Origin of the sequence: Stenotrophomonas sp. SMYL41 (assembly GCF_036319965.1) — a bacterium.
Lineage (GTDB): Bacteria > Pseudomonadota > Gammaproteobacteria > Xanthomonadales > Xanthomonadaceae > Stenotrophomonas > Stenotrophomonas maltophilia_R.
The window spans coordinates 36,028-264,182 of the sequence record NZ_JAWIRX010000005.1; the positions used below are offsets into that span (position 1 = coordinate 36,028).

At 66.8% G+C, this 228,155-nt stretch carries 204 protein-coding genes, 2 tRNA genes and 2 pseudogenes (1 of these 208 running past the window's edge); 125 read left to right on the top strand and 83 right to left on the bottom strand.

The annotated features are described in order from the left end of the window. Positions 1–189 precede the first annotated feature (189 nt). Positions 190–1,599 (top strand): coniferyl aldehyde dehydrogenase, encoded by a 1,410-nt coding sequence (locus V3B30_RS07495; protein ID WP_262084197.1) that lies wholly within the window; start codon positions 190–192, stop codon positions 1,597–1,599. Positions 1,600–1,694: 95 nt separating this feature from the next. After that, positions 1,695–2,462, top strand: a complete 768-nt coding sequence (gene xth / locus V3B30_RS07500) for an exodeoxyribonuclease III (RefSeq protein ID WP_262084198.1) — start codon at positions 1,695–1,697, stop codon at positions 2,460–2,462. A 36-nt stretch (positions 2,463–2,498) separates the two neighbouring features. On the opposite strand, the gene V3B30_RS07505 is transcribed toward xth, so the two are convergent. Further along, positions 2,499–2,750, bottom strand: a complete 252-nt coding sequence (locus tag V3B30_RS07505; RefSeq protein ID WP_025878785.1) for a GlsB/YeaQ/YmgE family stress response membrane protein — start codon at positions 2,748–2,750, stop codon at positions 2,499–2,501. Between the two features lie 84 nt (positions 2,751–2,834). Here V3B30_RS07505 and V3B30_RS07510 point away from each other — a divergent pair, with 84 nt between their 5' ends. The 9 genes from V3B30_RS07510 to V3B30_RS07550 all read left to right on the top strand — a co-directional run bounded on the left by V3B30_RS07510 (position 2,835) and on the right by V3B30_RS07550 (position 10,889). Then, on the top strand, positions 2,835–3,434 hold the full coding sequence (locus V3B30_RS07510) for a 4'-phosphopantetheinyl transferase superfamily protein (RefSeq protein ID WP_262084199.1): 600 nt from the start codon (positions 2,835–2,837) through the stop codon (positions 3,432–3,434). Positions 3,435–3,473: 39 nt separating this feature from the next. Then, positions 3,474–4,112, top strand: coding sequence for a 16S rRNA (guanine(527)-N(7))-methyltransferase RsmG (gene rsmG / locus V3B30_RS07515; protein ID WP_262084200.1), 639 nt, complete (start codon positions 3,474–3,476; stop codon positions 4,110–4,112). A 112-nt stretch (positions 4,113–4,224) separates the two neighbouring features. Further along, on the top strand, positions 4,225–5,022 hold the full coding sequence (locus V3B30_RS07520) for a ParA family protein (protein ID WP_014648884.1): 798 nt from the start codon (positions 4,225–4,227) through the stop codon (positions 5,020–5,022). Then, positions 5,022–5,945 (top strand): ParB/RepB/Spo0J family partition protein, encoded by a 924-nt coding sequence (locus tag V3B30_RS07525; protein ID WP_008267278.1) that lies wholly within the window; start codon positions 5,022–5,024, stop codon positions 5,943–5,945. The genes V3B30_RS07520 and V3B30_RS07525 overlap by 1 nt, the downstream gene beginning before the upstream one ends. Before the next feature lie 95 nt (positions 5,946–6,040). Further along, a complete protein-coding gene (locus V3B30_RS07530; protein ID WP_100474810.1) occupies positions 6,041–6,775 on the top strand; it encodes a suppressor of fused domain protein in 735 nt (244 codons plus the stop codon). Between the two features lie 45 nt (positions 6,776–6,820). Next, entirely contained in the window at positions 6,821–7,786 is a 966-nt protein-coding gene (locus tag V3B30_RS07535) for an NAD-dependent epimerase/dehydratase family protein (RefSeq protein WP_262084201.1), read from the top strand. Positions 7,787–7,876: 90 nt separating this feature from the next. Continuing rightward, complete coding sequence (locus V3B30_RS07540) at positions 7,877–8,599, top strand: glycosyltransferase family 2 protein (RefSeq protein ID WP_100474808.1); 723 nt, start codon at positions 7,877–7,879, stop codon at positions 8,597–8,599. After that, on the top strand, positions 8,599–8,946 hold the full coding sequence (locus V3B30_RS07545) for a lipid-A-disaccharide synthase N-terminal domain-containing protein (protein ID WP_262084202.1): 348 nt from the start codon (positions 8,599–8,601) through the stop codon (positions 8,944–8,946). Before V3B30_RS07540 ends, V3B30_RS07545 begins: the two co-directional genes overlap by 1 nt. Before the next feature lie 170 nt (positions 8,947–9,116). After that, positions 9,117–10,889: a DUF885 family protein gene (locus tag V3B30_RS07550; protein WP_262084203.1), complete on the top strand. Its 1,773-nt coding sequence runs from the start codon at positions 9,117–9,119 to the stop codon at positions 10,887–10,889. Positions 10,890–10,991: 102 nt separating this feature from the next. On the opposite strand, the gene V3B30_RS07555 is transcribed toward V3B30_RS07550, so the two are convergent. The 5 genes and pseudogenes from V3B30_RS07555 to V3B30_RS07575 all read right to left on the bottom strand — a co-directional run. Beyond that, entirely contained in the window at positions 10,992–14,201 is a 3,210-nt protein-coding gene (locus tag V3B30_RS07555; protein WP_100474802.1) for a CusA/CzcA family heavy metal efflux RND transporter, read from the bottom strand. Positions 14,202–14,211: 10 nt separating this feature from the next. After that, positions 14,212–15,417, bottom strand: coding sequence for an efflux RND transporter periplasmic adaptor subunit (locus V3B30_RS07560; RefSeq protein ID WP_262084204.1), 1,206 nt, complete (start codon positions 15,415–15,417; stop codon positions 14,212–14,214). Beyond that, complete coding sequence (locus V3B30_RS07565) at positions 15,414–16,667, bottom strand: TolC family protein (RefSeq protein WP_262084205.1); 1,254 nt, start codon at positions 16,665–16,667, stop codon at positions 15,414–15,416. The genes V3B30_RS07560 and V3B30_RS07565 overlap by 4 nt, the downstream gene beginning before the upstream one ends. 56 nt (positions 16,668–16,723) lie before the next feature. Beyond that, complete coding sequence (locus tag V3B30_RS07570; protein ID WP_100474792.1) at positions 16,724–17,059, bottom strand: hypothetical protein; 336 nt, start codon at positions 17,057–17,059, stop codon at positions 16,724–16,726. Between the two features lie 198 nt (positions 17,060–17,257). After that, a pseudogene (locus tag V3B30_RS07575) lies at positions 17,258–17,344 on the bottom strand (RidA family protein); the annotation flags it as partial. Positions 17,345–17,825: 481 nt separating this feature from the next. Here V3B30_RS07575 and V3B30_RS07580 point away from each other — a divergent pair. Next, the gene (locus tag V3B30_RS07580; RefSeq protein ID WP_262084206.1) at positions 17,826–18,107 is read left to right on the top strand and encodes a hypothetical protein; all 282 of its coding nucleotides are present in this window, start codon (positions 17,826–17,828) and stop codon (positions 18,105–18,107) included. A 249-nt stretch (positions 18,108–18,356) separates the two neighbouring features. Here the strand turns inward: V3B30_RS07580 and V3B30_RS07585 are convergent, their stop codons facing one another. Further along, positions 18,357–20,243 carry an ATP-binding protein gene (locus V3B30_RS07585; RefSeq protein ID WP_262084207.1) on the bottom strand — a complete coding sequence of 629 codons (1,887 nt, stop codon included), beginning with the start codon at positions 20,241–20,243 and terminating at the stop codon, positions 18,357–18,359. 114 nt (positions 20,244–20,357) lie between these two features. Beyond that, positions 20,358–20,747, bottom strand: a complete 390-nt coding sequence (locus tag V3B30_RS07590; RefSeq protein WP_262084208.1) for a RidA family protein — start codon at positions 20,745–20,747, stop codon at positions 20,358–20,360. Between the two features lie 108 nt (positions 20,748–20,855). On the opposite strand from V3B30_RS07590, the gene V3B30_RS07595 reads away from it, so the two are divergent. Continuing rightward, positions 20,856–21,749: a LysR family transcriptional regulator gene (locus tag V3B30_RS07595; RefSeq protein WP_262084209.1), complete on the top strand. Its 894-nt coding sequence runs from the start codon at positions 20,856–20,858 to the stop codon at positions 21,747–21,749. Between the two features lie 55 nt (positions 21,750–21,804). Further along, positions 21,805–22,314, top strand: coding sequence for a DNA polymerase III subunit epsilon (locus tag V3B30_RS07600; protein ID WP_100474782.1), 510 nt, complete (start codon positions 21,805–21,807; stop codon positions 22,312–22,314). A gap of 13 nt (positions 22,315–22,327) precedes the next feature. On the opposite strand, the gene V3B30_RS07605 is transcribed toward V3B30_RS07600, so the two are convergent. Beyond that, positions 22,328–23,542 (bottom strand): glycosyltransferase, encoded by a 1,215-nt coding sequence (locus V3B30_RS07605; protein ID WP_100474779.1) that lies wholly within the window; start codon positions 23,540–23,542, stop codon positions 22,328–22,330. 281 nt (positions 23,543–23,823) lie between these two features. On the opposite strand from V3B30_RS07605, the gene rpmB reads away from it, so the two are divergent. The 7 genes from rpmB to V3B30_RS07640 all read left to right on the top strand — a co-directional run bounded on the left by rpmB (position 23,824) and on the right by V3B30_RS07640 (position 30,619). Next, a complete protein-coding gene (gene rpmB, locus V3B30_RS07610) occupies positions 23,824–24,060 on the top strand; it encodes a 50S ribosomal protein L28 (protein ID WP_005411638.1) in 237 nt (78 codons plus the stop codon). A 10-nt stretch (positions 24,061–24,070) separates the two neighbouring features. Then, positions 24,071–24,238 carry a 50S ribosomal protein L33 gene (gene rpmG / locus V3B30_RS07615; RefSeq protein ID WP_169411268.1) on the top strand — a complete coding sequence of 56 codons (168 nt, stop codon included), beginning with the start codon at positions 24,071–24,073 and terminating at the stop codon, positions 24,236–24,238. 180 nt (positions 24,239–24,418) lie between these two features. Then, entirely contained in the window at positions 24,419–25,837 is a 1,419-nt protein-coding gene (gene cls, locus V3B30_RS07620) for a cardiolipin synthase (RefSeq protein WP_262084334.1), read from the top strand. A 45-nt stretch (positions 25,838–25,882) separates the two neighbouring features. Next, positions 25,883–27,304, top strand: coding sequence for an FAD/NAD(P)-binding protein (locus tag V3B30_RS07625; RefSeq protein ID WP_262084210.1), 1,422 nt, complete (start codon positions 25,883–25,885; stop codon positions 27,302–27,304). 9 nt (positions 27,305–27,313) lie between these two features. Then, positions 27,314–29,506: a DNA helicase II gene (gene uvrD / locus V3B30_RS07630; RefSeq protein WP_262084211.1), complete on the top strand. Its 2,193-nt coding sequence runs from the start codon at positions 27,314–27,316 to the stop codon at positions 29,504–29,506. A 97-nt stretch (positions 29,507–29,603) separates the two neighbouring features. Beyond that, complete coding sequence (locus tag V3B30_RS07635; protein WP_262084212.1) at positions 29,604–29,930, top strand: low molecular weight protein tyrosine phosphatase family protein; 327 nt, start codon at positions 29,604–29,606, stop codon at positions 29,928–29,930. 134 nt (positions 29,931–30,064) lie between these two features. Continuing rightward, positions 30,065–30,619 carry a hypothetical protein gene (locus V3B30_RS07640; protein ID WP_100474762.1) on the top strand — a complete coding sequence of 185 codons (555 nt, stop codon included), beginning with the start codon at positions 30,065–30,067 and terminating at the stop codon, positions 30,617–30,619. 33 nt (positions 30,620–30,652) lie between these two features. Here the strand turns inward: V3B30_RS07640 and V3B30_RS07645 are convergent, their stop codons facing one another. Further along, positions 30,653–30,847 (bottom strand): hypothetical protein, encoded by a 195-nt coding sequence (locus tag V3B30_RS07645; RefSeq protein ID WP_262084213.1) that lies wholly within the window; start codon positions 30,845–30,847, stop codon positions 30,653–30,655. 183 nt (positions 30,848–31,030) lie between these two features. On the opposite strand from V3B30_RS07645, the gene V3B30_RS07650 reads away from it, so the two are divergent. After that, on the top strand, positions 31,031–31,477 hold the full coding sequence (locus V3B30_RS07650; protein ID WP_005411629.1) for a universal stress protein: 447 nt from the start codon (positions 31,031–31,033) through the stop codon (positions 31,475–31,477). A 137-nt stretch (positions 31,478–31,614) separates the two neighbouring features. On the opposite strand, the gene V3B30_RS07655 is transcribed toward V3B30_RS07650, so the two are convergent. Continuing rightward, entirely contained in the window at positions 31,615–31,899 is a 285-nt protein-coding gene (locus tag V3B30_RS07655; RefSeq protein WP_005411628.1) for a DUF2782 domain-containing protein, read from the bottom strand. 97 nt (positions 31,900–31,996) lie between these two features. On the opposite strand from V3B30_RS07655, the gene polA reads away from it, so the two are divergent. Then, on the top strand, positions 31,997–34,771 hold the full coding sequence (polA, locus tag V3B30_RS07660; RefSeq protein WP_262084214.1) for a DNA polymerase I: 2,775 nt from the start codon (positions 31,997–31,999) through the stop codon (positions 34,769–34,771). Between the two features lie 372 nt (positions 34,772–35,143). Beyond that, positions 35,144–35,623, top strand: coding sequence for a YetF domain-containing protein (locus V3B30_RS07665; RefSeq protein ID WP_262084215.1), 480 nt, complete (start codon positions 35,144–35,146; stop codon positions 35,621–35,623). 83 nt (positions 35,624–35,706) lie between these two features. Here V3B30_RS07665 and hemF read toward each other — a convergent pair whose 3' ends face one another. From hemF to V3B30_RS07695, 6 genes are read right to left on the bottom strand one after another with little or no spacing between them, the layout of a single operon-like run. Continuing rightward, the gene (hemF, locus tag V3B30_RS07670; protein ID WP_100474745.1) at positions 35,707–36,603 is read right to left on the bottom strand and encodes an oxygen-dependent coproporphyrinogen oxidase; all 897 of its coding nucleotides are present in this window, start codon (positions 36,601–36,603) and stop codon (positions 35,707–35,709) included. Positions 36,604–36,657: 54 nt separating this feature from the next. Further along, positions 36,658–38,274: a hypothetical protein gene (locus V3B30_RS07675; protein WP_262084216.1), complete on the bottom strand. Its 1,617-nt coding sequence runs from the start codon at positions 38,272–38,274 to the stop codon at positions 36,658–36,660. Positions 38,275–38,311: 37 nt separating this feature from the next. Beyond that, the gene (locus V3B30_RS07680) at positions 38,312–39,433 is read right to left on the bottom strand and encodes a hypothetical protein (RefSeq protein WP_262084217.1); all 1,122 of its coding nucleotides are present in this window, start codon (positions 39,431–39,433) and stop codon (positions 38,312–38,314) included. 34 nt (positions 39,434–39,467) lie between these two features. Continuing rightward, positions 39,468–40,028: a hypothetical protein gene (locus V3B30_RS07685; protein ID WP_100474733.1), complete on the bottom strand. Its 561-nt coding sequence runs from the start codon at positions 40,026–40,028 to the stop codon at positions 39,468–39,470. Positions 40,029–40,058: 30 nt separating this feature from the next. Then, positions 40,059–40,478 carry an NUDIX domain-containing protein gene (locus tag V3B30_RS07690; RefSeq protein ID WP_262084218.1) on the bottom strand — a complete coding sequence of 140 codons (420 nt, stop codon included), beginning with the start codon at positions 40,476–40,478 and terminating at the stop codon, positions 40,059–40,061. Further along, entirely contained in the window at positions 40,475–42,844 is a 2,370-nt protein-coding gene (locus V3B30_RS07695; protein ID WP_262084219.1) for a S9 family peptidase, read from the bottom strand. Before V3B30_RS07695 ends, V3B30_RS07690 begins: the two co-directional genes overlap by 4 nt. Before the next feature lie 236 nt (positions 42,845–43,080). Between V3B30_RS07695 and V3B30_RS07700 the strand changes: the two genes are divergently transcribed. From V3B30_RS07700 to V3B30_RS07825, 26 genes are all read left to right on the top strand, one after another. Then, a complete protein-coding gene (locus tag V3B30_RS07700; protein WP_005414880.1) occupies positions 43,081–43,410 on the top strand; it encodes a hypothetical protein in 330 nt (109 codons plus the stop codon). Positions 43,411–43,447: 37 nt separating this feature from the next. Further along, positions 43,448–44,101, top strand: coding sequence for a sigma-70 family RNA polymerase sigma factor (locus tag V3B30_RS07705; RefSeq protein ID WP_262084220.1), 654 nt, complete (start codon positions 43,448–43,450; stop codon positions 44,099–44,101). Next, the gene (locus tag V3B30_RS07710) at positions 44,098–44,313 is read left to right on the top strand and encodes a hypothetical protein (RefSeq protein WP_100474721.1); all 216 of its coding nucleotides are present in this window, start codon (positions 44,098–44,100) and stop codon (positions 44,311–44,313) included. Before V3B30_RS07705 ends, V3B30_RS07710 begins: the two co-directional genes overlap by 4 nt. Before the next feature lie 224 nt (positions 44,314–44,537). Beyond that, positions 44,538–45,935 carry a cytochrome ubiquinol oxidase subunit I gene (locus V3B30_RS07715; RefSeq protein WP_262084221.1) on the top strand — a complete coding sequence of 466 codons (1,398 nt, stop codon included), beginning with the start codon at positions 44,538–44,540 and terminating at the stop codon, positions 45,933–45,935. 1 nt (position 45,936) lies between these two features. Beyond that, on the top strand, positions 45,937–46,950 hold the full coding sequence (gene cydB / locus V3B30_RS07720) for a cytochrome d ubiquinol oxidase subunit II (RefSeq protein WP_100474715.1): 1,014 nt from the start codon (positions 45,937–45,939) through the stop codon (positions 46,948–46,950). Between the two features lie 217 nt (positions 46,951–47,167). Next, positions 47,168–47,911, top strand: coding sequence for a beta-ketoacyl synthase chain length factor (locus V3B30_RS07725; protein ID WP_100474710.1), 744 nt, complete (start codon positions 47,168–47,170; stop codon positions 47,909–47,911). Further along, a complete protein-coding gene (locus V3B30_RS07730; protein WP_100474707.1) occupies positions 47,904–48,701 on the top strand; it encodes a lysophospholipid acyltransferase family protein in 798 nt (265 codons plus the stop codon). The genes V3B30_RS07725 and V3B30_RS07730 overlap by 8 nt, the downstream gene beginning before the upstream one ends. Further along, positions 48,688–48,945: a phosphopantetheine-binding protein gene (locus V3B30_RS07735; RefSeq protein WP_005411610.1), complete on the top strand. Its 258-nt coding sequence runs from the start codon at positions 48,688–48,690 to the stop codon at positions 48,943–48,945. Before V3B30_RS07730 ends, V3B30_RS07735 begins: the two co-directional genes overlap by 14 nt. Positions 48,946–48,962: 17 nt before the next feature. Next, positions 48,963–49,220, top strand: a complete 258-nt coding sequence (locus V3B30_RS07740) for an acyl carrier protein (RefSeq protein ID WP_005411609.1) — start codon at positions 48,963–48,965, stop codon at positions 49,218–49,220. Between the two features lie 22 nt (positions 49,221–49,242). Then, positions 49,243–49,794, top strand: coding sequence for a hypothetical protein (locus V3B30_RS07745; protein ID WP_100474704.1), 552 nt, complete (start codon positions 49,243–49,245; stop codon positions 49,792–49,794). Next, the gene (locus tag V3B30_RS07750; protein WP_262084222.1) at positions 49,787–51,472 is read left to right on the top strand and encodes an AMP-binding protein; all 1,686 of its coding nucleotides are present in this window, start codon (positions 49,787–49,789) and stop codon (positions 51,470–51,472) included. The genes V3B30_RS07745 and V3B30_RS07750 overlap by 8 nt, the downstream gene beginning before the upstream one ends. Next, positions 51,462–52,232, top strand: coding sequence for a glycosyltransferase family 2 protein (locus V3B30_RS07755; protein ID WP_262084223.1), 771 nt, complete (start codon positions 51,462–51,464; stop codon positions 52,230–52,232). The genes V3B30_RS07750 and V3B30_RS07755 overlap by 11 nt, the downstream gene beginning before the upstream one ends. 1 nt (position 52,233) lies before the next feature. Then, positions 52,234–53,175 carry an acyltransferase gene (locus V3B30_RS07760; RefSeq protein ID WP_100474695.1) on the top strand — a complete coding sequence of 314 codons (942 nt, stop codon included), beginning with the start codon at positions 52,234–52,236 and terminating at the stop codon, positions 53,173–53,175. Further along, positions 53,165–54,715, top strand: a complete 1,551-nt coding sequence (locus V3B30_RS07765) for an aromatic amino acid ammonia-lyase (protein WP_032960620.1) — start codon at positions 53,165–53,167, stop codon at positions 54,713–54,715. The genes V3B30_RS07760 and V3B30_RS07765 overlap by 11 nt, the downstream gene beginning before the upstream one ends. Further along, positions 54,702–55,133 (top strand): acyl-CoA thioesterase, encoded by a 432-nt coding sequence (locus V3B30_RS07770; RefSeq protein WP_262084224.1) that lies wholly within the window; start codon positions 54,702–54,704, stop codon positions 55,131–55,133. Before V3B30_RS07765 ends, V3B30_RS07770 begins: the two co-directional genes overlap by 14 nt. Positions 55,134–55,135: 2 nt before the next feature. Beyond that, a complete protein-coding gene (locus tag V3B30_RS07775; protein ID WP_262084335.1) occupies positions 55,136–55,759 on the top strand; it encodes an outer membrane lipoprotein carrier protein LolA in 624 nt (207 codons plus the stop codon). After that, the gene (locus tag V3B30_RS07780) at positions 55,731–58,106 is read left to right on the top strand and encodes a hypothetical protein (protein ID WP_262084225.1); all 2,376 of its coding nucleotides are present in this window, start codon (positions 55,731–55,733) and stop codon (positions 58,104–58,106) included. Before V3B30_RS07775 ends, V3B30_RS07780 begins: the two co-directional genes overlap by 29 nt. A gap of 54 nt (positions 58,107–58,160) precedes the next feature. Further along, positions 58,161–59,411: an NAD(P)/FAD-dependent oxidoreductase gene (locus tag V3B30_RS07785; protein ID WP_262084226.1), complete on the top strand. Its 1,251-nt coding sequence runs from the start codon at positions 58,161–58,163 to the stop codon at positions 59,409–59,411. Then, positions 59,399–59,956 (top strand): DUF3261 domain-containing protein, encoded by a 558-nt coding sequence (locus V3B30_RS07790; RefSeq protein ID WP_315973590.1) that lies wholly within the window; start codon positions 59,399–59,401, stop codon positions 59,954–59,956. Before V3B30_RS07785 ends, V3B30_RS07790 begins: the two co-directional genes overlap by 13 nt. After that, positions 59,953–61,137, top strand: coding sequence for a beta-ketoacyl-ACP synthase (locus tag V3B30_RS07795; RefSeq protein ID WP_262084228.1), 1,185 nt, complete (start codon positions 59,953–59,955; stop codon positions 61,135–61,137). The genes V3B30_RS07790 and V3B30_RS07795 overlap by 4 nt, the downstream gene beginning before the upstream one ends. Next, entirely contained in the window at positions 61,134–61,589 is a 456-nt protein-coding gene (locus tag V3B30_RS07800; RefSeq protein ID WP_100474678.1) for a hotdog family protein, read from the top strand. Before V3B30_RS07795 ends, V3B30_RS07800 begins: the two co-directional genes overlap by 4 nt. Next, on the top strand, positions 61,586–62,317 hold the full coding sequence (locus V3B30_RS07805) for a 3-ketoacyl-ACP reductase FabG2 (protein WP_100474675.1): 732 nt from the start codon (positions 61,586–61,588) through the stop codon (positions 62,315–62,317). The genes V3B30_RS07800 and V3B30_RS07805 overlap by 4 nt, the downstream gene beginning before the upstream one ends. Next, positions 62,317–63,555, top strand: coding sequence for a beta-ketoacyl-ACP synthase (locus V3B30_RS07810; protein ID WP_100474672.1), 1,239 nt, complete (start codon positions 62,317–62,319; stop codon positions 63,553–63,555). Before V3B30_RS07805 ends, V3B30_RS07810 begins: the two co-directional genes overlap by 1 nt. Before the next feature lie 74 nt (positions 63,556–63,629). Further along, entirely contained in the window at positions 63,630–64,070 is a 441-nt protein-coding gene (locus tag V3B30_RS07815; RefSeq protein WP_100474669.1) for an excinuclease ATPase subunit, read from the top strand. 160 nt (positions 64,071–64,230) lie between these two features. Further along, complete coding sequence (locus V3B30_RS07820) at positions 64,231–64,491, top strand: YcgL domain-containing protein (protein ID WP_100474666.1); 261 nt, start codon at positions 64,231–64,233, stop codon at positions 64,489–64,491. Continuing rightward, positions 64,484–67,822, top strand: a complete 3,339-nt coding sequence (locus V3B30_RS07825) for an ankyrin repeat domain-containing protein (protein ID WP_262084229.1) — start codon at positions 64,484–64,486, stop codon at positions 67,820–67,822. Before V3B30_RS07820 ends, V3B30_RS07825 begins: the two co-directional genes overlap by 8 nt. 74 nt (positions 67,823–67,896) lie before the next feature. On the opposite strand, the gene V3B30_RS07830 is transcribed toward V3B30_RS07825, so the two are convergent. After that, positions 67,897–69,675, bottom strand: coding sequence for a monovalent cation:proton antiporter-2 (CPA2) family protein (locus V3B30_RS07830; RefSeq protein ID WP_100474660.1), 1,779 nt, complete (start codon positions 69,673–69,675; stop codon positions 67,897–67,899). Between the two features lie 345 nt (positions 69,676–70,020). On the opposite strand from V3B30_RS07830, the gene mgtE reads away from it, so the two are divergent. Together mgtE and V3B30_RS07840 are read left to right on the top strand one after the other, a co-directional pair. After that, positions 70,021–71,391, top strand: coding sequence for a magnesium transporter (gene mgtE / locus V3B30_RS07835; protein WP_262084230.1), 1,371 nt, complete (start codon positions 70,021–70,023; stop codon positions 71,389–71,391). An 83-nt stretch (positions 71,392–71,474) separates the two neighbouring features. Beyond that, complete coding sequence (locus tag V3B30_RS07840; RefSeq protein WP_100474651.1) at positions 71,475–74,201, top strand: bifunctional acetate--CoA ligase family protein/GNAT family N-acetyltransferase; 2,727 nt, start codon at positions 71,475–71,477, stop codon at positions 74,199–74,201. A gap of 24 nt (positions 74,202–74,225) precedes the next feature. On the opposite strand, the gene V3B30_RS07845 is transcribed toward V3B30_RS07840, so the two are convergent. Then, positions 74,226–74,606, bottom strand: a complete 381-nt coding sequence (locus V3B30_RS07845) for a YbjQ family protein (RefSeq protein ID WP_100474648.1) — start codon at positions 74,604–74,606, stop codon at positions 74,226–74,228. A gap of 98 nt (positions 74,607–74,704) precedes the next feature. Here V3B30_RS07845 and V3B30_RS07850 point away from each other — a divergent pair, with 98 nt between their 5' ends. Continuing rightward, positions 74,705–75,406 (top strand): alpha/beta hydrolase, encoded by a 702-nt coding sequence (locus V3B30_RS07850; protein WP_262084231.1) that lies wholly within the window; start codon positions 74,705–74,707, stop codon positions 75,404–75,406. Here the strand turns inward: V3B30_RS07850 and V3B30_RS07855 are convergent. After that, on the bottom strand, positions 75,369–76,145 hold the full coding sequence (locus V3B30_RS07855; protein ID WP_262084232.1) for a YdcF family protein: 777 nt from the start codon (positions 76,143–76,145) through the stop codon (positions 75,369–75,371). The two genes, V3B30_RS07850 and V3B30_RS07855, sit on opposite strands and share 38 nt — an antisense overlap. A gap of 359 nt (positions 76,146–76,504) precedes the next feature. Here V3B30_RS07855 and V3B30_RS07860 point away from each other — a divergent pair, with 359 nt between their 5' ends. Then, positions 76,505–76,861, top strand: a complete 357-nt coding sequence (locus V3B30_RS07860) for a hypothetical protein (RefSeq protein ID WP_238381636.1) — start codon at positions 76,505–76,507, stop codon at positions 76,859–76,861. 1 nt (position 76,862) lies between these two features. Beyond that, the gene (locus V3B30_RS07865; RefSeq protein ID WP_262084233.1) at positions 76,863–78,659 is read left to right on the top strand and encodes an ATP-binding protein; all 1,797 of its coding nucleotides are present in this window, start codon (positions 76,863–76,865) and stop codon (positions 78,657–78,659) included. Positions 78,660–78,757: 98 nt separating this feature from the next. On the opposite strand, the gene dkgB is transcribed toward V3B30_RS07865, so the two are convergent. Together dkgB and V3B30_RS07875 are read right to left on the bottom strand one after the other, a co-directional pair. Continuing rightward, positions 78,758–79,567, bottom strand: a complete 810-nt coding sequence (gene dkgB, locus V3B30_RS07870; protein WP_262084234.1) for a 2,5-didehydrogluconate reductase DkgB — start codon at positions 79,565–79,567, stop codon at positions 78,758–78,760. A 252-nt stretch (positions 79,568–79,819) separates the two neighbouring features. Beyond that, positions 79,820–81,940 carry a methyl-accepting chemotaxis protein gene (locus V3B30_RS07875; protein WP_262084235.1) on the bottom strand — a complete coding sequence of 707 codons (2,121 nt, stop codon included), beginning with the start codon at positions 81,938–81,940 and terminating at the stop codon, positions 79,820–79,822. Between the two features lie 183 nt (positions 81,941–82,123). Between V3B30_RS07875 and V3B30_RS07880 the strand changes: the two genes are divergently transcribed. Both V3B30_RS07880 and V3B30_RS07885 read left to right on the top strand, forming a co-directional pair. Next, entirely contained in the window at positions 82,124–82,579 is a 456-nt protein-coding gene (locus V3B30_RS07880) for an Rrf2 family transcriptional regulator (RefSeq protein WP_100474626.1), read from the top strand. Beyond that, on the top strand, positions 82,569–83,474 hold the full coding sequence (locus V3B30_RS07885) for an NAD(P)/FAD-dependent oxidoreductase (protein WP_262084236.1): 906 nt from the start codon (positions 82,569–82,571) through the stop codon (positions 83,472–83,474). Before V3B30_RS07880 ends, V3B30_RS07885 begins: the two co-directional genes overlap by 11 nt. 94 nt (positions 83,475–83,568) lie before the next feature. Here V3B30_RS07885 and V3B30_RS07890 read toward each other — a convergent pair whose 3' ends face one another. The 4 genes from V3B30_RS07890 to V3B30_RS07905 all read right to left on the bottom strand — a co-directional run bounded on the left by V3B30_RS07890 (position 83,569) and on the right by V3B30_RS07905 (position 87,999). Beyond that, entirely contained in the window at positions 83,569–84,789 is a 1,221-nt protein-coding gene (locus tag V3B30_RS07890) for an RtcB family protein (protein ID WP_262084237.1), read from the bottom strand. 56 nt (positions 84,790–84,845) lie between these two features. Further along, a complete protein-coding gene (locus V3B30_RS07895; RefSeq protein WP_262084238.1) occupies positions 84,846–85,970 on the bottom strand; it encodes a slipin family protein in 1,125 nt (374 codons plus the stop codon). Between the two features lie 355 nt (positions 85,971–86,325). Further along, a tRNA-Gln gene (locus V3B30_RS07900) sits at positions 86,326–86,398 on the bottom strand. A gap of 644 nt (positions 86,399–87,042) precedes the next feature. Further along, a complete protein-coding gene (locus V3B30_RS07905; protein ID WP_262084239.1) occupies positions 87,043–87,999 on the bottom strand; it encodes an aldo/keto reductase in 957 nt (318 codons plus the stop codon). Positions 88,000–88,168: 169 nt separating this feature from the next. Between V3B30_RS07905 and V3B30_RS07910 the strand changes: the two genes are divergently transcribed. The 3 genes from V3B30_RS07910 (at position 88,169) to V3B30_RS07920 (ending at position 89,996) form a co-directional block, all read left to right on the top strand. After that, on the top strand, positions 88,169–89,026 hold the full coding sequence (locus tag V3B30_RS07910; RefSeq protein ID WP_100474611.1) for a class I SAM-dependent methyltransferase: 858 nt from the start codon (positions 88,169–88,171) through the stop codon (positions 89,024–89,026). 101 nt (positions 89,027–89,127) lie between these two features. Then, positions 89,128–89,388 (top strand): hypothetical protein, encoded by a 261-nt coding sequence (locus V3B30_RS07915; protein ID WP_315973639.1) that lies wholly within the window; start codon positions 89,128–89,130, stop codon positions 89,386–89,388. A gap of 68 nt (positions 89,389–89,456) precedes the next feature. After that, positions 89,457–89,996: a pseudouridine synthase gene (locus V3B30_RS07920; protein ID WP_262084337.1), complete on the top strand. Its 540-nt coding sequence runs from the start codon at positions 89,457–89,459 to the stop codon at positions 89,994–89,996. Between the two features lie 60 nt (positions 89,997–90,056). On the opposite strand, the gene V3B30_RS07925 is transcribed toward V3B30_RS07920, so the two are convergent. Beyond that, entirely contained in the window at positions 90,057–90,431 is a 375-nt protein-coding gene (locus V3B30_RS07925) for a hypothetical protein (RefSeq protein ID WP_057497856.1), read from the bottom strand. 213 nt (positions 90,432–90,644) lie between these two features. Further along, positions 90,645–93,149: an ATP-dependent helicase HrpB gene (gene hrpB, locus V3B30_RS07930; RefSeq protein ID WP_262084240.1), complete on the bottom strand. Its 2,505-nt coding sequence runs from the start codon at positions 93,147–93,149 to the stop codon at positions 90,645–90,647. A 67-nt stretch (positions 93,150–93,216) separates the two neighbouring features. Here hrpB and V3B30_RS07935 point away from each other — a divergent pair, with 67 nt between their 5' ends. Next, positions 93,217–94,014 carry a TatD family hydrolase gene (locus V3B30_RS07935; protein ID WP_262084241.1) on the top strand — a complete coding sequence of 266 codons (798 nt, stop codon included), beginning with the start codon at positions 93,217–93,219 and terminating at the stop codon, positions 94,012–94,014. Positions 94,015–94,041: 27 nt separating this feature from the next. On the opposite strand, the gene V3B30_RS07940 is transcribed toward V3B30_RS07935, so the two are convergent. From V3B30_RS07940 to V3B30_RS07960, 5 genes are all read right to left on the bottom strand, one after another. Beyond that, a complete protein-coding gene (locus tag V3B30_RS07940; RefSeq protein ID WP_262084242.1) occupies positions 94,042–94,965 on the bottom strand; it encodes an epimerase in 924 nt (307 codons plus the stop codon). Then, positions 94,962–95,900 (bottom strand): 2-dehydropantoate 2-reductase, encoded by a 939-nt coding sequence (gene panE, locus V3B30_RS07945; RefSeq protein WP_262084243.1) that lies wholly within the window; start codon positions 95,898–95,900, stop codon positions 94,962–94,964. Before panE ends, V3B30_RS07940 begins: the two co-directional genes overlap by 4 nt. A gap of 197 nt (positions 95,901–96,097) precedes the next feature. Further along, a complete protein-coding gene (locus V3B30_RS07950) occupies positions 96,098–96,865 on the bottom strand; it encodes a hypothetical protein (RefSeq protein WP_262084244.1) in 768 nt (255 codons plus the stop codon). A gap of 403 nt (positions 96,866–97,268) precedes the next feature. Beyond that, on the bottom strand, positions 97,269–98,060 hold the full coding sequence (locus V3B30_RS07955) for an ABC transporter permease (RefSeq protein ID WP_262084245.1): 792 nt from the start codon (positions 98,058–98,060) through the stop codon (positions 97,269–97,271). Next, positions 98,057–99,025, bottom strand: coding sequence for an ABC transporter ATP-binding protein (locus tag V3B30_RS07960; protein WP_049400895.1), 969 nt, complete (start codon positions 99,023–99,025; stop codon positions 98,057–98,059). The genes V3B30_RS07955 and V3B30_RS07960 overlap by 4 nt, the downstream gene beginning before the upstream one ends. 84 nt (positions 99,026–99,109) lie before the next feature. Between V3B30_RS07960 and V3B30_RS07965 the strand changes: the two genes are divergently transcribed. Continuing rightward, complete coding sequence (locus V3B30_RS07965; RefSeq protein WP_100474588.1) at positions 99,110–99,859, top strand: ferredoxin--NADP reductase; 750 nt, start codon at positions 99,110–99,112, stop codon at positions 99,857–99,859. A 75-nt stretch (positions 99,860–99,934) separates the two neighbouring features. Here V3B30_RS07965 and V3B30_RS07970 read toward each other — a convergent pair whose 3' ends face one another. The 3 genes from V3B30_RS07970 to V3B30_RS07980 form a co-directional block, all read right to left on the bottom strand. After that, the gene (locus V3B30_RS07970) at positions 99,935–101,119 is read right to left on the bottom strand and encodes a lytic polysaccharide monooxygenase (protein ID WP_262084246.1); all 1,185 of its coding nucleotides are present in this window, start codon (positions 101,117–101,119) and stop codon (positions 99,935–99,937) included. 178 nt (positions 101,120–101,297) lie between these two features. After that, a complete protein-coding gene (locus tag V3B30_RS07975) occupies positions 101,298–102,470 on the bottom strand; it encodes a lytic polysaccharide monooxygenase (RefSeq protein WP_262084247.1) in 1,173 nt (390 codons plus the stop codon). Between the two features lie 233 nt (positions 102,471–102,703). Further along, positions 102,704–103,189 carry a DUF1203 domain-containing protein gene (locus V3B30_RS07980; RefSeq protein WP_262084338.1) on the bottom strand — a complete coding sequence of 162 codons (486 nt, stop codon included), beginning with the start codon at positions 103,187–103,189 and terminating at the stop codon, positions 102,704–102,706. 298 nt (positions 103,190–103,487) lie between these two features. Between V3B30_RS07980 and V3B30_RS07985 the strand changes: the two genes are divergently transcribed. Genes V3B30_RS07985 through V3B30_RS07995 form a run of 3 tightly spaced genes read left to right on the top strand, consistent with a single transcriptional unit; the run spans position 103,488 to position 106,938 of the window. Then, the gene (locus tag V3B30_RS07985) at positions 103,488–105,014 is read left to right on the top strand and encodes an alpha/beta hydrolase (RefSeq protein WP_262084248.1); all 1,527 of its coding nucleotides are present in this window, start codon (positions 103,488–103,490) and stop codon (positions 105,012–105,014) included. After that, entirely contained in the window at positions 105,011–105,757 is a 747-nt protein-coding gene (locus tag V3B30_RS07990; RefSeq protein ID WP_100474575.1) for an ATP-binding cassette domain-containing protein, read from the top strand. Before V3B30_RS07985 ends, V3B30_RS07990 begins: the two co-directional genes overlap by 4 nt. After that, positions 105,754–106,938, top strand: a complete 1,185-nt coding sequence (locus tag V3B30_RS07995) for an ABC transporter permease (protein ID WP_100474572.1) — start codon at positions 105,754–105,756, stop codon at positions 106,936–106,938. The genes V3B30_RS07990 and V3B30_RS07995 overlap by 4 nt, the downstream gene beginning before the upstream one ends. Positions 106,939–106,960: 22 nt before the next feature. Here the strand turns inward: V3B30_RS07995 and V3B30_RS08000 are convergent, their stop codons facing one another. Both V3B30_RS08000 and V3B30_RS08005 read right to left on the bottom strand, forming a co-directional pair. Further along, the gene (locus tag V3B30_RS08000; RefSeq protein ID WP_262084249.1) at positions 106,961–107,671 is read right to left on the bottom strand and encodes a transposase; all 711 of its coding nucleotides are present in this window, start codon (positions 107,669–107,671) and stop codon (positions 106,961–106,963) included. A gap of 99 nt (positions 107,672–107,770) precedes the next feature. Further along, the gene (locus V3B30_RS08005) at positions 107,771–108,568 is read right to left on the bottom strand and encodes a helix-turn-helix transcriptional regulator (protein WP_100474566.1); all 798 of its coding nucleotides are present in this window, start codon (positions 108,566–108,568) and stop codon (positions 107,771–107,773) included. A 76-nt stretch (positions 108,569–108,644) separates the two neighbouring features. Between V3B30_RS08005 and V3B30_RS08010 the strand changes: the two genes are divergently transcribed. Continuing rightward, positions 108,645–108,899 (top strand): hypothetical protein, encoded by a 255-nt coding sequence (locus V3B30_RS08010; RefSeq protein ID WP_262084250.1) that lies wholly within the window; start codon positions 108,645–108,647, stop codon positions 108,897–108,899. A gap of 82 nt (positions 108,900–108,981) precedes the next feature. On the opposite strand, the gene V3B30_RS08015 is transcribed toward V3B30_RS08010, so the two are convergent. Next, positions 108,982–109,995, bottom strand: coding sequence for a TonB family protein (locus tag V3B30_RS08015; RefSeq protein ID WP_262084251.1), 1,014 nt, complete (start codon positions 109,993–109,995; stop codon positions 108,982–108,984). A gap of 199 nt (positions 109,996–110,194) precedes the next feature. Further along, entirely contained in the window at positions 110,195–110,803 is a 609-nt protein-coding gene (locus tag V3B30_RS08020; RefSeq protein ID WP_100474559.1) for a TIGR00645 family protein, read from the bottom strand. A gap of 112 nt (positions 110,804–110,915) precedes the next feature. Between V3B30_RS08020 and V3B30_RS08025 the strand changes: the two genes are divergently transcribed. The 4 genes from V3B30_RS08025 to V3B30_RS08040 all read left to right on the top strand — a co-directional run bounded on the left by V3B30_RS08025 (position 110,916) and on the right by V3B30_RS08040 (position 116,395). After that, positions 110,916–111,605, top strand: a complete 690-nt coding sequence (locus V3B30_RS08025; protein ID WP_262084252.1) for a glutathione binding-like protein — start codon at positions 110,916–110,918, stop codon at positions 111,603–111,605. A 159-nt stretch (positions 111,606–111,764) separates the two neighbouring features. Further along, positions 111,765–113,990, top strand: coding sequence for a S9 family peptidase (locus tag V3B30_RS08030; protein ID WP_262084253.1), 2,226 nt, complete (start codon positions 111,765–111,767; stop codon positions 113,988–113,990). A gap of 25 nt (positions 113,991–114,015) precedes the next feature. Next, complete coding sequence (locus tag V3B30_RS08035; protein WP_262084254.1) at positions 114,016–114,531, top strand: cytochrome c oxidase assembly factor 1 family protein; 516 nt, start codon at positions 114,016–114,018, stop codon at positions 114,529–114,531. A 67-nt stretch (positions 114,532–114,598) separates the two neighbouring features. Beyond that, positions 114,599–116,395, top strand: a complete 1,797-nt coding sequence (locus V3B30_RS08040; protein WP_262084255.1) for a DUF885 domain-containing protein — start codon at positions 114,599–114,601, stop codon at positions 116,393–116,395. 102 nt (positions 116,396–116,497) lie between these two features. Here the strand turns inward: V3B30_RS08040 and V3B30_RS08045 are convergent, their stop codons facing one another. Next, complete coding sequence (locus V3B30_RS08045; protein WP_014038879.1) at positions 116,498–116,962, bottom strand: hypothetical protein; 465 nt, start codon at positions 116,960–116,962, stop codon at positions 116,498–116,500. Positions 116,963–117,148: 186 nt separating this feature from the next. Here V3B30_RS08045 and V3B30_RS08050 point away from each other — a divergent pair, with 186 nt between their 5' ends. The 4 genes from V3B30_RS08050 (at position 117,149) to V3B30_RS08065 (ending at position 119,749) form a co-directional block, all read left to right on the top strand. After that, positions 117,149–117,397 carry a hypothetical protein gene (locus tag V3B30_RS08050; protein ID WP_005420185.1) on the top strand — a complete coding sequence of 83 codons (249 nt, stop codon included), beginning with the start codon at positions 117,149–117,151 and terminating at the stop codon, positions 117,395–117,397. 123 nt (positions 117,398–117,520) lie between these two features. After that, entirely contained in the window at positions 117,521–118,438 is a 918-nt protein-coding gene (locus V3B30_RS08055) for a bestrophin family ion channel (RefSeq protein ID WP_100474544.1), read from the top strand. Positions 118,439–118,457: 19 nt separating this feature from the next. Next, a complete protein-coding gene (hemB, locus tag V3B30_RS08060; RefSeq protein ID WP_065198312.1) occupies positions 118,458–119,447 on the top strand; it encodes a porphobilinogen synthase in 990 nt (329 codons plus the stop codon). 32 nt (positions 119,448–119,479) lie between these two features. Further along, positions 119,480–119,749 (top strand): SHOCT domain-containing protein, encoded by a 270-nt coding sequence (locus V3B30_RS08065; protein WP_262084256.1) that lies wholly within the window; start codon positions 119,480–119,482, stop codon positions 119,747–119,749. 83 nt (positions 119,750–119,832) lie between these two features. Here the strand turns inward: V3B30_RS08065 and V3B30_RS08070 are convergent, their stop codons facing one another. Beyond that, positions 119,833–120,696 carry a hypothetical protein gene (locus V3B30_RS08070; protein WP_262084257.1) on the bottom strand — a complete coding sequence of 288 codons (864 nt, stop codon included), beginning with the start codon at positions 120,694–120,696 and terminating at the stop codon, positions 119,833–119,835. A gap of 48 nt (positions 120,697–120,744) precedes the next feature. On the opposite strand from V3B30_RS08070, the gene aroE reads away from it, so the two are divergent. The 3 genes from aroE to dinG all read left to right on the top strand — a co-directional run bounded on the left by aroE (position 120,745) and on the right by dinG (position 124,205). Continuing rightward, complete coding sequence (gene aroE / locus V3B30_RS08075; protein ID WP_100474535.1) at positions 120,745–121,590, top strand: shikimate dehydrogenase; 846 nt, start codon at positions 120,745–120,747, stop codon at positions 121,588–121,590. Between the two features lie 3 nt (positions 121,591–121,593). Beyond that, on the top strand, positions 121,594–121,947 hold the full coding sequence (locus V3B30_RS08080) for a hypothetical protein (RefSeq protein ID WP_049444215.1): 354 nt from the start codon (positions 121,594–121,596) through the stop codon (positions 121,945–121,947). A gap of 155 nt (positions 121,948–122,102) precedes the next feature. Continuing rightward, positions 122,103–124,205 carry an ATP-dependent DNA helicase DinG gene (gene dinG / locus V3B30_RS08085; RefSeq protein ID WP_262084258.1) on the top strand — a complete coding sequence of 701 codons (2,103 nt, stop codon included), beginning with the start codon at positions 122,103–122,105 and terminating at the stop codon, positions 124,203–124,205. 57 nt (positions 124,206–124,262) lie between these two features. On the opposite strand, the gene V3B30_RS08090 is transcribed toward dinG, so the two are convergent. Then, a complete protein-coding gene (locus V3B30_RS08090; RefSeq protein WP_262084259.1) occupies positions 124,263–124,874 on the bottom strand; it encodes a hypothetical protein in 612 nt (203 codons plus the stop codon). A gap of 138 nt (positions 124,875–125,012) precedes the next feature. Next, positions 125,013–126,851: a dihydroxy-acid dehydratase gene (ilvD, locus tag V3B30_RS08095; protein WP_262084260.1), complete on the bottom strand. Its 1,839-nt coding sequence runs from the start codon at positions 126,849–126,851 to the stop codon at positions 125,013–125,015. 409 nt (positions 126,852–127,260) lie between these two features. Between ilvD and V3B30_RS08100 the strand changes: the two genes are divergently transcribed. Next, positions 127,261–127,833: a DUF1190 domain-containing protein gene (locus V3B30_RS08100; RefSeq protein ID WP_164090210.1), complete on the top strand. Its 573-nt coding sequence runs from the start codon at positions 127,261–127,263 to the stop codon at positions 127,831–127,833. Between the two features lie 7 nt (positions 127,834–127,840). Beyond that, positions 127,841–129,019, top strand: a complete 1,179-nt coding sequence (locus V3B30_RS08105) for a glutathionylspermidine synthase family protein (protein WP_100474520.1) — start codon at positions 127,841–127,843, stop codon at positions 129,017–129,019. A gap of 141 nt (positions 129,020–129,160) precedes the next feature. On the opposite strand, the gene V3B30_RS08110 is transcribed toward V3B30_RS08105, so the two are convergent. The 10 genes from V3B30_RS08110 to V3B30_RS08155 form a co-directional block, all read right to left on the bottom strand. After that, the gene (locus tag V3B30_RS08110) at positions 129,161–130,459 is read right to left on the bottom strand and encodes a DUF58 domain-containing protein (RefSeq protein WP_100474517.1); all 1,299 of its coding nucleotides are present in this window, start codon (positions 130,457–130,459) and stop codon (positions 129,161–129,163) included. After that, positions 130,456–131,442, bottom strand: coding sequence for a MoxR family ATPase (locus V3B30_RS08115; protein WP_100474514.1), 987 nt, complete (start codon positions 131,440–131,442; stop codon positions 130,456–130,458). The genes V3B30_RS08110 and V3B30_RS08115 overlap by 4 nt, the downstream gene beginning before the upstream one ends. After that, entirely contained in the window at positions 131,439–132,623 is a 1,185-nt protein-coding gene (locus V3B30_RS08120; RefSeq protein WP_262084261.1) for a DUF4350 domain-containing protein, read from the bottom strand. Before V3B30_RS08120 ends, V3B30_RS08115 begins: the two co-directional genes overlap by 4 nt. Then, the gene (locus tag V3B30_RS08125) at positions 132,620–134,236 is read right to left on the bottom strand and encodes a DUF4129 domain-containing protein (protein WP_262084262.1); all 1,617 of its coding nucleotides are present in this window, start codon (positions 134,234–134,236) and stop codon (positions 132,620–132,622) included. Before V3B30_RS08125 ends, V3B30_RS08120 begins: the two co-directional genes overlap by 4 nt. After that, positions 134,226–135,218, bottom strand: a complete 993-nt coding sequence (locus V3B30_RS08130; protein WP_262084263.1) for a stage II sporulation protein M — start codon at positions 135,216–135,218, stop codon at positions 134,226–134,228. The genes V3B30_RS08125 and V3B30_RS08130 overlap by 11 nt, the downstream gene beginning before the upstream one ends. Beyond that, positions 135,215–135,904, bottom strand: a complete 690-nt coding sequence (locus V3B30_RS08135; protein WP_100474502.1) for an RDD family protein — start codon at positions 135,902–135,904, stop codon at positions 135,215–135,217. Before V3B30_RS08135 ends, V3B30_RS08130 begins: the two co-directional genes overlap by 4 nt. A 123-nt stretch (positions 135,905–136,027) precedes the next feature. Beyond that, positions 136,028–136,558: a gamma carbonic anhydrase family protein gene (locus tag V3B30_RS08140; protein ID WP_100474499.1), complete on the bottom strand. Its 531-nt coding sequence runs from the start codon at positions 136,556–136,558 to the stop codon at positions 136,028–136,030. A 173-nt stretch (positions 136,559–136,731) separates the two neighbouring features. Continuing rightward, positions 136,732–137,550 (bottom strand): nucleotidyltransferase domain-containing protein, encoded by an 819-nt coding sequence (locus V3B30_RS08145; RefSeq protein WP_262084264.1) that lies wholly within the window; start codon positions 137,548–137,550, stop codon positions 136,732–136,734. 129 nt (positions 137,551–137,679) lie between these two features. Further along, positions 137,680–139,569, bottom strand: coding sequence for a tRNA uridine-5-carboxymethylaminomethyl(34) synthesis enzyme MnmG (gene mnmG / locus V3B30_RS08150; protein ID WP_262084265.1), 1,890 nt, complete (start codon positions 139,567–139,569; stop codon positions 137,680–137,682). A gap of 548 nt (positions 139,570–140,117) precedes the next feature. Then, complete coding sequence (locus V3B30_RS08155) at positions 140,118–140,609, bottom strand: hypothetical protein (protein WP_100474487.1); 492 nt, start codon at positions 140,607–140,609, stop codon at positions 140,118–140,120. Positions 140,610–140,769: 160 nt separating this feature from the next. Here V3B30_RS08155 and V3B30_RS08160 point away from each other — a divergent pair, with 160 nt between their 5' ends. Beyond that, positions 140,770–141,732: a pyridoxal-phosphate dependent enzyme gene (locus V3B30_RS08160; protein ID WP_100474484.1), complete on the top strand. Its 963-nt coding sequence runs from the start codon at positions 140,770–140,772 to the stop codon at positions 141,730–141,732. Next, complete coding sequence (locus V3B30_RS08165; RefSeq protein ID WP_202908162.1) at positions 141,717–142,361, top strand: YdcF family protein; 645 nt, start codon at positions 141,717–141,719, stop codon at positions 142,359–142,361. The genes V3B30_RS08160 and V3B30_RS08165 overlap by 16 nt, the downstream gene beginning before the upstream one ends. Positions 142,362–142,469: 108 nt before the next feature. On the opposite strand, the gene bioC is transcribed toward V3B30_RS08165, so the two are convergent. The 5 genes from bioC to bioB form a co-directional block, all read right to left on the bottom strand. Beyond that, positions 142,470–143,354, bottom strand: a complete 885-nt coding sequence (gene bioC / locus V3B30_RS08170) for a malonyl-ACP O-methyltransferase BioC (RefSeq protein WP_262084266.1) — start codon at positions 143,352–143,354, stop codon at positions 142,470–142,472. Positions 143,355–143,366: 12 nt separating this feature from the next. After that, the gene (locus tag V3B30_RS08175) at positions 143,367–144,146 is read right to left on the bottom strand and encodes an SDR family oxidoreductase (protein WP_100474480.1); all 780 of its coding nucleotides are present in this window, start codon (positions 144,144–144,146) and stop codon (positions 143,367–143,369) included. Positions 144,147–144,175: 29 nt separating this feature from the next. Then, positions 144,176–144,955 carry a pimeloyl-ACP methyl ester esterase BioH gene (bioH, locus tag V3B30_RS08180; protein ID WP_262084267.1) on the bottom strand — a complete coding sequence of 260 codons (780 nt, stop codon included), beginning with the start codon at positions 144,953–144,955 and terminating at the stop codon, positions 144,176–144,178. Positions 144,956–144,973: 18 nt separating this feature from the next. Beyond that, positions 144,974–146,197 (bottom strand): 8-amino-7-oxononanoate synthase, encoded by a 1,224-nt coding sequence (gene bioF, locus V3B30_RS08185; RefSeq protein WP_100474476.1) that lies wholly within the window; start codon positions 146,195–146,197, stop codon positions 144,974–144,976. Positions 146,198–146,264: 67 nt separating this feature from the next. Continuing rightward, positions 146,265–147,308 (bottom strand): biotin synthase BioB, encoded by a 1,044-nt coding sequence (gene bioB, locus V3B30_RS08190; RefSeq protein WP_262084268.1) that lies wholly within the window; start codon positions 147,306–147,308, stop codon positions 146,265–146,267. Positions 147,309–147,468: 160 nt separating this feature from the next. On the opposite strand from bioB, the gene V3B30_RS08195 reads away from it, so the two are divergent. The 7 genes from V3B30_RS08195 to V3B30_RS08225 all read left to right on the top strand — a co-directional run bounded on the left by V3B30_RS08195 (position 147,469) and on the right by V3B30_RS08225 (position 153,336). Further along, entirely contained in the window at positions 147,469–148,032 is a 564-nt protein-coding gene (locus V3B30_RS08195; RefSeq protein WP_262084269.1) for a DUF3658 domain-containing protein, read from the top strand. A gap of 109 nt (positions 148,033–148,141) precedes the next feature. Further along, positions 148,142–148,708, top strand: a complete 567-nt coding sequence (locus V3B30_RS08200) for an HAD family hydrolase (RefSeq protein WP_262084270.1) — start codon at positions 148,142–148,144, stop codon at positions 148,706–148,708. Positions 148,709–148,830: 122 nt separating this feature from the next. Further along, complete coding sequence (locus V3B30_RS08205; RefSeq protein ID WP_262084271.1) at positions 148,831–150,156, top strand: chloride channel protein; 1,326 nt, start codon at positions 148,831–148,833, stop codon at positions 150,154–150,156. Between the two features lie 147 nt (positions 150,157–150,303). Then, positions 150,304–151,473, top strand: a complete 1,170-nt coding sequence (locus tag V3B30_RS08210) for a major royal jelly family protein (protein ID WP_262084272.1) — start codon at positions 150,304–150,306, stop codon at positions 151,471–151,473. 84 nt (positions 151,474–151,557) lie between these two features. After that, positions 151,558–152,259 (top strand): ComF family protein, encoded by a 702-nt coding sequence (locus V3B30_RS08215; RefSeq protein ID WP_329809646.1) that lies wholly within the window; start codon positions 151,558–151,560, stop codon positions 152,257–152,259. A 58-nt stretch (positions 152,260–152,317) separates the two neighbouring features. Beyond that, positions 152,318–152,869 carry an HdeD family acid-resistance protein gene (locus tag V3B30_RS08220; RefSeq protein ID WP_262084274.1) on the top strand — a complete coding sequence of 184 codons (552 nt, stop codon included), beginning with the start codon at positions 152,318–152,320 and terminating at the stop codon, positions 152,867–152,869. 38 nt (positions 152,870–152,907) lie between these two features. Continuing rightward, a complete protein-coding gene (locus V3B30_RS08225; protein WP_262084339.1) occupies positions 152,908–153,336 on the top strand; it encodes a hypothetical protein in 429 nt (142 codons plus the stop codon). A gap of 52 nt (positions 153,337–153,388) precedes the next feature. On the opposite strand, the gene V3B30_RS08230 is transcribed toward V3B30_RS08225, so the two are convergent. The 6 genes from V3B30_RS08230 to V3B30_RS08255 all read right to left on the bottom strand — a co-directional run bounded on the left by V3B30_RS08230 (position 153,389) and on the right by V3B30_RS08255 (position 160,661). After that, positions 153,389–155,167 carry an MFS transporter gene (locus V3B30_RS08230; RefSeq protein WP_100474451.1) on the bottom strand — a complete coding sequence of 593 codons (1,779 nt, stop codon included), beginning with the start codon at positions 155,165–155,167 and terminating at the stop codon, positions 153,389–153,391. Between the two features lie 123 nt (positions 155,168–155,290). Beyond that, positions 155,291–156,418 (bottom strand): amidohydrolase family protein, encoded by a 1,128-nt coding sequence (locus V3B30_RS08235; protein WP_100474448.1) that lies wholly within the window; start codon positions 156,416–156,418, stop codon positions 155,291–155,293. Next, a complete protein-coding gene (locus V3B30_RS08240) occupies positions 156,415–157,191 on the bottom strand; it encodes a DeoR family transcriptional regulator (RefSeq protein WP_087924247.1) in 777 nt (258 codons plus the stop codon). The genes V3B30_RS08235 and V3B30_RS08240 overlap by 4 nt, the downstream gene beginning before the upstream one ends. Positions 157,192–157,224: 33 nt before the next feature. Continuing rightward, a complete protein-coding gene (locus V3B30_RS08245; RefSeq protein WP_262084275.1) occupies positions 157,225–158,559 on the bottom strand; it encodes a D-tagatose-bisphosphate aldolase, class II, non-catalytic subunit in 1,335 nt (444 codons plus the stop codon). 16 nt (positions 158,560–158,575) lie between these two features. Further along, on the bottom strand, positions 158,576–159,514 hold the full coding sequence (locus tag V3B30_RS08250) for an ROK family protein (RefSeq protein WP_262084276.1): 939 nt from the start codon (positions 159,512–159,514) through the stop codon (positions 158,576–158,578). Beyond that, positions 159,507–160,661, bottom strand: coding sequence for an SIS domain-containing protein (locus tag V3B30_RS08255; RefSeq protein ID WP_329809647.1), 1,155 nt, complete (start codon positions 160,659–160,661; stop codon positions 159,507–159,509). The genes V3B30_RS08250 and V3B30_RS08255 overlap by 8 nt, the downstream gene beginning before the upstream one ends. Positions 160,662–160,983: 322 nt before the next feature. On the opposite strand from V3B30_RS08255, the gene V3B30_RS08260 reads away from it, so the two are divergent. The 5 genes from V3B30_RS08260 (at position 160,984) to V3B30_RS08280 (ending at position 174,341) form a co-directional block, all read left to right on the top strand. Next, a complete protein-coding gene (locus V3B30_RS08260) occupies positions 160,984–164,343 on the top strand; it encodes a TIM-barrel domain-containing protein (protein WP_262084278.1) in 3,360 nt (1,119 codons plus the stop codon). Positions 164,344–164,476: 133 nt separating this feature from the next. Next, on the top strand, positions 164,477–167,452 hold the full coding sequence (locus V3B30_RS08265) for a TonB-dependent receptor (protein WP_262084279.1): 2,976 nt from the start codon (positions 164,477–164,479) through the stop codon (positions 167,450–167,452). A gap of 65 nt (positions 167,453–167,517) precedes the next feature. Further along, complete coding sequence (locus tag V3B30_RS08270) at positions 167,518–168,873, top strand: Gfo/Idh/MocA family oxidoreductase (protein ID WP_262084280.1); 1,356 nt, start codon at positions 167,518–167,520, stop codon at positions 168,871–168,873. Positions 168,874–169,188: 315 nt separating this feature from the next. Next, entirely contained in the window at positions 169,189–173,898 is a 4,710-nt protein-coding gene (locus V3B30_RS08275) for an RHS repeat-associated core domain-containing protein (RefSeq protein ID WP_262084281.1), read from the top strand. After that, on the top strand, positions 173,883–174,341 hold the full coding sequence (locus tag V3B30_RS08280; RefSeq protein ID WP_154264716.1) for a hypothetical protein: 459 nt from the start codon (positions 173,883–173,885) through the stop codon (positions 174,339–174,341). The genes V3B30_RS08275 and V3B30_RS08280 overlap by 16 nt, the downstream gene beginning before the upstream one ends. A 77-nt stretch (positions 174,342–174,418) precedes the next feature. On the opposite strand, the gene V3B30_RS08285 is transcribed toward V3B30_RS08280, so the two are convergent. The 3 genes from V3B30_RS08285 to V3B30_RS08295 all read right to left on the bottom strand — a co-directional run bounded on the left by V3B30_RS08285 (position 174,419) and on the right by V3B30_RS08295 (position 177,652). Continuing rightward, entirely contained in the window at positions 174,419–176,296 is a 1,878-nt protein-coding gene (locus tag V3B30_RS08285; RefSeq protein WP_262084282.1) for an aspartyl protease family protein, read from the bottom strand. 82 nt (positions 176,297–176,378) lie between these two features. Next, positions 176,379–177,503 (bottom strand): helix-turn-helix domain-containing protein, encoded by a 1,125-nt coding sequence (locus V3B30_RS08290; protein WP_262084283.1) that lies wholly within the window; start codon positions 177,501–177,503, stop codon positions 176,379–176,381. Positions 177,504–177,575: 72 nt separating this feature from the next. Next, positions 177,576–177,652, bottom strand: a tRNA-Arg gene (locus tag V3B30_RS08295). Positions 177,653–177,801: 149 nt separating this feature from the next. On the opposite strand from V3B30_RS08295, the gene ubiA reads away from it, so the two are divergent. The 3 genes from ubiA (at position 177,802) to V3B30_RS08310 (ending at position 180,694) form a co-directional block, all read left to right on the top strand. Further along, on the top strand, positions 177,802–178,695 hold the full coding sequence (ubiA, locus tag V3B30_RS08300) for a 4-hydroxybenzoate octaprenyltransferase (RefSeq protein ID WP_262084284.1): 894 nt from the start codon (positions 177,802–177,804) through the stop codon (positions 178,693–178,695). Between the two features lie 139 nt (positions 178,696–178,834). Beyond that, positions 178,835–180,259 carry a TIGR00366 family protein gene (locus V3B30_RS08305; RefSeq protein WP_181390018.1) on the top strand — a complete coding sequence of 475 codons (1,425 nt, stop codon included), beginning with the start codon at positions 178,835–178,837 and terminating at the stop codon, positions 180,257–180,259. 273 nt (positions 180,260–180,532) lie between these two features. Continuing rightward, positions 180,533–180,694 carry a hypothetical protein gene (locus V3B30_RS08310; RefSeq protein ID WP_010482135.1) on the top strand — a complete coding sequence of 54 codons (162 nt, stop codon included), beginning with the start codon at positions 180,533–180,535 and terminating at the stop codon, positions 180,692–180,694. 54 nt (positions 180,695–180,748) lie between these two features. Here the strand turns inward: V3B30_RS08310 and V3B30_RS08315 are convergent, their stop codons facing one another. Beyond that, positions 180,749–181,336, bottom strand: coding sequence for a YiiX/YebB-like N1pC/P60 family cysteine hydrolase (locus tag V3B30_RS08315; RefSeq protein WP_238381631.1), 588 nt, complete (start codon positions 181,334–181,336; stop codon positions 180,749–180,751). A 244-nt stretch (positions 181,337–181,580) separates the two neighbouring features. Here V3B30_RS08315 and V3B30_RS08320 point away from each other — a divergent pair, with 244 nt between their 5' ends. From V3B30_RS08320 to V3B30_RS08330, 3 genes are all read left to right on the top strand, one after another. Beyond that, positions 181,581–182,105: a hypothetical protein gene (locus V3B30_RS08320; protein ID WP_262084285.1), complete on the top strand. Its 525-nt coding sequence runs from the start codon at positions 181,581–181,583 to the stop codon at positions 182,103–182,105. A 52-nt stretch (positions 182,106–182,157) separates the two neighbouring features. Further along, on the top strand, positions 182,158–182,733 hold the full coding sequence (locus V3B30_RS08325) for a hypothetical protein (protein ID WP_262084286.1): 576 nt from the start codon (positions 182,158–182,160) through the stop codon (positions 182,731–182,733). Between the two features lie 122 nt (positions 182,734–182,855). Beyond that, a complete protein-coding gene (locus tag V3B30_RS08330) occupies positions 182,856–184,580 on the top strand; it encodes a peptidoglycan-binding protein (protein ID WP_262084287.1) in 1,725 nt (574 codons plus the stop codon). Between the two features lie 407 nt (positions 184,581–184,987). On the opposite strand, the gene V3B30_RS08335 is transcribed toward V3B30_RS08330, so the two are convergent. The 3 genes from V3B30_RS08335 to V3B30_RS08345 are packed head-to-tail and all read right to left on the bottom strand — an operon-like array spanning position 184,988 to position 187,634. Continuing rightward, positions 184,988–185,659 (bottom strand): VOC family protein, encoded by a 672-nt coding sequence (locus V3B30_RS08335; RefSeq protein WP_262084288.1) that lies wholly within the window; start codon positions 185,657–185,659, stop codon positions 184,988–184,990. A gap of 54 nt (positions 185,660–185,713) precedes the next feature. Continuing rightward, positions 185,714–186,793, bottom strand: coding sequence for an alpha/beta hydrolase (locus V3B30_RS08340; RefSeq protein WP_262084289.1), 1,080 nt, complete (start codon positions 186,791–186,793; stop codon positions 185,714–185,716). Between the two features lie 13 nt (positions 186,794–186,806). Further along, positions 186,807–187,634, bottom strand: a complete 828-nt coding sequence (locus tag V3B30_RS08345) for an AraC family transcriptional regulator (protein ID WP_262084290.1) — start codon at positions 187,632–187,634, stop codon at positions 186,807–186,809. A gap of 199 nt (positions 187,635–187,833) precedes the next feature. On the opposite strand from V3B30_RS08345, the gene V3B30_RS08350 reads away from it, so the two are divergent. Both V3B30_RS08350 and V3B30_RS08355 read left to right on the top strand, forming a co-directional pair. Further along, positions 187,834–190,236 carry a TonB-dependent receptor gene (locus V3B30_RS08350; RefSeq protein WP_262084291.1) on the top strand — a complete coding sequence of 801 codons (2,403 nt, stop codon included), beginning with the start codon at positions 187,834–187,836 and terminating at the stop codon, positions 190,234–190,236. Then, positions 190,236–191,537, top strand: a complete 1,302-nt coding sequence (locus tag V3B30_RS08355; protein ID WP_262084292.1) for an aminotransferase class V-fold PLP-dependent enzyme — start codon at positions 190,236–190,238, stop codon at positions 191,535–191,537. Before V3B30_RS08350 ends, V3B30_RS08355 begins: the two co-directional genes overlap by 1 nt. A 67-nt stretch (positions 191,538–191,604) precedes the next feature. On the opposite strand, the gene V3B30_RS08360 is transcribed toward V3B30_RS08355, so the two are convergent. From V3B30_RS08360 to V3B30_RS08375, 4 genes are read right to left on the bottom strand one after another with little or no spacing between them, the layout of a single operon-like run. Further along, the gene (locus V3B30_RS08360) at positions 191,605–193,119 is read right to left on the bottom strand and encodes a PLP-dependent aminotransferase family protein (protein ID WP_262084293.1); all 1,515 of its coding nucleotides are present in this window, start codon (positions 193,117–193,119) and stop codon (positions 191,605–191,607) included. A 9-nt stretch (positions 193,120–193,128) separates the two neighbouring features. Then, on the bottom strand, positions 193,129–193,728 hold the full coding sequence (locus V3B30_RS08365) for a DUF6436 domain-containing protein (RefSeq protein ID WP_262084294.1): 600 nt from the start codon (positions 193,726–193,728) through the stop codon (positions 193,129–193,131). After that, the gene (locus V3B30_RS08370) at positions 193,728–194,006 is read right to left on the bottom strand and encodes a hypothetical protein (RefSeq protein ID WP_238381630.1); all 279 of its coding nucleotides are present in this window, start codon (positions 194,004–194,006) and stop codon (positions 193,728–193,730) included. The genes V3B30_RS08365 and V3B30_RS08370 overlap by 1 nt, the downstream gene beginning before the upstream one ends. A gap of 55 nt (positions 194,007–194,061) precedes the next feature. Continuing rightward, complete coding sequence (locus tag V3B30_RS08375; RefSeq protein ID WP_262084295.1) at positions 194,062–195,477, bottom strand: PLP-dependent aminotransferase family protein; 1,416 nt, start codon at positions 195,475–195,477, stop codon at positions 194,062–194,064. Between the two features lie 183 nt (positions 195,478–195,660). Here V3B30_RS08375 and cyoA point away from each other — a divergent pair, with 183 nt between their 5' ends. The 5 genes from cyoA to V3B30_RS08400 are packed head-to-tail and all read left to right on the top strand — an operon-like array spanning position 195,661 to position 200,206. Next, positions 195,661–196,566 (top strand): ubiquinol oxidase subunit II, encoded by a 906-nt coding sequence (gene cyoA / locus V3B30_RS08380; protein WP_262084296.1) that lies wholly within the window; start codon positions 195,661–195,663, stop codon positions 196,564–196,566. Positions 196,567–196,571: 5 nt separating this feature from the next. After that, positions 196,572–198,548, top strand: coding sequence for a cytochrome o ubiquinol oxidase subunit I (gene cyoB, locus V3B30_RS08385; protein WP_262084297.1), 1,977 nt, complete (start codon positions 196,572–196,574; stop codon positions 198,546–198,548). Next, positions 198,545–199,180: a cytochrome o ubiquinol oxidase subunit III gene (gene cyoC / locus V3B30_RS08390; RefSeq protein ID WP_262084298.1), complete on the top strand. Its 636-nt coding sequence runs from the start codon at positions 198,545–198,547 to the stop codon at positions 199,178–199,180. The genes cyoB and cyoC overlap by 4 nt, the downstream gene beginning before the upstream one ends. A 1-nt stretch (position 199,181) precedes the next feature. Continuing rightward, positions 199,182–199,514 carry a cytochrome o ubiquinol oxidase subunit IV gene (cyoD, locus tag V3B30_RS08395; RefSeq protein WP_006399830.1) on the top strand — a complete coding sequence of 111 codons (333 nt, stop codon included), beginning with the start codon at positions 199,182–199,184 and terminating at the stop codon, positions 199,512–199,514. Positions 199,515–199,525: 11 nt separating this feature from the next. Further along, positions 199,526–200,206 (top strand): SCO family protein, encoded by a 681-nt coding sequence (locus V3B30_RS08400; protein WP_262084299.1) that lies wholly within the window; start codon positions 199,526–199,528, stop codon positions 200,204–200,206. 105 nt (positions 200,207–200,311) lie between these two features. On the opposite strand, the gene V3B30_RS08405 is transcribed toward V3B30_RS08400, so the two are convergent. Both V3B30_RS08405 and V3B30_RS08410 read right to left on the bottom strand, forming a co-directional pair. Further along, entirely contained in the window at positions 200,312–200,890 is a 579-nt protein-coding gene (locus V3B30_RS08405; RefSeq protein ID WP_315973640.1) for a DNA breaking-rejoining protein, read from the bottom strand. Beyond that, complete coding sequence (locus V3B30_RS08410; RefSeq protein ID WP_100474371.1) at positions 200,890–202,656, bottom strand: S8 family serine peptidase; 1,767 nt, start codon at positions 202,654–202,656, stop codon at positions 200,890–200,892. The genes V3B30_RS08405 and V3B30_RS08410 overlap by 1 nt, the downstream gene beginning before the upstream one ends. A gap of 252 nt (positions 202,657–202,908) precedes the next feature. On the opposite strand from V3B30_RS08410, the gene V3B30_RS08415 reads away from it, so the two are divergent. The 3 genes from V3B30_RS08415 (at position 202,909) to V3B30_RS08425 (ending at position 205,171) form a co-directional block, all read left to right on the top strand. After that, the gene (locus tag V3B30_RS08415; RefSeq protein ID WP_238381628.1) at positions 202,909–203,319 is read left to right on the top strand and encodes a hypothetical protein; all 411 of its coding nucleotides are present in this window, start codon (positions 202,909–202,911) and stop codon (positions 203,317–203,319) included. A gap of 108 nt (positions 203,320–203,427) precedes the next feature. Continuing rightward, complete coding sequence (locus tag V3B30_RS08420; protein ID WP_100475270.1) at positions 203,428–203,868, top strand: DUF2231 domain-containing protein; 441 nt, start codon at positions 203,428–203,430, stop codon at positions 203,866–203,868. Further along, positions 203,861–205,171, top strand: coding sequence for a sorbosone dehydrogenase family protein (locus tag V3B30_RS08425; protein ID WP_100474365.1), 1,311 nt, complete (start codon positions 203,861–203,863; stop codon positions 205,169–205,171). The genes V3B30_RS08420 and V3B30_RS08425 overlap by 8 nt, the downstream gene beginning before the upstream one ends. 130 nt (positions 205,172–205,301) lie before the next feature. Here V3B30_RS08425 and V3B30_RS08430 read toward each other — a convergent pair whose 3' ends face one another. After that, a complete protein-coding gene (locus V3B30_RS08430) occupies positions 205,302–205,964 on the bottom strand; it encodes an exopolysaccharide biosynthesis protein (protein WP_262084301.1) in 663 nt (220 codons plus the stop codon). 1,080 nt (positions 205,965–207,044) lie between these two features. On the opposite strand from V3B30_RS08430, the gene yidA reads away from it, so the two are divergent. The 4 genes from yidA to V3B30_RS08450 all read left to right on the top strand — a co-directional run bounded on the left by yidA (position 207,045) and on the right by V3B30_RS08450 (position 211,290). Beyond that, a complete protein-coding gene (gene yidA / locus V3B30_RS08435) occupies positions 207,045–207,878 on the top strand; it encodes a sugar-phosphatase (protein ID WP_262084302.1) in 834 nt (277 codons plus the stop codon). 13 nt (positions 207,879–207,891) lie between these two features. Continuing rightward, the gene (locus tag V3B30_RS08440; protein ID WP_262084303.1) at positions 207,892–208,179 is read left to right on the top strand and encodes a colicin immunity domain-containing protein; all 288 of its coding nucleotides are present in this window, start codon (positions 207,892–207,894) and stop codon (positions 208,177–208,179) included. A gap of 283 nt (positions 208,180–208,462) precedes the next feature. Then, a complete protein-coding gene (locus V3B30_RS08445) occupies positions 208,463–210,781 on the top strand; it encodes a TonB-dependent receptor (protein WP_262084304.1) in 2,319 nt (772 codons plus the stop codon). A 122-nt stretch (positions 210,782–210,903) separates the two neighbouring features. Then, on the top strand, positions 210,904–211,290 hold the full coding sequence (locus V3B30_RS08450; RefSeq protein WP_262084305.1) for a hypothetical protein: 387 nt from the start codon (positions 210,904–210,906) through the stop codon (positions 211,288–211,290). Positions 211,291–211,414: 124 nt separating this feature from the next. On the opposite strand, the pseudogene V3B30_RS08455 reads toward V3B30_RS08450, so the two are convergent. Beyond that, a pseudogene (locus V3B30_RS08455) lies at positions 211,415–212,098 on the bottom strand (ATP-binding protein); the annotation flags it as partial. On the opposite strand from V3B30_RS08455, the gene V3B30_RS08460 reads away from it, so the two are divergent. The 5 genes from V3B30_RS08460 to V3B30_RS08480 all read left to right on the top strand — a co-directional run bounded on the left by V3B30_RS08460 (position 212,036) and on the right by V3B30_RS08480 (position 218,168). Next, positions 212,036–212,245: a hypothetical protein gene (locus V3B30_RS08460; RefSeq protein ID WP_262084306.1), complete on the top strand. Its 210-nt coding sequence runs from the start codon at positions 212,036–212,038 to the stop codon at positions 212,243–212,245. The pseudogene V3B30_RS08455 and the gene V3B30_RS08460 overlap by 63 nt on opposite strands. 28 nt (positions 212,246–212,273) lie before the next feature. Then, positions 212,274–212,861 (top strand): TnsA endonuclease N-terminal domain-containing protein, encoded by a 588-nt coding sequence (locus V3B30_RS08465; RefSeq protein ID WP_080347483.1) that lies wholly within the window; start codon positions 212,274–212,276, stop codon positions 212,859–212,861. Positions 212,862–212,863: 2 nt separating this feature from the next. Continuing rightward, a complete protein-coding gene (locus V3B30_RS08470) occupies positions 212,864–214,762 on the top strand; it encodes a Mu transposase C-terminal domain-containing protein (RefSeq protein ID WP_245150983.1) in 1,899 nt (632 codons plus the stop codon). Further along, positions 214,762–215,649: a TniB family NTP-binding protein gene (locus V3B30_RS08475; RefSeq protein ID WP_049444057.1), complete on the top strand. Its 888-nt coding sequence runs from the start codon at positions 214,762–214,764 to the stop codon at positions 215,647–215,649. Before V3B30_RS08470 ends, V3B30_RS08475 begins: the two co-directional genes overlap by 1 nt. 1,706 nt (positions 215,650–217,355) lie before the next feature. Beyond that, positions 217,356–218,168: a hypothetical protein gene (locus V3B30_RS08480; protein WP_134709236.1), complete on the top strand. Its 813-nt coding sequence runs from the start codon at positions 217,356–217,358 to the stop codon at positions 218,166–218,168. A gap of 141 nt (positions 218,169–218,309) precedes the next feature. Here V3B30_RS08480 and V3B30_RS08485 read toward each other — a convergent pair whose 3' ends face one another. Continuing rightward, positions 218,310–220,148, bottom strand: a complete 1,839-nt coding sequence (locus V3B30_RS08485) for a hypothetical protein (RefSeq protein ID WP_134709235.1) — start codon at positions 220,146–220,148, stop codon at positions 218,310–218,312. 75 nt (positions 220,149–220,223) lie between these two features. Beyond that, a complete protein-coding gene (locus tag V3B30_RS08490; protein WP_262084307.1) occupies positions 220,224–221,180 on the bottom strand; it encodes a hypothetical protein in 957 nt (318 codons plus the stop codon). A gap of 668 nt (positions 221,181–221,848) precedes the next feature. On the opposite strand from V3B30_RS08490, the gene V3B30_RS08495 reads away from it, so the two are divergent. The 6 genes from V3B30_RS08495 (at position 221,849) to V3B30_RS08520 (ending at position 227,477) form a co-directional block, all read left to right on the top strand. Further along, the gene (locus V3B30_RS08495; protein ID WP_049444046.1) at positions 221,849–222,406 is read left to right on the top strand and encodes a hypothetical protein; all 558 of its coding nucleotides are present in this window, start codon (positions 221,849–221,851) and stop codon (positions 222,404–222,406) included. 20 nt (positions 222,407–222,426) lie between these two features. Beyond that, positions 222,427–224,319, top strand: coding sequence for a hypothetical protein (locus V3B30_RS08500; RefSeq protein ID WP_262084308.1), 1,893 nt, complete (start codon positions 222,427–222,429; stop codon positions 224,317–224,319). After that, positions 224,316–226,022 (top strand): hypothetical protein, encoded by a 1,707-nt coding sequence (locus V3B30_RS08505; RefSeq protein WP_049444042.1) that lies wholly within the window; start codon positions 224,316–224,318, stop codon positions 226,020–226,022. The genes V3B30_RS08500 and V3B30_RS08505 overlap by 4 nt, the downstream gene beginning before the upstream one ends. Before the next feature lie 221 nt (positions 226,023–226,243). Further along, a complete protein-coding gene (locus V3B30_RS08510; protein ID WP_049444040.1) occupies positions 226,244–226,681 on the top strand; it encodes an NIF family HAD-type phosphatase in 438 nt (145 codons plus the stop codon). Positions 226,682–226,701: 20 nt separating this feature from the next. Continuing rightward, positions 226,702–226,953, top strand: a complete 252-nt coding sequence (locus V3B30_RS08515) for a hypothetical protein (RefSeq protein ID WP_049444038.1) — start codon at positions 226,702–226,704, stop codon at positions 226,951–226,953. Between the two features lie 104 nt (positions 226,954–227,057). Next, positions 227,058–227,477, top strand: a complete 420-nt coding sequence (locus V3B30_RS08520; RefSeq protein WP_049444036.1) for a BLUF domain-containing protein — start codon at positions 227,058–227,060, stop codon at positions 227,475–227,477. On the opposite strand, the gene V3B30_RS08525 is transcribed toward V3B30_RS08520, so the two are convergent. Next, positions 227,474–227,749: a hypothetical protein gene (locus tag V3B30_RS08525; protein WP_134709231.1), complete on the bottom strand. Its 276-nt coding sequence runs from the start codon at positions 227,747–227,749 to the stop codon at positions 227,474–227,476. The two genes, V3B30_RS08520 and V3B30_RS08525, sit on opposite strands and share 4 nt — an antisense overlap. 71 nt (positions 227,750–227,820) lie before the next feature. On the opposite strand from V3B30_RS08525, the gene V3B30_RS08530 reads away from it, so the two are divergent. After that, positions 227,821–228,155 carry the 5' portion of a hypothetical protein gene (locus V3B30_RS08530; RefSeq protein WP_049444032.1) on the top strand. It continues 280 nt past the right edge of the window, so 335 of the gene's 615 nt are visible here — the first part of the coding sequence; its start codon is at positions 227,821–227,823; its stop codon lies beyond the right edge, outside the window.

Below are 228,155 nucleotides of genomic sequence, written 5' to 3' on the forward strand. Positions count from 1 at the left end.
GCGCGACCCCATGGACGTGGATATCCCCAAATCGCGGGCGGGCCGACCATCGGTCGGCACCCACCGGGTTTCAGGGGCCGCGGTGCAGACCGCGGCCTTTTTGTTTCCCTGTTTTTGGGGTCAGATCCCTTTCGCCTGCGAAAGGGATCTGACCCCATCGAGACGTGCTGCACCCCGTATAGTCGGCCCATGACCACCACCACGCCGGCCGACCTCCCCGCCATCCTGCACACCCTGCGCAGCGCCTGGCAGGCTCAGCGTCCATCGCTGGACCAGCGCGAAGCCGACCTGCGCCGCCTGCGCGAGGCGCTGAAGCCGCGCCTGGACGAGATGGCCCACGCCATCGCCGAAGACTTCGGCCACCGCGCCCACACCGAATCGAAGCTGGCCGATGGCATGAGCGTGCTCTCGGCCATCGACCACCTGCGCCGCCATCTGCGCCGCTGGTCGAAGCCGCAGCGCGTCGGCGCCGGTTGGCGGCTGTGGCCGGCGCGCGCGCAGCTGCGGCCGACGCCGCTGGGCGTGGTCGGGGTGATCTCGCCCTGGAACTACCCGGTCACGCTGGCGCTGGTGCCTTTGGCTACCGCCATCGCCGCCGGCAACCACGTGCTGCTCAAGCCTTCGGAACACACGCCGCGCACCAGCGCGTTCCTGGCCGATCTGCTGTCCAGCGTGTTCCCGCCCGATCGCGTGGCGGTGGTGCAGGGTGGGGCGGATGTGGCGGCGGCGGTGTCATCGCTGCCGCTGGACCATCTGCTGTTCACCGGCTCGACGGCCGTTGGCCGCAAGGTGATGGCCGCCGCGGCCGAGCATCTGGTACCGGTCACGCTGGAACTGGGCGGCAAGTCGCCGGCGATTGTCTGTCGCGATTTCCCGCTGGAAAAGGCCGCCGCACGGCTGGCCACCGGCAAGTGGTTCAACGCGGGCCAGACCTGCATCGCGCCGGATTACGTGCTGATCGACACCGCGCGCCAGCGCGAGTTCGTGCAGGCGCTGCAGCAGCAGGTACGCGAGCGCTATGGCGACTTCAGCGACGCCGACGACTACACGCGCATCATCAACGAAGGCCAGTACCGGCGCCTGCAGGGCTATCTGGCGCAGGCGCGCGAACGCGGCGTGCCGGTGATTCCGCTGGCACAGGTGGATGAAGCGCGCGCCGACCGCGAGCGCCTGCTGGTGCCGACCGTGGTGCTGGACCCGCCGGAGGACCTGGACCTGATGCGCGAGGAGATCTTCGGGCCGATCCTGCCGGTGCGGGCCTACCCGGACCTGGACGGCGCGCTGGCCGATGTGCTGTCCCGCGATCGGCCGCTGGCGCTGTATCCCTTCAGCCATGACCGGGCCACGGTGGAGCGCATCCTCGGCCAGGTGGTGGCCGGCGGGGTGACGGTGAATGACACGCTGCTGCACTTCGCCGCCGATGGGTTGCCGTTCGGCGGCGTGGGCGCCAGCGGCATGGGCGCGTACCACGGCCGGGCCGGGTTCGACGCCATGAGCAAGCGTCTGCCGGTGCTGTGGCAGTCGCGCTGGGCCGCCAGTGACCGGTTGCGGCCGCCGTATTCGAAGATTGCGGGGTTGTTGAAGCTGTTGCTGCGGTGAAGCCACGCATGGCGTGGCTCTACTGATTCCGGGGCCGATTCTACATGGGAGTCCGGGCCGGTCCCCGCCCCGGCCCACCCGGTTAGAATGCCCCCATGAAGATCGCCTCGTGGAACGTCAATTCGCTCAATGTCCGCCTGCCGCACCTGGAGCAGTGGCTCAAGGAGTTCGGCCCGGACATCGTCGGTATCCAGGAAACCAAGCTGGAGGACCACAAGTTCCCCGATTCGGCGCTGATCGCCGCGGGCTACCGCAGCGTGTTCGCCGGCCAGAAGACCTACAACGGCGTGGCGCTGCTGTCGCGTGAACCGGCGCAGGACGTGCAGATCGGCATTCCTGGTTTCGAGGACGAGCAGAAGCGCGTCATCGCCGGCACCTTCGGCGACCTGCGGGTGATCAACCTGTACGTGGTCAACGGCCAGGACATCGGCACCGACAAGTATGAGTACAAGCTGCGCTGGCTTGAGGCGGTGCATGCCTGGATCGCGCAGGAACTGCAGCGGCACCCGAAGCTGGTCGTGATGGGCGATTTCAACATCGCCCCGGACGCGCGCGACGTGCACGATCCGGCGGTGTGGAACGACAACCACATCCTGACTTCCACCGCCGAGCGCGGCGCGCTCAACAAGCTGCTGCAGCTGGGCCTGCACGATGGCTTCCGCCTGCACAACGACGAGTCCGGCACCTTCAGCTGGTGGGACTACCGTGCCGCCGGCTTCCGCCGCAACCTGGGCCTGCGCATCGACCTGACCCTGGTGTCAGACGCGCTGAAGGGCAGTGCGGTGGCCTCGGGCATCGACCGTGAGCCGCGTACCTGGGAACGCCCGAGCGATCACGCGCCGGCGTGGGTGCAGATCGGTTGAGATAGCGCCGGGCCATGCCCGGCGCTATCCGTCAGTTCACCGTATGCTCTTGCGGGTGAACAGGTTGACGATCGCCAGCAGGATGACCGCACCGATCAGCGAGAACAGGAAGGTGCGGAGGGTGATCGCTTCGTTGATGCCGCCGCCGAACAGCCAGCCGGAAATCAGCGCGCCGACGATGCCGACCACGATGTTGAGGATGATGCCCTGCTGGCCATCGCGCTTCATGATGATGCTGGCCAGCCAGCCTACGATGCCGCCGACGATCAGCCAGATGATGATGCCCATGATCGAACCTCCGGTGGGGAACTGTGACCAGTTGACGCGCACGGCCGTGAACCCGTCGTGGAATTGCGTGACGGGCGCGTGCGGATGAGCCTGCCAGCCACCCTCGACGGCCCGTGGCGCTTCGGTCCGGTGACGGTCTGGCGGCGTCCGCATGTGCCAGGCCAGCGCGGCGAGCCGCAGGCGCGGCAGGTGCTGGCGCAGGCGCTGGGCGCCGACCCGCAGACGCTGCCACTGGTCCGTGATGACAAGGGCCGGCCGGAACTGAGCGGCGCGCTGGCCCACTACGGCACCGGCTGGAGCCACAGTGGCGAGGTGCTGCTGGTAGCGCTGGGCGAAGGCGTGCGGCTGGGCGTGGACCTGGAGCTGCTGCGGCCGCGGGCCCGCCTGCTGGAGATCGTGCAGCGTTTCTTCCACCCCGAGGAGGTGGCCTGGCTGGAAAGCCTGGACGCGGCCGGGCGCGAGCACTGGTTCTTCCGCGTGTGGTGCATCAAGGAGGCCATCCTGAAGGCGCACGGGCAGGGCATCTCGTTCGGCCTGCACCGCCTGCAGCTGGCGCCGGGGGCCGATGGCGCCCTGCACCTGCGCTGGTGCGACCCGGAACTGGGCGAGGCCACGCGCTGGCACCTGCACGAATGGCAGGCCAGCGGCCAGTTCCGTGCGGCGTTGGCCTGGTATCCGCACTGAAGCGGGGAATCAGCGCGCAAAACCGGCGATAATGCCGGCATGAGCGAACACCCACTTCCCGCCAGCGTGGCTGCCACGCTGGAACAGGGCCTGGCCAGCATGGGCCTGGACGCCGCGCTGGCGCCGCCGCTGCTGCGTTACCTGGCCCTGCTGCACCGCTGGAACGGCACCTACAACCTCACCGCCATCCGCGATCCGCAGGAGATGGTCACCCGCCACCTGCTCGACTCGCTGGCGATGCAGCCGTTCGTGGCCGACGGCAGCCTGGCCGACCTCGGCACCGGCCCCGGGCTGCCCGGCATCCCGCTGGCGATCGCCTGCCCGGGCCTGCAGGTCACCCTGGTCGAGAGCAACGGCAAGAAGGCGCGCTTCATGCGCGAGGCCGTGCGCCAGCTCGGCCTGGGCAACGCACGCGTGGCCGAATCGCGTGCCGAGGCGCTGGACGAGGCCGGCCGCTACGACCAGCTGACCGCGCGCGCGATGGATACCCTGGCCGGCATCGTCCGCGTCGGTGGCCACCTGCTGCGCCCCGGCGGCGTGCTGCTGGCCATGAAGGGCGTCTACCCGCATGAAGAGATCGCGGAGCTGCCGGCTGGCTGGCAGGTGCGCGAGGTGACCCCGCTGGACGTGCCCGGCCTGGCCGGCGAACGCCACCTGGTCACCGTTACAGGCCCCTGATTCCCGCCGCCAGCCCCTTGTGGAACAACGGGTTGGCGATCCACGATTTCCGCAAGGGGCCGGTTGTACGCATAATGACCGGTCCCAGCACACGTCGACGAGGCACACCCGCATGGCCCGCATCATCGCCATCGCCAACCAGAAGGGTGGCGTCGGCAAGACCACGACCGCCGTCAACCTGGCCGCTTCCCTGGCCAACGCACCCAAGCGCGTGCTGTTGGTCGACCTGGATTCGCAGGGCAACGCGACCATGGGCAGTGGCGTGGACAAACGAGAGCTGGCCGCCTCCACCTGTGACCTGCTGCTCGGCGAGAACAGCGCCGCCGATGTGCGCGTGCAGACGGCCGAGGGCTACGACCTGCTGCCCGGCAACATCGACCTGACCGCTGCCGAGATCCAGCTGATGGGCCAGAGCGAACGCGAGCAGCGCCTGAAGCGCGCGCTGGCGCCGATCCGCGACGAGTACGACTACATCCTGATCGACTGCCCGCCGGCGCTGTCGCTGCTGACGCTCAACGCGCTGGCCGCCGCCGACTCGGTGATCGTGCCGATGCAGTGCGAGTACTACGCGCTGGAAGGCCTGAGCGCGCTGGTGGAAACCATCGAGGCGCTGCGTACCAGCCTGAACCCGGCGCTGGAGATCGAAGGCGTGCTGCGCACCATGTTCGACGTGCGCAACAACCTGGCCAACGCGGTCTCGGCCGAGCTCACCGAACACTTCGGCGATCGCGTGTTCCGCACCATCGTGCCGCGCAACGTGCGCTTGGCCGAGGCGCCCAGCCATGGCCAGAGCATCGTCGGCTACGACCGCGCCTCGCGCGGTGGCGTGGCCTACCTGGGCCTGGCCGGCGAGATCATCCGCCGCAACAACGAACGCAACAAGGCCGGCAAGGCCGTGGAGATCGTCTGATGACCAGCAGCAAGCCGGCAGCCAAGAAGCGAGGCCTCGGCCGTGGCCTGGATGCGCTGCTGGGCCCGAAAGGCGCGGTCAGCCAGGTGCAGGCCACCACCGCAGTGATCGAGCCGTTGCCGGGTGAAGTACTGCGCAAGCTGGCCGTGGGCCAGCTGCAGCCGGGCAAGTACCAGCCGCGGCGCGAGATGGACGAGGGCAAGCTCTCCGAGCTGGCCGACTCGATCAAGTCGCAGGGCGTGATCCAGCCGATCCTGGTGCGCCAGCTGCCGGCAGGTAACTACGAAATCGTCGCCGGTGAACGCCGCTGGCGCGCCTCGCAGCTGGCCGGCCTGGACGAAGTGCCTGTGGTGGTGCGCGAGCTGGAAGACCGCACCGTCATCGCGATGGCGCTGATCGAGAACATCCAGCGCGAAGACCTCAACCCGCTGGAAGAAGCCGAGGCGCTGCAGCGCCTGATCAGCGAGTTCACCCTGACCCATGCCGAGGCCGCCGAGGCCGTCGGCCGCTCGCGCGCGGCGGTGTCCAACCTGCTGCGCCTGCTGGAGCTGCCGGTGGCGATCCGCCTGCTGCTGGAAACCCGTCGCCTGGAAATGGGCCACGCCCGTGCGCTGCTGACCCTTGCCCCCGAGCTGGCCGGCAAGCTGGCGCAGGAAGCGGCCGACGAAGGCTGGTCGGTGCGCGAGGTCGAGCGCCGTGCGCAGGCCTTCGCCGCCGGCAAGGTGCCAAGCAACCGCCCGGTGGCCACGCCGAAGGTGCAGCAGGCCGACATCGCCTCGCTGGAAACCGAACTGTCCGAAGCGCTGGGTGCCAAGGTGGCGATCAATCATGGCCGCGGCGGCAAGGGCAAGCTGATCATCCACTACACCGACCTGGACACGCTGGACGGCGTGCTGGAAAAGCTGCGCACGCGCCAGGGCTGAGCCCGGCGCAGTGACGGGGGACGCGGCGTGCCGGGTCCTGCCGGTGACAGGGAACGTACCGCCGCGCGCGCCGTGGCCTCATCAGGGAGCGGGACATGAGCAACGAATACGAGGGCGTCAGCCCGGACGGCACCCAGATCCTGGTGCACCAGCGCGAAAAGGACTTCGTGCTCGCCGTCGGCGAAGAGCAGCATATCGAGGCGATCAGCGCGCACATCGAGCGCCATCTCGGGCCGATCGCTACCGTCCTGCACGAGATCATTTCCGACCTGGTGCATATCGACGTGCACGTGGTGCCCCCCAATGACCACTGCCCGCATGTGCGGCTGGTGACCTCCGGCATGAGCGACCTGCCGATGACCGTGCCCGCCGAGCTGGACGCGGACGTGCCGCGCTACATGGAACTGATGGTGACCCTGCCGGCCGAGTGGCCGATCTCGCAGGAGGCCTTCGAGGACGAGCGCAACTACTGGCCGGTGCGCCTGCTGAAGGGCATGGCGCGGCTGCCGCACGAGTACGACACCTGGCTGGGCTTCGGCCACACCATCCCCAACGGCCATCCCAGCGAACCCTACGCGCCGGGCGTCGGCTTCGACGGTGCCATCGTGCTGCCGCCGGTGACTGCTCCGGACGACTTCGCCGCACTGGAACTGGACGATGGCAAGACCATCAGCTTCATGTCCCTGGTCCCGCTGTACCCGGAAGAGATGGACCTGAAGCTGAAGAAGGGCGCCGAGGCGCTGCTGGACCGCTTCGATGCGAAGAAGATCCAGGACGTGATCGAACCCGGCCGCACCAACGTGGCCAGGAAGCGTTTCGGTTTGTTCTGAGACCGGTAACATCAGGGGCCTGAACTTCGTTTCCAGGCCCCTGTCATGACCATCCTGCTCACCGGCGCTGCCGGCTTCATCGGTGCCTACACCGCCCGCGCGCTGCTGGAGGCCGGCCACGCCGTGGTCGGCCTGGACAACTTCAACGACTACTACGACCCGCAGATCAAGCGCGACCGCGTGGCCGCGCTGTGCCCGACGCTGGACCTGCGCGCACTGGACCTGACCGACCGCGAGGGCCTGGCCGCGCTGTTCGACGAAGTGCAGCCGACCGCGGTGATCCACCTGGCCGCGCAGGCCGGCGTGCGCTATTCGCTGGAGAACCCGCAGGCCTACGTCGACAGCAACCTGGTCGGCTTCGTCAACATGCTCGAGCTGTGCCGCCACCGTGGCGTGCAGCACCTGGTGTATGCCTCCAGCAGCTCGGTCTACGGCGATTCGGCCACGCCGCCGTTCTCCGAGGACCAGCGCGTGGACCAACCGCGCTCGCTGTACGCGGCGACCAAGGCCGCCAACGAACTGATGGCCCATACCTACGCGCAGCTGTACGGCCTGCGTGCCACCGGCCTGCGCTTCTTCACCGTGTATGGCCCGTGGGGCCGGCCGGACATGGCGCCGCTGCTGTTCTCGCGCGCGGTGCTGGCCGGGCGGCCGATCGACGTGTTCAACGAAGGCCGCATGCAGCGCGATTTCACACATGTTTCCGACATCGTATCCGGTATTCTCGGCGCCCTCGCGCATCCGGCCGACGGTCCGGTGCCGCACCGGGTGTTCAACCTCGGCAACCATACGCCGGTCGAGCTGGAGCGCTTCATCAGCGTGATCGAGCAGGCCGCCGGCCGCCCCGCGCAGAAGGTCTACAAGCCCATGCAGCCCGGCGACATGGTGCGCACGATGGCCGACACCCGGCGCGCACATGACGCTTTCGGCTTCGATGCGGTGACCCCGATCGAAGAAGGCCTGCCACCTGTGGTGCAGTGGTGCCGCGAGTATTTTGGTGATCGCGCCTGAGGATGGATCCTCACGCCGCGGGGTTCATCTTCGGATAACCTTGGTTTCGGAGAATGCGCGGTCTTTGTCCCCCCTTTGGCCGAGTGCCTTATGAGCCAACCCGAGCTTTCCGTCGTCGTCCCGGTATTCAACGAGCGCGACAATGTCGCCCCGCTGGTTGCCGAAATCACCGCTGCGCTGCGTGGGCGGTTGCCGTTCGAGATCGTCTACATCGACGATCACTCGCGCGATGACACCCTGGCGGTGCTGCAGGGCCTGAAGGCGACCACCCCGGAACTGCGCGTGCTGCACCATGTGAACCAGAGCGGGCAGAGCACCGCCGTGCGCACCGGCGTCAAGCACGCGCGCGCGCCGTGGATCGCGACCCTGGATGGCGATGGCCAGAACGATCCGGCCGATATCCCCAGGCTGCTCGCCGCGCGCGACGCCGCCGAGGCGCAGGTGAAGCTGTTCGCTGGCTGGCGCGTCAACCGCCAGGACAGCGGCAGCAAGCGCTGGGCCAGCAAGTGGGCCAACGCCATCCGCGCACGCATGCTGCGCGACGATACGCCCGACACCGGCTGCGGCATCAAGCTGTTCGAGCGCAGTGCGTTCCTCGATCTGCCGTACTTCGACCACATGCACCGCTACCTGCCGGCGCTGATGCAGCGTGCCGGCTGGAAGACCACCAGCGTGCCGGTCAACCATCGCCACCGTACCGCCGGTGTCTCCAAGTACAACAACCTGGGCCGCGCGCTGGTGGGCATCCGTGACCTGCGCGGCGTGGCCTGGCTGATCACCCGCAGCAAGCGCACCGCGGTGGAGGAGCGTTGATGGATCTGGAGCTGCACTGGCTCGACCAGCCGCTGACCTGGCTGTTCTGGACCGGCCTGCATGTGACCGGCTGGAAGCTGATCGGCTACACCGGTGCGCTGATGTTCGGTGGCCGCTGGCTGGTCCAGTTCATTGCCTCCAAGCGTGCGGGCAAGCCGGTGATCCCGCGTCTGTTCTGGTACATGAGCGTGATCGGCAGCCTGATGACGCTGAGCTACTTCCTGTTCTCGGCCAAGCAGGACTCTGTGGGCGTGCTGCAGAACCTGTTCCCGGCGTTCACCGCGCTGTACAGCCTGCACCTGGACATCAAGCACCGGGGCTGGAAGCGGGACAGGGCCAGCCACTAGGCTGCGGGGTCGGATCCCTTTCCGCAGGAAAGGGCTCTGACCCCGTCCGGATCGCCGGCCCATCCACGCATGGCGTGGATCTACCGCATGCCCAGGCAGGACCTTCGTCCCATGCCACTGGCCGTGGGCGGTGCCATCATCGGGGTCTGCCTTCCCGGGAACCTGTGCTCGTGAAAACCCGTCTTGCCGTTGCCCTGCTGATCGCCCTGTCCGCCCCCGCCGTAGCCCTGGCCGCACCGCCCGCCGCCGCCGCGCCGGCCAGCGTTGCCACCGAATCGCCCGCTGATGCCGCCTTCCGCGCGCTGTACGAGAAGGAATGGAAGTGGCGCCAGCAAGGGGGCGGCGAGGCCAGCGAGGATGAGGACGCCCCAGCCAATGCCACCCGCATGCCCGACGTCGGCCCGGCCGCGCAGCAGGCGCGCCTGAAGGTGTGGGACGAGACCCTGGCTGCACTGAAGAAAATCGACCCGAAGACGCTGTCGCCCGACAACCAGATCAACTACGCGATCTACCACGACCAAGTGTTCAACCTGGCCGAAGCGACGCGCCTGCGCGGCTACGAGATGCCGTTCAACGCCGACTCCTCGTTCTGGTCCAACCTGTCCTTCATGGCCCGGCGCGAGATGAAGACCGTGCAGGACTACCAGAACTACATCGCACGCCTGAACGATGTGCCGCGTTACTTCGGCCAGCAGACCGAAAACATGCGCGCTGGCCTGAAGCGCGGCTTCAGCGTGCCGCGCGCGGTGCTCGATGGCCGCGAAGTGTCCATCGCCACCGTCGCCGAGCTGAAGGACCCGACCGATTCGCCGCTGTACGCGCCGTTCAAGAAGCTGCCCAACAGCATCCCGACCGCAGAGCAGACCAGGCTGCAGGCGCAGGCGCGTGAAGCGATCAGTGCCAAGGTAGTGCCGGCGTTCCAGCAGCTGCGCACCTTCTTCGTCAACGAGTACGTGCCGCAGGCGCGTACCACCCTGGCCGCCGAAGCGATGCCGGACGGCAAGGCGTACTACAAGCAGCAGATCCACGAATACACCACGCTGGACCTGTCGCCGGACGAGATCCACCGCATCGGCCTGGATGAAGTCGCGCGCATCCAGAAGGAAATGAACGACATCATCAAGCAGGTGAAGTTCAAGGGCAGCTTCGCCGAGTTCCTGGCCTTCCTGCGCACCGATCCGCAGTTCTATGCGAAGACGCCGGAAGAGCTGCTGTCGCGTGCCGCGTGGATCTCCAAGCGGGCCGATGGCCAGCTCGGCAAATACATGACGCTGCCGCGCGCGCGCTTCACCATCGTGCCGGTGCCGCCGGACATCGCCCCGTTCTGGACCGCCGGCCGCGGTGGTATGGGTACCTACTGGCTCAACACCTACAACCTGCCGTCGCGCCCGTTGTACAACCTGCCGGCGCTGACCCTGCATGAATCCGACCCGGGCCACTCGCTGCAGGGGGCGATTGCCGCCGAGCAGAAGAACCTGCCCGAGTTCCGCCGCAACACCTACATCTCTGCCTATGGCGAAGGCTGGGCGCTGTACTGCGAGAAGCTGGGCGTGGAGATGGGCATCTACGAAACCCCTTACGAGGATTTCGGTCGCCTGACCTACGAAATGTGGCGTGCGGCGCGCCTGGTGATCGATACCGGCGTGCACAGCAAGGGCTGGACCCGCGAGCAGGCGCTGGCCTACCTGCGTGACCACACTGCGCTGAGCGAGCATGAAGTGACCACCGAAGTGGACCGTTACATTTCCTGGCCGGGCCAGGCGCTGAGCTACAAGCTGGGCGAGATCGCCATCGTGCGCCTGCGTGCGCAGGCAGAGAAGGAGCTGGGCGACAAGTTCGACATCAAGGGTTTCCACGACACCCTGCTCAAGCAGGGCTCGGTGCCGCTGCCGGTGCTGGAACAGCAGATCCAGGCCTACATCGCCGAACGCAAGAAGGCCTGACCGTTGTGTGATCGGGTCAGAGCCCCGCCCGTCGGGCGGGGATCCGACCCGCATGGGGTCGGATCCCTTTCCCACGGAAAGGGCTCCGACCCCGGCATCACATCATCCCACCGCCCTCGGCTTGGCCACCCGTGCCGCGAAGGTCGGCAGCACCAGCAGGGTCAACACGGTGGCGGTGATCAGGCCACCGATCACCACCGTTGCCAGTGGCTTCTGCACCTCGGCACCGGAACCGCTGGCGATCGCCATCGGAATGAAGCCGACGATCGCCACCAGCGCCGTGGTCAGCACTGCGCGGATGCGGCTGGAGGCGCCGTTGATCGCCGCCTGCAGCGGCAGGTCACCGGCATCCAGGCGCTCGCGGATCGCCTGCATCAGCACCAGGCCGTTCAAGGTGGCCACGCCGGAGACGGCGATGAAACCAACCGCCGCCGACACCGAAAACGGCATGCCACGCAACAGCAGCGCGAGAATGCCGCCGACCAGCGCCAACGGCACGCAGCTGAACACCAGAATGGCTTCCTTGCCGCTGCGCAGGGCCATGAACAGCAGGCTGCCGATCAGCAGGAACACCACCGGCACCACCGTTGCCAGCCGCTTCTCGGCACGCTGCAGGTTCTCGAACTGACCACCCCAGGTCAGGTAGGCGCCCGGCGGCAGTGCCACGTCGGCCACCGCCGCCTGCGCTTCACCCACGAAGCCGCCGAGGTCACGACCGCGCACGTTGGCCTGCACCACCACGCGGCGGCTGCCGTTGTTGCGGCTGATCTGGTTCGGCCCTTCACTGACCGTGATGCGCGCGACCGACGACAGCGGAATCACCAACCCCGACGGCGTAGCGATCGGCAACGAAGCCAACTGGTCCGGATCGTTGCGCGAGGCATCGTCCAGGCGCACCACAACGTTGAAGCGGCGGTCGCCTTCGAAGATCTTGCCGGCCGCGGTACCACCAATGCCGGTGGACAGTGCATCGCTCACGTCCGCGGCGGTCAGCCCGTACTGTGCCGCTGCAACGTGGTCGATGGCCACGTTGAGCGTGGGCAGGCCGGAGATCTGCTCCACCCGCACGTCGGCCGCGCCATCCACTGCACGCAGCTTCAACGCCACCTGGTCGGCCACCTTCTGCAGCTGGCTGAAGTCATCGCCGAAGATCATCACCGCCAGGTCGGTACGCACGCCGGAAATCAGTTCGTTGAAGCGCAGCTCGATCGGCTGGCTGAACTCGAAACTGTTGCCCAGCTGCTGCCCGGCCAGCTTCTCGAAGCGTGCCACCAGTGCATCCTTGCCGAGCTTCGGATCCGGCCAGTCCTTGCGTGGCTTCAGCACGATCACGCTGTCGGAGATGTTGGTCGGCATCGGGTCGATCGCTGCCTCGGCGGTACCGGTACGCGAGAACACGGTCTCCACCTCCGGCTGTTTGGCAATCGCCTTTTCCAGTGCCAGCTGCATTGCCAGCGACTGCTCCAGCGACGTCGACGGCACGCGCAGGGCCTGCATCGCCACGTTGCCTTCGTCCAGCGTCGGCATGAACTCGCGGCCCAGCAGCGAGAACGAACCGATACCCACCACCACCATCATCACCGCACCGGCCAGCACCGTGCGCGGATGGGCCACGGCCTTGCGCACCACCGGTTCGATGCGCGCACGCAGCACGCGGATCAGTTTCGTCTCGTGCTCGCCATCATCGGCATGCGTATCACCGTCCTTCACCTTGGGCTCGCGCACCAGCAGCGCGGCCATCGCCGGCACGAAGGTGAAGGAGAAGATGAAGGCACCGACCAGGGCCAGCATGAAGGTGGCTGCCATCGGGTGGAAGGTCTTGCCCTCCACGCCTTCCAGGGTGAGGATCGGCGCGAACACCAGCAGGATGATCAGCTGGCCAAAGGCCGCGGGGCGCGCCATCTTCATCGCCGAATCGGCGGCCACGCGCAGGCGTTCCATCGCGGTCAACGCACGGCCCAGTTCGGCGCGGCGCTGGCCCAGCATCAGCAGCGTCGACTCGACCACGATCACAGCGCCGTCCACCAGGATGCCGAAGTCCAGCGCACCCAGGCTCATCAGGTTGCCGCTGATGCCGAAGCGGTTCATGCCGATCACCGCGAACAGGAACGACAGCGGAATCACCAGCGCGGTGATCGTCGCCGCACGCAGGTTGCCCAGCAGCAGGAACAGCACCACCACCACCAGCAGCGCGCCTTCGGTGAGGTTCCTGGCCACGGTCTTGATGGTGGAATTGACCAGCACGCTGCGGTCCAGCACCGGCGCGGCCACGATGTCGGCCGGCAGCGATTTGTTCACCTGCTCCAGGCGCGCCGCAGCTGCCTGCGCCACGGTGCGGCTGTTGCCGCCGGCAATCATCAGCGCGGTACCCAGCACGGCTTCATGGCCGTTGCGGCTGGCCGCACCCAGGCGCGGCGCGCGGCTCAGCTCGACCTCGGCCACATCTGCCACGCGTACCACCACGCCATTGCGGGTGGCTACCGGGGCCTGTGCCAGATCGTCGGTGGTCAGCGCCAGGCCGTCGGCACGTACCACCAGGCCCTCGCCGGCACGCTGCACGAAACCGGCACCGGCCTGCACGTTGGAACGCTGCAGGGCAGTGACCAGATCGGCCAGGCCGAGGCCGTGCGCGGCCAGCTTGGCACTGTCCGGATGCACGCCGTATTCCTTGACGTAGCCGCCGACCGTATCGACGCCGGCCAGCCCCGGGCTGGAACGCATCTGCGGCGCGATGATCCAGTCCTGCACGGTGCGCAGGTAGGTGGCACGTTCTTCCGGCGTGCGAAGCAGAGTGCCTTCCGGCGTGCGGTAGACCTCACCGGCCTGCCAACCCGCTTCACCGGGCTTGGCCAGCCTGGCCGGATCGAACGCGGTGAAGTCCACCGTCCACATCAGCACTTCGCCGAGGCCGGTGGTGACCGGCGACAGCATCGGCGACGCGCCATCGGGCAGGTCTTCCGAAGCCTCGCGCATGCGTTCGGCCACCTGCTGGCGGGCGAAGTAGATGTCGGTCGCGTCGGTGAAGATCGCGGTGACCTGCGAGAAGCCATTGCGCGACAGCGAACGCGTGGTGGTCAGGCCGGGAATGCCGGCCAGCGCGGTTTCCAGCGGATAGGTCACCTGCCGCTCGATCTGTTCCGGCGTCAGCGCCGGTGCCACCGTGTTGATCTGCACCTGGCGGTTGGTGATGTCCGGCACCGCGTCGATCGGCAGCTTGCCCAGCTGGAACAGGCCCACGGCGGCGATCAGCGCCGCCATGAACACCACCAGCCAGCGGTGGCGCACCGCTGTTTCAATGATCAGCTTGAACATGGTCGCCTCCTCAGTGGCCGTGCTCGGCTTCGCCCTTGGCCAGTTCGGCCTTGAGCAGGAAGGCGTTGGCACCGACGATGCGCTCGTTGCCGGTCAGGCCACCGAGGATCTCGATGCGGTCGCCGGCACGGCGCCCGGCCAGCACCGGCTGCGCCTTGAAGCCGCCATCGACGGCGACGAACACCGCGCTGCTGCCATCAACGTTCTGCACCGCATCGGCGGGCACGCTGAGCGAACCGTCCTGGCCTTCGGTGACCACCACCGCCGAAACCGGCGAACCGGCCGGCGGCAGCGAAGCGTCCACCGGCGTGGCACGGATCACCGCGACGCCACCCTGCTGGCGCACGTCGGCGGCCGAACCGGTGACGGTGGCGGTGAAACTGCCACCTGGCACGCTCACTTCCAGCTTCATGCCCGGCGTGACCTGCGCAGCCAGCGCCGGCGGTGCGGTGAACACCAGCTCGTTCATTGTCGGGTCGGCGACGTCGGCCACCGCGCTGCCGGCAGCAACCACGCCGCCCGGGGTGACCTGCACGTTGCCGACGATGCCGGCCACCGGGCTGGTGATGCGCACGCGGCCATTGGCATCGGGTGCCCCGTTGGCGGCGGCCTGGGCCTGCGCGGCGGCGGCCTGGGCCTGTGCCGCCAGCGAGCGCGCGCGCGAGGCTTCCATTTCCTGGCGGGCGACAACGCCTTGGTCGACCAGCGCCTTGTCGCGGCCATAGGCCAGGCGCGCGGCTTCGGCTTCGGCCGATGCGGCCAGCGCATTGGCGCGGAACACCGCGGCCTCGCCACTGACCACGATGGCCAGTGCCTGGTTCTGTTTCACCGCCGTGCCCGGCGCGACCAGCACGCGTTCGACGCGGCCGGTCACCGTGGACGCCACCGACGCGCGGGCGCCCACCGACGGCTCGACCCGACCGGACAGGCGCGTGGAGCCACCGCCACCGCGACCGATCGCGACCACTTCGATACCGGACGCCTTGATCTGCTCAGGGGTCAACTGCACGACACCCTCATCCGCATCGGGGGGTGCCTTCGCGGATTCGGCCTTGGCTTCCTTGCTGTCGGTCGCGTGGCCATGGCCATCGTCGGCGCCCGCCTTGGCCGCGGCGGGGTCTTCATTTGCAGGTGTCTGTGCGTTGCCAGCGCAGCCGGCCAGCAGCACGGCCAGCAGCACGGCGCCGATCAACGGGAAAGTACGGGAGAGAGTCATGGGGCCTCCACAAAAGGCGCGCGCCCTTCAAGGCGGGCAAGATCGATTTCCGCGCCGACGCGCGACAGGCGCGCATCCACGGCAGTGCCGCGGGCGGCGATGAGGGCGCTGCGCGTGCTGCGCAGTTCCAGCTGCGAGATGCGTCCGGCGTCGAAGCCGACACGGGCCAGGCGATACGCCTCCTCGGCGGCGGCCACGCTTTCATCGGCGGCCCGGGTACGGCTGCCGGCGGCCTTCAGCCCGGCCACGGCGGCAAGGCGTGCGGCCTCGCTGTCGCGGCGCTGCTGGTCCAGGCGTGCCTCGGCCGCGCGCTGGTCGGCATTGGCGGCGCGGATGCCACCGCGGTTGCGGTCGAACAGCGGGATGCTGAGGCTGACCCCGAGGTTGTAGGCACGCTCGCCGCCTTCGCGGAAGCGGGTCTGCGCGGCGGTGACGCTCAGATCGGGCAGGGCGCGCTTGCGCTCCACGTCGACCAGCTTGCCGGCCGCATCGGCTTCGGCTTCGGCGATGCGTACCGCCAGCGCCACATCGGTCGCACCCCGTGGCAGCGGCGGTGCACGGTCGAGCAGGCTGTTGTCGATCGACTGCACCGGCGTATCCAGCAGCGCGGCACCGGCGAGGCGTGCCAGCGCGGCGTCGCGGAACGCCTGCGCCTCATCCAGCGCGGCGCTGGCGTTGGCCACTTCGCTCTGCGCCTGCACCGCGCGCAGTTGCGGTTCGCGCCCCTGCTTGACCATCGCGTTGACGGCGTTGGCGTCATCGCGGGTAAGGGTCAGCGCCTCTTCGGCCAGGGAATAGCGGCGCAGTGCACTTTCCGCCTGTGCGTAGACCACCGCCAGCTGGCTGGCCACGTCGCTGCGGCTTTGGGCACCACGCAGGTTGGCGGCCTGTGCCTCGGCACGGGCGGCACGGACACGCGCGCCACGCTGGCCCCAGACCTCCAGCGGCTGGGACAGGGTGAGTACGGTATCGGCCTTGCCCATGCCGCCATAGGAGCCGGTGCCCCAGGCGTTCTCGGCCGAGTAGGAGAGAGAAGGGTTGGGCAACGCACGGGCCTGGTCGGCGCGCGCGTCGGCCGCCTCGGCCAGCGCCGTACCGACGCGGGTGCCGGGCAGCTGGTCCAGGCGTTCAAGCAGGGTGTCGTAGGAAGGGGCGGCTTGCGCCATCACCGAAGCCGCCGGGGCCAGGCCCAGCAACACGGCGACGACCAGCCCGGCCGCGCGCGGCGACCGAGGTGTCAGGATCGACATAGGGGGATTCCGGTTGTGAGTGAAACGGGAGCCCGCGATTGCGGGACGCGCTCAACTCACGCCCGGGGGGGACGTGTCAATTCATCCTGGGCGACCGCATAGGTCGCCACGTCGCCGGCATTCATCCAGCGCGCCGGCAGTGGCGTACCGAAGACGGCGAAATCATTTGCTGGCAGGCTCAGCGTGGAGTGATGGCAGTGGTTATGCGTGCAGGCACCGGTGTGCTTGCTGTCGCTGTCGTCGCCTGCATCGTCCGCGAGGGACTCGACATGGGCGCTGCTGGCATGCGGTTCCACCGCACACACCAGTGCGTCGGCCACCGGCACGACCACGAATGCCGCCATCAGCAGCATCATCAGGTACGTACGCAGTTGGCGGGTGATCCGGCGCATGGAGGGGAGGCTAGCAAGCGGTTTTCGCCGGATACAATATCAATGGCCACCTCGGGAATCCGTCGGAATCTCCCGTTCAGGTGGGCGACTTGGGGGCCTCCTTCTGCCCTGGTGGGTGCTGAACTTCTGCTCTGGTGGGTGTCGACCTTGGTCGACACGCTTTTCGACCCCCGACACATCGCCGGCCAGCTGCCGGCACTACCGGTCTGCGGGCAGCTTCGCGATCACCTTGATCTCGAACTGGAACCCATGCAGCCAGGTCACGCCGATACCGGTCAGGGTCGGAAGGCGGACGTTGCCTTGCAGATCGCACCGGCTCCAAGCCATGCGCACCAGCGCCTGCTTGTCGGGATTGGCTCTTGGTGGGAAAGGCCGGGGCCGGGAAAATTCCGGCAACACGCCGTAGAACCCCAGAGAATCGACTCGATGAACTACTACGCGCTGTGCCAAGCAAAGCCGCCGGGATGCCCCTCGTGCGATCTGGACGCCCAGCTTCACGACAGGTTCTATCCTTTCCATCCTGCCGTGTCCTACGGCCGATTCCCTTGGTACGCCAGGGCCAGAACTGACACGGCGCGGGTCTTAACAGACACCATGGTGCTGGCTGGCCCTGAGGCTAGCCATTCCCAGGACATCATCCGTATCTGTTCGCACCTCTACATTGCAAGCCGGAAGTTCCTGGCCGCTTGCCTGAAGTTTGATGTAAAGATGGTCGACTTCAGGGATATCCCCCATATTTCAGAGAAGGGATGGACGACTTCGACGAGTGAGTACAGATGCCATCATCTTCCATGAGACCAGCCTCTCCTCCGTCGCCTCTGAGGAAAACCAGATGGCGTATAGCAAGTATGGAGAGTCTCGCAGGATCAAGAAGCTCCGCGTGAAAAGCTCCTTCAAAGAACACTTGTTCCGGATTGAGAACATGGAAGGTTCCAGCAACACCTTGATCTGCTCGGAGGACTTTCGTGCTTACGTTGGGGATAGTCTCAGCGGCGTCAAATTTGTTGATACCACCGATGCGGAATGGCCGCGAATCAAGCCGATCTGACTCACGACCAGTTCCTGCGTGACGTACCGTGAGGAATTAGCTGAGCGCGGGCTAAGTCGGTCGCTGCGACCGCCGACCTCAGCTCTGCGAGGTGTCAACCTTAGTCGGCAAGCGTTGCAGTCCTGCTGGGTAACCTCGATCTCGAACCAAAACGTACATCCAAATCACGCCGACGCTGCTCAATGTGGGGTGCGGTACCTCGATCTAGTATTCGAGTATCAGCACTTGGGTACTCAAACGCATGGTCACTCATGAGGCCTCACTGGCGAACCTATTGTGGAAGAAACTGGTAAGCACTCGCAGCCGGCAGAGAGCTTCTTCTGGCAAGCTCTTTTCCCCTTCCCCTGAAGCAAAGGCTTCAGCCAGATACCAGCCAACTTGGCGCTTCGTCGGTTGTTTTGTTAGGAGCAGCTTTTTCGAGATTAGCTTCTCAGTTTCGCTGCCAAGCAACTTCTCGATGGCCATTCCAGTGAACTCCCCCGCTACGTGAGAGAGGGTGAGTACTTGGGCCTGTGTGAGATACCACTCTTGCTCGTACTTAAGGGCAGACTTCTTCCCCTCTTTGTCGTCATCAAGGAGGATTGAAAAACGAACCCCTTGCCCCATAAGTTGGGACACCAGTGGGCCGGCAGCACCGGATCCGGTTCCCGGTATAATGCTGAATCTCCGGTTTTTCTCCGCGCTGTATGCAATTGATAGGGCATAAAAGTCTGTTATGCCTTCGACGATTAGATAGGGGCCGGTCCCCACAATGTCTGGAGCGACATACTCCAGTTTTTCGACGACTGGTTGGAAATAGCTAGAGCGGCTAGGATACTTGGATACAAAATTTCGATAAGCTGTGGCTGATATGTTTGTCGGATTGCTATCTAGCCCAAAGCTGTCCTCCCCATCATAGTCAAGGGCAGAGTTTTCGACTATGTATGCGGATCCCAGCCATCGCGGATTTATCATATGATGGCTATGGGTGGAGTAAATTATTTTATTTCCGCTGGAGGCAATTTTCGAGAAGCTTGCTAATAGCTCAGCTTGAGCTTTCGCATGGAGATTTGCGGCGGGCTCGTCGAATACAAATATCGTCTTTCTTTCCTTGCCTCTGTTGAATCCGGTGAAAAGAAGGAATGAGAAGAACCATCTAAATCCAAGGGATCTTTCATTGATTGCGAATTTCGATTCGCCGTCCGTCACGTGAAATGTCGCGTACGGAATGTCGCCGTTTTCGGCATCGACGCCCCAGTCAATAGATATGGCCTTAATAGATACGGCTCTTTGGAATATGCGGTGCCAGCTTCCCAATACCTCTTTGGTCACAGCACTGGATATTCTCTGAAAGACCGAGTCGATGGGGGATTTGCTCGGGCTGCCGAATAGCGTGGAAAGCCAAGAGGGTGAAGCGTTTTGCGCTTCCTTATAGTCCTTGATTCTTTGGACGACATGTTTTTCGATGGAAAGCTTGTCCTCCAGGCTGTCAAGGATGTCTTGGAAGGCGAACCTGTAATGCCGGTTTAGTGCGGACTCCCCGTCATGCTCTTGGAGGTAGATCTTTTGAGGCATGTCAACCAAGAACGTTGGAAAATATGAAACTTGTGGCATTTTTCTTTGAATGCCATTTACTATGTCTAGCCAAAAGTCGTACTTGCCGGGCTCCTCCGGTCTTTTGTATCGAGTGAATTTTGTTGCTTTTCCCTTCTTCGTAAAGAGATCAAATGTCCAGTAATTTCTAGAGTCTTTAAGTGAACTGTCCTCGTATTCAAATCTCTTCGTGGCGATGATATTTTTGAGGAGCTCTGATCGAAGCTTTATTCCCTTGCTCGCTGCTAACCTCTCAATATCCTTTATGTCTGCTTCGGAGAGGGATACCTCTGCTGAGATTTCTATTCTCCCAGAGTATGCCGCCTTCTTGTGCATCGGGATGAGGCCAAGTCCTGTTGCTTTGGAGTGGGGGCTGTCGAACAGACTCGCGACAGACCTATTCCCGGTGATGAAGTGGGAAAGAGCCTCCAGAATGGTTGTCTTTCCACTTTCATTGAGGCCGATAAGTGTAACCACAGGGCTTGTAGACTTTCCTTCAAGGTCCAAGTCGACGCTTTCAATTCCCTTGAAATTTCTAATTGATAGCTTTTCAATCGTCGGCATGTCTTTGCTCCCTTCTGAAAATTATCTGATGACGGACTCTATCTTGCCCTCAAATCGCAGTCCATATGGTTGTGCCTTCGCCTCGGCCTGAAGAAATTATTGACGCAATTCCTGTCACGGCAGCTTCGCGATCACCTTGATCTCGAACTGGAACCCATACAGCCAGGTCACGCCGATGCCGGTCAGGGCCGGGTGCGGCGCCTCGCCCCAATACCCGGGCACGATCGCCCAGGCCTTCTCGAAGTTCGTTTCCGGATCGACCAGGAACACGGTCACGTCGACCACGTCATCGAAGGTGCAGCCGGCGGCGGCCAGCACCGCGTTGAGGTTCTCGAAGGCGCGGCGCACCTGGGTTTCGAAATCCGGCTCGGGCGAGCCGTCCTCGCGGCTGCCGACCTGGCCGGAAACGAACAGGAAGCCATTGGAACGGATCGCCGGCGAGTAGCGGTTGCGTTCGTACAGGGCCTGGCGCCCGGCGGGGAAAACGACATCTCGCTGTGACATGGGGAAGATCCCGTGGGAGAAAACGCCATCCTCCTCGTCGCCGCTGTCTGGATAAACCGCGATGATCGGCCTAGATTGATTGCCAATCCCAAACAATCATGGCCCGCCATGGACCGTTTCGAGGCGATGCGGGCCTTTGCCCGCGTGGTGGAAACCGGCAGCTTCACCCGCGCCGCGCAGACCCTGCAGATCAGCCGCACTACGGCCACGCAGCTGGTGCAGCAACTGGAGGCGCACCTGCGGCTGCGCCTGCTCAACCGCACCACCCGGCGGGTCAGCGTCACCGCCGACGGCGCGGCCTATTACCCACGCATCGCCCGCCTGCTGGCCGAGCTGGAAGAGGTGGAGGGCGGGCTGGGCGACGCGGCCACCCAACCGCGCGGACGCCTGCGCGTGGATGTGCCGGGGCCGTACGCGCGGTTGCGGCTGGTGCCGGCGTTGCCGGATTTCCAGGCGCGCTACCCGGAGATCCAGCTGGACATCGGCGTCAGCGACCGCGAGGTCGATGTCATCGCCGACAACGTCGACTGCGTGATCCGCGGCGGTACCCCGGCCGACCCGGCGCTGGTGGCACGGCCGTTGGCTGCGCTGCCGATCGGTTTCCACGCCAGCCCGGGCTATGTGCAGCGCTTCGGGTTGCCTGCCGACCCGCGCGCGCTGGACGGGCCCGATCACCACATGGTTGGCTTCCTCAGCCCGCGCAGTGGCCGGGCGCGGGTGTTCAGTGCGCAGCGCGGCGATGAGCGCATCGAGGTGCAGGGCCGCTACGCGGTCGGCTTCGATGATGGAAACGCTTATCTGGCCGCTGCGCTGGCCGGCCTGGGCGTGGTCGCGCTGCCCAGCTACATGGCCGATCCGCACGTGGCGCGCGGTGAGCTGCTGCCGGTGCTGCAGGACTGGCAGCTGCCGCCGATGCCGATGCACGTGATGTTCCCGCCGAACCGGCACATGAGCCAACGGCTGCGGGTGTTCATCGACTGGGCGGTGGAAACGTTGGGGTGAGTGCATCGGTCGCGTGCGAAAATCCGCGTGCACGTACTGGAGAACGCAGTCCCTGATGAGCCGCATCGTTGCACTGGATACCGAAACCACCGGCATCTCCTACCGCCTGGGGCACCGGGTCATCGAAATCGGTGCCGTCGAACTGATCGATGGCCAGCTCAGCGGCCGTCAGTTCCACACCTACCTGCAGCCGCAGCGCAAGGTCGACTGGGGCGCGCAGCGCGTGCATGGCATCAGCGATGCGATGCTGGTGGGCAAGCCACTGTTCTCCAGCAAGGCCGCTGAACTGCTGGATTTCCTGCGCGGCAGCGAGATGGTCGCGCACAACGCCACCTTCGATGTGGGCTTCCTGGACAACGAGCTGCGCCTGGCTGGTATCCCCGGCACGCTGGCCCAGCATTGCCGCATCACCTGCAGCCTGAAGCTGGCGCGCGGGCGCTGGCCGGGCCAGGGCAACAAGCTGGACGATGTGCTGCAGCGCCTGCGCATTCCCGGCAACCGGGGCCTGCACGGCGCGCTGAAGGATGCCCATCTGCTGGCCCAGGTGATTCCGCACCTGCGTTGAGGCCTGGCCGCTGTTACATCGGCCGCAACCAGCGCTCGATCATTGCCACGCCACCTGCCACCCCGTCCTCATCGCCCATCGCTACGCCCAGAGCCGCCGCGCGTGCGCGTGTTGCTTCGGTTTCAGCGAAGGCGATGGCTGCTGCCAGCGTTGCTGCATCCAGTCGTTTCGGTGACAACGGTGCCGGTGCCACGCCCAATCGATACAGGCGATCGGCCCAGAAGAACTGATCCGCGGCGAATGGCATCACCAGCGAGGGAATGCCGGCGCGGCAGGCCGAATGCGTAGTGCCGCTGCCACCATGGTGGATGGCGAGTGCGCAATGCGGGAACAGTGCTTCGTGTGGCGTCGGGCCGAGCACGAAGACCGAATCGGGCAAGGTCATCGCAGGCAGTCCCATCCAGCCGGGGAACAGCAGGACACGCCGCGGTGCCAGCGCCTGCAGCAAGGCCGGCAGCACGCGATCGCGATCAAAGCCGGTCATGCTGCCAAAACCCAGGTAGACCGGCGGCGGGCCGGCATCGAGGAAAGCCTGCAGGCCGGCCGGGGGTGTCCACGGGGCATCCGGAAGCCGCCATTGGCCACAGACGATGTGGTCGGCTGGCCAGTCCGCCGGTGGCGGCAGCAGCTGTGGCGAGATGCCATAGAGCATCGGCAGGCCGGACCACAGCGAGCGGCGCGGCGATTGCCCCAGCTGCTTGCGGGCCTCGTTGATCGGCCGGCGGAACTGTCGCCAGATCAGGCCGTTGACCAGACCGTAGCTGGCCCGGTTCAACCAGCCCGGCGAGCGTCCAGGTGGCAGGAACGGGGAGCGGAAGGCACGCGTCGGGGTCAGCGGAATCATGCCGGTGCCGATCACCGGCAGACCCCGGTGTTCGCCCACGCTCATGCCGACAAAGGCCGCCAGCCCACCCGTCAGAATCGCGTCGCAACCCTCGGCCGCCGCATCCGCCTGGCGCATCCAGCCACTGACATGCTGCACCGCCATCCGTGCCAGGCCGGTACTGGCGGCGGCGACACCGTTGCCACGCGAGACCAGTGCGACCACTTCGTCATGGATGTCACCTTCCAGGGCCGCATGGGGCACATTCAGCGCCCGCGCGCTGCCCAGGGTGCCGCCGTCGGCCAGCAGTGTCACCTCGTGGCCTGCGCCAATCAGGCCATGGCAGAGCATGGCCAGGGGGCGTGTATCGCCTTCGGTTCCGTAGGTCAGGGCCAGCAGCCGCATGGAAAGCTCCGCAGTGGACGGCGCCAGTATGGAGGCTGGCGAGGAGGGCTGGCACTGTCGCGTTCAGCCGCAGCCTGTGGGTAACTTGCGCAAGTGCTTGAACCCGTGCATAATGCGCGGCTCGCTGTGTCCGGTTTTCTACCGGGCGGCGCCCCCGGGAGCACGTCCCCGGCCGCCCAACGCCAGCGTAACCCTTTGATTCTCTTGACGTGTGGTGGGCAACCATCGAGGCCGCCGTCTCCCGGGCTACGGGCTGACAACAACTACTATCGAGGTGCGCAATGTCCCGCGTATGCCAGGTTTCCGGCAAGCGAGTGCAGACGGGTAACAACGTCTCGCACGCCAACAACAAGACCCGTCGTCGTTTCCTGCCGAATCTGCACGAGCGCCGTTTCTGGGTGGCCAGCGAGAACCGCTGGGTCAAGCTTCGTGTTTCCGCGCATGCACTGCGCACCATCGACAAGAACGGCATTGATTCCGTTCTGGCTGAGCTGCGTGCGCGCGGCGAAAAGGTCTGAGGAGTAAAGCATCATGGCAGGCAAGCGCGATAAGGTCCGTATGATTTCCTCGGCCGGTACCGGCCACTTCTACACCACGGACAAGAACAAGAAGAACACCCCGGGGAAGATGGAATTCCTGAAGTACGATCCGGTCGTGCGCAAGCACGTCCTGTACAAGGAAGGCAAGATCAAGTAATCCGCAAGGATGGCTGGTCCCCGCGAAGAAACCCGCCCTTGTGGCGGGTTTTTTCATGTCTGGCATCCGGATGGTGGGTGCCGACCGTGGTCGACACGCGGGTTCAAGGCAGTCGAGCGCGGCTCGACTCTACAAAGGCCGGTGGGCAGAATGGCCCATCACCTCCCGACGGGCGACACGATGCTGTTCGAGTGGTTGCTGGGTTCGTACCTGCTGCTGATCGACTGGCTGATCCGGCTGGTCGCGCTGTGCTGGATCCCCACCCGCACCACGCCGGGGGCGGCGCGCAGCTGGCTGCTGCTGGTCGGCTTCGTGCCGCTGCTGGGCCTGCCGCTGTACCTGCTGTTCGGCCACCCGTGGCTGTCGCGCGAGCGTATCCGTCGCCAGGCCGAGGCCTCGCAGGTGATCCGCGAGGAACAGGCGCTGCAGCATCGCCTGCGCTGGGCCCCGCGGCCGGACACCGCCTGCGCCGAGATCGTGCCGTTGGTGCAGCGCCAGGGCGACTTCATGCCGGTGCATGGCAACGCGGTCGACCTGCTGACCGACTACGACGAATCACTGCACACGCTGATCGCCGACATCGATCAGGCCGAAGACCGCGTGCACCTGCTGTACTACCTGATGTTCGATGACGCGGTGGGCGAGGCGGTGGTCGAGGCATTGCAGCGTGCGGCCGCACGTGGCGTGCAGTGCCGCGTGCTGCTCGACGCGGTCGGTGCCAAGCGCGGCCTGCGCGCCTACCGCAAGCGCCTGCAAGCGCGCGACATCGAAGTGCGCGCGATGCTGCCCGGTGGCCTGCGCTGGCGCCGCAGTGGGCGCATGGACCTGCGCAACCACCGCAAGATCGCGGTGATCGACAACGAAGTGGCCTATGTCGGTTCGCAGAACCTGGCGGGCCCGCAGTTCGTGCCCGGCCACCCGAACCGCGAGCTGGTGGCGCGCGTGCGCGGCCCGGCGGTCGCGCACCTGGAGGCGGTGTTCGCCAGCGACTGGTACATGGAAACCGGCCAGCGCCTGGACGTGATCGCCGATGTGCCCGAGTGCAGCGACGACATCGCCACCCAGCTGCTGCCCAGCGGCCCGGCCTACCCCTACAGCAACGCACGCGATGCGGTGGCGGCGCTGATCCACCTGGCACGGCGCCGGCTGGTGATGGTCACCCCGTACTTCGTGCCCGACGAAGCCACGTTGAGCGCGCTGCGCATCGCGGCGTTGTCCGGCGTGGACGTGCAGCTGATCCTGTCGGCCAGCAACAACCAGCGGCTGACTTCATGGGCGCAGGAGGCGTACTACGACGAACTGCTGCGCTGTGGCGTGCGCATCGCCCTGTACGAACCGCAGTTCCTGCACGCCAAGCACATGAGCGTGGACGAGGACATCGCCGTGCTCGGCTCGATCAACATGGATATCCGCTCGTTCGCGCTGAATGCCGAAATCGGCCTGATCTGCTACGACCGCGCGCTGGTCCAGCAGCTGTGCGCGATCGAGGACGGCTACCTGCGCGAGTCACGACAGCTGGACCTGCAGCAGTGGCGCAGCCGCCCCACGTGGCGGCGCAGCCGCGAAGGCATCGCACGCTTGGCCGATGCGTTGATGTGAGGCAAGGCCGGCCGCCCACTTCGGCAATCCGGCCTGTCATCGCCGATGACCTACAATCAGCACATGACTGATTCACCGCGTAATGGCGAACTGGACCTGGCGATCATCGGTGGCGGCGCGGCCGGGGTGCTGGTGGCGATCCAGGTGTTGCGCCAGGCCCAGGCGCCGTTGGTGCTGGCCATTTTTGAGCCGGCCTCGCAGCTGGCGCAGGGCATCGCCTATGCCACACCGTGGCCCGAGCACCTGCTGAACGTGCCGGCGGCGAAGATGAGTGCGTTTGCCGACCAGCCCGGCGATTTCCTCGACTACCTGATGGTTGCCAATGCCTACCCGGGCGAGGCGCGCGAGGTGCTGGGCGAGCGCTACGTGTGCCGGCACTATTTTGCGGCCTACCTGCAGCAGCGCCTGCAGGAGGCCGCCGCCGCCAGCCCGGCGCAGCTCCGGGTGATCGCGCAGCCAGTGCTGGGCCTGCAGCCGGATGACCACGGCTACCGCCTGCAGCTGGGCGATGGCCACACGCTGCACGCCGCGCAGGCGGTGCTGGCCACGGGCAACAGCATGCGCCCGCTGCCGGTGGCCGGTGCCGATGCGCTGCCTGCCGACGATGTGATCGAGGCCTGGGACTACGACGGCGTGCGCACCCTGGCCGGCGAGCAGGCCGTGGCCATTGTCGGCTCCGGCCTGAGCATGGCCGACACCGTGCTGGCGCTGGTCGCCGCCGGCCACACCGGCCCGCTGCACGTGATCTCGCGCCACGGTCTGCTGCCGTTGCCGCATGCGCATGGCGGCCTGCCCACGTTCGACCCTGCCACGTTGCTGCCGATGAACCTGCGCCAGCGCCTGCGCGCGCTGCGCGGATTCGCGTGCCAGGCCCAGGCCGACGGCCTGCCGTGGCAGGGCGTGATGGACCGCATCCGTCCGCACGGGCAGGCGCTGTGGTGCAGCCTCGATGAGGCCGACCAGCGCCGCTTCCTGCGCCATGTGGTGCGCTATTGGGACGTGCATCGCCACCGCATCGCCGAAGAGGTCGACGCGCAGCTGCAGTCCCTGCAGGACAGCGGCCAACTGCGTATCCACCGGTCCCGCCTGCAGCGCGTCTGCCGCGAAGGCGATGCCCTGCAACTGTCCGGCCGCGATGCCTCGGGCAATGAACAGCAGTGGACGATCGGCGGGGTGATCAACGCCACCGGCGTGGAAACCCGTGCCAGTGCCTTGCGCAATCCGTTGCTGCAGCAGCTGCAGGCTGATGGGCTGGCACGCTCCGGCCCGCACGGGCTGGGCCTGGACAGCACGGTGCCGGGCGACCGCCTGTGTGCCGCCGGTGGCCAGCCGCAGGCACGGCTGGGCGTGCTTGGCAGCCTGCGCATCGGCAGCCTGTGGGAAAGCCTGGCGGTGCCTGAACTGCGTCAGCAGGCGCAGGCACTGGCCACCCAGGTGGTCGCAGGAGCCGCGACGGCGATGCCGTAAAATGGGGGCATGGATGTCTCCCACCTGCTTGATGGCCTGAACCCGGCCCAGCGCGAAGCCGTCTCCGCTCCCCCCGGCCACCACCTGGTGCTGGCCGGTGCCGGTTCCGGCAAGACCCGCGTTCTCACCCACCGCATCGCCTGGCTGCATGAAGTCGATGGCGTGCCGACCCACGGCATTTTCGCGGTGACCTTCACCAACAAGGCGGCCGGCGAAATGCGCCACCGCATCGACGCCCAGCTGCCCAACGGCAGCCGTGGCATGTGGATCGGCACCTTCCACGGCCTGGCCAACCGCCTGCTGCGCCTGCACTGGCAGGACGCGAAGCTGCCCGAAGGCTTCCAGGTGATGGATTCGGACGACCAGCTGCGGCTGGTCAAGCGCGTGGTGCAGGCGCTGGAACTGGACGACGGCAAGTACCCGGCCAAGCAGATCGCGTGGTGGATCAACGCGCAGAAGGACGAGGGCCGTCGCCCGCAGCACATCCAGCCCGAGCCGCACGACGCCTGGCTGGAAACCATGCGCCAGGCCTACATCGAGTACCAGGCACGCTGCGACCGCGCCGGTCTGGTCGACTTCGCCGAGTTGCTGCTGCGCGCGCACGAACTGCTGCGCGACAACCCGGCGCTGCTGGCGCACTACCGCGCCCGCTTCCGCGAAATCCTGGTGGACGAGTTCCAGGACACCAACGCCATCCAGTACGCCTTCGTGCGCGTACTGGCCGGCGATTCCGGCCACGTGTTCGTGGTCGGTGACGATGACCAGGCCATCTACGGCTGGCGCGGTGCCAAGGTCGAGAACGTGCAGGGCTTCCTGCGCGACTTCCCGGGCGCGCAGACCATCCGCCTGGAGCAGAACTACCGCTCCACCGCCAACATCCTCGGCGCCGCCAACGCGGTGATCGCGCACAACCCGGACCGCATCGGCAAGCAGCTGTGGACCGACAGCGGCGACGGCGAGCCGATCGACCTGTACGCGGCGTACAACGAGATGGACGAAGCGCGCTACATCGTCGAGCGTGCCCGCCAATGGGTGCGCGATGGGGGCAGCTACACCGAAGTGGCCGTGCTCTACCGCAGCAACGCGCAGTCGCGCGCGCTGGAAGAAGCGCTGCTGAGCGAACAGGTGCCGTACCGTGTGTACGGCGGCATGCGCTTCTTCGAGCGTGCCGAAATCAAGGATGCGCTGGCCTACCTGCGCCTGTTGTCCAACCGCAACGATGACGCCGCCTTCGAGCGCGCGGTCAACACGCCGACGCGTGGCATCGGCGACCGCACGCTGGACGAGGTGCGCCGCGAGGCGCGCGCGCAGGGCATCTCGCTGTGGGAAGCGACCATGCTGGTCACCCAGGGCAGCGCGCTGGCCGCACGTGCGCGCAATGCGCTGGCCGGCTTCCTGGTGCTGGTCAACGAGCTGCAGGCGCAGACCGTGCACATGACCCTGGCTGAGCGCGTGGACCACGTGCTGGCCCGCTCGCAGCTGCGCGAGCACTGGAGCAAGGAAAGCCGCAACGCGCTGGACTCGGAATCGCGCACCGACAACCTCGACGAACTGGTCTCGGTGGCCTCGCGCTTCGTGCGCCGGGCAGATGATATCGAGGAAGTGGGCGAGGACATGGACGAGCTGGTCGCGTTCCTGGCCTATGCCGCGCTGGAAGCCGGCGAGGGCCAGGCGCAGGCGGGCGAGGACGGCGTGCAGCTGATGACCCTGCATTCCGCCAAGGGCCTGGAGTTCCCGCTGGTGTTCCTGGCCGGACTGGAGGAAGGCCTGTTCCCCAGCGCACGCTCGCTGGAGGAAAGTGGGCGGTTGGAAGAAGAGCGCCGCCTGGCCTACGTCGGCATCACCCGCGCGCGCCAGAAGCTGGTGCTGAGCTACGCCGAATCGCGCCGCATCCACGGCCAGGACAACTACAGCCTGCCGTCGCGCTTCCTGCGTGAGATCCCGCGCGAGCTGCTGCACGAAGTGCGCCCGAAGGTGCAGGTCTCGCGGCCGGCTTCGATGGGCGCCAGCCGGGTGATGGGCCACGCCTCGATCGAGGCACCGCCGATCAAGCTCGGCGCACTGGTCACCCATCCGAAGTTCGGCGAAGGCATGGTGACCGACTACGAAGGCAACGGCGCCCACGCCCGCGTGCAGGTCGAGTTCGCCGACGCCGGCAGCAAGTGGCTGGTGATGGCGTATGCCAACCTGACGGTGATCTGATCACCGTCGAGGGGCGGATCCCTCCCGCAGGGAGGGCTCTGACCCCGGTGCGGAAAACGCTGCCGAGCATGGTTCGGCTCTACAAAGGCGAGTATCCATGACCCGCAACGTGCTCTTCCTCTGCAGCCAGAACCGCCTGCGCAGCCCGACGGCCGAGCAGGTGTTTGCCGATTGGCCAGGCATCGAGACCGCCTCGGCCGGGCTGCTGGCCGATGCCGAGGAAGTGCTCAGCCCCGAGCTGCTGCAGTGGGCCGATATCGTGTTCGTGATGGAGCGCACCCACCGCAACCGTCTGTCCAGCCGTTACAAGGCATGGCTGAAGGGCAAGCGGGTGATCTGCCTGGATATTCCGGACGACTACGAGTACATGGACCCGGTGCTGGTGGAGTTGCTGAAGCGCAAGGTCACGCCTTTCCTGCGCTGACGGACTGTTGTAGAGCCGAGCCCATGCTCGGCTGCTTCTGGTGGGAAAGGCAGTCGAGCATGGCTCGACTCTACAAAGGCAGTCGAGCAAGCTCGACTCTACAATGGGGCCTGACATCTTCCAGGAACGCCCCCATGACCGAACCCACGCTGCACGTCACCGTGAAGTTGAACGCCCGGCTGCAGCCCGAGCATCGCCACGAACTGTTCGAGGATCCGCTCGACGCGTTGTTGCAGGCGGCCCAGGTGGGCGAGCTGACCGGCGGCGGCACCGCGATCTCCGACCTGGGTGAAGTCGAGTACGGCGATATCGAAGTAGCGCTGGTCGATGCGGCCGGCGTGCCGAAGCTGATCGATCTGCTGGAACAGCTGGGTGCACCGAAGGGTTCGCAGCTGCAGGGTGCGGGCGAGGCCGACCGCAGCTTCGGCGTGACCGAGGGCCTGGGCATCTACCTGGACGGCCTGAACCTGCCGGACGACGTCTACGAACAGTGCGATTCCAACCACGTGTTCGAACAGCTGTCGGAGAACATCGACGGCCTGGGCGAGATCTGCAGCTGGTGGCAGGGCCCGACCGAGACCGCGCTGTACATGTATGGCGAATCGTTCGAGGCGATGCGTGATGCGATCGCTGAATTCGTCGGCAGCTACCCGCTGTGCCAGAACGCACGCGTGGTGCAGATCGCTTGAGGGCGGAAAATGTGGAGCCGAGCCATGCTCGGCTCATGCATCCGAAGCCGAGCATGGCTCGGCTCTATAGAAGCAGGTTATCGGCTGGCTGGCTGACTGTCGGGCGTTGTCGCGCTGGGCCAGATCCTTGCCCAGGTAATAGCCGCCGCAGAACAGTATGAAGGCGGCGATAAGGCTCCACAAGATGATCCTGAGCGTTCTTGGTGGTGTCGGCTTGCTGTCCTGCATGCGGGTTCTCCCAAGGCGGCGCGCCGCCGCCCACCCAGCCTGCGCCTCAGTGTTCGGGTACGCAAGCTGGTGGTGCGTACAGGCCGCTGCGCGGCGCCGGATTGATCCTGCTCAAGGCGCGCCCTGCACATCCGGTGTGCAATGGTGGTGTTCCCATCTGGCAGACCGCCACGGAGCCCCACCATGTACAAGCGCATCCTGATTGCCACCGACGGGTCCGAGCTGGCCGACAAGGGCCTGGCCAAGGGCCTGGAGCTGGCCAAGGACCTCAATGCCGAGGTCGATATCGTGACCGTTTCCGAGCCGTGGGCCGTCGGCATGTACGACGCCATGGGCTGGAGCGTGGGCTACATGAACAGCCCTGAGTACAAGGCCGACCGCGAGGAAGGCGCGCAGAAGGTGCTGCAGCCGGCGCTGGCCAAGGCCGCCGAGCAGGGCATTACCGCCAACCCGGTGCACGTGCTGGACCGCTATGCGGCTGACGGCATCATCGAGACCGCCGGCGAGCGCAACAGCGACCTGATCGTGATGACCTCGCATGGCCGCCGTGGCGTGACCCGTGTGCTGCTGGGCAGCCAGACCGCCGAAGTGCTGGCACGCAGCACGCTGCCGGTGCTGGTCATCCGCTGATACAAGCGTTCCCGGGGAGGGAACCCGACGCCGGCCGCAGGATGCGCGCCGGCGTCGCCTTTTGTGGGGGATCGGGAGGGTCATATCCACGCATGGCGTGGATCTACTGGATCGCAGGGACCCGACCCCTGGTCACATCACCAGCTGTACAGCTTCCAGTACACCGGCGACACGCCGTCCTTGTCGTTGTCGAAACGGCCATCGCCGTTCTTGTCATACATGTAGAACGGCGCACCGCGCGACGGGGTCACCTTGACCATGCGCAGCTGGCCGGACACGCGGTATTCCTCGATGACATCGCCGTTGTCCATGGTGCGCTTGGACACATCCGCGCCCTTGACGTCAACCGGGGGAGCGCCCGCGCCACCCATGCTGGCGCAGCCAGCGAGCAGGAGCAGGGAAGCCAGCATCAGGGTCTTCATCGGCGGCGCCTTTGCCTGGAAAGAGCCTTGATTATGCCCCATCGCCGGGTGCGCGCCGTGTCGTCGCGGTGCAGGCACGGGCGCGTAGAATCGGCGCATGAGCAGATTAGTCCTGATCGACGGGTCCAGTTACCTGTACCGCGCGTTCCACGCGCTGCCGCCCCTGTCCAATGCGCAGGGCGAACCCACCGGCGCGCTGTTCGGCGTAGTCAACATGCTGCGTTCCACGCTGAAGGAGCGCCCGGCCTACGTCGCGTTCGTGGTCGACGCGCCCGGCAAGACCTTCCGTGACGACCTGTACGACCAGTACAAGGCCAACCGCCCGCCGATGCCCGACGAGCTGCGCAGCCAGGTCGAGCCGATGTGCCGCATCGTCGAGGCGCTGGGCATCAGCATCCTGCGCATCCCCGGCGTGGAGGCCGACGATGTGATCGGCACGCTGGCGCTGCAGGGCCTGGCGCAGGACCTGAAGGTGACCATTTCCACCGGCGACAAGGACTTCGCCCAGCTGGTGCGCCCGGGCATCGAGCTGGTCAACACCATGACCGGCAGCCGCATGGATTCGGACGCGGCGGTGATGGACAAGTTCGGCGTGCGCGCCGACCAGATCATCGACCTGCTGGCGCTGATGGGCGACACCGTCGACAACGTGCCGGGCGTGGAGAAGTGCGGGCCGAAGACCGCCGCCAAGTGGCTGGCCGAGTACCAGCACCTGGAAGGCGTGATGGCGGCCGCGCCGACCATGAAGGGCAAGATCGGCGAGAACCTGCGCGCGGCGCTGGAGCGGCTGCCGCTGAACCGCGAGCTGGTGACCATCCGCACCGACGTGGCGCTGGACGCCAGCCCGACTACGCTGGCCCTGCGCGAGCAGGACGTACCGGAGCTGACCGAGCTGTATACGCGCTACGGCTTCACCCAGGCGCTGAAGGAACTGGGTGCGCCGCTGCCGGCACCGGCCGCCGCCAGCGAGGCCACCCCGAGCCTGCGCGGTACCGCCGCAGGCTTCGCCCGGGGCAGCGCCGAGGCACCGGCTGCCGGCACGCTGGATCCGGCGCTGGCCGCGCCGGGTGAGTACGAGACCGTGCTGACGGCCGAACAGTTGCAGGCCTGGGTCGAGCGCCTGCAGCAGGCGGACCTGATCAGCTTCGACACCGAAACCGATGCGCTGGACGCGATGCGTGCGCGCCTGGTCGGTATCAGCCTGGCGGTCGAGCCGGGCAAGGCGGCGTATATCCCGGTCGGCCACGATTACCCGGGCGCGCCGCCGCAGCTGCCGATGCAGCAGGTGCTGGATGCGCTGCGCCCGGTGCTGCAGGACCCGGCAAAGAAGAAGCTGGGCCAGCACGGCAAGTACGACCTGCATGTGCTGCGCCGCCATGGCGTGCAGGTGCAGGGCTACCACGACGACACCATGCTCGAGAGCTTCGTGCTCAATTCCACCGCCACCCGCCACGACATGGATTCGCTGGCCCTGCGTTACCTGGGCTACAGCACCCTCAAGTTCGAGGACGTGGCCGGCAAGGGTGCCAAGCAGATTCCGTTCTCGCAGGTGGGCATCGACGAAGCCAGCCGCTACGCGGCCGAGGACGCCGACATCACCCTGCGCCTGCACCACGCGCTGCAGCCGCAGCTGCTGGCCGAGCCGGCACTGGACAGCGTGTATCGCGACATCGAAATGCCGCTGGTGCCGGTGCTGACCACGATCGAAGCCAACGGTGTGCGGATCGACACCGACGAGCTGCGCCGGCAGAGCCAGGACCTGTCCTCGCGCATGCTGGCCGCACAGCAGAAGGCCACCGAGCTGGCCGGGCGCAGCTTCAACCTGGATTCGCCCAAGCAGCTGCAGGCGGTGCTGTTCGACGAGCTGAAGCTGCCGGCGGTGGTGAAGACCCCGAAGGGCCAGCCCAGCACCAATGAAGAGGCACTGGAGGCGATTGCCGACCAGCACGAGCTGCCGCGGGTGATCCTGGATTACCGGGGCCTGGCCAAGCTGCGCAGCACCTACACCGACAAGCTGCCGGAGATGGTCAACCCGGACACCGGCCGGGTGCATACCAGCTACCACCAGTCCGGCGCTGCGACCGGCCGCCTGTCCTCGTCGGACCCGAACCTGCAGAACATCCCGATCCGCACCGAGGACGGCCGCCGCATCCGCCGCGCGTTCATCGCCCCGGAGGGCTTCCAGCTGCTGGCGGCCGACTATTCGCAGATCGAGCTGCGGATCATGGCCCACCTGTCGGAGGACCCGGGCCTGGTGCGTGCCTTCGAGCAGGGCGCCGACGTACACCGTGCCACCGCTGCCGAGGTGTTCGGGCGCACGCTGGAGGAGGTGACCCCGAACGAGCGCCGCGCCGCCAAGGCGATCAACTTCGGCCTGATGTACGGCATGAGCGCCTTCGGCCTGGCCCGCAACCTGGGCATCGACCGCGGCCAGGCGCAGGACTACGTGGCGCTGTACTTCAGCCGCTACCCGGGCGTGCGCGACTTCATGGAGCGGATGCGGCAGCAGGCCCGCGATCAGGGCTTTGTGGAGACCCTGTTCGGCCGCCGCCTGTACCTGAACGACATTCATGCACGTAACCAGGGCCTGCGCGCCGGTGCCGAGCGTGCCGCGATCAACGCACCGATGCAGGGCACCGCCGCCGACATCATCAAGCGCGCGATGGTGGAGGTGGACCAGTGGCTGCGTGACAGTGGTGCACCGGCGCGGATGATCCTGCAGGTGCACGATGAACTGGTGTTCGAAACCGAAAGCAGTTTCGTCGAGGAGTTGCGTTTGCAGGTAGTCGAGCGCATGTCGCAAGCGGCCAAACTGCGGGTGCCACTGGTGGTTGATACGGGCGTCGGCAGCAACTGGGACGAAGCGCACTGAGCGTGTTTCGGGCCGAAAACGACGTGAACCTATTCATTCATCAGATGTTTCTGACTCGATCATGAATGTTGCCCTGATTGAAGCTCATTAAATTGGGCCCCTTCACGAACCGTTAGTGTTCGGAGTGCTTCTATAACTCTCGACAGGCGCAATGCCTGTTGTGGATCTCTCCCATCCCCTGGAGCAGATCTCGGAACGGGGACTCCTCCCCAAGTGCCCGTTCCCCGGCCCCGTTGACCTCCCCCTGGTCAGCGGGGCTTTTTATTTGTGCCGCCGGAACATCTCCGATGGGGTCAGATCCCTTTGCCCACCGGGCAAAGGGATCTGACCCCAGGTGCTAGGCTGGGCCACTGTCCAGCAGGGGAACCCGCAATGCCCAACCTGTTCGCACTGGCCATGCCGTGGTGGGAGTTCATCCTGCGCGCGGTGGTGGTGTATGTCGTGGTGCTCGGCATGGTCCGGCTCGGTGGCAAGCGGGCTCTGGGACAGATCACGCCCTTCGACGTGCTGCTGATCGTGTTGCTGGGCAACGCGGTACAGAACGCGCTGCTGGGCACGGACACCTCGCTGGGCGGAGGCCTGCTGCTGGCGGCCACCCTGATCGTGCTGAATTACGGGGTGGGCTGGCTGACCACCCGGAATCGCCGCATGGAGCGGATGATCGAAGGAGAGCCCACCGTGATCGCGCGTGATGGCCGGCTGCTGGACGGTGTTCTCCGCCGCGAACTGATCAGCCCGGCCGATTTCGACGCCGCGCTGCGCCAGCAGGGCGGGCTGCGGATCGAAGACGTGCAGGTCGCGCTGCTGGAGACGACCGGGCACATCACGATCATCGCGCGGAAGCACACCTGATCTTGTAGCGCCGGGCCCAGGCTCGGCCGCCCTTCACCGCCTATGCGTGCCCACCAGGCCCTTGCCCAGCGCGACGACATCCATCAGAGCCAGTCGCGCGGCACCAGGTAATCGGCCAGGCGTGCCTCGGCGCTGCCCGCTTCCGGGTTGAAGCCGTACTCCCAACGCACCCGCGGCGGCAGGCTCATCAGGATGCTTTCGCTGCGGCCACCGCTCTGCAACCCGAACAGGGTGCCGCGGTCGTAGACCAGGTTGAATTCCACGTAGCGGCCGCGGCGGTACAGCTGGAACTCGCGTTCGCGCTCGCCATGGGCGGCGTCCTTGCGCTGCTGCACGATCGGCAGGTAGGCGTCGAGGAAGCCATCACCGACCGCGCGCAGGTAATCGAAATCGCGCTCGAAGTCGCCGTGCAGGTCGTCGAAGAACAGGCCACCGACGCCGCGCGTTTCATTGCGATGGCGCAGGAAGAAATACTCGTCGCACCAGCGCTTGTGCGCGGCGTAGCGCTCATCGCCGAACGGTGCGCACAGGTCGCGCGCAACCCGGTGCCAGTGCTGCACGTCCTCGTCGAACGGATAGAACGGGGTCAGGTCGAAACCGCCGCCGAACCAGCTGGCCACCACCTCGCCGTCGCGCTGCGCCTGGAAGAAGCGCACGTTGGCATGGGTCGTCGGCACGTAGGGGTTGAGCGGGTGGAACACCAGCGACACGCCGGTGGCGCGCCAGGAGGCGCCGGCCAGCTCCGGGCGGTTGGCCGAGGCCGACGGCGGCAGGCGGCTGCCGGCCACGTCGGAGAAGCCGATGCCGGCCTGCTCGAACACCGCACCGTCGCGCAGCACGCGGGTACGCCCGCCACCGCCCTCGGCCCGTTGCCACAGGTCTTCCTGGAAGCGGGCCTGGCCATCGACGGCCTCGATCGCCGTACAGATGCGGTCCTGCAGGTCGGTGAGGTAGGCGCGCACGCGCTCGAATTCGTTCATGGCGCGTACTTTACCGCAGGGCCCGCCCGAAGCTGCGGACAGGCCCTGGCGGGCTCAGCGCTTGCGGTTGGAGTTGCGCGGCGCCGGAGCGTCGTCCTCGGCCGCCTCGTCAACTGATTTCTGCAGGGCACCGCCCAGCGTGATCAGTCCCCAGTTCTGGGTGCCGAGCACGTCGCAGGCCACATGCAGGCCACTGCGGTCGGCCTTGCACAGCTGCTCCAGGGTTGCCCGTGCGTCCAGTTCCGCACCGTTGCCCTGCGCGGTCACCAGGTTCTCGCACCCTTCGCGCACGCCGGCGCGGCAGACCGTGGTGTAGTGCTCGGCGGCCTGCAGCCAGTTCCCGGACAGCGCAAGGCGGTTGCCGAGAATGTTGCAGCCCTGCAGCTTGCCCTGCGTGCAGCAGGCTTCGGCGCCGTCCTCGTTGGCCAGCGCCAGCGGGCAATCCTGTGGCAGTGGCAGCACGTTGAACTGCTTCGGCGCACTGCACCGGGCCGGGCCCTCGCCGGTGGGGGTGAACACCTGGAAGCGGGTCCAGGTATCCAGGCCCAGCAGCTGGCCGCCCGGCAGCGGGCGCAGCACGAAGTCGCCGCCCTTGTCGTGGCGGATGCGGATGTCGCCCGCATCGATACGCGCGCGAAGATGGCTGCCCCAGCCGACTCCGACCAGGCCGGCGTCACCGAAATCGAGCGTGTCCATCAGGCCGCCGTCGGCCCGGTAATTGCCGCAGGGCAGGGCCGTTGCCGGCTGCGGTTGCAACGATGCGCCCACCGCCTGCAATGCCGGCAGGCGCTCGCAGGTGGCGGTGTCATTGCCGGGGGGGCAGGCCGCAGCCAGGGCCTGCACTGCCTGCAGGGGATCTCCCGCCTCCCAGGACAGCTCAGCCACGCGGGTGCAGAAGCCGCCATGCGGTACCTCGCGGCACAGCCGCAACAACTGTTGCCGTCGCTCAGCCGGGATGACCACCGGCCCGGCTGGCGCCGTCATCGTCACCATCGCTTCGGTCATGGCCGCCGTCATCGCCGCCTTGGCCAGCTGCTCCTGCACTGCGGGGGCCGCCTCGAGTGCGGTGGCGCACGCCGGGGTTCCCTGTTCGAAGCCGCCGTTGTTGCAGGCGGCGGGGAGCGTGATGCCGGACAGGGCGGCGTCGAGCGCTGCCTTCGTCATGGCAGGATCGGCCCCGACCGTGGGCTTGGCTTCATCGTGCCAACGATCGGCCAGTTGCAGGCACATGCCGGGCACGCCTTCCCGGCACCCTGCTTCCAGTGCGGTCGGGGTCGCTTCGCGACGGTTGTCCAGGCACGCCGCCGCATCGGCCAGGCAGCTGCCTTCGGCCGGCGTGGCGGCTGCGGCGCACTGTGCGGGGGCTTGCAGGATGTAGACCGTGCCATCCACCTCAACCGTGCGGCCACGATCGCGCACCTGCAGCGCGCTGGGCAGGCCGTACTCCAGGTTCACCAGTTGCAGCTTTCCGTCGATCTGCTGGAACGCGACCGGAGACGGCGTACTGCCGAAGTGCTTCTGCTCGCCGCGGTTCGGTGAGTTGATGCGCAGCGTGCTGCTGCCTTCGTCGGCCTTGAACAGGCCACATTGGGGCGATTGCGCGGCGGCCGTCGGTGCGGCCAGCAGCAAGGTCCAGGCCAGCCAGCGGCGGCGTGGTGCGGGTAAAAGCATGTCGTCTCCTTGACGATCGAACGGATAACTCCTGGCGCTACGGCGAACCACGGCCCACGCGCGCGGTCACGCATTGTGCCGCGTCTGGCACGCGCTGGTAGCGCTGGTAACCGGTCTGCGAATCCATGCCGAGCAGGTCGCCATTGCCGAGCTGGCGCAGGACATGGGTTTCGCCGTTCTGCTGCAGCTGGACCGCACCTTCCTGCAGGCGGCCTCGCGTGCCATCACCGAAGTCGAGCATGTCGACCTGGCCACCCTCGGCCTGGTACCGGCCACACGGCAGCTGCTGGAGCGGGACCAGGCGTAGATCGGCACCGAGTTCACGCAATGGCGCGGTACGTTCGCAGGCACTGGCGCGGCCTGCGTCGCAGGCCACCTGCAGCGCCTGTACCGCCAGCGCGGGTTGCAGTGCCTTCAATTGCTGTTCGGCCACTTCGACACAGAAGCGGCCACCGCGGTGCTGCAGGCACAGTCGCTGCAGCTGTTGCAGTGCCGCCAGGGGTAACGGCGGTCCCTCCGGTGCCTTCTCGGCCCGTTCCAGGCGCTGATCAACCCGTCGCATGGCGGCGGCCAGATCAGCGTCGGCCAGCGCTTCGCAGGCCTGCGGATCGTGGGTGGGGGTGTGCTCGCGGCAGGCTGGCGGGCGCTCGAAGCGCGCGGTGCCGGCGCCATCGGTCGCTGCCGCGGTGTTGCTTTCGAGCCTCTGCTGCAGCAGCGCCGAGCAACCCGCACCCACGCCCTCGTCGCAGGCGCGCCGGGCCTGGCCGGGTGAGGCCGTTGGCAGCTGCACCATGCAGTAGCTGCCAGCAGCGCGGCAGCTGCCGGCCACAGTGCTGGGCTCGACAGCGCAGGCCCGGGGCTGGCGCAGGGTGTAGACCATGAGCACGTCGTCCTCGATGCGCCGCCCATCGGCGCTGATCCGGATCGGCTCCGCCACGCCATCGTCGAGCATGACCAGGCGGGTCTGTGCCGCACTGCGATCGACCCACAGCGGCTGCGGCTCACCGATGCCGTTGTGGCGGTAGCCGCTGCTGTGGGTGGTGAACACCAGTGCCATGCCGTCATCGACACTGCGGTACTCGCCGCAGTGCAGCGCGTCGGCGGAAGCAGGTAGTGCGGCGAACAGCAGCAGTGCTGGAAGAAGCGACGGCCAGCGCATGCGACGGTCCTTGTCGGGCAGGGATCGGTGGAACTCAGTGGAAGCGTGAGCGCACGTCGGGGCGCAGCAGGCGCCAGGCCAGCCAACCCTGCAGGCCGAGGAGCACGAACGACATGCCGACCACGGTCAGCGTGATCAGCCAGCGTTTCAGTTGCAGTTCCTGCAGCAGGGCCGGGTCATCGGCCAGGAACGGGATGAGGTCGCCCATGAACACATCCAGCCACCAGGCGACTGCGAAGTTGGTCAAGCCACTCAGCAGCAGCAACAGCACGAAGCTCCACAGGCCCCAGCGCCGTTCGCGCAACAGGCCCCAGCTGGACACGGTCGAGGCCAGGCACAACAGCGCGACGACCATCGACGCGGCCACCGGGTGCGCCAGCAGCCAGATCAGGCTGTGCAGCTGTTGGAGCTGCACTTCGCTTTCCACCAGGCGCCACAGCGCGAGGTTGTGCAGCGGCCACAGCACCAGGCCCTGCAGCACGAAGTAGATCGTCAGCAGCAGCGACAGCCAGAACGAGGCCTGGGCCACCGGGCGCACCCAGGCGTGATAGGCCGGGGAAGGCAGGGAGGGGATCGACGGGATCGACATTGACATCCGATGTCCTTGCAGTCGGCGCCCGCCTGCTCAGCGGGCCGTCACCCGGGTGGCGACCGCCGGCAGGATATGGTGTTCGCTCAAGGGTGCCAAGGGCAGGCCATGCGGTGGCCGCAGCGGAACCCAGGCCAGCTCGGCGATCTCGGCGCGTGCCTGCGGCGTGCCGACCACCTGCACCCACCATGCCTGCGCCTGCACGCGATGGCCGGGCTCGTTCACCGCCCAGTCTTCGAACGCGCCCAGCGCGAGGGCCGACGCGGTGCACAGCTGCACGCCCAGTTCCTCGCGCAGTTCGCGGGCCAACGCCTGCAACGGCGCCTCGCCGGGTTCGGGCTTGCCACCGGGCTGGATGAAGCGGCGGGCGCCGTGCTTGCGCACCACCAGCGCCTGGCCGCGGTCATCCAGGATGACCGCGGCCACGATCCGGATCGTGGCTGCGGTGTTGCTCACTTCAGGTTCTGCTCGAACAGCTTGAGGATGCGCTTGTACTGGTCCAGCCAGGAATCAGCACGCACGTAGCCGTGGCGTTCCAGCGGGTACGGGGCAATGGACCAGTTGTCCTTGTGCAGCTCAATCAGGCGCTGGGTGAGGTTCACCGAGTCCTGGAAGAACACGTTGTCATCCATCATGCCGTGGGCGATCAGCAGGTTGTCCTGAAGGTTCTGCGCGTACTCGATCGGCGAGGACACGCGGTACGCCTCCGGGTCGATGTCCGGGGTGTTGAGGATGTTGCTGGTGTAGCCGTGGTTGTAGTTGTGCCAGTCGACCACCGGGCGCAGCGCGGCGCCGGCCTTGAAGGTGCCCGGTGCGCGGAACAGCGCCATGAAGGTCATGAAGCCACCGTAGGAACCGCCGTAGATGCCGGCGTGGTCACGGTCGCCCTGCTGGGTGTCGACCAGCCAGTCCAGGCCGTCCTTGTAGTCTTCCAGTTCCGGATGGCCCATGTTGCGGTAGATGGCCGTGCGCCAGTCGCGGCCGTAGCCCTCGCTGCCGCGGTAGTCCATGTCCAGCACGATGTAGCCCTTCTGCACCAGCAGGTTGTGGAACATCTGCTCGCGGAAGTAGGCCGGATAGCGCTGGTGCACGTTCTGCAGGTAGCCGGCGCCGTGCACGAACATCACGATCGGGTACTTCCTGCCCGGTTCCTTGTGCTCGGGCTCGTAGTACTTGGCCCAGACCACGCCGGCACCATGCTTGGACGGCACCGCCACCAGCTTCGGCTGGATCCACTCGCGTGACTTGTAGTCGGCGGTGCGGGTATCGGTCAGCACGCGTGCCTGGCCACCGGCGCTGGGCAGCACCGCCAGCTGCGGCGGCAGGTAGGCACCGGAGTAGCGCACCAGCAGCTGCTGGCCGTCCGGCGACAGCGAGAAGTCTTCCACGCCATTGAGGCTGGTCAGCTCGCGCACCTGGCGGTTGCCGGTGTCGACCGCGCAGACTTCGTAGTCATGCGGCGCCTGCTGGTTGCACAGGAAATAGAAGCCCTTGCCATCGGCCGACGGCACCGGCGCCGAGGTTTCCCACTTGCCGCTGGTCAGCGCCTGTGGCTTGGCGGTGCCGGCCTGGGTGTACAGGTGCGAGAAGCCCGATTCCTCGGACAGCAGCCACAGCGTGCGGCCATCGGCCATCCAGCCGAAATCGTTGAAGCCCCAGTTGATCCAGGCGTTGTCGGTCAGGCGGTGGCGGTTCTGCACGCGGCCGTCGGCGGCGTTGACGCTGATGATCCAGCGGTCCTTGTTGTCGTTGGCACGCAGCATCACCGCGGCCTGCTGGCCGTCGGCGCTCCAGCGGATGCCGCCGCCCATGAAGTCGCTCATCACCTGCACGCTGCGCTCGCCCTTCAGCGCATCCTTGCCGGCCTTGCGGCGCAGCTCGGCCAGCGGGTCGGTGCTGATGCCCGGCAAGCTGGACAGCGAGACCTTCTCGGCCTTGCCGGTGCGCACGTCCACGTACCACAGGGTGTGCGGTTCGGAGCCGTTGCGGCCGACGCGCGTGCGGGTGTCCTCGGTTTCTTCGTAGCCCGATTCGGTCACGTACAGCGGCATCTTGCTGGTGCGGCCGTCGTCGAAGTCCTTCGGCTTGGTCACCACGATCAGGTGGGTCAGGTCGGGCGACAGCACGCTGTCACCGATTTCGACGTCGGCGCCCAGGTACACCGGGCCCGGCGCGCGGGTCGGGTCAGCCTGGCGCCAGCGCTGGTCCTGGTCCTTCAGCGCTTCGCGCTGGTCGCGGTCGCGGCGCAGGGTTTCCAGCGTGCGCAGCTGCTGGTCGCGCAGCACATCGGCCTTCGGCGCCGTACGCGGGTCCTTCTCGGCCTTCAGGCTGGCTACCTGCTGCACGCCGCTGGCGGCGGTCCAGTGGAACCAGTTCTGGCCGACGCGCCAGATCACGCCGTTGTCGGCAGCGAAGTTCACGTTGCCCGCGCGCTCGTTGCTGCGGGTCAGCTGGGTCAGCGCGCCGCTGCGCAGGTCGCGCACGAACACATCGCCATTGCGGACGAAGGCGCTGCGGCTGCGGCTGCGGTCGTAGACCGGCTCGGCGACGTCCAGGGTGCCGCGCTGGTCATCGGCCACCTGTGCGGCCACGCCGCCGGCCACCGGCTGGCGGAACGTATCGCGCACCGGGCTGCCGTTGCGCTTGAGCTGGTACTCCACCTGCTGGCTGTTCCACGACCACCAGGCCTTCTCGACCGGCGGACCGATCCAGTCCGGGTCGGCCATGGCCTGTTCGATGGTGATCGGCGTCGGCGCGGCATGCGCAGCCGGTGCGGCCAGCACGGCCGACAGCAGGAGGGACAGGGGCAGCACTCGGGACATGGGCGGACGGCACCAGAAGAGGAAACCGGGCAAGCGTAGCAGCCGCAAGGACCCGGGGCAGGGGCCACAGGTCATGGCAGCGGAATCGGCAAAAGGCACCGCCCGAGTCGCTGCGGCGGCGTGTGCGGCATGATGGCCATTCCGTTCGGATGGGACCGGACGCCTGGTGCAACCGGTTGCCGTGGTCGCGCATCCATTCTCCTGAACCCGCATCATCCACCGAACAGGAGCCGACCATGCAGGAACTGATCCCGATCACCCTCTTCATCTGCATCGCCTACGCGATCCACGCCATTGCCGATGCCCGCGCGCGCAGCAAGCTGGTGGCCCCGCACGTGCCGGAGGAGGTGATCCGCTCGCTGGCGGTGCTGGAAGAAGAGCGCCGGCGCCAGGGTGCGCTGCGCTGGGGCATCAGCCTGGTCTGCCTGGCCTTGGCCATGGCCCTGCTGGAAGCCATCGGTGCCCGTGACCTGACCTTCGGCGCCGCCGCCGCGCTGGTCGGCAGTGCTGGCCTGGGCCAGCTGCTGGCCTGGCACTTCACCCGTCCTGCCGCACGCAAGGGCTGAGCCGGAACATGCCACGGGCACAGGGGGCGCCCCGCGCATGAGCCTGCTCGGCGAAGCATTGTCGGCACTGCGGGGCCGTCGTCGCGATGATGCAGCAGCGGCTGCACCGCCCGCCGAGCCGCTGGACGCGGACCAGGCCCTGGTGCGGGCGATCATCGATGGTTCGCAGGCGGCGTTTGCGCAGCTGGTCGAGACCCACCAGCGCACCTGCGCGCATGTGATCGGACGCATGGTCGGCGACCGCGACCAGGTCGCCGACCTGCTGCAGGAAACCTTCCTGGCCGTGTTCCGCCAGCTGCACCGGTTCCGCTTCGAATCCTCGCTGCGCACCTGGGTTTCGCGGGTGGCCTACACCACTGCGCTGCAGCACCTGCGCCGGCGGCGGCTGGAGGCGCAATGGATGGTGGCAGTGGAGGTGCCGGAGGAACTGGGGATTGGCGATGAAGGCCCGGGGCCGGCCGAGTTGAGCGAGGCCCTGCAGGCCGGGCGCCAGCTGGGCGCGGCGCTGGAACGACTGAGCGCACCGCAGCGCCTGATCGTCGGCCTGCATTACCTGGAGGATTTCGATCTGGCCGAGATCGAACAGGTGACCGGGCTGGCACGCGGTACCATCAAGAGCCACCTGCACCGCGCGCGCCAGGTCCTGAAGCAGGAACTGACGCGGCATGCCACCGCCGGAGAGCTGCTGTGAACCCACCGACCGACCCTCGCGATGCGGAAGCGCGCGCGCTGGCACAGGCGCTGCGTGAACAGGCACGGCAGGAACAGACGCCGGATGTGAGCGAGGCGCTGCAGAAGCGCATTGCCGTTGAGTCGCGCGACGGTGGCGTGGGCTACGTGGTGGTGCAGGTGCTGTTGTTTGGCGCGCTGCTCGCTGCCGCAGCCTGGTACTTCTGGAACTGAGGTGCCCTCCGGGCGGTGGGCCGCTGCAGTCGCTGTTGGTAGATGCCGGCCTGGGTCGGCGTTTGGGTGTGTGCGCCAACCAAGGTTGGCAGCTACCAAAGCGGTAAGTCCTTCGTGCCGCCCTGCGACAAAGTGAAGCAGCGCGTCACCCGGTCGCATCCCGGCTTAACGAAATCCTCCTAAAGTGGTCCGGTATCCCACCGGTCACAGGCAGGAGGCGTCCCTTGGACGCGTTGTTGTTGTCCCGGATCCAGTTCGGATTCGTCATCAGTTTCCACGTGCTGTTCCCCGCCTTCACCATCGGCACGGCCAGCTGGCTGGCCTTCATCGAGTGGCGCTGGCTGCGCACGAAGCTGCCCGTGTGGCGCGAGCTGTATTTCTTCTGGCAGAAGATCTTCGCCGTGTCGTTCGGCATGGGCGTGGTCAGTGGCATCGTCATGGCCTTCCAGTTCGGTACCAACTGGCCGCGGCTGAGCGAGCTGGCCGGCACGGTCATCGGCCCGCTGCTGACCTATGAAGTGCTGACCGCGTTCTTCCTGGAAGCCAGTTTCCTCGGCGTGATGATGTTCGGCTGGGGCCGGGTCTCGCCGCGCCTGCATTTCCTGTCCACCTGCATGGTGGCGCTGGGCACGTTGTTCTCTACGTTCTGGATCCTGTCGTCCAACAGCTGGCTGCATACTCCAGCCGGCTACGAGATGGTCAACGGCGTCGTGCATCCGGTGGACTGGTGGCAGGTGGTGTTCAACCCCTCGTTCCCGTACCGTCTGGCGCACATGGCGTTGGGCTCGTTCATCACCACCTGCTTCGTGATTGGTGGCATCGGCGCGTGGTACCTGCGCAAGGGCACGCACGTCGAAGCAGGCCGGCGCATGCTGGTCGCTGCCGTTGCATTCGCGGCATTGACCGTGCCGGTGCAGATCTTCGTCGGCGACATGCATGGCCTGAACACGCTCAAGCACCAGCCGATGAAGATCGCGGCGATGGAAGCGCACTGGCATGAAACCAGGGAAGGCGAGGGCGTGCCGCTGGTGGTGTTCGCACTGCCGAACGAGAAGGAAGAGCGCAACGATTTCGAAGTGGCCATCCCGAAGCTGGGCAGCGTGATCCTCACCCACAGCCTGGACGGCACCTTCGATCCGCTGACCTCGGTACCGGCCAGCGAACGGCCGCCGGTGACGCCGGTGTTCTTCGCCTTCCGCATCATGGTCGGGCTGGGCACGCTGATGCTGTTGCTGGCCTGGGTGTCAGCGTTCCAGCTGTGGCGCAGGAAGCTGCTGGATTCGCCGTGGCTGCTGCGCGGCTGGAACTGGATGCTGCCCAGCGGCTTCATCGCGCTGCTGTCGGGTTGGTTCGTCACCGAGATGGGGCGCCAGCCGTGGGTGGTGTATGGCGTACTGCGCACCGCTGATGCAGTGGGTCCGCAGAGCGCGTGGATGACCGCGCTGTCGCTGGGCGTCTACGTGGTTGGCTACGCCTTCGTGTTCGGCTGGGGCATCTGGTACCTGGTGAAGATCCTGCGCCATGGGCCGCAGCCGTATGCCGAGGGGCCGTCGCTGGACCATGGCAGCCATACCCCGGCGCGCCCGCTGTCGGCGGCCGACGAACCACTGGAGGAGCGCTGACATGGACCTGATGACCTGGCTGCCGGTGGCGTGGTTCGCGGTGATCGGCTTCGGCGTGCTGATGTACGTGGTGCTGGACGGCTTCGTGCTCGGCATCGGCATCCTTGCCCCGTTCGCCGAGGACGAGGAACAGCTGGACCTGATGATGAACACGGCCGCGCCGATCTGGGACGGCAACGAGACCTGGCTGGTGCTGGGCGGCGCTGGCCTGCTGGCGGCCTTCCCCAAGGCCTATGCGGTGCTGTTGTCGGCGCTGTACCTGCCGGTGCTGCTGCTGGTGGTGGCGTTGGTGTTCCGCGGCGTGGCGTTCGAGTTCCGCTTCAAGGCACATCGTTCGCGCCGGCTGTGGAGCGTGGCATTCGGCCTCGGTTCGCTGCTGGCGACCTTCGCCCAGGGCGTGATCCTGGGCACGCTGGTTCAGGGCATCCCGCTGGTCGACGGTGTCTACCAGGGCGGTGCATTCACCTGGTTCAGCCCGTTCGCGATGCTGACCGGTGCCGCCCTGGTGGCCGGCTATGCGTTGCTGGGCAGCACCTGGCTGATCCTGAAGACAGAGGGACGCGTGCAGGCGCTGGCGCGGCAGATGACGCGGCCGCTGGTGGTGGCGGTGATCGCGGCGATGGGCCTGGTCAGCAGCTGGCTGCCGTTCCTCGATTCGCGGTTGATGGATCGCTGGTTCAGCGACGGCAACTTCTGGTGGCTGTCACCGGTGCCGTTGCTGACCCTGGCGGTGGCTGCCGCGCTGTGGCGCAGCGCCACCCATCCGCGCCGCGACCTGCCGCCGTTCCTGCTCAGCCTGGCCCTGTTCGTGCTCGGCTTCCTCGGCCTGGTGCTGGGCATGTGGCCCTACCTGCTGCCGCCGTCGATGACCCTGTGGCAGGCCGCCGCGCCGGCCTCCTCGCTGGGCTTCACCCTGGTCGGGCTGGTCATTCTGCTGCCGGTCATCCTCGGCTACACGGCCTGGTCGTACCGGGTGTTCCGCGGCAAGGTGCACGCCGATACCGGTTACCACTGATCGATTGAATGCGGGGCCTGCCGGTGCCGGGTCCCGCGTTGGGGAATGTGAAACCTGCACACCCCGTGCAGGACGTGCTAGCGTGCGCTCCTTTCCGGCGGCCAGGGGGGCAGCCGGCGACGTCCTGGACGGACGCACGGCTGCAGGAATGGGGGGCCGCCGCGCGTCGCCGTAATGGCTCGTGCCTATCGTTCTCCCGTTGAAGCACCATCGCTAAATGATCGAATTCTCCATCGTCGACTGGGCTGCCTGGGCGCCCGGCCTGAGCGAGCGTAGCCAGTGGCTGGGCTGGGCCGATGCGCCGTATCCGCCGCAGGGCGAAGACACGCCGGCGCTGGCCGAGATACCGGCGATGCAGCGCCGCCGTATCGAGCGGCTGGGCCGGATGGCGATCCAGGCCGCGTGCTGGTGCGAGGACGGGCAGGGTGCCGACAGCCGGGTACCACTGGTGTTCGCCAGCCGCCATGGCGACGTGGCCCGTTCGATGGATCTGCTCGCGGCGCTGGCCGGCGAGCAGCCGCTGTCGCCGACCGGGTTCGGCCTGTCGGTGCACAACGCGATCGCGGCGCTGTATTCGATCGCCCGCGGCCACCGCGGCAACTACCTGGCGCTGGCCGCAGGCCAAGCCACGGTAGAGACCGCCTGCCTGGAGGCAGCCGGCCTGCTGGCCGATGGTGCCCGAGAAGTGCGGGTGGTGGTCTACGAATCGCCGCTTCCTGAAATTTACGCGACGTTCGCCGACGAACCCGACCCGTTCTTTGCCTGGTGCTGGCGCTTGACCGCGCCAACGCCGGGCCAGCCGACCCTCTCGCTGCAGTGGGAAGCGGCGCCGCATGCCGCGGCCACCGCACCGGGCATGCTGCCGCACGCGCTGGACCTCCACCGCTTCCTGCTGTCCGGCGCGCCGGCGCTGGAGCACGTGGCCCAGGGCCAGCGCTGGCGCTGGGGGCGCCGTGGCTGAGGCGCTGCGCCGCCTCGATCATGCCTGGCGGGTGCTCGGCACCGGCCTGAGCTTTGTCGCATTTGGCGTGGGCGGCCTGCTGCTGGGCGTGCTGGTGATGCCGGTGCTGCTGCTGATGCGCGATCCGGTGGCCCGCCGCCGACGGGCCCGCCGCGTGGTCCAGGCTGCCTTTGCCAGCCACCTGCGCCTGATGCGTGCGCTGGGGGTGATGACCTACCAGATCGAGGGCGGTGAACGCCTGCAGCGCGACGGTTTGCTGGTTCTGGCCAATCACCCGACCCTGATCGACGTGGTCTGCCTGATCTCGCTGCTGCCCAACGCCGATTGCGTGGTGAAGCGGGCCGTGGCCTGCAACCCGTTCATGCGCGGCCCGGTGCGGGCGGCCGGCTACATCGCCAACGATGACGGGGCGGGCCTGGTTGACGACTGCGTGGCGGCGGTGCATGCCGGCGGTACCTTGGTGATCTTCCCGGAGGGCACCCGCAGCGTGCCGGGCCAGCCGCCACGGCTGCAGCGCGGGGCTGCCAACATCGCCGTCCGCGGCCGGCTGGACATCACCCCGGTGCGGATCACCTGCACCCCGCCCACGCTGACCAAGGGACAGAAGTGGTATCGTGTCCCCTCACGTCGCTTTCACGTTCGGCTGCAGATCGGCGAAGATATCCCGATCGCGCCCTTCCTGGCCGATGACGACTCGCCAAGGGGGGATGCCTTGGCAGCACGCCGCGTCACCGAGCACCTTTCTCGTTATTTCGACCTGTCTGGAGATCCGCCCCGTGCAAGCACTTGAGCACGAGATCAAGGAATTGATCATTTCCTCCCTTTCGCTGGAGGACATCACGCCGGAGGACATCGATCCGACCGCGCCGCTGTTCGTCGAGGGCCTTGGCCTGGATTCGATCGACGCGCTGGAGCTGGGCCTGGCGTTGCAGAAGAAGTACGGTGTCAGCCTCTCGGCCGATTCGGAAGAAACCCGTCGCCATTTCTCCAGCGTGCGCGCGCTCGGCGAGTTCGTCGCCGCCCGCCAGTCGTAACGGCGCCAGGAATTGCCATGACCAAGAATGAACTGTTCGAACGCATCGTCAGCATCCTGACCGACAGCTTCGAGATCGAAACCGCCCGGATCACACCCGAGGCCCGCCTGTACGACGACCTGGACATCGACAGCATCGATGCGGTCGACCTGATCGTGCAGCTCAAGCCGCTGCTCGGCCGCAATCTGCAGCCGGAGGCGTTCAAGGCCGTGCGCACCGTGCAGGACATCGTCGATGTTGTGCATGGACTGCTGCCGGACCAGGCAGCCGCCTGACCGCAGCGCCGGCGGCTTCGCCATGGCTCGCGCACGTACCGTCGTGGTGGCAGCGATTTCGCTGGCTTACCCGCTGCTGGTGTACCTGGCGATGGGCCGTTTCGAGCCGCGCTGGCTGTCGCTGCTGCTGTTCACCCTGGCCCTGCTGCGTGCGCTGAGCACGCGCCAGCCGTTGTGGTGGGCCGCCGCCGCCGGCACCGGCCTGCTGGCAGTGCTGGCCACCGTGCTGAACCAGGCCCTGCCGCTGAAGCTGTACCCGGCGCTGGTCAACGCGGTGATGCTGGTGGTGTTCGGCACCAGCCTGCGCTTCGGGCCGCCGCTGGTGGAGCGCCTGGCGCGGCTGCAGGAGCCGGACCTGCCGCCGTTCGCGGTGGCCTATACCCGCCGCGTCACCCAGGTGTGGTGCGGCTTCTTCGTTCTCAACGGCAGCCTGGCCCTGCTGACCGCGCTGTACGCGTCGGACCGGGTCTGGATGCTCTACAACGGATTGTTGGCGTACGTGATGATGGGCGTGTTGTTCGCGGGTGAGTGGCTGGTACGGCGGCGGGTGAAGGCGGCGCACGCGCATGGCTGACTGGATTGCCCTGGACCGGTTGCTGCTGGAGGCACGGCCGCAGCGCAGCGTCGGCCTCTGCGACGGGGAGGTGGTTGACCACGCCGGCTTCCGCCAGCACGTACTGGCCTGGCGCGCCACCTTTGCGGCCGCCGAAGGCCGCGACTGGGCCCTGTACTTCGACGACGCCGTGGCCTTTGCCGCAGCGCTGTTCGGTGCCTGGCACGCCGGCAAGCGGGTGTTCCTGGCCGCCGACAACCTGCCGGCCACGCTGCAGGCGCTGCAGCCGCGGGTGAGCGGTTTCGCGGGCGATGTCTGCGCTGATTACCACCCGCTGGCGGTGCGGGACGCCGTGCTGGACGATGAACTGCAGGCGCTGGACGAGCGCGCCTGCGAACTGTGCGTGTTCACCTCCGGCAGCACCGGCCAGCCCAGTGCGATCGGCAAGCGCCTGGACCAGCTGGCGCGCGAGGTGGAGGCATTGCAGGCCGCGTTCGGTGCGCAGATGGAGGGTGTGCAGGTCCATGGCACGGTGTCCCACCAGCACATCTACGGGCTGCTGTTCCGCGTGTTGTGGCCGCTGGCCGCCGGCCGCCTGATCCATCCGCGCCGGTTCTTCCACGAAGACCTGGTGGGCGCGCTGGCTGGTGCCGACACAGTGCTGGTGGCGACGCCGGCCCACCTCAAGCGTCTGCCTGAGCAGCTCGACTGGGCCAGCCTGCATGGCCGCCTGCGCGCGGTGTTCTCTTCCGGCGGCCCGCTGCCGGAAGACGCGGCGCGGCAGGTACGGCAGTGGCTGGGCGTGGCCCCAACCGAGGTCTATGGCAGCAGCGAGACTGGCGGCATCGCCTGGCGCCGCTGGGACACCGACCTGCCGCCATGGCAGCCGCTGCCGGGCGTGCAGTGGCGGATCGACGACGGCTGCCTGGCGGTGGCCTCGGCGCATCTGGAAACCCCCGACTGGTGGCGTACCCAGGACCGCGTTGAAGCGTTGGCCGATGGCCGCTTCCGCCTGCTGGGCCGCGCCGACCGCATCGTCAAGATCGAAGAACGCCGCGTGTCGCTGGATGCGCTGGAACGCGCGCTGCGCGAAGACGCCGAAGTGGATGACGCGCGCGTGCTGGTGCTGCCCGGGCAGCGCGAGCAGCTGGCCGCGGTGGTGGTACCGGCTGACCCGACGCTGCTGGAGGGCGGTGATGCCGCGCGCCGCGCGCTGGGCCAGCGCCTCGGCGCGCGTCTGGCGCATGCGCATGACGCGGTGACCCGGCCGCGCCGTTGGCGCCTGGTGCCGTCGCTGCCGATCAACGCGCAGGGCAAGGTGACCCAGGCGGCACTGGCAGCGCTGTTCCAACCGCTGATGCCGGTGCCGTCATGGGACCGCCGCGATGCCGCCAGCGCCACCTTGCGCATGATCCTGGACCCGGCGCTGAGGCCGTTCCAGGGCCACTTCACGCAGGCGGCGATCCTGCCCGGCGTGGCGCAGCTGGACTGGGCGGTGCGTTTCGGCCGCCAGGCGTTTGCGATGCCGGCGGCGTTCCTGCGCATGGACGCGGTGAAATTCCAGCACGTGGCCCGCCCGGGCGATGAGCTGACCCTGCAGCTGGACTGGGATGCCGCACGCAACGTGCTGGCCTTCCGCTACACCTCCAGCCACGGCGTGCATGCCAGCGGCAAGGTGGTTTTCGCTGATGCGGACTGACCCGGCCGTTGCCGGTGCCGCGTTCGCACCACTGGTGGTGATTCCCGTCTACGACCACGAGCACGCCATCGCGGCGGTGGTCGACGGCGTGCAGGCCGCCGGCCTGCCCTGCCTGCTGGTCGACGATGGTTCGCGGGCCTCCTGCGCGGCGGTGCTGCGTTCGCTGGCACAGCGCCAGGGTGTCGACCTGCTGCGCCTGGACGTGAACCAGGGCAAGGGCGGGGCGATGCTGGCCGGCTTTGCCGAGGCCGGTGCGCGTGGCTACAGCCACGTGCTGCAGATCGATGCCGACGGCCAGCACGACACCGGCGACCTGCCGCGCTTCATCGAGGCGGCGCAGGCGCAGCCGGATGCGGTGATCTGCGGCATTCCGGCCTACGATGCCAGTGTTCCGAAGGCGCGTCTGTACGGCCGCTACGCGACCCATATCTGGGTCTGGATCAACACGCTGTCGCTGCACCTGCGCGACACCATGTGCGGCTTCCGCGTGTATCCGCTGCCGCCGGTACTGCGCCTGATCGGTGAAGAGACCATTGGCCGGCGCATGGATTTCGATACCGAAGTGATGGTGCGCCTGTATTGGCGGCAACTGCCGGTCGAGCATCTGGCCACGCGCGTGACCTATCCATCCGATGGCGTGTCGCACTTCGATGTGTGGCGTGACAACGTGCGCATCAGCCGGATGCATACCCGCCTGTTCTTCGGCATGCTCTGGCGCGCACCGCGCCTGCTGTGGCGCCGCCTGCGGGGGCAGCGCTGAGATGGCGGCCGCGCAGGGTGCCCCGCACTGGGCCGACATCGGCGAATCCACCTCGGTGGCCGGCGTGCTGTTCCTGTGCTGGGTGCACCGCTGGTTCGGGCGCTGGCCGTTCCGCCTGTGCGTGTGGCCGGTGGTGGCCTGCCATTGGCTGGGCAACCGCGTTGGACGCCAGGCCTCGATGCAGTACCTGCAGCGTCTGCAGGCGCACAGTGGCGCGCTCGGCCGCACGCCGACCCGGCGTGACAGCCTGCGCCACTTCTTCGCGTTTGCCGACACGATGCTGGACAAGATCCTCGGGCTGGGCGGGCGTTATCCGGCCGGACGCATCCACCTGCATCGCGACCTGGTGCTGGAAAAGATCGCGCGCCGCGAAGGCGGGCTGATCCTCACCGCGCACATCGGCTGCCTGGAACTGTGCCAGGTGCTGGCCGAACAGGTGCCGGGGTTCCGCATCACCGTGCTGGTGCATACCGCGCACGCGCAGCGCTTCAACCGCCTGCTGCAGCGGCTGGACCCGCTGGCGGCGGTGGAACTGGTGCAGGTGACCGAAATGGGGCCGGCCACTGCGGTGATGCTGGCCGAGCGCGTGGCGGCGGGTGGCTTCGTCGCCATCGTTGGCGACCGCACGCCGGTACAGGGCGGCCGCAGCGTCACCGCTGAATTCCTTGGCCACCGCGCGCCGTTCCCGATCGGCGCCTATGTGCTCGCCGCCGCGCTCGGTTGCCCGGTCTACACCATGGCCTGCCTGCACCAGGGCGAGGGCTACCGCGTGGCATTTGAACAGTTCGCCGAGCGCATCGTGCTGCCGCGTGGCTCGCGCGACGCTGCACTGGCCGAACAGGCACAGCGCTTCGCGCGCTGGCTGGAACTCCAGGTCATCCAGTCCCCGTTGGACTGGTTCAATTTCTTCCCCTTCTGGGATCAGGCTCCGCATGACGACTGACGCCGTACCCGTGTGCCGCTTTGGCGATGCACCGTTGACCATTGAAGACGTGGTTGCCCTGGCCCAGCGCCAGTGCGAGGCCGCACTGAGCGACGCGCCGGCGTTCCGCGCGCACATCCAGCGCGGTGCCGATTTCCTCGACCGCCTGCTGCGCGAGGACGGCGTGATCTACGGTGTGACCACCGGCTACGGCGACTCGTGCACGGTGAACATCCCGCCGGCGCTGGTGGCGGAACTGCCGCACCACCTGTACACCTACCACGGCTGCGGCCTGGGCCGTTACCTGGACCCGGTCGAGACCCGCGCCGTGCTGGCCGCGCGCCTGGCGTCGCTGGTGCGCGGCATGTCCGGTGTCAGCGTGCCGCTGCTGGAAGGCCTGGCCACGCTGCTGCAGCACGACGTGCTGCCGATGATTCCGGCCGAAGGTTCGGTGGGTGCCAGTGGCGACCTGACGCCGCTGTCGTACGTGGCGGCGGTGCTGTGCGGCGAGCGCGAGGTGCTGCACGACGGTCGCGTGCAGCCGGCGGCCGAGGTGCTGGCGAAGATCGGCATGACCCCGCTGAAGCTGCGGCCGAAGGAAGGCCTGGCGATCATGAACGGTACCGCGGTGATGACCGGCCTGGCTTGCCTGGCCTGGCAGCGCGCTGATTACCTTGCGCGCATGGCCACGCGGCTGACTGCGTTCAACGTGCTGGCCAGCGACGGCAACGCGCACCACTTCGACGAAACCCTGTTCGCCGCCAAGCCGCACCCGGGCCAGGGCCGCATCGCCGCGCGCCTGCGCAGCGACCTGCACAGCGAACGCCCGCCGCGCAATGAACAGCGCCTGCAGGACCGCTACTCGCTGCGCTGCGCACCGCACGTGATCGGCGTGCTGGAGGACAGCCTGCCGTTCCTGCGCCAGCTGATCGAAACCGAGCTGAACAGCGCCAACGACAACCCGCTGATCGATGCCGACGGCGAGCGCATCCTGCATGGCGGCCACTTCTACGGCGGCCACATCGCGCTGGCGATGGACACCCTGAAGAACACCGTGGCCAACGTTGCCGATCTGCTCGACCGGCAGCTGGCACTGGTGGTTGATGCCCGCTACAACCACGGCCTGCCGGCCAACCTGTCGGCGGCCACCGGCCCGCGCGCAGCCATCAACCATGGCCTGAAGGCGCTGCAGATCAGTGTTTCGGCCTGGACTGCCGAAGCGCTCAAGCAGACCATGCCGGCCAGCGTGTTCTCGCGTTCCACCGAGTGCCACAACCAGGACAAGGTCAGCATGGGCACCATCGCCGCGCGCGACTGCCTGCGCGTGATCGAGCTGACTGAACAGGTGGTGGCCGCGATGCTGATCGCCGCCCGCCAGGGCCTGGCGCTGCGCGAACGGGTTGGCCTGAACGCGCAGCTGCATGGCAGTCTGGCCGACATGTACGCCGACCTCGGGCAGCGCATCGCCCTGGTTGAAGAAGACCGCGCGCTGGATCGCGAACTGCGGGAGCTGCTGGTGGAGATCCGCGCGCAACGTTGGGAGCTGTATGCCGGTGAATGAGGCCATCGAACGGGTCGGCGAGATTGCGCTGACCCCTGCCTTCCATGACTGCGATCCGATGAACGTGGTCTGGCATGGCAACTACTTCAAGTACTTCGAGATCGCGCGCTGTGCGCTGCTCGGGCGCTACGACTACGACTACCCGCAGATGCTCGAATCGGGCTACCTGTGGCCGGTGGTCGATGCCCGGGTGAAGTACGTGCGCCCGCTGCTGTTCAACCAGGCGCTGCGCGTGATCGCGCGCATCGTGGAATGGGAGAACCGGCTGAAGATCGAGTACGAAATCGTCGATGTGCAGAGCGGCCAGGTGCTGACCCGCGCGATGACCATCCAGGTCGCGGTGGACGCGGCCAGCAAGGAAATGCTGTACCAGTGCCCGCCGGTACTGTGGGAACGCCTGGGAGTGCCTGCGCCGTGAACATGCTTGCCCGTCTTCCGAGCGTGCTGCTGTGCGCGCTGATGTTCGTTGCCGCACCGCAGGTGCAGGCGGCCGACCCCGCCATCGATGCGATCACCCAGGCGGTGGCGCGGCCGGACGTGCTGCGCGGCCAGTTCAGCCAGGAAAAGCAGGTCAGCGGCTTCAAGAACCCGTTGCGCTCGCAGGGCCGGTTCGTGGTCGCGCGCCAGCACGGCGTGATCTGGTCCACGCTCAAGCCGTTCCCCTCCGAGGTGGTGGTCACCGCCGACCGCATCCTCAGCCGCCAGCGCGATGGCAGCACCCGCGTCGAGCTCGATGCGCGGCAGCAGCCGGCGATGCGTTCGGTGAACGCGATCATGTTCGCGCTGATGAGCGGCGACGTGCAGGCGCTGTCCAGCCAGTTCAAGGTGGCGGCCAGCCGTGAAGGGCAGGGCTGGCGGCTGCGCCTGACGCCGAAGTCGGCGATGCTGGCCAAGGCTTTCGAATCGCTGACCCTGCAGGGCGACCGCTACGTGCGCCAGGTCGAGATCGTGGAGGCCAACAAGGACCGCACGCAGATCCAGTTCAGCGCATTGAGCGAGGCGCCGGCCACGCTCAATGCCGACGAGGCGCGCCGCTTTGAGTGAGGCCGTGGCATCGAATGCACCGGACCGGTTGCGGCGCTGGTGGCACTGGCTGGGCATCGCCTGGCTGGTGCTGCTGCTGGTGCTGGGCGCACAGCAGTGGCAGCTGTGGAGCCAGCAATCGCGGATCGACACCGACATCCTCGCGCTGTTGCCGCAGGATGCGCATGACCGCCTGCTGAGCGACGTCACCCGGCGCATCGCAGATGGCAGCTCGCGGCAGGTGGTGGTGCTGCTCGGCAGCAAGGACGGCGCCGCCGCCAAGCGTGCGCAGGCCGCCTTTGCCGCGGCCATGGCCAAGGACGCCGACCACGCCTTGCTGGTGCCCAGCGGTTCGATCGAAGGCTGGTTCGATGAGGCGCGCGCGTTCTACGCGCCGTACCGCGACCGCCTGCTGACCCCAGCCCAGCGCGAGCAGCTGCAGGTCAGCGAGCCGGCCGCGTTGGCCGAGCAGGCCTTGGCTGCGCTGTACGGCCCGATGGGCGCCCCGCGCCTGACCGACTGGCGGCAAGACCCGTTGTCGCTGTGGCCGCAATGGTGGCAGCAGCAGGCACAGGGTTCAGGATTGCGGCTGGGGGACGACGGCCTGCTCGAGGCCGAAGGCAAGCATTGGGCCGCGCTGCAGTTCGACACGCCGGGTTCGGCGTTCCAGCTCGATGGTGAGCGCCATCTCGATGGCCTGCTGGAGCGCGCCGGGCAGGCCGCCAGGGCGGCGGCGCCCGAGCTGGAAATCCTGCATGCTGGCGTGCCGCTGCACGCCGAGGCGGCTGCGGTGCAGGCCAACCAGGAGATCAACACCATCGGCTGGGGCTCGCTGGCCGCGGTGCTGCTGCTGGTATGGCTGGCGTTCCGCTCGCTGCGGCCGATCCTGCTGGTCGCCGCATCGTTGCTGATTGGCTGTGGCGTGGCGCTGGCGGTGACCGTGCTGGTGTTCGGCAAGGTGCACGTGCTCACCCTGGTGTTCGGTGCCTCGCTGGTGGGCGTGGCCGAGGATTACGGCATCCACTGGTTTGCCTCGCGCCAGGCCGAGCCGGCCGATCGCCGCTGGAAACTGCTGCGTCACCTGTTGCCGGGCCTGTGGCTGGCCCTGCTGACCAGCGCGCTGGCCTACGTGGCACTGGGCCTGGCGCCGTTCCCGGGCCTGCGCCAGATGGCGCTGTTCTCGGTGGTCGGCCTGGCTGCCGCCTTCCTTACCGTGATCTTCTGGTTCCCGTGGCTGGATGGCGGCGAGATCCGCCAGACCCGTTTCTCGCAGTGGCTGGGCAACACGCTGGAGCGCTTCCCGCGCCTGCATGGCCGCCGCAGGGTGACGATGTTCCTGGTGATCACGCTGGCGCTGTCTGCCATCGGTATTGCCCGCCTGCAGAGCAATGACGACCTGCGCAGCCTGCAGTCCTCGCCGCCGGCATTGATGGCCCAGCAGATCCGCCTGAGCCAGCTGCTGGGCATGCCCAGCCCGGCGCAGTTCTACCTGGTGCAGGGCAGTGACGCCGCACAGCTGCTGCAGCGTGAGGAAGCGCTGACTGAACGCCTGCGTGTATTGGCCAATGAGAAGCGCATTGGTGGCTACCGCGCGATCAGCGACTGGTTGCCGTCGCCGGCGCGCCAGCAGGCCGACGCCGCGCTGACCGCGAAGGTGGAACCGGGCGTGCTGGATGCGGTGTCCGATGCGGTCGGCGAACCCCTGCCGCGCCCGGACTTCGCCGCCACGCCGCTGACTGCCGAGGCGTTCCTGGCCTCGCCAGCCTCGCAGCCGTTCCGTCACCTGTGGGTAGGCAAGGTCGGTGGGCAGATGATCAGCGTGGTGATGGTCGATGACCTGTCGCGCGCCGATGCGCTGGCCACCCTGCGTGGGGCGGCCGAGGGCCTGGCGGGTGTGCGCTGGGTGGACCGCACCGCCGACTTCTCGCAGCTGCTGGGCCACTACCGCAAGCTGATGGGTGGGCTGCTGCTGGTCGGCATCGTGCTGGTGTTCGGCGCGCTGTGGCTGCGCTACCGCCGCCAGGCCTGGCGCGTGTTCGCGCCGACCCTGATTGCCGGCGCGCTGACCCTGGGCCTGCTGGGCCTGTTCGGCCAGCCGCTGCAGCTGTTCAACGTGCTGGCACTGATGCTGCTGCTGGGCATGGGCATCGACTACGGCATCTTCCTGATCGAGCACCGCGGCGACGCCAGCGCGTGGCTGGCGGTGTGCGTGGGTGCCGCCAGTACCTGGCTGTCGTTCGGCCTGCTGGGACTGTCGCAGACGCCGGCGCTGCGCGCGTTCGGCCTGACCCTGCTGTTCGGCATTGGCCTGGTCTGGCTGATCTCGCCGTTGTTCCGGCCGCCGCCGCACGATCTGCCGCCGGCCTGAGCCGGTTCTCCGACCTCCTTACTTTCCACTTGATCGAGCAACAAGGACGCACCGATGAATACTGCTGTGGATGCTGTCGAACGTACTGAAATCCTGATCATCGGCGCCGGCCCGGCCGGCTCCGTGGCCGCGGCGATGCTGCGCCAGCAGGGCCGCCAGGTGCTGATGCTGGAGCGCCAGCAGTTCCCGCGCTTCTCCATCGGTGAAAGCCTGCTGCCGCAAAGCATGGAATACATCGAAGCCGCCGGGCTGTTGCAGGACGTGGTCGAAGCAGGTTTCCAGCACAAGAACGGCGCTGCCTTCGTGCATGGCGAGGCGCGCACCGCGTTCGACTTCAGGAAGAAGTTCTCGCCAGGCTGGGGCACCACCTACCAGGTGCAGCGCGCCGACTTCGACAACGTGCTGGCGCGCGGCGCCGAGCGCATGGGCACCACGCTGCGCTTCGGCGATGAAGTGCTTGCGGTCGAGCCGGGCGAGCAACCGGCGGTGACCGTGCGTCGCCCGGACGGCAGCGAGTACCGCATCGAGGCCGATTTCATCCTGGATGCGTCCGGTTTCGCGCGCCTGCTGCCGCGCCTGCTGCAGCTGGAATCGCCGTCCAATTTCCCGGTGCGTGGCGCGATCTTCTGCCACGTGCGCGACAACATTCCGGCTGAAGCGGACTTCGACCGCAACAAGATCCTGATCACCACCCATCCCGAGCACATCGACGTCTGGTACTGGACGATCCCGTTCTCCAACGGCTGCTGCTCGCTGGGCGTGGTTGCCGAACCGTCGTTCTTCGAACGCTACAAGGGCGACGACCTGCAGAAGCTGCAGGCCATCGTTGGCGAGGACCCCAACCTGACCCGCCTGCTGGCCAATGCCGAATGGGCGGTGCTGCCGGTACGCCGCATCACCGGCTACTCGGCCAATGTCAGCTCGCTGTGGGGCCCGGGCTACGCCCTGCTGGGCAATGCCGGCGAGTTCCTCGACCCGGTGTTCTCCTCCGGCGTCACCATCGCCTTCAAGTCGGCGCAGTTGGCCAGCGAATGCCTGGCGCGCCGTTATGCCGGTGAAACCGTCGACTGGGAAGCCGAGTTCTCGATCCCGCTGCGTGCCGGTGTGAAGACCTTCCGCCGCTTCGTCGAAAGCTGGTACGAAGGCGGGTTCCAGAAGATCATCTACCACCCGCAGCAACAGCCCGAAGTACGCGACATGATCAGTTCCATCCTGGCCGGCTACGCCTGGGACACCAACAATCCGTATGTGGCCGACGAAAGCGGCCGCCGCATGCGCGTGCTGGAGCAGCTGTGCAGCGCGTGATCGCCCGTACCGTGGCCGTGCTGTTGTGCCTGCTGCTGGCGGCCTGTGCCGGCCGCATGCCGAAGCCGCAGGTGGAACTGCCGCCGCTGCGCCTGTCGCCGGCCAGCCTGCCGTCGCCGTTGGCGCTGCAGCAACAGCTGCATTTCCGTTTCGGCAGCCATGAGCGCGACCTCGACGCCTTGCTGGAAGCCGACGCGCAGCAGGTGCGGCTGGCGGTTCAGGCGATGGGGCAGACCGGCGTGCGCCTGCAGTGGGACGGCCAGCAACTGACCCAGCAGCGCGCGCCGTGGCTGCCGCCACAGGTGCGTGCCGAACGTGTGCTGGATGACCTGCAGTTCGCGCTGTGGCCGACCGCGGCTATTGCCGCCGCGTTGCCGGCCGGCTGGAATGTCAGCGATGACGGTCATCAGCGCAGCCTGTCGCGCGACGGCACGGTGTGGCTGCAGCTGCAGCGCCTGGACGATGGCAGCGTGCAGCTGGACAACCGCGCCGAAGGCTACGCCCTGCGCATCGAGTCGATCGACATGGCCGGGCAGGACCCATGAGTGCACCGATCTACCTGAATGATCTGGGCGTGGTCTGTGCGCTCGGCGATGGCCGTGCCGCTGTGACGTCGGCACTGTTCGCCGACGCGCCGGGCGGGCTCAGTGACAACGACAGCCTGTTGCCGGGACGCACCCTGGCGCTGGGAGAAGTCCGCACGCCGCTGCCGACGCTGGATGACCTGCCGGTGGCCCTGCGCGGGCGCAACAACGCCCTGCTGGACGTGGCACTGGCGCAGATCGCACCGGCAGTGGCCGCCGCGATTGCCCGCCATGGCGCCGGGCGCGTGGCGGTGGTGCTGGGCACCAGCACCTCCGGCATCGGTGAATCCGAGCAGGCCCTGCGCAGCCACGCCGAACAGGGCCAGTGGCCGCAGGGCTTCGACTACGCCCAGCAGGAGATGGGTACTGCCGCGCAGTTCGTGCGCCAGCGCAGTGGCGCGCAGGGGCCGGCATGGACCCTGTCCACCGCCTGCTCGTCCAGCGCCAAAGCGCTGATGTCGGCCGCGCGCATGCTGCGCGCCGGCATCGTCGATGCGGTGATCGCCGGGGGCGCCGATTCGCTGTGCCGTTTCACCGTGGCCGGCTTCAGCGCGCTGGAATCGGTATCGGCATTGCGCTGCAATCCGTTCTCGCAGCATCGCGCCGGCATCAACATCGGGGAGGGGGCGGCGTTGTTCCTGCTCACCCGCGAGCCCGGCCCGGTATGCCTGGCCGGGTGGGGCGAGTCGGCCGATGCGCACCACATGTCGGCCCCCGATCCGCAGGGGCTGGGCGCCATCGATGCCCTGCAGCAGGCGCTGCTGCGTGCCGGCTGGGCGGCCGACGAAGTGGACTACGTGAACCTGCATGGCACCGCCACCGGCCACAACGATGCGATGGAAAGCCTGGCGGTCTCGCAGGTGCTGGGCAACAGCGTGCCGGCCAGTTCGACCAAGCCATTGACCGGCCATACGCTGGGCGCCTCGGGTGCGATCGAGGCGGCACTATGCTGGATCCTGCTGGCCGAGAACCCACAGCAGCTGCTGCCGCCCCACTGGTGGGACGGCGTGGCCGATCCCGCATTGCCGGTGCTGCCGCTGGTCGTGCCGGGCTCCCGCCTGGCGCACCCCCCGCGGCGGGTGCTGAGCAATTCGTTCGCCTTCGGCGGCAGCAATGCCGTGCTGGCGCTGGAGCGCCGATGAACACGCTGTACGCGATCGAAGACGTGGTCCCGCACCGCCAGGACATGTGCCTGCTGGAGCGCATCACGCGGTGGGACCAGGACGCCATCGAGGCCGAACTGGTGGTGCCCGAGGCCGGCCTGTTCGTGGAGAACGGCGAGGTGCCGGCGTGGGTCGGCATCGAATACATGGCGCAGGCCATCGCGGCCTGGGCCGGCTGCCGAGCGCGTGCGGCCGGCAAGCCACCGCAGCTCGGCTTCCTGCTCGGCAGCCGGCGCTACAGCAGCCGCTGCAGCGGCTTTCCCAGTGGCACCCGGCTGCGCGTACAGGCGCGCTGCGAGCTGTTGGGTGACAATGGATTGGGGATGTTCGCCTGCCGCATCCTGGCGGGCGAGGACGAATGGGCGACAGCCAACGTATCGGTATTCGAACCGGCCGATGCGATGGCCTATCTGGAGAGTGGACAGGCATGACAGGGAATCGAAGCGTGCTGGTGACCGGCGCCAGCCGGGGTATCGGCCGGGCCATCGCGCTGCGCATCGCGCGTGATGGCTTCGACGTGGTGGTGCACTGCCGCAGCCGCGTGGAAGAGGCACAGGCCGTGGTGGCCGAGATCCAGGCCCTGGGCCGGCAGGCCCGCGTGCTGGCGTTCGACGTAGCCGACCGCGAGGCCGCACGCGCTGCGCTGGAGGCCGATGTCGAAGCACACGGCGCGTACTACGGCGTGGTCTGCAATGCCGGCATCGCCCGCGATGGCGCCTTCCCGGCGCTTTCGGCGGAGGATTGGGACCAGGTCATCCACACCAACCTGGATGGCTTCTACAACGTGCTGCATCCGCTGATCATGCCGATGGTGCGGCGGCGCAAGCCGGGCCGCATCGTCACCCTGTCGTCGGTGTCCGGGCTGGCCGGCAACCGCGGCCAGGTCAACTACAGCGCGGCCAAGGCCGGCATCATCGGTGCCACCAAGGCACTGGCGCTGGAACTGGCCAGCCGCCAGATCACCGTCAACTGCGTGGCCCCGGGCCTGATCGAGACCGAAATGCTCAACGATGAAGTGATCGAACATGCGCTCAAGCTGATTCCCGCCGGCCGTGTCGGTCGGCCGGAGGAAGTGGCAGCCACGGTTGCCTTCCTGCTGTCCGAACCGGCCGGCTACATCACCCGCCAGGTGATCTCGGTGAACGGGGGCATGCTCTGATGGCCGCCGATCGTCGCGTGGTGGTTACCGGTGCCGCCGCCATCAGTCCGCTCGGCCACGACTGGCCCACCATCGAGGCGCACCTGCGCAGCTGCCGCAATGCCGTGCGCACGATGCCCGAATGGGACGTCTATGCCGGGCTGAACACCAAGCTGGCCGCGCCGGCGCAGGACTTCGAGCTGCCCCCGAACTACAACCGCAAGACCACCCGCTCGATGGGCAAGGTCGCGATCATGTCGGTGCGCGCCACCGAGGTGGCGCTGCGCGAAGCCGGCCTGCACGAGCACCCGGTACTGCGCAGCGGCCGCACCGGCGTGGCCTACGGCTCGTCCTCGGGCAGCCATGAGGCTACCGGCGAATTCGGTCGCATGCTCAACGAATTCACCACCGACGGCATCAGCGCCACCACCTACCTGAAGATGATGAGCCACACGGCGCCGGTCAACATCGGCGTGTTCTTCGGGTTGTCCGGGCGCGTCTACACCACCTCCAGTGCCTGCACTTCCGGCAGCCAGGGCGTGGGCGCGGCCTATGAAGCGATCCGCAGTGGCAAGCAGACGGTGATGGTGGCCGGCGGCGCCGAGCAGCTCGATGCCACCGCAGCGGCGGTGTTCGACACGTTGTTCGCCACCAGCGTGCGCAATGACGCACCGCAGACCACCCCGCGCCCGTTCGATGCCGGTCGTGACGGCCTGGTGCTGGGCGAGGGCGCCTGCACATTGATCCTGGAAGACCTGGAGCACGCGCAGGCACGCGGCGCCACCATCCTTGCCGAGGTGGTCGGCTACGGCACCAACAGCGATGGCCAGCACGTCACCCAGCCCAGCGCCGACACCATGGCCCAGGCCATGCGCCTGGCGCTGGAGGATGCCGGCCTGGAGCCGGCGCAGATCGACTACGTCAACGCGCACGGCACTGCCACCGACCACGGTGACATCGCCGAAACCCAGGCGACCGCGCAGGTGTTCGGCAGCCGCGTGCCGATCAGCTCGCTGAAGAGCTACGTCGGCCACATGCTGGGTGCCTGTGGTGCGTTCGAGGCCTGGCTGAGCATCGAGATGATGCGCGCCGGCTGGTTCGCGCCGACCCTGAACCTGGCCGAGGTCGATCCGCGCTGTGGCCAGCTCGACTTCATCACCGGACAGGGCCGCGAACTGCAGGCCGAGTACGTGATGAGCAACAACTTCGCCTTCGGCGGCATCAACACCTCGCTGGTGTTCCGCCGATGGCGCGAGTGATCCACCGCCGCTGATCCACCACCCACCGCACTGTTTCCGCTACCCACCCGCACCTTCGACAAGGAGATGTTCCGATGCGCCGCACTCTCATGATCGCCACCGCCACCGCGCTGCTGGCCCTGTCCTCCACCGCTTCTGCCCGCGATACCCGCGTGGAGCAGTCCCTGCAGGAACTGGTCAATTCGCAGGCCGCCAAGGACGCCGGCATCGACGGCAGCGTCCGCTTCTACCTGGCCGGCCAGCCGGTCAGCGTGCAGCAGCGCCTGGGCGAGGACGTGACCAACAAGAAGACCAACGCCGCCAACAAGAGCGATGCCGAGGCCTGCCGCTGGGTCGCACTGTCGGCGCTGCGCGCATTGCAGGACGGTGCCAAGTCGCGCGGCGCCAACGCCGTGGTCGACATCGTCAGCTACTACAAGAAGAACGAGTTCAAGAGCAGCACCAACTACGAGTGCTACGCCGGCGCCATCCTGGCCGGCGTTGCGCTGAAGGGCACCTATGCCAAGGTCAAGTAAGCGCCCGCGCGGCGGCGGTGCTGGCTGAACGCCGCCGCCACATTGCTGAACCCCGCTGGGGAAACGCCGTCGATCACGCCGCCATCGTCGGCTGACGGCTTTCCCCGGTGTCGGCTTTCCGACACAATCATGGCTCTTCCCGGGTTATCGTCCCGCGGACATGCACGCCTACGTCTATAAAAGCCAACTCAAGCCGGACACCTACGTCTACGTTCCCCGACGCGATGATTTCAGCACGCTGCCCGCGCCGCTGCTCACCTCGCTGGGGTCGCTCACCTTCGTCCTGGAGGTGGCCCTGGATGCCCAGCGCCGCCTGGCCCAGGCCGATCCTGAAAAGGTCCGCAGCGAAATGAGCGAACGTGGGTTCTACCTGCAGGTGCCGCCGTCGGTGGCAAGCCTGATGCCGCGGCACTATGACTGACGCCTCCCGTCCACGCGTCCTGTCGATCGCGTTCGCCGTGGGTGCCGTGCTGGCGCTGGGCGCCGCCGTGGGCGGCGTCCCGGGTGCCATCCTTGCCGCGCTGGCGCAGCCAGCGTTCGCGCTGGGTGTGTCGTGGTGGCGTCGCAGCCGCGCGCTGCTGCCGCTGAAGGTGGTCGCACGCCAGGACCTGCCCGCGCTGCTGGCGCTGTGGACCGCCGCACCGCTGCTGCTGGCGCTGCTGCTGGCCTGGCCACTGCCGGCGCTGCGCGACAGCGGCAGCCTGGCGGCGGTGCTGGGCCTGAGCGTACTGGTCAGTGCCGGCCTGCTGGCGGCCTGGCGCACCTGGCCGTTGTGGAATGACGTTGAACGCCTCGATGGCAGCCTGGCCCAGCACTGGCAGGCGCTGGCCGGGCGCGACCTGACCGCTTGGCGTGGTTTCGGTGTCGCGGCGCTGGTGATCGCGCTGGCCGCGCTGGTGGTGCTGCCGGCCTGGCCGGGCCTGTTGCCGGAAAGGGCGCGCTGGCCCGCCGCACTGGCGGTCGTGCTGCTGTCGCCTGTGCTGCACCTGTTGCTGCAGCGGGTCGCGCCGGCGCCGCTGGTGTCGCTGCGCCCCAGCTCATTGGCAGCGGCCAGCAGTGAACACGAACCGATGTTCCCCGCTGCGGCCGAAACCGCGCCGCTGGAGGCCATGGCGCCACAGGAACTGACACCGGCATTGTATGAAGCCGCCCGCCATGGCCGCATCGACCGCGCCCTGCAGCTGCTGCAGGCCGGTGCCGATCCCTATGCGCTGCCGGACCCGAACTGGCGCGACCAGCGCAGCCTGGCGGTACTGGCCGCAGTGCTGCCGGACCTGCGCCTGCTGCGCGAATTGATTGCCCGCGGTGTCGATGTGAATGGTCCGCACCGGGGCATGACCCCGCTGTTGGCCGCGACCCGCGACAGCTGGCATGGCCGCCCCGAAGCGGTGATGACCCTGCTCGCCAACGGCGCCGATTCGCGCGCGACCGACAGCGACGGCAACACCCCCCTGCACCATGCAGCCCGCAGTTCCGACCCGGGCGTGGCCGCGCTGCTGCGCGATGCCGCCGCCGAAGTCGATGCGCTGAACCGCGATGGCTGGTCGCCGCTGGCGGTGGCCTGCCAGGTGGGCAACTGGCGCCTGGCGCGCTTCCTGCTCGAACGGGGTGCGCGCAGTGAACCGGCCGAAGGCACGCCGGTGCTGCTGGCCGCCGCCGCCACCGAAGACGACGATCCGGCCGGTGTGCAGCTGCTGCTCAAGCACAAGGCACGGGCCGACGCGCGTGATCGCCAGCGTCGCAGTGCGCTGCACGAGGCGGCGCTGGCCGGCCACGTGGAGATCATCGGCGTGCTGCTGGGCGCCGGTGCCAATCTGGAGGCGCGCGATGCACTGGGTCGCACGCCGTGGCTGGAAGCGGCCCGTGCCGGCCGAGCCGCGGTGGTCGAGCACCTGTTGCCGCACAAGCCGGACCTGGCCGCGGTCGACGGCGAAGGCCGCAATGCGGTGCAGCTGGCGGCCATGGCCGAGGATGTCTCACCGCTGCTGATCAAGCGCCTGGTCGAGCTGGGCATCGCCGCCGATGCCGCCGATCCGCTCGGTCGCCGCGCGGTGGACTATGCCGCCGAAGCCGGCCGCTGGGCGATCGTCGCCCTGCTGGACCCGTCCTATCCCTTGCCGGCCGCCGTCAGTGATGGCCTGGCCGAACGCGGCGAAGCGGCCAGCGCCAGCGGCCTGCTGCCGGACCGCCCGCCGCTGACCCTGCTGCGCGAGGCACTTGGCTTCGGCAACACTGAAGGCATGGCCGCGCTGGCCAAGCTGTGCCAGCCGGAGGAACTGGGTGGCCTGCTGCTCGATCCGGAGCTGGCGCTGGAACCGCGTGCGGTCGACTGGCTGCTGGCCCACGGCGCCGATCCCTACGTGCGCGATGCCTGCGCCGACACGCCGATGTTCGCGCTGCTGTCGCGCGGCATCGATGCGGTGCCCGCGCTGCAGGTGATGCTGCAGCGTGGCCTGTCGCCAGCCGGCCGCGGCGGCCTGGCGCGGTTCCTGGCCGCCTGCGCGCAGCACGACCAGGCCGCGCGTGGCCTGGAACAGCTGGCGCTGGAACTGCTGGAGCGTGGCGCCGATCCGTTCGCCGCGTCGCCGGCCGGTGACCCGCCGTTGTCGCTGGCGGTGCGCCTGGGCTGGCTGCGCCTGCAGCTGGCCCTGCTCAAGGCCGGTGTCGATCGCGAAGCGCGCGACAGCCATGGCATGACCGCACTGCACCTGGCCACCGCGCTGGCCCGCGAAGGTGCGCTGAAGCTGCTGGTGCAGCACGGCGCCTCGCCGGAAGCACGCGCCGCCGATGGCCAGACGCCGCTGGGCGTGGCACTGTCGATCGGTCGCCGTGACCTGGCCGACTGGCTCGACTGGCGGGTGTGGCCGCTGCCGCGCCGTACCCTGCGCGAGGCCGATCTGCCGGCTGCCGCGATGGCCGGTGATGTGGACGCGGTGCGCCGCCTGATCGATCTGGGATTTGCCGTCGACGCGGTCGACGCACAGGGCTGCACCGCGCTGCTGCGTGCGGCCGGTGGCGGCCACCTGGCGGTGACCGACCTGCTGCTGGCGCGTGGCGCCGATCCGCAGCACGCCGCTGCCAGTGGTGCGACGCCATTGTCGGCGGCGGTCAGCATGCGCCAGGTGGATATCGTTTCGGCCCTGCTCGATGCCGGCGCCAAGCTGGAGCACCGCCTGCCGGGCGGCGTGACCGTGCTGATGCTGGCCTCGGCGCTGGGCCTGCCGGACATCGTCGCGCGCCTGCTCACCGCTGGTGCCGACGTGCATGCCGGTGATGCGCAGCAGCTGGGGCCGCTGCACTGTGCTGCGCTGTACGGCTTCAGTGCCCGCGACCGTTCGCGCCTGCTGGCCCTGCTCGACACCCTGCTGCTGGCCGGGGCCGAACCGGACCAGGCCGCGGCCGGTTCGGTCACGCCGCTGCTGCTGCTGCTGGGCGCCCGTGCCGAGCCGGGCACCGCCTGCGACGAGCAGGTGGTGATGGCGGCGGTAGAGCGCCTGCTGGATGAGGACGTCAGCCTGGACGTGCGCGATCCGCGCGGCTTCGGCCCGCTGCATCTGGCCGCGCTGCATGGCCTGCCGCTGCTGGTGCAGCGCCTGCTGCGCGCCGGCGCCGATCCGGAAGTGCGCGACAGCCTCAACCGCAGCCCGCGCGAGATCGCGGTGATGCGTGGTTTCATCGACGTTGCTGGCGAGTTCGAACCGCGCGTGCCGGGCGTTTCGTCGATGGCGCGGTTCCTGCGCGACAACGGCTGATCCCTGGAAATGGTGCCGGCCAGCGGCCGGCACTACCGCAATCTGTGGTGGGTGCCGACCGTTGGTCGGCACGCCTACTTGTCGTCGCTCTCCGCGTCGGCCTCGAACAGGTGCATCAGGTCGTTGCGTGCATCGCGCGAGGTCTGGATCACCGCGGCCTCGTCGTCGTAGACCAGGTACTGGTCGCGCAGCAGCTGCTCGTCGTGCTCACGGAAGCGCTGCACGTGGCGTTCGGCCACTTCAGGTGCAACACCCAATGCAGTCAGCACGCGCCCGCTCATTTCCAGGCTGGTGCCGAACACTTCGCGGAACGGTTCGGCCGACATGTCCATCAGGCGCCACGCGTGCTGGCGGTTGCGTGCACGCGCCAGCACCTTTGCGTCCGGGTACAGCCGGCGCACCATGCGCACTGCGCGAAGGTTGGTTTCCGGGTCATCCACAGTGATCACGAACACATCGATGTGCTCGCCGCCTGCTGCGCGCAGCATCTCCGGCCGGGTCGGGTCGCCGTAGTACAGCTGGTTGCCGAAGCGGCGCAGGTCGGCCACGGTGTCCGGGTTCGCCTCCAGCGCTACGAACGGCACCTTCTGCGCGGTCAGCAGGCGCGCGATCACCTGGCCGAAGCGGCCCATGCCGGCGATCAGCACCTTGGGCCGGTTGTCCGGCGCCACCTTGTCCGCCTCGGCGGCCTGGTGCGGCACCGCCTTCTCCCGGCCGAGCAGCTTGAGCAGCGCGATCATCAGCAGCGGTGTGATCGCCATCGACAGGCCGACGATCGCCACCAGCCGGTCATGGTTGGCGTTGCCCAGCAGGTGCGCGCGCTGTGCTTCGTTGAACACCACGAAGGCGAACTCGCCACCCAGCCACAGCACGCTGCCCAGCAGCAGCGACTGCCGTGACCCTAGCTTTGCAATGCGGCCAATCACGTACAGCAGGCTGAACTTGACCACCAGCAGGATCGCCACGCCGGCCGCGATCAGCCAGGGCTCGGCCGCGATGCGGTCGAGGTCGATGCCCATGCCCACCGCGATGAAGAACAGGCCCAGCAGCAGGCCCTTGAACGGCTCGATCTGCGCCTCCAGTTCGTGCCGGAACTCCGAATCGGACAGCAGCACGCCGGCCAGGAACGCGCCGAGGCTGGGGCTGAGGCCGGCCTCCTGCATGAACCAGGCGGTGCCCAGCACCACCAGCAGCGCGGTAGCGGTGAATACCTCCGGGCTGCGGGTGCGCGCGATGATGCTGAACACCTTGCGCAGCACCGGGCGCCCGCACAGGATCACCACGGCCAGCGCGCCGAGCGCGACGGCGGCGTCTTCCCAGCGCAGGGTCTCGTTCTTTACCCCGCCCAGCAGCGGGATGGCCGCCAGCAGCGGGATCGCGATCAGGTCCTGGAACAGCAGGATGGCGAAGCCCAGCCGGCCATGGTCGCTGTTGATCGCCTTGTGCTCGGACAGCAGCTGCAGGCCGACTGCGGTGGACGACAGCGCCAATGCCACGCCCACCACCAGCGCGCTCTTCCACTGGAAATGGTCGAGCAGCAGCAGGCCGCCCAGCACCAGCCCGGACAGCGCCACCTGCGCCGCACCGGCACCGAACACCGAGCGCCGCATCACCTTCAGGCGTGCTGGTGACAGCTCCAGGCCGATCACGAACAGCAGCATCACCACGCCGATCTCGGCGGCGCCAAGGATGCGGTCGGCATCCTGCACGAAGCCCAGCCCGTCCGGGCCGAGCACCACGCCGGCCGCCAGGTAGCCCAGCACTGCGCCGAAGCCGAACTTCTTGAACACCGGCACGGCGATGACCGCCGCCAGCAGCAGCACCAGGGCCAGTTCCAGACCACCGCTATGCATGGGAGTACCTGGTCATCGGGAGAGCCCGCTGTGCGTCCGTTCGGGTGGGGGAGGGCGTGGCGAACGCCACGCCACCATTATGCGCGCCGGCCTGTGTATGCACGAGAGCAACCGGCCGGGCCGGGTTTCGGCGCAGGGCTGCCGGGTTGACCTGCATGGCCCACCGGTCCAGACTGCCCGCCGCTGGCGGCGCGTCCGCCGGCACACGCATCCCGGAGTCCCCAACCCATGTCCAGCGACAGTAGAAGTCGACCTCGTTCGACGCCAGCGATGGCCACCGCCTGACATCGGGACGGTTTGCCTGCGTTGGCGTTGCGCGAGGTCGCACCCCACAAGGCAAAACCGATGAACCAGAAGCAACTGCTGCGCCCGGTGGCCGATGCCGCCGCACTGGCCGCACCGCTGGCGAACTACAACACCGCCGACGCGGTGGAATTCCTCAACACGCTGGAACTGACCCGCGCCGCGGAAACGCTGGCCGCGCTCCCGTTGCCGCGTGCAGTGAAGATGCTTGAAGCGCCGGAGCTGCACCGCAGCGGCGAGCTGGTGGCCGCGCTGCCGCCGGCGCGGGCTGCGGCTCTGCTGGGCCTGATGGCCGACGACCGCGCCACCGACATCGTCCACGAGCTGGACGAGGACGAACGCGCGCGGCTGATCCCACTGCTGGGCACCGATGCCCGCCAGGCCATCCAGAAGCTGCTCAGCTACCCGCCGAACACTGCCGGTGCGCTGATGACCACCGAGTACGTGGCGGTGCCCGCCAGCTGGACCGTGGCGCAGACCCTGCAGCACATCCGCCAGGTCGAGCGCACCCGCGAGACGGTGTACGCGATCTACGTGCTGGAGCCGGCCAGCCAGCAGCTGCAGCAGGTTGTGACCATGCGCCGGCTGATCACCGGCCTGCCCGAGGAGTCGATCCTGGACGTGGCCCAGGTCAATCCGCCGGTAACGGTGGACGCGCTGATGGACCAGGAAGAAGTGGCGCGGCTGATCCGCCGCCACGACCTGCTGGCGATCCCGGTGGTCGACGCGCAGCAGCAGATGCTCGGCATCGTTACCGTGGACGACGTGCTCGATGCGCTGATCGAAGAATCCACCGAGGACGCGCACAAGTTCGGCGGCATGGAAGCACTGGACAAGCCGTACATGCAGATCGGCTTCTTCGAGATGCTGCGCAAGCGCGCCGGCTGGCTGAGCGTGCTGTTCCTGGGCGAGATGCTGACCGCCAGCGCGATGCAGCACTACGAGGACGAACTGGCGCGTGCGGTGGTGCTGACCCTGTTCATCCCACTGATCATGAGTTCGGGCGGCAACTCCGGTTCGCAGGCCACCTCGTTGCTGATCCGCAGCCTGGCGCTGCGTGAACTGCGCCTGCGCGACTGGTGGAAGGTGGCCCTGCGCGAAGTGCCGACCGGCATGGTGCTGGGCGCCATCCTCGGCTGCCTGGCCATCGTGCGCATCGTGATCTGGCAGCTGGGTGGCCTGCATGACTACGGCGAGCACTGGATCCTGCTGGCGATCACCATCGGCGCGGCCCTGGTCGGCATCGTTACCTTCGGTTCGCTGTCCGGCTCGATGCTGCCCTTCATCCTCAAGCGGCTTGGTTTCGACCCGGCCAGCGCCTCGGCCCCGTTCGTGGCCACCCTGGTGGACGTTACCGGGCTGGTGATCTATTTCAGCATCGCCGCGATGATCCTGCACGGCACGCTGCTGTAACAAAAAGGGGACGGAGGGGATTAAGTCGTTTGTGCACAAACGACTTAATCCCCTCCGTCCCCTTTTTTGGGTACCGTAGGCGCATGAGTACCTACCACCTGCAGTCCGTGTTCCGTCCGCAGTCGGTCGCGGTGATTGGCGGCAGCCCGCGTGAGCGCTCGGCCGGGCGTGCAGTGATGCGCAACCTGCGCGGCACCGGCTTTCCCGGCAAGGTGGCGTGGGTCAATCCGCGGCATGCCGAGATCGATGGCATCCGCACGGTCAAGCGGCTGAAGGACCTGGACTGGGTGCCCGACCTGGTGGTGATCACCGCACCGGCGGCGATCGTGCCGCAGGTGGTGCGCACTGCCGCCGAGCGTGGCGTGCAGGCGGCGATCATCCTCACCGCGCACCTGGGCGAAGGCCCGGGTTCGCCGTCGGCGCAGGTCGAAGCGGTGGCCCGCAAGCATGGCCTGCGCATCCTCGGCCCGCACTGCCTGGGCGTGATCGCACCGCATGCGCGGCTCAACGCGAGCATCGCCGCGCACTTCCCGCAGGCTGGCGACCTCGCGCTGATCTCCGAATCCTCGGCCATTGCCGCTGCGCTGGTGGAATGGGGCGTGGCGCGCTCGGTCGGCTTCTCCGCCGTGGTCTCGCTGGGCGACACGATGGACGTCGACTTCGGTGACCTGCTCGACTACTTCGCCACCGATTACCGCACCCGCGCCATCCTGCTCTACGTCGAGCAGATCAAGGACGCGCGCAAGTTCATGTCGGCCGCCCGTGCCGCCGCACGCGCCAAGCCGGTGGTGGTGGTGAAGTCCGGCCGCGCCGAACGCGTGCAGCCAGGCAGCCGCGATACCCATGTGCAGGCCCTGGCCCGCGCCGACGATGTGTACGGGGCGGCCTTCAACCGCGCCGGCCTGCTGCGCGTGGGGGCGCTGGACGAGCTGTTCACCGCCGCCGAGTCACTGGGCCGGCTGGGCACCTTCCCCGGTCGCCGCCTGGCCATCCTCAGCAACGGTGGCGGTGTCGGCCGCCTTGCCGTGGACCAACTCATCGCATTGCGTGGCACGCTGGCCAATCTGTCCGACAGCACCATCGAGAAGCTCGACGCGGCGTTGCCGCAGGGCTGGTCGCGCAGCAATCCGGTCGACATCGTGGTCGACGCCGATGGTGACCGCTACGCCGCGGCCATCGAAGCGCTGCTGGCCGACAATGAGAATGACGCGGTGATGGTGGTCAACGTGCCGACCGCGTTCACCTCATCGGCGGACGCCGCGCAGGCGCTCACCCGCACGCTCGGCCTGCGCCCGCGCCATCATCGCGACAAGCCGGTGTTTGCGGTGTGGCTGGGCAACGACGACCAGGCTACCGCCACGCTCAACGCAGCACGGGTGCCGACCTACCCGACCGAGGCCGAGGCCGTACGTGGCTTCCAGCACCTGGTGCGCTATCGCGAAGCGCAGAACGCCTTGATGGAAACGCCGCCCAGCCTGCCGCAGGACTTCAGCGTCGACACAGCCGCCGCACGCACGCTGGTCGATGCCGCACTGGCCAACGGCCAGCAGTGGCTGGACCCGCTGGCCACCCATGAACTGCTCAAGGCCTATGGCATTCCCTCCGCGCCGGTGATGCACGCGCGCGATGCGCACGAGGCGATGGACCTGGCGCAGCCGCTGCTGGAACGCGGTGCCACGGTTGCTCTGAAGATTCTCTCGCCGGATATTCCGCACAAGTCGGAAGTGGATGGCGTGCGCCTGAACCTGTCCACGCTGCCGGCGGTGCAGAGCGCGGCCAACGCGATCCTGTCGCGCGCACGCCAGCTGCGGCCGGATGCGCGCATCGATGGCCTGCTGGTACAGCCGACCATCGTCCGCCCGAAGGCGCGCGAACTGATCGTCGGCATCGCCGATGACGCGACGTTCGGCCCGGTGATCGTGGTCGGCCGTGGCGGTACTGCCGTCGAAGTGATCAATGACAAGGCGTTGGCGCTGCCGCCGCTGGATCTACGCTTGGCTCACGAGTTGATCGGCCAGACCCGGGCCTCGCGCATCCTCAAGGCCTACGGCGATGTGCCCGCCGCCGATGAGCGCGCACTGGCGCTGGCGCTGGTCAAGCTGGCGCAGTTGGCCGCCGACATTCCCGAAGTGCGTACGCTGGACATCAATCCGCTGCTGGTCGACGGCAAGGGCATCCTCGCCCTCGACGCACGCGTGGCGGTGGCGCCGTCGCGCATCCTGCACAAGGGCCGCGGCCACCCACGCTTCTCGGTGTTCCCGTACCCGAAGGAGTGGGAGCGCACCATCGAACTGTCCGATGGCGGCCGTGCCTTCGTGCGCCCGGTGCGGCCGGAAGACGACGCACTGTTCCGTGCGTTCTTCGCCCGTGTCAGCGACGAGGACCTGCGCCTGCGCTTCTTCCAGTCGGTGAAGCACTTCAGCCACGAGTTCATCGCGCGCCTGACCCAGCTCGACTACGCACGCTCGATCGCACTGGTGGCGATCGAGCCACGCAGCGGGGAAATGCTGGGCGCAGTGCGCCTGCACGCCGACGCGGACTACCACCGTGGCGAGTACGGCATCCTGATCCGCTCGGACCTGAAGGGCCACGGCATCGGTTGGCGCCTGATGGCGATCATGATCGAGTATGCCAAGTGGCTGGGCCTGGACGTGGTCGAAGGCCAGGTGCTGCGCGAGAACAGCACCATGCTGGCGATGTGCCAGAGCCTGGGCTTCAAGACGAAGCTGGACCCGGACGACCCGACGGTGATGATGGTGACCCTGCCGGTGCAGCAGGTCGAGGTTCCTGAAGTGCCGCCGGCGGCGTGATCCGCGCTCGGCGGTGCACCGGACCTACCGCATTGGTTCCACCACCACCGCCGTGCCATAGCACAGCACCTCGGTCAGCCCGGTCATCACATCGGTGGCGTCGTAGCGCATGCCGATGATCGCGTTGGCACCCAGCTGCCGCGCATGCTTGACCATGTCGCGGTAGGTTTCCTCGCGGGCCTGTTCGCACAGCTCGGTGTAGATGGTGATGTTGCCGCCGAAGATCGTCTGGATGCCGCCCAGGAAGTTGCCGACGATCGAACGCGAGCGCACGGTGATGCCGCGTACCACACCGAGGTTGCGCACGACGCGGTGCCCGGGCAGCTCGAAGGCGGTGGTGACCAGCGCATCGTCGAAGCGCAGTGCCGGCGGAGAAGAGGTGCCGCTGTTGTAGGGGTCTGCCATGGTCGCGTCCGTGTTGTAGGGTCGAGCTTGCCTGACTCTACAACGCAACCGCCCGTTGCGGCATGGTTCCGTCACCGCGCTGGCGCGACAATACCCCCATGACCGACCGTATTCCCCTGTTGATGCTGCCCGGCCTGCTCAACGACGCCGAGCTGTGGCGCGCGCAGCTGGCCGACCTGGCCGATATCGCCGACTGCAACGTGGGCGACCAGACCCGTGGCGAGACCCTGCAGGCGGTGGCCGAAGACGTGCTGGCGCAGGCACCGGAGCGCTTTGCGCTGGCTGGTTTCTCGCTTGGAGGTTTCGTGGCCCAGCAGATCCTGCGCATCGCGCCGGAGCGGGTGCTGCAGCTGGCGCTGATCGACACCTCGATCCACGCCGACTCACCCGAGCGGGCCGAGCAGCGCCGCAGCCAACGTGCCAGCGTGCGCCTGCCGGGGAAATTCCACGGCTTCGGTGATGTGCTGATGCGCAGCTACATCGATGCTTCGCGGCTGGATGACTACGTGCTGGTGCAGCGTGTGCGCGACATGACCGCCCGCCTGGGCGCGGACGTGTTCCTGCGCCAGAGCGCGCTGGAACGCCGCGATGGCCATGATGTGCTGGCCGGCTACCGCGATCCGCTGCTGATCGTGTGCGGCGCGAACGATCGCATCACGCCGCTGGCGGTGAGCGAGGAAATGCACGCGTTGGTGCCGCACTCGCAGCTGGTGGTGGTGCCTGATTGCGGGCACCTGGCACCGATGGAAAAACCGGACGAGGTCAGTGCGGCGATGCGCGGGTGGTTGCTGCAGAAGTGACTGCATCCGGTCCAGCCGGCGCCTGGTTCCAGCCCATCCAGTTGTAGAGGTGGTAGCGCAGAACGCCGATACGCTCATGCAGCATCACTTCCACCAGCAGTAGATTGAATGTGGAGGGCAACCACCCACGGGTGGCACGGAGGTGGTCACTGGGCAGGCCCTCGGCCCCGACGCCGAAGTGACGGAAGTAGATCAGGCTCCGCGTGAGATGCAGGCCTGAGGTCACCAGCACCACTCGCGAGCTGTTGCGCCCGATGATCGCACTGCTGTTTCTGGCGTTCTGCCAGGTGTTGCTGCTGGCACGCTCGCGGACAATCTTCTCGGTGGGCACGCCCAGGGCAATCAGTTCCCTTGCGTAGACATCGGCCTCAGCGGCATCGCCCGTGGCAGTGACGCCTCCGCTGGCAAGCACGGTACAGACTTCCCCCGTGCGGTCGCATTTGTGGTAACGCTGTGCAGCCCTCATCAGGCGGCTATAACCGGCCAGCCCGGGCCTGGGGCCACGGGCATCGTGATCGATGCCAGCACCCAGCACTACGATCACAGTGCGCGGATGGAGCGCATGTTCAGTGACAAGCGGCGTGTCCTGCGCACGGTCCAGCAGCCATTGCGTGATGGGCGTGCTGGCGCTGGCTGCAATGGCCAGCGGAAGCGTCGCCAGGAGAGCGGCACTGCGCAGGCGTCGTTTCAGGACCAGCGCGCCGCATGAAAGCAGCAGGAGAAGTGTCAATGTCAGCATGGTGGTCCATAGGGTAAGTTTGAAAGGATTCCGATGGCATGGAGAGATCGTTGCCTACATGCTGGATGCCATGGACCTGAAGCGACTTTCACTCCCGACCCGATGTGCTGTCATCGTAGGCGGAATCATGCTCGCGATTGCCGCAGGGTATCTGCTGGGTGGCGGCTTCCCGCAGTTCTTCGTACAGATCCATCAGCGGATGCAGTAGCTCGTGAGTCCTGCATGCTGACGCCTGAAGTCTAATGGTCAGGCGCAACCGGGCGCTGGAGTGGGCTCGTTCAGGTGTTGAATGCGACAGACGGGGGAAGGCAATGCAAGGCTTGAATTCACGGGTTGGGCTGAACCCGGGGTCGCGCGCCATGGAACGACCCGAGCTCGGAGAGGGCTCGATGCTCTGTCTCATTGCGGCAACGTCACCTCACCACTTGCCATCATTCACCGCGGCGTTGGACGGGGCGATCTCGCAATGGATGAGCAAGGCAAAGGAAGAGTCCTTCGGTGGCATGGAGCAGGAGCTGGCGCGCCTGCATGCCCTGAAGAGTGTTACCTCGGCGTTGGGCAGCGCCGGGGTTGCACAAGCCTGCGACGCGCTGAGTGACTGTCTCCGCTCGGGTACAGAAGCGTGCGCTGTGCGGCGGCGGGCATGCGCGTTGGCGCTGTCTGCGCAGCGTCTTCTGCATCGTGCGACGACGCATTTCCTGATGGAAGGGGGCTGACGTGAACGAGCCCCGTGTGTCCTCGCAGGCCTTTGCACCGGCAGCGTTGCTGCAGGCAGCCCGTGCGCTGGAGATGCACCGCCTGGCTTGGCTTCTGTCGTGCCTGCAGGAGCCACGCGCCAGCGGATTCCGGGTGCTGCTGCAGGCACTGGTGGTGCTGTGGTGCTGGCTGTGGGTGGATGGTCCGCAGCCGGTTCTGGCCAATGAGGCGGCCCGCGTGTTGCCGGAGGCCGTTGCACTGCTTGTGGTATCCGTGACATGGGCACTCCTTGCAAGGCTCTGCATGGAGCGCTGGCACCGCTGGTGCGATGGGGTAGGCCTCCTGCTCAGCCTGGCAATGGTTGCGATCCAGGTGGACGCGGCGTTCATCCTGCTGATGACGCTCAATGCAGCCCTGCCTTTCCTCGTGATCTCCGCCACCGCGGTGTATGGCCGCAGGGCAATTGCTCCCGCGATCGCATCGACTGCGCTGGCATTGTTGTGGGCCGCGCCTGAAGGCTATTGGGTCTCTCGACCCGCCTACCTGGCCTACGCGCTGGCATTGACGATCCTGTTGCCGTTGGTAGTAGCGTCGCTGGTAGCGGCGATGCGTGACATAGCGCTGCGCGCCATTGCTTCGCGTGAGGCGCAGGGCCGATTCGTCAGTACGATGAGCCACGAGCTTCGGACGCCGCTGAACGCCATCATCAGTGGGATCCAACTGCTGGAGGTGGGTACGGTGGGTACGGCCCAACGGCATGCACTGGCGACGGTCGCAAGACAGGCGCAGGCGCTCAGGCACCGCATCGATGATGTACTGGACGTAGCCAGCATCGATGGTGGTCGGTTGCGGTTGCGGCTTCATCCTTGTTCGCTGCGGTCGCTCATTGAAGGCGTGCAGGCAACCTGCATGCCCGCGGCCGCCGACAAGGGCGTACTTCTGCAGATGGATGGGAGCGAGCCAGATGTATGGATGCTGGCAGACGGCGGCCGTATCGAACAGGTGGTGACCAATCTTGTCTGCAACGCCATCAAGTTCAGCCCGATGGCGGGCGAGGTGTGGGTATCCATTGATGCCGTCCCATCGGGCGACGACTGGCAGCTTCAGATCGAGGTCTGCGATTCCGGCACGGGGATCGATGGCGCGGATCTGGAGATGATCTTCTCGCCATTCGTACAGCTCAGCCAGGGCGAGGCACGCTGCGAGCAGGGTGTCGGGCTGGGGCTGTACATCGTGCGGCTGATTTCCGATGCCATGGGTGGAACGATCAGCGTGGGCCGCAGTGAAGCAGGCGGTGCCTCGTTCGTGTGGCGCTTCACGGTGGCCTCCACCTCGGAGGTGGACCCTCTTCCTTCCCTTGAACAGCTTCTTCAGTCACACGCAGCGTCGGTTCGATCGCTGCACTGCCTGCTGTTCGAGGATGTGGAAACCAACCGTGACGTGGTGGAACGCCTGCTGCAGAGCGCCGGCCATCGCCTGAGCTCCCGCCATGATGGCCACGATGCGCGGGAAGTGATCAAGGCACTCGGGCCCGATGTGGTGCTGCTGGATCTGCACATGCCGGGCTGCAGCGGATGGGAGGTGCTGGAGTCGGTGGCCAGGGGCCCCGGCGCGCCACCGGTTCTTGTAATGAGCGCGGATACGCGGGTACAGGTGATTGAAAGAGCCCGTGCGCTGGGGGCTGCCGGTTTTCTATGCAAGCCACTGGATATCCACGACGTGCTGGACATGTTGCGCGGTGTTGCAGGACGCGGTGGTTCGGGTGCAACTGTGCAGGACCAGGCTCCAACCATTCCGGCGGCGGGGCGCTTCCGGTAGGTGCCGACCTTGGTCGGCACGATGTTTCATCGATCGATCAGACGTCTGCGCCGACCAAGGCCGGCGCCTACCAGGGCCGTTGCGCGCCGTCGTTGGAATCAATCCCAGGCCGGGGCGATGCCTTCCGGGTTGGCCAGGCGGTGGCCGCGGTCGAGCCTGGCGATCTGTGCCAGGTCTTCGTCGGTCAGGCGGATCGCCGCCGCTTCCAGGTTGCTGGACAGGTTCTCGCGCTTGGTCGATGACGGGATCACCGAGAAGCCCTGCTGCAGCGCCCAGGCCAGCGCGATCTGCGCCGGGGTGGCCTGGTGGCGGCCGGCAATAGCCTGGATCACCGGGTCCTTGATCACCTCGCCATAGGCCAGGCTCATGTAGGCGGTGACGTGGATGCCGTTGTCCTGCAGGAACTTCACCAGCAGGCGGTTCTGCAGGTAGGGGTGGACTTCGATCTGATTGGTGGCGATGGCATCGGCACCGAGGATGCCGATCGCCTTGCGGGTCTGCGCGACGGTGAAGTTGGAAATGCCGATCTCACGGGTCAGGCCCTGCGCCTTGGCTTCGGCCAGTGCGGCCAGGTACTCCTCCATCGGCACGTCGACCTTGTCGTTCGGCGAAGGCCAGTGGATCAGCGCCAGATCCACCTGGTCGGTGCGGAGCTTTTCCAGGCTGGTGCGCAGGCTGGCCAGCAGCGCATCGCGCTTGAACTCGGTGATCCAGACCTTGGTGGTCAGGTAGATCTCATCGCGCGGCACGCCGGAGTCGGCGATGGCCTGGCCAACGTCGGCTTCGTTGCCGTAGATCTGCGCGGTATCGATGGCGCGGTAGCCGACCGACAGCGCGTTGCGCACGGAGTCGATCACGGTCTGGTCTTTCAGGCGGAAGGTGCCGAGACCGAGGGCGGGGACAGTCATGGGGGCTCCAGCAGAAGGGGAGGGAGGCGGGAACATCCGGCAAAGGGTAGGCCAGTGGCCGCGTGCATGCCGGCAACGGTGCATTGCATCACCGTATACGCACGGATTCCTGCCACCGCCCGACCAACGGTCGGGCGCCACCCATGCGGCGTGGGACGCTGCCGGCCAGCGTCCGGCACGACCGCTATGGTGGGTGCGGACCGTTGGTCCGCACGGATCCGGCTGCCGGCCGCTGGCCGGCAACCGGATCAATCAGGCCGCGCGTGCCTGCTCGCCCTTCACCGCCGCCGTGGTCGACAGATCGAACACATCGACGGCATCGATCAGGCGGTTGGCCTGCTGCTCCAGGCTGCGCGCCGCGGCGCTGGCCTCTTCCACCAGTGCAGCGTTCTGCTGGGTGGTGCCATCCATCTGGATCACGGTCTGGCTGACCTGTTCAATGCCCGCGCTCTGTTCCTGCGAGGCGGCGGAGATCTCGGCCATGATGTCGGTCACGCGCTGCACCGATGCAACGATCTCGGCCATGGTGTCGCCCGCCTCGCGCACGCGCTGCGCGCCGTGACCGACCTGTTCCACCGAGGCTTCGATCAGTGACTTGATCTCCTTCGCGGCCGCCGCCGAGCGCTGTGCCAGCGTGCGCACTTCACTGGCGACCACCGCGAAGCCGCGGCCCTGTTCACCGGCGCGCGCCGCTTCCACCGCGGCATTCAGCGCCAAGATGTTGGTCTGGAACGCGATGCCATCGATCACGCTGATGATCTCGGCGATCTGCCGCGACGAGGTTTCGATTGCGCCCATCGTCGCCACCACCTGGCCGACCACGCTGCCACCGTGCGAGGCGACCGTATGCGCGCCGATCGCCAGCTGGTTGGCCTGGCGCGCATGCTCGGCGTTCTGGCGCACGGTGGAGGTCAGCTCCTCCATCGACGCCGCCGTCTCTTCCAGGTTGGCGGCCTGCTGTTCGGTGCGGCGCGACAGATCATTATTGCCGGCGGCGATCTCCGCAGCGGCGGTGTGGATGCTGCCGGAGGCGTGCTTGATGTCGGTGACGATGGTCGCCAGCTGCGCGGCGGTGGTATTGGCGTCGCCGGCGATACGCGCGAACACGCCCTGGAAATCCCCGTGCATGCGCGCGCCGAGGCGTCCATCGGCGATCGCGCGCAGCATGCTGGAGACCTCGCCCAGGTTCAGCTCGGTGGTCTGCATCAGGCGGTTCAGGCCCTCGACCATCGCGCGGAAATCATGCTCGAAGCGGGCACTGTCGCCGCGCTGGCTGAAGTCACCGGCGGCCGCCGCTTCAGCCAGGCGGCGGATCTCGCCGTTGATCGCGCCGAGGTTGTGCTTGACCGCGTCCAGCGCTTCGGTGATCACCGCCTTCTCGCCGGGCAGGCGCTCCATGTCCTGGCTGAGGTCGCCGACGGCGTAACGGCCCATGATCGAGATCGCGCGCATCTTGACCTGGATGTGCGCGTCGACCAGCGTGTTGCAGTCGGCCACCATGGTGCCGAACGCGCCGGGGAAGGCACCGGCGTCCATGCGATGGCTGATGGTGCCGGCTTCGTGCGCCTGCGCCATCGCGGTCTGTGCATCCAGCACGCCGCGCAGCGTGGATTGCACCGCCTGCATGGCCTGCGCGAGGCGACCGATCTCGTCGCGGCTGCGCACCTGCACCACGTGCTGCAGATCACCGGCGGCCACTGCACGCGCAGCGGCTTCCACTGCCAGCACCGGCTGCACCACCGCACGCCGCAGCCACCAGGCCAGGCCCATCAGCAGAAGAACGGCGGCCAGCACGGTCAGTGCCGCACACAGCAGCAGGGTCTGCCGCGCCTGCTGCGAGCGCGCTGCCAGCGCCGCTTCGGCCACCTGCGTGGCGTGCGTGCTCAGCGCATCCAGTGCCGCCGCCACCGGGCGATCCTTGCCGCGCACGAGGATGTCGCCGGCGGCGGGATCGTAGCTGGCCTCGGCAAACGCCTGCAGCGCCGCGTGGTAGTCCTGCTGCAGCTGCGCGTGCAGGCCGATGAACGCCTGCGCCAGTTCGCGCGTGCGCGTGTCCGGGCTGGTCACCAGGCCCTTGGCCAGTTGCTCGACCAGACGACCTTCGCTGTCGAAGGCATCCAGGTGACGCTTGCGCAGGGCATCGTCGTGGCCGCGCAGCAGCACGTTCTTCCATTCCTGCACCTGGCCGCGGAATTCACGCTGCAGGCGTTCGGCATCGCGGCTGTGCGCGACCTCGGGTGGAACCTCGGTGGACACCTTCAACCAGGCGAAGGCCAGGCCTGCCAGGGCGCACAGCAGGACCACGGCCAGACCAACAGAAACCGCGCCGAGCAGCTTGGACTGCAGGCGCGGAGCACGGACAGACGCATTCATGGGGAAGCACTCTCGGGAAGGGGCACTGCGGTATCGACCCGTCGCCCGCGCACTGAAGTGCGACACTCATCACATTCGCGTTTCGTTTAGCGATGTGAAGAAACTATTTCATAGGACAAATGTGTCCATATGGAACGAATGCGGACCCTCGACAGCTGGATTAAATGTAACTATTGTTGTTACATGAAATCCGCGAATCCCCTCTCCGATGCCCTGCACGTGATGGCGCACCTGGTCGGCCAGTCCGCCCCGCGTACCTCCGAGCAGCTGGCGTCGTGCCTGCCGACCCACCCGGTGGTGATCCGCCGCCTGCTGGCGCAGCTGCACAAGGCCGGCCTGGTGCACAGTGCCCGCGGCCATGGGGGCGGCAGCCAGCTGGCCCGCGACGCCGCAGCCATCACCCTGCATGACATCTACCTGGCGGTGGGCGCACCGCCGCTGGTGCAGGTCGGTAGCCGTGATCCAGGCGGCGGCTGCCCGATCCAGCAGCTGGTCAACAGTGCCTTGCTGGAGGGCGCACGGGAGGCGCAGCGGCTGCTCGAACAGCGCCTGCAGGCGACCACGCTGGACCAGCTCGGCGCCGATTTCGCCCGCCATCTCGCCCATCACCGTTCCCTGGAGGGTCACCATGAATCCTGATGTGCTCATCGTCGGCGGCAGCTATGCCGGCATCGCCGCCGGCCTGATCCTGGCCCGTGCCCGTCGCCCGGTCACCGTCATCGACGCCGGTTCGCCGCGCAACCGTTTCGCCAGCCATTCGCACGGTGTGCTGGGGCTGGATGGCATCAGCGGCGCCGAGCTGCTGAAGACTGCGCGCCAGCAACTGCTGGATTACCCCAGCGTGCGCTGGCTGCAGGCCGAGGCGGTGCAGGCCACCGCCAGCGCAGCGGGCGTGGAAGTGCGCACCGCCGATGGCCAGGTGCTGGCCGCGCGCAAGCTGCTGCTGGCCAGCGGCATCGCCGACCAGCTGCCGGAGCTCCCCGGACTGGCCGAGCGCTGGGGCAGCACCGTGCTGCACTGCCCTTACTGCCACGGTTATGAAGTCGGCGGTGGCGCAATCGGGCTGCTCGGTGGCCATCCGATGTCCGCCGGCAAAGCACCGCTGTTCGCCGACTGGGGCAATGTCACCTTCTTCAGCCAGGGCCTGCCGATCACCGAGGAGGAGCGGGCGGCCATGCAGCAGCGCGGCGTGCAGATCGAGACCTCGCCGGTGCTGGGGGTGCAGGGCGACCAGCCGACCTGGCTGGAAGTGGAGCTGGCCGATGGCCGCCGCATCGCCCAGCGTGCGCTGTTCGTACCGGCCACCCAGGCGATGGCCACACCGCTGGTGCAGCAGCTCGGCTGCACGCTGGCGGAGAGCCCGCTGGGCGTGCTGATCGAGGTCGACATGATGAAGCAGACCTCGGTGCCGAACGTGTATGCCGCAGGCGATGCGACCACGGTCGGCAACATCACCCTGGCCACTGCCGAGGGCGTTCGCGCGGGAATCGGGATGCACCATGCGCTGGTGGCCGAGGACAGCGTGCCGCGCTGAACGTCTCGGGGTCAGATCCCTTTCGCAGAAAGGGCTCTGACCCCGGCATGCCGTGCTGCTCTGGTAGGTGCCGGCCTTGGCCGGCACCCCTCCCTCATCCCTTCACGCACAGCACTTGCCGCAGCGTGTGCACCACGTCGACCAGATCGAGCTGTGCGGCCATCACATCGTCGATCGACTTGTACGCCGCCGGCGACTCGTCCAGCACACCGCTGTCCTTGCGGCATTCCACGTGCGCGGTCGCTTCGCGATGCTGGGCCAGCGTGATCTGCTGGCGCGCAGTGCCGCGGCTCATCACCCGGCCGGCGCCGTGGCTGCAGCTGTGGAAGCTGTCCGCGTTGCCCTTGCCACGCACGATGTAGCTGCGCGTGCCCATGCTGCCGGGAATGATGCCAAGTTCGCCCTCGCGCGCACTCACCGCGCCCTTGCGGGTCACCAGCAGTTCCTGGCCGTGGTGCGTCTCCTTCTGTACGTAGTTGTGGTGGCAGTTCACCGCCATCGCCGCCAGCTGGAACTTCGGCAACCGGTGGCGCATCTCGGCCAGCACCCGCGACATCATCGCCTCGCGGTTCTGCCGGGCGTAGTCCTGCGCCCACGACACCGCTTCGACGTAGTCATCGAACAGCGGCTCGCCTTCCATGAAGAACGCCAGGTCCTTGTCCGGCAGGTGGAAGCCGAGCACGCGCCGCGCCAGTTCCTCGCGCGCCTTCTCGATGAAGTACGTGCCGATCAGGTTGCCGGTACCGCGCGATCCGCTGTGCAGCATCACCCACACCGTATCCGTCTCGTCCAGGCACAGTTCGATGAAGTGGTTGCCGCCGCCCAGCGTACCCAGCTGGCGGTCCAGCTTGTCGGTGCGGATCCTGCGGTGCTTGTCCTTGATCCTCTCCAGGCCGGCGGCCAGCCCGGACTGTACCAGCCGGGTGTGGATGCTGTCGGGCATGCGGTGGTGCTCGCCGCCGCGACCGTTGCCGACCGGGATGCTGCGCTCGATGCTGCTGCGCAGCTGCCGCAGGTCATCGGGCAGGTCATTGGCGCGCAGCGTGGTACGCACCGCCGCCATGCCGCAGCCGATGTCGACGCCGACCGCCGCCGGGATGATCGCACCGCGGGTCGGGATCACCGAGCCCACGGTCGCGCCCTTGCCCAGATGCACGTCCGGCATCACGGCCACCCACGGCCCGACGAACGGGATCGCGGCGATGTTGCGCAGCTGCTCATGCGCCTGCGCTTCCAGCGGTACGCCGTTGACCCAGCCCTTGATCGGCGTGGTGCCCTCGGCGTGCAGCCATTGATAGTTGTATTGAGTGTCCATGTCTTCGTGTTTGTCCTTGATGGGCCGGCGGCGCGTCCCTGCGCCACCGCTACCCCCTACCTGATCGTCACCAGCTGCTTCAGCACGCCATCCAGGCCGCCGAACACGGTGAGCTTGTCGATCTTCTCGGTGACCTTCTCCAGCGCCTCCAGCTCCTTCAAGCGCATCAGCACCGGGTTGTCCTCGATCAGCTTTGCGGTGTTGAGCTGCGAACGCGTGGCATTGGCCTCCTCGCGGCGACGGATCACGCTGGCCTGTGCCTGCTTCTCGGCCAGCACCACACCGTTGAGGATCTCCTTCATCTCGCCCGGCAGGATCACGTCCTTGATGCCCACGCCGAGCAACCGCAAGCCGTGGCCCTCGATCGCCGCCTGCACATGGGCGGCGATCTCGCCGTCCAGTGCCGCCTTGTCACCCAGCAGCTCGTCCAGGCTGCGCGCGGCAATCGCCTGGCGCAGGCCGAACTGCAGCTGCCGGTAGACGAACTCGTCGGCATTGCTGAGCGTGCGGTGTGCACGCACCGGGTCGACCACCTGCACGGTCGCGGCCAGGTTCACCCGCAGGGTCACCTTGTCGCGGCTGAGCAGTTCCTGGCCGGACACATCCAGCGAACGCGCACGCAGCTCCACGCGCTCCACCGACACGTTGCCGTTGAAGTTCCAGAACGCGTGCAGGCCGGCGTCCAGCGTCTGCCGCAGCGTGCCATCGATGAACAGCAGGCCGACCGACTCGCTCGGCACGGTGCTGATCACCGCCACACGCGGCAACACGCCCAGCTGGCCCAGGCGCTGCTGCACGTCCGCCGGAATACGCGGCTCGTCACCCAGCGCCATTACCTGCACCTGGGTATCGACCGAACCGCGCCAGTACAGACGGCGGCTGCCCGGCGGCAGCACTTCATCGATGCGGCCGTTGCGCAGCAACAGGCCGACCTCGGTGGCACCGACGTTGGCCAGCACGAAGTGCGTGTCCAGCGTCGCGCCCAGTGCCTCGATCAGGCTGTCCTGGTCGCTGCCGGTGTAGGCCGCGCCCTTCGATGCAGTGTGGATGTCCACGTGCGGGCGGCCGCCGAACGGCGACAGGCGGTGCACGCCCGGCAGCAGGATCTGCTGGAAACGACGGTTGCGATACACCAGGCCGCGCTCGCCGTCGCCGATCACGACCTTGATGGTCCAGAACATGGGAGTCTCTCCTTGTTGGCTCTGGTGGTTCGACCCGATGGCATGAATCGCCGTGACCCGGGTCGATCAGGTCGTGGCGAGGCTGCCTGCACACCACGTGCAGCCAGCGGAAGAGGGCGGCCACCGGCGGACGGTCCGCGCGCGGAGCCTTCGGTGCACCGGCACTGCTGCCGTCGTCGTTCCCGGCAGGGAGCACCGGTGCGGAACGTGGCTGGCAGTGGCGGCGGGCCGGGGCCCGGCGTGCGGTCCGTTGCCTTCCACGTTCCTGCCCGAAGGCGTTGTCCGTGGACGGCGACGATGGCCGCTGGGGCTTGCGCCCCGGGTGCTGCTTCAAGTCATGACGTGACAGGTCATGTGGTTTGGAGTGGGAATCGAACCCACGACAGACGGAATCAGGATCCGTTGCTCTACCCGACTGAGCTATCCAGTGGTGAACCGCGCGGAATCGAACCGCGTACCGGCGAACCGGCGCCTGCCTCCAGCAGGCGATCCAGGCGATGGCATGTCCGCGACCTCCGGCATACTCCACGGCAACGCCGCGCGCACCAGCCCGTGGATGAAACGGGACCGTTGGAGAATCGAGGGTGCAGGCCACCGACATTATCGCGAGCGATAATGTTTGGGTGCGATGCAGATAATGTCCAGGCGTCGCCACTCGCGCGAAGTAAATCCTTCGGCGGGGCGGGAAAAACCTGGGTCAGTGAGCGGCGGGCTGCCGCGCGGGGTGCAGTTCTGGCATCGCGGGTCCTTGTGCCGACGCAAACGAAAACGCCCCCGGGACTTGCGTTCCGAGGGCGTCGTCAGGCCTCGGAGATCGGGGTGGCCGATCTCCGCAGGGCGGGTATCAGGCCGTTGTCAGCTGGACTTCCTTGCCGAACGCGCGCGCCAGCACGTCCATGCGCAGGCATGGCAGCAGTTTGGCGATGGCGACGGAATGCGCGTTCAAGGGAAGTTTCCAGTGGTTGTTGAAACGAGATGCGCACGATAAACCACGATTTACTCGCGTGCAACCATTTTGTTCAATTATTTTCTTCGGCATTGTGCGATGCCGACCAGCGGCCGGCACTACAACTCAGCCTTCTTTGCTGGCGGCATCCAGCTGCGCGACATCCTGCACGCTCAGCGACAGGTTGGCCGCCGCCAGCAGATCGTGCAGCTGCTCGACGCTGGTGGCGCTGACGATCGGCGCGGTGATCGACGGCCGTGCGATCTGCCATCCGAGTGCGATCTGTGCGGCACTGGCATTGTGCTTGCTGGCCACGTCGTCCAGCGCCTGCAGGATGCGCAGGCCACGCGGATTCAGATAGCGCTTCACCACCGTTTCGCCACGTGCCGGGCTCTTGGCCGCATCGGCCGGCGTGCGGTACTTGCCGCTGAGGAAGCCGCTGGCCAGCGCGTAGTAGCCGATCACGCCGATCTGTTCGCGCTCCACCAGTGGTTCCAGCTCCTTCTCGTAGCCGGCACGGTCGTACAGGTTGTACTCCGGCTGCAGGGTTTCGTAACGCGGCAGCTTGTAGTCGGTGGACACCTTCAGCGCGTCGGCCAGGCGCGTGGCGCTGTAGTTGGAGGCACCGATCGCGCGCACCTTGCCGGCTTCGATCAGGCGGCCGAACGCGGCCAGGGTCGCTTCCAGTGGCGTCGACTCGTCATCCTCGTGGGCCTGGTACAGATCGATCACGTCGGTCTGCAGGCGGCGCAGTGAATCCTCGACCGCGGCATTGATGTTGTCCGGGGTCAGGCCGGGGCGTTCGGCCCACTTGGCCACCTTGGTCGCCAGCACCACCTTGTCGCGCTTGCCGCTGCGGGCAAACCACTTGCCGATCAGCGTTTCCGATTCGCCGCCGGCATTGCCCGGCACCCAAGCCGAGTACACATCGGCGGTGTCGACCAGGTTGAAGCCGGCGTCGACGAAGGCATCGAGCAGGGCGAAGCTGGCCTTCTCATCGGCGCTCCAGCCGAACACGTTGCCACCGAAGGCGAGCGGACGTACATGCAGGCCGGAACGGCCCAGTTCGCGGGTTGCCGTCATGGGCACGGACTCCTTGGGGGAAGTGCTCCAGAATAGAACGCGTTGTGTGACCGCGCTGCGGCGGCGACCACAAAACAGTGTTCCGCGATGCGCACGCAGCTAACGTTTTGTGAACACCTGGGACGCCGCGGCTGCTAGTCTCGCCGCATCTTCCGCTGGAGTCGCTCCGATGATGCCTGCTTCGTCCCTGCGTGGTTGCCGCCTGCTGCTTGCTTCGGCCCTGCTTGCCGCTGTTCCCGCGTTCGCCGTACCGGCCACGGTCGCACCGGCGAAGATCCAGGTCTCACCGGCCATCGACGCGGCGGTGAAGGCGCCCACCCGCGATGCCAACAACGTCAAGCGCGATGGCTTCCGTCATCCTGCGCAGACGTTGTCGTTCTTCAAGGTGGCACCGGAGAAGACCGTCATCGAGATCACCCCTGGCAACGGCTGGTACTCGGAAATCCTGGCGCCGCTGCTGCACGACAAGGGCCACTACGTTGCCGCCGTGGTCGATCCGATGGCCGTTGCCGAAGGCCGCGGCCGTGACTACCAGCAGCGCAGTCGCGACAGCCTGGAAAAGAAGTACGCCGCTGCGCCGGCACAGTTCGGCAAGACCGCCGTGGTGGCCTACGATCCGGCCAAGCCGGTGTTCGGCCCGGCCAGTTCAGCCGATGTGGTGCTGACCTTCCGCAACGTGCACAACTGGCGCAAGGCCGGCCAGGCGCAGGGCATGTTCCAGGGCTTCTTCAACGTGCTCAAGCCGGGCGGCGTGCTGGGCGTGGTCGAGCATCGCGCCAAGGCCGACGTGGCCGACGACGATGACACCGGCTATGTCGGCCAGCAGCAGGTGATCGCGATGGCCGAGGCCGCCGGCTTCAAGCTGGACGCACGCAGCGAGGTCAACGCCAACCCGCGTGACACCAAGGACCACCCGAACGGCGTGTGGACGCTGCCGCCGACCAACCAGCACGACAAGGCCGACGATGCGAAGTACCAGGCGATCGGCGAAAGCGACCGCATGACGCTGCGCTTCATCAAGCCGTAGCGGGTGGCGCTGGGCTGCGCCCGGTGAGCGCGCAGCGCGGTGTTGGATGGAATGGGTCGCCGCCGGGCAATGCCCGGCGCTGCCGTCAATGGAGTGTGCTGTTGAAGAAAGTGCTGTACTTCGCCTTCGCATTGATGGCGTTGCCGCGGTTGTACGACTTCGTGTTCCATGCGGGTCACGTGCATGACCTCGTGGCGGCGGCAGGTTTTGCGGTGCTGCTCGTTGGTTGCCTGCTGGACGAACGCGCGCGCAGGACCTGCCCACCGGTAGCGCGGCTGCGCTACCGCGCCAACGCTGCCGCCACGTGCGGCGCCGTAGTGGTGCTCGTTGCGCTGTTGATGGAAAGGAAGGTCTTCGGCTGAGCAGCCGGTGATCGCGGCGGCGATGCGGGAATGGGACAATGCCCCACCCGCCGCCCGCCGTGCCCGCAATGCTGATCGCCTTCAACAAGCCCTTCAACGTGCTCTGCCAGTTCACCGACCGCAGCGTGCCGCCGCGGCCGACCCTGGCCGGGTTCGGCCTGCCGCCGCGCGTGTATGCCGCCGGCCGGCTGGACCATGACAGCGAGGGCCTGCTGCTGCTGACCGACAACGGCACGCTGGCGCACAAGCTGACCGACCCGAAGCACAAGGCCGACAAGACCTACTGGGTGCAGGTGGAAGGCACGCCCAGCGACGAGCAGCTGCAACGGCTGCGCGACGGCGTAGAGCTGAACGACGGGCCGACCCTGCCGGCGAAGATCGAGCGCCTCGATCCGGCGCCGTCGCTGTGGACGCGTGATCCGCCGGTGCGCTTCCGCAAGACCGTACCCGACAGCTGGTTGGCGGTCACGATCCGCGAGGGCCGCAACCGCCAGGTGCGTCGGATGACCGCGGCGGTGAACCTGCCGACGCTGCGTCTGGTGCGGGTGGCGATGGGGCCGTACCGGCTGGAGGGCCTACAGCCCGGGCAGTGGCGGCAGATCGGTTGAAATGAAAAGGCCGGAGCCCTTCCTGGGGAAGGACCCCGGCCCTGGCAGCGGTCTACGGTCTCAGGCGTCGCTGCCGATATCGCTGTGCTCGTCCACGACAGTGTCGTTGCGGCGGTCACGCGCGTTGATGCGCTGCGCCTGCCCATTCACTACGTGGCCATTGGCCGCCTTCTTCTTCTGCTGCTTGCGGTACAGCGCATAGCCGAGCAGGCCCACGCCGACCGCAGCTGCAGCCACGGCCACCGCCGGATTGCGGCGCACGAACTTGGTCGCCACCTTGCCGCCGGTCTTCACTGCGCCGATGGCGGCGCCGGTCTTGATCCAGTCCGCATTGCGCAGGCTGCCACCGGCGCTCTTCAGGCCATCGCCGGCGGTGTGGGCCAGCTCCAGGGCGCGCTCCAGAGCGCGGTCGGTGATTACGGTCAGCTTGCTCATGCGGGGGGTCCTTTGCCTCGGGTCGAAGTCCAGTGTCGCGTGTTGCCCGTAAACGGTATGTCAGTCGAGGCAGCACGTGGCGTGACTTCAGCGCAGCCATTCAGGATCAGGCAGGGTGGGGTCGGATCCCTTTCCCTTGGGAAAGGGCTCTGACCCCAACCGCCGCGCCCGGGGTCAGGGCCCTTTGCGTTGCAAAGGGATCCGACCCCGCTTTCAGGTGCCGCGCGGCTTGGCCCGGTGCGTGGCCATCGCCGTCCACGGGTCATCCGGCCACGGATGGCGCGGGTAGCGGCCCTTCATTTCCTTTTTCACCTCGGCGTAGGTGCTTTCCCAGAAATTGCGCAGATCCTGGGTGACCTGCAGCGGGCGGCCACCGGGGGAGAGCAGGTGCAGGGTCAGTGGCACGCGGCCGTCGGCGATGCGCGGCGTGTCGGCCAGGCCGAACAGTTCCTGCAGTTTCACCGCCAGCACCGGCGGCAACGGATCGCCGCTCTCGCTGTCCAGCGCATAGGTGATCGGCCGCTCCAGCCCGGAGGGCACGGTAATGCGGGTCGGCGCATGACGTTCGACCAGCTGCCGCTGCAACCACTCCAGCGGCGACTTCAACGCTTCGCCGAAGCTGGATTCATCCAGCGCATCCAGTCGCGCCTTGCCGGCGAACGCGGGTTGCAGCCATTGCGCGCGCGTGGCCAGCAGGGCGTCGTCGCTGCAATCGGGCAGGCCGAGCTCGGGCATCCAGCGCCGCAGCGATTCCACCCGTGCCTGCCACTGGCGCAGGCCTTCGGTCCACGGCAGCGCCTGCAGGCCGAGCTCGGCCACCGCGTCGGTCAGGGCCTGCGCGGCGTGCTGCGGATCGACGCGCCCGGCCGAGCGGCTGTCCAGCACGATGCGGTCGAAACGGGTCTCGCGCAGTGCCACCAGGGCGCGACGCTCGCTGTCCCAGCGCACCACATCTTCGGTGACGAAGCGCTCCGGCCACGCCTTGCGCAGTTGACCTTCATCCACCGGCGCGGCACGCAGCAGCAGCGCATCGCGCGCCTCGAATCGCAGTTCGCTGGCTACCAGCCACGGTTCGCCACGCAGGTCGCTCAGTTCGTGCAGGCGTGCGCTACGACCATTGGCCAACAGGTAGCGCAGCGGATCGCTGGGATGCTGGACACCGATCCGGTCGGGGAACGCATGTGCGAGCAGGTCCCCCAGTTCGTGGGCCTCGATGCTGGTGGGCGGCGTGGCGTCACAGCGCAGGCGTCGTCGCCATTGTTTGGCGGCCGCATCGATGGCGGCCAGCCCGCTGCGGTTGGCGTCGCCCGGTGCGCGGCCGTTGCGGGACGCCGCCAGTGCACGCCAACGCGCGGCCAGTGCATCACCGCCCTGGCGCAGCGGGTCGCGCGCGTCCAGCAAGGCGGCCAGATCGGCGGCCAGTGCCTGCGTGCGGGCATCGGGCGCGGCCAGCAGCATCGCTGCCATCCGTGGGTGCGTGCCCAGCGCCAGTACACGGCGGCCGAGCGCGGTGATCGCGCCGCTGCTGGACAGCGCGCCGAGCCGCTGCAGCAGTTCGCGCGCGGCACCCATCGGGCCGGCCGGGGGCGGATCGAGGAAGCGCAGGTCGCTGCTGCCCCAGGCCGCCAGTTCCAGCGCCAGCCCGGCCAGTTCCACCTGGTCGATCTCGGCGCGGCGTTGCGGCTCCAGCCGCTGCGACTGCGGCCACAGCCGCCACGCCACGCCCTCGGCAACGCGGCCGGCACGGCCCGCGCGCTGGTCGGCCGACGCCTGGGCGATGGCCACCACGTCCAGCCGGGTGAAGCCACTGTTGGGGTCGTAGCGCGGTTCACGTGCCTGGCCGCTGTCGATCACCACGCGCACGCCGGGCAGGGTCACCGAGGACTCGGCGACGTTGGTGGCCAGCACCACGCGCCGGCGGCCATCAGTGGCCGCCTGCAGTACGCGCGCCTGCTGTTCCACCGGCAGCTCGCCGTGCAGGGCCAGCACTTCAACGCCCGTGTCCAGCGATTCCTGCAGGCCCGCCTGCACCCGCGCGATCTCGCGCTGGCCGGGCAGGAACACCAGCAGGTCACCGGGATGTTCAGCCAGAGCCTGCTGCACCGCGCGGCGTACCTGCAGTTCCAGCGCCTCATCGCGGCGCGCCGGGAAATGGCTGACCGCCACCGGGTAGCTGCGACCTTCGCTGCTCAGGCGCGGCGCATCGAGGAAACGTGCCAGGCGCTCACCATCCAGCGTCGCCGACATCACCACCAGGCGCAGGTCATCGCGCAGCTGTGCCTGCACGTCCAGCGCCAGCGCCAGGCCGAGGTCGCCACTGAGGTGGCGTTCGTGGAACTCATCGAACAGGATGCCGCCGACCTCTTCCAGCATCGGGTCGTCCTGCAGCATGCGGGTCAGGATGCCTTCGGTCACCACCTCGATGCGGGTGCGCGCCGAGACCTTGTTCTCGAAGCGGATGCGGTAGCCGACCGTGCCGCCCACCTCTTCGCCCAGTTGCCGCGCCATGAACTGCGCGGCGCTGCGTGCAGCGACCCGGCGCGGCTCCAGCAGGATGATCTTCCGCCCCTGCAGCCACGGTGCATCGAGCAGCGCCAGCGGCACCTGGGTGGTCTTGCCGGCGCCGGGCGGCGCCTCCAGCACCAGCCGCGGGTGTGTGGCCAGGTGCTGCTGGATCTGTGGCAGCAGCGGAGAGATAGGGAAGAGCGGGGCGTTCATGTGCAAAGGATAAGGGGCCACGGCGGGCGCAGGTACAATGCGCGGGCACTTTTCCCCCGCGATGACCATGCACCTGATCGATATCGGCGCCAACCTGACCCACGACTCCTTCGACCGCGACCGCGATGCCGTGCTGGAGCGCGCGCGCCAGGCCGGCGTGGTGCAGATGGTCATCACCGGTGCCAGCCGCGAGCACTCACCGCTGGCCGTGCAGCTGGCCCAGCAGCACCCCGGCTTCCTGTATGCGACCGCCGGCGTGCACCCGCACCACGCGGTGGAGTACACCGAGGAATGCGATGCCGAGATGCGCGCGCTGCATGCCCACCCGGAAGTGGTGGCGGTGGGCGAATGCGGGCTGGACTACTTCCGTGACTTCTCGCCGCGCCCGGCCCAGCACCGTGCCTTCGAGCGCCAGCTGCAGCTGGCCGCAGACAACGGCAAGCCGCTGTTCCTGCACCAGCGCGACGCGCATGCCGATTTCATGGCGCAGATGAAGAACGTCGAGGGTCGCATCGGGCCGGCGGTGGTGCATTGCTTCACCGGCGAACGCGACGAGCTGTTCGATTACCTGGACCAGGACTGGTACATCGGCATCACCGGCTGGCTGTGCGACGAACGCCGTGGCGCGCACCTGCGCGAGCTGGTGAAGAACATTCCGGCCAACCGCCTGATGATCGAGACCGACGCGCCGTACCTGCTGCCGCGCACGCTGAAGCCGATGCCGAAGGACCGCCGCAACGAGCCGATGTTCCTGTCGCACATCGTGGAAGAACTGGCGCGCGACCGCGGCGAGGACGTGGCGGTGACCGCCGTGAATGCAACTGCGGCGACGCGTGCGTTCTTCCGCCTGCCCGATGCGGGTTGATCGGCTCGCGCCGACCAGCGGCCGGCACTACCGCGGCAGCTGTGAAAGCCCGAAGCCGGGAGCGAGCGCCGCAGCCAGATCTTCCAGTCCTTCCCGGTACGTCGGGAACCTTGGCTCCCACGCCAGCGCTTCACGCGTGCCGCGACTGTCGATGCGCTTGTTGCTCTCGTAGAAGCGCCGTAGAGTCGGGCTCAGTGCGGGGTCGTCCCATGCCACGGCAGGTGGCATCGCAAACCCGCCCAGCTGCGCGGCGAAGGCCAGTACCTCCTGCGGCGGTGCCGGCTCGTCATCGGACGGCAGGTACAGTCCATCCATGCACGGCCGCTGCATCGACGCGATAACGACCCTTGCCAGGTCATCCACGTGCAGTCGGTTGAATGCCAGCCCAGGACGCACTACGTGGCGGGCACGTCCCTGAGCCAGCTGCAGCAGCGCATTGCGCCCGGGCCCGTACAGGCCGGGCAGGCGGAACAGCGCCGATGCGATACCGCGTTCTTCAGCAAGCGCACGCCATTGCGCTTCGGCCCGCAGGCGCTGCACGCCGGCTGTTTCAGTGGCATCGGCTGCGCTGCGCTCGTCGACCCGGCCGCCGGCGCGGTCGGCGTACACCGAGGTCGATGACAGGTAGCCGACCCAGCGCAAGGCCGGGCTGGCTTGCAGCGCGGGCAACAGCCGGCGCATTGCGGGGTCGCCATCGGCGTCGGGCGGCACGCTGCACAGCACGGCCTCGGCCCGCGCGATCTCATCGAGCAGGGCAGGCGATGGCGTGGCGTCGGCACGCAGCGGATGGCGCCGCAGGCCATCCTGTGGTGCCGACTCTGGATCGCGTACAGTGCCGGCGACGCATGCGCCCAATGCCTGCAGATGCTGGGCCAGCACGCGTCCGCTCCAGCCCATGCCAAGGATCAGCACCCGCGCCGGCAGCGTGCTGGCCTGCAACGTCTGGCTCACGCGCTGCGCAGTGCCTGGTAGGCCTGCAGGCTGCTGTAGGCGACCTGCAGCAGCAGGGCTTCCTGGTCGGCCTTGCGCGCGCGCGCCAGCATGTCGCCGACGATCTGTTCGGCCTCCACCTGCTGGCCGGCTTCCAGGTCACGCAGCATCGATGCCTTCAACGCCGAGCCCGCCTGGGTCAGGGTGGCGCGCGCGGCGTCCTGCGCGGCATCGGGAATCGGCTCACCGGCAGCTTCGGCCACGGCCAGGCATTCGTCGTACAGGCCGCGCACGATCGCCTCGCCATCATCGGTGGCGACGATGGTGCCGATATCCGCACGCAGCAGGCAGGTGGCGGCGGCCAGCGCGGTCAGGAAGGTGTACTTGATCCATTGCTCCTGGCCGATGCGCTGGCTGGCCAGGTGATCAAGCTGGGCCTGCGCGCAGACCGCAGCGAAGCCGCGCACGCGCGCGGACAGCGCGCCACCGTCGCGCTCGCCGAAGGTGAGCTTGGCCGGCTTGCCGAGGTGCAGCACGGCGCCGTCGGGGGCCTTGGTGGCGCTGATGAAGCACAGGCCGCCAAGCACGGCGTCGCGGCCGAAGCGCGCGTCCAGGGCGTTGTAGTGATGCAGGCCATTGAGGATGGGCAGTACGGTGGTGCCTGCGCCAACGGCCGGGGCAATGGCGTCGATCGAACTGGACAGGTCGTAGGCCTTGCAGCTGAGGATGACCAGGTCGAACGGCTTCTGTGCGGCGAGCGCAGGCAGCGCGTCGGCGGTGACATGCTGTACCGGGAGGCTGGCATCGCCGAGCGGGCTGCGGATGACCAGGCCGTCGCGATCCAGCTGGGCGGCGCGTGCGGGGCGCACAAGGAAGGTCACGTCCACGCCGGCCTGGGCCAGGCGGCCGCCGAAGTAACCGCCGGTACCGCCGGCGCCGAGGATCAGGATGCGCATTGCACGTTCACCGTTTTCTGGGGAATCAGGATTTCGATTGTGCCGGAGATTGCGGCCAACGGCGGAGCCCCTCGTGGTGGTTCGCGGAGTTGGTTTCACGACCCCTGCCAGTATCCGGGCGCGGCCACCACGGAAAACAGATCAAAAGCGAAGGCGGAAGCGGGTCGCTCGCTGCGCTCGCTCGTGTAGAGCCGCGCTCAGGGCAGTTGTTCGCTGAAGCCTTCGGTGTAGCCCAACAGCAGCGTAGTGCGGGTGGCCAGCGTTGCAGCCAGTTGTGACCAGGTATCGTGCGTTCCTGCAGCGTAGACGCGCTGCAGGTCCGCGACCAACGCGTCCGCTTGTGCAGGCGACGGTGCACTGTCGCGCCGGAAGCCGAGCCACGATGCGCCGAGCCCGAACAGGCGGTAGTCGTATTGCTGCTGCAGGTACCGGATCAGGGCGTGGTTCTGGAAGAGGTCCCAGTCCGCGCTGAAGTAGCCGTTGGGCAGGGCGGCAATCAGCAGGTCGTCGCGGGCCACACGCACCTGCTGCACGCAGACCACCTCGTCGGCGATCAGATCCGGCGCAGCATTGGCCGTGACCAGCGCCTCGATGTCTGCGTCATTGCACAGCAAGGTGCCCGGCAGGGTGGTCCATTCCAGCCGATGAGAGGAGTGATCGAGCTGCGCGATGACATGCGCCAGCAACCGCTCGCGTGCCGCCAGCGCGTCTTCCGGCGTCGCCGGGTCTTCGTCCTCGTACAGCGCGATGCGCTCGTCGTCGGACGCATGCATGCTGGTGTAGCGGCACTGGCCGGCATCGTCGAGCGTGCACAGATAGCGGTGGCGGGGATCGGCCACGTGCAGCGAGGCCAGGTATTCCAGCACCTCATCCAGCGTGGGCGAGTCGCTCAGCAGGGCATGGCTGAACGCATCGATGGGGCCGTCCGACACGGCCTTGTGCAACGCAATGGAAGTGATCTTCATCGCCACAGCCTAGCCGTAATCCGAAACGAAAAGAGCCAAGCATCGGCTTGGCTCTATAGGGAACGCTTTATCCACGCATGGCGTGGATCTACCGTGTCGACCAAGGTTGACACCTACCAGAGCAGAATGCCGTTCCGACAGATCGCGGAAATCTGTCGAAGGCGGGGTGGGTCCGGTTGCGGGAATGTCCGCGGCATGGATGCCGCGGCCAAGCCCCCAGGGATGGGTTCACGGCGTCTCCCGCAACCGGACCCCCCCCCCCCCCCCGCGCCCCCCCCCCCCCCCCCCCCCCCCCCCCCCCCCACCCCGCCATCCCACGGATCGTCAGCTTTTGCCGTGGCCGTTGCCGTTGCCGTTGAAGTTGATTCGGCGGGTGCAGGGCCGCAGGCCCTGCAGGCAACCCTCAGCTGCGCATGCCCACGCCGCGACGCAGCAGCCACAGCGCCACCGCGGTCAGCATCACCACGAAACCGATCATCAGCGCATAGGCCACCCACAACGGCACATCGCTGCTGCCCAGCAGGCCATAGCGGAATGCATTGACCATGTAGAAGATCGGGTTCGCGTGCGTGGCCGCTTCCGCCCAGCCCGGCAACAGCTTCACCGAATAGAACACGCCACCCAGGTAGGTCAGCGGGGTCAGGATGAAGGTCGGCACGATCGCCACGTCATCGAATTTCTTGGCATACACCGCATTGATGAAACCGGCCAGCGAGAAGATCGTCGCACCCAGGATCACCGTGCTCAGCGTCACCAGCGGGTGCGGGATGCGCACCGGGGTGAAGAACATGGCGATGATCAGCACGATCACGCCCACCATCAGGCCGCGCAGCACTGCGCCGGCGACGTAGCCCCAGAGGATCACCCAGTTCGGCATCGGGCTGACCAGCAGTTCTTCCACGTGGCGGCCGAACTTGGCGCCGAAGAACGAGGAGCTGATGTTGCCGTAGCTGTTCTGGATCACGCTCATCATCACCAGGCCCGGCACGATGAACTCCATGTAGCTGTACTCGCCCATGTTGCCCACCCGCGAGCCGATCAGGCGGCCGAAGATCAGGAAGTACAGGGTCATGGTGATCGCCGGCGGCACCAGGGTCTGGCCCCAGATGCGCATGATGCGGGCGACTTCGCGGCGCACGATGGTCAGCAGTGCGACGCGGTTGCGCTGGCCGTCGGTCAGCTCGGTGGTGTTCATGCAGGCTTCTCCAGGTTGCCGGTGAGGCGCACGAACAGCTCCTCCAGGCGGTTGCTCTTGGTACGCATCGAGCGCACGCGGATGCCGGACTCGTTGAGCGTGGCGAACACGCGGTTGAGGTCCATCGCGCGCGGCATGTCGATGTCCAGCGTATGCGGGTCCGGCGCGGTCAGGGTCGCGCCTTCGATCACCGGCAGCTGCGCCGGCAGGTCACCGTCGATGTCCAGCAGGAAGCCTTCCACGTCCAGCTTGGCCAGCAGGGTGCGCATCGGCCCCTGCTCGACGATCTGGCCATGGTTGATGATCGCCAGGTGGCGGCACAGGTACTCGGCTTCTTCCAGATAGTGCGTGGTGAGGATGATCGTGGTGCCGGCAGCGTTGATCTCCTTCAGCACGCGCCACATGTCGCGGCGGATCTCGATGTCCACGCCGGCGGTCGGCTCGTCCAGGATCAGCAGGCGCGGGCGCGTCATCATCGCGCGGGCGATCATCAGCCGGCGCTTCATGCCGCCGGACAGCGTGCGGCTCATCACCTGCGCCTTTTCCCACAGGTGGGCCCGCTTCAGTTCCTCTTCGGCGCGCTGCTCGGCTTCCTCGCGCGGCACGCCATAGAAGCCGGCGTAGTTCACCAGGATGTCGAAGGGCTTTTCGAACAGGTTGAAGTTGATTTCCTGCGGCACCAGCCCGATCAGGCGCATGGTGGCGCTGCGGTTGCGCACCAGGTCGCTGCCGAACACCTCCACCTGGCCCTCGCTGAGGTTGACCAGGGAGCTGATGATGCCGATCAGGGTCGACTTGCCGGCACCGTTGGGGCCGAGCAGGGCGAAGAAGTCGCCCGGGGCCACTTCCAGGGAAACCCCCTTCAGGGCCTGGGTGCCGTTGTCGTAGGTCTTGCGCAGGTCGCGCACGCGCAGGGCGGGCGCCGTATCGTTCTGGGATGCCAAGCTCGAAGCCTTCGCGCCCATGGGCTGGCGCTGGAGAGGGGCGGGGAGCGGCTATTATAGAAGACCCCGAGGGCTTGCCCCGGCTACACACTGTCCCGAAAAGTCGTGCCTGTTCAATTCCCCCTCAAGCTGGTCGGCTGCCGCATGCTGGCCCCGACCGTCGGCCACTACCAGTTCGTGCGTGATGATGGACAGCCGCTGGATTTCCAGCCCGGCCAGTTCATCCAGGTCCATTTCAGCTACGCCGACGGCACTGAAACCAAGCGCAGCTACTCGCTGGCGACCATCCATGACCATGCGCTGGGCCCGGGCGAGGCGGTGGATATCGCGGTCAGCTTCGTGCCCGGCGGCGCCGCCACGGCCCTGTTCGAGGCGCTGGAGCAGGGCGGCCAGATCAGTGCGTCCGGCCCCTATGGCCGGTTCTGCCTGAATCCCGGTGACCACAACGCCCGTTACCTGCTGATCGCCACCGGTACCGGCGTCACCCCGTACCGCTCGATGCTGCCGCTGCTGGAAAAGGCCATGGCCGAGCGCGGTGTGCAGATCGTGCTGCTGCAGGGCGCGCGCAGCCCGGGCGAGCTGCTGTACAGCGAAGACTTCTACAGCTTCGCCGAAAAACACCCGAACTTCCGCTATGTGCCGTGCCTGTCGCGCGAACTGCCGGCCGCTCCGCACCCGGACGTGCAGCACGGCTACGTGCAGCAGGCGCTGGCCGGCTTCACCCCGGACCCGGCCACCGACATCGCCTACCTGTGCGGCAACCCGGACATGGTCGATGCCTGCGCCGAGCTGCTGAAGGCCGCAGGCCTGGGCAACCCGCAGATCCGCCGCGAGAAGTACGTCAGCAGCAAATAAGCCGGGGTAGTGCCGGCCGCGGGCCGGCAATCCCATGAACCGGAGGCGGCATCATGCCGCCCCCGGTGTCCTGCCTCAGTACGCGATCCAGGCGTCGCGCCAGGCGAAGCCGGTGCCCGGGCGGTAGGCATCGGCGTTGATGTTGCACCAGGCGCCTTCCGGGAACGGGCGGCAGGCGTACAGCTTGCCGTCGGTGCCCTTCACCACGGTCTCGCCCGGCTTGTAGCCGCCGAGGCCGGCCGGGTACACGAAGTCGAAATCGTTGCCCGGCGGATCGACCGGATCGACCGGATCGACCGGGCCCGGGCCCGGCACCTGGGTTTCCAGCTGGAAGCGGTTGCCCGGCTTCAGGTACACGCGGTTGTCGGTAGCCGAGGCGACCGGTGTGATCACGCCGTTCTTCATCACGCCCACGCGGGCGTGCTGTGCGCTGGCGTTGACCTTGCGGGCCAGGGCCAGCGGCCACTGCGTCGGGCTGGTCTGGCCGGTCGCCAGCTTGGTTTCCAGACGCTCCAGGTCATTGCCGTTGGCGTTGAACACGCGCAGGGTCACGGTGCTGTCCACCTCCAGCGCGCCATTGGCGGTTACTGCACCGGCATCCTGCCACTGCGGCGGCGGAACCACGCCACCGCCACCTTCGAAGCGCACGTCCATGCAGGTATAGAACGCTTCCTGCGAATCCGAGCGCTGCCAGGTGTTGTAGATGATGTGCTGGCCACTGCGCTTGGGCAGCGGGCAGTCCAGCTTGTAGACGCCGCCTTCGGACAGCGGCACGTTGCCCAGGGTGCAGAATTCCTGCAGGTCGGCCCAGCGCAGCGGGCTGCCCGGCTGCCAGCCATCGCGGGTGACGTAGAACTTCCACTCGCGGGTGGCGTGCGGCGCCGGTGCCCGGAATTCGAAGGTGTAGCGGCCGCGCGAATCGGCGCGGACCGGGGTGGTCGGCCAGTCGCTGCGGTTCAGATCGAGCCCGCGGTACTTGGGGATGCTGGCGCTGCACAGCTCGCCGTCACGCACCAGCTCGCGATGGTTGCCATTGGCGTTGCCGTGGGCGATCGCGCTCCAGTCATAGAACGGCTGCGCGCCACCGATGGCCTTGGCCGCGGCACAGGCCGGGTTGGTCGGGTTCTCCGGATTGCCCTCGTGGCACTGCTTCACGCGGCTGAGCGGCTTGGTCATGGTGCCGTGGGCGAAGGCGCTGCCGGACAGGGCCAGGCCGGCAACGACGGACAGAGCGAGGACTGCCCGATGGGACAGATGCATGCAGGAACTCCTTTGCGAAGTGTGGGAAACCTCGCGCAGTCTTCACATGCAGGCCCGCCGGCAACATCGGATAAGTTCGAATTCGATGGCGGCCGTGTTCGATCTGCAACACGTTGCTCACTGTGCCGCTTCCCTGGCAGAAGGCGGTGCATGCTGCACCGCCTCCCGCATCACGGCCTCAGTACGCGATCCACGCGTCGCGCCAGGCCGCGCCGACACCCGGCCGGTACGCCTCGGCGTTGACGTTGCACCACGCACCCTCCGGGAACGGGCGGCAGGCATACAGCTTGCCGTCGCTGCTCTTCACCACGGTCTGGCCCGGCACGTAACTGCCGATGCCGGCGGGGTACACGTGGTCGAAATCGCCGCCCGGTGACGGCGTGCCAGGGTCGGGAACCTGGGTATCGAGCTGGAAGCGGTTGCCGTCCTTCAGGTACACGCGGTTGCCGGTGGCCGAAGCGGCAGGCGTGATCACGCCGTTACTGAGCACGCCCACGCGTGCATGCTGGGCGCTGGCATTGACCTTGCGGGCCAGCGCCAACGGCCACTGCGCGGCCGCCGTCTGGCCGCTGGCCAGGGTTGCTTCCACGCGTTCGACGTCATTGCCGTTGGCATTGAACACGCGCAGTGCCAACGTCGTGCCAACCGGCAGCTCGCCGCGCGCGGTGACCGGGCCTGCATCCTGCCACTGCGCTGCTGGCGGAGTGCTGCCGCCGCTTCCCTCGAAACGCACGTCCATGCAGGTGTAGAACGCTTCGGTCGAATCCGAGCGCTGCCAGGTGTTGTAGATCACATGCTGGCCGCTGCGCTGCGGCAGCGTGCATTGCAGCTTGTAGGTGCCATCGGCCGAGAGCGGCGTATTGCCCAGCGTGCAGAACTCCTGCAGGTCGGCCCAGCGCAGTGGGCTGCCCGGCTGCCAGCCTTCGCGGGTGACGAAGAAGCGCCAGTCACGGGTGGCATGTGGTGCGGTCGCCTTGAACACGAAGGTGAACTTGCCATTGGCATCGGCCTGGATCGGCGTGGTCTGCCAGTCACTGCGGTTCACATCCAGTCCGCGGAAGGTCGGGTTGTTGCCGCTGCACAGCTTGCCGTCAGGCACCACGGCCTGATGATTGCCGTTGGCGTTGGCCTGGTTGATGCCGTTCCAGTCGTAGAACGCCTGCGAACCGCCAATCGCTTTTGCAGCGGCACAGGCCGGGTTGGTCGGGTTCTCGGGATTGCCCTGGAAGCAGGCATAGACACGGCTGACCGGCGTGGTCATGGTGCCGTGGGCGAACGCGCTGCCGGCCAGGCACAGGCCCGCAGCGGCAATCGAGGTGGCCAGCAACAACGGTGTGGATCGGAATGACATGGCGCATCCTTGTGGTCGTCGAAAGGGAACGGTGACCGCAGGAGCTGCGCTGCGTGGCGGACTTTCGGCGGCACCACGGTGAGTATCGAGTCGCGATGCAGGCGGCGGAACCATCCCAGTGCCGATCCGTGACTGCGCATGTGAAGCCCTTCCCACCGGCTTCACGCAGGGCTGAACGGATGCGTTGGACGTCACGGGATCGGCGTGGCATCGATCACGTCATGGAGATCACGCTACGCAGTCCCGGTAGCGACCCGATCCGCCTGGCACGAGAAACAGCCATGCGCCGCGTTGTGCAACTGGACGAACGCCACCGACGTGTCGGCGAACAGTGCATCCAGTCGGCCCGCAACGTCGATGCCCGCACAGACCTCGGCATCGCGCATCAGCGCGGCGTGATCATAGGCACGCACCGAGATCATCCTGCGCTGCACGTACGGGGGCACTTCGCCCGGCGGCAGGACGCAACGGGTCACGCCGCGCTGCACGAAGATCGGCCCGGCGGCGCGGTATGGCGAATGCAGCGGCAGGTGGACGTGGGACAGCAGGAGCAGTTCACTGCCAGGTGCGGGATCGCTCAGGCTGATCCGGCAGGGATGGCCGCCATTGGCGCCCGCCCAGCGACGCTGGATGCCGAGCGCGGCGAGTGCGCTGTCGCTCATCTCGAACAGATGGAGGAACGGGCGGTGGTCGATGCCACCGAGGTACCACGCGTGCATGGGCGTCTCCTTGGGTTCTCCGCGGATTGTGCGCATGCGCTGTCCGCTGCGCTCGCCGTTTTCAGACCCCACATCGCCGTCGGGCCGGAACACTGGCCCATGGGTTGCTGCTGGCCGCAGCCGATGCCGCCCTGTACCGGGCCAAGGCCGAAGGGCGGGACCGCCTGGTCTGCGCGCCGTCGGCGGCGGATTCGTCATTGCCCATCGCCGTCGGCGCGCTGCCCGTGTAAGTTGGGTCACATCTTCCGCGGCAGCCCGTCGTGGTCGACAGGAACGTCCTCCAGGGGAAACGAGCACGATGCAAAGACACCACCTCGCGCTGGCCGGGATGCTGGCCAGCCTGATGATTGCCGGGTGCAGCCAGCCGCCGGCGGCCGATGCCGGAAGTGCCAGTGATGCACCCAGCCGCCGCTTCGGCACGATCGACTTCCAGCCCTGCACGCTGTCCACCGAAGGCGCCAGCGCCAACGTGGAGGCGCAGTGCGCCACCCTGCAGGTACCGGAGGACCGGGCCCAGCCCGCGGGCCGCCGGATCGGCCTGCGCATCGCCTGGCTGGAATCGGGCAGCAGCGGCGCCAGCCAGCCCGACCCGGTGTTCTTCCTGGCCGGCGGCCCCGGCCAGGCGGCCAGCGAGGTGGCGGTCATCGTCGATACCGCACTGCGCCAGGTGCGCAAGCAGCGCGACGTGTTCCTGATCGACCAGCGCGGCACCGGCGGCTCCAACCCGCTCAGCTGCCTGGGCGCGGACGGCAAGCCACTGCAGATGGACGAAGATGCCGCGCCTTCCGAGGCATCGCTGCGCGACTACGCCCAGCGCTGCGCGGCGTCGCTGCAGGGGCGTGCCGACGCGCGCTTCTACACCACCACCGAGGCCATCGCCGACCTGGATGCGGTGCGCGGTGCGCTCGGCGTGGATCAGGTCAACCTGGTCGGTGGCTCCTACGGCACCCGCGTGGCCCAGCGCTATGCCGGCGCCTATCCGCAGCACACCCGCAGCATCGTCATCGATGGCGTGGTGCCGAACGAGCTGGTGGTCGGTGGCGACTTCGCGACCACCTTCGAGGACGCGATCGCCCTGCAGTCGGCGCAGTGCCGCAAGGATGCCGCCTGCAGCAAGCGCTTCCCGACCGACACCCGCGCGCAGCTGCGCAGCGTGGTCGACACCCTGCGTCGTGCGCCGGTCTCGGTCGAGTATCGCGATCCGGGTACCAACGCACCGCGGCAGGATGTCCTGACGCCGGACAGCGTGGTCGGCCTGGCCTTCGCCTTCTCCTACGTGCCGCAGTATTCCTCGCTGCTGCCACTGGTGCTGGATGAGGCCGCACACGGGCGCTACGGACCGCTGGCATCGCTGGCGCGCGGCGCGAACCGCAGCATGGATTTCCAGATCAACCGCGGCATGCAGTGGTCGGTGATCTGCAGCGAGGATGCGCCGCGCTACCACGCGCCGGCCGAGGATCCCGAACGGCTGTTCGGCAACGAAGTCGCCAGCGCCTTCTTCGCGGCCTGCCCGGTGTGGCCGCATCGTCCGGCGCCGGCAACCGATGCCGTGCCGCTGCGCAGCGAGGTGCCGGCACTGCTGCTGTCCGGTGAGCTGGACCCGGTAACGCCGCCGCGCTACGCCGCACAGGTGCTCAAGGGCCTGCCCAATGGCCGTGCGCTGGTCGCCCGTGGCCAGGGCCATGGCACCTTGACCGCCGGCTGCATGCCGCGCCTGCTCGGCCAGTTCATCGACAAGACCGATGCCAAGGCGCTGGATGCCGGCTGCCTGGACACGCTGAGCTACGTGCCGGCGTTCACCTCGTTCAACGGATGGGAACCATGATCGTCGCCGACAACCTGCACAAGGCCTTCGATACCCGCACGGGCCGCATCCAGGCGGTCGCCAACGTCGGCTTCCGCGCCGGGGATGGGCAGATCACCGGCCTGCTGGGCCCCAATGGTGCCGGCAAGACCACCACCATGCGCATGCTCTACACGCTGATGACGCCCGATCAGGGCAGCATCACGGTCGATGGCATCGATGCGGCGCGCCATCCGGTGGAGGTGCGTCGCCATCTCGGCGTACTGCCTGATGCGCGCGGCGTCTACAAGCGCCTGACCGCGCGCGAGAACATCGCCTACTTTGGCGAACTGCATGGCCTGTCGGCCGAGCGCATCCGCGAACGCATCGAGGTGCTGTCGCACGCACTGGACATGGGCGACATCCTCGACCGGCAGACCGATGGCTTCTCGCAGGGCCAGCGCACCAAGACCGCGATTGCCCGCGCGCTGGTGCACGACCCGCGCAACGTCATCCTCGACGAACCGACCAACGGCCTGGATGTAATGACCACGCGCGCGCTGCGCCGCTTCCTGCTGGGCCTGCGCGACGAGGGCCGCTGCGTGATCCTGTCCAGCCACATCATGCAGGAGGTGGGCGCGTTGTGTGACCACATCGTGATCATCGCCAAGGGCACGGTGATGGCTGCTGGCAGCGCCGACGAACTGCGTGCACAGGCCGGTGAAGCCAACCTTGAGGACGCGTTCGTGAAACTGATCGGCAGCGAAGAGGGCCTGCACGCATGAGCATGATGTCGACCCTGATGACGGTGATGCGCAAGGAACTGCGCGACCTGTCGCGTGACCGCCGCACGCTGCTGCTGACGCTGCTTTTCGGACCGCTGCTGTACCCGGTGCTGCTGCTGGGCATGGGCAAGCTGGCCGAGAGCCGGGTGCGCACCCAGATCGAAGAGCCGTTGCAGATCCCGACCATCGGTGCGGAGAACGCACCGAACCTGGTGCGCTTCCTCGCCGCACAGGGCCTCAATGCCGCACCGGCACCGAAGGACCTGGCCGAGGCCATCCGCACCCAGGACATCGATGTGGCGCTACGCATCAGCGATGACTTCGGCAAGGACTGGGCCGATGGCAAGCCTGCACTGGTGGAGGTGATCAGGGACAGCACGCGGCGTGCCGCCGAAGTGCCTGGCGCACGCCTGGAGGCGGCACTGGCCACCTACAACGGCCAGGTCGGTGCACTGCGCCTGATGGCGCGCGGCACCGATGCACAGGTGGCACGCCCGCTGGACGTGGCGCGCCAGGACCTGGCCAGTGCCGAAGCCAAGCGCGGCATGATCCTCTCGATGCTGCTGCCGGTACTGCTGACGCTGACCTCGTTCATCGGTGGCGCCTACCTGGTGATGGACGCCACCGCCGGCGAGCGCGAGCGGCAGTCGCTGGAACCACTGCTGGCCACGCCGGGCTCGCGCAGCGCGATCGTCAGCGGCAAGATCGCCGCCGCCTGCGTGGTCGGTTTCGTATCGCTGCTGCTGACCCTGGTCGCATTCAAGGTGAGCGCGCAGATTGCGCCCGGCAACATCGGCCGCCAGTTCAACATGAACGTCGGCTCGATGCTGCAGATGCTGCTGGTGATGTTGCCGATGCTGCTGATCGGCACCTCGCTGCTGACCTTCCTGTCGGCCGCGGCCAAGAGCATGAAGGAGGCGCAGAGCCACATGACCTGGCTGATGCTGCTGCCGATGCTGCCCGGCTACGCACTGGTGGCGTATCCGCTGAAGAGCGAGCTGTGGCAGTACGCCGTGCCGTTCCTGTCGCAGAACCAGATGCTGCTGAAGGTGATCCGCCACGAGACCATCACCCCGACGGTCTGGGCGATCTACCTGGGCGCAAGCCTCGGCCTGGCCGCGGTGCTGTGGTTCGCCGCCGTGCGCCGCTACCACAACGAGCGCCTGGCGATTTCCGGTTGACCCAAAAAGGGGACGGAGGGGATTAAGTCGTTTCTGCCTCCCCCGTCCCCTCCTTGCGCGGGCGCCCTCGTTTGCGTATTGCCACGGGGCGTCCCAGCGTCTTCTCCACCATCCGCAGGAATGCAGCGTCCCCCATTGGGCATTGCCTGCTGCTGTGGTTGCGGATTGCGGGCAGGTCTGCGGATGCATTCACATCGCGCAGGAATTCGGCATACAACCTCGTCCTCTGCCGAGCGGTTCCTGCAAGCGCTTTGAACGCGGGGTGCAGGGTCAGCATTGGATCATCCCGTCGTTGAAGGTTGCCGTGCACGCTGGACCACGGATGATCTTCGGCGCTGACAACAATTCCGGCGCGAACCGGATTGCGTTCGATGTAGCGGTATACGCTGAGAAGATAAGCGTCGCTGTCGATCATCGAGGAATGGAAGCGCCCCTGCCACAGAGGCCCACTGCGTCCGTGCCGCTGGTTGAAGGCCTGCACGTAGTTGTTGCCCTGCATGCGCATTGCGCCCGCCAGTCCCTGCTGTGTGGAGGGCGTGGCCAGCAGGTGGACGTGGTTGCCCATCAGTACATAGGCATGCAGTGCGACGTGGTGCTTGAGAAATGCGCTGTGCAACAGATGCAGGAACAGTTGGCGGTCGATGTCGTCGACGAAGATCGCGCCTTTGTTCACGCCGCGCTGGATCACGTGATAGGCCTGGCCTGCCAGCATCAGGCGTGCTTGTCGGGGCATGGGATTCGGAGGCTGAAAGGGACCTCAGCCTGTCATCGCGGCTGCGGAGCAGGGCATCAGGCAATGCCGCGAAGCAGTGTCGGGTGAGTCAAAAGCGACTTAATCCCCTCCGTCCCCTTTTGCGTAGCGCGCAGGCGTCATCCCCATCTCGCGCTTGAACACGGTGATGAAGGCGCTGGGCGTGTCGTAGCCCATCGACAGCGCAACGCTGATCACCGGTTCGCCCGCCAGCAGGCGTGGCAGCGACAGCAGTACGCGCAGGCGTTGCCGCCACTGGCCCAGCGTCATGTGGGTTTCGGCCTGCCAACGGCGGGCGAGGCTGCGGCTGGACAGGCCGCAGGTGGCTGCCCACGCCTCGACACTGCGAAGGTCATCCGGCGAACGTGCCAGCACCGCAGCGACCCGCCGCAGGCGGCGATCCTGCGGTTGTGGCAGGGCAAGCGGCAGCGGCGTGCTGGCGGTGATCTCATCGGCGATCACGCCGGCCAGGCGTACCTGCGCGGCGTCCAGCGCCCGGTGTGGCCAACCCAGCGCGCGCGTCGTCGCGGCCTGCAACAGCGCGTTGGGCTGGAAAATGCGCGGCACGGCGGGCAGGTCCAGGCAGGCCTCGGCGTTGAAGTACAGGCTCCAGCCATCAAATTCCTCTGCCCCTACCAGGGCGTGGGGCAGTGAGGGCGGAATCCAGGCGACGTGTCCGGCTGGCAGCAGCCACTGCAGATCATCGACCTCGATCCGCAGCAGGCCCTGGTGTGCGCCCAGCAGCTGGCCGCGGGCGTGCCGGTGGCGGGCCGTGCGTCGTGGGCGGTGCAGGCGCAGCTGGGCTGCCAGCAACGCCGGCCCGCTGCTGGCGTTGGCCAGTGCGGGGTCGAGCAACGCGGGGAATGTCTGATCTGCCATATCGTTTGGCAGTTATACGGCAGAACGGTCGCTGCGGGGTGTCGATACTGGAAGTCCCCTCAATGGAGCATCACCCATGCAGCCGCAGGACATCCTTCCCGACCACCAGAACGACGTGCAGGTAAACGGCCTCACCGTGCGCAAGGGCAGCGTCGGTGCCTTCCTCGCCAGCGTCCGTGACTGGCAGGATCCCGCCAGCGATGACGCCCTCCGCGCCACCGCCGAAGCCGACCTGCGTGCGCTGCTGCCGGGCCTGCATGCGCTGGGACTGTTCCAGGTGCTGGCCGCGCGCGATCCAGCACTGCAGCGCCTGATCGACAGCTACCCCTGAAACGAACACGGCCCGGACATGCCGGGCCGTGTGGTCATTGCGGGACGGAAACGACTTAATCCCCTCCGTCCCCTTTTCGTGGTCAGGTGCCGCCCGGGGCGAATACCAGGGTGCGGCGGGTGGTGACCGGCGCGCTGACCGGCTCGAAGCGCCAGCGCTTGACTGCGTTCATGGCTTCGCGATCGAAGACGCGCGACGGGGTTGCGCGCAGCACGCGGGCGTTGATCACCGAGCCGTCAGTGCCGACGGTGATTTCCACCAGCACTTCGCCGGAGGTGCGTGCACGCAGCGCCTCGGACGGATAGCGCGGTGCCGGGGTGCTGACCGGGCGCAGGTTCGGCGCCGCAGCGGCCGCCGGAGCCGCCGCCTGGCGTGCGGCGCTGGCCTGCTGGGCGGCCGCCTGCTGCTGCTTCTGCTCGGCTTCGCGGCGGGCAGCGGCCTGGCGCTCGGCCTCCTGGCGCTCGTTGTCGCGGCGGGCAGCATCCTGCTGGGCAGCGATCTGCTTGGCCGCGTCGGCTTCCTTGGCGCGCTGCTCGGCCAGGCGCTGCTGTTCGGTCTGCTGCTTGCTGCGGTCCTCGGCGTCCTTCTTGGCTTTCTCGGCTTCGGCTTCGGTGCGCTTGGCAGCGTTCTGCACGCCCTTGGCCAGGCCGTCCTTCAGGCGCGGCAGGGCCGGCGCGGAGGCATCCACCTTCTCGATCAGCGCCACCAGGCGCTGCGCCTCGGTGTAGTCCTCGCGGCCCAGGTGCTGCTCGGCGGCGATCAGGGTGTAGGGCAGCAGGTCGGTCAGCGCGCTCTTCACCGAGGCGTCGTCCGGGGTCTTGTCGCGCAGGGCGAGGTAGTACTCGATGGCGTTGTCGCCGGCCGGCGCGTACATGCGGTTCTCGCGCAGGGCCTGGCTGGCCGACTCACGCAGCTGCTCGGTGCCCATCGACTGCACCTTGGCGGCGACCACCGGTGCGGCCGGTGCAGCGGCGGTGGGTGCGGCGGCCGGGGCCGGTGCTGCGGATTCTTCCTTGCCCGAGCAGGCGGCCAGCGCCAGTGCCAAAGCAACCGGCAGCCACCGGCGCGCGGCGGTGATCGTTGAGACGTGCGACATCCTGCTCCCCTCTAGAAGACGACGTGACGTAAATCATTGATATGCATGGCCGGGACCTGCGGTCCGGGCGCGGCAGGGTGACGTTTCCCGACGCCACCGCCGGCAACGGCGAGGGTGCAATCTAGCATCCCGGCCACCGCCGCGTACAAGGGGCGGTGGCCGGGAGGGGCAACGGCCACCGCCGTTGCCGGCGACGACCTCAGTGGTCGTGCGACTTGCTGTGGCTGTTGGACATCAGCTTGTCGGTCCAGGCGATGCCGATTGCCGACAGGATGAACACGCAGTGGATGATGGTCTGCCACAGCACGCCGTCCGGGGTCAGCATCGAGCAGCGGGCGACACCGATGTTGGCGGCGGCCACGCTCATCTGTTCCGGCGTGCACAGCGGGATGCCATTCAGTGCGCCACTGGCGATGAAGGTCTTCAGCAGGTGGATCGAGGAGATGCCGATGATCGCCATCGCCAGCTTCACCTTCAGCACGCTGGCGTTGACGTGGCTCAGCCACTCCGGCTGGTCCGGGTGGCCTTCCAGGCGCAGGCGCGAGACGAAGGTCTCGTAGCCGCCGACGATCACCATCACCAGCAGGTTGGAGATCATCACCACGTCGATCAGGCCCAGCACGATCAACATGATCTGCTGTTCGCCCATCGAGACCGAGTGCGAGATCAGGTGCCACAGTTCCTTGCCGAACAGGAACACGTAGACGCACTGCGCCACGATCAGGCCCAGGTACAGCGGCAGCTGCAGCCAGCGCGAGGCGAAGATCAGCGTGGACAGCGGGGAGAGCGGCGGGCGGTTTGCACTCATGCGGGGGATGCTGCGTTTCGGGGGAGAGGCGAGGTTACCGGCCCGACATGACGGTGCCAACCCAACTCTCGCACTAGACTTCAGGTTCCTTTCCGCACCCCGAGCCGACGCCATGATCGACCTGTATTACTGGCCCACCCCGAACGGCCACAAAGTGACCCTGCTGTTGGAGGAAACCGGCCTGGAGTACCGCATCCACCCGGTCAACATCGGCTCGGGCGACCAGTTCAAGCCGGAATTCCTGGCCATTTCGCCCAACAACAAGATGCCGGCCATCGTCGACCAGGCCCCGGCCGATGGCGGTGCCCCGCAGAGCGTGTTCGAGTCCGGCGCGATCCTGTTGTACCTGGCCGAGAAGACCGGCCAGTTCCTGCCCAGCGACCCGCGCGGCCGGGTCACCACCCTGGAGTGGCTGTTCTGGCAGATGGCGGGCCTGGGCCCGATGAGCGGCCAGATGGGGCATTTCAATGTGTATGCGCCGGAGAAGATCCCGTATGCGATCGAGCGCTATGACAACGAAGTGCGCCGCCTGCATGGGGTGATGGACAAGCGCCTGGCCCAGCACGCCTTCCTGGCCGGCGACGAGTACACCATCGCCGACATGGCCAGCTACCCGTGGATCGGCGCCTACGACACGCTGCCGGTGGACTTCGCCGCCTTCCCGAACCTCAAGCGCTGGCACGAGGCCATCGCCGCACGCCCGGCCACCCAGCGCGCCTATGCCCTGCGCCAGCAGGTGAACCCCAACGCCGGCAAGCCGCTCAGCGACGAAGAGCGCAAGCACCTGTTCGGCCAGCGCTGACCCCGGCATCTGAAGGTGGGTGCCGACCGTTGGTCGGCACTCGCTCGCACTCCTTATGGGCAGAAGGTCATGCTGCCTTCCCGCACGGGCTTGGTTAGGATGGGGGACGACCGCCCGGCGCCCGCCGCGGGGCGGACCTGCCGTTTGACGGGATCCTCCATGCGCCACCTGTTCGCTTCGCTCGCCCTCATGCTCGCCACCAGTACCGCCGCCCACGCCGAAAAGCTGACCCTGGAAGCCATCACCGGCCCGCTGCCGCTGTCCGGCCCGACCCTGATGAAGCCGAAGGTGGCGCCGGACGGCTCGCAGGTCAGTTTCCTGCGCGGCAAGGACAGCGACCGCAACCAGCTGGACCTGTGGACCTACGACATCGGCAGCGGCCAGACCCGCCTGCTGGTCGATTCCAAGGTGGTGCTGCCCGGCACCGAGACCCTCAGCGACGAGGAAAAGGCCCGCCGCGAGCGCCAGCGCATCGCCGCGATGACCGGCATCGTCGATTACCAGTGGTCGCCGGACGCGCAGCGCCTGCTGTTCCCGTTGGGCGGCGAACTCTACCTGTACGACCTCAAGCAGCAGGGTGCAGCGGCCGTGCGCCAGCTGACCCACGGTGAAGGCTTCGCCACCGACGCCAAGCTGTCGCCCAAGGGCGGCTTCGTCAGCTTCATCCGCGGCCGCAACCTGTGGGTGATCGACCTGGCCAGTGGCAAGCAGCTGCAGCTGACCCGCGACGGCAGCACCACCATCGGCAACGGCGTGGCCGAGTTCGTCGCCGATGAAGAGATGGACCGCCACACCGGTTACTGGTGGGCGCCGGATGATTCGGCCATCGCCTTCGCGCGCATCGACGAGGCACCGGTGCCGGTGCAGAAGCGCTACGAGGTCTACGCCGACCGCACCGATGTGATCGAGCAACGTTACCCGGCCGCCGGCGATGCCAACGTACGCGTGCAGCTGGGCGTGATTGCACCGGCCGCCGATGCACAGCCGCGCTGGGTCGACCTGGGCAAGGAGCAGGACATCTACCTGGCCCGCGTCGATTGGCGCGATGCGCAGCACCTGAGTTTCCAGCGCCAGTCGCGCGACCAGAAGCAGCTGGACCTGGTGGAAGTGGCACTCGATTCCAACCGCCAGCGCGTACTCGCCCACGAGACCAGCCCGACCTGGGTACCGCTGCACAACAGCCTGCGCTTCCTTGAAGACGGCAGCGTGCTCTGGTCGTCCGAGCGCACCGGCTTCCAGCACCTGTACCGCATCGACAGCAAGGGCAAGGCCACCGCGCTGACCCATGGCAACTGGCCGGTGGACGAGCTGCTGGCGGTCGATGAAAAGGCCGGCAAGGCCTACTTCCGTGCCGGCATCGAGAGCTCGCGCGAAAGCCAGATCTACGCGGTGTCGCTGCAGGGCGGTGAGCCGCAGCGCCTGTCCAAGGCACCGGGCATGCACAGTGCCACGTTCGCCCGCAATGCCAGCGTCTACGTCGACAGCTGGTCCAACAGCACCACGCCGCCGCAGATCGAACTGTTCCGCGCCAGTGGCGAGAAGATCGCCACGCTGGTCGAGAACGACCTGGCCGATCCCAAGCACCCGTATGCGCGCTATCGCGATGCACAGCGCCCGGTCGAGTTCGGCACGTTGATGGCTGCCGATGGCAAGACCCCGCTGAACTACAGCCTGATCAAGCCGGCCGGCTTCGATCCGTCCAAGCGCTATCCGGTAGCCGTGTACGTCTACGGCGGCCCAGCCAGCCAGACCGTCACCGACAGCTGGCCCGGTCGTGGCGACCATCTGTTCAACCAGTACCTGGCCCAGCGGGGCTACGTGGTGTTTTCGCTGGACAACCGCGGCACCCCGCGCCGTGGCCGCGACTTCGGTGGCGCGCTGTATGGCAGGCAGGGCACGGTGGAAGTGACCGACCAGCTGCGTGGCGTGACCTGGCTGAAGCAGCAGCCGTGGGTGGACCCGGCGCGCATCGGCGTGCAGGGCTGGTCCAACGGCGGCTACATGACCCTGATGCTGCTGGCCAAGGCGTCGAACCAGTACGCCTGCGGCGTGGCCGGCGCACCGGTCACCGACTGGGGCCTGTACGACAGCCATTACACCGAGCGCTATATGGATCTGCCGGCGCGCAATGAAGCGGGTTACCGCGAAGCGCGCGTGCTGACCCACATCGACGGCCTGCGTTCGCCGCTGCTGCTGATCCACGGCATGGCCGACGACAATGTGCTGTTCACCAACTCGACCAGCCTGATGAGCGCGCTGCAGAAGCGTGCGCAGCCGTTCGAACTGATGACCTACCCGGGCGCCAAGCATGGCCTGTCCGGCGCCGATGCCCTGCATCGCTACCGCGTGGCCGAAGCCTTCCTGGGGCGCTGCCTGAAGCCCTGATGCACGAACGGGAAGGAGCCCGCCGATGACCCTGCCACCGCCGATTCCCACCCATGGCCCCAAGCCCGCCGGCTGGTGGTGCCGCCACTGGCGCTGGGCGATGCCGCTGACCGTGCTGCTGGTGCTGGCCGGCGCCGGTGGCACAGTGGCCTGGAGCGTGCTGCGCTGGAGCGAGGCGGCACGCGAGAGCCCGCCGATGCGCGAAGCAATGCGTCGCGCGGGATGCAGCATCGAACTGGTGGAAGCCTTCGGCGAGCCGCTGCGTGCCGAATCGATGCCGCTGGGCAGCATGCAGACCGCGATCAACGGCCAGCGCGATGTTGGCCTGACCGTGGCCCTGGAAGGACCACGCGCGCAGGGCCGGCTGTTCGTGAAGGGTACCCGCAGTGACGACGTGTGGGACTACCCGGTGATGTACGTGCTGGGCGAGAACAAGCAGACGTTCGACCTGACCGCACTGGATGACGTTGAAGCCGCGCAGGAATGCGAACTGCAGGTCTGCCGCGAGCGCGGCGAGTGCCCGCTGACCGCGGCGTTGTGACCTCCGGCCGATTGTCGCCGCCGCGCTGAGCGCGTAGGGTGCGGGCAACCCTGTCCTGGAGTGCACCATGAAGCCGATCGCGTTGGCCGTTGCCCTGGCCCTGACCGCTGCCCCGTTGCTGTCCGCACCGCCGGCGCTGGCTGCACCCGCCGCCAAGGCCGCTACCCCGGCCAGCCCGGCCTGGGTGGCCCGCAGCAACGCACTGGCGCAGATCCTGCTCGATGCGCAGGGCCCGTTCCAGCCGGAAGAAACCGGCTTCTTCGGCGTGCCCGGCTACGATGACAAGGTGGCTGACCTCGGCCCGGACAACGGCAAGCGCTACCGCGCCGCGATGGCCAAGGCACGCGACGAACTGAAGGCGAAGCTGGCCGCCGAGCAGGATCCCAATGTCCGCCAGGACCTGGAGATCATGATCCACGCGGCCAACCAGAACATCGAAGGCAGCGAGCTCAACGAGAAGTACCTGCTGCCGTGGAGCGATGCGCCGCAGACGGTGTTCAGCGGCCTCAACCTGCTGCTGTCCGACCAGGTGCCGGCCGAGCGCCGGGCCAAGGCGCTCGACCGCCTCAAGGCGTATGCCGGCCTGCAGCCGGGCGGCACCGCGTTCACCACGCTGGCCCGCCAGCGCTACGAGGAACGGCTGAAGGACGGCAGCCTGCTGCAGCCGACGAAGATCGAAGTGCAGCAGTCGCTGGACAACGTCGAGACCTACATCACCGGCATCGAGTCGCTGCTGAAGAAGTACCAGATTGCCGGCGCCGACGAGGCGATGAAGGCCCTGGCCGGGCAGATGAAGGACTACGCCAGCTGGACGCGCTCGACCGTGCTGCCGAAGGCGCGCACCGACGCACGCCTGCCGGCGCCGTTGTACGCCTACCAGCTCAAGCAGGTCGGCATCGACATCGACCCGAAGCTGCTGATGCAGCGCGCGCAGCTGGAATTCATGGAAACCCGTTCGGCGATGCAGCAGCTGGCACCGCTGGTGGTGAAGGACAAGGGCCTGAAGGTGGCCGATCCGAGCGACCCGGTGGCGGTGATCCGCGCGCTGAAGGCCGACAAGATCGCCGACGATCATCTGGAAGGCCACTACCGCAAGGTGATCGATGCGATCGATCCGCTGATCCGCGAGCACGCCATCGTCGATGTGCCCAAGCGCGCCATGCAGATGCGCCTGGGTTCGGCCGCCGAGAGCGCGGCCAGCCCGGCACCGCATTTCCTGCCGGCGCCGCTGGTCAACAACACCGGGCAGCAGGGCACCTTCGTGCTGCCGCTGGGCAACCCGGCCGCGGGCCCGGGCGCGCAGTACGATGATTTCAACTTCGGCGCGGCGGCGTGGACGCTGAGCGCGCATGAAGGCCGCCCCGGCCACGAGCTGCAGTTCACCGCCATGGTCGAGCGTGGCGTCTCGCTGGCACGCACCATGTTCGCGTTCAATTCGGTGAACGTGGAAGGCTGGGCGTTGTATGCCGAAGCCGAGATGGCGCCGTACGAGCCGCTGGATGGGCAGATGATCGCCCTGCAGTTCCGCCTGCTGCGGGCCGCACGCGCGATGCTCGACCCGATGCTCAACCTCGGCCTGACCGACCGTGCCAACGGGGAGCGCGTACTGATGGAGCAGGTCGGCCTGTCCAAGGCGATGGCCACCCAGGAACTGGACCGCTACATGGTGCGCATGCCGGGCCAGGCGGGCAGCTACTTCTATGGCTACACCCGCATCCTGGAACTGCGCATGCAGACCGAGCTGGCACTGGGTGCGAAGTTTGACCGCCTGGCGTTCAACAACTTCCTGCTCGACCAGGGCCTGCTGCCGCCGGACCAGCTGGCCGATGCGGTGAACAAGGTGTTCGTGCCGAAGTACAAGTAACCGAAGCGCTGGGGTCGGATCCCTTTCCGTAGGGAAGGGCTCTGACCCCGTGCGTCACCGGGAATGCCCATCCACGCATGGCATGGATCTACCGCATCACCGTCAACGCTGCGGCTGCGGCGTGATCACCTGCGTCGGCAGCCGTGCCGGCGGTGCCGGGTTCGGTACCCAGATCGCGACGCCGGCGGCGCGCTTCTGCGTGGTCGGAATACCGATGCCGACCCCTCCGCCGACATGCGAGCCGAACGTGCCGGCACCCACCGACATGCCCACCGGCGAGCCGCTGCTGCCCACGCCCATCAGTACCACGCCATTGGCGCCCAGCGCTGCGGCCTCGCGCTTCAGGCGCGCCACCGCCGCGTCGGTCTGGCCCTGCGTGCCGAAGCCTACGGCAGACGCCGATTCCAGCTGGGCGATTTCCTGGGAGCCGGCCGGCGGCGTCGAATAGATCTGTACCAGTGCCGGATCGATCGGCGCGCGGGCGCGCCCCAGCATGACCTTGGAGGTGCTGGCACAACCGGCGGCGACCAGCAGGATGGCCGCCAGCGCGGCCCAACGGATGTTCATGGCACGACCCCTGTAGGACTGGTTGCGATCATCGGCGGGCTACTCTGAATCGGCGCCAACACCCGGGCCAGAGCGCGTACGGCAGGACGCTAGCACGGTGCCGGTGACAGCCCCGCCAACGGCAGTAGGCGGCGACCGTGGGAACGACTATGGTGGACAGACAGGAACCAACTGCGGGAGAGCGGAATGGGTGTGATCAGTCTGTTGTGGGGCGTACTGGCGCTGTTGTGGATGATCCTGGCGCTGATTCCGCTGCTGGGCTGGGGCAACTGGTTCCTGATCCCGTTCGCCGCCGTGGGCGCGGTGATCGCCGCGCTGGGCATCCTGTTCACCCACCCGACCAAGCGCGGCCGGGCCTGGGCTGGGCTGGTGCTGAACGGCATCGTGGTGGTGGTCGGCATCCTGCGCCTGGGCCTGGGTGGCGGCGTGATCTGAGCCGCGTCGCCGGGTGCGACAGGGCGTCGCAGGTACACGGCCGCGGGCCGGGCAGGGGCGTACAATGAACGGCTGCGCGAGCCCCCCGCGTGCCTGTGAATCCGCGCCCGGCGCGGCTGCCCCATGATCATCCGACCCCGTCCCCACGGCTGGCAACTGCTGTACATCCTGCGCGGCTCGATCGTCAAAGCGATCGCGCCGAAGGTGCTGGCCATCCTGATCCTGTCCATCGCGGTGGCCGCGGTGGTGGAACTGGCGCCACCGACCGGCATCGAACGCGTTTCCGTCACGCCGTTCACCCTGCTTGGCCTGGTCCTGTCCATCTTCCTCAGCTTCCGCAACAGCGCCTGCCATGACCGCTGGTGGGAAGGCCGCAAGCTGTGGGGCCAGCTGGTCTACGAGTCGCGTTCGCTGGCCCGCCAGGTCAACCTGCTGCTGGCCGATGACGCCGGCCGCCGCCGTCGCATCGCCTACCTCACTACGGCCTTCGCCCATGCGCTGGCCGCGCGCCTGCGCGGTCGCATCGTGGCCCTGGCCGCGTTGCCGTGGATGGACAAGCCGCAGCGCGAGCAGCTGGGCCAGCGCGAGAACGTGCCTGATGCAGTGCTGTCGATGATCGCCGCCGAGCTGGCCCAGGCCCTGCGCGCCGGTGAACTCGACCCGATCCTCTACACCCAGCTGGAGGAGCGCCTGCACGCGATGTCGTCGATCCAGGCCGGCTGCGAGCGCATCCTCACCACGCCGCTGCCGTTCGCCTACACCCTGCTGCTGCACCGCTGCGCATGGATGTTCTGCGTGCTGCTGCCGTTCGGCCTGGCCAGCTCGCTGGGCTGGGGCACGCCGGTGCTGTCGGCGGTGCTCGCCTATGCCTTCTTCGGCCTGGACCAGCTGGGCGAAGAAATGGAAGACCCGTTCGGCCTGGAGCCGAACGACCTGCCGCTGGACGCGCTGGTGCGCACGATCGAGATCGACCAGCTCGACGCGCTCGGCGAACGCCCGTTGCCCGAACCCCTGCTGCCGCAGGGTTACCTGTTGCAATAGCCACTCCTCGGAGCCTGCCATGTCCCACCCGCTTTATCGCCCGCGCCGCATGCGCCATGACGAGTTCTCGCGCCGCCTGATGCGTGAGAACACGCTGACCACCGACGACCTGATCTACCCGGTGTTCGTGCACGAATTGGCCGGCCGCACCGCGGTGCCGTCGATGCCGGGCGTGGAGCGGCTGTCGATCGAAGAGCTGCTGAAGGTGGCCGAAGAGGCGCTGGAGCTGGGCATTCCGGTGATCGACCTGTTCCCGGTGATCGATCCGTCGCTGAAATCGCTGGACGCGTCGGCGGCGTGGGCCGAGGACGGCCTGGCGCAGCGCGCGATCCGCGCGCTGAAGTCGCGCTTCCCGGAACTGGGGGTGATGACCGACGTGGCGCTGGACCCGTACACCACCCACGGCCAGGACGGCATCATCGACGACAAGGGTTACGTGCTCAACGACATCACCGTCGAAGCACTGGTCAAGCAGTCGGTATCGCACGCCGAAGCCGGCGTGGATATCGTCTCGCCGTCGGACATGATGGACGGCCGCATCGGCGCGATCCGCCGTGCGCTGGATGCCGACCACCACATCAACGTACGCATCATGGCCTACTCGGCCAAGTACGCCTCGGCGTTCTACGGCCCGTTCCGCGATGCGGTGGGCAGCGCGGCCAGCCTCGGCAAGGCCGACAAGAAGACCTACCAGATGGACCCGGCCAACGGCGACGAGGCCCTGCGCGAGATCGCGCTGGACCTGGAAGAGGGCGCCGACATGGTGATGGTCAAGCCGGGCATGCCCTACCTGGACCTGGTGCGCCGGGTGAAGGAGAAATTCGGCGTGCCGACCTTCGCCTACCAGGTCAGTGGCGAGTACGCGATGATGAAGGCCGCCTTCGCCAACGGCTGGCTGGACGAACGCGCCTGCGTGATGGAGTCGCTGCTGGGCTTCAAGCGGGCCGGCGCCGACGGTGTGCTGACCTATTTCGCGCCGCAGGTGGCGCGATGGCTGCGCGAGCGCTGACAATAGCGCCACGATAGACGGAGGAATACGCGATGGGACCCGAACTGGGATGGGTGCAATGGTTGATCTGGGGCATCGGTACGCTGCTGTTCGGGGCCATCATCGTCGGTGTTTTCATCGTGGCCTGGCGGGCTGGCAAGCGCCCGCCGGAGCAGCTCTCCGCCGCCCGCCACGTGGCCCGTGAGCAGGCGCTGCCGGACAGCGTGCAGGCCGAGCTGGCCGCGTTGAACCAGCGCAAGGACAATGGCCAGCTGAGCGAGATGGAGTACGAGCAGTTGCGCGCCAAGGTGTTGTCGCGCTGACGGGGCAATGCCCGGGGTCGGATCCCTTTCCGCAGGAAAGGGCTCTGACCTCTTCGCGGGCACCATCCACGCATGGCGTGGATCTACCGCACGCACCCGGGCACCGCCGCCACCTTGGGCACCGCCAACCGGTACACATCCACGCCCCCGGCACGCGGTGCCTTCGCCGCACTGCTGGCGACCACCATCTCGCCGGGCTTGGCGTTGTCGATCACCGGCGCGCCGGTCCAGCCGCCAGCCTGGTTGAACGACAGCCCCAGCGGCTGCAGTGCCACGCCGCTCCATGCGCAGCGGCTGCTCCAGACCTGCGCGGTACTGCCGCTGCCACGGCTGAATACCACGGCGCCGTCATGGCCCAGCCAGTCACCGTCGGTCTCGTCGTCGGCGCTGTTCAACGCGCTCAGTGCGCTGGCCGGGCCGCGCAGGCCCTGCGCATCCAGCGTCGCCACGAACAGGTCCCAGCCGGCGCCACGGCCCTGCTGGCGGGCAAACAACAGCTGCTTGCCATCCGCGCTCAGGGCTGGCCCGCGCTCTTCCCGGCGCCCGCCGTCACCGGCCAGCGGCTGCGCCGGGCCCGGCTGGCCGTCGGCGGCCAACGCGGCACGGTACAGCGCCAGCTTGCCCTCGCCGCCGGCCGCGAACAGCAGCCAACGGCCGTCACGGCTGAAGTAGGGATCGCGGGCTTCACCGGCCACGCCTACCGGCAGCGCCTGCCCCTGCTGCCAGCGGCCGTCCACCACGCGCGCTTCCCACAGGCCCCATCCGGCCTCGCCGCGGCGGGCGAAGACGATGCGCCGGCCATCGGCACTGATCGTGGCGCGGCCCTCGTCGGCGCGGGTCGAGACCACGCCCATGCCTTCGATCCCGTACTCGTTCAACGCCATCGCCACGGGGGCAGAGAGTAGACTGGCGGCGAGCACCAGCAGGGGCGGGGTGATGCGCATCATCCGGTTCCGTGCACGAAAGAGCATCAGTCTAGCCAGCTTGAGGATTCCATGACCGACCGTTACGCCGTCTTCGGACACCCCGTTGCCCACTCGAAGTCGCCGCAGATCCATGCGACGTTCGGTCGCCAGGAAGGCATCGCCATTGACTACCGCGCGATCGACCTGGCCCCCGATGCGTTCCTGGCCGGCCTGGAGGCCTTCGCCGCCGAGGGCGGTGTCGGTGCCAACGTCACCCTGCCGCACAAGGAAGCCGCGTTCTCGGTGTGCACCACGTTGACCGCACGGGCGCGCCGCGCCGGCTCGGTCAACACGCTGCTGCGCAAGGGCGACCGCTGGCACGGCGACACCACCGATGGCATCGGCCTGGTGCGCGACCTGACCGATCGCCACGGCCTGGACCTGCGCGGCCGCCGCGTGCTGATGATCGGTGCCGGTGGCTCGGCGCGCAGCGTCGCCCCGGCGCTGCTCGATGCAGGCATCACCGAACTGGTGGTGGTCAACCGCACGCCGGAGCGCGCCGACGAACTGATCGACGCGATGGGCGAACCGGGCCGTGCGATCAGCCGCTACTGGGAGGACCTGCGCGACCTCGGCGACTTCGAACTGATCGTCAACGCCACTTCGGCCGGCCGCGACCGCGACGTCGAGTTCAAACTGCCGCTGTCGCTGGTCAATTCGATGACCACCGCCGTCGACCTGAACTACGGCGAGGCCGCCATCGCCTTCCTGGCCTGGGCGCGCGCGGCGAACTGCCGCAATACCGTGGATGGCCTGGGCATGCTGGTCGAGCAGGCGGCCGAGAGCTTCCTGCAGTGGCACGGCGTGCGCCCGCAGACCGGCGAGGTCTACCAGTCGCTGCGGCAGGGCTCGGCCGTGCTGGCCGGCGAGGACTGATCGATGGACAGCACAACGTTGATGGTGACCGTGCTGAGCATGGTCGGCGTGCGCCTGCCGGTGCTGATCGCGCTGTGCGTCGGCCTGGTCTGGGTGGTCGGTGCGCCGCGCGATGCCACCCGCACCGGCGCGCTGGTCGGCCTGCTGTTGCTGCTGCTGTCCAGCCTGGGGGGCCTGGCGGCGGGCATGCTGCCGATGTGGCTGGTCAGCAGTGGCAACTTCAGCGCCATCTCGGGCATGAGCGCCATCTTCGGCGTGGTGCACTTCGCGCTGGCGATGGTCGAGGCCATCGGCGTGGTGCTGCTGGTGTGGGCGCTGGTGCGCCTGCTGCGGCTGCGCGGCAACGCGGTGCAGTGACAGCCCGGTGACGGCCCTGGGTCGTCGCCAGTAGCGTCCGGCGTGTTCATCCAGCCGCCGGGCGTCGTCGCTGGCCCGTTCAGGGTGCCAGCGACAGTGAACGCGGCCGGCCATGCGACAATGACCGGCCTGATCCAGCCACGGTAGTTCCCGGCGTGACCGAAACCGTCGCCGCTCCGCGCACGCTCGATGACGCCTTGAAGGACGCGATCCGCAAGGCGTACACGACGCTGCAGGCCAATACTCCCGGCTTCTCCACCCGCCGCTCGCAGAGCCAGATGATCGGTGTGGTGTCGCGTGCGCTGTCGAAAAGTGGCGGCGTCGGCGTGGTCGAGGCGCCCACCGGCGTCGGCAAGAGCCTGGGCTACCTCACCGCAGGTGTACCGATCGCGCTGGCCAGCAAGAAGAAGCTGGTGATCAGCACCGGCACCGTAGCGCTGCAGTCGCAGCTGGTCGAGCGTGACATCCCGAATTTCCTCAAGGCCACCGGCCTGGAAGCGACCGTGGCGCTGGCCAAGGGCCGTACCCGCTACCTGTGCACGCGCAATGCTGCCGAGGCGCAGGGCGAGGGCTCGCAGGGCGGCATGTTCGAGGATGACGCACCCCTGTTCGACCGGCCGCTGGCGCCGATCGAGATGGACATCGCCAAGCGCCTGACCGACGCCTTCACCGGCGGCACCTGGGATGGCGACATCGACAACGCGCCGGAGACCATCAGCCCCGGCCTGCGTAGCCGCATCACCACGCCGGCTTCGGGTTGTGCCGGGCGCCGCTGCGCCTATTCGGCGCAGTGCGCGGTGCTGCGTTCGCGCAACACGGTGCGCGATGCGCAGATCGTGGTCACCAACCACGCGCTACTGCTGTCGGCGCTGTCGATCGGTGACAGCGACAACGGCCAGCCGTTGATCGCGCCGCCGTCGGACATGCTGCTGGTGCTGGACGAAGGCCATCACATCGGCAGCGTGGCGATCGACCAGGGTGCAGCCAGCCTGGCGCTGGACGAGATGGCCAAACGCACCGGCCGCCTGCAGATCCTGATCGCCGGTGCCTATCGCGCGGTCGACAAGGACCGTCTCGGCAACCTGCTGCCGAACGAAGCGATCGAGGTCGCCAGCAACGTCGCCAAGCAGCTGCGCGCGTTCCGCGATCACATCGAGCGGGTGTGGATGCCGGCACCGGCGGACGAAGAGCCGATGTGGCGCGCGGCCAACGGGCGCCTGCCCGAGGCCTGGCGCGAGCCGATCGAGGCCCTGGCCGACGATACCCGCAGCCTCTACAACTGGGCGCATGCCGCCACCGCGCAGGTGGCCAAGGGCAAGCCGGACGATGCCGCGCGCGAGCGCCTGCAGCGCAACCTGGGCATGGCGCTGGAAATGATCGAGCAGCAGTACAACCTGTGGCAGGCGTGGCGCCGCGAGGACAAGGATGGCGCGCCGCCGATGGCGCGCTGGGTCACCGCCACCCGCGACGGCGACCTGGTGCTGCACGGCTCGCCGGTGTCGGCCGCGCACGTGCTGCGCAAGCTGCTGTGGGATGAAGTGGACTCGGTGGTGATGACCTCGGCGACGTTGACCGGCGGTGGCGACTTCCAGTCGCTGGCGATCGACAACGGCATTCCGGAAGAGGCAGAGATGGTCTCGCTGTCGTCGCCGTTCGACCTGCCCAACCAGGCCGAGCTGGTCGTGCCAAAGTTCCCGGTCACGCCGGACGACCGCGAAGGCCACCCGCGCGAAGTGGCGCGCTACCTCGACACCGAGCTGGACTGGGCCAAGGGCTCGATGGTGCTGTTCACCTCGCGCTGGAAGATGGAGAAGGTGGCCGGGCTGATGTCGGCCGCGCGGCGCAAGCAGGTGCTGGTGCAGGGCGAGATGTCCAAGACCCGCCTGATCGACGAGCATCTGCGGCGCGTGGCGGCAGGCGAGGGCTCGGTGCTGTTCGGGCTGAACTCGTTCGGCGAAGGGCTCGACCTGCCGGGCGAAGCCTGCACTACGGTGGTGATCACCCAGGTGCCGTTCGCGGTGCCGACCGACCCGCAGACCGCCACACTCAGCGAGTGGTTCGAGGGGCGCGGGCTGAATGCCTTCAACCTGATCGCGATTCCGCATGCGCTGCGCACGCTGACCCAGTTCGCCGGCCGCCTGATCCGCACCTCCACCGACACCGGCCGCGTGGTCATTCTTGATTCGCGGCTGCTGACCCGCCGCTACGGCAAGCGCATCATCGACGCGCTGCCGCCGTTCAAGCGCGTGATCGGCTGACACGGGGTCGGATCCCTTCCGAAGGAAAGGCTCTGACCCCACCACGCACTCTGTCGCTCAACCGCCCTGCGGATTCCGGCAGGCCTGGTTGCCCATCGCAGTGTGGTAATCGCGATCAAAGCAGCGCAGGAAGCCATCGAGCACGTCCAGGTTGGGCGGCCATGGCACATCCACCTTCTGCCCGCCGGCGGTGGTGAAGTGATAGCGCCCATCCTTCAGCGCCCCGGCGATCTGCTCCGGCGTGGGAATCGCAATCAGTGCTGCACGCGCCCTTTCCAGCGCTGCACGGTCGCGCTGCAGGAAGGCGATGGTGCCGTCCACGTAGGCGTTCCAGTAACCGGGGTCGGTGCCGGTGGGCTTGTAGGTGCGCCGCATCAGCGCCACCGCCTGCGGGTACTGGCCCGCCTCGGCACGCATCTGGCCTTCATGCCACAGAATCATGGTGTTGCCCGCAGCCTTGGGCAACGCAGCATAGGCAGCGAGCAGATCAGCGGCTTCACGGTGGCAGCCGCGGTCGGCCAGCGTGCGCCAGCCACCTTCCAGGTCCTGATCGAACGCATCCGGTTCCATCGCCAGCATCGCTGCACGGTCGTAGCGGCAGTCCGGTGCTTCTGGCGGCTCTGCTGACATGCCCATGGCAGCGGCCAGCGCAAAGGAAAGCAACATCATCGCAACCTCCGTGTTGGTGACTTCCTGGGCCACCATAACGGATCAGGATGGGGAGTGCCGGCCGCTGGCCGGCAGCCTCATCGATGTGGGCTGTCACGGTACGGATGCCGGCCAGCGGCCGGCACGACCGTATGGCGGTCAATCGCCCAGCAGGGCGGTGTTGCGTACGGCGCCCTTGTCGGCGCTGGTGGCCAGCAGCGCGTAGGCCTTCAGCGCGCTGGTGACCTTGCGCGGGCGTGGTGCACGCGGTTTCCAGCCCCGGGCATCGGCGTCGGCGCGGCGCTGGGCCAGCGTGGCCTCGTCCAGCAGCAGGTCGATGCGGCGGGCCGGGATGTCGATGCGGATGCGGTCGCCGCCCTCGACCAGGCCGATCGTTCCGCCGCTGGCGGCTTCCGGCGAAACATGGCCGATCGACAGGCCCGAGGTGCCGCCGGAGAAGCGGCCATCGGTGAGCAACGCACATTGCTTGCCCAGCCCCTTCGATTTCAGGTAGCTGGTCGGGTACAGCATTTCCTGCATGCCCGGGCCGCCCTTCGGGCCTTCGTAGCGGATCACCACCACCTCGCCCGGCTGCACCTCGTCGGCGAGGATGCCGGCAACGGCGGCGTCCTGGCTTTCGTAGACGCGCGCGGGGCCTTCGAACACGTGGATCGACTCGTCCACGCCGGCGGTCTTCACCACGCAGCCATCGACGGCCAGGTTGCCGCGCAGCACGGCGAGGCCGCCTTCCAGTGAGTACGCGTGCTGCAGCGAACGGATGCAGCCTTCGGTGCGGTCCACGTCCAGGGTCGGCCAGCGCGTGGCCTGGCTGAAGGCCTCCTGGGTGGGGATGCCGGCCGGGCCGGCCTTGAAGAAGGTATGCAGGGTCTCGTGGTCACTACGCACCACGTCCCAGCGTTCCAGCGCGTCGGCCAGGCTGGCGCTGTGCACGGTCGGCACCGTGGTATCGAGCAGGCCCGCGCGGTCCAGCTCACCGAGGATGCCGAACACGCCGCCGGCGCGGTGCACGTCTTCGATGTGGTACTTGGGCGTGTTCGGTGCCACCTTGCACAGCTGCGGGACACGCCGCGACAGTGCATCGATGTGGGTCAGGTCGAAGTCGACCTCGGCTTCCTGCGCGGCGGCCAGCAGGTGCAGGATGGTGTTGGTGGAACCGCCCATGGCGATGTCCAGGGTCATCGCATTGGCGAAGGCGGCCTGGGTGGCAATGCCGCGCGGCAGCGCGCTCGGGTCTTCGCCGCCATACCAGCGGTGGCAGAGTTCCACGATCAGGCGGCCGGCGCGGCGGAACAGCGCTTCGCGGTCGGCGTGGGTGGCCAGCGTGGTGCCGTTGCCGGGCAGCGACAGGCCCAGCGCTTCGGTCAGGCAGTTCATCGAGTTGGCGGTGAACATGCCCGAGCAGGAACCGCAGGTAGGGCAGGCGCTGCGCTCGAACGCCGCGACCTTTTCGTCGGAAGCGCTGTCATCGGCGGCCACCACCATCGCGTCGACCAGGTCCAGCTTGTGCTCGGACAGCCTGGTCTTGCCCGCTTCCATCGGCCCGCCGGAGACGAACACCACCGGGATGTTGAGGCGCAGCGCGGCCATCAGCATGCCGGGGGTGATCTTGTCGCAGTTGCTGATGCACACCAGCGCGTCGGCGCAGTGCGCATTGACCATGTATTCCACGGCGTCGGCGATGATCTCGCGGCTGGGCAGCGAATACAGCATGCCGTCGTGGCCCATCGCGATGCCGTCGTCCACGGCGATGGTGTTGAATTCCTTGGCGACGCCGCCGACCTGTTCGATCTCGCGCGCGACCAGCTGGCCGAGGTCCTTCAGGTGCACGTGGCCGGGCACGAACTGGGTGAAGGAGTTGGCGATGGCGATGATCGGCTTGTGGAAGTCGCCGTCCTTCATGCCGGTGGCACGCCACAGCGCGCGGGCGCCGGCCATGTTGCGGCCGGCGGTGGAGGTGCGGGAACGGTATTCGGGCATGGCTGGCGGAACGGGCGGGCCGTACGACGTGGGGGTCGGCTGATCATGGCCAATTTTTTCGGTTGCTGCTGCAACCACCTTCACCGCTTGCAGCGGCTTGGTGATCCGCGCATTTCCCCTTATCCCCGCGCCTTCGGCGCGCCCCCTTGAACAACAAGGGGGCTTCTTGCCGGAGACTTGGCTGCGCGCGCCGGCCATAGCGGGGCGCCGCGGGGTGTGTGCCAACCAAGGTTGGCACCTACCTGAGCGGTGAGCCGCCCGGGGTCGGATCCCATCGCGGCGCGATGGGCTCTGACCCCAATGCCCGACGAAAATGAAAGTCCGTTCATCTTTGCCACTTTGCCGATTCCGGTTGATGGCCCGGATTTGGCATCATTGGGGCATTGATCCGTCGACAGGGCATGAGGCCATGAAACGTTCCCGCACCACCGCGCTGCTGCTGATGAGCGCCGCGCCGCTGCTGTTCACCGCCTGCCAGAAGGAGCCGGAGGTGAAGGTGCAGGAAGGCCTGTACACCTCGGTGGAGGCCTGCACCGAGGCCACCGGCGATCCGTCGGCGTGCCGCAACGCGTTCGCCGAAGCGCAGAAGCAGGCCGCCGATGCGGCGCCGAAGTACGCCAGCAAGGAAGCCTGCGAGAAGGACTACAAGCCGGAACAGTGCGTGCAGCAGCACACCTCGGCCGGTACTTCGTTTATCGGCCCGATGATGATGGGCTTCTTCATGTCGCAGATGCTGAGCAACCGCGGCGGCCTCGCTCCGCAGGCGCCGGCGGCGTCGCCGGCTTACCAGGACAAGAGCGCCGGTTGGGCCCGTCCGGCTCCGGGCGGCAGCGGTGGCCTGAACACCGCCAGCGGCATCGGCGCCGGCAAGGCTGGCCTGGCCCCGGTTACCAGCGAGCCGAACCGTGCGGTCACCGCCAGCCGTGGTGGCTTCGGCAACACCAGCGCACGCCGCAGCACCAGCGGCAGCTACGGCGGCTGATCGACCCATGCAGCGCATCCGGATTGCCGAGCGTGCCCAGTGGCGGGCACGCGCGGAAGAGGCGGGTTTCCGCTTCCACACGATCGACGGCCAGCCGTACTGGGATGAAAGCGCGTACTACGCCTTTACCCTGCGCCAGATCGAGCAGGACATCGAAGACCCCAGCGCCGAGCTGCACCAGATGGCGCTGGACCTGGTCGGTGATGTCATCGCCAGCGAACGCTTGATGGACCAGCTGGCGATTCCGTCGCACTACCGCGACTGGATCGCTGAAAGTTGGCGCCAGCGCCAGCCGCACCTCTATGGCCGCCTGGACCTGGCCTACGACGGCACCGGCCCGGCCAAGCTGTACGAACTGAACTACGACACGCCGACCTCGCTGTTCGAGGCCAGCTTCTTCCAGTGGCAGTGGCTGGAGGACCAGCGCAACGCCGGTCGCCTGCCGCAGCATGCCGACCAGTTCAACGCGATCCACGAAGCGCTGGTCGAACGCTTCGGCGAACTGGCCACGCAGCTGCCGCCGCCGCTGTATTTCAGCGCCGTGGGCAGCTCGGAAGAAGACCGCGGCACCGTCGACTACCTGCGTGACTGTGCGTCGCAGGCCGGCCTGCATGGCCAGGCCATCGCCATCGAGGATATCGGCCTGTCCGAGGACGGCCGCTTCACCGCGCTGGACGATTCGGTGATCGGCACGCTGTTCAAGCTGTACCCGCTGGAAGACCTGATGGCCGAGGAATTCGGCCGCGCGTTGCCCGGCTCGGGCGTGCAGCTGCTGGAGCCGGCGTGGAAGGCGGTGCTGAGCAACAAGGGCATCCTGCCGCTGCTGTGGCAGCGCAACGTGGGCCATCCGAACCTGCTGGAGGCGCACTTCGATGACGGCAGCACGCTGGCATCGGGCTGGGTGCGCAAGCCGCTGTTCTCACGCGAAGGCGCCAACATCGAGATGCACCTGGCCGATGGCAGCACCCAGCGCAGCGACGGGCCCTATGACGGCCCGGCGATCATCCAGCGTGCGCATCCGCTCACCCGCTTCGAAGGCGGCTATCCGCTGATCGGCAGCTGGGTGGTGGGTGACCACGCCTGCGGCATCGGCATCCGCGAGGACGACAGCGCGATCACCCGCGACAGTGCGCGCTTCGTGCCGCACGCGATCGTTGATGAGGCGCCGACGCGGATCTACGTCTGATGGTGGTGCGGCGCCCCCAGAGCCGACGCGGCTGACCGACGCCGGTCGTAGAACAACCGCCGTTGGTAGAAGCCGACCTTGGTCGGCGGTTTGGGTTTCGTGCCAACCAAGGTTGGCACCCCACCAGGGCGATCGTTGGTATCAGAGCAGCCCTTCGCGCTTCACCGCCAGGTAGCGTTCCACCAGCGCGCCGGGCAGGGCGTCGGCGGTCACGTCCAGCACCATCACCTTCTCGCTGCGCAGCGCCTCGTGCGCCTTCGCGCGCTGCTGCAGGTACAGCGCCGCGGCACCGGCCTGGGTGGCGTCCTCCAGCGTCTGCACCTCGCCCTCCAGTGCGCCGTCCAGCTCGCGTTCGCGCAGGCTGGCCACGCACACCAGGTGGCGCCGCTGCAGCAGGCGCACTGCTGCCAGCAGGTCTTCGATGTCCTCGTCGCGCACGTTGCTGACCAGCATCACCAGCGCGCGCCGGCGCTGGCGTAGCGATACTTCGGTGGCGGCGGCCAGGTAATCGGTGGCCACCGCGCGTGGCTGCAGGTCGTAGCTGGCGCGCAGCAGGTGCTCGACCGTACCCATGCCACGCTGCGGCGCCACCCACCTGCGTTCACCACCGGCGGCGAACAGGCCGGCGGCATCGCCCTGGCGCAGCGCCAGATAGGCCACCACCAGCGAGGCGTTCAAGGCATGGTCGAAGTGCGAGAGCCCGCCTTCGCTGGCCAGCATCCGCCGGCCGCTGTCGAGCATCAGCAGCAGCTGCTGGTTCTTCTCGTCCTGGTATTCGCGCGAGATCAGCTTGCGCGCTCGCGCGGTGGCCTTCCAGTCGAGCTGGCGCAGGCTGTCGCCGATGCGGTACTCGCGCATCTGGTGGAAGTCGGTGCCTTCACCGCGGCGGCGCTTCACGTGCGCCCCCACCAACCGCGAGGCCTGGTCGGCACTGAACAACGCAAACCGGGTGAGCGGCACGAAGTTCGGATAGACCCGCACGTCCAGCGACGGCGGCAGCGTGCGTTGCTGCCACCACAGGCGCCACGGCGAGCGCATGCGCAGGTGCACGCCCTCGAAGCGGAAGTGCCCCCGCTGCAGCGGCTGCAGGTGGTAGTGCAGCGTGGAGGCGGTGCCGGCCTGCAGGCGCACGCGCTGCGGCAGCGATTCCAGCGGCCAGCCGCCGGGCACCAGGTCGAACACCTGCACCGTCATCGGTTGTTCGGCCTGCAGTCGCAGCGCTGCCTGACGGCGCACGCCCAGCGCCAGCGCCTCGGGCAGCTCGCGTTGCACTTGTGGCGAAGGACGCTGCGTCTGCCGCCACAGATCGAACAGCGCAGGCAGCGCGATGGCCACTGCCGCCAGCGCCCAGCTCCAGCGCGGCAGCAGGCCGCCCAGCACCAGGCCACCCAGGGCAGCCCAGGCCAGCAGCAGCGCCAGCAGCAGCGGAGCCGGCCTCATCGGCGCGGCGCTTCCACCTTGGCCAGCAGCGCGCCCAGCACATCGTCGGCGTCCTGGCCTTCGATCTGCAGTTCCGGTGCCAGCGCGATGCGGTGGCGCAGCGCGGGGCGCGCGATGTCGCGCACATCGTCCGGAGTGACGAAGTCACGGCCAGCCAGCACCGCCTGCGCGCGCGAGGCACGCACCAGCGCGATGCTGCCGCGCGGGCCGGCGCCGACCGCGATACCCGGCCACTGCCGGGTCGTCGCGACGATGCGGACCGCGTAGTCGATCACTTCGTCATCGACCGTGATCGCCGCGGTCGCGCGCTGCAGCTCCAGCAGTTCGCCAGCGCCCAACACGCGTGGCACCTGGCTCAGGTCGAAATCGCTGGCGGCGCGGCCACTGGTGATCGCGGTCACCATGCGCTTTTCGTCCTCCAGCTGCGGGTAGTCGATCAGCACCTTCAGCAGGAAGCGGTCCAGCTGCGCTTCCGGCAGCGGGTAGGTGCCTTCCTGCTCCAGCGGGTTCTGCGTGGCCAGTGCCATGAACGGCGGCGCCAGGGTGAAGGCCTTGCCTTCGATGGTCACCTGGCCTTCCTGCATCACTTCCAGCAGCGCCGACTGGGTCTTGGCCGGTGCACGGTTGATCTCGTCGGCCAGCAGCAGGTTGGTGAAGACCGGCCCGCGGCGGATCTTGAAGCTCTCGCTCTTCGGGTCGTACACCGCATGGCCACTGACGTCGCTGGGCATCAGGTCGGGGGTGAACTGTACGCGGCCATAATCCAGTTCCAGGGCCTGGGCCAGCGCACGCACCAGCAGGGTCTTGCCCAGACCGGGGACGCCCTCGATCAGCACGTGGCCACCGGCCAGCAGCGCCACCAGGATCTGGTCCAGTACATCGGCCTGGCCGATGAAGGCGTGGCCGACGGCATCGCGGATGGCATCGACGCGTTCGATCAGGCGGGCATTGGCGGCCGCCGGCAGCTCGGGGACTTCGGTCATAGCAAGGATCTCATCTGGAGCAGCAAGCGGATGCGCTCGCGCAGGGCGGAGGAATCGTGCGGCGGAGGAGGTGTGAGCGCATTGGCGACGCGGCCTTGCGGCCACTTCAGCAGCTCGGCGATGGCCTGCTCGCGCGGTGCGCCATCGAGTGCGGCGGCGACCGGTGCGCGCAGGCGCAGGCGATGCAGGAACAGAGCGAGCACGGCGTCATACAGGCGCGCGCCGTGGCCGAAACGCAGCAGCAGCTCGCCACTGGCACGCACGTGTTCCAGCAGCGAGCGGCGTTCCAGCACCGGCGACGGCAGCAGGCTGCCGAAGCGCTGCGAGCGGCCCCACAGCCACCCCAGCAGGGCCAGCAGCAGCGGCGCCCACACCGGCCAGCCCTGGTAGAACAGGCGTGCCCACAGCGACGGCGGGCGGCTGGCGTAGACCAGCCAGAATGCGCCCTTGCCGTAGTTCGGATCGAGCAGGTAACGGGTCAGGTCGCGGTGCGAGAGATCGTGCAGGCCATCACTGGCCTTGCCCGCGGCGGAGGCCAGGCGCGCTGCCGGTGAATCCACTTCGCCGCGCATGAATTCCATGTCGGCCAGCACGCTCACCTTGCCCTGGCCGTGGCGCAGGCGCGCGAATACCAGGTCGCGTTCACTGCCCCAGCGCCTTTCGGCCCGCGTGCTGGCGGCAAAGCCCAGGGTGAAGCGGCGGCCACCGCAGAATTCGACATGGCCGGGATCATCATCGATGTGGAACGGCTGGCAGTCGCTGCGCTGGAACAGGCTGTCCACTCCCAGCCGGTCGAGCAGCGGTCCCTGCGTGCTGCTGGCGTCGTCCTTGGCTGGTGGCGGCGTGCGCACCAGCAGGTGGCCGCCGCCGTCGACCCAGTCCAGCAGGGCCTTCGCCACCGGTGCCGGCAGTTCGCTGCTGTCCTGCAGCAGCACCACCGTGTCGCGCGGGCCCAGCACCATCTGCTGCAGGTCCAGCCGCGGCCGCGAATGCACGTCGATGCCATCGGCACGCAGGGCCTGGCCCAGCACGTACAGCGGGTTGTAACCGGCCTCACCCTGCGGCGGCAGCTGCACCGTCTCGGTCACCCGCTCGTGCGTGCGCAGGTAAAGGATCGTCAGCGGCACGCCGAACAGCACCAGCCCACCCAGCAGCAGCGACCAGAACAGACGCGGGCTCATGCCAGCCACCTGTACTGTTGGCGCAGGGTATCGGCCAATGCATCGAAATCGGCGCGGCTGGGCAGGCGGCCACCGTAGGCGGCGTACTGCCACATGCGCACGATGCGCGCGAACAGGTCACGGTCGGTGGCATCGGGCATGCGCCGTGACGCGCGCAGGCATTGCGCTTCGGTGGCGCCAGGCGGAAGCGCGATGCCGCTGCGCTCGCCCACCGTGCGCACGCTGGCGCGGTACAGCAGGGCCAGGGCCTGCCGCGGCCGCCCCTGGTCCCACAGCAGGCCGGCCTGGGTGGCGACGTCCGGTGGCAGCACGACCGGCAACTCCACCTGTTCCTCCACCACCTGCGGTGCAGCTACCGGCTTGCGCCGGCCACTGCCGCGCAGCCACGGCAGCCACAGCCGTGCGGTCAGCAGCAGCACCAGCAGCAGGATGCCGAGCAGGCCCCACAGGCCCCATTCGGCCAGCCGCGCCAGCCAGGCGATGCCGGCCTTGCGGTTGCTGCGCTCGCCCTTGCTGCTGCTGCCGCTCTGCAGCGTCTTGTCTTCCTTCTTTTCTTCCTCGGCCGGTTCGATCGGCTTCCAGCGCGTCACCTGGCGGGTCGGGCGCTGCAGCGGATCTTCATAGGCGCGGTTCACCGCCTGGCGGAAACCGGCGGTGTCCACCGGCGCCGCACCGAAGATCATCGCCGGTGCATTGGCCGGGTCGTTTGCTGCAGTGGCGGGTTCTTCCGCATGGTCCTCGTCCTCTTCGGCATCGTCGGCTTCGGCGGCGATCGACCGCGCGTCCTGTGCATGCACCGGCGCAGAGGCCAGCGGCAGTGCCAGGCACAGCAGCAGGGCCAGCGTCGATGCCGCTGGCAGCAGCCGCTCGCGCAGTCGGCGCAGGGCGATTTCCACGTCCCACGCTTCCATCTGCGTACGCCGGTTCAAGTACAGGCCGAAGCCGGCGCCGACGTAGAACGGCCCGATCAGCACCGACGCCAGCCAGCACGCAAGGTTGAAGCCCAGCCGCGCCCATGCGGGCGTGTCCTGGCCGATCATGTCCCAAGCGGCTCGCCACGATTCGGACATCAGCTCCAGCGGCATGAACATGAACACCGCACCGATTGCACCGGACACCAGCGCCGCTTCAAAGGCCATGCAGGCCACGGTCAGCACGACAGCGGCGCCTGCGGCACCGGCGGCCACTGCGCGGCGGCGTGCGCCGCGCTGGGCCGGTGCGTTGCCTTCCAGCAGGTTCACCGGCAGGCACAGGCTGCGCAGCACGCTGAAACGGCGCCAGCCCAGGTAGCCCCAGAATCCTGCATTGCCCCAGCTGCGCTGCGCGTGCAGGGCCGCCAGCGTGCCGACCGGCTCGCCGAAGATGCCACGCGAAAGCACGTACAGCGGCGCGCGTTCGAACAGCGGCTTGCACCACCACATCGCCAGCCAGGCCCAGCCGAACGCATCCAGCCACCAGCCCAGCGCGTTGAAGATCACGAACAGCGGTGCACTGGCCAGCAGCCAGCTGCCCCATACCGCGCGCGCGTGGCGGCGTGACAGGGCGGTGCCCAGCTCCATTGCTTCCCAGCCGCTGCGCGCGCGCAGCACCACGTCCAGGTGGTCAATGCGCATTGCCGCCTCCGCGTCCGCCGCGCCACAGCCACAGCAGCACGCCGGCCCACAACACGCCGGCCACGCTGAACTTGCCCCAAGCCGGTACTTCGGCAATCGACGACCAGAACGCTTCGATGAAAGCGGCCACCAGCAGCATGAACGCCACGCCCAGGCACAGTCGGGCACCGATGCGGCCGCCATCGACCAGTGCATCCAGGCGGCTGCGCCGGCCGGGAGCCAGCAGCTTCATGCCCAGCTGCAGGCCGGCACCGCCAGCGATCACGATAGCGGTCAGCTCGAACGCGCCGTGGCCGACCACGAAGCGCCAGAACGGGTCGCCATGGCCGATGTGCTGCAGGTGGCCGGCCACCGAACCGATGATCACGCCGTTGAACAGCAGCACCAGCAGCGTGCCCAGCCCGGCCAGCAGTCCGCTGGCGAAGGTGCGCAGCGCGATGCTGATGTTGTTCATGATGTAGTGGCCGAACATCATCCAGTCGGTGCCGCTGTCACGTCCCAGGCGCTCGGCGGCGGGATCGTACATGCGCTCCATCGCGGCGATCTGGCGGTTGTCCATCAGCATGTGGATCAGGTCCGGATAGACCTGCACCAGCACGAAGCAGGCCACCGCCGGCAACGCGAACATCGCCAGCGCCACCCACATGCTGGGCGCCTGGCTGCGCACCAGCAGCGGGAAGTCGGCCACCAGGAATTCCAGTGCACTGCGCCAGCGTGTTGGCGGCGTGCGGTACAGCACGCTGTGGCCCTGCTGCATCAGCTGCTGCAGGCGTTGCACCAGCTGCGGGCTGTAGCCGCGCTCGCGGGCCAGCGCCAGCTGCTGGCACAGCCGCCGGTAGCGCTGCGGGAAGGTGGTGTCGTCCAGTGCCAGGCCGCTGGCCTGGCGGCGCGTGCGGCGCGAGGCACCGGCGCGCAGCAGCAGCCACTGCTCCAGGTCCTGCCACTCCTGTTGATAGCGCGCGACGAACTGTTCCTGCTTCATCGCCGCCCCAGCAGCCAGTTGGCCATGGCATACAGGCGCAGCACGCCGACCTGGCCGTGGGTGCCGGTCAGCGGTTCGGCAATGCCGGCCAGTTCCTGCTGGCGTGCCGCCGACAGACGCGGCGCGCGCTCGGCGAAGGCCATCAGTGCCGCTTGTTCCTCTGGCTGCAGGGGCTGCGGAGGGGCCAGCACGCTGTCGATGGTGGGCGGATGGGGCAGGTACAACACCGGTGCATGCACCACCACGGTGCCGGCGACCAGGTCGCCGAGGCGGCGGCCATGGGGATCGAACAGGCTGCTGATCAGGCCCAGTGCATAGCCGAACGGCAGCATGTCCACGGTGCGCAGCAGGTTGCGGGTGATGGCGGCCATCCAGCCCACCGGCGCGCCATCGCGGGACAGCACGCGAAGCCCCAGCGCTCGCTTGCCCAGCGTGCGCCCCCACAGCGCCTCGCAGACGATCGGGTAGGCCCAATAGACCAGGAACATCAGCACCAGGCTGAGCCCGGAGCCGAACGTGTCCAGCAGTGCCAGTGGAATGGACATCACCATCAGTACCGCGATGCGCACGCCGAGATCCACCAGCCAGGCCATCGCCCGTGGCACCGGGCCGGCCGCCGGCAACTGCAGCGGCACACCCTCCGGCGTCACCACCTCGCGGTAGGTATCGAGCATCGGTGCGGCCATCAGCGCGATGGCCTTCGTTGTGGGCGGCGGAGTCCTCTCCGGCAGGCAGCCACAGGCATGGGGGTCTCGACAGGTCCTGGTCGGGCCCAGACTTTAGCAGAGCCGCGTGGCAGCGTTGGCCGCTCAGCCCAGGTATTCGTCCTTCAGCCGCACGTAGTGGTCGGCCGAGTAGTGCAGCGACTCGATCTCCTTGTCACTGAGCGTGCGCGCCGGGCGTGCCGGATTGCCCACCCACAGCTCGCCTTCGCCGACCACCTTGCCCGGGCCCACCACCGCACCGGCGCCGATGAAGGCGTGCCGTTCCACCCGGGCGCCGTCCAGGATGCAGGCGCCCATGCCGATCAGGCTGTAATCACCGATGGTGCAGGCGTGGATGATGCAGCCGTGGCCGACGGTCACGCCTTCGCCGATCAGGGTCGGGTAGCCGGCCTTGTTGTACGGGCTGTGGTGGCTGACGTGGATGATGGTGCCATCCTGCACGTTGGTGCGCGCACCGACGCGGACGTAATTGACGTCGCCGCGGATGACCGTGCCCGGCCAGATGGAGACATCGTCGGCCAGCTCCACGTCACCGATGAGGGTGCAGGCCGGGTCGACGTACACGCGCTGGCCGAGGACGGGCATCTTGTCGCGGAAGGGGCGCAGAGGGTTCATCGCGGTCTCCAGGAGGGGCAAGCACGGCGATGATACGCGGCGATTGCAGTGGTAGCGCCGGGCTGCGCCCGGCGGATGATTGCGCGCCGCCTTGCTCGCCGGGCATGGCCCGGCGCTACCGCGGCTTCGGCGCGTGCGCGGTGGATCCACGCCATGCGTGGATGGACCCCGGTTCAGGCTGGCGCGTGCGTCGCCAGCATCTGCCGGAACAGGCCGTCCAGCCAGGCGGCGTCGCCGTGCCCTGCAGGCAGCTGCGGCCCTTCGGCACGCTCGGCCAACATAGCGTCGATGTACTCGCTGATGGCTGCGATGCGCGGACCGGCGGCGACCTCGGCACTGGCACGCTTGACCAACAGCAGCGCGTCGATGGCCTCGCGCACCGCACCCTGGGGCAGCAGGCGCTCCAGCAGGTCTTCGAAGGCCATCGGCGGCGGCGTGTGTTCGTTCTCGATCCATTGGCAGGCCAGCAGCGGGCGCAGCACGTACAGGTACTTCTTGGTACGCACGGTTTCGCCGCGCAGATAGCCGCGATGGTTGGAGCGCGCCATGTTGAAGTAGTGCCACCACGTGCCCAGCGGCGAGTAGAAGCGCTCGGCGGCCTGCCACAGGCAGGCAACGGCCTTGGCATCGTGCTGGTAGATGATCGGCGAACGCAGCCACTCGATCAGCGTCGGGTTGGACTTGGACACCAGCCGCAGCGCCTTGCGCAGGTCCCAGCCGCTCACATCCAGCTCGTCATCGATCGGCAGCTCGATCACATCGCGCTGCGCTTCGCCGGGGCCGGTGGCCTCGTTGACGCTCAGGTACCACGGCTGGCGATGCACGTAGATGAAGCGCGCGTCGTAGTCACTGTCCGGCGAGGAAAAGCCCCAGCCCCGGCTGCCCGATTCGCAGGCCAGGAGCACGCGCACATCGTGCGTGCGCTCGATGTCGGCCAGGGTGGCGAGGATGGCGGCGCGCTTGTCCGGTGCGATCGGGTGGATGTCGTCCATGCAGTGCAGATTCGTAGTCGAGCTTGCTCGACTGTAACGCACGTTTGGCCCACCCAGTCGTGCCGACCAACGGTCGGCACCTACCAGAGCCGGTATCGCCGGGCCATGCCCGGCGAGCGAAGCGGTGCGTTACGCCACGCGGCCGCGGCGGGCACGTTCCAGGTGCACCAGCAGCAGCGAGATCGCCGCCGGGGTCATGCCCGGGATGCGCTGCGCCTGGCCGATGGTCTGCGGGCGTACGCGCTCCAGCTTCTGCAGTACTTCGGCCGACAGCCCACGCACACTGGCGTAGTCGAAGCCTTCGGCGATCGGCGTGGCTTCGTGGCGCTGCTGGCGTTCGATCTCCTCGCGCTGGCGGTCCAGGTAGCCGGCGTACTTCACGCCGATCTCGACCTGCTCGGCCACCTTGCCATCGGCCACGGCCGGGCCCAGCGACGGCACCTGCATCAGCTGCGCGTAATCCAGCTCCGGGCGCTTGATCAGGTCCAGCACGTTGGTCTCGCGGCTGACCGCCACGCCCAGCGTGTCCTGCACTTCGCGGCCCAGCGCATTGGCCGGGGTCGCCCACAGCGCACCCAACCGCGCGCGCTCGGCGGCGACAGCCGCCTGCTTGGTCTCGAAGGCGCTCCAGCGGCGGTCATCGACCAGGCCCATCTCGCGGCCGGCCGGGGTCAAGCGCTGGTCGGCATTGTCCTCGCGCAGCTGCAGGCGGTACTCGGCGCGGCTGGTGAACATGCGGTAAGGCTCGTTGGTGCCGTGGGTGATCAGGTCATCCACCAGCACGCCCAGGTACGCTTCATCGCGGCGCGGGCACCAGCCGTCCAGCCCGCGCACCTGGCGCGCGGCATTGAGGCCGGCCAGCAGGCCCTGTGCGGCAGCTTCCTCATAGCCGGTGGTGCCGTTGATCTGGCCGGCGAAGAACAGGCCGCTGACCAGCTTGGTTTCCAGCGAAGCCTTCAGCCCGCGCGGATCGAAGAAGTCGTACTCGATCGCGTAGCCGGGGCGGGTGATGTGTGCGTTCTGGAAACCGCGGATGCTGCGCACCATCTCCAGCTGCACGTCGAACGGCAGCGAGGTGGAGATGCCGTTGGGATAGATCTCGACGACGCCCAGGCCTTCGGGTTCGACGAATATCTGGTGGCTGGCCTTCTCGGCGAAGCGCACTACCTTGTCCTCGATGGACGGGCAGTAGCGCGGGCCGATGCCCTCGATCTGGCCGCTGTACAGCGGCGAACGGTGCAGGGCGTCGCGGATGATCTGGTGGGTCTGTTCGGTGGTGTGGGTGATCCAGCAGCTGACCTGCTGCGGATGCTCGTCCACCGAACCGAGGAAGGACATCACCGGGCGCGGCGAATCGCCGGGCTGCTCGTCCATCACGCTGTAATCCAGCGAGCGGCCATCGATGCGCGGCGGCGTGCCGGTCTTCAGTCGGTCGACCTGGAACGGACGCTCGCGCAGGCGCGCGGCCAGCGTGGTGGCCGGCGGGTCGCCCATGCGGCCGGCGGCGTACTGGGTCGGGCCGACGTGGATCTTGCCGGCCAGGAAGGTACCGGCGGTCAGCACCACGGCCTCGGCGTCGAAGCGCAGGCCGGTCTGGGTGATGGCCCCGCGCACGGCGTCGCCGTCGATGACCAGGTCATCGACGGCCGCCTGGAACACGGTCAGATTGGCCTGGCTTTCGACGATGGCGCGGATCGCCATGCGGTACAGGTTGCGGTCGGCCTGGCAGCGGGTCGCGCGCACGGCCGGGCCCTTGGAGGCGTTGAGCGTGCGCCACTGGATGCCGGCACGGTCGGCGGCATGCGCCATCGCACCGCCGAGGGCGTCGATTTCCTTGACCAGGTGGCCCTTGCCGATGCCGCCGATGGCCGGGTTGCAGCTCATCGCGCCCACGGTTTCGATGTTGTGGGTCAGCAGCAGGGTGCGCACGCCGGTGCGGGCCGCGGCCAGCGCGGCTTCGGTGCCGGCGTGGCCACCGCCGATGACGATGACGTCGTAACGATGGAAGGACGGGTTCATGGGGGCTGTTCAGCTGGGGGCGGGCGCGGCTGCGGGGCGGCGCCGGGGTGGCGATTTTAGCGCCATTCGGCGCCGGGACGTCGGCGCCGGCCGACCGGCGTCGAAATCAGCCCTAAAGTTGGCAGGATTTTTGCAGATAACCCAATAGCACCCACCGTGGCTGGCGCCGTAGGCGCCCGTGACCGGAATTGGAACAGGGGCCGGTACAGGCGCACGGTGGGGGAGCAGAGGGCCGGCAGTCGGGGGACTGTCCGGCCCTGTTTTTTGGCGCTGTCGGGAAGGCGCCATCCACGCATGGCGTGGATCTACCGGCGCTGGGGCTCTCGCCGGTTGGCGACCCGGCAAAACAAACGGCCCCGCATTGCGGGGCCGTCTGCCTTCAGAGGTGCCGACATCCGACAGGGCCGGAACAGGGGGGATCCAGATGTTCCTGTCGGATATCGACGTAGAGCTTTTTGCGGCGGCCCTTGTCGTTTTTGTCACATTGTGACGCGGGCCGTCACTGGTCCCGTAGAGTGCGGCTTGGACCGGGTGAAATGCAAGACGGTTCAGCGCTCAACTGTGCGCTGCGTCCCACGATCCATGTTGCGCCAGGGGGAACCGTTCATCCTCGGCGCACTCGGCGCCGGGGCCGGACGGGCCTGCGGCGGAGGCGCTGACGGCTGGATGTTCGACTGCGGCGGGCGACGCATCGAGTCCATGTTCCGCCACGGCGAACCGCCGTTGTACGACGGCCGCGACGGCGGCGGCGGACGATTCTCGCCACCATTGCCGGGCGGGCGCGGCGGCGGACGGTGGTTGTGCGGCGGGCGGTAGATCGGGCGCGAGTAGTACGGATTGCCATAGCCGCCGTAGTAACCGCCATAGCCACCGTAGTACGGGTAGCCATAGTTGTAGGGATAGCCGGCCGGGTAGCGGTATTCCACCGACGGCGCACCGTGGTAGTAGCCGCCACTGCGGCCACCGCCGACGTAGTCGTAGGTGGTGCAGCCGGTCAGGGCCAGCATCAGGCCGCCGGCAAGCATCAGGCGCGTTTTCATGGTGGATCCCCCCAGAGGACGGGTTGTGCAGTCAGCTTCGTGCGCAGGCGTTGAATCGGCCCTTAACTTCGCTGGCCAGGATGAATGAAGGTGAAGGCCCTCATGCTGGCATGACCTGTGCCGGGGTCGCCAGCGCGGAACCATACGTTAATCTTGCGTCATGAGCGATTCACTGTTGCCCTGTGCCGACGATGTCCTGGCTGCCGCTGCGCGGATCGCGCCGCACGCCAGCGTGACCCCGGTGCTGCGCTCGCGCACGCTTGATGCGCTGGCCGGCGCGCCGCTGGCGTTCAAGGCCGAACACCTGCAGCGCGGCGGCGCGTTCAAGTTCCGTGGTGCCTGCAACGCGGTGTGGTCGTTGGATGCCGATCGCGCCCGTGCCGGCGTGGTCACCCATTCCTCCGGCAACCACGGCGCCGCTTTGGCCCTGGCCGCGCGGACCCGAGGCATTCCCTGCCATGTAGTGGTGCCCGAAGGTGCGGTGGCGGCCAAGCTGGCCAACATCGCCCGGCACGGTGCCACCCTCTGGCGCTGCCCGCCGACCGTCGCCGATCGTGAGGCCGCCTGCGCCAAGGTGCAGGCCGATACCGGCGCGACCCTGGTCCATCCGTATGCGGACCCGGCGGTGATGGCCGGACAGGGCACCGCGGCCCTGGAACTGCTGCACAGCGACGGCCCGTTCGATGTGCTGGTGGTACCGGTGGGGGGCGGTGGCCTCGCCAGCGGTACCGCGCTGGCCCTGCAGCTCGCCAGCCCGCAGACCCGGCTGGTGCTGGCCGAACCGGCCGGCGCCGATGACACCGCACGTTCGCTGGCCGCAGGCGAGCGCCAGGGGGCTTTCACACCGGACACGATCTGCGATGGCCTGCGTACCCTGATCGGCGCCCCCAACTTCGCGCTGCTGCGCGCGGCCGGGGCCGAGGTGATCGTGGTCGATGACGCCGCCACCACGGCCGCGATGCGCTTGCTGTGGGAGGTGCTCAAGCAGGTGGTCGAGCCGTCCTCGGCCACCGTGCTGGCCGCGGTGCTGGCACAGCCGCAGCGATTCGCCGGCCTGCGCGTGGGCCTGGTCCTGTCCGGAGGCAATGTCGACCTGCCCGCGCTGCGCTGGGGGGCGCCGTGAGCCGCGACCGGCACCGGCCCCGCACCGGCCTGCTGGGGTGGCTGTGGCGACTGTTCGTGCTGCTGGTGATCTGGCTGCTGGGCGTGACCGCCTGGATCGTCTGGGTCGGTGAGCGCGACCAGGCCGCCAAGGCCGACGCCATCATCGTGCTGGGTGCGGCGGCCTATGACGCCAAGCCGTCGCCGGTGTTCGAAGAACGCATCCGCCATGGCCTGGATCTTTATGAGGCCCAGTACGCGCCATTGCTGATCTTCACCGGTGGCTATGGCGGGACCGGCGCGCGCTTTTCCGAATCGCAGGTGGCGCGGCGTTATGCGCTCAAGCATGGCGTGCCGGACGACGCGATCCTGATCGAGACCGCCTCGCGCAACACCGTGCAGAACCTGGTCGAAGCCAAGCGGTTGATGGACCAGCGCGACCTGCACCGGGTGATCATCGTCAGCGACCCGTTGCACATGGCGCGCGCGCTGCGCCTGAGCAAGGCGCTGGGCATCGACGCACTGGCCTCGTCCACGCCCAGTACGCGCTTCCGCAGCTTCCACACCAGCTGGCGCTTCCTGGTGCAGGAAATCTATTTCTTCCACCGCGACCTGGTGCGCCCGCCGCTGAGTTCGCCGGCCAATACCTGAGCAGCTGCCTGCTTTGGGTGAGTGCCAACCTTGGTTGGCACAATGCTGGCGGCACCGCGATCTGATGGGGTGTGCCAACCACGGTTGGCACCTACCGGAGCGTTGTGGTCAGGTCTGCTTGCGCCGGATCGGAATCGCCGACACCGGCACCGAGGCCACGTCGTGCCCGCCTTCGCGGATCGGTGCGCCCGGGTCCGGAGCCCAGGCGTGGGCATAGATCACTTCCCAGCTGCTGGGCAGCTTGCCGTCGGCGCGCCGCATCGGTTCATACGCCGCTGCCGCAGCGGCGAAACGGCCACGTCCGGTCAGCGTGTGGCGGCGGTCCACCCGTGCGTTGGTCGCGCCCATCGCGCGCAGCTCGCGCATCAGCGAGGGCAGGTCGTCGTAGGTCAGGGTGAACAGGTCGCGGTCCAGCACCGGGTCGCGGAAGCCGGCCATCATCAGCGCATCGCCGAACTGGGCGATCTGCGCGAAGCGGCTCACGTGCGGGCGGTCATCGGCGGCGGCGAACGCTTCGTTGAGTTCCACCAGCGTTTCCGGGCCGAAAGTCGAGCACAGCAGCAGGCCACCGGGCTTGAGCACGCGACGGAACCCGGCAAATACCGCCGGCAGGTCGTCCACCCACTGCAGGCACAGGTTGCTGAAGATCACGTCCACGCTGTTGTCGGCCAGCGGCAGCGCGGTGGCGTCGCCGCACAGGCGCTGGAACGGCTTCCACCAGCCAGCCTGGCGCTTGGCCTGGTCCAGCATCGGCAATGCCACGTCCAGTGCGATCACCTGCGCCTTCGGCCAGCGCTTCTTCATCAGTGCACTGGCGTGGCCGGTGCCGGCGCCGATGTCCAGCACCACCTCCGGTTTGCGCGCCTCCAGGTAGTCCAGCGATTCGATCAGCCGCGCCTGCACCTCGCGCTGCAGGGCGGCGGCGGCGTCATAGCTGTTGGCGGCGCGGGCGAACGCGCGGCGGACATGGCGGGCATCGAAGTGGGACGGCATTGCGAAAGTCTCTTAGAACGTACCGGGGTAGGCGCCGCCGTCGATCAGCAGGTTCTGCCCGGTGAGGTAACCGGCCTGTGCACTGCACAGGAAGGCGCAGGCGGCGCCGAATTCATCCGCCGTGCCGAAGCGGCCGGCGGGGATCTGCTGGCGGCGGCGTTCGGCCACTTCCCCAGCATCGCCATCCTTGCCGGCACTGTGGGCGAAGTTGGCGCGCAGGCGATCGGTATCGAACTGGCCGGGCAGCAGGTTGTTGATCGTGACGTTGTGCGCCACGGTGCGGCGCGACAGGCCGGCGACGAAGCCGGTCAGGCCACTGCGCGCGCCGTTGGACAGCGCCAGGATGTCGATGGGTGCCTTCACCGCCGAGGAGGTGATGTTGACGATGCGGCCGAAGCCACGCTCGATCATCGCGTCCACGGTGGCGCGGATCAGTGCGATCGGCGCCAGCATGTTGGCGTCCAGCGCAGCGATCCAGTCGTCGCGCTCGAAGGCGCGGAAATCGCCGGGCGGCGGACCACCGGCGTTGTTGACCAGGATGTCCACCTGCGGGCACGCGGCCAGCGCCGCAGCGCGACCGGCTTCGGTGGTGACGTCGGCGGTGACTGTGCGCACTTCGGCGGCGCCGGGCAGGGCACGCAGTTCTTCAGCGGCCGCCTGCAGGGCGGCTTCGCCGCGGGCCACGATCACCACGTTGACGCCCTCACGCGCCAGCGCACGCGCGCAGCCCAGGCCCAACCCCTTGCTTGCGGCGCAGACCAGTGCCCAGCGGCCGTTGATACCCAGATCCATGCGTCAAACCTGCGGAATTCGGAAGGCGCTCATTGTCCGCCATTGGCCGGTGACAGGCCGGCAACGAAGTGTTGCAGGGCGGCGGCGACCTCGTCTGCATGGCCGAGAAACGGCGCATGGCCGCCGTGGGCGATGGTCAGCGCCTGAGCGCCTGGGGCCAGCGCGGCGGCGGCCTGCATGGCGAGCGGCGACACCAGCCGGTCGCGCTGGCCGGCGATCCACAGGCTGGGTTTGCCCAGCGTCGGCAGTGCGCCGCGCAGGTCGGTGCTTTCCAGCAGGCGCAGGCCTTCCAGCAGCGCACGTTCGGTGGGCGCACCGCGCTCGACCAGGCGCTGGCGCAGCGTGCGCAGCTCCTCGCGGGCATGTGCCGAGCCCATCACGTCCAATGCCAGGAAGCGCTCGAGGGTGCCGCCGAAGTCGCTGGCCAGCTCGCGGCCGAACTGCTCGAACACCGCCGGTTCCACCGCATGCGGCCAGTCGTCGCCACGCACGAAGCGCGGTGTGGCCGCGATCATCGCCAGCCCGCGCACTTTCGGCAGCGTGGCCGCCGCATGCAGCGCAAACAGGCCACCCAGCGACCAGCCGCACCACACTGCCGGTGGCGTGGCTGCAGCAATGGCGTTGACCACGAACGGCAGGCGCAGCGGCGTGGTGTCCTCGCGGCTGTGACCGTGGCCCGGCAGATCAACCAGATGCAGGGTGAAGCGATCGGCCAGGCGTTGTACCAGCGGCGCGAACACACCGCCCTGCAGGGCCCAGCCATGGATCAGTACCAGGTCCGGCCCCTGGCCGGTGACGTCGATATGCATGGGAAAACGGCAGCAGGCTCAGGCAAAGACAGGCAGCGGCGGTGGCGCGGCCTCACGCGCGGCCAGCTCGACGCGATCGCGCGCGCTGGCGATGGCTTCGACCAACCCACGCACCTGCTCGGGGGTGTGCAACGCGGACAGGGTGACGCGCAGGCGCGCCTTGCCATCGGGAACCGTGGGCGGGCGGATCGCTCCGACCAGCCAACCGGCCTGTTCCAATGCCTTGGACATCGCCACGGCGCGCTGGTCGTCGCCACACAGCAGCGGCTGGATCGGCGTTTCCGAGGCCATCAGGTCCAGGCCATGGCGGCGGGCTTCGCCGCGGAACAGCGCGATCAGATCGGTCAGTTTCGAACGCCGCCAGTTGTCACGGCGTGCCAGGCGTACCGCTTCGAGCGCTGCGGCGGCGAGCGGTGGCGGCATCGCCGTGGTGTAGATGTACGGGCGCGCCGTTTCGGCCAGGTGCTCGACCAGGTCATCGCGGCCCAGCACCAGCGCGCCGGAACCGCCCAGCGCCTTGCCAAGGGTGACCAGCTGCAGCGGCACATCGTCCACGCCCAGTCCCGCAGCCGCGACCGTGCCACGGCCATCGCCCACCACGCCCACGCCATGCGCATCATCCACATAGAACAGCGCCTGCTGCAGGCGTGCCACAAGCGACAATGCACGCAGCGGTGCGATGTCGCCATCCATGCTGAAGACACCATCGGTGGCCAGCATCGCCGCACCATCTGGTGCGTGCTTGAGCTGGCGCATCGCACCTTCCGCATCCAGATGCGGATAACGGCGCAGGCGCGCACCGGCCAGCCGCGTCGCATCGAGCAGGCTGGCGTGGTTGAGCTTGTCCTGCACGCACACGTCGTTCTCTTCGCTCAGCAGCGCCTGCTGCACGGCCAGGTTGGCGGCGAAGCCGCTGCCGAACAGCAGCGCGCGCGGGTAGCCCAGCCATTCCGCCACTTCGCGCTCCAGCGCGTCATGCAGGGCGTGGTGGCCGCAGACCAGATGCGAGGCACCGGCGCCGGTGCCTTCGCGCGCGGCCGCATCCTGCAGCGCGTTGACCACGCTGAACTGCTGGGCCAGGCCCAGGTAATCATTGCTGCAGAAGCCGGTCAGCCACTGGCCGTCCACTTCCAGGCGGATGCCATCACGACGGGTGACCGAGCGCCGCGTGCGGCGACGACCTTGGGCATCGCGCAGGGCGCGTTGGGCGTGGAGGCGGGCGGTCAGGTCGGGGCGGGCCATGGCGGCTGAATGCGGCGACGGGGCGGCTAGGGTAGCGCGTTGCCGCGACGCCTGCTTGTGCCCCGTCTCAGGCCGCGTGAGCGCAGCCACAGCCGGGGGTGTCGGCGCTGATATCGGCGTGCACGGTGCCGCCGTGGTCGTGGCCCTCGGCATCCACCTGCACGGCCATCGGCTGCAGGCCCAGGCGTGCGAACAGGGCCAGGTCGCGCTCGCGCTCCGGGTTGCCGGTGGTCAGCAGCCTGTCGCCGTAGAAGATCGAGTTGGCACCGGCCAGGAAACACAGCGCCTGCAGTTCGTCGCTCATCGCTTCACGCCCGGCCGACAGTCGCACCATCGAGCGCGGCATGGCAATGCGTGCCACCGCAATCATGCGCACGAACTCGAACGGGTCCAGCTCGGCGCTGCCGTGCAGCGGCGTGCCCGCCACCTGCACCAGCTTGTTGATCGGCACCGAATCGGGATGTGCCGGCAGCGTGGCCAGCGCCAGCAGCAGGCCGACGCGCTGCGCGCGTGTCTCGCCCATGCCGACGATGCCGCCGCAACAGGTCTTCAGGCCGGCATCGCGCACGTGCTCCAGCGTGTCCAGGCGGTCCTGGTAATGGCGCGTGTGGATGATCGAATCGTAGTAGTCCGGCGCGGTGTCGAGGTTGTGGTTGTAGTAGTCCAGTCCGGCGTCCTTCAGCGCACGCGCCTGCTCGCCACTGAGCATGCCCAGCGTGGCGCAGGTCTCCAGGCCCAGTGCCTTCACTCCGGCGATCATTGCCGCCACCTTCGGAATGTCGCGGTCCTTCGGCGAACGCCATGCGGCACCCATGCAGAAGCGCGAGGCACCGGCGGCCTTGGCCTGGCGTGCCTTGGCCAGCACTGCGTCGGTCTCCATCAGCTTCTGCGCGTTCACCCCGGTGCTGTAGCGCTGCGCCTGCGGGCAGTACGCGCAGTCTTCCGGGCAGCCGCCGGTCTTCACCGACAGCAGCGTGGAGACCTGCACCTGCGATGGGTCGAAATGCTCGCGGTGGACCGCTGCGGCGCGGAACAGCAGCACGGGGAACGGCAGATCGAACAGTGCCTGCAGTTCGTCGTGTTGCCAGTCGTGGCGGATGGCAGCAGCCATGGCGGGACCTTGGGTACGAGTGGAGCGAGGGCGGCAGTGTGGGTGGGTTGGTGAGTGCTGTCAACTCAATTGCTTCTAATTTGGTTTACATTGATCGGCCGCCATGAACGGGCGCTACGGTGTAAGTTCATTGCTGCATACGGACGCGCGAGCACGTGCCATGAACAGCTACCAGTCCTACCCGATCCGTCGCGACGCGGTGCTGTGCAGCCTGGCCGAACTTCCTGACGGCGGCCTGCGCGTGGTGCTGGATGATCTGCGTCAGGCCGATGCGAAGGGGCAGTGGAAGAATCACGCCTTCGTGACCTTCAAGGACTACCCGGCAGGGGAGCTCGATCCGGCGATGCTGCCGAAGGAGGAACTTGAAGCATTCGGTCACTATGTCTTGGTTCGCTTGTTGGCCATCAATGGCTGCCTGCGCGATACGGACGAGCGCTCCGACAACGATGCCCATCTCACTCACCAGGAGCGGCAGAACATCGCCGCGCTGACCGACGAGGACATCGCCTGGATCGATGCGCAGCTGTTCTCCCTCTGCGACGGGCAGTTCCGAAAGATCGCCTACATTGTGGGCATGGTCATGTCGCTGCAGCCGAAGTGCCGATCGGGAATTCCAGATGTGTTCTATGCACGGCGTGTACGCATGCTGGTAGAACGGGGCATGTTGCAGGCGCAGGGCGACCTCACGCGGATGGGCTGTTGCGAAGTGCGCGTCCGGCAGTAGGCTTGCACCGACCAGGACCTGGTTGGAACTGTGTTTACATCTACCTGCTGCAAGGACACATGCTGAAGTCCATTCAGAAGATGGCGGCAGCTGAGGCAATGAAAGAAGAATGCACATGGAACCGGACGCGATGCCGCAGGGCGGAAAGCTGCTGATACTCGATCTGGATGAGACGCTGGTGCATGCCAGCGAGCGTGAACTGGAGCGACCCGCGGATTTCCGCCTCGTCGGCTACCACGTCTACCTGCGGCCCCACCTGCAGGCATTCCTCGACTATGCCTTTGCCCATTTCACGGTGGGTGTGTGGACGTCGTCCGGGCAACTGTATGCCGAACCGCTGGTGGACCAGCTGATGCCGGGGCGTCCGCTGGCGTTCCTGTGGTCCGCGCCGCGGTGCAGTATGGCCCGTGATTGGGAAACCGGCGGTTACACCTCGCAGAAGCGGCTGGGCAAGCTGAAGCGCCACGGCTTCCGTTTGGAGCAGATGATCGGTATCGATGACACGCCCGGCAAGTACGCCAGAAACTACGGAAATCTGGTCGAGGTGCGTGAGTTCACCGGTGATCCGGCTGATGACGAGCTGGCCCATCTGCAGCTGTATCTGGAGTGGCTGCGGCAGCAGCCCAACGTGCGCAGCGTGGAAAAGCGCCGGTGGCGGGAGCGCCTGCCCGTTTAGCGGTGTGCGCACGGGGCTGGTTGCCGGAACGGCCCGTGTCCGGGCATTTCACCGCATCCTGCAAGGCCTTCAGCCACAGTAACCGCTGTCCGCCCGTTTCCGCTCCGTCCACACTGCCCCGCATGACCGATCTCCATCGCCTCCGCGGCCGCATCACCGCGCTGGTTCTCAGCGAGGCCTGGCGCCGCCGCGCCGCGCTCTGGGGCGGCGCCGTGGCCGTGGCACTGGTGGCCATCCTGTTCGCCAAGGCCAGCGACGCGGCCTTCCACCTGTTCCAGCGCATCACCTCGCACTCGCCGTGGTGGGCGCTGCTGCTCACGCCGGGCATCTTCGCGTTGTTGGCGTGGCTGACTGCGGGCGTGCTGAAACCCACCCGCGGCAGCGGTATTCCGCAGGTCATCGCTGCGTTGGACAAGCCCGATGAGCCGTTCCGGAAGATCAATCTTTCGCCTGCGGTCTCGGCGGGCAAGCTGCTGCTGACCTCGTTGTCGCTGCTCGGTGGCGCGTCGGTCGGGCGCGAGGGCCCGACGGTGCATGTGGGTGCCAGCCTGATGTACCTGTTCGGCCGCTGGTTCGGCTTCAAGGATCCACGCGAGCTCTCGCACTTCCTGCTGGCGGGCGGCGCGGCGGGCATTGCGGCGGCGTTCAACACGCCGCTGGCCGGTATCGTCTTTGCCATCGAGGAGCTCAGCGGCCGTTTCGAGCATCGGTTCTCCGGCACCCTGCTGACCGCGGTGATCGTCGGCGGCGTGGTGTCGCTGGGCCTGCTGGGCAACTACACCTATTTCGGCCATGTAAGCGCGCGGCTGCCGCTGGGGCAGGGTTGGCTGGCGATCCTGTTGTGCGGTGTGGTGGCGGGTCTGCTGGGAGGCTTGTTCGCGCGCGCCGTGCTGGCCAGTGCGGCGGGCCGCCCGCGTTGGCTGGGCCAGCTGCGGCAGCGGCATCCCGTGCTGCTGGCGGCCGCGTGCGGCCTGGTGGTGGTGGTGCTCGCCCTCGTCTTCGGCGAAGGCGCGTTCGGCACCGGCTACGAGCAGGCGCGCAGCCTGGTACAGGGCCAGGCGATGGTGGGCCATGAGTTCGGGTTGATGAAGCTGCTGGCCAACCTGGCGTCGTACGTGGCGGGCATTCCCGGTGGCCTGTTCTCACCTGCGTTGGCGGTCGGCGCGGGACTCGGCCACAACCTGGCCGTGCTGATGCCGGGCGTGGATCCACGTGCGTTCGTGCTGCTGGGCATGTGTGCCTACCTGACCGGCGTCACCCAGGCACCGCTGACCTCGGCGGTGATCTCGCTGGAGCTGACCGACAGTGGTGATCTGCTGCTGCCGATCCTGGCCACGGTGCTGATCGCGCGGGGCGTGTCCGGGCTGGTGTGCCGCGTGCCGATCTACCGTGGGTTGGCGGAGTTGTTGATGGTGCCGCAAGCAGAGCCGGCTGATAGGCATCGCTGATTACCTTGGTCAACAGGATCAATCAGGTCGTAATCTTCACTCCTGTAGTGAAGCTGATTCCTCGTTGCACCGTCTACCCGATGCCGCGTGTGCCGCAGAAGATGCGCCGACGCCGGGGCTGCACCCGGACCTGCATCGAGAGCAACCATGATCAACTGCCGTATCCGCAGCCTGGCGGCTGCCGTCCTGGCCCTGGCCAGTTCCCCCGCGCTGGCGATGTCCGGCGCGCCCCTGCTGCCCAGCGAGCGCAGCATCGGCACCCTCGAACCGGTGGCGCGTTTCGAAGGTGCCATGCCCACCAGCGTGGCGGTGTCCGAGACCGGGCGGATCTTCGTCAACTTCCCGCGCTGGGGCGATGACGTGACCTACAGCGTGGCCGAATGGCGCGAGGGCCGCGCCGTGCCCTATCCGGATGCGCGCATCAACCGCAAGGACGGTCCCGATCCGGCGGCCCACTTCATCAGCGTGCAGAGTGTGGTGGCCGATGGCCAGTGCCGGTTGTGGGTGCTGGATACCGCCGCGCCCGGGTTCTCTGCGCCACAGGCCGGCGGTGCCAAGCTGGTGGCGATCGATCTGGCCACCAACACCGTGGCCAGAACGCTGGTATTCCCGGCAAACGTCATCGACGCGCGCACTTACGTCAACGATGTGCGCTTCGATTTCCGTGTCGGCCGCGAGGGCGTCGCCTACGTGACCGACTCGTCGCTGAGCGGCATCGGCGGCATCATCGTGATTGACCTCGCTACCGGCGCCGCGTCCAAGCGGCTGATCGGTCATGTGTCCACATCGGCGGATCCCGCCTTCGTACCGATCGTGGAAGGACAGCAGATGCGACTGCGTAACGCCGATGGTTCGACGCAGCCGTTCACCGTGGCCGCCGATGGCATCGCCCTGTCGCCCGATGGCGGCACCCTGTTCTACACGCCCTTGTCCAGCCGTCATCTGTACAGCGTGCCGACCGCGCTGCTGCGCGACCCGAAGCTGAGTGAAGCCGAACTGGCGGCGGCGGTGGTCGACCTGGGCGACAAGGGTGCCTCCGATGGTATGGAGATGGACGCCAACGGCCGGCTGTATGCCAGCGACTACGAGCACAACGCCATCCATGCCCGCGATGCGCAGGGGCGCTGGACGACCGTCGTGCACGACCCGCGCATCCTGTGGCCGGATACCCTGTCGATGGGGCCGGATGGCTACCTGTACTTCACCGCCAACCAGCTGCATCGGCAGGCCGGATTCAATGGTGGCGTGGATCGCCGGCAGACGCCGTACATGGTGTATCGCACCCGGGTGGATGCGAAGCCTGCGCCAACGCGGTGAAGTGATCGGGGCAGAAGGTGGGCGATGAAAATGCCTACGGGTCGTTGAGGGCACCCCCGATGGCAACGCGCTGGCGGCGGCGACATGCTGAAGCGCATGTCTGCCTTCTTCGATCCGGGCCGCCACGTGCAGGCCGCACTTCGCGTGCTGCTACCGCTTCGTTGCCTGGTCTGCGGCGACCCGGGCCACGATGATCTTGACCTGTGCCGGGCCTGCCTTGTCGATCTGCCTTGGTCTGGCCGCACCTGCCTGCGTTGTGCGCTGCCGCTGCCCGACAACGCGCTGATCGTCTGCGGCAGCTGCCGCGAGGAAGCACCGCCGCAGGCCGCCACCCATGCCAGCCTGTTGTACCTGCCGCCGGTCGACCAGCTGCTGGTGCGCTACAAGTTTCATCAGGACGTCGCCGCCGGTCGCCTGCTGGCACAGCTGATGCAGCGGGCGCCGCCGCCCTGGTGGTGCCCACCGCTGGTGCCGGTGCCGCTGCACAATCGTCGCCTGCGCCAGCGCGGCTACAACCAGGCGGGTGAGCTGTGCCGGTTGCTGTCGATGCCGGTCTGGCACGGACTGTACCGGCGGCGGCATACGGCACCACAGTCCGAACGCACGGCCGAACAGCGCCGGGAGAACCTGTTCGATGCGTTCGATGTACGCGGTCCAGTGCCACCGCGACTGACCGTGGTCGACGACGTGATGACCACAGGCAGTACGGTGATGGAGATTGCCGAAACGCTGCGCTGCGTCGGCGTTGAAGAGGTGCGCGTATGGGTGTGCGCGCGGGTGCCGTGATCGTTCTCTTCATCGCCAGGGGCTAGGATGGGGCCGGTTCCGGATCGAAGGAGTGGCCATGAATTCCCCCTTGTCTCCCCTGTTGTCGGCGGTTGGCCGTAGCTGGTGGATCCTCCTGCTGTATGGCCTGGTCGCTCTGGGCTTCGGCATCATCGCCATCGGCTGGCCGTTGTCGGCGGCCATGGCACTGGCCTGGACACTGGGCGTGATGGCCATCGTCGAGGGCGTCATCAGCCTGTTCGCCCTGATCAGTGGCGGCAGCGGCGCTTCGCGCGGCTGGCTCGCGCTCTATGCCATTGCTTCGCTGGGTTTCGGCATCCTGGCGGTGATCAATCCGCTGGCCACCGCCAGCGTGCTGGTGCTGTTCCTGGCAGCGTGGCTGCTGGTGGCCGGCATCTATCGCATCGTGTTCGCGATCCGCGTGCGCAAGCAGCTCCAGGGCGAATGGCTGCTGATCCTCAGTGGCGTGCTGGCGGTGGTGCTGGGCCTGCTGTTCGCGGTCAACCCGTATGCAGGCGTGGCAGTGACCACCCTGTGGATCGGCATCGGCAGCCTGCTGTACGGGCTGCTGCAGGTGCTGGTGGCGTTCAAGCTGCGGAAGCTGAAGTGAGAACGGCGCTTGCGTTGTTGCTGGGCGCGGCACTGGCCATGGCCGGATGCACGCCAGGTGCCACGCCCGCGGTGCAGGCGGTCGAGGGACACGCACCGCGCGCGGGTGTGGATGTGCGCCTGAGCGCGGTCGATGCGGACGGCAAGGGCAGACAGGCGCAGTGGCAGGGCGAAACCCTCGCCCTGCGCGAGCCGTCGATCGCTGGCAGCGCCGACATCGCCGATGTGCGCTACGTACTGGACGAGGCCAAGCAGCCGGGCCTGCAGATCCGCTTTCGACACGAAGCGCACCAGCGCATCCATGATGGCACGGCAGCCCTGGTGGGCCAGCGCGCGGCGCTCAGCGTGGACGGCCGCGTGTTGATGGTGGCGACGGTGAAGGGGCCGTTCGGCGAATCGATGATGTTGAGCGGGCTGTCCAGCGTTGCCGAGGCGCGGGATCTGGCCAGGCACATCACCGGCGAATGACCGGCGCGCCTGCGACCCCGCGCTGCGCGCGGAGGTCGACCCAGGTCGACGATTACCGGGCGAACCGGGCCTCGATTTCTTCCAGCGACTTGCCCTTGGTCTCCGGCAGCCAGAACGCAGCCACCAGGAAGAACACGAAGGTGCAGGCCGCCCAGAACACGAACATGCTGGCGTAGCCGTAGTGGCCCACCGTGGGCAGGAAGATGGCGGCGATGGTGGTCGACACGAACTGGTTGATCAGCAGCGCGATGCTCATGCCGTTGGAGCGGATGCGGTTGGGCATCAGCTCCGACAGTGCCAGCCACACGCAGACGCCGGGGCCGACCGCGAAGAACGCGACGAACACCAGGATGCAGGTGGCCACCGCCCAGCCATGGGCCGGCGGCGGCACCGGGCCGATGCGGGCCTGCTCGATGCGCAACGGTGCCTGCGTGGCACTGGCGGGGTCGGCGAACGGGTTCAGACGCAGCGTGCGGAAGAACGCACCGATCACGCTGTCTGGCTGCACGGTGCCGGCACGCTCGATGCGCAGCTCGCGGTCGGTCAGGTTGTCGCTGCGCAGGGCGCGTACGTTGGTGAAGTCCCCATAGGCATACGATACGGTCAGCTGCAGCGGCCGGCCCTCGCTGTCGATGCCAGCACCGAGGCGCTGCCATTGGGCTTCATCCAGCACCAGCTGCAGGCCATCGCCGTTGACCGCCGCCTGCAGCTGCGGCTGCACGTCGGTACGGCCGCGCTCGGCCTGGAAGAACAGGGCGGCGGCGGCCAGCAGGGCCACGCAGATGCCGCCGCTGCCGAGCATCAGCAGGAACTTGCGGCCCTTGCGGTCGACCAGCAGCAACGCGACCACGGTCATCACCGCATTGAGCAGCTTGATCGCCACGTCGGCGCCGTTGGCCACTGAACCGGACAGGCCGGCCTGGTTGAGGATGTTCACCGCGTAGGCCAGCACCGAGTTGATGCCGGTGGCCTGGGTGCAGGCCAGCACCACGCAGGCCAGCAGGAACGGCACCACGTAGCGGCGGCTGAGCAGCGGATCGCGCTTGCCGTCGCTGCTGCTCGATTCCGGCGCCTGGATCTGGGCCAGCGTGGGCTCGACCTCTGCGGCGGGCAGGACGCGCTGGAGGCTGCGGCGGGCTTCATCGATGCGACCGCGGCGCACCAGCCAGCGTGGTGATTCGGACAGCCAGAAGATGCCGGCGCAGAACAGCAGGCCCGGCGCCAGGCAGGTCCAGAAGATGGTGCGCCAGGCGTGGTCCTTCACCGTGAACAGTTCCTGCGCCTGCTGCGCGACCGGCAGCGAACGCACGGCTTCGGCGGCGGCATCCACGGCGTGGGCGTGGTACAGGCCGATCAGGGCTGCCAGCACCAGGCCAACGGTCAGCAGCAGCTGGAACATCGCCGCGCCGCGCCCACGTCGTTCGGGGCTGAGCACTTCAGCCAGGTACAGCGGAATCACCACGCCGATCAGGCCGCCACTGATGCCCTGCAGCAAGCGTCCCAGCAGCAGCGGCGTGTAGCCGGAGGCCAGTGCCATGATCGGAATCGAGGCGGTGAACAGCAGGCCGGCCAGCAGCATCGCGCCGCGGCGGCCGATCAGGTCGGCAACCATGCCGGCGAACAGCGAAGACAACACGCTGCCCAGCAGCACTGCCGCCACGACGAAGCCGAGCTGCTGGCTGCTGAGCTGCCACGCGTGGCTGGCCGTTGCCTCCAGGTAGGGCAGGGCGCCGGCGATGATGCCGATGTCGATGCCGTACAGCAGGCCACCCAGGCCGCCGATGAAGAGCAGGTAGCGTACGGGCCAGCGCGGAGCGGTGCGTGCAGTCATCGGCATATCCCAGGAGGTGTTTCGGTGCGGATTGCTTTCTGTAGAGTCGAGCCATGCTCGATTGCTCTGCCGCGCCATGCGCGGACAGCCGAGCATGGCTCGACTCTACAAAGGCGCGGTGCGTCAGGCTGGTGTTGCGTTCAGATCGACCACGCGCCCGCCTACCACCACCTGCTGCAGGCGCAGTCCGGCATTCAGCACCACCAGGTCGGCACGGGCGTCGGGCGCGATGCGGCCGCGATCGCCCAGGCCCAGGTAATCGGCCGGGAAGGTGGAAACGCGCTGCGAGGCATCGGCCAGCTCCAGGCCCACCTGCACCAGGTTGCGCAGCGCCTGGTCCATGGTCAGCGCGCTGCCGGCCAGCGAACCGGTCGCCAGGCGCACGCAGCCACCGCACTTGTGCACGCGCTGCTCGCCCAGCGCGTACTCGCCATCGGGCATGCCAGTGGCGGCGGTGGCGTCGGTCACTGCGTACAGGCGCGGGATCGCGCGCGCGGCCAGGCGGATCACGCCGGGGTGGATGTGCTGCAGGTCGGGAATGATCTCGGCGTACTGCGCATGTGCCAACGCCGCCGCTGCAATGCCCGGGCGATAGTGATCGACGCCGGTCATGCCGTTGAACAGGTGGGTGAAGCCGGAGGCACCGGCCTGCAGCGCGGCCACGCCTTCCTCGTAGGTACCGGCGCTGTGACCGAGCTGCACGCGGATGCCCATTGCCGACAGCGCGGGAATCAGCGCGGTGTGCTCGCCGATCTCCGGAGCCAGCGTCATCACCCGGATCGGTGCCAGCGCATGCAGCTGCTGCACCAGTGCCAGCGTCGCCTCGATCGTGCGGTTGGGCTGCGCACCCAGACGCTGCGGGCTGATGAACGGTCCTTCCAGATGCACGCCGGCAATGCAGGCGGCATCGGCATCGGGCGCTGCCATGGTGGCGGCCACACCCTGCAGCGCGTGCTCGATCTCGTCGAGCCCGGCGGTCATGGTGGTCGCCAGCAGCGTGGTGGTGCCGAAGCGCAGATGGGTGCGGGCGATGGTGCGTGCCACGTCACCGCCCTGCATCAGGTCCACGCCGGCCGCGCCGTGCACGTGCAGGTCGATGAAGCCGGGCAGGATCACCGGCAGCTGCAGGTCGTCGGCACCGCTGTGGTCGTCCACCTGCAGCCGGCGTACGTGTGAATCGAAGTGGACGTGGCCACGCCGCCAACCCAGCGGGGTGAGGATGCGGCCATGCAGGGTGCGGGTGTCGGTCATGCGGCGGGCTCGGCGATGATCACTTCGATGCCCAGCCGCTGCAGCCCTTCGCGGGTCGCATCGTCGATGCCGGCGTCGGTGATGATGGCGTGGATCTGATCCAGCAGGGCGATGCGGTGCAGGCTGACGCGGCCGAACTTGGAGGCGTCGGTCAGCACCACGATGCGGCGTGCACGTTCGACCATGCGGTGGTTGAGGCGGGCTTCGGCCTCGTCGTGGGTGGTCAGGCCGAACTGCAGGTCCAGGCCGTCCACGCCCAGGAACAGGGTGTCGAAGCTGTACGAGTTGAGGCTGGCTTCGGCCTGGCTGCCCTGCAGCGACAGCGACTGCTGGCGCAGCAGGCCACCGGTCAGCAGCACGGTGATGCCCGCGGCATTGGCCAGTTCCCAGGCGATGTTCAGGCCGTTGGTCATCACCGTCACGTCGCGATGCGCGCGCAGGTGGCGGGCCAGGGTCATCGTGGTCGAGCCGGAGTCGATGATGATGTTGTCGCCGGGCTGCACCAGGCGCGCGGCGCGCGCGCCGATCGATTCCTTCAGCGGCAGGTTCAGTGCGTCCTTCTCGTGGATGTCCTGTTCCTGCGGCGGCGTGCGCACCAGCGTGGCACCGCCGTGGGTGCGGGTGGCCAGGCCCTGCGACTCGAAGTGGGTCAGATCGGCACGGATGGTCACCGCCGACACGCCGAAGCGCTCGACCAGATCGGCCACCTGCACCGAGCCGTGCTCGATCAGCAGCTGCAGGATCTGTTGCCGGCGGGAGCGGGTGTTGCGCATGGCCATTCTCGGTTTCGCGGGAAAAGGTAGAGATTAGCCGTTCGCAGACACGGCGGCAGCCGAGCCTGCGTGGTGCGCGCGGGTTCCGGCCTGGTTGGCGCTGCAGGCGCGGGCGTATTCGCCCAGGCACAGGCCGATGCGGTGCTGCACCAGTGCGGTGGGGGTGTTGGCCAGGGTACCTTCGCGCACGGCGCGGTACTGCTCCGGCAGATACTGGCTGAGCAGCACCAGCGGCGGCGCATGCTGTTCCAGGTTGGTGAACAGGGTCTGCACCGCCTGCACCAGCGCTGGCTCGCCCCAGTAGTAGCGGCAGCGGTCGCTGAAGGAATAGCTGCGCAGCAGGCGCAGCGCGGCCTCATCGCCCTGGTAGTAGGACTGCCAGTACTTCGGCTGCGCCACCATCACCTCGTCCAGCACGTGCGGCAGGCGCGAGCACTGCGCGGCTGGAAGCAGCTCGGCCTCGATCGCGGCCAGCGCGAACAGTGCCTCGCGATAGGCGAAGGTGGCGGCCGGGCCGACCTTGAGGATGGCGAAGTGGTCGCGCACCAGCGCGTGCAGGCCGCTCTCGCGCTGGTAGTCGGTGGAATGCGCTTCGAACACGATGCGCGGCTGCTGTTCGAGGAAGCCGGCCAGCGTGCTGGCGGCGGCCGCGTCGTACTCGTGCACGCTGCTGTGGTCGAAGTCCACGCCCGGCTGCACCACCATCGCGATCACGCGCTGCCACGCATCGCGAAGCTGCGGGGTATCGAACGCCTGCTGGTGGATGGCCAGGGTCTGCGCGGCGGCGGCCGGCGTGGTCACCTGCAGGCCTTCTGCCAGCGAGGCTTCGCCACCGGGAATCGGCACTTCGGTACCGATCACGTAGACCGGCGGCGGCAGGCCGTGGTCAGCCGCGGTGCGTTCGGCGATCTCGGCCAGCTCGGCCGAGCGCGCGGCAACGATGGCATCGGGCAGCGGCACCGGATCATCGGCGCAGGACATGCTGCAGTCCAGGTGGATCTTGTGGAAGCCGGCGGCGACGTAGGCCTCGATCAGCACGCGCGCGTGGGTCATCGCTTCGGCGGCCGGACGCTTCTGCCAGGCATTCGGGCCGAGGTGGTCACCGCCCAGGATCAGTCGCTCGCGCGGGAAGCCCTCCTCATCGGCCAGCGTGCCCACGTAATCGCGGTACTGCGGCGGGGTCATGCCGGTGTAGCCGCCGAACTGGTCGACCTGGTTGGAGGTGGCCTCGACCAGCAGCACGGTGCCGTGTGCCTGCGCCACGTGCATGGCCGCGCGCAGTACCTGCTCGTTGCTGCAGCAGACGCTGTACAGGCCGACGTTGGCGCCAGCGCGGTGGGAGGCAAGCAGGGTCTGCAACGGGGACATGGTCAGGCTCCGGACATCAGGAAAACGAGGGTTGACAGGCGAGCAGGGCGGCACCGCGTGCGCCGCCGGCATCGCCGAAACGCGGCGGCACGATCGGCGGCACCTGCACGCCCTTGAACAGATGGGCGGCGATGGCGGCCGGCAGCTGCTGGTACAGCGGCGCGTACTGCGAAAGGCCGCCGCCGAGCACGATCACGTGCGGGTCCAGCGCCAGCACCAGCGCGGCCAGGCTGTGGCCGAGCAGGTCGCGATGGATGTCCAGCGCCTTGCGTGCGCGGGCATCACCGGCTTCGGCCAGTGCGATCACCGCGCTGGCGTCGGCGGCGCTGCCACCAAGGTGGCGTTCGATCATCGCCACGCCACTGCCGGAGACATACCGCTCCACGCAGCCCTGCAGGCCACACGCGCAGTCAATCAGCGGCAGGCCGTGGCGCTGCAGCAGGTGGCCGGGCACGCTCCAGTGGCCCCATTCGCCGGCCAGGCCGTTGAAGCCGGACAGCAGGCGGCCCTGCACGCAGAACCCGCCACCGGCACCGGTGCCGAGGATGGCGCCGAACATGCTGGCGTAGCCGTCGGCGGCACCGCCGTGGGCTTCAGACAGGGCGAAGCACTGCAGGTCGTTGCCGAAATGCAGCGGCCGCTGCAGGCGCGCCTGCAGGTCGGCGGCCACGCTGTGGCCGGTCAGCGCAGGCACGTTGGCACTCAGCTGGCGGCCGCTGCGGCGGTCACGCACGCCGGGCAGGGCGATGCCGATGGCCGCATCACTGCGGCCCAGCGCGGCATCGGCCTCGGCGACCAGGCTCTGCACCGCCTGCAGGAAGCCGTCGTAGTCGCCCTGCGGCGTCGCCACGCGGCGGCGCCAGGTGACCTGCATCGTCGCATCGCACGCCACCAGCTCGATCTTGGTGCCGCCGATGTCGATGCCGTAGCAGGCGTGGGCGATCAGCTCAGCTATGGTGGATGGTGACGCCCTTGACCACGCGGTTGACGGTGCCATCCGGGAACGGGTTGTCCGGGGTCAGGCCAAGCGCGGCCGAGCGCTGCAGCGCGAACAGCTGCGCGAAGCCCAGCCACACCGGTGCCAGCCACGGGTCGTCCAGTGCCGGCACGGTGAGGGTGTACTCATCATCGGCGCCGATGTCCGAATGCGGGCCGATCGCCAGGACCTGGCCGGCAACGCCGTCGCGGCGCAGTTCTTCCAGCAGGTCCTGTTCGTAGCGGCGCGCCAGCGGCTGCACGCTGCGCAGCACCACCACCAGGGTGTTGCCGTCCAGCGTCGACTTCGGGCCATGGCGGAAGCCCAGCGGCGTGTTCGCCAGCGCCAGCACGCGGCCGGCGGTCAGCTCCAGCACCTTCAGCGCGCACTCGCGTGCCAGCGCTTCCAGCGGGCCGCTGCCGAGGTAGATGATGCGGTTGAACGGGCGTTGCGCCAGCGCCGCCACCGGTGCATCCCACTGCGCCTGGCCTTCGCGGGCCAGCGCGGCGATCTGCTTCAGGCGCGCCACGCGCGCATCCCACGGCGAACGATCGAACACGGTCAATGCGGCCAGCAGCATGCAGGTCAGGCTGCTGGTCATGGCGAAGGCACGGTCGCAGCTGGCCGAGGGCATCAGCAGGGTGCAGGTGTCGGCACGGCCGGCGCCACGGCGGGCCAGTTCGCCATCGGCATTGCAGGTGATGTCGAGGAAGCGCGCATCATCCACATCGCTGCGCACGCGGTCCACCGCCGCCACGCTCTCCGGGCTGGAGCCGCTGCGGCCGAACGAGACCAGCAGGGTCGGGCGGTCGCGCTGCAGGTACAGCGCCGGGTGGGTCAGCAGGCTGGTGGTGTGCACCACGCGCACCTCGGCCGGCCACTGTGCGTTGATCGCGTCGGCCACCATCTCGGCAATGAAGCCGGAGCTGCCGGCGCCGGTGAACAGCACGCGCTGGTTGGGATCGTTGAGGCCGTCGCCGAGGAAAGCCTGCAGGCGGTCACGGGCATGCGACAGATCCTGGGCGAGGGCTTCCCACAGCGCAGGCTGCTGGGCGATTTCAGTAGCGGTATCGGCTCCGCCCAGGCGCTGCCAGGCGGACACATCGGAAAGCAGGGTGACGTCCATTCGGAGGTTCCAGTTGGGCCAGCGCACCATCTTCGTTTTCTTTCGAAATGTCAAATTGCGAAAGCAAAAAGAAAGAAAATGAGCGTCCGTCTTTCCACGATCCGCAGTGCGATGAAAAACGAAAGGATGTGCGGAATGCCGTATCGCACAACGCTTAACAGGCGACTGCAAGCGCTTACACAAAGTATTGCGGCGCAACAACTTTCGTTTCAATGGAATATATCTTCCTTTTTCCTTTCAATTTGTTGACATCTTTCGAATCGCTGCCCTAGAGTCGGCCCAACCGCTTTCGAAACGCCCGGTGAACGGGTTGGGAGTCCGCGTGGAAAACTGCGTTCGTCGCTCGCCGCTGATGCTGGCCCTGTTGCCGGCATTGATACTGGCGTCCATGCCGGCCAGCGCCGAGCCGGTCGGCAACCTGCGTTCGGTGGCCGCCAGCGACAGCCGCGACGGCGTGCAGGGCTGGGACCTGCAGACCGACAAGGGCGCGCGCATCCGCATTGAACTGCCGGCCAACGACATCATCCGCGTGCAGGCCGGCCGCAACGGCAAGCTCACCGATGCGGGCGACAAGGCCGCGCCGATCGTGCTGCCGCAGCCCAAGGCGAACGTGCAGGCGCAGCTGGAAGAAGACGCGCAGGAAATCCGCGTGCGCACCGATGCACTGGTGCTGCATGTGCAGCGGCAGCCGCTGCGCCTGCGCCTGGAACGCCTGGACAACGGCCAGCCCATCGCCCTCTGGCAGGAGCTGCAGCCCCTGGACCTGGATGCCACGCAGAGCGTGCAGGTGCTGTCCTCGCAGGCCGACGAAGGCTATTACGGCGGTGGCCAGCAGAACGGCCGCTACCAGTTCAAGGGCCGCGAGCTGGAAGTGTCCTACTCCGGCGGCTGGGAAGAGGGCGACCGCCCCAGCCCGGCACCGATGCTGCTGAGCAGCCGCGGCTGGGGCATGCTGCGCAATACGTGGAGCGATGGCAGCTACGATCTGCGCGAGGCCGACCAGGCCACGCTGCTGCATCGCGAAGACCGCTTCGATGCCTACTACTTCGTCGGCGCCGATCTGCCAAAGCTGATCGAGCGCTACACCCAGCTGACCGGCCGCCCCAACATGGTGGCGCGCTGGGCGCTGTCCTACGGCGACGCCGATTGCTACAACGACGGCGACAACAGCAAGAAGCCCGGCACCGTGCCTGAAGGCTGGAGCGACGGCCCGACCGGCACCACGCCGGATGTGATCGACAGCGTGGCCAAGCAGTACCGCGCCCACGACATGCCCGGTGGCTGGATCCTGCCCAATGATGGTTACGGCTGCGGCTACAAGCAGTTGCCGGAAACGGTGAAGGGCCTGGCCACGTACGGCTTCCGCACCGGCCTGTGGACCGAGAACGGTGTCGACAAGATCGCCTGGGAAGTGGGCAAGGCTGGCAGCCGCGTGCAGAAGCTGGACGTGGCCTGGACCGGCAAGGGCTACCAGTTCGCGATGGATGCCAACCGCCAGGCATTCAACGGCATCCTCGACAATTCCGATTCGCGCCCGTTCCTGTGGACGGTGATGGGCTGGGCCGGCATCCAGCGCTATGCCGTAGCGTGGACCGGCGACCAGAGCAGCAGCTGGGACTACATCCGCTGGCACGTGCCGACCCTGGTCGGTTCGGGCCTGTCCGGCATGGCCTACGCCAGCGGCGACGTTGATGCGATCTTCGGCGGCAGCGCCGAGACCTTCACCCGCGACCTGCAGTGGAAGGCGTTCACCCCGGTGCTGATGGGCATGAGCGGCTGGTCGTCGAACGCGCGCAAGCACCCGTGGTGGTACGACGAGCCCTACCGCAGCATCAACCGCGATTACCTGAAGTTGAAGATGCGCCTGACCCCATACATGTACGGGCTGGTGCACGAGGCCGCACAGACCGGTGCACCGCCGGTGCGTGGCCTGATGTGGGACAACCCGCGCGATCCGCATGCGCAGGACGAAACCTACAAGTACCAGTTCCTGCTCGGCCGCGACCTGCTGGTGGCGCCGGTGTACCGCAGCCAGGCGGCCAGCCGCGGATGGCGCCGCGACATCCACCTGCCGGCCGGCAGCTGGATCGACTATTGGGATGGCCGCCGCGTGCAGGCCGGCGCCGACGGCCGCCAGCTCGACCGCCAGGTGGACCTGGCCACGCTGCCGCTGTTCGTGCGCGCCGGTGCGATCCTGCCGATGTACCCGTCGATGCTGTTCGATGGCGAGAAGCCGCTGGATGAAGTGACGTTCGACCTGTACCCGCAGGGTGATTCGCAGTACACACTGTACGAAGACGATGGCAACACCCGCCGCTACCAGCAGGGCGAATCGAGCACGCAGCAGGTCCGCGTGCAGGCGCCGGTGCAGGGCAGTGGCCCGGTGCAGGTGCAGATCGATGCAGTGCAGGGCCAATACCAGGGCCAGCTGGCGCAGCGTCGTTATGGCCTGCGCTTGCTCAGCCGCCAGGCGCCGCGTGCGGTGCAGGCCGGTGGCCGCGCGCTGCCTGCGCTGGCCGATGCCGCTGCGTTGAACAGCGCCAGCGAAGGCTGGTACTTCGATGCCAAGGAGCGCCGCGGCACGCTGCATGTGCGCACGGCCGCGCAGGACATCCGCCAGCCGCTGCAGCTGCAGCTGGACTTCGCAGTCGCTGCCGCAGCCGCCGATGATGGCTATCCGGCCGCGCCGGTGCTGGGCCGCGAACTGCCGGCCGACAGCCTGCTGGTGGTCAATCGCCCGGCCGAAGAACCCGGCCATGCGCTGGAAAATGCCTTCGATGAGGATCCGGGCACCTGGTTCCGCAGCGTGCGCAACCAGGCCGTGCGCACCGGCGCGCATGAGTGGGTGATCGGCTTCGGCGAGCGGAAGATGATCGATGGTATCGACATCGCGCCGCGCAACGACAAGAACTGGAAGCACGGGCAGGTCCGCGACTACGAGGTGTACCTGGGTGACAGCAATGGCGAGTGGGGCGAGCCGATCGCCCGTGGCCGCCTGCAGCTGAAGGAAGGCCTGCAGCGCATCGACTTCCCGGCCCATGCCGGTCGCCTGCTGCGCTTCCGCGTGCTGAGCGTGCAGAACCCCGAGGGCGACGGCGCCGGCAGCACCGACCCGATGGTGACCGCGGCACAAGGCAGCGCCCGCGCGTTCGATGCATTGCAGCCGCGCGATGTCGGCCCGATCGCACTGTCCACCTTCCACATTCTTGAACACCAGGAACCGGAGCGACCGGCCCGGCAGCGCTATCTCTCCGAGCTGCCGGTGCCGGCCGCGCTGGCCAGCCAGGTGCGCACCGACCAGTCCTTCCGTGGCGACGCCGGCATGCGCATGAACGGCCTGCAGTTCCGCCGTGGCCTGGGTGTCGGCGCCAACAGCCGCATCGACCTGCGCCTGCAGGGCGGCTGGCACCTGCTGCGCGCCGACCTCGGCATCGACGACGCCTGCCGCAACGCCGGCGGCCTGCAGTTCCAGGTCTGGGGTGACAACCGCCTGCTGTATGACAGCGGCCTGGTGAAGGCGCCCGGCGTGGTCAAGCCGGAGCTGGACATCCGAGGCCTTTCCACCCTGAGCCTGCGCACGCTGGGTGCGCAGGGCAGCCAACCCGCCCAGGTCTGCGCCAACTGGGCCAACGCCGTCCTGATCGGCCAGGAGGGCGACTCCGCCAGCATCGTCGCCCCATGACTCCTACGTAACACCGCTCCTCCCCCCGCCCAATCCGACTACGGCCCTGATGGCCGTGGCCCGGGAGCGTTTTGCCCGCCGAACGCCCACGCGCTCACTTTTTGCGCCGCACCCCTGCCAGGAGAGAACCCCGATGTTGCCTGCACGCCACCACCGCCCCCCCTGTCGTTCGATCGCTCCGCTGTCGCTGGCCATCGCCGGCGTGCTGCTGTCGGTCGCCGTTCCTGCCTTTGCCCAGGAGAGCAAGGACACCGCCACCGATCTGGCCCGCATCGAGGTCACCGGCTCCAACATCCGCCGCACCGACGTTGAAACCGCCTCGCCGGTGCAGGTGATCAGCAAGCAGGACATCCAGAACATGGGTGCGCGCACGCTGCTGCAGGTGCTCGACAACCTGCCGGCTGCACGCCCGGCGCAGCAGGATGCGCGTTCGCTGTTCACCGGCTCCGATGGTGCCTCGCAGGCCAACCTGCGCGGGCTGGGTGCACAGGGCACGCTGGTGCTGCTGAACGGTCGCCGCCTGTCGTACTACGGTGCGCCGGCCGGCTTCCAGACCCAGTTCGTCAACATCGATGCGATTCCCGCCGCCGCCATCGAACGCATGGAAGTGCTGACCGACGGTGCCTCGGCCGTGTACGGCACCGACGCGGTGGCCGGCGTGATCAACGTGATCACCAAGCGCAACTTCCAGGGCGCCGAGATCAGCTTCACCAACGACACCTCCTCGCGCATCGATTCCTACGGTGAGCGCCAGGCCAGCATCACCGCCGGCTTCGGCGACCTGGCCGAGAACCGCTTCAATATCTACGGCGCGGTGAACATGTACCGCCGCGACGCGATTCCGCTCAGCGATTTCTACGACAAGCGGCCCGACCAGTACTACGTCAACAACCCGAACTACCTCAACAACCTGCGCCTGGGCGTGGGCAGCAAGCCGGGTGAGTTCAACCCGGGCAGCTACTTCGCCTTCGATCCGGTCACCGGCCGCCGCGTGCAGGAAGCCGCACCGGGTTGCAAGAACGTGCTGACCAGTGAAGCGGCCGGTCCGCGTTGCGTCTGGGAAACCTGGATGAACAACGAGATCGATGCCGGCGCCAAGTCCGAGCGCAACACCGCTTACCTCAACGGCACCTTCCTGGTGGGCGACAGCACCGAGATCTTCGCCGAGGCGACCTACACCGACATCGACCTGCGCGCCAACGGTGGCACGCCGCGCGCCTACGGCACCACCACCGGCAACCCGACCAGCTGGTTCTCGCGCAACACCGGCAACAACGTCAACCAGTTCCTGTACCCGTTCCTGGGCCCGAACAACGAGTACAACCACGCCAGCCCGGAAATGAAGGCGATGATGGGTGGTGTGGTCGGCCTGAACTACCTGCTGCAGGATGCCGGCCCGAACTACTTCGGCCAGCGCAACACCGACAAGAGCTACCGCGTGCTGGCCGGTGCGCGCGGCAACAGGGGGGACTGGAACTGGGAGACTGCATTCGCAAGCGCGGGTACCCACTCCACCACCTACCAAACCATCAACGTCAACACCAAGGGCTTCGAGAAGGCGTTCGGTCCGTACACGATCGATCCAGGTACCGGCCGCGTGATCATCTCCGACCACCCGGCCTACAAGTTCGGCGAAATCAGCGAAGCGAACGCTGCGTTGATCCGTGAAGCGTTCCCGACCTTCGACATCCAGTCGTGGACCCGCCTGCACACCCTGGACGGCAAGATCGAAGGCCCGCTGTTCCAGCTGCCGGCCGGTGAGATGCGCGCCGCGTTCGGCTTCAACGCCAGCCGCGAAACCTTCTACACCCCGGGCAACGCCGATGCGGCCAACGGCCTGATCACCCAGCAGGGCGGCTCGTGGTTCGACGGCAAGCGCAACACGTACGCGCTGTTCGCCGAGACTGTCGCACCGATCACCGACACGCTGGAACTGGATGCAGCAGTGCGCGTGGACAAGTACCCGAACTTCAGCGCCAACGTCGCGCCGAAGATCGGCTTCAAGTACCAGGCGTTCGACCAGCTGATGCTGCGCGGTACCTACTCCACCGGCTTCCGTGCACCGAGCCTGGCCGAGTCCGGCAACGGCGGCGTGTTCGCACAGCTGGGTGGCTACCGTGACGAGCTGCGCTGCAACGAGACCAACGCCATCGCCAACCTGTTGCTGAAGTCGCAGCGCCCGGGTGACGTCGATCTCGGCAAGACCCTGCTGAACGTCGATTGCAGCCGCACCGTGGCACGCATGACCCAGCCGAACAAGGACCTGAAGCCGGAGAAGGCGAAGATCGCCACCCTTGGTTTCGTCTATGAGCCGGCGACCTGGCTGTCGGTGTCCGCCGACTACTGGTTCATCTATCGTGACAATGAAATCGTTGCGCCGGACTACCGCCGCATGGAAGACATCATCTCCTCGTCGCGTTCGCCGATCACCGACAGCGACCGTGCCAACCTGGCGCAGCTGGCAGCGATGTGTGCCGACCCCGCCAGTGGCGTGAACTGCCCGTCGGTGCTGCCGGGTTACTCCGCCGGCAACGTGGCCAGCGTGGTGGGCCAGTACAAGAACCGCGGCAAGACGCTGATCGACGGCTTCGACATCGATGCGCGCAGCCGCTTCTCGATGGGCGACTGGGGCAACCTGAACATCGGCCTGGCCGCCACCATCGCCAACCGCAACCGCTTCTACATGGACGCGGAGAACGGCTGGTACTACGGCGACGTGGTGGGCTATTACAACAACCCGCGCCTGCGCGCCACGCTCAATGCCGACTGGACCTACAAGCAGGTGACCACCAGCATGTTCGTCAACTACGTGGGCGGCACCAAGTGGGCCACCGACCAGGTCGACGAAGAGAGCAACAACAAGGAAACCTGCACCGGCGGCTACCTGGCCCTGCAGAAGAGCAAGTGTGATGGTGCGCCGTCGTGGTGGACCGCCAACATGAGCGTCACCTGGCGCCCGGATGATGCGTGGAACCTGAGCTTCACCGTCAAGAACCTGTTCAACCGCCTGCCGTTCTACGACCCGAACAGCTTCTTGGGTGACTCCAGTGACTACGCGACCATCTTCGGTCGTGGTTACAGTGTGACCATCGGCTACCGGTTCAAGTAATTCCGTTTGCGTGACCTGGCGTGCCGGCTGCGGCCGGCACGCTGCCAAGAGGAGAGATGTTTGCCATGAAGCGTAGGGAATTCATCGCGGCCAGTGCCGCTGTCGCCGCCAGCAGCCTGCTGCCGCAGACCCCGGCCTGGGCACGTGGGCGCAAGGTGCGCCTGGCCATGATCGGTACCGGCATGCGTGGCCTGGTGCTGCTGAAGGAGCTGGTGCGCCGCGACGATGTCGAGGTGGTCGCCCTGTGCGACATCGAGCCGATCATGCTTGGCCGCGCCGTGGAGATGGTGACCAAGGCCGGAAAGCCGGCACCGAAGACCTATGGCCAGGACCGCGACACCAATGCCTGGAAGCGCCTGCTGGAACAGAAGGGCATCGACGGCGTGATCATCGCCACGCCGTGGGAATACCACGCGCCGATGGCGATTTCCGCGATGCAGGCCGGCGTGGCCGTGGGCTGCGAAGTGGTGGCCGGCATCACCCTGCAGGACCACTGGGACGTGCTGAAGACCCAGCTGAGCACCGGCACCCCGTACATGCTGCTAGAGAACGTCTGCTACCGCCGCGACGTGATGGCCGCGTTGCAGATGGTGCGCCAGGGCCTGTTCGGCGAACTGGTGCACCTGCAGGCCGGCTACCAGCACGACCTGCGCGGCGTGAAGTTCAACTCCGGCGACCCGAACCAACCCTACGACAGCGGCGTGGAATTCGGTCCCAAGGGCTGGAGCGAAGCACGCTGGCGCACCGAGCATTCGGTGGAGCGCAACGGCGAGCTGTACCCCAGCCACGGCATCGGCCCGTGCGCCATGTACACCGGCATCAACCGTGGCAACCGCTTCACCCACATCAACGCCTTCGCGACCAAGGCGCGCGGCCTGCACGAATACACCGTGGCCAAGAGTGGCGGCACCACCCATCCCAGCACCAAGGTGAAGTTCAAGCTGGGCGACATCGTCACCACCACGCTGGCCTGCGAGAACGGCGAGACCATCCTGCTGCAGCACGATACCTCGCTGCCGCGCCCGTACTCGATGGGCTTCCGCGTGCAGGGCACCAAGGGCCTGTGGATGGACGTGAACCATTCGATCCACATCGAAGGCCGCAGCCCGCCGCACCAGTGGGAAGAGTTCAAGAAGTACCAGGACCAGTACGAGCACCCGCTGTGGAAGCAGAATGCCGATACCGCCTCCAGCGCCGGCCACGGCGGCATGGACTGGTTCGTCATTCATGCCTTTGTGGAAGCGCTGAAGGCCAAGGCACCGATGCCGATCGACATCTACGATGCGGTCACCTGGAGTGCGATCACCCCGCTGAGCGAGCAGTCGATCGCGAACAGCTTCCAGACGCTGGAGTTCCCGGACTTCACCGCAGGTGCGTGGAAGCAGCGCAAGCCGATCTTCGCGTTCGACGGGAAGTACTGAGGATTACCCCTGCCATGCTGTGACGGAAACGCCGGGCGATGCCCGGCGTTGCTGTATATGGCGTACTGGCTCCTGTAGTGCCGAGCCCACGCTCGGCCGCCTGTTCGGTCGGCCGCCCGCTTTATCAGAAAACTCTGAAATCCGACCTATTCCACAGTTTCTGACTTGAATGTGTAAACCACATCGGAGATAACGTCCCCCGTGCGGTCAGGCCGCATTCCGGAACAGGGACGATCCGAAACATGACGTGGTGAGGCATTGGCCCCACGTTCTCGTTCCCGCCGGTGCTGTGTTCGTCCAGGAAGGAGAACAGGGATGTTGGAACGACTGAAGACCATTTCGTGTGCCGCACTGGCGATGATCGCGCTGGGGAGCTTGGCTCCTTGGGCTGCGCAGGCGCAGGAGGTGCAGAAGAAGTGGGAGAGCTACCTGTCGATGGGCCAGCCGCGAGCCACGGAAGCGGCGGTGCAGAAGGACATCAAGTCGCTTTTTTCCCAGTACGAGAAGGACAAACCCTTCGATTGGCATGTCAAACGCCAACGCGTCCTTGGAAAGAAGGTCATCTACGATTACCGGGTGAGACCCGAGAAGATCGTTACTACTGACTGGGTCTACACCCACTCAGGGCAGGAGTACTCATCCGAAGATCAGATTCGTAGCGTGATCCTCGCTACCCGCGTCAGCGACCCGCAGTGCCCGGCGACTTCACTCACGGAGGATCCTTGGGTGGAGCTCCTTGGACTTGGCAGGGGCGACGACGGTAGCGTCACCAACGAGGAGAAGGATTTCCATTACACCTTGAACTTCTATCACCAGAGCACTCAAGAATGCTCGTCGATAGTGGGGTGGGAGCATGTGCGCCGGGCCAGAACGGCGCTTTGTCCGAATCGACCGTCCCTGACGTGGAATGAGGGCCTGCAGATGTGCTCTCTGGTCCAGCAGGACGAGCCGCACATGTCGCCCATGCTCTCCTACACAAGCGCGCCGCTGCCGCCGCAGCAGTGTCCTGTTGGTAACCCGTGTGATCCGACCACTGGCGATAAATCCCAGCCTGAGCCGGATTTCAACCTTGGATGGGTGAGCTTCCAACGCCACTATCACTCCCTGACAAGCACGGCGGGCGGCGCGTTGGGTACGGGCTGGACCCATTCCCACAATCTGCGGCTTACCGCAGGCGTGGATGATTCCACTTTCCCTCCCAGCCCCGAACTGAAAGTTGGGCTGATCGGCGCCGATGGCGGGCAGACCGCATTCCAGAAAGTGGGGGCAAGCTACGAAGCCATGGACGGAAGCGGCGATCGCGCGGTCCAGCAGGGCACCAACTGGCAACTTTCACGTGCCGGAGAGCGCATCTATTTTGATGCTGATGGCTTGATGCAGCGCCGCGACTTCGAAGACGGAACGTCGCTGACCTATGCACACGACAGCCGTGGCCGCCTGCTCAGCATCACCCATTCAACCGGTCGGCGCGTTGATGTCCAGTACCTCGCGCCGGGCGACGATTCGCTGATCTCGGCCTTGGTGGTCGCCGGCCAGCCTGTGGTGAGCTACGCCTATTCACCTGCCGGCGAACTGATCCGTGCGACCTACGCAGACGGTGCCAGTCGTACGTACCACTATGAGGACGCCCGCTTCCCGGGTTACCTGACTGGCATTACCGCCGAAGACAACCAGCGCTACAGCTGGTACGGCTATGACACGCAAGGGCGGGTCACCTGCAGCCGCCATTCCGGCGATTGCAGTCAAGCCGACGTGGGCATTGATGGCGTGCGCCTGGAGTACACCCCGGCGGGCACCACCATCGTCACCGATGCACTGGGCAAGCAGAGCACCTACGCCTTGACCGCCAGCGGCGCCAGCGGCCTTCCGCGCAAGGTCAATGGCATCACCGAGAGCAACGGCAGCATCAGTCGCGCCTATCTGCCCGAGGCGACCGATTTCCGGCGTCGGCTGCAGTCGGTGACCGACCGCCGTGGCGTTGTCACCCAGTATGCCTATGCCGAGGCCAGCGATGCTGCCGCAGGCGCTGTCAGCGTGACCACCACCACCGAAGCGGCCGGTACTCCGGATCAGCGTGTCAGCGAGACGCGCGTGGCCATGGACAGCAATCGGCTGGTCCAGCAGACCGTCGGTAACCGTGAGATCCGCATTGCGCGTAATGCGCGCCTCCAGCCAACCACCATCACCGTGCGCGACATGGTGACCGGTGACACCCGCGTCACCACCCAGACCTACTGTGAGGCCGAGGGCCCGGAGTGCCCGCTGGTGGGACTGCTGCGCAGCGTGGATGGCGCGCGCAGCGATGTGGCGGATGTCTCCACCTATGCCTACTACACCGCGGACGACGCGGGATGCGCGGCCAATGGCGCCTGCAGTTATCGTAAGGGCGACCTGCGCAGCGTGACCAATGCGCTGGGCCAGACGGTCGAGACTTTGGCCTACGACGCGTTCGGGCGGCCGTTGTCGGCGAAGGATGCCAACGGCGTGGTGACCGATTACACCTACCATGCCCGCGGCTGGCCGACCTCGGTCACCGTGCGCGGTGCCACCACAGCCGAGGACCGGGTAACCCAGATCAGCTACTGGCCCACCGGCCAGGTGCAGCAGATCACTGAGCCTGACGGAAGCAGCGTCACCTATGTCTATGACGCCGCCCAGCGGCTGACGGATATCGCGGACAGTGCGGGCAACACCATTCACTATACGCTGGACAACGCCGGCAACCGCCTCAAGGAAGACACGCTGGACACCGGCGGCACCCTGCGCCGTACCCTGGCACGGACGTTCAACACGCTCGGCCAGCTGACCGTGCTGAAGGACGCAGGGAATCACGCCACCGGCTTTGCCTACGATGCCAATGGCAACCCGCAGACGGTGACCGACGCCCTGCAGCGCGTGACCAGCCAGCAGTACGATCCGCTCAACCGACTGGCGCAGACCCTGCAGGATGTCGGCGGCGTGGCGGCGGAGATCCGCAGCCAGTACAACGCGCTGGACCAGGTTACCCAGGTCACCGACCCGAAGGGCGTGCACACCACCTACGCCTACAACGGGTTCGGTGACCTGACTGGACAGGTCAGCCCGGACACTGGCGCCAGCAGCTTCACCGTGGACGCCGCCGGCAACCGCAAGACGGCCACCGATGCGCGTGGCGTCACCGCTACCTATCACTACGATGCACTCAATCGCCTGATCGGCATTGCCTATCCGGACCCCAGTCTGGACGTGGGCTACAGCTACGACGTGGCACCGACTGCCTGTGCCGCCGACGAGCGCTTTGCCAAGGGGCGCCTGGGGCAGGTGCTGCATGCCAACGGCAGCACCCAGTACTGCCATGACCGCTTCGGCCAGGTGACCCGCAAGGTACAGACCGTCAACGGCGTTGCCAGCACGCTGCGCTATGCCTACAGCAAGTCGGGTCGCTTGACCGCGTTGACCTACCCCGACGGCAGCGTGGCCGACTACGTGCGCGATACCCAGGGCCGCATCAGCCAGATCGGCCTGACCCGCCCCGGCCAGGCGCGCCAGATCGTGGTGAACAACGTGACCTACGCGGCCTTCGGCCCGGCGACCGGCTGGACCTATGGCAACGGCCGCCAGCTACAGCGTCCGCTGGATCTGGACTACCGCCCGCAGGCGGTGCATGACCCGGCTGCGGGCGGCCTGTCGCTGGGCTATGGCTATGATCAGGTCGGCTCGATCACCGAACTGAAGAACGGCGCAGGCTCGGCGGTGCTCGCCAAGTACGCCTACGACACGCTGGGCCGCCTGACCCAGACCCAGGACGGCACGACCGGCACGCCGATTGAAACCTATGCCTACGACGCCACCGGCAATCGCACTGCGCTGACCACCTCGGCAGGCACCGCCAGCTACACCTATCCCGCAACCAGCCACCGGCTGACCGCAGTGGATGGCGAAGCGCGCAACCATGACGCGGTGGGCAACACCACTAGCATCGGTAGCAAGGCGTTCACCTACAACGATGCCAACCGCATGAACGCGGTGAAGCAGGGTGACGCCACACTGGAGAGCTACGGCTACAACCATCGTGGCGAGCGCGCACTGCGTACCCCGGCCGGTGGCGCAGCACAGATGACGTTGTACGACGAGGCTGGGCAGTGGCTGGGCAACTACTCGGCCACGGGCCAGGCGCAGCAACAGGCGATCTGGCTGGACAACTACCCGGTGGCGCTGATCAATGTGCCTGGTACCGGCGTGCCGGAACTCGCTTATGTCCAACCGGATCATCTGGGCACACCGCGCGTGGTGATCGACCCGGTGCGTGATGTGGCAGTCTGGGAGTGGAGCAACAAGAGCGAGGTGTTCGGCAACCAGATTCCGAGTGCCGACCCGGATGGGGATGGTGTGGCGTTCGAGTTGGCGCTGCGCTTCCCGGGCCAGCAGGCGACGGCTGCAAGTGGGCTGTTCTATAACTACCAGCGGGAATACGACCCGGCTGTGGGGCGCTATTCGCAGAGTGATCCGATTGGGTTGATGGGGGGAATAAGCACGTTCACATATGCTGGAAGCAATCCTCAGTCGGCGATTGATCCAGAAGGTCTCGAGGGCATTGGGCCATGGAATAATGGTGAAATGAACAACGTCACCGGCTATGTTCCCGCCAACGACTGCGAGAGGGAGGCTGTTGCCGATCTGCTCATAGATCTCGTGCCCCTGACTTCAATGGTGTCTTTTGCAATGGATTCTGTGGGTGTTGACATAAACTTCTACGAGAATCCCGGCGTTCACTTTGGCGAGTACGGTGCAAAGACTCCGTATGCGGCGGCAGGCCACATGCTGGATGCGGCAGCGTCGCGTCAGGATGGCAAAGCGGCTAGAAGGACGCGCGGGGCAGCTGAGCGCGGAATTCATTACTCGGTTGCCAACGGTCGACTAAATCGAGCTGCGGCGCATGCGGGGAACGCTAATCTCTTGCGGGGCGGATCGAAGATTCTAGGGCCTCTTGGAGCAATGGTGAACTACAGGTCAAACTACAATAAATGCCAATGTCCGGCGAACTGATTTTCATAAGGTGCATGAAGGGCGCAGCTGCAGTTGGAGCGTTGGCAATCTGCTGCGCGCTGGTTGCGTCCATGATGAGTATGGGCTGTCCAGTCGTTGGATACTCTCCATCAGTTATGTTTGCTCTTTTTGTGGCATTGCTGGTGCTGCTTGTGTATTCCAAGTTCGAACTGGCGAGAAGGGGAATTCTGTCGGTTGCGGTTAGGCGAGTGCGATTCGCGTTCGCTATGGCTTTCCTGGCCGAGATGTTCATGATTGGGTTGCTGGTCGCCCGCAACCTCGAATGCGATAGCTTCGTTCGCGCGATTCCCATTCCTGGGGCACTACTTGTTTTCTATACAGCTGCCGCCTTCTCATTTGTATTCAGTGACTTCTATCTTGGTGCCGCGCGAAAAATCATCAGACTTGGCGCTCGGCCCAGGAACTTCTTAAGAGACAAATAGTTGGCACTGCCTTTGTGGTGCGTGAGCATCCGCCACGTGAGTGGCGGGTGCTCCGCAGGGATAGCGCCAGTACTGACTCAATCTGCACGCCAACCCGCAGCCACCCGGTCCGCCAGCACCAGCTCGGTATCCGCCTGCCGGCCATCGCGCAGATAACGGATGCCCACGCGCGTCCCAACCGGGCGCTCACGCAGCAGCGCACGCCAGTCCGCCAGTCTCCGCGTGGCAATCGACTCGCCTGAAATCATGACGATGCGATCATCCCTGCGCAGCCCCGCGCGCGCACCAGCGCTGGACGGCGCCACATCGGCCACACGCAGTGCAGCGTCCTCGGCCTGCAGCCACAGCCCACTGCGGTCGAAGGCATCGGCCTGCGTGCTTTCAGCGTTGGGCACCAGATAAAGGCGCTTGGCGTCGTAGTCGATGCCCATGGAGAAGCGCCGCAGCACGCCGCCACCGAGAATCGCGCCATAGTCGGCCAGGGCCAGCGCGCCCTTGTCGGTGCTGGACAAGTCACCGACCAGGCCGGTGACCTCGATGCTGCCCATGCGCAGCACACCGAGCCGGGCCGGTCGCGCCCGCCCCGGGCCGCCGAGGCCCCATCCAAGCACTGCCTCCTCGCTGGCGTGGTATTTCTCCAACAGACCATGGGTACGCACGAACGGACTGCTCAGGCTCAGGGAATTGCGTGAGCCGGTGTCCAGCCACAGCCGCAGCGGGATACCGTCCAGCTCGCCATTCAGTACCGGTGCGCGGTCGTCCTGTTCGAACGGCAGCACCACCGCGTTGGCGGGTGGCTGGTAGTGGCCCGGCCGGGTGAAGCTGAGCACGCGCGCGCCATAGTCGAAGGTGGTGACGAAGCGCAGGAAGGTCTCGTAGCCGATGAAGCCGTCATGCGGCACGCCCATCGAGTTGATCTGCTGGCCGAGGTCGATGATGTGGAACACCGGGTTTGCAAGGTGCGCGCCACCGATGCGCAGGTGGCGGGCCTGTGCCAGGCCCAGGTCGCTGGCGTTGTCACCGGCACCATGCACGCTCAGACGGCCCGCTGTGGTCAGCCCCAAGCGTTTGGCGGCGATCGGTGTCAGCAGGTTGATGGCGCCGGTGTCCACCAGGAAGCGCGCCGGCTGGCCGTCCACTTCGGCCTCGATGTAGACATGGTTGTTGATCAGGTCGAACGGGACGCGGGTGGTGCCGCTGGCATCCTCGATGTAGCTGTCGTCGGCCATCGCTGGTGGTGCATACAACCCATCCGGCACAGGGAAATCCACCCGGTAGCGCTGCACCTGCACGTCGCTGCGCAGTCGCGGATCAGCACGGCCCTGGGCATCGAGGGCGTCGGTGATGAGGCGATGGGGCAGCAGCAGGCCATCGACCGCCCGGTAGTCTTCCAGCGTGATGGCGGTGGGTGTGCGCGCGGAGGCGATGACCACCCGGCCGAGCAGGCCGCTGCGGGTGTCGAACCAGAGTTCGATCGGGTCCGCGCCCTCCGGCGTCGTCGACAGCACGTCATAGCGTTGCCCGTCGTGGGCCTCGGTGCGTGGGCCCGCAAAGCGCGAGGCGGGATAGGCACTGGACCAGTAGGCGCGGGTGGCCAGCCACGCCTGCGTGCGCGCGGTGCGGCGTGGCACGCTGCCGTCCAGCAGGCCGACCTCGCCGCCGTAGTCGCGCCGCCAGGAGAGGTGCCCGTCGAACCCCTGGGCGACAGTGAAGGCTCCCAGTTGCGCCTGTTCGGCATAGCGCCCGGCACGCAGGTCCTGGTTGAGCTGCCAGCGCCCGTGTAGGCCGCCCACCGACTGCTCGCCCTCCGCCTGCAGGCGCTGTACCGACAGCCACGGCTCGCCGCCACTGGCTGCACGGGCCCGGGCCAGCACATCGGCAGCATCCACCCCCGCGGCGTGTACCGGAATCGCCAGCATCCACAGCAGGCCACCTAGCATCCATCGCAAACGCATCGCGTCACCTCTTTCGTTGGGTCAGGAGGTGATGGCAGCGCACGGACCGGGGATATTCGACCGGGCGTGAAGGATTGGACGTTCAGCCGGAGGTGGCGCGGCGGCGGTACTCGCTCGGTGTCTGCCCGGTGGCGCGCTTGAACGCGCTGTTGAAGGTCGACTTGCTGCCGAACCCGGCGGCCAGGCCGATGTCCAGCACGCTGCGGAAGTCGGACGGATCGGACAGGCACGCCCTCGCGGCAGCGACGCGGAAGCTGTTCACGAACTCGGAAAAGCTCTGGCCGAGGCCTTGGTTGAGCGCCTGCGAGACCTGGTTGGGTGACCACCCGCTGCGCTGGCTGAGGGACTGAAGGTCCAGCCCGGGCGCTTCATGCAGGCGTTCGTCCCGCATCAATGCGGTCAGCGCGCTGGCGATGGCCGCGCATTGTGCTGCGTCGATGCCCGAGCGTTCGTAGCGTGCGTGGGTCGTATCCTCGGCGGACGCGGTCATGTCCACCATGACGGGTGCCGCAGTGCTCGCACGTACGCGCAGCTGATGACGTACGACCCGGCACGCCAGCAGATACATGCCGGCGGTGGTCAGCAGGCTGAGCCCGATGCTGGCCAGCAGCGGAGCGGCGTCCGGCGGCCACCGGTTCATCGCGCTGGCAAGCCAGCAGCCCGCCATCACGATCGCCAGCCCGCGCAGTCCGCTGCGCTGGATGGCGGTTCCGCGCGGGGCCGAAGACGTGCGCAGCGAGAGCCATAGCGTGGCCAGCAGGTAGGGTGCGCCCTGCAGCAGCCAGCCATGGAAGCTGAGCGGGAACAGGACCTTGCCCAGCGGCGAGCCCTCGAAAGGCGCGAGTGCGTTCAACAGGGAAATGACGAATGCGAGGCCAGCCGGCAGCAGATGCGCGAGCGGCAGCAACGAAGTGTGGCCCGATGCGGGCAACAGCAGCGCACGCGCATGGCCATACAGCAGCGGACCGAGCAGATAGACCAGCGGCACTTCGATGACCCGCAGCCAGCGCACCGCATCGGGCGAAAGCCAGGTCTGGCCACCCAACAGCACCAGTCCGAACAGATTGGCGGCGGCGAAACAGGCGAAGAAGGTGGTGAGCAGATGACTGCCACGCCGAGCGCGACCGAAGCTCACGCCGGTGGACAAGGCGGCCAGGCCCAGAATCGCAGCGCCTGCCGCCAGCTGCAGCAGATCCGCTGGCGTCATGCGCGCAGTGTTGATGAAGCGCGCGGCAACGTCCAGCGCGGGCTGGCGGCATGCAGGCAACACTGGGAAAAATGGCGCGCCCGGAGGGATTCGAACCCCCGACCAATGGCTTCGGAAGCCACTACTCTATCCGGCTGAGCTACGGGCGCGTTGTAGAACCGCCGCGCCGTCGGCCAGTGCCGGGGCGGGCATCGCAGCGCCATGAAGCGGTGCGGGACCGGCATTCTATCCAGTTTCGCCGAACAAATCTCCCCCCACCGGCAAAGCCTTGCCAGAGGGGCAGGAGTATTCTATCGCCATGGCTGATACCCCCCTCACTTCGCCGCAGTCGTCGGCGACGCCGCGTTGGCGGCATTACTGGAGTCTGATGCGCGCTGATCGCCCGATCGGCACGCTACTGCTGCTGTGGCCCACCTGGTGGGCGTTATGGCTGGCCGCCGGTGGCCTGCCGCCGCTGTGGACCCTGTTCGTGTTCACCGCCGGCGTGTGGCTGACCCGCTCGGCCGGTTGCGTCATCAACGACTACGCCGACCGCTGGCTCGACCCGCATGTGGAACGCACCAAGGCGCGTCCGCTGGCCACCGGTGCGATCAGCGGCCGCGCCGCGCTGGTGCTGTTCGCCGTGCTGATGCTGGTGGCGTTCGGCCTGGTGCTGACCATGAACGGGCTGACCATCGGCCTGAGCTTCATCGGCGTGTTCCTGGCCGCCAGCTACCCGTACCTGAAGCGCTACACCCATCTGCCGCAGGTCTACCTGGGCATGTCGTTCGGCTGGGGCATCCCGATGGCGTTCGCCGCCGTGCAGGGCGAGGTGCCGATGCTGGGCTGGCTGCTGTATGCCGGCAACATCCTGTGGTCCACCGCGTACGACACCTGGTATGCCATGGTCGACCGCGAGGACGACCTGAAGATGGGCTCGCACTCCACCGCGATCCTGTTCGGTGATCTCGACCTGGTCATCCAGGGCGTGCTGTACGCGCTGTTCCTGGCCACGATGGCGCTGGTTGGCGTGCGCGGCGGCCTGGGCGGCTACTACCTGGCCGGCGTGGCCGTGGCCACTGTGCTGGTGGTGTACGAGTTCTGGATCTGCCGCAATCGCGAGCGCGGCCCGTGCTTCAAGGCGTTCCTGCACAACAACTGGGTGGGCGCCGCGCTGTTTGCCGGTATCGCCGTGGACCTGGCGCTGCGTTGATCCTGGGGATTGATCGCCCGGGGTCGGATCCCTTTTCCTGTGGGAAAGGGCTCTGACCCCGCCACCTACGACCAATAGGTGGCTGACAGCCCGCACCCCACCGCCCAGAATCGGTCGATCGAACCTGGGAGGGTAGGCGATGGCCTCGACGGCAGCAGTACAGGACGGCTGGATGGCGCGTGCAGCGCTGCGCTCGGCCGCCTGGGCGGAAAAGTGGTTCCCCGACGCGTATGTGTTCGCGGTGCTGGGCGTGGTCATCGTCGCACTGGCCGCGATGGGCTTCGGCTCGACCCCGCAGGCCACCGCGAGCGCCTTCGGTGACGGCTTCTGGAGCCTGATTCCCTTCACCATGCAGATGGCCTTCGTGGTCATCGGTGGCTACGCCGTGGCGACCGCACCGGTGGTCGCACGCTTCATCGATTTCCTGGCACGGGTGCCGCGCACCGGCCGCGGTGCGGTGGTGTACGTGGGCCTGGTCAGTATGCTCGCCTCGCTGCTCAGCTGGGGCTTTTCGCTGGTGTTCGGCGGCCTGCTGGTGCGCGCGCTGGCCCGCCGTACCGAACTGCGCATGGACTACCGCGCGGCCGGTGCGTCGGCGTACCTCGGCCTGGGTGCGGTGTGGGCGATGGGGCTGAGTTCGTCGGCTGCGCAGCTGCAGGCCAACCCGGCCAGCATGCCGCCGGGTTTGGTGGAGATCACCGGCGTGCTGCCGTTCACCGAAACCATCTTCCTGTGGCAGTCGATTGCGCTGACGGCGGTGCTGATCCTGGTCTCGCTGCTGATCGCCTGGCTGACCGCGCCGGCCGCCGGCAGTGCCCGTACGGCTGAAGACTTCCCCGGCGCCGCGCAGGCCGAACCGGAACCGCTGCAGCAGCGCACGCGCCCGGGCGAATGGCTGGAATACAGTCCACTGCTGACCGTGCTGCTCTCGCTGCTGGCGTTCGGCTGGCTGTTCAACGAGTTCGCCAACAAACCGGTGGTCACCGCCATCGCCAACCTCAACACCTACAACTTCCTGTTCATTTCGCTGGGCCTGCTGCTGCACTGGCGGCCGCGCAGCTTCCTCAACGCGGTGGCCAAGGCGGTGCCCAGCACCACCGGCGTGCTGATCCAGTTCCCGCTGTACGGCGGCATCGCGATGATCCTCACCCACGCCGCTGGCGGTGACGGGCAGACCCTGGCGCACCGGCTGTCGAGCCTGTTCGTGCACGTGGCCAGCACCGATTCGTTCGCGCTGGTGATGGGCGTCTATTCGGCGGTGCTGGGCTTCTTCGTGCCGTCTGGTGGCGGCAAGTGGATCATCGAGGCGCCGTACGTGATGCAGGCCGCCAACGAACTGAAGGCGCACCTGGGCTGGGCGGTGCAGGTCTACAACGCGGCCGAAGCGTTGCCGAACCTGATCAATCCGTTCTGGATGCTGCCGCTGCTGGGCGTGCTGGGCCTGAAAGCACGCGACATCGTGGGCTTCACCTTCATCCAGCTGCTGGTGCACATCCCGCTGGTGCTGGGCCTGCTGTGGCTGCTGGGCATGACCCTGGCGTATGTGCCGCCGGTGATGCCCTGAATGCAGGGCCGGCGTCCGTGCCTGCACAGGACGCCAACCGGGTTCAGCGCGTGTTTCCGATGGAGGACGCCATGAATGGGCATGGGCCCGAGGCCGGCATGAGCACATGCCGAACCCGCATGAATCCTTCAGGCGCTTGTGCCGCAAGCCTCTGCACGCGTTCATTCACGCGCGTACACACGGGTGTAGCCGTCCGCCAACGCACGATTAACTCTTCGCTGCAGACGATGGCCCCGTCCACCGCATTCCGCGCGTGGCTTTCGGAGATCGGACATGGCACAGCAGAACCAGAACCCGAACCAGAAACAGCAAGGCCAGCAGAACCAGCAGGATCAGCAGCAGGGCCGTGGCCGCGACCAGCAGCAGCAACAGCAGCAGGAACAGCAGAAGCGCAACCAGAACCAGCAGCAGGGCGGCCACGACGAAGAAGAATGATTGCGTTGCGCATGCAACGTGACCGGTGAAGCCCCGCCTCGCGCGGGGCTTCGCTTATTCCAGCACGCCGATGCGCTGCAGGGCCGGTGCCGCCGACATGTCATTGGGGTTGGTACCGGGCTGGTCCTGCGGTACGTCCATGCCCATGCCGCGGTAGAGATCCACCCAGTGCTGGGCGATCTGCCCGGTCTGCGGATTGCGGAAGTTCATCGGCTGCAACGCGAATACGTGGTGCGCACGGAACGCACGTTCGATGAAGTCGGAACAGTAGTAGCTGTCCTCGTTCAACACATACGAGGTGTTGTACGGCTTGCCGAGCATCGTGCGCGCGGTGGCAACCGCATCCTTGATCGCCGCCTGCTGCGGTGCGCGCAGGCGATAGATCACGATCTGCCGCTGCTTGGCCCGGGCGTCCTGGCGGAACTGGACCAGCGATTGCCGGCGCGATCCCTTTTCGTCCGCATGCAGTACCTCCCAGCCGTTTGGCGTTGCGGCAGCCAGGGCCACGTGATCGAAGCTGGGTGCGCCCTGCTTGCCGGTGGCATCGTCGATGGCCGCGCTGAGGCCGCTGCGGCCGGCGGTGACGAACAGCAGGTCGCCTTCCCGGACCTCCAGCGCGGCCACAACACCAGGCCACAGCATTGGCACCAACAAGGAGAGGGCAAGCAGGAATCCGCGCATGGGGCCAGGGTCGAAGCGTGTGCGGCGTAGTCTAACGGCTGCCGCAGTGACGTTGATTTCAGCATTAGTGTGATATGAGTCTCAATTCAGCATGTCGGGAAATTCCTGACAGCGGACGTTGAAACTGAATTGACGGAGGCATGGCTATCCTTGCCTCCCTACCGCGCCGGAACCGCGCGCGACCACTCGGAATCAGGAGGATCCCGTGAACCAGCTCCGCCCCGTTGCCCTGCTTGCGCTTGCCCTGGGGCTTGCGCTGTCGGGCTGCAAGCCCGCGCCCCAGGCTGCCCCCGCTGGCGCCGCCGCCCCGGCTCCGACCAGCACGGCCGCCGCCACGGCGCCGGCCACGCCGGTTGCCGCGGCCCCGGCAGACGCTTCTGCCAGCTGCCCCCACCCGGTCTTCGACGACTTCCTCAAGCATTTCGGCAACGAGATCGCGCTGCAGGAAACGTCTACTGCCGATCCGCTGCTGGACAGCCACATCGACGGCGAAGCCGAGCCGGAGCCACGCAAGGTGGAGGAGAAGGTGCCGCTTGCCAAGGTCGAATGGCCGGTGATGCCGGACCCGGCCACGCTGCAGCGACAGGGCCGCGAGATGCAGGTCACCCGCCTGCCCGATGGCCAGGTTCAGGTGCAGATGCGCACCCCCGATACCAGCGACCAGCAGATCTACACCTTTGCCCAGAAGCCGTGCTGGCAGCTGGTCAAGCGTGAGGACGAATCGATCTGACCCCTGAGCGACCGCCTGCGGGCGGTCGTGTGATTCATCCAAGGAGCACCGCATGCGTCTGTCTCCCGTTGCCCCCGTGCTGGCCCTGATGCTTGCTGCCTGCAGCGGCCCTGAGGCGGCTGCACCGGCGGCGCCCCCCGCTTCCACTCACCCGGCAGCGGCGCCGGCCGCACCTGCGGCTGCCGTTGCGGACCTTCCCACCTCTCTTACGCGCGACGAGACCGGCATGCATATCGATTGCCAAGGCACCCGCCTGCACCTGGCGGCCCAGCCCACACAAGACACGGACGCTTCCCGGCTGACCACGCTGGAAATCGAAAAGGACGGCGCACGCCAGGCCATTGCTGCGCCCAAGGAGATGGACGGCTATACCGCCGTTGGCCTGGCCTGCGTGCAGGACCGCAGCGGCACGCCGTACTTCGTCGTGCAGTACGGTGAACTGCCATTCGGCTGCAGCTTCTGCGAGTGGTACTACCTGTACGACGCCAGTGGCCGCCAGTTGACCCACAGCACACCGCCGCTGCGCGGCGCGGAAGGCGAGGAGCAGGAGCCCAACAACGACGAGTACGAGAAGTTGATCGACTCGCTCGGCATCAAGCACCCGGAGGTGAACTACATCGAAGACTGAGCGCAGCGGCAGGACGTCGCACGCGCGCTGTGAACGCAGTACTGCAGTACCGCAGTACCAGAAGTACCAGGAGCAGTACCCCTTAAGGAAATCCCCCTTTTCATAGAATGGATAGCACAGACATGGCAGACATCTACCAGGACATGGTCCAGCCCCGCGGGGCGGCCTACAGCAGTGACCGCATCAAACCGTGGAGCCACTACCGGGAGCCGATCGACCAGAGCGACGGCCGCCTGCATGGCAACTCCCGCCGGTGGGGCGATGCGACCCCGGAAGTGCAGTCACGGGTGATCGACACGATCATCGAGTCGGCGCGCGAGAAGGGCCTGACCCCACGCGAAACGGCGCACGTACTGGCCATCGCCCGCGTTGAATCTGGCTTCAACCCCGATGCCGCCGCTGGCACCACATCGGCCTCGGGCCTGGGCCAGTTCATCGACAAGACCGGCAACCACTACCACCTCAACAACCGCAACCGCTTCGACGTCGGCGCACAGTCCGATGCACTGGTTGACCATTACATCGATAACCGCACGCTGGCGCACAAGCGCGGCCAGGGTGAGGAGTACATCTACAAGTACCACCACGACGGCCCGACCCGCGATTACGGTGGCCTCAACCTGTCTGAAAAGAAGGTGATGCCGTATGTGGACAAGTACGAGCGGTTCGTGGAGCAGCGCCTGGGACTGACCCACGGCCAGTCCCATGGCAGCCACGCGGCCCCCGCCGTAGCTGCGGCCACGCACACGCAGGCCAAGCCGGCAGCGGCGCATGCCGAAGGCCAGACCCGCACCTTCGAGCAGACGATGCAGGTGATGCTGCCCCCGCAGAACGGAGTCAAGCCGCACGTTACCGGTGAGTTCGGCGAACACCGCGCGCACAAGCCGCACGGTGGCACCGACTTCAACTATGTCGGCGGCCAGCACGGCCGTAATCTGCAGCACCCGACCGTCCACGCACCGATCTCCGGAACGGTGACGTTCGTCGGTGGCGACTACGGCACGGTGAAGATCAGGGATGCACAGGGCAACTCGCACGAGATCCTGCACCTGCAGTCGACCCAGGTGAAGGAAGGCCAGCCGATCAAGGCGGGCGAGCCGATCGGCACCATGGGTGGGCGTGGCCCGGGCGGTGCGGGGCAGTATGCCCAGCACGTGCATTACCAGTTGAAGGATCCGCACGGCAAGCTGCTCAGCCCGCAGGACTTCTGGGACCACGGCAAGCTGAAGGAAACCGGCAAGGGTGGCCATTCGCATGACGCCGACCACAACGGTGTGCTGCGCCAGGGGGCCAAGGGTGAGGAAGTGACTGCACTGCAGAAGGAACTCAACCGCTTGGGCGTGCGCGACGGCCATGGCAACCGGCTGAGCGAGGATGGCAAATTCGGTGCCAATACCAAGGACGCACTGACCGCCTACCAGAAGCAGCACGGGCTCTCCGCCGATGGCGTGGCGGGTCCGGCGACGCTGGCCAAGCTGGCCGAAGGCCGCAGCCACGCCGAGGCGTCGCCGAAGGGGCCGCAACTGGGCGACAAGGCGCATCCGGATACGCCACTGCACAATGCGATCCGTGGCCACCTGCCGGGCATGATCTGCAACGAGATGAGCGCGCATGTGACCGCCCAGGCCAAGGCCGCCGGCATCGATTCGCCGGAAAAGCTGCAGAGCGTCACCCTGCAGGATGGCAAGGCCTTCGTCATGGGCACCGTCCCCGGCTTCCGTACTGCGGTGGACATGACCCAGACGGCACCGAGCCTGCAGGAGACCAGCGCTGCAATGCTGGCCAAGCACGAGCCTTCGCAGCAACACGTGCAGGACGAGCAGCAGCGAGTGGCCATGGGCCGTTGACCGCTGCGTGTGAACAGGCGTGTGGTAAAGGAGGCCGGCCGGAGCGATCCGGCCGGCTTTTTCCGTTCATGGGGGAGGACATCCACGGATGCCGTTTCGCAGGATGCACAGCGTGCCGCGCCTGCGCGAGGGAGACCTGGACCAGGGCATGCTGGACGGCAGCAAGCTGCTGGTGGCGCTGATCGATGGCGAGCAGCTGCCGCCGTCGGAAGATTCATCCGCACGCAACCTGTTGCCAGCGGATTGGCGCACAGGGGATTCGGTCGTTGCCCTGAAGCGAGGGTCGTCCCAAGGCTACCGTTCCTCGTCCAGCACCTCGTCGTCTAGCTCGTCCTCGAGCAGTTCCGGCGGCGGGTCCGGTGGTGGTGGTCGCAGCGGCGGCGGCGGCGCTTCGGACAGCCGGTGGCTCAGGCCGCCCACACCCGCCAGCCCAGCGTGGCATCACGCAGTTCGCCGCTACCGCTCACATCACCCACCTGCAGCTGCACGCCCTGCGCATTGGGCAGGTCTTTCTGCTCAGGGAACCACCGTCGATCCGCCGCAACCACGATCAGCAGGCCCTCGTCGTCGCCCATCGGCGCGAACTGCGGCGAAGGCGGGCTGATCGGTTGCAGGCCGAAGCGCTGGCTGGACTGTTCGCGCACCGCATCGACATCGTGGCTGGGCAGGCCGACCTCGCTCAGGCACGCCAGCTCGCTGCCATGGAAGGCGCCTGCGCGCGTGCTGTCTGGCAGACGGCGCCGGCCGATCAACTCGAGGATCAGGCCATCGGGACCGGTGAAGTACACCGACTGCGACTGCCAGCTGCTCTCCAGCGCAAAGTAATCCAGGCCCTCAGGATTACGTTGCAGCGGGGTACGTTCGCGCAACCAGGCCATCGCCTCGCCGAAGCGGTTGTCCGGTACGTTGAAGGCCAGGTGCACGCCACCGACGGGGTGACCTCCCGCCGGCTGCAGTTCGATCGTGCTCCAGCCGATGTGCACATGGTTGCCGACCACGCGCTGCTGCAGCACATCGTGGAAATATGTGGCCACGGAAGCGACGTCGGATACCGGCAGAGTGAGGTGGAGCAGGCGCATGATCGATCCTCCGTGGACGCGCCCACTGTAGCGCCGGGCCATGCCCGGCGGCCACTAGCGCAGCGAATGGTTGAAGAACCGTATTGCCGCGTCCGCTGCCTGCGCGTGGGTCTGCGCCTTCGGCACCGACGTGCTGCACAGGTCCTGCAGCCGCTGCTGTCCAGTCGGGGTGCATGCGGCGAGGAAATCGTAATGGCCGACACCGGGCAGCACCTGCAGCGCAGCGCCCGCAATCACCGCACGCGCAGCCTCGCCATTGGTCTGTGGTGGCGCGACCGTGTCCGCCTGGGCCAGCACGATCGACACCGGCTGTTTCAGCGAGGAGAGCTGCTCGGGCGCAAAGGCCTGCACGATTGCCGGCGCCAGCAGGAACACCGCGCGCACGCCGGGAATGGCGCGTGCGTCGTTGGCGTGGGACATCCATGGCGACAGCTCGGGCGACGCCGCAGCGGCAACGCGTGCCTCCATCGTGTGTGTTGCCGCCTCCTGTTGGGGCCGGCAGACGCCGTCATCCGGATGTGCGGTGCAGAAGTCCCGCAATCGCTGCAGGTCCGGTCGCGCACCGGCTGCCAGCAGCGCGGTGTAGCCACCGGCCGAGAAGCCGGCGACCCCCAGGCGCTCAGGATCGACATGCGGGCCCAGCACCGGATCAGCCTGCACGGCCGCCAGTGCAGCATGCAGGTCATCGGCGCGCAACCAGGTCAGAAGGCTGCCGGGCAGGGTCATGGTGTCAACGCCGTTGTTGCCTGGATGATCCACCGCAATCACCAGATACCCGGCCCGCGCCAGCGCCGTGCCCAGCCAGCCCATCATGCGCGCGCTGCCGCCGTTGCCATGCGAGAGCAGCAGGGTCGGCAGGCGATCACCCGCGACCGGCGCATCCTTGGCCGACCGGCCGACGTCGAACAGCGGCGCGTCGGGTGGACCGATGGTCAGCGCGGTTTCGCGGCTGCCGGCCGGGGCCGGATACCAGACCGTGTAGCGCAGCGCGTTGCGGTGCCCTGCGTCGCGCACGGCGGCGCTGGCCAGCGTCGTCGTGCCGTGGCGCTCGCCGGCGACGCCGCTTTCGCGGGCGGCGCCGACGCTCGCGAACGCCAGCAGCATTCCTCCCAGCACAGCAGCGGTCATGCGCATCTTCAACTCCTTGTCAGTGGGGACGTTCTTCGATCGGCAGCCAGATTTCCACGCCGCCCTGGCCGGTGTGCTCGTCGAACCGGGCGTCGTAGCGCTCCAGGTCCGGCGCATCGGCAAGGCTCAGGTTGGACGCAGGGAGATAATGATCCAGCAGCCAGAACCAGGTCGAGCGGATGGTCGAGATATGACCGCCGTGCCAGGCCACCAGGTAGCGACGCACCGGGATGTCCACGCGTTGCCAGTGCGCAGGCACGTTCGGTACCGTGCGTGCCGGCAGTGCCGCGATGTAGTCGAAGCCGCCATCGTCATCACTGTTGCAGCACACGCCGAAGCTGACCGGTGCCGGCGTCGGCCACTCGCGGTTGAGCTGGGCCCATTGGCCCGGAATGGCGCCGCTGCTGTCGCGGGTATGCCGCATGCCGACGCCTGCCACCTGGAACGCTGGCGTATCGAGCAGCCGGGGGGCTTCAATGCAGGCTGACGGGGCCTCGTCCAGCCGGATCGCCTGCACCAGCGCCAGCCCATCGGTGCCCTGTTCGCGTACCCGTTCCGGTGTCTGCCCGAACAGTTCGCTGAAGGCCCGGGTAAAGGCGGCATGGGTGGTGTAGCCGGCCCCCAGCGCCACCTGCAGGATGTCGCCGGCGCCGTTGGCCAACCGCTGCGCAGCAGCGGTCAGGCGGCGCCCGCGCAGGTAGCGCACCACCGAGGTGCCGGTGCGGGCCTGGAACAGGCGTGACAGATGAAACGGCGACAGGCCGGCCGCAGCGGCAATATCGGCCAGCGCCAGGGGCTGGTCCGCATGGGTTTCGATGTACCACAACGCCTTGCCCGCCGCGCTCATCCTGCCGTCCCCGGATCCAATGGCGGCACAGTAGCGGATCGGCAGGCGCGGCGTTTAGCAGTTCTTGCGCCAGTGCCGCATCAAGCTGTCGCACCGACGTCATGCCTCCTTCACAGATCGCGCCGAGACTGCGCGCCTTGTCCACGCCTGGTGTATCCGCACAGGTGCTGGCCCTGTCGCGTCCTCCCGGAGCCCTGCCGTGCATCGTTCGAAGCTTTCGCGTTCCATCCTCCTTGCCCTTTCCATGGCCAGCGCAGGAGGCGCGATCGCAGCGGAGGCCGATGCGGTCGATGCCGCGGGCAGCAGCCGTGCGGCGCCCACCCAGCTCGACGCGATGCTGGTCACCGGCACCCGCGCCTCCAACCGCACCCAGTTCGAAACGCTGGCGCCGGTGGACGTGTTCACCAAGGAAGACATCAAGTCCGTCGAGTCGACCGATCTGAAGGACGTGCTGGCACAGCTGGTGCCGTCATTCGTGGTACAGCGCCTGCCGATGGCGGACGGCCAGGTGTTCGTGCGCCCGGCGACGCTGCGTGGCCTGTCGCCGGACCAGACCCTGGTGCTGGTCAACGGTCGCCGCTTCCATCGCAGCGCGCTGCTCGGCAACCGCGGTGCGCAGGCGGCCGACCTGGCGCAGATGCCGACCAGTGCGATCAAGCGCATCGAAGTGCTGCGCGATGGTGCCTCGGCGCAGTACGGCTCGGACGCCATCGCCGGCGTCATCAACATCATTCTCGAGGATGGCCCCGGTACCGAGATCACTGCCGGCTATTCGCAGTATGCGCAGGGCGATGGCGCGTCGCGCGATTTCAGTGCGCGCACCGGCTGGTCGTTGGGTGACTACGGCAGCCTGGTGCTGTTCGCCGAATCGTCCAATTCCGACGCCACCTCGCGCACCCGCCAGCGCCCGGATGCGATCGCCTTCCAGGCCGCGCATCCGGATCTGGACGTGCCCAACCCGGTACAGCGCTGGGGCCAGCCGGAACTGGAAAGCCGCCGCGTCGGCTTCAATGTGAAGGCCAACGCCAGCGACACGCTGGAGCTCTATGCCTTTGGCCTGTACAGCCACAGCGATGGTGTCAGCGATTTCAACTGGCGCAACCCGGACACCACCACCGGTGCCTACCGCACCACGGCGATCTTCCCCGGCTGGAACCTGCGTTCGATCTATCCGGTGGGTTTCAGCCCGCAGTACGGCAACGTCCAGAACGACCTGCAACTGGTCGGTGGCCTGCGTGGCGAGATCACCCCGAAGCTGCGCTGGGATGTCAGCGCCTCGTACGGGCGCAACGCGATCGACTACAGCCTGAAGAACTCGATCAACGCCTCGCTCGGCCCGGCCAGCCCGACCGCATTCGATCTCGGCCGCCTGACCCACACCGAGAAGAACGCCAACGCCGACTTCACCTACGAGTGGGACGCGGGCGCGCTGTCCAAGCCGATCAACGTCGCCTTCGGTGGCGAGTTCCGCCAGGAGACCTACCAGGTACGTGCCGGTGATCCGGCCTCGTACGCGGTGGGCCCGGGCGCAGCGGCAGGCCTGGAGGCCAACTCCAACGGCGCGCCTGGCTTCTCGGCCAGCCAGGCCGGGCAGTGGAGCCAGCGCAGCAAGGCCGCCTACGTGGATATGGAAGTGCCGCTGGGCGAGCGCTGGAGCATCGGCGCGGCCAGCCGCTACGAGGACTTCTCCAGCTTTGGCAGCACGCTGGACGGCAAGCTCTCGGCGCGTTTCGCGATTACCCCGGACGTAGCCCTGCGCGGTACCGTGTCCACCGGCTTCCGTGCACCGACCCCGGCGCAGCTCAACACCACCAGCACCACCCAGGGCCTGGACACGCGCACGCTGCAGATCTTCACCAGTGGCCGCCTGTCGCCGAACGATCCGCTGGCGCAGCTGCTCGGTGCCAGGCCACTGAAACCGGAGGAATCGCGTACCGCGTCGCTGGGCCTGACCTGGCGCACCGACCTGGGCCTGTCCGGCTCGGTGGATGTCTACCAGATCAAGCTCACCGACCGCTTCAGCCAGTCGGCCAGCTTCGCCATTCCGGCCGGCACACCGAATCCGCTGGGCTATACCTCGGTGAACTATTTCACCAACGACTTCGATACCACCACCACCGGCGTGGACGTGGTCGGCAACTACCTTCGCGATCTCGGCGCGGCTCGCATGACGCTGACCCTGGCCTACAACTACAACCGCACCCGGGTGGACAACGGCAGCACCTCGGTGGCCACCAACGAAACCCAGCGCGTGCTGTTCGAAGACCGCCTGCCCGAGCACAAGGGCAGCCTGACCGGCAGCTGGGACATCGGTGCCTGGTCGCTGATGGCGCGCATGCGCTACTACGGTGCCTGGACCGACTCCAGCGGCAATGCAACGGGCGATATCTACCAGCGTTTCGGTGCGATGAGCTTCCTCGACCTGGCCGTCGGCTATCGCATCAACGGGCACCACAGCCTGCGCGTGGGTGCCGACAACGTGCTCGACCGCTATCCGGATGAGGCGGTCTTCCAGGCCAGCCGCGGCCTGGTCTACTCGCGCAACGCGCCGTACGACACCGATGGTGCAAATGTGTACGCGCAGTACCGGCTGACCTTCTGATGGACAGCCGCCGCCGTAACCTGCTGCGCGCCGGCACGCTGCTGCCGGCCGCCGCTGCACTGTCTTCACTGCCCTCCACGGCCGCCACGCGTTACGCTGCGCCCATGCAGATTCCCGCAACGACCGTGGCGCCGGACGTGCTGGCCCGCGATGAAGGCTACTGGACCGCCGTGGCCAGTCACTTCGACATCACCGACGAAGTGAACCACCTGGAGAACGGCTACTGGGGTGCAATGGGCCGCGAGACGTTGGCCAGCTACCAGCGCCACACCGCCGAGGTGAACCGTGGCAACGCATGGTATGGCCGCCGCGAGTTTCCGGCGCAGTACATGGCGGTGCAGCGGCAGGTGGCCGGGTTGCTGGGCGTGGGCGCCGACGAGATCGCACTGACCCGTGGCGCCACCGAAGCGATGCTGGCCCTGATCGGCGGCTACAACCGCCTGCAGCCTGGCGAACAGGTGCTCTACGCCGACATCGACTACGACAGCATGATCGGCGCGATGCGCTGGCTGCAACAGCGTCGTGGCGTGCAGGTGGAGCGCATCGCGTTGCCGGCGGTGCCGGACCACGCACAGATCCTGCAGGCGTATGAGGACGCATTCGCGCGGCTTCCGCGCCTGAAACTGGTGCTGCTGACCCAGGTCAGCCACCGCCATGGGCTGGTGTTGCCGGTGGCGGAAATCGCCGAGCGTGCGCGTGCGCGCGGCATCGATGTGATCGTTGATGCCGCGCATGGGTTTGGCCAGATCGACTACGTGGTGCCGCAGCTGAAGGCTGACTTCGTCGGCATCAACCTGCACAAATGGATCGGGGCGCCGGTCGGTGTCGGCGCGATGTATGTGCGCAGGGGCCGCGTTGCGGACCTTGACCCGTACATGGGTGAGACCGACGACGGCCGCGTGGGCAGCCGCGTGCACACCGGTACGGTCAACTTCGCCGCCTACCTGGCACTGCCGGAAGCCATTGCCCTGCACCAGCGCATCGGCGTGGCCAACAAGCAGGCGCGCCTGCGCTACCTGCGTGAGCGCTGGACGCTGCCGGCGCGGCAGATGGCGCATATCGAAGTGCTGTCTTCGCCGGACCCGGCGCTGGCGAGTGCATTGGCCAGCTTCCGCCTGCGCGGGCGCACCAGCGCGGCTGACAATGTCGCGCTGCAGAAGCGCCTGCTGGACGAGCATCGCGTGTTCACCACCCATCGCGACGGCTTGGACTCCGGCGCCTGCGTGCGGGTGACACCGTCGGTGTTCACCCGGCCGGCGCAGATGGATGCGCTGGTGAAGGCGCTCTTCGCCCTGGCCTGACCCTGCTTTGGTAGGTGCCAACCTTGGTTGGCACATTCCAACCACGCATGGCGTGGAGGCTCCCCGCCTAGCGCTCGATCGCCGGCAAGGCATCCGACAACAACAACCGATCAATCCGCCGCAGCGCACTTTCCAGCTGCCGGCGATCCGCCGCCAGCCCCAGCGACAGCCGCACGCCGTTCTGTTGCAGCACCCCGGGCGGGCAGAACGCCGATGACGGTGCGATGGCCAGTCCCTGCAGCTGCGCGGTACGCACCAGCGTGGCGTCGGTCCACGGCGCCGGCACCCGGCACCAGGCATGCAGGCCCCCGGCACGCTGCAGCAGCGACGGCGCGAGCAGGTAGCGCGCCATGCGCATGCGTTCGCGCGCCTCGGTACGCACCTGGGCCAGCAGTGACTGCGCCGAACCATCCAGCAGCAGCTGGCTGGCCAGCGCCGACACCAGCGGATGCCCCATCAACCGGGTGGCCCGCAGGGCCGATGCCATCGCCTCGGCGTGCGCGGCGCTCGGGCATTGCACGAAGGCGGTGCGCAGACCGGGGCTGATCACCTTCGACAACGTCGCCACATGGAACACATGACGCGGTGCCAGCGTTGCCAGTGGTACCGGCGCCTCTTCGGCGAGGTGCCAGTACGGATCGTCTTCGATCGCCAGCAGGCCTTCGCATTCCAGCACACGCGCCAGCGCTTCGCGCCGCTGCAACGACAGGGTCAGCGCGGTTGGGTTCTGGCAGGTGGGGTTGAGATAGACCAGCCGCGCGCCGCCGTTGCGCGCGTGCCGGGCCAGCGCCTCGGGGCACATGCCGTGTTCGTCGCCTTCCACCGGTACAAGCCGCCGGCCGAGGGCCCTCGCGGCCTGCAGCAGGCCCGGGTAGACCAGCGTGTCACACAGGATTGCGTCGCCATCGCGGCCCTGGCTGACCAGGATGGCGGCCAACGCCACCTGCGCGCCTTCGGTCAGCAGCAGGCAGTTGTCATCCACGGTGCCCAGCATCGGCTGCAGCCAGCGCGCTGCTGCATGGCGATCAGTGGGGTTGCCACCACCCAGGTGATAGGTCATCAGGTTAGGTGCGTTGCTGCGTGCAAGCACGGCGGCGGCACCGCGGCGCAGGGTCTCGGCCAGCGCATCGGCATCGGGCACCGGCGGCACGTTCATGCTCAGGTCCACCACCTGGTCGAAGCCAGCCTTGGGCGGTGCGATGAAACTGCCCTGTGGTCCACGCGCCTCGATCAGGCCGCGCTTGCGTGCTTCATCGAACGCCCGCGTCACCGTGGTCAGGTCGACGCCGAGCTGCTGCGCCAACGCGCGCTGCGAGGGCAGGCGCTGGCCCGGCGCAAGACCACCGCGGCGCACCGTGCGTTCCAGCGAATTGACGATGCGCAGGTAGATCGGCCCGTTGTGCGCGAGCACGTCCTGCACCCATTCGCGGGCTGCGACATCCGGTCGCGGCATGTACGGAGCATGTCGGGGCGTATCGTTGCTTCCAACGGCGGGAGCCTGTCCATAACCATCGGTCGGTTCGGACAGGTGACCGCCGTTGTTGTTTGCGGCGCCCGCACCGGCCAGCGTCAGTGATGTCATTGCGCGTCCTCAGCGCTTGGCCTGCCAGGGGCAGTAGCAGCCCACGGCAAGCAGTCCTTTCGGGCGCACGGTTTCGCCGCGCACCAGTCTGTCCAGCAGCGGTTCGACGAAGCTGTTGGCCGAGTTGCAGACCATGCCGATGCTGTACGGACCGGCGTAGGCTAGATGGCCCTGGCGATCCCAGATCGCGACAGCAGGGCTGGCCGGAATGTGCTCGATGCCGCCGATGGTCGGCAGGTTGATCACCTTGTTGCGCAGCGGCTCGGGCAGTTCGCCCTGGGTGCCCGGGCGGCGGATCGCATAGAAATCGATGCCGGCGCGGCGGTACATGCTGATCAGGTAGCTCAGGTGCGCACCGGTCTCGCGGTTGCACACGCCGCAGGCCGGGTCCCAGAAATGCACCACGCGGATGCGGCCGGTATCCCCGGCCAGATCGGCTGGCAGGCGCAGCTGCGAATCATCGAAGACGATGGCCTGTTCGGTGAACGTGGATTGCGCGCTGTAGCCGAAGTACTGCCACAGCGCAGCCGCGACGCCGGCCATGAACAGGCAGGCGAGGGCGATCATCGTCGGCAGCAGCCAGCGGCGACGCGGCGCACCTGCGCCCATCAGGAATCTTCCCCGCCGAACTTGTGCACGTACTGCTTGCGCATCTCGCGGCAGGAATCGGCCTGCGCGCGGCGCTGGATCTCACTGCGGGACGGATCCTCGCTGCGCTGCATGCATTGCTCGATGGCGTGGCGTTCGGCGGCCTGCACATCCACGGTCTGCGGCTGCAGGCAGACCCAGGCCAGGGCGGCCAGCATCAACACGACAAAGCCGCCACACCCGGCCATCACCAGGTGGAACTTCAGTTTCTCGGCCCGCATCGAGGCACGTCCCTTCATCCATACATTACATACAAAATATCATCTTGTATGGATATCGCGCCATGCACGGCGTTCAGACGATGGCGCTGTGCCGGGCCTCGGGGGCCTCGGACAGGATCTCGTTCAGTTTGGCCAGCGCCCCGGCCAGTGCGCCCTGGTCGACCGCGCCGCCCAGCGACAAGCGGATCGCATTGCCCGGCGGCGGCTCTTCCACACTGAAGGCATCGGAGCTGGCGATGCCCAGCCCCTGCTCCTGGGCGGCCTGGATCAGCCGGTATTGGTCCAGCCGCGGCGGCAGCGGCAGCCACACGTGCAGGCCGGCCGGGTGCGCCCGCGCGCGGGACGGCAGGTACTGCGCGGCAATGGCCTGGCGCTCGCGCAGCTCCTGCTGGAAGCGCTGCACCATGTCCTGGGCCTGGCCGCTGCGGATCCACTGCGAAGCCACCGCCACCATCGACTGGGTCGGCATCAGCGCGATCGCGCGCAGGGCGTCCAGCACCGGTTCCATCGGCTCGCCGGCCGGCACCACCAAGTAGGCGGTGCGCAGGCCCGGGGCCAGGCACTTGGACAGGGTGGAGATGTAATAGACCGGACAGCCCGCATCGCGGTGTGCGGCCAGCGGCTGCTCGGCGTCCCCGGCCAGCAACCAGTAGGGATCGTCTTCGATCACGGTCAGATCGTGGCGCTTCGCGACCGCCAGCAGCGCCTGCCGGCGCTGTGCTGACATCGTCGCCGTGGTCGGGTTCTGGATGGTCGGCACCAGGTACAGCAGGCGCGGGCGACGCAGCTGGCAGGCCTCTTCCAGCGCTTCAGGCAGCATGCCTTCGGCGTCCATCGCCACCGGCACCACGCCCCGCTGCAGCACGCGCGCGGCGGCCAGCAGGCCCGGGTAGGTCAGCTGCTCGGCGGCGATCAGCTCGCCCGGCTGGGTGCGGGCAAGGATCAGCGCGCACAGCGCGGTCTGCGCGCCGGGGCAGATCACCACCTGGTCGGCGCCGACCGTGCCCAGCATCGGCGCCAGCCACTGCACGGCGGCGGCGCGGTCCTCGCGGGTGCCGGCGCCGACGTGGTAGCTCATCAGTTCGCCTTGGCCCAGCTGCTGGCCCACGTGCTGGAAGCCGGCCTCCATGCCCTGTGCGAACGGCGCGCTGCCCAGCAGCGGCGGGATGTTCATGCTCAGGTCGACCGAGGTGCTGCGGTTGCCAGCCGACAGCGCGATGAAGGTACCGCCAGCGCCGTGCGCATCCAGCAGGCCGGCCTGGCGCAGCTCGGCGAAGGCACGGGTGACCGTGGTCAGGTCCACGCCCACCTGCTGGGCCAGGTCGCGCTGCGGCGGCAGGCGGTCACCCGGGCGCAGCACGCCGTCATCCACCGCATCGCGCACCTGCTGGGCAATCTGCAGGTACAGCGGGCCGGCGCCCTCGCGGAAGGGGCGAACCCAGGTGCGATTGGGGTGTTTCAGGCGGCGGCCGGCGGCAGGTGGCGTCATCGGTCAGTTTTTTCCATACGTGCAGATGCACAATTCCATACAATGATGTATCTTGTATGGGCTTGATTGGAGTGGTTCGCCTTCTTGTAGGCGGCCTCGTACCCACAGTGTAGCCGCTCCACGCCCGGGCGCTGCGCGCAGGCGAGCCGGTCAAGCGCGCTTCTTCAACAGGGTTGACCTCCAATGAATATCTGCTGGAACCGCATCCGCCTGGCGCTGGTCGCCCTGGCCTGCGTCGGCCTGTCAGGCTGTGACTGGGTGCTGCTGGATTCGAAGGGCATGGTCGGGCTCGCCCAGCGCGACCTGATCCTGATCTGCATCGGCCTGATGCTGATCGTGGTGATACCGGCCATCGTGCTGACCTTCGTATTTGCCTGGCGCTTCCGCGCCGGCAACACCAAAGCGAAATACATGCCGGACTGGTCGCACTCCACCAAGGTGGAGATCGTGGTCTGGGGCGTGCCGCTGCTGATCATTGCCGGCCTGGCGGTGATCGTGTGGAAGTCGACCCACGAGCTGGACCCGTACAAGCCGCTGGACGTGGCCGGTGAGCCGCTGCACGTGGACGTGATCGCCACCGACTGGAAGTGGGTGTTCGTGTACCCGGACCTGGGCATCGCCACGGTCAACCAGCTCAACTTCCCGGCCAACCGCCCGCTGGCGTTCAACATCACCTCCAACTCGACGATGAACACCTTCTTCATCCCGCAGCTGGGCGGGCAGATCTACGCGATGGCCGGCATGCGCACGCAGCTGCACCTGATCGCCAACGAGCCCGGCCAGTTCCGTGGCATGTCCGGCAACTACAGCGGGCATGGCTTCTCGAACATGAAGTTCATCGCCACCGCCAGCAGCAACGAGGAGTTCGAGCGCTGGGTGGCCGAGGTGCGCAGCGCGCCCGACGCACTGAGCTTCACGCAGTTCAAGGCGCTGGCCGCACCGTCGAAGAACGCACCGGTGCAGCACTTTTCCAGCGTCGAACCGCTGCTGTTCAAGAAGGTCATCGACCAATTCATCGGCGTCGGTGAGAACACTGCTGCTGCTACCCCGGCGGGTGCTGCCGGTGGTGCACAGGTTTCCCAGGAGTAACGAACATGTTGGGTAAATTGACGTGGGAGGCCGTGCCGCTGCACGAGCCGATCGTCGTGGTCACACTGGCGGCCATGGTGCTGGGCGGCCTCGCGCTGCTCGGCGCGGTGACGTACTTCAAGCTGTGGGGCCCGCTCTGGCGTGACTGGTTCACTACCGTGGACCACAAGAAGATCGGCATCATGTACGTGGTGGTGGCGCTGGTCATGCTGGTGCGTGGCTTCGCCGATGCGCTGATGATGCGCGCGCAGCTGGCCGCGGCTGGCCCGGGCAGTGACGGCTTCCTGCCACCGGAGCACTACGACCAGATCTTCACCGCGCACGGCGTGATCATGATCTTCTTCGTGGCCACCCCGTTCGTGGTCGGCCTGATGAACATCATCGTGCCGCTGCAGATCGGTGCGCGCGACATGGCGTTCCCGTTCCTCAACGCCTTCAGCTTCTGGATCTTCGTGGTCGGCGCTGCGCTGATGATGATCTCGCTCGGTGTTGGCGAATTCGCCATGACCGGCTGGGTGGCCTATCCGCCGCTGTCGGGCATCGAGTTCAGTCCCGGGGTCGGTGTCGATTACTACATCTGGGCGTTGCAGGCTTCGGGCATCGGCACATTGCTGACCGGCGTCAACCTGTTCATCACCATCCTGCGCATGCGTGCGCCGGGCATGACCCTGATGAAGATGCCGGTGTTCACCTGGACCGTGCTGGTCACCAGCGTGATCATCATCGCCGCCTTCCCGATCCTGACCGTGGCGCTGGGTGCGCTCACCCTGGACCGCTACCTGGACTTCAACTTCTACACCAACACGTTGGGTGGCAACCCGATGATGTACGTGAACCTGGTGTGGGCCTGGGGCCATCCGGAGGTGTACATCCTGGTGCTGCCGGCATTCGGCATCTTCTCTGAAGTGACTGCCACCTTCGCGCGCAAGAAGCTGTTCGGCTACAAGTCGATGGTGGGCGCCACGCTGGCGATCGGCATCCTGTCGTTCATCGTCTGGCTGCACCACTTCTTCACCATGGGCTCCGGTGCCAGCGTCAATGCCTTCTTCGGCATCATGACGATGATCATCGCCATTCCTACCGGCGTGAAGATCTTCACCTGGCTGTTCACCATGTACGGTGGCCGCGTCGAGTTCAGCGTGCCGATGCTGTGGACCATCGCCTTCCTGGTCACCTTCACCATCGGTGGCATGACCGGCGTGCTGCTGGCCATCCCGGGCGCGGACTTCCTGCTGCACAACAGCCTGTTCCTGGTCGCGCACTTCCACAACACCATCATTGGCGGCGCGCTGTTCGGCTACCTGGCCGGCTTCGCCTACTGGTTCCCGAAGGTGTTCGGCTTCACCCTCAACGAGCGCCTGGGCAAGTGGTCGTTCGCCTGCTGGGTGATCGGCTTCTACCTGGCCTTCATGCCGCTGTACATGCTCGGCTTCATGGGCATGACCCGCCGCATGAACCAGTACGACAACCCGGCGTGGACGCCGTACCTGATCGCCGCCTTCATCGGTGCACTGTTCGTGTTCGCGGGCATCATCCTGATGCTGGTGCAGATCTACGTGAGCGTGCGTGACCGCAAGCGCAACCTGGACCTGACCGGCGACCCGTGGAACGCACGCACGCTGGAATGGGCCACGCCGTCGCCGCCACCGTTCTACAACTTCGCCGTAGTGCCCAAGGCCGACGAACTGGATGCCTTCCACGAAGCGAAGAAGCGCGGCCTGCTGCCGCCGCCGAAGAAGTACGCGCCGATCCACATGCCGAAGAACACCGGCGTGCCGCTGATCCTCAACATCTGGATCCTGGTGCTGTGCTTCGCCCTGGTCTGGCACATCTGGTGGATGGCCGCGGCCAGCTTCATCGCGATGATCGTCACCCTGATCGTGCGGTCCTACGACGAGGACGTGGACTACTACGTCAGTTCCGAAGAGGTGGCGCGCACCGAAGCGGCCAACCTTGCCAAGCTGAAGGAGGTACGCGCATGAACCTGTTGACCCGCCCGGACCTGGCCAGCGACACGCAGGCGCACGAGGACCACCACGAACACGACCATGGCCACGAGCAGGGCGGCATGAAGGTGTTCGGCATGTGGGTCTACCTCATGTCCGACCTGGTGCTGTTCGGTTCGCTGTTCGCCTCGTACGCGGTGCTCAGCACCGCCTACGCTGGCGGCCCCACCGGCAAGGAGCTGTTCTCGCTGCCGTTCGTGATGGCCGAGACCTTCCTGCTGCTGGTCTCCAGCATCACCTACGGCCAGGCCGTGCTGGCGATGCATCGTCACGATGCCTCCTCGGTGCTGCGCTGGCTGGGCGTGACCTTCGTGCTCGGTGCCTCGTTCATTGGCATGGAGATCTACGAGTTCTCGCACCTGATCCACGAAGGCGCCGGCCCGAGCACCAGTGCCTACCTGTCGGCGTTCTTCGCGCTGGTCGCCACCCACGGCCTGCACGTGGCCAGCGGCCTGATCTGGATGGCCGTGGTCATGCACCAGGTCTACCGTCGCGGCCTGACCCCGACCAACATCACCCGCGTGTCGTGCCTGAGCCTGTTCTGGCACTTCCTGGACCTGGTGTGGATCTGCGTCTTCACCTTCGTCTACCTGATCGGAGCCTTCTGACATGGCCCACGTCGAAACCTCGCGCGCCGGCAATGCGCACGGCTCCACCAAGTCCTACCTGATCGGCTTCGTGCTGTGCGCGCTGCTGACCGTGGTGCCGTTCGCGCTGGTGATGAATCCGGTGCTGTCGCGGCCGCTCACGCTGTTCCTGCTGGTCGGTTTCGCGGTGGCGCAGATCCTGGTGCAGCTGGTCTATTTCCTGCACATGGACCGCAAGTCCGAGGGTGGCTGGAACCTGGCCAGCTTCGTGTTCACCCTGGTGATCCTGTTCATCGTCGTCGCACTGTCGGTCTGGATCATCTGGAGCATGCACTACCACATGATGATCAACTGAGCCTGCCAACCGTGAAAGGCATTGCGTTCCCCCATCGTGGCCTGCGCCTGGCCGCAGGCCTGCTGCTCGGCCTGCTGGCCGGCTGCAGTGCGCAGTCGCGCATGGACTTCTACGCGAAGGACATCGCCTGCGAGGAGCTCGGCCAGCAGTGGTCGATGCCCGACAGCCACGGCACCGTGCGCGGCCCGAAGGACCTGCAGGGGCAGGTGACCTATCTGTTCTTCGGCTTCACCCGCTGCCCGGACGTGTGCCCGACCACGATGGTCGAGCTGAGCCAGGTCAAGCACCTGATGGGCAAGGATGCCGACCAGCTGCAGGTGGTGTTCGTCAGCGTCGACCCGGCCCGCGACACGCCGGAGGTCGCGCGCACCTATGTGGAAGCATTCGACCCCAAGGCGATCGCGCTGGTCGGCAACGAAGCGCAGCTGGCAGCGATGGCCAGCGACTTCAAGGCGTTCTACGAGAAAGAGCCCGGCCCGGTACCGGATACCTACACCATGAGCCACATCGCCGGTGGCTACGTGTTCGACCGTCAGGGCCGCCTGCGCCTGTTCGCGCCGTACGGCATGCCGGTGGAAAAGCTGTTCTCCGACGTGCAGCGCCTGCTGCTCGAGCCCGACCACCCGGCCGCCGGCAACGACGCACTGGCCAGCTGCCACCTCGCGCACAGCGACACACTCGCCGCCCGCTGACACCACCTCTACCGCGGTGGGTGTCGACCTTGGTCGGCACACCCCCACACATCAATCCCCCGGCCGGCCAGGAGAGCCAACCGGCCAGGGGCACCACTCAACGCCTTACTTGGTCTCTTCCCACTGCACCACGTCCGGCTCGGTGGCGCGGATACCGGCGGTGGACAGCAGCTTGGTGGTCGCATCCAGCGCCGCGTTCACCGACGGGTACTCCACGATGGCCTGGCCCGAAGCCTTCGACACCTTCACAACGGTGCCTCCGGTGGCGGTTGCCGCGCGCTGGGCCGATGCTGCATCGGTGAAGAACACCTTGACCCGCGATGTCGCCACCACCGGCGCTCCGTCACGGGAGACCGCCGCCGCGAACTTGCCGGCACCTGCATCAGCAGGCGCGGCCGCTGCACTATCCAGCGAACGCTTGGTACGCGAGCTGGTGGTCGCCGCCGCCTGCGGGGTGATCGTGAACTGGCCGCCGCTGGCCTGCTTCACGGTGGTCGAGGGTGACAGCTGGAAGCGCGTGCCGCCCACATCGAACGAGCGGCCGGTAGCGGACGCCTTCAGTTCCTGCGCATCCACGGTCGACAGGGTCCTGGCCGGAGGAGTCTGCCCCGAGCTCTGTGCCCAGGCAGCGGAGGTCATCGCCGCGAAGGCGAGCGTGCTCAACAGAATGGTCGTCTTCATCATCAGTGCCCCAGAACGCGGATCTTGAAGAATTCGAGGTTGCCGCGCGATGCAGCGGTCGCGGCCTGCCCCATGTCGGTGACTTCCAGCGTCCAGGTGCCGCTGGCATTCTCATCCAGGAAGGCATTGCTGGACAGCAGGTCCCAACTGGTGAAGTTGCTCTGCGCGCCCCCCGTGCCCGAACCGATCGCGGTGAACGCCGGTTGCACCACGCTGCGGGTGCCGCTGGGCGACACCAGCACGAACTGCAGCTGGCGCGTGTTGCGGTGGTTGACCCGGAAGCCCAGCTGCACGCTTTCAATGTTGCGCGCGCCGTTGGCCAACTGGAAGGTCAGGCGTGCGGCGGCAGCCGAGGTGTTGCCGATGGCCACGGTACGCGTCGTGTTGCGCCAGCCGCTGTCGACCAGTGGTCCCAGCGACTGGAAGTTCTCGGCGACCTGCACTGCACGCGCAGCGTTGACCACACCGAAGCCGTACCAGTTGCTGTAGGCACGGTTGGCTGCATTCACCGTCCAGCCCGGAACCAGCGTGCGCCCATCGGCCAGCGTCACCGCCGGCTGGTTCGGGTGGTTGCGGGTGGCGGTGGTGGCCAGGATGTACTTCACATCGCGATAGGACAGGTTCGGGTTGGCTTCCAGCACCAGTGCCGCCACGCCCGAGACCATCGGCGCCGACGCCGAGGTGCCGTTCATCTTGGCGGTGTAGTTGCAGGTGCTGTCGATGGCCGACAGGTTGCTGTCCAGGGTGTTCTGGCGATTGGTGTTCTTGTTGCTGCCCTGCGCGCACCCGGTCACGTCGGTGGTGACGATGGCCGGGTCGTACGCGCGTGCCACCAGGCCGGGGGCGTACTGCGCCTGCAGGCCGTACTCGCCGCCAAAGGCCGACACCCACAGGGCCGAGCCGGTGGAGGAGTACGACGAGCGCACGCCATCGGCGCGCACCGCGCCTACGGTGATCACGTTGAACAGGTTGTTGCGCGGATCGCGGCCGGCCGGCACGCAGCCGGTGTTGCGGTTCTTGGTGTCCGTGGTGCAGACATCCTGGGTCTGGCTGATCGAAGCATTGTTGAAGTTGTTGCCGGCCGACTTCACGTAGATGCCGCCGCGGCCACCGCGCGTGCCCGACAGCGCCTGCTCGTACGAACGAATCGTGTTCTCGCTGTACGCCAGCGGCAGGTTGGGATTGCCTGGGCCGGCGCCCCAGCTGTTGTTGAACACCTCCACGTCGGCCGATTCTGCGCCGTCCCACCAGGCGTACTCGATGTTGCTCTGCTGGTTGCCCAGCGCTGAGCGCGAAATCGGGTTGAAGCCCTTCAGGGTCGCCGCCGGCGCCACGCCGCGCACGCCCAGGTTGTTGGCACCTACCGCGCCGGCGATGCCACCGACCATGGTGCCGTGGTTGTCGACATCCGGGTTGGTCGGGGTGGGGTTGTTCGAACCGTTGGCGAAGTTCTTGCCGGCCACCGCCGCCACGTTGGCCGCCAGGTCCGGATGCGCGATCTGCAGGCCATCATCGACGATGGCGATGGTGACGCCCTGGCCGCGGATGCCATTGCGGAACAGGCCATCCACGTTCAGATCGTTGCCGGCCACCGGCAGCGTGTCGGCCGGGACCGTCTGCCCGGTGTTGAGCAGGTGCCACTGGATGCCCGCCAGTGGATCGGCCTGTTGGGCCTGGGCGGTGGCGGCCAGGCTGCCCAGCACCAGGGCAGTGGCAAGGGCCAGGCGCGCGGAGCGCGGTGGCGCGGAGCGTTGCGTGTGTCGCTTCATACACGAATCCTTCTGTTGTGAATCGGCATGGCAGGACGGCGGGGCGGGACTGCCCCATCGCAACGAGCCAAACGCGACACAACGAAGAACCCCCTACCTCTTCACACACCCAATATGCAGATGTGCCAATTGCGTCACAAACACTTAGTACGTCTGGTTATGACAGTGCACTCAAACATCTTCACGCCATCTTCGCGCGGTTGAAGTTGAGTCGTGGGAAACAGGAAGAACTACTTGCGGATGACCACGCACATGAAGAACGAACGCCAGCGCGGCCGTGCGCGCGCAGACCAGACCCCGCTCTCGGTCGCCGCCATCCGCAAGGTGGTACTGGCCGTGCATACGCGCAGCCACGACTATGGCGACGATGCCGATATCGCCGAGTTGCTGCCCGAGCTGGCAGCATTCGGCATCACCACGGTGAAACCGCTGCGCCTGTTGATGAAGCGGCACCGACGGGCCCTGCTGCAGGAGGAGCGGATCGTCATGCGACGCGCAGAGACGCTGCATCTGCGAACCGAGTGGCGGCCCGGTGGCATAGACGTGCATGCCAACACCAGTCGCTACGCCATCGGCGGCCTGGTCCGCACCAGCATGGAACACGAATTCGGATTCGAAACGATGCTGCCCTTCCATGAGGTGCGCGAGGACGAATCCGCGTAGCGCGGTGCCCGTTCGGCGGGCGTGGCAGCCACGTCCCGGCGTCATCGCGCGCCCTCACATCGCGCTGTGCTACTACAGCCCGTGCACCCTTCCACACGGAGCACGATGATGGTCAATCCGCTCGCCCAGGCCCATCGCGGCCTCGGCACCACGCTGTTCAGCCTGTTGAACCCGATACCCTTCGGCTTCTTCGTCGGCGCACTCATCTTCGACGCGATCTATCTCAACAGCGCCGAGGTGATGTGGGGCAAGGCCGCCGCCTGGCTGATCACCTTCGGCCTGCTGATCGCCATCATTCCGCGCCTGATCAACCTGTTCGCGGTCTGGCGCCGCAACGGCACCGCTACCCGCATCGACCGCATCGACTTCTTCCTCAACCTGGTGGCGGTGGTGCTGGCCATCTGGAACGCCTTCGTACACAGCCGCGATGCCTATGCCGTCGCGGTGCCGGGCACGATCCTGTCGGCGCTGACCGTGGCCCTGATCGCCCTGGGCCTGATCCTGCTGTCACTGCAGGCGCCGGTGCTGCAGGGAGGTCGTCATGGCTAAGCACATCCTGCCCATCGTGGGCGCCCTGGCGCTGGCCGTGATGCTGTCGGCCTGTGCCGGCAAGGCCGAATACCATCCGGCCGACCAGTCGGGCCCGCAGCCGCCGCTGCCCAAGCCGGCCAACTTCCTGATGCCGCCGATGCAGGTGCCCAAGGGCGTCGGCTGGGCCGAGGGGCAGTCACCCACGGTGGCCGACGGACTGAAGATCGAACGCATCGCGGCCAACCTGCAGCATCCGCGCCGCCTGCTCACCCTGCCCAATGGCGATGTGCTGGTGGTGGAAGGCAACGGCCCCGGGGAAGAACCGGTCACCACGCCCAAGCAGTGGATCGCCGGCAAGGTGAAGGCGCGCTCGGGCAAGGCGGGCAAGGGCGGCAACCGGGTCACCCTGCTGCGCCGTGCGCCTGGCACTTCCACGTGGACCCAGCACGTGTACATCGAGGGCCTGCATTCGCCGTTCGGCATCCAGCTGATCGGCGACACGCTGTACGTGGCCAACACCGGCAACATCATGCAGTACCACTACGTGCCCGGCGAAACCCGCATGTCCGACAAGGGCCGCGAGTTCACCGACCTGCCCAGCACCATCAACCACCACTGGACCAAGGAACTGCTGGCCAGCCGCGATGGCCGCAAGCTGTACGTGGGCGTGGGCTCCAACAGCAACATCACCGAGAACGGCCTGGCCGTCGAATACCGCCGCGCGGTGGTGCTGGAAGTGGACGTGGCCACCCGTGGTAGCCGCATCTACGCCTCGGGCATCCGCAATCCGACCGGGCTGGATTGGGAGCCGAGCACCGGCCAGCTGTGGGCGGTCGCGAACGAGCGCGATGAGATCGGTGCCGACCTGGTGCCGGATTACCTCACCTCGGTGAAGGAGGATGGCTTCTACGGTTGGCCTTACAGCTACTACGGCCAGCATGTGGACGAGCGCGTGCAGCCGCAGCGGCCGGACCTGGTGGCCAAGGCGATCGTGCCGGACTACGCCATCGGCTCGCACGTGGCACCGCTGGGCCTGCTGTTCTACACCGGCCAGGCACTGCCGGCGCAGTACCACGGCGGCGCCTTCATCGGCGAACACGGCAGCTGGGACCGCTCGCCGTTGAGCGGCTACGAAGTGGTCTACGTGCCGTTCAAGGACGGCAAGCCGACCGGGCGGCCGCAGACCGTGGTCAGCGGCTTCGCCTCGAAGGACGAGAAGACCCTGATGGGCGCACCGGTGGGCATGGCCATGGACGCCGAGGGTGCATTGCTGGTGGCCGACGACGTGGGCGATGTTGTGTGGCGGGTGTCTGCGAAATAGCTGTGTAGCGTCGAGCCACGCTCGACTGCGTTGGATCTGGCGTTTGTAGAGCCGAGCCCATGCTCGGATCACGCGCGCAGCGCAGGGGTTCCGCGCACAGGCCGAAAAGCAGCCGAGCATGGGCTCGGCGCTACACTTCCGAAGGTGCCGCGCGCAGCCCGCTGAACACCGACTCGGCAGCAAACCCCACGCCACCCAGCAGCACGCCGAAATACGCCACCGTGGCCACCACGAAACCGTACCCAGCCGCCACCGCCGCACCATCGCGCTGGATGAAGCCAATCGCAAACGACATCAGCGCAAGCGCCGGCAAGGTATTGCTGAACGGAATCGGCCCGGCCGGCGCCATCAGCAGCAGGGTCGCGAACACCAGCATCAGGTTGTTCAGGCGCATCATCTTCTTCGAGCGCACCATCACCGCCAGCCGCATCGGCCGCGACAGCCGCTCCATGCGGTGTACCCATTTCAGCGCACGGCCCAGGTTGGCCTTCAGCTTGTCGGTGGCGATCTCGCGGCGCGCCAGCTTCTGCGGCACCCACAGCGGTCGGTTACGCACCCGGCTCAGGCCGATCAGCAGGATCGAGGCGCCAAACACCGTACTCAACCCGGGAATCGACACCGGGATGATGAAGATGGCCGAGAGCAGGATCACGATCAGCAGCAGGCCTTCATCGCCCAGCGCGCTGAGCAGGGTACCGACGCTCACCTGGTCGCCGGGCAGCTCGTCGATCATCTGCTCGATCTGCTGGGCCAGGGGCGCGCTGTCATTGGTTTCGGGGGCACGGTAGGTCATGCGTCGCAAGGTTCTCCAGGGAAGGGCGGTCAATGGGCCGTCCTGCGGTGGGGGACGCACAGGCTCAATGAGTATCGCGTACGTTTGGCCGAGGAACTGAACGAATGATGAGATTCTGTGCCTGGAGTTCGCTGTGCCCACCCCGCCTGGCTCGGCGAGGATGAACTAGGAAGTACTGCACTTGCGGAGGTAGGAGCCTGCGGCTGACTGGAGTCCCAACTGCGTCCAATATGCTGGGTTAGGTGACCTTGGATAGAGACGGACAGTGGTGGGCGTCTGATCTTCATACTGCACCGTCGACTCTAACTCGAGTAGCTTCGGCGCCAAGCATCTGCGTACCAGCGCGGATTGAGAAGAACTCTCTGATTTTCCGGGAACGTCATCACCGTACACAATGGCGATGGCCCATTCCTTCGCTATCCCTTTCAATGAATCCGGGAAAACAACGTCAACGGAAGCGTTGGGCGGAACCTCGCCTAGGGTGACCACCGAGCGCCAAGATCCATTCTGGATGTGGACCCAGACCGGTCGTGCTGCGCGGGCTCCAGAGTTCGTGATTGTGATCTCGACCTGACCCCAGGCTGGTTGCATTGTGCCTGAGCGACTCATCTCCATGGTTCGGCCAACCAATCCTTTGGCAATGGTCAGAGAAGGCTGCGTCATCTCGATCTGCTGACGATGCAGCTCTTCCGTGAATTCTTGGGCGGTCATAGCGACTTCCGCCGCTTGCTCGGACACTCTCAGTGAACGTACCGAGGTCTCATAACTGAGCCAGGCGGCAAGAGCCGAGATGATGGCTGCAACCGTAGAAAGACCCGCCGGGCGAGTAAGCGAACGCAATAGCGACGACACTAAGTCGATAGCGGCGTCGACGGCGTTTCGAAGATGCCAATTGGCTCCTTCAACTAGATCGCGTAGTCGGTCCACGGCATCATCGAATAACGGATGGGTACAATGTATCGGCCAGGTACGCGGTCGCTTTAGGGGCCGCCTGCGGGCTGCAGATGCTTGTTTGCTTGGAGGGAGCCGCTGAAGGCTCCACTTGGATCAGTTGAGAATTTCTAAGAGGATCGTGAAGTGATGGACATGGGCCGCAGGCAATCGACCATCGAACTGGTCGCCATCGACATGGATGGCACCCTGCTGGACCCCACCCACACGCTTACCGCCCGGGCCAAGCAGGCGATCGCGCAGGCGCGCGCGCTGGGCGTGCACATCGTGCTGACCAGTGGCCGCCCCGTCCCCGGCCTGGCGCCGTACCTGCACGAGCTCGGCATCACTGGCAACGACGACTACTGCATCGCCTGCAATGGCGGCCTGGTTCAGCGCATCGGCACGTGCGAAACCGTGGTCGAGTATCCGCTCAGCTTCGACGACTTCCTGTTCTGCGAGCAGGTGGCCCGCGACCTGGGCGTGCACTTCCAGGCACTGGACAGCCAGCGCATGTACACGCCCAACCAGGACATCAGTTACTACACCGTGGCCGACTCGCATCTTTCGCGGATGCCGCTGTCGTACCGCCGCGTGGCCGACATGGACCCGTCCATGTCCTTCATCAAGCTGATGATGATCGACGCGCCGGACGTGCTGGATGCCGCCATCGCACGCCTGCCCGCCGAGCTGACCGAGCGCTTCGCGGTGCTGAAGAGCGCACCGTTCTTCCTGGAAGTGTTCGACCACCGTGCCGGCAAGGGACCGAGCCTGCAGAAGCTGGCCGAGCACCTGGGCATCGACCGCGCCAACGTGATGGCCATCGGTGACCAGGAGAACGACCTGACCATGCTGCAGTACGCCGGTACCAGCGTGGCGATGGGCAATGCCATCGACGCGGTGAAGGCGGTGGCGCGGTTCGAGACCACAAGCAACGCCGACGAAGGCGTGGCGCGTGCGATCGAGCGTTTCGTCCTGCAATGATCCGGCCTACATCATGAGCTGGACGTTGATGATGTTTGCTCAGTCCTTTGTCAATGAGCGGATGTCGGCGCAGGTTTTCTCTGAGTCCTACATTGAGCTATGGAAGATCGAGCGCGATCTTGACTTGTTGGCTTTGGATGACGCAGGGCTTTCAACTTGCCTGTCCAGCATCTTCTGTGCTGCCGACATGTATTGCGACGAAGAGGTAGATCGCCATGCGTATGAGCTTGATGCCGCCCAGCTGCATGCTGCCGTTGTGGCTCAGATCGATGAGTGGAAGCGGTCCACGACTGCTCTCTAGCCTGACTTGGATGTATACCTGCGTATAGCCAATACATCCCCATCGCCATCGGCGCTGTACCACGGCGCAATGGCGAATGCGGCAGTGCGATGCAAGAATTTCGCACGTCGAAATCACCCCACCGAATCCCACGGCAGATGATCGCCTTCGTCTGCTGACCGGCGCGCACCGCGCCGTCACTCCTTCAACGCAATCGCATCGCCAGCCAGGGCGCCGATACCGGTGCTGCAACGCGCTGGGCGTGTGCCTGCGCCGCTCTCTCCCTGCACACGGATTTACTGCCATGAACACCCCACCCACGACGCGCCTCGCCCTGGCCATCATCGCGGCCATCACCGCACCTGCGTACGCCGCAGAAACGCACGATGCCGCGCACGACTCGCCCACCACGCTCAACGCCCTGCAGGTCATCGCCACGCCGCGCGGCGCGGCCGTGGCACCGACCCAGGTGGTCGGTCCCAACCGCTACATCATCAAGGCCGAAGACCTCGACGCGATGGTCACCGGCAACAATGGCCTGGCCATGCTGAAGCAGGTACCTGGCGCCAGCTACACCGCCACCGATGGGCTGGGCCTGGATATCTCCGCCACCAGCCTGTTCGTGCGCGGCTTCCGCATGAACGAAATGGGCATCACCTTCGAAGGCGTGCCGCTGAATGACAACGGCTTCCTCTCGCTTACCGGCACCAGCGTGGTGAACGTGGGCGTGCCCGATGGCATCGGCGCGATCACGGTCAGCCCCGGTGGCGCACCGGTCAGCGTGTTCTCCAGCAGCGTCAACGGCGGCAGCCTGGAATACCGTCTGCGCGAGCTGCAGGACACGCCCAGCCTGCGCGTGAAGCAGGGCGTGGGCAGCAACAACACGCTGGTCACCACCGTATCCGGGCAGAGCGGCCAGCTCGGCGAGCATGGCCCGAAGGTGCTGGTCGACCTGCAGCGCGTGTCCGCCGACAAGTACCAGGGCGAGGGCACCCAGAACTTCCTGCGCGGCGACCTGAAGCTGCAGCAGGACGTTGCCTGGGGCGACTTCACCGTGTTCCTGTCCGACAGCAAGGCCAAGGTCTGGGGTTACAACAACATCTCCTTCGACATGATCCGCAAGCTGGGCTGGAAGGCCGACATCTTCTATCCGGATTACGCGTGGGCGTGGTACGTGGCCTCGCCGGAGAATGCGGACAAATCCTGCGGCGCCTACACCTGCGGTGAGCTGTCCGAACTGATCCCGTACGACACTGGCCAGATCACCCGCGACCGCGTGTCCTCGATCAACCATCGCTTCCAGCTCACCCCGGCGCTGAGCGGCAACGTGCAGTTGTACAACGCCAACAGCCATACGCAGGCCACGCTGACCGACCCGACCGTGCCGTCGCCCAACGGCGCGCCGTTCTCCGAACAGGTGCAGACGCCGCGTGTGAATCGGCTGGGTGGCATGCTCAACCTGCAGTTCGAGACCGGCGCGCACACCTTCACTGCTGGCGTCTGGCAGGAGAAGAGCAAGGCCGCGGCCAAGACCGAGTGGTACCAGCAGCCGCTGCTGGGCGAGGGCCCGCCGCTGAAGGCCACCGGTCCGTTCGATGTGTATGGCCCCGCATTCAAGACCGACAATGCATCGAGCTGGGTGACCCGCTCGCGCCAGTTCTACCTGCAGGACGACATCGTGTTGAACGACACGCTGAAGCTGGGCGTTGGCTTCAAGGCCGTCGACTTCCGCACCAGCGGTGGCGGCCTGGGGGATGCCAAGGACCGGCCGGTGAACGGCACGCTGCGGGCCAAGAGCAACTTCCTGCCGCATGTCTCGCTGTTCTGGAGCCCGACCGAATCCACCGACGCCTTCATCGACCTGGCCAACACCATGAATGGCTATCGCGTGGCCCAGCGCGGCAACATCGGCTACACCGCCTCGGCGTGGACCATCACCGACCAGGAAGAGTTCGACCGCGTGGCCGGCACGCTGCGCCCGGAGAAGAACTGGAACCTGACTGTGGGCGCATCGCATCGCTTCGACCGGCTGACGATCACCGGCGACGTGTTCTACAACGACATCCGCAACCGTCTGCTGTCGGCCGCCATCGGCACCCAGTTCGCGCAGATCAACACCGTGCGGCTGATGCCGAAGATGCACGTGATCGGTGCTGACCTCGGCATCACCGCCGACCTGACCGACCACCTGCAGTTCTACCAGGGCGTGGCCGTGGCCCGTTCGTACTACGACAGTGATTTTGTGGTGGGGGACACGGTGTACCCGATCAAGGGCAACGCCCAGCCGGGCTACCCGCAGATCTCGCTGGTGAGTGATCTTTCCGCGCACTTCGGTGACTGGCGCTTCGGTGCCACCAGCACCTCCTACCTGCGCCAGCCCTTCACCTACGAGAACGACATCCGCGTGCCGACCTTCTGGCAGGTCAACACCTATGCCGCCTATCGCTTCGGTGCGGACAGCGCCGTGCCCGGCCTGGAGCTGCGGCTGGACGTGAGCAACCTGTTCAACCGCCACAACATCGGCACCGCCACCATCGCCGGCTCGTCGTTCTCGGGGGACTACCAGACCCTGCAGCGCAGCGCGCCCCGGCAGCTGATGTTCAGCACCTCGATGGCGTTCTGAGGCAAGGAGTGGCGGGGTCAGAGCCCTTTGCTGCGCAAAGGGATCCGACCCCCAAAACCCGCCTACAAACCTGCCTTGCGCAAACAACAGGGGTTTTCTGGCAGCGACGCAAGGTTCCCACAATGTTGCTGGGTCATGCTGTCGGCATGGCACAGCACAACCCGCGAACCCCGCTGTTCGGCATCCGGGGCCCAGGACGGCCCCGGCAGGCGCTGTCCGTGGCGCCTGCAATCGACCTGCGGGCCGAGTACCAGTTCTGGCAGGTCTACGAACGCGTGGTCCGCCCGCTGCCCGGCGGTGGGCTCCCGCAGGCGTGGCTGGTCTGCCAGAAGGTCTATCGCGACCGCTGGCAGTACCCGGAGGACAGCGAGGCGGCGGGACTGTCGCGGGTGCTGTTCGGCGACAACATGACGGCTGGCCGGGCGTCGGAGCTGGCGGAGCTCCACGCGCTGGTCAGCCGTCGGGTGGCGTTGCTGGCGAAGCGGGGGCGGGTGGATTCTGCGGCGTGATGCCTGCCCTTGGTAGGTTCGACTGTCAGTCGACCGCTCTTCGCATCTACCTCGCAGAAGGCCGCGCTTCGCGCGCGAGTCGACCAGCGGTCGACTCCACCAATAGCCAACCCGACCGGCATTTCTAAGGCTTTCCCCGATCCAACTGCCGGTACCCGATCGCTTCAGCCAGGTGCGCCGTCTGGATCACCTCGCAACCTGCCAGATCGGCAATTGTGCGCGCCACGCGCAGAATCCGGTGCATCGCCCGTGCGGACAGCTGCAGCCGCTCGATGGCCTGCTCCAACAGATCCTGATCGGCCTCGCTCAGTCTCGTACAGACACGCAGCGCCGCCGGCGGCAGATGGGCATTCAGCCCGCCACGCACCTGCTGCCGGGCATGGGCGGCTTCCACTCGTGCACGTACCGCAGCACTGGGCTCACCCAGCGGCGTGCTCTCCCGCAGCTCCACCGCGTCCATGCGCGCCACGCTGATATGCAGATCGATACGGTCCAGCAACGGGCCGGACACCCGCGCGCGATAGCGGTTGATGCGTTCGTCACTGCACAGGCAGCGGTTGCTGCGGTCACCGGCCCAGCCACACGGGCAGGGATTCATCGCGGCCACGAGCTGAAAGCGCGCGGGATACTGCACGCTGCGCGCCGCGCGGGCGATGCGGATGTGGCCGGATTCCAGCGGCTCGCGCAGGGTTTCCAACGCACTTCGATTCCACTCTGGAAGCTCATCGAGGAAAAGGACACCGTGATGGGCCAGGGAGATCTCGCCGGGGCAGGGCGGATTGCCGCTGTCATTTCCAGAAATTACCGCGACTTAGGCCTTTACACCGCAACGGCTTTGGCAGATTATCGCCCTAAATTAGCACGACCAAGTGTCACAATTAAAGCGACTGCGAAGCAAATCACCATCAATGACGCGACTGAATTCACATTCTCCCGTTCGACCTTTGAAAAATAGCCGTCGGGCCCTGACGGGTAGGCTTAATTTGGCCGGTGGAGGCGTTGCGGGGTTCGAGTCGTCCTTGGAGAGGGACTGGATCCGACTGCTCGACTTCGACCCGCAAGTGCAGGTCATCAAGGAGCAGCCCTTTACGATCTACTACGACGCTGAGGATGGTCGCCGTCGCTACACGCCAGACGTTCTAGCTGAGTTGCTTGAGGGGGATGTCGCTCGCACGAGCGTGTATGAAGTGAAGCCGCTGGAGTCGTTACGATCTGAATGGAGGCAGCTGCGTCCGCGTTTCAAGGCGGCGGTTGCTCACTGCAGGGAGCGGGGATGGCGGTTCAAGATCATCACTGAGACTCACATCCGAACCCCCCGCCTAGCGAACGTCAACTTCCTTCGCCGTTATCGCTCAATGGAGCCGCTGCTTGTCCGACAGGCCCAGCTGAAGTACACCGCGTCCGTTCTCGGCCCGACGACCCCTCAAGCCCTCCTGGCCGCCGCCTACTGGTCTGCAGAAGAGCAAGCCATGGCGATCCCCGCGCTCTGGCAGCTGGTCGCGAGTGGGCAAGTCGTCGTCGACCTCAGCGTGCCGCTAACGATGTCCACAGCCATTCAGTTGGGTGCTTGACCATGTCCTTGTCCAACTTCTTCAAGGTGGAGCCTGGCGCTGAGGTCTATGTCGGCCCTCGCAAGTATCGGGTCACGCACATGCTGTCGATCGATAGCGTGCTGGCCGAAGACATGGAAACAGGTACGAGCGCGAAGCTTCGCATTGAGACCCTGTCCACGATCATCGCCGCCGAATCAGCCAACGAGGCTGGCGGGCTGCCGATCCATCACTACTCCAAGGAGGAATGGGCTGTTGCACAGAAGCGCTTCGAGGCGCTTCGCCCAATGATTGATCATCCCGTCAGAACGCGGAGCGAAGTTGCCAAGCTCGCTGCGCAGGCTGGAGTCCACGTTGCGACCTATTACAAGTGGCTGGCCGCGTATCACGACGCGGGCCACGTGGCCGCTTTGGTGCCGCGAAAGCGCGGTGCCATCAAGGGGCAGAAACACTTGGATCCTTCCCAGGAGCTGGTGATCAGTTCTGCCGTGGAAGACATCTACTTGAAGCGGCAGCGCCATTCGCCCAAGGAAGTGGTAGAGGAGGTGGCGCGCCGGTGCAAACTGGCCAAGATCAACCCTCCGGCGGCGAGCACCGTGAGGCGACGGCTCAAGGAGCTCTCGCCGGCTCTGGCGCTGCGGCGTCGAGGGCATCGGGACAAAGCACGCGACACCTATGAGCCGATTCGAGGGTCGTTCCCTGGCGCGGACTTTCCATGGGCAGTTGTGCAGATCGATCACACTCCGCTGGACGTGATGGTGGTCGACGAAGTTTACCGTCGCCCCCTCGGTAGGCCTTGGTTGACCCTTGCCATCGACGTCTACAGCCGCATGGTCGTTGGGCTGTACGTCACCCTCGACAAGCCCTCGGCGACCTCGGTTGCGATGTGTGTATCTCATGCGATGTCGCCTAAAACTGAGTACCTGGCAGCCCTGGGCATTCAAGGAGACTGGCCTGTATGGGGACAGATCGGAACGCTGCACGCTGACAACGCCAAGGAGTTCAAGTGCAAGGCTGTGACGCGTGGCTGCGAGGCCAACCATGTTGATATGCAGTGGAGGCCGGTGAAGAAGCCGCATTACGGCGGTCACATTGAGCGGTACATGGGAGTTGTCGCCACTGAGTTGAAGAAGGTGCCAGGGGCGACCTTCTCGAATACGCAGCAGCGAAAGGGCTACGACTCGGAGTCCGAAGCTGTCCTCACCATGGGGGAGGTAGAGGCGTACTTGGTAGAGTTCATCGTGAACAATTATCACCAACGCCCACATAGTCAGCTTAATAGTGCATCACCTTCCAAGGTCTGGAGGGAAGGTGTGCTCGGCTCGGCGGGCAAGCCCGGCATTGGCTATCCCCCCATGATCCAAGACATTGATCGTCTTCGGATGGACTTTCTTCCGTACTTTGAGATCACCGTCCAACGATCAGGCGTGAGGCTGGACAACATTTTCTATTACGATCCTGTCCTGGATCCGTACATTGGCGCGACGATGCCTGACGATCCTGGTCGGAAGCGTAAATTCCTCTTCGCAAGAGATCCTCGCGACATCAGTCAGATCTACTTCCTGGACCCGGCGGCGAATCGCTATACGCCAATTCCGTACAGAACGCTGTCCCACCCCGCAATCAGTGCGTCTGAGCTGCGAGAAGTGACTCGATTGGTCAAGGAGCAGAATAAGGGGGAGGTCGACGAGGAGCGTATCTTCGCGAGCATCCAGCGCAATCGTGAGCGGATTGAAGCATCTGCCGCCAGCACCAAGTCGGCGCGTCGTCAAATGGCATCACGTCCAAAGCGCAAGCGAGAGACACAGTTGCCTGCGACCACGGCAGAGGCGCCGTCGCCTACCGAATCGATAGTTGTGACTGCTGACGCAAGTCTGTTTGACCAAGAGTTGGATGTGTTTGAAGTGGGAGAGCTGGATTGATGAACGCCTACCCACATCTGTTAGAGAAGGTTGCAGAGCGGATGGATGCATCGGTCCCTGAGCGCGTGGAGTTCACGCGCAGTGACCGATGGATAGCATATCCGGTTGCGAAGGATGTCCTGGATGATCTGGATCAGATCATCGCCTACCCGACCACTCAGCGGCCGCCGTGCAGGCTGATCGTGGGCCGTGGCGACAATGGAAAGACTGCAGTGTTGAGGCAGTTCCATGCCAGGCATCCAATTTTGCTTAGGGAAGATGGGACCACGAACGCAGCCGTGGTGATCATCGGTATGCCAGCGACTCCCGATCTATCTCAGCTTTGGTCCGAGATACTGGACTCGTGCGCGGTCACGCATCGCCGTAGCGATACCGCTCCTGCCAAGTACAGCCAGGTACTGGCGATCCTGAGATACCTGAAGACCCGGGTCCTGGCGATCGACGAGTTCAACAACGTGGTCAATGCACGCAAGGGCGCTGCAGACGTGCTGGCCGGCATTCGAAAGCTGAGCAATGATCTCAATCTCAGCATCGTGGCGGCCGGAACCGAGGCTGCCATCAATGCGCTGTCCTTCGATGCGCAGATGCGCTCGCGATTCAAACCGCTCGCACTGGCACGGTGGCAGATGGATCGCTCTTACCGAGGCTTCCTTAATACGTATGAGAAGTTGTTGCCGCTGGCCAAGCCTTCTGGGCTGGCCGAGATGGAGCTGGCGTCTCTGATCTTCAAGGCGAGCGGTGTGGCGATTGGCGGCACGGTCTACCTGATCAAGGAGGCGGCGGTGATGGCCATGCGTTCGGGTGAGGAGCGAATCACCGCCGAGATCGTGTTGCAAGCCGAACTGCGCCTCAAGCAGAACTACCAGGGTGTGGTGGCAGCCACCTGAAATGCGAACGGGTTGGCCACCTATGGTGCCCGGTGAGCTCCTCAGCTCCTATCTGGCACGCTCTGCGCTAACTCGAGGTGTAAGCGCGCAGAGCTTGGTCGCCCTGGCATGTCCGGGGCGATCGGCATGGAACAGAGACATTGATGTTAGTCCCTCGGATTGTTTCCTCCTGGAACTGGCAACAGCGATTGGATGTGATGTGGATGCGCTGATGGATATGACTCTGGCCGGATTGATGAAGGGCCATTTGGAGCTCGAAGGCCCCGGTGGCGTCCGGTCCTGGGTTAACGCGGTCGGCATCTATCACCGATGCCGCACCCGCTATGGGCTGTGCTACTGCCCGCAATGTCTGGAAGAGTCCGCGGTATTCAACGCGCACTGGCGGCTGTCCTACTGGACGGTGTGCCCCGCGCACGGTGTCGTGCTGTGCGATTCCTGTCCACAGTGCGGTGCAGCCCTGGAGCCCCATCGTCAGCGGGTTGACCTGCGGCGCTGCGCCCGTTGCCATCAGCTCATGACAGGACAATTGGCAACTCTCGCGGCACCTACCCATACGCAGACTGCCCTGACTGCAGCTTCGTTGATGAGCCAGGTTCCAAGATACTGGCCGTGCGCGGCGACCTCCGGCAGCGACTACGCGTGGGGGATGCATGTGCTTCTATCGGCATTCCACGATGCCCGCGGCGTCGACTTTTGCTGCACAGGCCGGATGCGGGATCGGATCGAGCTCAGGCGGGTCCGCGAGCGGCACTTGGACATGCAACTGCTGGACGAGCTTGTGCGCCTTTGGCCGTACTCAATGCTGTCCATCGCAGAGCGATACCATCTCACCCAACGGTCCTTCAGGCGAGAGTGTCCCCACTGGCTCTGGCAAGCTGTCCGGTACCTCCCGCCAGGACGGGTAAACGGACTGGGCGCGCCCAGCTTGGCCAGAGTCAGGGCCGCCCGATCAGCGCAACTGGCGCGCCGGGCTGGCTGGCGTACCATGCGCGCCCAGATTCTCATCGAAATGGCGGGTCAATAGCATGAGCACCGACAATCACGGCAGAAGAACATGTGACTGCTGCGGGCGGCTGTTGGTAAAAGCTCATCGCATCTACAAGGGCACTGAGTACTGCCAAGCCTGCTACGAGCAGCAGTTTGCGCGGGGGATCTGCCCAACCTGCCAAGCAGGCGTGCGCTATCACGTCGCTGAGGACCAAGTGCCGGAGTGCCAGAAGTGCACCTTGGAAAAGCGGGAGTGCGGCCGGTGCCACCGGCCTACGCCCAGGGCGGCATTGATTCACACGGTGCAGCGGCCAGACTCTCTTGGCCTGAATGAAGGGTCCGTCCAGTCAATTGCGGTGTGCGCCAGCTGCGTGCCGTACTTCCGCGATCCGGAGCCATGCGGGATATGTGAAGAGCTGAGCTCCCGCTTGAGTGGAGCGGCTCATCTCCAAGCCGGTGTCCGGGCCTGTCCGATCTGCATACGAAAGGACACCCACGCAACCTGTTCCCGATGTCGGAAGCACCGTCGCGTTGCATCGATTGATGGTGATCGAGTGCTGTGCAAAGCCTGCACCGGCTTGTCGCCTGCGTCTCACCCTTGCCCGCGCTGCGAGGTGGAGGTGCCCGGTGCCGGGGCCCACATGTGCGCCTCGTGTGGAATTGCGGTCAGACTCAGGCGAGAGCAGGATCTGCGCCTGCCGCTTTTCCACCAGCCGTGGGTGGCCGAACTTTTCATGGGGTTTGGTCAATGGAGTCACACACGTAGCCCGGCCAATCCGAGGGTTCCAGCCAATGTGGTGCGCTCACTGGAGTTCTTTCTAGCGTTAGATCAGGATACTGCGCTGGAGCGACCCTTGCGGGCCGAAGACATGCTACGTCTCTTCGACTCCAAGACATTGCGTGCAAACTTGAACGCGTCCACGTATCTGCAGCAGCAGTTCGGGTTCGTGATAGATGCCACCGCCCGATCCGATGCCCAAAAGAGGTCGTTGATTGCCTCCAAGCTCAGTACCGCACAGCTTGAGCCGTGGCATCCCTATCTCCAAGGGTACGCGCAGAGCCTGGCTGGACGTGCCGCACGAACAGCCTCGCAGTACCTGGCGACCGCCGAGGCGTTCTGCCGCCAGTTCCAGGTGTCCGGTCCGTTTAGCCAGGAGCAGATCGTCGCGTTCCTTGTCGACAAGCCCGGGGCTCGGGCGAATCTTGGGCCCTGGGTGTCCTATGTGCAGAGGGAGCTCGGCTGGGCGGTCACCCTCCCGCCGAAAGTAACGGCAGGCATTGCACTCAAGGCAGACGCCCGGCAGCTGAACCAGCTGCTCGAGCAGGTCCGCAGGCAGCCCGAGCTGGATCTGTCACTTCTCAGTAAGGTGGTTGCTTTGGCCTTCGGCTACTCCGAGTCAGAACTGGCGCGCGAAGTGACAGGTATATCCGACTCCGGAGACCTGATCACCGCTAACGGGCCGGTTCAGGTTCCCGGGCCGCTCAGGTCAGCCGTCAACGGCTGGGCACGACTTCGCGGATGGGCCAGTTAGGAGGGCCGCAACCGTCTCGCTGCGGGCTCCATTCCATTCCAATTAGCCTGCATGACAGGGTCGCACTACGCCAACGGCTGCTCTACAGATGTGATGGGCACGGAGGCTCTGCCTCCTATGCGTGATCAGCAGCACTGCAGATCACTTGATGCTGGAGAAGAACTTCTTGAGCCAGTCCAGATCCCACGGTCCCTCTCCACCCGAGAGGTAGCGATGGGTAAAGAAGTAGGCCGCTTTGGGTCGATCGAAGGCTTCTTCCAAGTTCGCGCCTCGCGCACCAGCAATGATGTTCAGCGCAGTCGATATCTGCTCCTGCTTGCAAGATCCATCGCAGATCAACAGAGGGGACATCGCGCCTTGTCGCGTCTGTATTTCGATCCAGTAGGCGGTTCTTCCGTCCAGAAGGGTGACCTCCAAGACTAGCGCCGCCCGTTCTAGACCGCCCGATCTCTTGCCGATGGGGTGGACGAACTGCCAGCCGCGGCGGTACCGCTGACTCGGTGCGGTCTGGCGCTGGGCTTGGTCGAGAAAGTTCCAACAGACACGAGCGCCGACGGAGACACGCTTTGTGGAGTCGTCGGCGAAGAGCTCTTCGCAGCTTGAGATGACACGATCAAGGATCATCGCATCCATTGCCTTCATCAGCATCTTAAAGCGCGTCAGGGCTTCCCGAGTGATCAGTCGGCCTTCAAAGGAGCTTTGCGAGCCTTGCGATCCGTCGCGATCACCGTAAGAACCCTCTTCTGTCACAGGTGACTCGGGGGGCACTCGCGGTTGGGAATACTTCTTGCTGTGCTTCTTCTCAAGCTCCACCGGCTCCGGTGCTTTAATCCACTCGAATGAGTCTCCAGGGGAGTCGAACGATTGATGGTTTGTTGAACCGTTGTGGCCGTCATCGCTGGGCTTATCGTTAGGGCGTCGTCCGCCGCTGCCAGGCTTTGCACCGTAAGGACGGGGGCCGCCGGTGACTTCGACGTCACCGTCCAGGGACCCGTCATTCACCAGGATTCTTCTGGTGACTTTGAAATCATGGGGCATAGAGGTGCCGACGATGGAAGTCACCAGAAAGGTACGAAGCTGCCGGCGCTGATCGGTGTGGGGTGTCAGGAAGTAGCCAGCGACCTTGCCTTCATAGGGACCCAAGGTCGGATCCAACGGGAGCCGCGCATTGCTGAACCAGGACGTCTCCTTTCCAGGCTTGGTGTCCTGAAACGCCTTGAGCATGGGGTTGAACAGTGCGTTAGCCTGTGCCTCGCCGTACTCGTAGAAGTGAAGCAACGCCATCTGATGGGCATCATCCAGGCGCATTCCTCGCTGCATGATCACGTCAAAGGTACCAAACTCCTCGTTTCGCCCGGTTCGGTGGCCGGCGTACTCCTTGTCCAGCAATAGCGCCCTGTGCTTGGCCGTCGACCATGCCGATGATGTAAAGACAGAGGCCAAGAAAGACGATCGGGCGTAGAAGGTGCGGAAGATCAAGGCACGAGGGATGATGAATTCAATGTCTTGATGCTCCACGATCAGCACCTGGCTACCCTCGCGGATACGATGGCCCAGGTGCAGCTGGCGCGTTGGTACTGCCTTGATCGGATAGCCAGCTGACCTGGCGATCACCGAGTCCAGCGTGAGATCGCTGCCATACTTTGCTGATAGTTCCCCTTGGGCTATTGCCCGACCAAGATTGAGGTCCACCGCGGGCAGGACACCCACCCGGCGTGCCTGGCGGAAGACCTCACCGACCCGATAAGTTGGCAATGCTCCGGCAAGGATGTGCGTCTCGAAGGTCTCTGATTCCTGCGCAAAGAGGCTGGCGATCTGGGCCGGCGTCGCTTTGGCGGGATCCGATAGCGACGGGGGAAGCGGCGACAGATAGCAGCAGACTGAGGTTGAGGTTGACGCTTTGTGCGGCTTGCTGAAGCGCTCGATCCAGCGTGTGAACCAGAGTCGCGAATCGTTGGGAAAGTGCTTGAAGTCAGTCATGCATTGCGCGGGGTGCGGTTACGCCTTGATATCGGCACGCAGTCGTCGCAATTGAGGAATTGTGTATGAACGACGCTAGCCTGGCCCGGATGCGCCGGGCCAATCGGCGTCCAGACCGAAGAGCTCAGTCATAGGTACGGCACCAGCGACAGCCTCCCATTGACCAGTGGATAGGATCTGAGCATGAGTGAATCGACGCAACGCGGGTGGCACGCAGTGGGTTGACCCGGGATTGAGATAGAGCGTGTGGGGACTTCTCAGGAAAGCGATGGTGCTGAAATTGGAGAAGATCCACGCCGCAGACATGCGCGAGTAGCGTCCGCCTGACCACAATCCCTCATTGGGCCGTCCGAGGGGTAGGTCCTGCGGCGAGCCGCCGCGTCCAAACAACGCGTCAACAGAGTCGATGTCCCTGTGGAAGGCGTTCTGGCAATTAATAGCCACGACAAGGGGCAGACCGGTGACACCGTATGCCCCTGCTTTTGTCTGCAGCTTGTCCCGAAGGTGAGACATCCCGTCGACCATGATCGCGCCGCGGTGGTAGGCAGCAAGTAGGGGGTCGTCGGGGCCTGCTTCACCTGGGCTGATGGCGTGCGCCTCAATCGTCAGGGTTAGCCCCTCAAACACCCAGTCCCGGGTGGCCCAAGGCGTCTGGGTATAGGATCCCAGCTCGGCCAGCCATTGTTGGACTTGGGCTACGAAGCTACGGGCTGGCGGCGTCTTCCGGGTATTTCCCGACACAGTCACGGTGACACGGTAGTGCTCATTGCGTGCATCCCGCAGGCCTTCCATCAGGACCTGTATCGCATGCTCATCAAGTCCACTGTCATCGGTAGGCTGGATCGTGATTGCTTCCAGCAGCATCGACTCGCCGTCGGGAGCGCGCACCAGGAAGTCCGGACGCCTAGTCGATCCATTGTTGAGCTCAGGGTGAACTTCAACCTCAAACCCGGAGCGGGTCAGAAGCTGGAACAGCAACAGCTCAAACTCCGCGGATCGAATGTGAGCATCTTTCTTGAGCCGAGCGATCATTTCTTTCCGCTCGGCGGCGGGGTACCGCTGGACAGCGCAAGTGAGGAATTGGCGGAGCCTAGCCATCGATGGCCAAGATGAGCGGTTGTAAAACTGGAACAGGGACTCCTTGGCGCACCTTGGTCGAGGGTCGGTCCGATCGAAAGAATCGAAGATGAACTCTTGGGTCATATCAGTCCAGCTTACAGGCGATCTTTAAGGTCGGCGATGAATTTGGCGAGCGAGAGGCTGGACTGGTAGACGATGTTCCGTAGCTCGACAATGTCCAGTCGCCGCTTACCGCGATCGACATCACTGATCAACGGTTGGCTGCGTACCAGCTTCTCTGGAAATGTACGCTTGGGTGAGCCCCGCTGCAGTTCTGGGATTCCTGACCGCTACAGACTGGCTGGGGCGAGGTTGAGTGGTTCCTTTCCCCGCACGTATTGCTCGACGGCGCCGCGCCGGCTGCGATACTGGGCGTGAATCAGGCCAGTGTTCTTCGTGATGCGAACGTCGAGATCAAGAGCGCCAATGCTGCCGATCATCAAGGGGGAGGTGGGACGGGGCCATGTGGTGGCGGCTTGGCCAGATCGAGGGCGCCACTGATGGCGAGCGCGGAGCGGACAGTGGCACAATCGCCCGCAAGGCCCTGCCATTGGAAGGAGGAACTCCGCGTGAGTCGGTCTATGGATGACAACCTGTTGGCGCGTTACCAAGAATACGCCCACTCGGACGAGGCGTTTGCTGTGCTATTCATCAAGAGGCACCTGCCGCAGGCAAGGGGACACTGGGTGGACCCAGAGGATTTTCGCCGGTACGAGAAGTCCACGGACAACCTTCACTTCCGATTCGTGATTGGCGGGCTTTATCGCCGGAAGATATCCCCGAAGTATCCGCCGAAAGCGGACTACACCGTCCAAGGCGTCTTCAACGAACGCAGGTACCTTGCTGTGACCCGAGCCTTGACTTGGGAGGCGGCCCACCAGGACATCGCGCAGCAGAAGCGGGCAGGGGCATCCTTCTTGAAGTTTGAGGTTGTCGGCATCAGTTATGACAGAAGCCAGCGCAGCAGCGGCTTCTTCCGTGACGATGCGCCCCCGCAGATCAAGGCGTTGGCGCTCAATTTATACGATCGGACCGATCCGCTGTGGGACGAGGCAATGCAATACATCCGGGCTCCCGACTTCGTGTACGAGATTCGCAAGGCGAAGGTCTGGAGCTCCGTGCGCGCAAGTACCTCTTAACATTAGGTGACCGAGCAGACATGACCTCACGCGACTCCAGACTGGACAAGCTCGCATGGCTCCTTCTGAGTGCTCCTCAGACAGCAACACTGGAAGAGGTGGGACTGAGCGAGGATGAACTGGGCCAAGAGTTCTACCTGCAAGAAGGAAGCATAGGATTCAGTGACCGGTCTCTGACAGTTCAAAGAGCCATTAGGCACATCCAAGACACGGTGATCCTTCCCACGCTCGCCTCTCCTCAGCAACTTTTCGCTGAGCTGCAGAGGATGACTGCGCAAGCACGTCGAGCCAGGTCTGACCGTCTGGTGGGCCAAGCGCTTTCTCAACTCGGAAATTTAGGAAAGCTGGATGCCCTAGACCTGGCGTTGCAGGCATCGGAAGGGGCCAACTCAACGGTAGCCGTGCCGAGGGTGATGAGCGAGGTGCTCCCGTTGTTGGAGGGCCTGCAGCCTGAAAAACTTCTTACGTTGATCGAATGCTCCGAACAGGGTGGATTGCTGGTCTCCGGTGCGACCTACCGGATGCAGCACGAGCCAGGCCTGATCGCCCCTATCACTGAGGCCTGCGTCCAGCATCCGACGCTGAAGAGCGGTCTACTTCTGCGCAATGCGCTCATCGAGGCGACAGTCGCAGATCGAACCGATGGACTCGCCCGGATCCATGACTTGATCTCCAGCAGTCTGCCCGCGCTTTCCCTGCCGGCCTTGGAGGCCCTAGGTAAGGTGAATTGGTCCGCCGCCGAGCAGTCACAGACTGAGACGGCACTTATTGTCATCCGATCAGGATTGTCCTCGGACAAGGACGATGTGCGCAGAACGGCGATCACCGCGTGTCTGGATCTGGTCGAGACGGCGCCGGCACAACATGGCCTTATTGATGAGATCCTTGCCCTGGATGACCCCGAGCTACCCGGTCGCGTTGGCGACCATCTAGCATTCTCCGCTCATCATCTGAACCAAGAATCTTGGTACCTGGATAAGGTCGATCTGCTCGCGGGCAAGGCTGGAGTGATGCGCAATGGCCTTCATGGCATCGACCATATCCTCGCGCAGCTATTTGATGCGGACAGGTCCAGATGCATGGCGTGGATCGGTACTTGGGCGGCTGCGCACACCGACCGGGAGCTCTCACTGGCCAATGAGTTTCCAAGTCTCTTCGAGAAGATGGTGGAGGAGCGTGAGGAGCTTGGCGTTCTACTGGCGCAATGGCTCACGCATGATGAGTACCGCATGCAGAGGGCGGCAAGCGACGCACTAGACGAGCTCAGTCTTCATCGGATCACTGGGATGGTCTTCCCCGTACGCCTGCTCGATACAATGGCCGATGCCGAGCTCCAGCTACTTGTGCTTCGCACGGTCGGTCATGTCTTGAGTGATGAGCAGCGGGTGTCTTTGGTGTGGTCGCTGACCAAGGCAGGCTCTGCCCGGGGGCGTACCTATCCATTGGTGTTGGACACAATGGTCAATTCGATTGGCTACGACTATCCACATGCGGTGCGGTCGTATCTGGGCGACGTTTCCACCGGGGATGCAGCACGGCCCGAGGTCAGGTTGGCTCAAGAGATACTCGGCGCGATGGACAGCTACGACCAGCCCCTACAAGCTTTGTCCCCAGCTGAGGAGCTCCTGCCCTCGTCAGAAGAGCACAATTTGTTCCTCAAGGGGCGTGCCAAGCAGATGCGGCAATCGATGGATCGCGCCAATGAGAACTCTTTCACTGCACGGATTGCCACGATGATTCCGATCAAGGCTGGTCGATCAATGTTTCAGGTTATAGAAGGCCGGGTTGGTCATAACACGCCGATGATTTCAACGTCCCACTCAGCCGCCTTTCCCAGAAGCGAAGTCATCGACAAAGTTGGCAGCGATATGCAGCGCAGGCATATCTTTGGGATGAGGCTGGTTAGGAAATGAGACTGATCATCAAGGAATTCCTTTCCCAGCTCGGCGAATCGGGCGAGCTGGATCGCTTGCTGCCTGACCTTCTGACGCGCATGAGAATTGTGCCCATTAGCCGGGCGCAGGTGGGAGTTCGCCAGAATGGTGTCGATGTGGCAGGTATTGGTGTGGACACCAATGGTGTGCGGCGACTCTATCTTTTCGTGCTGAAGGTAGGCGATCTGGGGCGCAGAGACTGGGACGGCGGGGTGAACACCGTTCGGGTGTCACTGAACCAGATCCTGGATTCTTACCTGCAGTGCAATGTTCTTCCTGAGTATCGTGACCTGCCTATCACGGTTGTCATCTGCTCGACCGGCGACCTCAAACAGGAAGTCCAGACAGATTTTGCTGGCTTCTGCGCTCGAAACAACTCGATTTCCCTGGATTTTACCTTCTGGTCGGGCGATCACCTCGCCGAACTCATTGATCAGTACTTGTTCGACGAGTACGTCATAGATCCGGATCAGAGGGCAGATCTTCGCCGGGCATTGGCGCTTATCGGGTCACGCGACTATGACCTGCGCCATGCCTACGACCTTCTGAAGGCGCTACTCATTGAAGGCGCAGAGGCGTCGGTGTGCCTCGGGCGGACGGGTCGAAAGCGCTTTGTCCGCCAGTTGAAGACGGCCGCGCTCGTTCTGGAGATCATATTCCGCTGGGCAGCGGATGCCGGGAATCTGCTCAATGCCTTCAAGGTTGGCGAGCGCTGCTGCTTGTGGGCCTGGGAGGGAGCGCGACTGCGAGGTCTGGCCGGCCACCCCTCGATCAAGCGCGCGGTGAAGGAGATTTTCCGTTCTCATCAGCGCATCTGCGAGGCCTATCTGCAGAAGCTGCGACCCTACTACTCGGCAAGGGATGGGGTCTCCCTGTTCTCACGCGAAAACGCATTGATCACCAACACGCTATTTGAGCAGATCGGCGTACTGGCAGTTATCGGTCTGGTGCACATCCAGGTGGCGCACTTTTCAACAGACGAGGAGCAGGTGAGGCGTGCTATTGATCAGGCAGGGGAGGCCGCCGGGGCACTGCTGGAGCTGATAAGTAACAACCCGTCCTCTGGGTCCCCCCGGTACGACGGCAATGCAATCGATATCGCTTTGGCTCTCATGCTTCTCTACGTCGCGGGGGGGCATGAGCAGGCAAAGCAGTGGCTGGAAGATATGGCTGCTCGCATCAGCTTCTCGTGGCAAACCTCAAACAGCTTCCCAATTTCCACCGATTCCTTCGATGATCTGCTGGCTTTGGAGCTTGGCATTTTGGATCAAGGGCAGATCAGCAAGCTCAAGGATCTTAGTACATTGATCCCTGTGATCATGCACTGGTGCGCCATGCTGGGTGAGAGCGCTCTCTACGAGAGACTCAGCCAACTGCAGGCCAACGTGTTCAAGGACGTTTGCCTCCAGCTCTGGTATCCGGACCAAGCCACGGAGCCACTGATCTACATGCAGCAGGCGCAGTATGACAGCGGTACGACCGAGGCCCCTATTCGGTTCCCCGCCGATATCGCCGGATTCTTGGGAGCCCAGCGCCTGAGGGCACAGTCAGGAAACTTCGTTGGCCCCGAGGCCTTCTCAGCAGTCAAAGAGGGCCTACCTGTTCTGATTCCGATGGCCTGTCGGCATTTTCGCACGCCGCTCGCCCCGCAGTTTTGGCTGCCGGACGTTCCGGCTGCCTAGGCAGTGGGGAGGAGTATCTCGCGGTGCGCGCTGGAGGGGCCAAGGCGTACCAGTAGGCTCACGCCGTTGACATCCGGTTGAGGTCAGACGGAGTAGCTATGCCATGGACTGGCCGTTCCCGCGCCGTCTGATAGCACCTGGGAAGAGGACGGAGCCCAGGTCTCATCTCCAGCGACAGAAAGTGGCTAGGCTTGGCCAATGACCCTATGGAGGCTTGTCCCATGCGCCCGATCATCCTTGCTATGGATCTGGAGGGAACCCTGATCTCCAATGCCGTAAGCCAGATTCCGCGCCCTGGGTTGTATCGGTTTCTGGAGACGATGAATGGGCAGTTCGATCAGCTGGTGATGTTCACGACGGTCCCGGAGCCCCTGTTTCGGCGGATTGCCAACCTGCTGGTGTTGGAGCAACACGCACCAGCGTGGTTTGAGCACCTCGATTGCACCACCTGGTCTGGGCCAACCAAGGACCTCCGACGGGTCTCGACGGTGTTGGGCCATGCGCTCCTACTGGACGATCATGCGCCCTATGTCCATCCTGGTCAGCAGCCATGGTGGGTTGAAGTGCCGCTGTTTGGTGCACCATACGACGATGCCGATCGTGGTCTGGAGATAGCTTGCGAACGCATTGACGCCAAGCTGCACCAGCTGGCTGGATAGTCCCACCCTATGGAGGAACAATGAGAGACAAGTTGAAGCTGGCCGAGGACGACACCCTTAAGTACAAGTCGTCACGAACCCGGGGATTTGCCGGCCAAACCGATATTACGGAGTACGACATTCTGGATGCGGCAGGGAACCTGATCGGTAGCGTGGAGTTCACCGAGGACGTCGCCGTCAGGGGTCTCAGGCAGACCAATACGGTGGTGCAGAGGGACGTCCAAGGTACAGTTGTGGTTTCTACCAGCTGGAATCCTGCACTGGAACCTTGAACGCCCTGAGCATCGGGCGGCGGACATCTGTTCAGGTAGCAGCGTAACGCGTACGTACGATCGTCGTTGGTAAAGTACTGAGTTCCAAAGGCCGGGAGATTGTTATGAATCTTCGAGCGATCGTGTATGCCAGCGAGGCGATCCCTGGCCTGTCCAATGAGCGGATTCATGACCTGGCTCAGAGCGCCTGCCGCTTCAATCTTCAGGCCGGTGTCACCGGCGTCCTTCTCTACGATGGACGCCGCTTCTTCCAGTATCTGGAAGGTCCAGAAGATGGGATGGCCATTGTCTACGCCAGAGTCCTGGCTGCGCGAAGCCACCACGAGATCGTGGAGTTGTGTCGCGGCCGGATTACCGCTCGCCACTTCCCCTATTGGTCGATGCGAATGCTTCCCGCAAAGGCCTATGAACTGCAAGCCGCAGCAAGTTTCGACTGGTATGGCGTGACCAGGAGTGCAGGGTTGGAGCAACTGACGCAGATCGTCCACCCGTACCTGCCTGGCAGCGATCCCCAGGCTGCCTAGGGTGGCTGACTGCCCTGTTGGATCTGCTCGCCGAGCAGAGTCAATAGCTGCTGGAAGGCGGCGGAAAACATGGATTCGTCTTCTGATGCATGCGCGCCCACAATTCCAGGAAGCATGCGTTCCCACACCTGCGATAGTCGGTCCGGAGCAGGGTGGGCAATTATCAGGGCCCGTAGGCCGTACTCCATTGCCTTGAGGTAGCCCCGATGGGCGGCAAGTTCGGTCTGGCAATGGGGACTCGGCAGGGGCGGGGTATTGGGATCATCAGGCATGACATGTCCTCATTGGATGGACAGCACTCCAGATTGGCGGGATAGTTTGTCCAATCAAAGGAGCGCGTGACTTGAGCATCCTCAATGTTCTTGTAAGCCATGAACAGCTCGTGGTTGCCGTGGATACCCTGGCCCACGATGCGCTGACAGGGGCTCCATCAGCGGGGGCAAAGCTTCTGCTGATCCCACATTACAATCTCGTGCTCGCGTGCCGGGGCTCCGCGCAGTTCTTCCTGCGAATGTACGAGCTATCTCTGCAGGCCAGCTTCCGCGCAGATTTTACGATGGAGCAGTTGATGGCCGAGTTCGGCCTGGTCATTGATCAACTGTGGCCGAACTATCAAGGCGCCGCAGAGCGCGCTGGTTTGCCCACTGCCGAGTTGGGATGCGAACTGGTACTTGGGGG

Excerpts from the sequence above, each read along its gene's own strand:
- V3B30_RS08520 (WP_049444036.1), top strand. The coding sequence starts at position 227,058 with ATGAATCTTCGAGCGATCGTGTATGCCAGCGAGGCGATCCCTGGCCTG.
- V3B30_RS08375 (WP_262084295.1), bottom strand. The coding sequence starts at position 195,477 with ATGACGCCACCTGCCGCCGGCCGCCGCCTGAAACACCCCAATCGCACC.
- rpmB (WP_005411638.1), top strand. The coding sequence starts at position 23,824 with ATGTCCCGCGTATGCCAGGTTTCCGGCAAGCGAGTGCAGACGGGTAAC.
- V3B30_RS08115 (WP_100474514.1), bottom strand. The coding sequence starts at position 131,442 with ATGACCGAAGTCCCCGAGCTGCCGGCGGCCGCCAATGCCCGCCTGATC.
- V3B30_RS07970 (WP_262084246.1), bottom strand. The coding sequence starts at position 101,119 with ATGCATCTGTCCCATCGGGCAGTCCTCGCTCTGTCCGTCGTTGCCGGC.
- V3B30_RS07520 (WP_014648884.1), top strand. The coding sequence starts at position 4,225 with ATGGCCCGCATCATCGCCATCGCCAACCAGAAGGGTGGCGTCGGCAAG.
- V3B30_RS07705 (WP_262084220.1), top strand. The coding sequence starts at position 43,448 with ATGAGCCTGCTCGGCGAAGCATTGTCGGCACTGCGGGGCCGTCGTCGC.
- V3B30_RS08045 (WP_014038879.1), bottom strand. The coding sequence starts at position 116,962 with ATGAACATCCGTTGGGCCGCGCTGGCGGCCATCCTGCTGGTCGCCGCC.
- V3B30_RS08065 (WP_262084256.1), top strand. The coding sequence starts at position 119,480 with ATGGGACCCGAACTGGGATGGGTGCAATGGTTGATCTGGGGCATCGGT.
- mnmG (WP_262084265.1), bottom strand. The coding sequence starts at position 139,569 with ATGAACCCGTCCTTCCATCGTTACGACGTCATCGTCATCGGCGGTGGC.
- V3B30_RS08100 (WP_164090210.1), top strand. The coding sequence starts at position 127,261 with ATGAAACGTTCCCGCACCACCGCGCTGCTGCTGATGAGCGCCGCGCCG.
- V3B30_RS08270 (WP_262084280.1), top strand. The coding sequence starts at position 167,518 with ATGAAGCGTAGGGAATTCATCGCGGCCAGTGCCGCTGTCGCCGCCAGC.
- V3B30_RS07650 (WP_005411629.1), top strand. The coding sequence starts at position 31,031 with ATGTACAAGCGCATCCTGATTGCCACCGACGGGTCCGAGCTGGCCGAC.
- V3B30_RS07895 (WP_262084238.1), bottom strand. The coding sequence starts at position 85,970 with ATGTTCTGGACCATCAAGGTCGTGATCGGCGACGGCGAGCGCGGCCTG.
- V3B30_RS07985 (WP_262084248.1), top strand. The coding sequence starts at position 103,488 with ATGCAAAGACACCACCTCGCGCTGGCCGGGATGCTGGCCAGCCTGATG.
- V3B30_RS07770 (WP_262084224.1), top strand. The coding sequence starts at position 54,702 with ATGCCGGTGAATGAGGCCATCGAACGGGTCGGCGAGATTGCGCTGACC.
- V3B30_RS07535 (WP_262084201.1), top strand. The coding sequence starts at position 6,821 with ATGACCATCCTGCTCACCGGCGCTGCCGGCTTCATCGGTGCCTACACC.
- V3B30_RS08245 (WP_262084275.1), bottom strand. The coding sequence starts at position 158,559 with ATGTCCCCGTTGCAGACCCTGCTTGCCTCCCACCGCGCTGGCGCCAAC.
- V3B30_RS07590 (WP_262084208.1), bottom strand. The coding sequence starts at position 20,747 with ATGTCACAGCGAGATGTCGTTTTCCCCGCCGGGCGCCAGGCCCTGTAC.
- V3B30_RS07935 (WP_262084241.1), top strand. The coding sequence starts at position 93,217 with ATGCACCTGATCGATATCGGCGCCAACCTGACCCACGACTCCTTCGAC.
- V3B30_RS07905 (WP_262084239.1), bottom strand. The coding sequence starts at position 87,999 with ATGACGGCAACCCGCGAACTGGGCCGTTCCGGCCTGCATGTACGTCCG.
- V3B30_RS07700 (WP_005414880.1), top strand. The coding sequence starts at position 43,081 with ATGCAGGAACTGATCCCGATCACCCTCTTCATCTGCATCGCCTACGCG.
- V3B30_RS08135 (WP_100474502.1), bottom strand. The coding sequence starts at position 135,904 with ATGGCCGCACCGATGCTCGATACCTACCGCGAGGTGGTGACGCCGGAG.
- V3B30_RS07920 (WP_262084337.1), top strand. The coding sequence starts at position 89,457 with ATGCTGATCGCCTTCAACAAGCCCTTCAACGTGCTCTGCCAGTTCACC.
- V3B30_RS08360 (WP_262084293.1), bottom strand. The coding sequence starts at position 193,119 with ATGACATCACTGACGCTGGCCGGTGCGGGCGCCGCAAACAACAACGGC.
- panE (WP_262084243.1), bottom strand. The coding sequence starts at position 95,900 with ATGCGCATCCTGATCCTCGGCGCCGGCGGTACCGGCGGTTACTTCGGC.
- V3B30_RS08425 (WP_100474365.1), top strand. The coding sequence starts at position 203,861 with ATGGCTAAGCACATCCTGCCCATCGTGGGCGCCCTGGCGCTGGCCGTG.
- V3B30_RS08145 (WP_262084264.1), bottom strand. The coding sequence starts at position 137,550 with ATGGACGACATCCACCCGATCGCACCGGACAAGCGCGCCGCCATCCTC.
- V3B30_RS08110 (WP_100474517.1), bottom strand. The coding sequence starts at position 130,459 with ATGAGGCCGGCTCCGCTGCTGCTGGCGCTGCTGCTGGCCTGGGCTGCC.
- V3B30_RS08210 (WP_262084272.1), top strand. The coding sequence starts at position 150,304 with ATGATCAACTGCCGTATCCGCAGCCTGGCGGCTGCCGTCCTGGCCCTG.
- V3B30_RS07955 (WP_262084245.1), bottom strand. The coding sequence starts at position 98,060 with ATGAACACCACCGAGCTGACCGACGGCCAGCGCAACCGCGTCGCACTG.
- bioH (WP_262084267.1), bottom strand. The coding sequence starts at position 144,955 with ATGCATATCGACGTCACCGGCCAGGGGCCGGACCTGGTACTGATCCAT.
- V3B30_RS08315 (WP_238381631.1), bottom strand. The coding sequence starts at position 181,336 with ATGCTGTGGCCTGGTGTTGTGGCCGCGCTGGAGGTCCGGGAAGGCGAC.
- V3B30_RS08525 (WP_134709231.1), bottom strand. The coding sequence starts at position 227,749 with ATGCCTGATGATCCCAATACCCCGCCCCTGCCGAGTCCCCATTGCCAG.
- V3B30_RS08495 (WP_049444046.1), top strand. The coding sequence starts at position 221,849 with ATGGATGACAACCTGTTGGCGCGTTACCAAGAATACGCCCACTCGGAC.
- V3B30_RS07495 (WP_262084197.1), top strand. The coding sequence starts at position 190 with ATGACCACCACCACGCCGGCCGACCTCCCCGCCATCCTGCACACCCTG.
- V3B30_RS08255 (WP_329809647.1), bottom strand. The coding sequence starts at position 160,661 with ATGGACGTCACCCTGCTTTCCGATGTGTCCGCCTGGCAGCGCCTGGGC.
- V3B30_RS08235 (WP_100474448.1), bottom strand. The coding sequence starts at position 156,418 with ATGACCGACACCCGCACCCTGCATGGCCGCATCCTCACCCCGCTGGGT.
- V3B30_RS07885 (WP_262084236.1), top strand. The coding sequence starts at position 82,569 with ATGAATCCTGATGTGCTCATCGTCGGCGGCAGCTATGCCGGCATCGCC.
- V3B30_RS07645 (WP_262084213.1), bottom strand. The coding sequence starts at position 30,847 with ATGCAGGACAGCAAGCCGACACCACCAAGAACGCTCAGGATCATCTTG.
- V3B30_RS08160 (WP_100474484.1), top strand. The coding sequence starts at position 140,770 with ATGAGCGATTCACTGTTGCCCTGTGCCGACGATGTCCTGGCTGCCGCT.
- ilvD (WP_262084260.1), bottom strand. The coding sequence starts at position 126,851 with ATGCCCGAATACCGTTCCCGCACCTCCACCGCCGGCCGCAACATGGCC.
- V3B30_RS07605 (WP_100474779.1), bottom strand. The coding sequence starts at position 23,542 with ATGCGGCTGCTGGCCCTGACCTACGGAACCGAAGGCGATACACGCCCC.
- V3B30_RS07815 (WP_100474669.1), top strand. The coding sequence starts at position 63,630 with ATGCGCCGCACTCTCATGATCGCCACCGCCACCGCGCTGCTGGCCCTG.
- V3B30_RS07805 (WP_100474675.1), top strand. The coding sequence starts at position 61,586 with ATGACAGGGAATCGAAGCGTGCTGGTGACCGGCGCCAGCCGGGGTATC.
- V3B30_RS08365 (WP_262084294.1), bottom strand. The coding sequence starts at position 193,728 with ATGGGCGCAGGTGCGCCGCGTCGCCGCTGGCTGCTGCCGACGATGATC.
- V3B30_RS07595 (WP_262084209.1), top strand. The coding sequence starts at position 20,856 with ATGGACCGTTTCGAGGCGATGCGGGCCTTTGCCCGCGTGGTGGAAACC.
- V3B30_RS08285 (WP_262084282.1), bottom strand. The coding sequence starts at position 176,296 with ATGCGTTTGCGATGGATGCTAGGTGGCCTGCTGTGGATGCTGGCGATT.
- V3B30_RS07565 (WP_262084205.1), bottom strand. The coding sequence starts at position 16,667 with ATGTCGATCCTGACACCTCGGTCGCCGCGCGCGGCCGGGCTGGTCGTC.
- V3B30_RS08420 (WP_100475270.1), top strand. The coding sequence starts at position 203,428 with ATGGTCAATCCGCTCGCCCAGGCCCATCGCGGCCTCGGCACCACGCTG.
- V3B30_RS07960 (WP_049400895.1), bottom strand. The coding sequence starts at position 99,025 with ATGGGCGCGAAGGCTTCGAGCTTGGCATCCCAGAACGATACGGCGCCC.
- V3B30_RS07785 (WP_262084226.1), top strand. The coding sequence starts at position 58,161 with ATGAATACTGCTGTGGATGCTGTCGAACGTACTGAAATCCTGATCATC.
- V3B30_RS07825 (WP_262084229.1), top strand. The coding sequence starts at position 64,484 with ATGACTGACGCCTCCCGTCCACGCGTCCTGTCGATCGCGTTCGCCGTG.
- V3B30_RS07990 (WP_100474575.1), top strand. The coding sequence starts at position 105,011 with ATGATCGTCGCCGACAACCTGCACAAGGCCTTCGATACCCGCACGGGC.
- V3B30_RS07830 (WP_100474660.1), bottom strand. The coding sequence starts at position 69,675 with ATGCATAGCGGTGGTCTGGAACTGGCCCTGGTGCTGCTGCTGGCGGCG.
- V3B30_RS08175 (WP_100474480.1), bottom strand. The coding sequence starts at position 144,146 with ATGGATCTGGGTATCAACGGCCGCTGGGCACTGGTCTGCGCCGCAAGC.
- V3B30_RS08220 (WP_262084274.1), top strand. The coding sequence starts at position 152,318 with ATGAATTCCCCCTTGTCTCCCCTGTTGTCGGCGGTTGGCCGTAGCTGG.
- V3B30_RS08105 (WP_100474520.1), top strand. The coding sequence starts at position 127,841 with ATGCAGCGCATCCGGATTGCCGAGCGTGCCCAGTGGCGGGCACGCGCG.
- V3B30_RS08515 (WP_049444038.1), top strand. The coding sequence starts at position 226,702 with ATGAGAGACAAGTTGAAGCTGGCCGAGGACGACACCCTTAAGTACAAG.
- V3B30_RS07950 (WP_262084244.1), bottom strand. The coding sequence starts at position 96,865 with ATGAAGATCACTTCCATTGCGTTGCACAAGGCCGTGTCGGACGGCCCC.
- V3B30_RS08345 (WP_262084290.1), bottom strand. The coding sequence starts at position 187,634 with ATGAGCGCGGCGGGCAAGGCGTTGTGGTACATCGAAACCCATGCGGAC.
- V3B30_RS08025 (WP_262084252.1), top strand. The coding sequence starts at position 110,916 with ATGATCGACCTGTATTACTGGCCCACCCCGAACGGCCACAAAGTGACC.
- V3B30_RS08055 (WP_100474544.1), top strand. The coding sequence starts at position 117,521 with ATGATCATCCGACCCCGTCCCCACGGCTGGCAACTGCTGTACATCCTG.
- V3B30_RS08405 (WP_315973640.1), bottom strand. The coding sequence starts at position 200,890 with ATGATGAAGACGACCATTCTGTTGAGCACGCTCGCCTTCGCGGCGATG.
- cyoC (WP_262084298.1), top strand. The coding sequence starts at position 198,545 with ATGAACCTGTTGACCCGCCCGGACCTGGCCAGCGACACGCAGGCGCAC.
- V3B30_RS07925 (WP_057497856.1), bottom strand. The coding sequence starts at position 90,431 with ATGAGCAAGCTGACCGTAATCACCGACCGCGCTCTGGAGCGCGCCCTG.
- V3B30_RS08000 (WP_262084249.1), bottom strand. The coding sequence starts at position 107,671 with ATGCCCCGACAAGCACGCCTGATGCTGGCAGGCCAGGCCTATCACGTG.
- V3B30_RS07540 (WP_100474808.1), top strand. The coding sequence starts at position 7,877 with ATGAGCCAACCCGAGCTTTCCGTCGTCGTCCCGGTATTCAACGAGCGC.
- V3B30_RS08325 (WP_262084286.1), top strand. The coding sequence starts at position 182,158 with ATGCGTCTGTCTCCCGTTGCCCCCGTGCTGGCCCTGATGCTTGCTGCC.
- V3B30_RS08475 (WP_049444057.1), top strand. The coding sequence starts at position 214,762 with ATGAACGCCTACCCACATCTGTTAGAGAAGGTTGCAGAGCGGATGGAT.
- V3B30_RS07675 (WP_262084216.1), bottom strand. The coding sequence starts at position 38,274 with ATGCTTTTACCCGCACCACGCCGCCGCTGGCTGGCCTGGACCTTGCTG.
- V3B30_RS07640 (WP_100474762.1), top strand. The coding sequence starts at position 30,065 with ATGACCGAACCCACGCTGCACGTCACCGTGAAGTTGAACGCCCGGCTG.
- aroE (WP_100474535.1), top strand. The coding sequence starts at position 120,745 with ATGACCGACCGTTACGCCGTCTTCGGACACCCCGTTGCCCACTCGAAG.
- V3B30_RS07685 (WP_100474733.1), bottom strand. The coding sequence starts at position 40,028 with ATGTCAATGTCGATCCCGTCGATCCCCTCCCTGCCTTCCCCGGCCTAT.
- V3B30_RS08015 (WP_262084251.1), bottom strand. The coding sequence starts at position 109,995 with ATGTCGCACGTCTCAACGATCACCGCCGCGCGCCGGTGGCTGCCGGTT.
- V3B30_RS08050 (WP_005420185.1), top strand. The coding sequence starts at position 117,149 with ATGGGTGTGATCAGTCTGTTGTGGGGCGTACTGGCGCTGTTGTGGATG.
- V3B30_RS07890 (WP_262084237.1), bottom strand. The coding sequence starts at position 84,789 with ATGGACACTCAATACAACTATCAATGGCTGCACGCCGAGGGCACCACG.
- V3B30_RS08280 (WP_154264716.1), top strand. The coding sequence starts at position 173,883 with ATGTCCGGCGAACTGATTTTCATAAGGTGCATGAAGGGCGCAGCTGCA.
- V3B30_RS08020 (WP_100474559.1), bottom strand. The coding sequence starts at position 110,803 with ATGAGTGCAAACCGCCCGCCGCTCTCCCCGCTGTCCACGCTGATCTTC.
- bioB (WP_262084268.1), bottom strand. The coding sequence starts at position 147,308 with ATGGCTGCTGCCATCCGCCACGACTGGCAACACGACGAACTGCAGGCA.
- V3B30_RS07910 (WP_100474611.1), top strand. The coding sequence starts at position 88,169 with ATGATGCCTGCTTCGTCCCTGCGTGGTTGCCGCCTGCTGCTTGCTTCG.
- cyoD (WP_006399830.1), top strand. The coding sequence starts at position 199,182 with ATGGCCCACGTCGAAACCTCGCGCGCCGGCAATGCGCACGGCTCCACC.
- V3B30_RS07530 (WP_100474810.1), top strand. The coding sequence starts at position 6,041 with ATGAGCAACGAATACGAGGGCGTCAGCCCGGACGGCACCCAGATCCTG.
- V3B30_RS07570 (WP_100474792.1), bottom strand. The coding sequence starts at position 17,059 with ATGCGCCGGATCACCCGCCAACTGCGTACGTACCTGATGATGCTGCTG.
- V3B30_RS08450 (WP_262084305.1), top strand. The coding sequence starts at position 210,904 with ATGTTGCTGGGTCATGCTGTCGGCATGGCACAGCACAACCCGCGAACC.
- V3B30_RS07625 (WP_262084210.1), top strand. The coding sequence starts at position 25,883 with ATGACCTACAATCAGCACATGACTGATTCACCGCGTAATGGCGAACTG.
- V3B30_RS07795 (WP_262084228.1), top strand. The coding sequence starts at position 59,953 with ATGAGTGCACCGATCTACCTGAATGATCTGGGCGTGGTCTGTGCGCTC.
- V3B30_RS07995 (WP_100474572.1), top strand. The coding sequence starts at position 105,754 with ATGAGCATGATGTCGACCCTGATGACGGTGATGCGCAAGGAACTGCGC.
- V3B30_RS08200 (WP_262084270.1), top strand. The coding sequence starts at position 148,142 with ATGCACATGGAACCGGACGCGATGCCGCAGGGCGGAAAGCTGCTGATA.
- V3B30_RS07505 (WP_025878785.1), bottom strand. The coding sequence starts at position 2,750 with ATGGGCATCATCATCTGGCTGATCGTCGGCGGCATCGTAGGCTGGCTG.
- V3B30_RS07820 (WP_100474666.1), top strand. The coding sequence starts at position 64,231 with ATGCACGCCTACGTCTATAAAAGCCAACTCAAGCCGGACACCTACGTC.
- V3B30_RS08090 (WP_262084259.1), bottom strand. The coding sequence starts at position 124,874 with ATGATGTTGCTTTCCTTTGCGCTGGCCGCTGCCATGGGCATGTCAGCA.
- dkgB (WP_262084234.1), bottom strand. The coding sequence starts at position 79,567 with ATGACTGTCCCCGCCCTCGGTCTCGGCACCTTCCGCCTGAAAGACCAG.
- hrpB (WP_262084240.1), bottom strand. The coding sequence starts at position 93,149 with ATGAACGCCCCGCTCTTCCCTATCTCTCCGCTGCTGCCACAGATCCAG.
- V3B30_RS08370 (WP_238381630.1), bottom strand. The coding sequence starts at position 194,006 with ATGAAGGGACGTGCCTCGATGCGGGCCGAGAAACTGAAGTTCCACCTG.
- V3B30_RS08310 (WP_010482135.1), top strand. The coding sequence starts at position 180,533 with ATGGCACAGCAGAACCAGAACCCGAACCAGAAACAGCAAGGCCAGCAG.
- V3B30_RS08490 (WP_262084307.1), bottom strand. The coding sequence starts at position 221,180 with ATGATCGCTCGGCTCAAGAAAGATGCTCACATTCGATCCGCGGAGTTT.
- V3B30_RS07555 (WP_100474802.1), bottom strand. The coding sequence starts at position 14,201 with ATGTTCAAGCTGATCATTGAAACAGCGGTGCGCCACCGCTGGCTGGTG.
- V3B30_RS07725 (WP_100474710.1), top strand. The coding sequence starts at position 47,168 with ATGATCGAATTCTCCATCGTCGACTGGGCTGCCTGGGCGCCCGGCCTG.
- V3B30_RS08080 (WP_049444215.1), top strand. The coding sequence starts at position 121,594 with ATGGACAGCACAACGTTGATGGTGACCGTGCTGAGCATGGTCGGCGTG.
- V3B30_RS08030 (WP_262084253.1), top strand. The coding sequence starts at position 111,765 with ATGCGCCACCTGTTCGCTTCGCTCGCCCTCATGCTCGCCACCAGTACC.
- V3B30_RS07600 (WP_100474782.1), top strand. The coding sequence starts at position 21,805 with ATGAGCCGCATCGTTGCACTGGATACCGAAACCACCGGCATCTCCTAC.
- rsmG (WP_262084200.1), top strand. The coding sequence starts at position 3,474 with ATGAGCGAACACCCACTTCCCGCCAGCGTGGCTGCCACGCTGGAACAG.
- V3B30_RS08130 (WP_262084263.1), bottom strand. The coding sequence starts at position 135,218 with ATGAAGCAGGAACAGTTCGTCGCGCGCTATCAACAGGAGTGGCAGGAC.
- V3B30_RS08330 (WP_262084287.1), top strand. The coding sequence starts at position 182,856 with ATGGCAGACATCTACCAGGACATGGTCCAGCCCCGCGGGGCGGCCTAC.
- V3B30_RS08340 (WP_262084289.1), bottom strand. The coding sequence starts at position 186,793 with ATGCGCATGACCGCTGCTGTGCTGGGAGGAATGCTGCTGGCGTTCGCG.
- V3B30_RS08430 (WP_262084301.1), bottom strand. The coding sequence starts at position 205,964 with ATGACCTACCGTGCCCCCGAAACCAATGACAGCGCGCCCCTGGCCCAG.
- V3B30_RS08070 (WP_262084257.1), bottom strand. The coding sequence starts at position 120,696 with ATGATGCGCATCACCCCGCCCCTGCTGGTGCTCGCCGCCAGTCTACTC.
- V3B30_RS08305 (WP_181390018.1), top strand. The coding sequence starts at position 178,835 with ATGGCCTCGACGGCAGCAGTACAGGACGGCTGGATGGCGCGTGCAGCG.
- cls (WP_262084334.1), top strand. The coding sequence starts at position 24,419 with ATGCTGTTCGAGTGGTTGCTGGGTTCGTACCTGCTGCTGATCGACTGG.
- V3B30_RS08275 (WP_262084281.1), top strand. The coding sequence starts at position 169,189 with ATGTTGGAACGACTGAAGACCATTTCGTGTGCCGCACTGGCGATGATC.
- bioF (WP_100474476.1), bottom strand. The coding sequence starts at position 146,197 with ATGGCCCGCCCCGACCTGACCGCCCGCCTCCACGCCCAACGCGCCCTG.
- V3B30_RS08510 (WP_049444040.1), top strand. The coding sequence starts at position 226,244 with ATGCGCCCGATCATCCTTGCTATGGATCTGGAGGGAACCCTGATCTCC.
- V3B30_RS07740 (WP_005411609.1), top strand. The coding sequence starts at position 48,963 with ATGACCAAGAATGAACTGTTCGAACGCATCGTCAGCATCCTGACCGAC.
- V3B30_RS07980 (WP_262084338.1), bottom strand. The coding sequence starts at position 103,189 with ATGCACGCGTGGTACCTCGGTGGCATCGACCACCGCCCGTTCCTCCAT.
- V3B30_RS07655 (WP_005411628.1), bottom strand. The coding sequence starts at position 31,899 with ATGAAGACCCTGATGCTGGCTTCCCTGCTCCTGCTCGCTGGCTGCGCC.
- V3B30_RS08120 (WP_262084261.1), bottom strand. The coding sequence starts at position 132,623 with ATGAGCCCGCGTCTGTTCTGGTCGCTGCTGCTGGGTGGGCTGGTGCTG.
- polA (WP_262084214.1), top strand. The coding sequence starts at position 31,997 with ATGAGCAGATTAGTCCTGATCGACGGGTCCAGTTACCTGTACCGCGCG.
- V3B30_RS07845 (WP_100474648.1), bottom strand. The coding sequence starts at position 74,606 with ATGGCAGACCCCTACAACAGCGGCACCTCTTCTCCGCCGGCACTGCGC.
- V3B30_RS07765 (WP_032960620.1), top strand. The coding sequence starts at position 53,165 with ATGACGACTGACGCCGTACCCGTGTGCCGCTTTGGCGATGCACCGTTG.
- V3B30_RS08240 (WP_087924247.1), bottom strand. The coding sequence starts at position 157,191 with ATGCGCAACACCCGCTCCCGCCGGCAACAGATCCTGCAGCTGCTGATC.
- V3B30_RS08485 (WP_134709235.1), bottom strand. The coding sequence starts at position 220,148 with ATGACTGACTTCAAGCACTTTCCCAACGATTCGCGACTCTGGTTCACA.
- V3B30_RS07545 (WP_262084202.1), top strand. The coding sequence starts at position 8,599 with ATGGATCTGGAGCTGCACTGGCTCGACCAGCCGCTGACCTGGCTGTTC.
- mgtE (WP_262084230.1), top strand. The coding sequence starts at position 70,021 with ATGAACCAGAAGCAACTGCTGCGCCCGGTGGCCGATGCCGCCGCACTG.
- V3B30_RS08215 (WP_329809646.1), top strand. The coding sequence starts at position 151,558 with ATGCTGAAGCGCATGTCTGCCTTCTTCGATCCGGGCCGCCACGTGCAG.
- V3B30_RS08505 (WP_049444042.1), top strand. The coding sequence starts at position 224,316 with ATGAGACTGATCATCAAGGAATTCCTTTCCCAGCTCGGCGAATCGGGC.
- V3B30_RS08205 (WP_262084271.1), top strand. The coding sequence starts at position 148,831 with ATGACCGATCTCCATCGCCTCCGCGGCCGCATCACCGCGCTGGTTCTC.
- hemB (WP_065198312.1), top strand. The coding sequence starts at position 118,458 with ATGTCCCACCCGCTTTATCGCCCGCGCCGCATGCGCCATGACGAGTTC.
- V3B30_RS07750 (WP_262084222.1), top strand. The coding sequence starts at position 49,787 with ATGGCTGACTGGATTGCCCTGGACCGGTTGCTGCTGGAGGCACGGCCG.
- V3B30_RS07860 (WP_238381636.1), top strand. The coding sequence starts at position 76,505 with ATGGAACGACCCGAGCTCGGAGAGGGCTCGATGCTCTGTCTCATTGCG.
- V3B30_RS07585 (WP_262084207.1), bottom strand. The coding sequence starts at position 20,243 with ATGCCGACGATTGAAAAGCTATCAATTAGAAATTTCAAGGGAATTGAA.
- V3B30_RS08230 (WP_100474451.1), bottom strand. The coding sequence starts at position 155,167 with ATGACTGCACGCACCGCTCCGCGCTGGCCCGTACGCTACCTGCTCTTC.
- V3B30_RS08415 (WP_238381628.1), top strand. The coding sequence starts at position 202,909 with ATGAAGAACGAACGCCAGCGCGGCCGTGCGCGCGCAGACCAGACCCCG.
- V3B30_RS08410 (WP_100474371.1), bottom strand. The coding sequence starts at position 202,656 with ATGAAGCGACACACGCAACGCTCCGCGCCACCGCGCTCCGCGCGCCTG.
- V3B30_RS07775 (WP_262084335.1), top strand. The coding sequence starts at position 55,136 with ATGCTTGCCCGTCTTCCGAGCGTGCTGCTGTGCGCGCTGATGTTCGTT.
- cyoA (WP_262084296.1), top strand. The coding sequence starts at position 195,661 with ATGAATATCTGCTGGAACCGCATCCGCCTGGCGCTGGTCGCCCTGGCC.
- V3B30_RS07680 (WP_262084217.1), bottom strand. The coding sequence starts at position 39,433 with ATGCGCTGGCCGTCGCTTCTTCCAGCACTGCTGCTGTTCGCCGCACTA.
- V3B30_RS07760 (WP_100474695.1), top strand. The coding sequence starts at position 52,234 with ATGGCGGCCGCGCAGGGTGCCCCGCACTGGGCCGACATCGGCGAATCC.
- V3B30_RS08335 (WP_262084288.1), bottom strand. The coding sequence starts at position 185,659 with ATGCGCCTGCTCCACCTCACTCTGCCGGTATCCGACGTCGCTTCCGTG.
- xth (WP_262084198.1), top strand. The coding sequence starts at position 1,695 with ATGAAGATCGCCTCGTGGAACGTCAATTCGCTCAATGTCCGCCTGCCG.
- yidA (WP_262084302.1), top strand. The coding sequence starts at position 207,045 with ATGGACATGGGCCGCAGGCAATCGACCATCGAACTGGTCGCCATCGAC.
- V3B30_RS08355 (WP_262084292.1), top strand. The coding sequence starts at position 190,236 with ATGGACAGCCGCCGCCGTAACCTGCTGCGCGCCGGCACGCTGCTGCCG.
- cydB (WP_100474715.1), top strand. The coding sequence starts at position 45,937 with ATGGACCTGATGACCTGGCTGCCGGTGGCGTGGTTCGCGGTGATCGGC.
- V3B30_RS08040 (WP_262084255.1), top strand. The coding sequence starts at position 114,599 with ATGAAGCCGATCGCGTTGGCCGTTGCCCTGGCCCTGACCGCTGCCCCG.
- V3B30_RS07525 (WP_008267278.1), top strand. The coding sequence starts at position 5,022 with ATGACCAGCAGCAAGCCGGCAGCCAAGAAGCGAGGCCTCGGCCGTGGC.
- V3B30_RS07875 (WP_262084235.1), bottom strand. The coding sequence starts at position 81,940 with ATGAATGCGTCTGTCCGTGCTCCGCGCCTGCAGTCCAAGCTGCTCGGC.
- V3B30_RS07745 (WP_100474704.1), top strand. The coding sequence starts at position 49,243 with ATGGCTCGCGCACGTACCGTCGTGGTGGCAGCGATTTCGCTGGCTTAC.
- V3B30_RS07975 (WP_262084247.1), bottom strand. The coding sequence starts at position 102,470 with ATGTCATTCCGATCCACACCGTTGTTGCTGGCCACCTCGATTGCCGCT.
- V3B30_RS07695 (WP_262084219.1), bottom strand. The coding sequence starts at position 42,844 with ATGTCCCGAGTGCTGCCCCTGTCCCTCCTGCTGTCGGCCGTGCTGGCC.
- V3B30_RS08195 (WP_262084269.1), top strand. The coding sequence starts at position 147,469 with ATGAACAGCTACCAGTCCTACCCGATCCGTCGCGACGCGGTGCTGTGC.
- V3B30_RS08010 (WP_262084250.1), top strand. The coding sequence starts at position 108,645 with ATGCAGCCGCAGGACATCCTTCCCGACCACCAGAACGACGTGCAGGTA.
- hemF (WP_100474745.1), bottom strand. The coding sequence starts at position 36,603 with ATGAACGAATTCGAGCGCGTGCGCGCCTACCTCACCGACCTGCAGGAC.
- V3B30_RS08445 (WP_262084304.1), top strand. The coding sequence starts at position 208,463 with ATGAACACCCCACCCACGACGCGCCTCGCCCTGGCCATCATCGCGGCC.
- V3B30_RS07880 (WP_100474626.1), top strand. The coding sequence starts at position 82,124 with ATGAAATCCGCGAATCCCCTCTCCGATGCCCTGCACGTGATGGCGCAC.
- V3B30_RS08265 (WP_262084279.1), top strand. The coding sequence starts at position 164,477 with ATGTTGCCTGCACGCCACCACCGCCCCCCCTGTCGTTCGATCGCTCCG.
- V3B30_RS08470 (WP_245150983.1), top strand. The coding sequence starts at position 212,864 with ATGTCCTTGTCCAACTTCTTCAAGGTGGAGCCTGGCGCTGAGGTCTAT.
- uvrD (WP_262084211.1), top strand. The coding sequence starts at position 27,314 with ATGGATGTCTCCCACCTGCTTGATGGCCTGAACCCGGCCCAGCGCGAA.
- V3B30_RS08005 (WP_100474566.1), bottom strand. The coding sequence starts at position 108,568 with ATGGCAGATCAGACATTCCCCGCGTTGCTCGACCCCGCACTGGCCAAC.
- V3B30_RS07755 (WP_262084223.1), top strand. The coding sequence starts at position 51,462 with ATGCGGACTGACCCGGCCGTTGCCGGTGCCGCGTTCGCACCACTGGTG.
- V3B30_RS07840 (WP_100474651.1), top strand. The coding sequence starts at position 71,475 with ATGAGTACCTACCACCTGCAGTCCGTGTTCCGTCCGCAGTCGGTCGCG.
- V3B30_RS07850 (WP_262084231.1), top strand. The coding sequence starts at position 74,705 with ATGACCGACCGTATTCCCCTGTTGATGCTGCCCGGCCTGCTCAACGAC.
- bioC (WP_262084266.1), bottom strand. The coding sequence starts at position 143,354 with ATGCCGTCCCACTTCGATGCCCGCCATGTCCGCCGCGCGTTCGCCCGC.
- V3B30_RS07810 (WP_100474672.1), top strand. The coding sequence starts at position 62,317 with ATGGCCGCCGATCGTCGCGTGGTGGTTACCGGTGCCGCCGCCATCAGT.
- V3B30_RS08035 (WP_262084254.1), top strand. The coding sequence starts at position 114,016 with ATGACCCTGCCACCGCCGATTCCCACCCATGGCCCCAAGCCCGCCGGC.
- V3B30_RS08460 (WP_262084306.1), top strand. The coding sequence starts at position 212,036 with ATGGGCCAGGGAGATCTCGCCGGGGCAGGGCGGATTGCCGCTGTCATT.
- V3B30_RS08500 (WP_262084308.1), top strand. The coding sequence starts at position 222,427 with ATGACCTCACGCGACTCCAGACTGGACAAGCTCGCATGGCTCCTTCTG.
- V3B30_RS07855 (WP_262084232.1), bottom strand. The coding sequence starts at position 76,145 with ATGCTGACATTGACACTTCTCCTGCTGCTTTCATGCGGCGCGCTGGTC.
- V3B30_RS08125 (WP_262084262.1), bottom strand. The coding sequence starts at position 134,236 with ATGCGCATTGACCACCTGGACGTGGTGCTGCGCGCGCGCAGCGGCTGG.
- V3B30_RS07510 (WP_262084199.1), top strand. The coding sequence starts at position 2,835 with ATGAGCCTGCCAGCCACCCTCGACGGCCCGTGGCGCTTCGGTCCGGTG.
- V3B30_RS08140 (WP_100474499.1), bottom strand. The coding sequence starts at position 136,558 with ATGAACCCTCTGCGCCCCTTCCGCGACAAGATGCCCGTCCTCGGCCAG.
- V3B30_RS07665 (WP_262084215.1), top strand. The coding sequence starts at position 35,144 with ATGCCCAACCTGTTCGCACTGGCCATGCCGTGGTGGGAGTTCATCCTG.
- cyoB (WP_262084297.1), top strand. The coding sequence starts at position 196,572 with ATGTTGGGTAAATTGACGTGGGAGGCCGTGCCGCTGCACGAGCCGATC.
- V3B30_RS07800 (WP_100474678.1), top strand. The coding sequence starts at position 61,134 with ATGAACACGCTGTACGCGATCGAAGACGTGGTCCCGCACCGCCAGGAC.
- V3B30_RS08225 (WP_262084339.1), top strand. The coding sequence starts at position 152,908 with ATGGCCGGATGCACGCCAGGTGCCACGCCCGCGGTGCAGGCGGTCGAG.
- V3B30_RS08440 (WP_262084303.1), top strand. The coding sequence starts at position 207,892 with ATGAGCTGGACGTTGATGATGTTTGCTCAGTCCTTTGTCAATGAGCGG.
- V3B30_RS07635 (WP_262084212.1), top strand. The coding sequence starts at position 29,604 with ATGACCCGCAACGTGCTCTTCCTCTGCAGCCAGAACCGCCTGCGCAGC.
- V3B30_RS08290 (WP_262084283.1), bottom strand. The coding sequence starts at position 177,503 with ATGACGCCAGCGGATCTGCTGCAGCTGGCGGCAGGCGCTGCGATTCTG.
- ubiA (WP_262084284.1), top strand. The coding sequence starts at position 177,802 with ATGGCTGATACCCCCCTCACTTCGCCGCAGTCGTCGGCGACGCCGCGT.
- V3B30_RS08155 (WP_100474487.1), bottom strand. The coding sequence starts at position 140,609 with ATGAAAACGCGCCTGATGCTTGCCGGCGGCCTGATGCTGGCCCTGACC.
- V3B30_RS07780 (WP_262084225.1), top strand. The coding sequence starts at position 55,731 with ATGCCGACGAGGCGCGCCGCTTTGAGTGAGGCCGTGGCATCGAATGCA.
- V3B30_RS07560 (WP_262084204.1), bottom strand. The coding sequence starts at position 15,417 with ATGACTCTCTCCCGTACTTTCCCGTTGATCGGCGCCGTGCTGCTGGCC.